This window comes from Staphylococcus saprophyticus subsp. saprophyticus ATCC 15305 = NCTC 7292, from assembly GCF_000010125.1.
GTDB lineage: Bacteria > Bacillota > Bacilli > Staphylococcales > Staphylococcaceae > Staphylococcus > Staphylococcus saprophyticus.
This window is the reverse complement of sequence record NC_007350.1, coordinates 1,326,446-1,557,131: the sequence shown is the minus strand read 5'-3', so window position 1 is coordinate 1,557,131 and position 230,686 is coordinate 1,326,446. Positions and strand designations below refer to the sequence as shown.

The window sequence follows — 230,686 nt, the reverse complement described above, 5'->3', positions numbered from 1 at the left end:
ATGTTTCTAGAAGTCATCCAGGCTTATTAAAACGTTTATTTGAACAAGAAGTGCCTGAAATATTTGATGGTACAGTTATTGTTAAATCTGTTGCACGTGAAGCAGGAGATCGCTCTAAAATCAGTGTGCATTCTGATAACCCTGATATTGATGCAGTTGGCGCATGTGTTGGTGCTAAAGGTGCACGTGTAGAAGCGGTTGTAGAAGAACTTGGTGGCGAAAAAATTGATATTGTTCAATGGAATGAAGATCCTAAGGTATTTGTTAAGAATGCATTAAGCCCTTCACAAGTGCTACAGGTTATCGTGGATGAGCCAAATCAATCAACAGTCGTTGTTGTCCCTGACTATCAATTATCACTAGCAATTGGTAAACGTGGTCAAAACGCGAGATTAGCAGCAAAATTAACTGGTTGGAAGATCGATATTAAATCAGAAACTGATGCGAGAGCAGCAGGCGTTTATCCTGCAGAAGAAGCATTAAATGAAGAAGATGAAATGCAATTAGATGATGTTGTGTCGTCTGAAAATATTGAAGTAGAAGAAGATACTACTGAATCGCAACCAACAGAGACAGTTGAAATAGAAGACGAAGACGCAGAAAAATAAATTGGAGTGGATACTTTATGAAAAAGAAAAAAATTCCAATGCGTAAATGTATACTATCAAATGAAATGCATCCTAAAAATGACATGATTCGAGTTGTAATCAATAAAGATGAGCAAATTTTTGCTGATGCGACAGGTAAACAACAAGGTCGTGGTGCCTACGTATCAAAGGATGTTAAGCTAGTAGAAGAAGCTCAACAAAAAGGTGTTTTAGAAAAGTATTTTAAAGCTGATGCTGATACATTAGAGCCTGTGTATAAAGAAATTATACGTCTTATATACCGTGAAGAGATACCTAAATGACCAAAGAACAAATCGTAAATTTTTTAGGTTTAGCAATGCGTGCTGGAAAAGTAAAAACAGGTGAATCAGTTATTTTAAATGATTTGAAAAAGAACAAACTAAAGCTCGTAATCATTGCAACGGATGCTTCTGATAACACAATTAAAGTGATACAGAACAAATGTGAAAGTTACCATATATCATTACGTATATTTGGAACGAGAGCTGAATTAGGACAAGCTTTGGGTAAAGCAGAACGTGTAAACATTGGAATCACTGATCAAGGCTTTGCTAAAAAGTTATTGTCAATGATTGATGAATATCGTAAGGAGTGACTATATGAGTAAAAAAAGAATTTACGAATACGCAAAAGATTTAAAAATTAAAAGTAAAGAAATTATTCATGAATTGAAAAAAATGGACGTTGAGGTAACGAGTCATATGCAAACGTTAGAAGACGACCAAATTAAAGCTTTAGATAAAATTTACAAACCAGAAAAAGCAGAACAAAGTGAGAAATCACAACAAAAGAATACTCAAAATAAACAACAAACAACTCACAATAAAGGTAACCAATCGAATAAAGGTAACCAAAATAATAAGCCGAATAATAAGAAAAATAATAAAAATAACAAGAACAACAAAAATAATAAAAATAACAAACAACCTAAACAAGAAGAACCAAAAGAAATGCCATCAAAAATTACCTACCAAGATGGCATAACAGTTGGTGAACTTGCTGAAAAATTAAATGTTGATTCTTCAGGTATTATCAAAAAATTATTCTTATTAGGTATCATGGCTAATATCAATCAATCATTAGATGACGAAACATTAGAACTTATTGTAGACGATTATGGTGTTGAAATTGAAAAAGAAATCGTAGTTGATGAAGAAGACTTGGCGATTTATTTTGATGATGAAACAGAAGATGAAAATGCAATAGAACGTCCAGCAGTAGTTACAATCATGGGGCATGTTGACCATGGTAAAACGACGTTATTAGATTCTATTCGTCATACAAAAGTTACAGCTGGAGAAGCTGGTGGTATCACACAACATATCGGTGCTTACCAAATTGAAAATGATGGCAAAAAAATCACTTTCCTTGATACACCTGGTCACGCTGCTTTTACAACAATGCGTGCACGTGGTGCTCAAGTTACCGATATTACTATTTTAGTAGTGGCAGCTGATGATGGGGTAATGCCTCAAACAATTGAAGCAATAAATCATGCCAAAGAGGCTGAAGTGCCAACAATTGTAGCTGTAAACAAAATTGATAAACCTACTTCAAATCCAGACCGTGTGATGCAAGAATTAACTGAATACGGTTTAATTCCAGAAGACTGGGGTGGCGATACAATCTTCGTTCCACTTTCAGCATTAAGTGGCGACGGTATTGAAGATTTATTAGAAATGATTGTATTGACTTCAGAAGTACAAGAATTAAAAGCTAATCCAGAGAAAAATGCTGTAGGTACAGTGATTGAAGCTGAATTAGATAAGTCACGCGGTCCGTCTGCTTCATTATTAGTTCAAAATGGTACACTCAATGTGGGTGATTCACTCGTAGTTGGTAACACGTATGGTAGAATTCGTGCAATGGTTAATGATTTAGGCCAACGTATTAAAACGGCTGGTCCTTCTACACCAGTTGAAATTACTGGTATTAATGATGTGCCACAAGCTGGTGACAGATTTGTTGTATTTAAAGATGAAAAACAAGCAAGACGTATTGGTGAAGCACGCCATGAAGCTAATGTGATGCAACAACGTCAAGAAAGTAAGAGTGTTTCATTAGATAATTTATTTGAACAAATGAAACAAGGTGAAATGAAAGATCTTAATGTCATCATCAAAGGTGACGTTCAAGGTTCAGTTGAAGCACTTGCTGCGTCATTGATGAAAATAGATGTTGAAGGCGTTAATGTGCGTATTATACACACAGCTGTAGGTGCTATAAATGAATCAGACGTTACTTTAGCTAATGCCTCTAACGGTATTATTATCGGTTTCAATGTTCGACCAGATACTGGTGCAAAACGTGCGGCAGATAATGAAGGCGTAGATATGCGTTTACACCGTGTCATTTACAACGTTATAGAAGAAATAGAATCAGCAATGAAAGGTATGCTAGATCCAGAATTTGAAGAACAAGTTATTGGGCAAGCAGAAGTTCGTCAAACTTTCAAAGTTTCTAAAGTCGGTACAATTGCAGGTAGTTATGTTATTGATGGTAAAATCACACGTAATGCAGGTGTACGTGTCATTAGAGACGGCATTGTACAATTCGAAGGGGAACTAGACACATTGAAGCGTTTTAAAGATGACGCAAAAGAAGTAGCTCAAGGTTACGAATGTGGTATCACAATTGAAAAGTATAATGACCTTAAAGAAGGCGACATCATTGAAGCGTTCGAAATGGTAGAAATTAAAAGATAAAATTTAAATTAAAATAAAGATTCAGGCATATAATCACCTCAGACTAACGATAATCATTTTCTTTATTGAAATCATCATAAGCACGCCAAAAGTGAGATTAAAATCTCATTTTTGGCGTGCTTTTTTATTATCAATGAAGTTTCTGTATAAGGGCGTAAATTGAGTCACCATCAGTCATCATTAGGGACTTTTAGATTTAATTAAGATATGTTTATGAATCGATGAGAGTATATCTGTTAACAACTAAATAGATTATATTTGATAATGATGTAAAGCTTTCGTACTCTGAAGCATCGTATAAAAGAGAGTGTTGATAGTAGATGTGAAAAATATCAGGGATGTTGATTTTATGTATTATGTTGTTATATAATATATATTCCAAAATTCGATGGCTTATCAGTGATTCGAATTTTAAGTATACGTCGTTTATAGTTTATTAAACAATTAATATCAAAAGATATTAAAATTAAATAATTGAAACATACAAATGTTATCGCACTATTTTATATAATTAATAGATGTTTTTTATAATTGTAAATTAGATATAAAAAATATTGTAAAATTACCTTTATTTATATTGGCTGACACTGGCTGTCTATGTGCATGATTAAACTTAGAATAAATAGGAGGTTATAAATGATGAGTGAATATTTAAAAGAAATAAATGAATTCTGGCAACAATATTTAGATCAATATAACTCTATTTATGATGAATCGACATTAAAAGCAATCATTAAAAATAATGATACTACAGCATTTTTACATCCTAGAGATTTAGAATATATAAAAAAACATTTCGGTGAAAATTTTATGGAAATTCCAAGATTTAAGAAAATGATTGATTTCGCTAATGGTAAAGTGACAGTTAATAAAAATAGACAAAAAGTGACATTCGAAAATGCTGAACTTAATCCTGCGACTGCGCGACCTTATTTTGGAAATCCTGAAATTGCAGATATCGTTATATTAAAAAAACAACCCGAAAATGATTTTAAAATATACGAACTCAGTTTGCCTGAAGCTGAAGCAATAGAATATAGAAAAAGGATCTTGTTAGATATTCAAGGTAAATTAACATTTGATGGTCAAAAATTATTTTTACCTTATATTGATTGCCATAGATGGTTTGTAAAATATTTATATAGTAATGCGTCAACTTTAAAATACTTTAATATTGACCCTAATCGTTTAATGGTTATTAAATTTTTCCCTTATCAAACAGGTCATGCAGCAGGTATACCGAAAGATTTCTTATCATTTAAATATATACTTCCTTCCCAGAGGCAAAATTTTAACTTGTTAATTAAAATGCTAAAAGATGATAAAAAACGAATTTATATCGTAAGTGAGGAAGAATTATATATATCCATTTTCAAAAATTTTGCGGATAGTGATATTTGTGAATATTTAATTGAAAACCTATTTGTATTATCTTCTAAACAAAATAGACATCTTACGTTATGTAACGTATTGAGTTATAAAGAGCATAGGGAACGTCTGAGAAAAAAACAAGCGTTATCAAAAATTGAGTATTACAAATGGAATCAAGAACAAAAGGCTGCACGCGAAAATGGTGATTCTGATTTTCACAAGAAAATGGATTCTATGAGATATGAATTTTCTAATTCTAACTAATAAATAAAAAAGCTTATAGTATGTGTGTCTCACTAACTGTAAGCTTTTTTTAAATGTCGTAATTATTGAATAAAACTTGTATTTTTCTTTTAAATTCATCGACATAGGATTGTGGTTGTAGAAGTATGATAGCCTGAGGATATAGATACGCTAAATGCATACTTTCTTCTTTTGAAATAATTAGGTTAACGATAGTCCCATCTGCTGAAGGAGTAGTATCTAAGATAATGAATTGTCTCTTTATTTCTGGCCAAATATCATCTTTCACTAGCAGTTTCACTTGTTTAATATGATTAAAGATATCGCGTTCAAATACTTGATTTGTTAGTTTAATATCTGTAATTGTTGTTAAATCACGCGTATATATTTCTTCCTCATATAAGTACGTAATCCAATACACGTTATCAAAATAGCGCGTATAAATTGGAATGATGTTAGGGAGCTCGACATTATCAAGTTGTATAGTGAGTTTATGATTATTCTCGATTGCAAGTTGAATTTTATAGATTAAAGTAGACTCATTGAGTTCACGATGTATTTTGAATTGGCTTAATAATTTATTAGATAATAATTTTTCTGCTAGATTTGAATTAGCATTCAAACCACGAATGAGATTATATGTATCTTCATGAATAACCGGGGTGAAATCTTTCATTCGAAAAATAAGATTTAGCAATCTATTTTTTTTAAAATTTATAACTATCAATCTTTAAGCGATGTTTTTCAATTGTAGTATCGTATATTACTTTGCCTTCAAGACCATGCCATTCATGATCTTCATAAATAAATTATTTATATCACTAATGTCTCTTTGAATCGTACGTATATTAACTTGTAGTTTTTGTGATAAGGCTTCTTTGCTTATCGTTTTACCATTTAGTAATCGGGTGTAAATATAGAGCAGACGTTCTGGTTTTTCCAAAAAAGATGCAACTCCTAAAGTTTTAAAATCAAATCAATTATAATATCGATTAGTTTTATAGTATAGCACTATATTTTTATAAATGTGTAAAATCATTATGAATTGACGTACTAAAGTTGATGGCTTTGATGAAAAACACATGCCATTTACACTTAAGCATAAAAATTCATCGCTTAGGCAATTTAAATATAGAATTATAGCGTTCTTATGAAATAATGTTTCAAAAATTAACAGTTAGGAATTAAAATTATGCTCAACTGTCATATAATATGTTGTATTTATATATGACATGCAATATATTGTAATGACAAACATAACTCTACTGATTCGATAAAAGGGAATACAAAGTAATAATATTTGTTTGACGTCATGAAATAAACTGTCATATAATTTGTTAGTAAGGAAACAATTGACGAAGTAAGATATATGTGAGGTGAAAAATATGAATATGAGAGCAGAACGTGTAGGCGAACAAATGAAACAAGAAATCATGGATATCGCTAATAATAAAGTTAAGGATCCAAGAATTGGTTTTTTAACAATTACTGACGTACAATTAACCAATGATTTATCTATTGCAACGGTTTATTTAACTGTTTTAGGTAATGAAAAACAAAAAGCAGATACCTTCAAAGGCTTAGAAAAAGCTAAAGGCTTTATAAAATCTGAATTAGGCTCTAGAATGAGACTCCGTATCATTCCAGAATTGAATTTTGAATATGATGAATCGATTGATTATGGTAATAAAATCGAAAGAATGATTCAGGATTTGCATAAAAAAGACTAAATATTAATTAACATGTCTTTGATTCAATATGAAGTGGACAGTTGATTAATATATTATTACATTCTATTTAGCTCAATATTTGAATTTAGATTGTAGATTCTTAGTGTAGGAGCGAGAACTTGAAATCGAATAGATTTCAGTCTCGCTCTTTTTTACATAAACGCGTAAATCAATACATGTTAGTATAGTATATATAATAAAAATGAGACTCTGAAGGTGAATTGAAAATGTATAATGGGATTTTACCGGTGTTTAAAGATCGTGGATTAACAAGTCATGATGTTGTATTCAAGTTGAGGAAAATTTTAAAAACGAAAAAGGTTGGTCACACGGGTACGCTAGACCCAGAAGTTTCAGGTGTTCTACCAATTTGTATTGGCAGTGCTACGAAAGTGAGTGACTACATTATGGAAATGGGTAAAACTTATAAAGCTACAGTTAGTTTGGGCATAACAACGACGACTGAAGATCAGACTGGAGAAATATTAGAACAAACAGCTGTTAATGAACAAGATGTTTCTGCTAAGTCGATAGATGATGTTTTACAACAATTTAAAGGTGAGCTGATACAAATTCCACCAATGTATTCTTCCGTAAAAGTAAATGGTAAGAAACTATATGAATATGCAAGAAACAATCAAGTAGTTGAAAGACCAGAGCGAAAGGTCAACATTTATCAAATTAATCGAATTTCAGATTTGCGTTTTGTAGACGATACTTGTCAATTTGATATGATAGTTGAATGTGGTAAAGGTACATATATTAGAACACTTGCCACAGATATTGGTAAAGCACTTGGGCTACCTGCACATATGTCAAAATTAACACGTACGCAAAGTGGTGGATTTGATATCAATGAGAGTCTAACACTTGAAGATATAAAGTCACTGCATGAGCATGACACGTTACTTGAGAAATTATTTCCTATAGAATATGGTTTGAAAGGTATTGAACAAATTTTAATTACTGATAACGCCATTAAAGGAAAAATATTAAATGGACAAAAGTTTTACAAAGCTGAGTTCAAGCAAAATATAGACGACATCGTTATAATGGTAGATAATGAAACACATAAAGTGTTAGCAATTTATGAACCACACCCAGAAAAACTTGATGAAATTAAACCTAAAAAAGTGTTTAACTAAAGGAGTCATACACATGAAAGTGATAGAAGTAGCTCATCCAATTCAAGATAATCAATATATAACAGAAGCGGTTGCGATGGCTTTCGGATTTTTTGACGGTATGCATAAAGGTCATGCAAAAGTATTTGAAACATTAGATGCCAAAGCAAAATCCCAAAATTTAAAAAAAGCAGTCATGACATTTGATCCGCACCCTTCAGTTGTATTAAATCCTAAATTAAAGAGAACAGATTATTTAACACCAATTCAGGATAAGGTGGAAATTTTAGAGTCATATGGTATAGATTATTGTATCGTTATTAATTTTTCATCTAAGTTTGCTGAAGTTACGGCTGAAGAATTTATTCAGGATTATATTATCAAAAATAATGTAAAAGAAGTGATTGCTGGCTTTGACTTTACATTTGGTAAATTCGGTAAAGGGAACATGATGATTCTTGATGAAATGTCTGAGTTTAATACAACAGTTGTGAGTAAACAAGAGATTGAGTCAGAAAAAATATCTACAACAGATATTAGAAAATCGCTTAAAACAGGCGATTTGCAGAAGGCCAATGAAGAATTAGGTTACCGATATCGTATTAAAGGTACAGTTGTTCAGGGTGAAAAACGAGGGAGAACAATTGGTTTCCCTACGGCTAATGTGCAACCGAGTGGTGATTATGTATTGCCGAAAAATGGCGTTTATGCTGTCAGCATGGAAATTGGTGTAAACAAAGAAACATATCGAGGCGTAGCCAATGTTGGGGTTAAACCGACGTTTCATGATCCTTCCAAAGCACAAGTAGTTATTGAAGTGAATTTATTCGACTTTAGTGAAAATATTTATGGTGAACGTGTAACCGTATATTGGCATCACTATTTAAGACCAGAAATTAAATTTGATGGAATAGATCCTTTAGTTGAACAGATGAACAAAGATAAAGAAAAAGCAAAATATCTATTATCGGTTGATTTTGGTGATGAAGTATCATATAATATTTAAGTCGAATGTGTAATCCACATTTATGCACCTTTACCTTGGCAGCTCGAGACTCCGACGTTTTGCTCGGATAAAGGCGAATAAAAATTAAAAGGAGGAAATTGACAATGGCAATTTCACAAGAACGCAAAAATGAACTAATTAAAGAATATCGTACACACGAAGCAGACACTGGTTCTCCAGAAGTCCAAATCGCTGTATTAACTGCAGAAATCACTGCGTTAAACGAACATTTACGTGAACACAAAAAAGATCATCATTCACGTCGCGGATTATTAAAAATGGTAGGTCGTCGTAGACACTTACTTAACTATTTACGTGACAAAGATGTTCAACGTTACCGTGAATTAATTAAATCATTAGGTATCCGTCGTTAATTTTAAGACGTTTATTGATAGGGAAAGAACCTTTAGGGTCCTTTCCCTTTTTTATAATTTAGAACAGCTATTTTTTAAAAAGGAATATACTAATATAAAATTATTCTAAGAAATGATATGATAGAACTAATAGATATATGAGAGGAGATTCGTAATGTCTCAAGAGAAAAAAGTTTTTAAAACCGAATGGGCAAACAGATCATTAACGATTGAAACAGGTCAACTTGCTAAACAAGCTAATGGTGCCGTACTCGTTCGTTATGGTGATACAGTAGTTTTATCTACTGCAGTAGCTTCAAAAGAACCACGTGATGGTGACTTTTTCCCATTAATGGTTAACTATGAAGAAAAAATGTATGCAGCTGGTAAAATTCCAGGTGGATTTAAGAAACGTGAAGGTCGTCCAAGCGATGAAGCAACGTTAACTGCACGATTAATTGATAGACCAATCCGCCCATTGTTCCCTAAAGGTTATAAGTATGATGTTCAAATAATGAATACTGTACTTAGTGCTGATCCAGATTGTTCACCAGAAATGGCAGCTATGATAGGTTCATCTATGGCATTGAGTGTTTCTGACATTCCATTCCAAGGGCCTATTGCCGGTGTGAAGGTGGGATATATTGATGGTGAATACGTAATCAATCCAACGGTAGCACAAAAAGAAGTGTCGCGTTTAGACCTAGAAGTTGCTGGTCATAAAGATGCAGTGAACATGGTTGAAGCGGGCGCTAGCGAAATTACTGAGAGTGAAATGCTAGAAGCTATTTTCTTTGGACATAGCGAAATTCAACGATTGGTTAATTTCCAACAAGAAATTGTTGATCATATCCAACCAAAGAAAAAAGCATTCGTTCCTGTAGAAAAAGATGAAGTATTAGTTGAAAAAGTTAAACAACTAACACAAGAGAACGGTTTAAAAGATGCTGTTTTAACATTTGATAAACAACAACGTGATATCAATTTAGATGCGCTCAAAGAAAAAGTAGCAGCTGAATTTATTGATGAAGAAGACGCAGATAACGAAGTGTTAATTAAAGAAGTGAATAGTATATTAAATGACTTAGTCAAAGAGGAAGTTAGACGTTTAATTGCTGAAGAAAAAATCAGACCTGATGGCCGTAAAACAGATGAAATTCGTCCATTAGAATCAGAAGTAGGTGTCTTACCTAGAGCGCATGGTTCTGGTTTGTTTACACGTGGTCAAACACAAGCACTATCTGTCCTAACTTTAGGTTCAATGAGTGAATATCAAATCCTAGACGGTTTAGGGGAAGAAGAACAGAAACGTTTCATGCATCATTATAACTTCCCAAACTACTCAGTAGGTGAAACGGGTCCTGTTCGTTCTCCAGGTCGTCGTGAAATTGGTCATGGTGCATTAGGTGAACGTGCATTGAGCCATATTATACCGGATTTGAAAGACTTCCCATATACTGTAAGAATTGTAAGTGAAGTATTAGAATCCAATGGTTCGTCTTCACAGGCATCAATTTGTGGGTCTACATTAGCATTAATGGATGCTGGTGTGCCGATTAAAGCACCTGTTGCAGGTATTGCTATGGGCTTAGTGACACGTGATGATAGTTATACAATCTTAACAGACATTCAAGGTATGGAAGATGCACTCGGCGATATGGACTTTAAAGTTGCAGGTACAGCTGAAGGTATCACTGCAATTCAAATGGATATTAAAATTGATGGTTTAACAAAAGAAATTATTAAAGAAGCGTTAGATCAAGCACGTGAAGGTCGTCTAGCTATATTAGATCACATGCTACAAACTATCGATACGTCTCGTAGCGAATTAAGTGCTTTTGCACCTAAAGTAGTTACGATGACAATTAAACCAGAGAAAATTAGAGATGTCATTGGACCTGGTGGTAAAAAAATTAATGAAATCATTGATGAAACTGGCGTGAAACTTGATATCGAACAAGATGGTACGATCTTTATTGGTGCAGTTGATAAAGATGCCATAGCACGTGCACGTTCAATCATTGAAGATATTACACGTGAAGCAGAAGTTGGACAAGTTTATGAAGGTAAAGTCAAACGTATTGAGAAATATGGTGCGTTTGTTGAATTATTCCCAGGTAAAGATGCACTTGTTCACATTTCGCAAATTGCGAATGAACGTATTGATAAAGTCGAAGATGTTTTAAAAGTCGGCGATATTTTCAAAATCAAAGTAACTGAAATTGACAAACAAGGTCGTGTCAATGCATCACATAAAGCATTACTATAAATTAGAGTTTTATCATAAAATTGGTATTGTAACTATAACGAGAGACTAGTTAACTGAATGTAACTTCCTACAATAGCATGTCATCGATTCTATTGTTGGAAGTATCACATTGCAGTATTTGCTAGTTTCTTTTTTTTTACATATAAAAATGCTAATAAGGAAGTTTGTAATTATAAATAGTATATAAACGGAATTTCAGTTTGTGGAAAATTTTCAAGTCGCATTGTATATTAAGTCAATATAAATTGAGTGATTATAGAATTAAAATAGATATAAACTATTTGTTGTAATTACTTTAATAGTGTACATAAAGCGCATTTTAACTTATAATAAATTATGAGTTTATATATGGACGGGGAAATTAAATAGGAGGTAACATTTTGAGTTTAATAAAGAAAAAAAATAAAAACATTCGTATCATTCCACTCGGCGGAGTTGGAGAAATTGCGAAAAATATGTATATCGTCGAAGTGGACGATGAAATGTTTATGCTTGATGCTGGTTTAATGTTCCCAGAAGACGAAATGCTGGGCGTAGATATTGTTATTCCAGATATTCAATACGTAATAGAAAATAAAGAAAAATTAAAAGGGATCTTTCTAACGCATGGACACGAACATGCTATTGGTGCTGTAACGTATGTGTTAGAACAAGTTGATGCTCCGGTATACGGTTCGAAATTGACGATTGCTTTAATTAAAGAGAATATGAAAGCACGCAATGTTAATAAAAAAGTTAGATACTACACAGTGAATAATGAATCAGTGATGCGTTTTAAAGGGGTAAATGTCACTTTCTTTAATACGACGCACAGTATTCCAGATAGTTTAGGTATTTGTATCCATACTTCTTATGGCGCAATTGTTTATACGGGTGAATTTAAATTCGACCAAAGTTTACATGGACATTATGCACCAGATTTGAAGAAAATGACTGAGATAGGCGAAGCGGGGGTGTTTGCTTTAATTAGTGATTCGACTGAAGCTGAAAAGCCAGGTTATAATACACCAGAAAATGTGATCGAATCACATATGTACGATGCATTTACAAAAGTGAAGGGCAGATTAATTGTATCTTGTTATGCTTCTAATTTTATAAGAATTCAACAAGTATTAAATCTTGCGCAAAGATTAAATAGAAAAGTGTCATTCTTAGGACGTTCACTTGAAAGCTCATTTAACATTGCTAGAAAAATGGGATATTTTGATATTTCAAAAGATTTATTAATTCCAATCAATGAAGTTGAAAATTATCCTAAGAATGAAGTGATTATCATAGCCACTGGTATGCAAGGTGAACCTGTTGAAGCGCTTAGTCAAATGGCTCAGAAAAAGCATAAGATAATGAATATCGAACCAGGGGACTCTGTCTTTTTAACTATTACAGCTTCTGCCAATATGGAAGTGATAGTAGGTAATACTTTAAATGAATTAGTACGTGCAGGTGCTGAAATTATACCAAATAGTAAAAAAATTCATGCTTCTAGTCATGGTTGCATGGAAGAGTTGAAGATGATGATTAACATAATGAAACCAGAATACTTTATACCAGTAAATGGTGAATTTAAAATGCAAATTTCTCATGCTAAATTAGCTAATGAAGCAGGTGTACAACCTGAAAAAATCTTCCTTGTAGAAAAAGGCGATGTTGTTAACTACGATGGTGAAGAAATGATTTTAAATGAAAAAGTAAATTCTGGAAATGTACTTATTGATGGTATCGGTGTAGGAGATGTCGGTAATATCGTATTAAGGGATCGTCATTTATTAGCGGAAGACGGTATATTTATTGCTGTGGTTACGCTTGATCCAAAAAATAGAAGAATAGCGGCAGGTCCAGAAATTCAATCAAGAGGTTTCGTTTATGTAAGAGAAAGTGAAGCACTTTTAAATGAAGCTGAAGAAAAAGTCCGTGAAATTGTCGAATTAGGTTTACAAGAGAAACGCATTGAATGGTCTGAAATTAAACAGAGTATGCGTGATCAAATTAGTAAATTATTATTTGAAAATACGAAACGTCGTCCGATGATTATTCCAGTTATTTCTGAAATTTAATAATTTCAATACTAAACAAAGAGGTTAAGACATACGCTTAGGTAAATATATTTAAAAGTAGATTAAGGTGACATGTTAAGCAATTTTGCCATAAATCCAACCTTTAAATGCACTAAGAGCGAAAAAATGTCTTACCTCTTTTATGTTATTATGTAAGAATGCGAAACTTTATTTATACATAAATATTAATAACTATGAGAAACTTGCATATATTTTAAACGAAAATGTTATATCACATATGTAGGAATTGAACATATGATGACGCATATTTGAAAACTGAGTCGAAAAGAAGGTGTTAAATTTGGCACAAACGAAAAAAAGATCAACAGCTAAGCGAAAACCTGCAAATACAAGAAGAAAGACATCGAATAAGAAGAAACAACAAGGTGATCATCCCTTAAGATATATATTGGCAATTGCAATTTTTGTCATCATCGTCTTAGGTGCTTTTCAACTTGGTATAGTGGGAACAATGATTGATAGTTTCTTTAATTATTTATTTGGTAACAGTAGATTTTTAACTTATATACTTATTTTGATTGGAACTATATTCATTACATATTATAAAGCATTACCTAAAACGAGACGTACAGTGGGTGCCTTCGTATTACAATTAGCTTTATTGCTAGTTACACATATTGTTTTTTATTTTACAAACAAGGTACAAGCGCAACGGGAACCAGTATTGTCATTTGTATATAGTTCATATAAACATACGAATTTTCCGAATTTTGGCGGAGGACTCTTAGGTCATTATTTATTATCGATATCTATACCGCTTATTTCAATTGTAGGTATTATTATTGTCACAATTTTACTTATAGCTTCAAGTATTATTTTACTTTTAAAACAAAAGCACCGAGATGTATCTAAAATATTATTTGAAAAGTTAAAAGTTAAAAGTCAGGATGCTTCAGAAAATTATAAAGAAAAGCGCAAACAAAATAAAATCAAAAAAGAAGCGAATGCACGCGTAAAAGCTGAGAAGAAAGCTGAGCGTGAGAAACAACAACTAGAAGCGAGTGAGCAACAAGACATTAAAGATGTTAGCGAGCTAGAAGAAGTACCAAACGAAACAAGTAACCAACAATTATCTATCCCTATATACGGACATAGTGAAAATGATGAAGAATCTACAAATCAAAGTCCAAATACTAAAAAACAACGTACTAAACGCATGTACGATCATGAAGCGGATAATGTTCAACATACAGAGCATGATACAAATGATGCGGATTTGGCTTCATTAGATCAATCTATGGATGCTACTGAAGAAACTGAAGATAGTCAAAGCGATGCGGTTAACTCGATTTCAGAAGCTGGAGAAGTGGAAAACGAGGCATACACGATTCCACCACTCTCATTACTTAAGCAACCAGCGAAACAAAAAGCAACTTCAAAAGCAGAAGTTCAGAAAAAGGGGCAACTGCTAGAAACAACACTTAAAAATTTTGGTGTAGATGCTAGAGTGACACAAATAAAAATCGGTCCTGCGGTAACACAATATGAAATTCAACCTGCACAAGGTGTTAAAGTAAGTAAAATTGTAAACTTGCACAATGATATCGCACTTGCACTTGCAGCTAAGGATATTCGTATTGAAGCACCTATTCCAGGACGTTCTGCAGTGGGTATTGAAGTACCAAATGACAAAATTTCACTTGTATCACTTAAAGAAGTATTAGATGAGAAGTTCCCTGCAAAAAATAAATTAGAAGTAGGATTAGGAAGAGATATCTCAGGTGATCCTATAACAGTTGAATTAAATAAAATGCCTCATTTACTTGTTGCTGGATCTACAGGTAGTGGTAAATCCGTATGTATCAATGGTATTATCACTAGTATTTTACTTAATGCAAAGCCGCATGAAGTAAAACTTATGTTAATTGATCCGAAAATGGTAGAATTGAATGTATATAATGGGATTCCCCATTTATTGATACCGGTAGTTACAAATCCTCATAAGGCATCTCAAGCTTTAGAAAAAGTTGTGGCCGAAATGGAGCGTCGTTATGATTTATTCCAACATTCATCTACAAGAAATATAGAAGGTTACAACGAAGCGATTAGAAGACAAAATCTTGAGCTAGATGAAAAACAAGCTGAACTACCTTATATCGTGGTTATTGTGGATGAATTAGCTGATTTAATGATGGTTGCTGGTAAAGAAGTAGAAAATGCAATTCAAAGAATTACTCAAATGGCTCGTGCAGCAGGCATTCATTTAATCATTGCAACACAACGTCCTTCTGTGGATGTGATTACTGGTTTAATCAAAAATAACATTCCAAGTAGAATTGCTTTTGCTGTTAGTTCACAAACGGATTCTAGAACGATTATTGATAGCGGTGGCGCAGACAAGCTATTAGGAAAAGGTGACATGCTATATGTTGCAAATGGTGGTTCTACAAGAACGCGTGTGCAGGGTGCATTTTTAAGCGATCAAGAAGTGCAAGACATTGTTAATTATGTAGTAGAACAGCAAAAAGCGAATTATGTTAAAGAAATGGAACCAGACGCACCAGTAGAAAAATCAGAAATGAAGAGTGAAGATACGCTTTATGATGAAGCATATTTATTTGTCATTGAACAACAAAAAGCGAGTACTTCTTTATTACAAAGACAATTTAGAATTGGTTATAATCGCGCTTCCAGATTAATGGATGATTTAGAACGAAATCAAGTTATTGGACCACAAAAAGGAAGTAAACCTAGACAAATATTAGTGGATTTAGATAGTGATGAGGTGTAAAAATGGAACTGACTTCTGTTTATAAAGTTAAAGAGTGGATGATACAACAAATCAAAGATGGCAAATTACAACATGGTGAACCATTACCAAGTAATTTAGCAATAGCTAGAACATTAAATGTAAAGACAGATGATGTCTATGATGCAGTAGATGAATTAATCACTGAACAAGTTTTATCAAATAATTTAGAAGAAGGTGCACGTGTTAAATCACTGCACCCATTCTATTATCCTTTAGGAGAAGTTGTAAGTATAAGTAGAATGATTGAAGATCAGGGTTATAGTGCTGGGACAGAATATATTAGTTTTGATGAAAAACCAGCGACCTCATTAGATTCAAAACGATTAAATATTGCAGATAAGGCAAACGTTACAATTATAGAACGTGTCAGAACGGCAAATAAGAAACCCGTAGTATATTGTTTAGATAAAGTGCCTGCGAGTGACTTAACATGCGCACAATATCAAAATAGCGATGAATCGCTACTAGGTGCTATCGAAGCACATACGGGAAAAAAAGTGGCATATGCTGATACTGAAATGGAGGCCATCAGTTATGAGCCGCACATTTCAGACATCTTAGGTGCATCACCACATGAAGGGCTTATGTTATTGAAATTAGTCCATTATGATAAAGATGACCAACCAATACTTTATTCTTTTAATTATTTCAAAAGTAGTTTAGTAAAATTTAAAACGGTTAAAAATAGTTTATAATAAGAAATTTATGAAAGTGAGGCATGACAATTTGAAGAACAAAAATACTCAGAATGACATACATATTAAAGTAATGCCAACTACAAAATTTAAAACGACCACAATAACGTTGAAATTTATGGCTCCCTTAGAAAGTGACACCATGACTGCGCGTTCGATTCTAAGCAAAGTATTAGTTCGAGCAACCAAACAATGGCCTACAGATAAAGCATTCAATAGACATTTATCACATTTATATGGCGCCTATGTGAATAGTTTTGTTTCAAAATTTAAAGATAAGCATGTTATAAGCATTTCATTAGAGTTAATTAATGAACGTTATTTGAAAGACCAAACACCATTATTTGAAAAAGGTGTGGCATTGTTAAAAGAAATTATTTGGAACCCGTTAGTGACTGATCAACAATTTGATGAGGTTTTTGTGTCACAAGAAAAATCTTTATTAGGTAAAAAACTAGAAGCGATGGTTGATAACAAATCGCAGATTTCATTTTTAAATTTATTAAAACATATGTTTGGAGAACATCCTTATAGACATTTGGCTACAGGTCAAATAGAATGCATAAAAAGTGTAACGCCAGAAACTTTATACGATACATATCAATCTATGCTACAAAATGATTACTGTGCAGTTTACGTCGTTGGTAACGTAGATGAAGCACAAGTTAAAACGCAATTGAAAACTTATTTCGATATCAAACCTTTCCACTTTGAATTAACGCAAGACGCACCTATGAAACAAGCACATACATTACCACAAGAAATTGTTGAAGTGGACGATGTAGATCAAGCTAAGTTGAATATGGGCTTTAGAATGCCTGCAAAATATGGCGACGCAGCGTATTTTACAATGGTTGTATTTAATGTAATGTTCGGTGGTGACCCTTCATCTGTATTATTTAATGAAGTCCGTGAAAAACAAAGTTTGGCATATTCAATTCATTCACAAATTGATGCAAAAAATGGCTTCATGTTTGTATTGAGTGGTGTATCCATAGATAAACATGAAGTTGCAAAAGATACAATTATCAAAGAATTTGAAAAGTTCCAAAACGGTCAATTTGAAGAAGATAAGCTAGCATTAGCTAAAAAAGTAATTCTTTCGCAGAGACAAGAATCACATGACAGACCAAAAAGTATGATAGAAATTTTAAACAACAATATCTTATTAGATGAGCCTATGTCAGAAGAAGGTTATTTTGAAGGTATCCAAAGTGTTACAAAATCAGATGTGCAACAATTAGCGCAAGCGGTTGTGCTTGATACCATTTATATTCTGACAAAAGGAGGTAATGACTAATGCGAGAAAATTATTATGAACAAATAGATGAACGTGTATTTGAAGCAGAATTAAATAATGGATTGAAATTATTTATTATCCCCAAAAAAGGGTTCCAAAAAACATTTGTGACGTATACTACAAAGTTCGGCTCGTTAGATAATAAATTTAAGCCACATGGTAGTGATACTTTTGTCACTGTTCCAGATGGTGTAGCGCATTTCTTAGAACATAAATTGTTTGAAAACGATGATGATAGTGAAGATTTATTTACGGCATTTGCTGAAGATAATGCACAAGTCAATGCATTCACTAGTTTTGATCGTACAAGTTATCTATTTAGTGCAACAGATCATGTGGAGCGTAATATTAAACGCTTATTAACAATGGTTGAGTCACCTTATTTCACTAAAGAAACAGTAGATAAAGAAAAAGGCATCATAGCTGAAGAAATTAAAATGTACCAAGAACAGCCTGGTTACAAATTAATGTTTAATACATTGAAAGCTATGTATGATACACATCCTATTCGTGTGGATATTGCAGGCAGTGTAGAGAGTATTTATGAGATTACTAAAGATGATCTTTATTTATGTTATGAGACATTTTATCATCCATCGAATATGGTACTCTTTGTTGTCGGCGATGTAGATGTAGCAAATATTTATGATGTCGTGGCAACGCATGAAAATCAACGCGATAAAGAAGCACAACCGCAAATAGTTAGAGATCCATTGATAGAAAAAGCAACTGTAAATGAATCCAAAGTGACTGAAACTATGAAATTGCAATCACCTCGATTGATGTTAGGCTTTAAAAACAATCCGTTAGTTGATGAACCCGACGCATCTTTTGTAAAGAGAGATTTAGAGATGACACTTTTCTATGAAATGTTATTTGGTGAAGAAACAGATTTTTATCAATCTTTACTTAACGAAGATCTAATTGATGAGACATTTGGATATCAATTTGTATTAGAACCGACATATAGTTTCTCAGTAATTACGAGCGCAACACAGTATCCTGATAAATTAAAAGCGTTACTTTTAACAGAAATTGAAAACAACCAAGGACAACTGAATGATGAAGAAGCATTTAGTTTACTAAAAAAACAATTCATAGGTGAATTTATTTCAGGGTTAAATTCTCCGGAATACATAGCGAACCAATATACGAAATTATATTTTGAAGGCGTAAGTTTATTCGATTTATTGGAAATTGTTGAAAGCATCACTTTAGAGAGTGTAAACGAAACTTCAAAAATGGGCTTGAACCTAGAGCAAGTTGTTGATAGTCGTTTGGAGATGAAATAAAAATGAAGGCATTAGTGATGGGTGGTTCTGGTAGTATAGGTACAGCTATCGTTGATCGTCTATTGTATGACGGTTATGAAGTTATCATTCAGTATAATCAGGCTAATGTTGATACACTGCAGTCGCAATATAAAAGTCAGCCTGTACAATTCATACAAATAGATTTAATGCAGGACATCGATTTTGCGGATTACTTTGATTTTATTACTAATTTGGATTGCCTTATTTATGCGAGTGGCACTGCATTATATGGACAAATACAAGATATGACAGACGAAATGATTGATTTAGCTTATCAAATTCACGTAAAACAATTCATACGTGTTTGTAGGTATTTTGTTGATCAACTAAGACAAAGTCAGAGTGGTAGGATTGTTGTTATTTCATCTATTTGGGGTGAAACAGGTGCAAGTATGGAATCAGTTTATTCTGCAATGAAAGGTGCCCAAATTGCTTTTGTAAAAGCATTGAGTCAAGAACTTGCAATGACTTCAGTAACGGTGAACGCTATTGCACCCGGTTTGGTAAGTGGTAATATGGCTCGAGTTTGGAGTGAAGCGGAATTGGCAGCAATTACTGAAGACTTGCCACAACAAAGATTGATAGATCCGACTGAAATTGCTCACACATGTAGTTATCTATGTCATCCTTTTGCGAAAAGTATCACCGGAACAATTCAAAAAGTGAATGGCGCTTGGTACTTGTAAATAATTTAAGTAAACTATAGAAAATAAAACAACTTTGAAACATTCAATGATATAATGTCAGTAAGTATGAGGAAGTAATTTTCTAAAAAGTTTTGTATTACTATTTAACTTAGATGACTGATGAAAGGGTTATTATAGCTAAAGTGAAGTAGCACGTTTGTAGTTCATTCTAGTCGTTAGTTGTTCATATGATCTAATAGGATGATTCTTATATTTATGCTCAGCCAATAAAACAAAACGTCAATGATATAATTTATAAAATAATGTTTATTTAAAGTGTATCATTTGCTGTTTATCATAAAAGACAACATATGGTTTATAAACAAAGGGGTGTTTATTTCATGACAGTAGCAACTAAAAAAGAATGGTATTTAGAATATGAGATAACAATGAACCGAGCTGGCCTTTTAGGAGATGTTTCTAGTTTATTAGGTTTGATGGGAATTAGTATTGTGACTATCAATGGTATTGATGAAGGTCGTAGAGGGCTATTAATAAAGTCAGATAGTCTAGATAAAGTGCATAGATTTGAAAATATCGTAACAGAAATAGATGATATATCTATAACAAAATTGCGTAAACCAGAGTTACGTGATCGTTTAGCTGTGAGACATGGAAGATACATAGAACAAGATGCAGATGATAAAAAAACGTTTCGTTTTGAAAGAGATGATTTAGGTTTACTTGTTGATTTTATGGCAGAATTATTTAAAGAGAAAGGCCATAAATTAATTGGTATTAGAGGTATGCCGAGAGTAGGTAAAACTGAATCAATCGTTGCAGGTAGTGTGTGTGCGCACAAGAGATGGTTATTTATCAGTTCAACGTTAATTAAACAGACTGTTCGTAGCTCTTTAATTAAAGGAGAATATGATTCTGATCATGTTTATATTATCGACGGTGCAGTCACAGCGAGAGAGTCTAGTCAAAAACATCAAGAATTAGTTAAAGAAGTTATGAGTTTACCAGCAATAAAAGTAGTCGAACATCCTGACTTGTTCGTTGAAACGAGTGATTATGAAATGAGTGATTTTGACTATATCATCGAATTACGAGAAAATAAAAATCAAGAAATTCAATATGAAGAAATGAAAAAGAAAACAGTTAAAAGTAAAAATAACTTAGATTTTGGTGATGATACGTTTGGTGGCGGATTTGGATTTTTTGAATAAAATATGAATAGTTATTGAGGAGGACTAACATTTTGAATTTAGTTGGTCAAACTTTAAAAGGACGTCGAGAACGTTTAGGTATGACACTAAACGAACTTGAAACGCGTACCCAAATAAAAAGAGAAACACTTACACTGATTGAGAATAATGATTTTGAATCGTTGAAAAATGTAAATTATGCAGAAGGTTTTATTAGGAAATATGCAAAAGCAGTGAATATCGACTCAGTACAGTTAATTGAGGCGCATAGAGAAGAAATTCCTAGTAATGATGAATCGCTTCAAAATGCAATAACTGCTTTTTCAAAAGAAGATAAACCGACTTATCGAACTAAAAATAAAGAACCATTGCAAGTGGCCGTTGTAATAAGTATATTTGTTATTATTACAGCACTTTTATGGATTTTTTCAGTATTAATTTTTTAATCTGTAAGTCCAAGTACGTCATAAGTTATAAATAGAAAAGAGGACTTTGTATGAATATACCGAATTGGATAACTGTATTTAGAGTTATACTCATTCCAATCTTCCTATTGTTTGCTCTAGCGAATTTTGGATTTGGTAAAATTTCATTTATCGGTGGTAATGAAATTAGAATAGAATTATTAATTAGTGGCATTATTTTTATCGTCGCATCATTAAGTGACTTTGTAGATGGTTACTTAGCGCGTAAATGGGAACTTGTAACAAACATGGGTAAATTTTTAGATCCATTAGCAGATAAATTACTAGTATCAAGTGCTTTGATTGCGCTCGTACAAGTAGATTTAACCAATTCTGTAGTTGCAATTATTATTATTGCTCGAGAATTTGCTGTTACGGGATTACGCTTATTACAAATAGAACAAGGTTTTGTTAGTGCTGCAGGTCAGTTAGGTAAAATAAAAACTGCTGTTACTATGGTTGCCCTTGTTTGGATTCTTTTAGGCGATCCATTGTCTAGCTGGATTGGTTTTGAATTAGGACAAGTATTACTATATATCGGTGTATTTTTCACTATCCTATCAGGAATTGAATATTTTTATAAAGGTAGAGATGTGTTTAAGGCAAAATCATAAACACATTAACATCATAACGCTATAAATCGGGGCATGTAGATAATTTGGACATGCTTCGATTTTTTTAATTTTTATAAACAAGTCGTATAGAAGCGCTTTTACATGAACGAATCTTTCGTTATTTATGGTTTTTCATTTTATAATATAGGGAAGTAGAAATATATTGTTAATTAGAAGCTATAAGGAATAAATTATTTACAAAAATGTAAATGTCTCAGGAGGAAACGTTTTGAATATATCTATTATTGCGGTAGGATCAGAATTATTATTAGGACAAATCGCTAATACTAATGGTCAATACTTATCAAAATTATTTAATAGTGCTGGCCATAATGTGGTTGAACATACAGTGATTGGTGATAACCCACAAAGATTAGAGAGAGTAATTAATAAAGCATTAGAAAATTATGATACCGTTATATTAACTGGAGGCTTGGGCCCTACAAAAGATGATTTAACTAAGCATACAGTTGCGAAAGTATTAGATCGAGATTTAGTTATCGATCAAAATGCACTCGACTACATCGAACAATATTTTAATGAACAAAACGTCGAAATGACGCCAAATAACCGTCAACAAGCGTTAGTCATTGAAGGTGCGCATGTCTTGGATAATAAGGTCGGTATGGCCCCAGGAATGCTTGTCCAACAACATGGAAAGCAAATTGCTTTGTTACCAGGTCCACCAAAAGAAATGAAATCGATGGCTAAAGAGGCGTTATTACCTTATTTTATAAATGGTGAAAATACAATATTTTCAGAATTACTTCGCTTTGCGGGTATAGGAGAATCAAAGGTCGAAACAGAATTAATGGATTTAATCGATCAACAAACGAACCCTACGATAGCGCCATTAGCTGGGTCTCACGAAGTCAATGTAAGATTGACAGCAAGTGGTGAGACACAACAAGTATGTGAAACGTTAATAGCGCCGCTTAAAGAAGAAATTTTAGAACGTATCGGTAAATATTATTATGGTTCTGATGATATTGTTATAGAACAAGCATTTATGAATAATATGACAAAAACATTTGCCATTTATGATGGGGTGACAGATGGTATATTATTTTATCGGATGAAAAATTTTGATAATAATCAGTTACTTCAAGGTATGTTATCTCACCACACGCAATTTATAGATGAACGTGATATAATAACATCTCAACTTTCAGTATCTGCTCAGATTGTCAAAGACATGTTTAACACGGAAATAGGTATTTCAGTGATACATCAACATGATACGGTATATTTAGGTATTTTAGAAAATGATGAATTAGCTGTACAATCATTTAAAATGACACAAAGAAGACATTTAATTAAAAGCAGAACTCAAAATTATGTGTTGATTAGATTACTAAATTGGTTTAAATAAATACGAACAGTATACAGAAAACGCGAAAAATAGCACGTGTGTTCTATTTTAGCATTATTGAATTCAAATATTAGCGAACAAATATTCGCAAAATACTTGCGAAATTATCTGAATCAAGGTATAGTGAATATAAGATATTTTTTCGAGAGATAAATCTCATTTAGGAGGTCCAGCATTGGATAACGATCGTCAAAAAGCTTTAGATACGGTAATTAAAAATATGGAGAAATCATTTGGTAAAGGTGCTGTTATGAAATTAGGCGACAACAAAGCGCGCAAAGTTTCGAGTGTATCAAGTGGTTCTGTAACATTAGATAATGCTTTAGGTGTAGGTGGTTACCCTAAAGGAAGAATCGTAGAAATTTATGGTCCAGAAAGTTCTGGTAAAACAACTGTAGCGTTACATGCTATCGCTGAAGTACAAAAAAATGGCGGTGTTGCAGCGTTCATAGATGCTGAGCATGCATTAGATCCTGTTTACGCAGAAGCTTTAGGCGTAGATATACAAAATTTATATTTATCTCAACCTGATCATGGGGAACAAGGTTTAGAAATTGCCGAAGCATTTGTTAGAAGTGGCGCTGTTGATATCGTTGTGGTCGATTCAGTTGCTGCGCTTACACCTAAAGCTGAAATTGAAGGTGAAATGGGAGATACGCACGTTGGTTTGCAAGCACGTCTTATGTCCCAAGCCTTGAGAAAGCTTTCCGGTGCAATTTCAAAATCAAATACAACAGCAGTATTTATCAACCAAATCCGTGAAAAAGTTGGTGTGATGTTCGGTAATCCTGAAGTTACACCAGGTGGACGTGCTTTGAAATTCTATAGCTCTGTTCGTTTAGAAGTGCGCCGTGCGGAACAATTGAAACAAGGTCAAGAAATTGTTGGTAATAGAACAAAAATTAAAGTCGTTAAGAATAAAGTAGCACCACCATTTAGAGTTGCAGAAGTTGATATTATGTATGGTAAAGGTATCTCTAAAGAAGGAGAATTAATTGACCTAGGTGCTGAACATGAAATTGTAAATAAATCAGGGGCTTGGTATTCATACAATGGTGAACGTATGGGACAAGGTAAAGAAAATGTGAAATTATACCTCAAAGAAAACCCTGCTATTCGAGAAGAAATTGATCAAAAATTACGGGAAAAATTAGGTATCTTTGACGGTGACGTTGAAGAAAAAGAAGCTGAAAGTCCTGCTACACTTTTTGATGAGGAAGAATAACTAAAGTTCTGGTTATCAGTAGAGCGTTATAAAATATAATTTGAGTTATTTATTACTAATAACATAATAATAAGCTTAGACATTCAAGCGTGTCTAAGCTTATTTTTTGTATATGAATAAGAATATAAAAATATTATATGAAAATATTTTTCATTTCAAATGTGCTGTGAGTTAAGTAAGCGCAATCGGTAAAGTAAATATTGTGTAAAAGGAACGCTTCAAATATTGAATTAATGTGTATGGAAACCTTGACACTTCTTAGCTGTAAACCGTACAATTACATTGTATGATTCTTTTAGAACTTCATATAATCATATTTAATCATATTGAAATTTGATATACAGAGCAAAATCCTAGATAAAAAGGGGGTGTTTGTGTGAATTTATTAGGCCTCCTACTCATTTTGCTAGGTATTATTCTCGGAGTTGTTGTAGGGTATATTGTTGCCCGAAATTTGTTGCATCAAAAGCAATTACAAGCAGGACAAACTGCCGAAGATATTATCGAACAAGGTAATAAAGAAGCAGAGAATATTAAGAAGGAAAAGCTCCTAGAAGCTAAAGAAGAAAATCAAATCATAAAAGAGCAAAGTGAAATTGAACTTCGTGAAAGACGTGGTGATCTTCAAAAGCAGGAAGCAAGACTTCTACAAAAAGAAGAAAACTTAGAGCGAAAATCTGATCTATTAGATAAAAAAGATGAGATTTTAGAGCAAAAAGAGTCTAAACTTGAAGAACGACAACAACAAGTAGATGCAAAAGAGAGTAGTGTTCAAACATTAATAAATAAGCATGAACAAGAATTAGAACGCATCTCTGGTCTCACTCAAGCAGAAGCTGCACAAGAGCAACTTCAAAGAGTTGAAGATGAATTGTCACAAGATATTGCAATACTTGTTAAGGAAAAAGAGAGAGAAGCAAAAGAAGCAGTCGATAAAAATGCAAAAGAACTATTAGCAACTACTGTTCAAAGGTTAGCTGCAGAGCATACTTCTGAATCTACAGTTTCTGTTGTTAATTTACCGAATGACGAAATGAAAGGTCGAATCATTGGTAGAGAAGGTAGAAATATCAGAACGTTAGAAACGTTAACTGGTATTGACTTAATTATAGATGATACACCAGAAGCCGTAATTCTTTCTGGTTTTGACCCAATTAGACGTGAAATTGCAAGAACTGCATTAGTAAATCTTGTTTCGGATGGTCGAATCCATCCTGGACGAATTGAAGATATGGTAGACAAAGCTCGAAAAGAAGTAGACGACATTATTAGAGATGCAGGGGAACAAGCTACATTTGAAATAAATGTACATAACATGCATCCAGATCTTGTTAAGATCTTAGGTCGTTTACAGTATCGTACTAGCTATGGACAAAATGTATTGAAACATTCTATCGAAGTTGCTCACTTAAGTGGTATGTTAGCAGCAGAATTAGGTGAGGATATTACATTAGCTAAACGTGCTGGCTTACTTCATGATGTTGGTAAAGCTATTGATCACGAAGTAGAAGGTAGCCATGTTGAAATCGGTGTAGAATTAGCGAAAAAATACGCTGAAAATGAAACAGTCATTAATGCAATACATTCCCATCATGGTGATGTTGAACCAACTTCAATTATTTCTATCTTGGTTGCTGCAGCAGATGCACTTTCAGCTGCGAGACCGGGTGCTCGTAAAGAGACTTTAGAAAATTATATTAGAAGATTGGAAAGATTAGAAACACTATCTGAAAGTTATGAAGGTGTTGAGAAAGCATTCGCAATCCAAGCAGGTAGAGAAATTCGAGTTATTGTATCACCAGATACTATCGACGACTTAAAATCACATCGCTTAGCAAGAGATATTAAGAGCCAAATTGAAGATGAACTTCAATATCCAGGTCATATAAAAGTGACAGTTGTTCGTGAGACTAGAGCAATTGAATATGCAAAATAAAAGTTAATTATTAAACGATTAATTTTTGAAATTTAAACAAACTAAACGATATTTCGTTTAGTTTGTTTTTTTTAATATTTTAGAATAAAAGAACATCCGCGACAATTTATTTATGTCGCGGATGTTTCACATTGAGGTTAAAAATAACTGCAATGAAAAGTATTGGTAACAACTCATTAAGATAATGTAGTATATGTCATACTTTTATACAGTTTATCGATACGCTCAATGATGTATATGGATTTAATAATTCAAGTTCATTGTAATTAACATGTTAAAATTTAAGTGAGCTCTAAATCTGCCTGTTGTACTTCTTTAATTATTTCTGCAGTATCATAACAGTTTGTAGAGATATTGGCATACCTTTCAGCTAAACGGTATGCATTGATATATAGCTCCAAACTTTCTTTAGCTATGTCTTCTGCATCTTCACTTTTTGATGGATTTGCTGTAACAACTAAGTCAGCAAAATGTTGTGGATCGATATTAATTGACATGTATTACTTCCAACTCCTATATTTTGAATTAGCTCTTAACTACTATAATCTATACCACTATTTTTATAATTAAAACTTAGCTAATTTAATAAATTTTCATCAGCACCTTTTCATTGTAAATAAATTGAATTAAACTAACACTAAGAGAGGATGAACACGTAAATGAGATTATTATTTATTGGGGATATTGTAGGAAAAGTAGGGCGCGAGGCCATTACAACATATTTATCAAGACTGAAGCAGACATATCGTCCTACAGTTACAATTGTGAATGCTGAAAATGCGGCACATGGTAAAGGCCTGACAGAAAAAATATACAAAGATTTATTAAGAGAAGGCGTAGATTTTATGACGATGGGTAACCACACATATGGTCAGCGTCAAATTTATGATTTTATAGATTCAGCAAATCGTATGGTAAGACCGGCTAACTTTCCAGAAGAAGCGCCAGGCGTAGGTATGCGATTTATTCAAATAAATGAAATTAAGCTAGCTATCATCAACTTGCAAGGTCGTGCTTTTATGCAAGATATTGATGATCCTTTTAAAAAGGCAGATGAGCTTATAAACGAAGCAAAAAAAGAAACGGATTATATATTCGTAGATTTTCACGCTGAAACGACATCTGAAAAAAATGCTATGGGTTGGTATCTTGATGGTAGAGCAAGTGCTGTTGTGGGCACGCACACACATATACAAACTTCGGATGAACGTATATTACCAGGAGGGACAGGTTATATTACGGATGTTGGTATGACAGGTTTTTATGATGGTATATTAGGTATAAATAGACATGAGGTGATTACGCGTTTTATTACAAGTTTGCCACAAAGACATGTTGTGCCAGATGAAGGTCGCAGTGTATTATCGGGCGTGATTATAGATATCAATAAAGAAGGAAGAACAACACACATTGAACGTGTATTAATCAATGACGATCATCCTTTTTAAAATATCGTCCATTAGTATGAATTTAAAAAAGTACCACTCTGTACATAGTAATAGGGTGGTTTATTTTGGTATGATGAACAATGAATTATTATAACCACTAGGAGGCAAGATGATATGAAATCACAAGTATCATGGAAAGTGGGCGGTCAACAAGGCGAAGGTATTGAATCTACTGGGGAAATCTTTGCTACTGCTATGAACCGTAAAGGATACTACTTATATGGATATCGTCATTTTTCAAGTAGAATCATGGGCGGACACACGAATAATAAAATACGCGTATCCACGACACCAGTGCATGCAATTAGTGATGATTTAGATATCTTAATTGCATTTGATCAAGAAACAATCGAATTAAACCATCATGAAATGCGTGAAGACAGCGTAATTATTGCAGATAGTAAAGCAAAGCCAGAGAAACCAGACAACTGTCGTGCTCAATTGATAGACCTACCATTTACTGCAACTGCTAAAGAATTAGGTACTGCATTGATGAAAAATATGGTAGCGATTGGTGCCACTTGTGCTGTTATGGACCTCGATATTTCAGATTTTGAAACATTAATTACAAACATGTTTACTAAAAAAGGTGACAAGGTTGTAGAATTGAATATAGAGGCGTTAAATGAAGGTTATCGTTTAATGAATGAACAGTTAAATAACGTTGATGCTGATTTTATCTTAGATAAAACGGATGGAAAGCCACATCTATATATGATTGGTAACGATGCCATTGGTTTAGGTGCGTTATCAGCAGGATCAAGATTTATGGCGGCTTATCCAATAACACCAGCTTCAGAAATTATGGAATATATGATTGAAAATCTTCCAAAAGTGGGCGGAACAGTTGTACAAACTGAAGATGAGATTGCTGCAGCAAACATGGCAATCGGTTCAAACTATGCAGGTGTACGTGCATTTACTGCTAGTGCGGGACCAGGACTATCGCTAATGATGGAAGCGATTGGTTTATCAGGTATGACAGAAACGCCTTTTGTAGTTATAAATACACAGCGTGGTGGCCCTTCAACAGGATTGCCAACGAAACAAGAGCAATCAGACTTAATGCAAATGATTTACGGTACACATGGTGATATTCCTAAAATTGTAGTCGCGCCTACTGATGCAGAAGATGCATTTTATTTAACTATGGAAGCTTTTAATTTGGCTGAACAATATCAATGTCCAGTCATAGTATTAAGTGATTTACAACTTTCATTAGGTAAACAAACGGTTGAACAATTAGACTATAATAAAATAGAAATCAATCGTGGTGACATGATCCAATCCGATATAGAACGTGAAGAAAATGACAAAACTTACTTTAAACGTTATGCATTAACAGAAAGTGGTGTTTCCCCAAGACCTATTCCTGGGGTAAAAGGCGGCATTCATCATGTTACAGGTGTTGAACATAATGAAGAAGGAAAAACGAGTGAAGCTGCAGATAATAGACAACAGCAAATGGATAAACGTATGCGTAAAACAGAAAACCTATTAATACAAAATCCAGTAGAAGCTGATGTACAACATGAAACAGCAGACATACTATATTTAGGATTTATTTCAACTAAAGGTGCAATTCAAGAGGGTAAATCAAGATTAGAATCACAAAATATTAAGGTTAACCACATACAAATTAGACAATTGCATCCATTCCCTAGTGAAACGATTCAAAAAGAAGTCGACAAAGCTTCAAAAGTCGTTGTAGTTGAACATAATTATCAAGGTCAACTTGCCAATATATTAAAAATGAACGTAAATTTAGGTGATAAATTAGTAAATCAAACGAAATACGATGGCACACCATTTTTACCACATGAAATTGAAGCTAATGGACTTGAGATAGCTAAAGAAATAAAGGAGTTGGTATAAATGGCGACATTTAAAGATTTTAGAAATAATGTAAAACCTAACTGGTGTCCTGGTTGCGGAGATTTTTCAGTACAAGCAGCCATTCAAAAGGCAGCAGCCAATGTTGGTTTAGAACCGGAAGAAGTAGCGATTATTACGGGGATTGGTTGTTCTGGACGTTTATCAGGATACGTAAATTCATATGGCGTTCATGGTATACATGGCCGTTCATTACCATTGGCACAAGGTGTAAAAATGGCTAATAAAGATTTAACGGTTATTGCTTCTGGTGGTGATGGAGATGGTTATGCCATTGGTATGGGTCATACGATTCATGCATTACGTAGAAATATGAATATGACTTACATTGTTATGGATAATCAAATTTATGGCTTAACTAAAGGTCAAACGTCACCTTCTTCAGCTCAAGGATTTATTACTAAATCTACACCAAAAGGAAATATTGAACAAAATGTAGCACCTTTAGAGTTAGCACTTTCATCAGGTGCAACCTTTGTAGCGCAAGGTTTTTCAAGTGACATTAAAGGACTAACAAAAATGATTGAGGACGCAATTAATCATGATGGCTTCTCATTTGTGAATGTATTTTCTCCATGTGTAACATATAACAAAGTGAATACGTATGATTGGTTTAAAGAAAATTTAACAAATATCGATGATATTGAAGATTTTGATATTAAAGATAAGCAAAAAGCCACTCAAAAAGTGTTAGAATATAATTCATTAATAAAAGGTATTGTTTATCAAGATACTGAAACACCTTCATATGAATCACAAATTGAAGAAATGAACGGTACACCTTTAGCTAAACAAGACATTCATATTGATGAAGAACAATTTGAGGCATTAACGAAACAATTTGTATAAAATATTTTTAACTAAATAAGCTAATGAACTGTCACATTATTAACGAAATAATCATGCACGCATTGATTGTCGTATTGAGCATGTGACAGTTTTTTTATATGTTTGATTAAGCATGATTTGTAGTACATATTTTCATTACACGATAGAGAGGACATTCATTATGATAGATCAATTTATGTCAATGTCAGAACTGATTGATCACACTGAAGAACATAAAGATTGGCAAATTTTATATAACGAGCGAGTTGCAAAAAGTTTAATAACAGCTGTTCATGGTGGTGCGATTGAACGTGGCACATCAGAAATTGCACAATTAATTAGTGAAATTGGTGGTTATAGTTTTTATACATTTAAAGGAATCAGGAAAAATAAAAATCATGAACTTCATGTTACATCAAAGCATTTTGATGAGCCCATACTTAATGAATTAGTACCGACACATGAAGTTGTAGTATCGTTACATGGTTGTATGGGTAATGATGTAGCAGTTTATATTGGAGGTAAAGATTTAGAATTATCCTATGAAATCACACAACAATTACAAAAAATAGGTATAGTGGTCAAACCGGCTCCAGCACATATAGCTGGAATGCAAACAGAGAATTTTGTAAATAAGGGTAAACGTGACGCAGGTGTACAATTAGAACTAACTGTGGCATTAAGGAAACAATGTTTTAAAAATAATAAATATAATTTACATGATAGAGAGAATCGAGAGAATTGGTCGCAGTTAATGTTTTCATTTTCCACTGCAATTGCCAATGCTTTAAAAATATTAAATGATTAAGTACGACTTTACAAAATCTTAAGATAATAGTGCTTAAGTTAGGGAATAGGTTGAATAGAAACTATGAAGGGAGTTTATTTATGGCAGATAAATATAAATCAATGACTGAATTGGCTGAATATACGACTGAAAATAGTGATTGGTCAGTGGTTCGTCGCGACTTAGATAGCCAAGTTATTATTTAGGCGATTCATGGTGGAGCGATTGAACCTGGTACAACGGAAATTGCTGATTTAACAGCACAAAAGGGTGATTTTGATTATTTTACTTTTAAAGGAACAAAATCAAAAGGAAATGAAGCGTTACACGTAACTTCTCGTCATTAAGACCAACCGGATATGATGGAAATGGTCAAAAATAAGACGCAAGCAGTAGCAATTCATGGCTGCGTGGGTGATGATAGCATTGTATATATGGGCGGCAAAGATGAAAGTTTGATTCGTGCATTAAAAGAACAATTTGAGCAATTAGATATTAAAGTAGATCAAGCGCCTAAACATATGTCTGGTGCACACGATGATAATATTATCATCGTGTGCACAGGTGAAGGTGTACAGCTAGAATTAACTTCGGGATTAAGAAAATTGTGCTTTAAAAATCAAAAATATAATAAACATAGCCGAGAAGACCAAAGTAATTGGAGTCAGTTTATGGATAACTTTACAATTGCAATCGTTCAAGCGATACAAAAGGTGCAGTAACGCTTGTAAATAATGGACACTTAAGCTATTATAGATTCAAGATGTCTATAGTAGGAAGATGATGATAAATGAAATATTCTAAAGCGACCAATTATGCGTTACACGCGTTATTATTTATGATCAAAAATAATGGTGATGTTCAACGAATTCCGGTACAAGATCTTGCTAAAGCATTAGGTATTTCTACAACTTACTTGTCAAAAATTTTAACAAGATTAGTTAAAGTTGGTGTTATTTCAGCGAGTAGCGGTGCTAAAGGTGGATACCAATTAAGTTTAAATTGGCAAGATGTAACAATCTATGAAGTGATTACAACAATTGATGGTAAACAAAGCTTGTTTGAAGATAGTTTTAATCATGGTGATAGTTGTCCAATTAATAAGTTAATGATTGAAGCGGAGCAAGCGCTCATAGGCAGTTTGAAACAAAAAAAGCTAAAGGATCTCATATAAATAATTGAGGTTCTTTAGTTTTTTTGTACGAGTAATTTAGATATTGGATGATTATAAAGCTGTACATCATGAGTACACATGATGAAATGATAATTGCATTGTTGTACATTAGTTTTCATTTTGTTTTTGAATAAAGTAACACGCGAATAACTGTGCGTATTATGTTTAATTTGCTAAAATATAAAGTAAATAAAGTAATTAAGGGGTTGACGTAGTATGAATGATACATTAATGAGTATTCAGATTATTCCTAAAACTGCTAACGGAGAAGACGTAATTCCATATGTTGATGAAGCGATTAAAGTAATAGATGACGCAGGTTTAACGTACCGAGTAGGTCCATTAGAAACAACAGTACAAGGTGAAATGAATGAATGTTTAATATTAATTCAAAAATTAAATGATCGCATGGTTGAACTAGAAATTCCTAGTATTATAAGTCAGGTTAAATTTTATCATGTACCTGAGGGGATAACGATTGAGACACTGACTGGGAAGTATGATGAACTTTAAAAAGTTCAAATATAGATTTATGTATGCGCCAGATTTATTTTATAAATAAACTTTTTTTTAGAACCACTTCTCAATTTATTGAGATAGTGGTTCTTATGCAAGTGCAAAGGCACTTGTAAACCAAAGCTGATACTTCTCAATTTATTGAGATAGTGGTTCTTATGCAAGTGAAAAGGCACTTGTAAACCCAAGCCAGAGCTTCTCAGTTTATTGAGATAGTGGTTCTTATGCAAGTGAAAAGGCACTTGTAAGCCCAAGCTAGAGCTTCTCAATTTATTTTCTTCGTATTGCTTAATCTATAAACTTTAATTGCTGAAAGTCATTGATTTCATACTGACATGGCTACTTTTGATTATATTTTTGAGCGCGGCCACATTTATTGAATGATGAAAGTTGTTTATAAAGGTTAACTGCAAAAAAAGTTGACTTTAATTATTTACAAGTCTTTTTGCACTTTGTGTTCAAATTTAATATAATGTAATAATGATTATGGATAAAGTTATAGAACTTAGAACTACGATGTTGTTAAACAAAATGATGCGAAATCTTTTGAATTACTTGTTCTTAGTTTTTATGATATAGAAAGGATTTTGTAGAGTGAATGAAGAACAAAGAAAAAGTACTTCTATTGATATCTTAGCAGAACGTGATAAAAAGACTAAAGATTATAGCAAGTATTTTGAACACGTGTATCAGCCCCCGAGTTTAAAAGAAGCACGAAAACGTGGTAAAGAGGAAGTTAATTATAATGACGATTTTCAAATAGATGAAAAGTACCGAAACATGGGACAAGGCAAAACATTTTTGATTAAAACATATGGTTGTCAAATGAATGCGCATGATACAGAAGTCATGGCAGGCATACTTGGAGCATTGGGTTATACACCAACGGAAGATATTAATCATGCAGATGTTATATTAATTAATACATGTGCGATTCGAGAAAACGCTGAGAATAAAGTATTTAGTGAAATAGGTAATTTAAAACATTTGAAAAAAGAAAAACCTGAAACGGTCATCGGTGTATGTGGTTGTATGTCACAGGAAGAGTCTGTGGTCAATAAAATATTAAAATCTTATCAAAATGTTGATATGATATTTGGAACACATAATATTCATCGTTTACCTGAAATTTTGGAAGAAGCTTATCTTTCAAAAGCAATGGTTGTTGAAGTATGGTCTAAAGAAGGAGACGTCATTGAAAATCTTCCTAAAGTAAGAGAAGGTAATATCAAAGCGTGGGTTAATATTATGTACGGTTGTGACAAATTCTGTACATACTGTATAGTGCCTTTTACTAGAGGTAAAGAGCGAAGCAGACGACCAGAAGATATCATAGATGAAGTCCGTGATTTAGCGCGCCAAGGCTATAAGGAAATCACATTATTAGGTCAAAATGTTAATGCTTATGGTAAAGATATTGATGGCTTAGCATATGGTTTAGGAGATTTATTAGAAGACATTTCAAAAATTGATATTCCGAGAGTAAGATTTACGACGAGTCATCCATGGGATTTCACAGACAGAATGATTGAAGTCATTGCAAATGGTGGAAATATTGTGCCACATGTCCATCTTCCTGTACAATCTGGTAATAATGCAGTGCTTAAGATTATGGGACGTAAATATACACGTGAAAGTTATTTAGATCTCGTTAACAGAATTAAGACACATATTCCTAATGTTGCACTTACAACTGATATTATAGTTGGTTATCCAAATGAAACAGATGAACAGTTTGAGGAAACTTTAACATTATACGACGAAGTTGAGTTTGAACACGCATATACGTATATATACTCACAAAGAGATGGCACCCCTGCAGCTAAGATGAATGATAATGTGCCATTGGATGTAAAAAAAGATAGATTACAGCAATTAAATAAAAAAGTTGCGTGTTATTCTGAACGTGCAATGCAACAATATGAAGGACAAACAGTTCAAGTATTATGTGAAGGTGTAAGTAAAAAAGATGATACGGTCTTATCTGGTTATACCTCAAAAAATAAATTAGTGAATTTTAAAGCTCCTAAATCAATGATTGGAAAAATAGTTAATGTATATATTGACGAAGCTAAACAATTTTCACTTAATGGTACGTTTATCAGTGTGAATGATAAAACGGTGGTGACACAATAATGTATGAAAAAGATGATATTTTAGCTGAAGCAGAACGTTTGAGTGAACGTATTAAATCTCTAGATACTGTCAAAGAATATCTTAAAGTAGAATCACAAATTCATCATAATGAAAATTTAGAACAACGAATGAAAGAATTAAAGAAAAATCAAAAGCAATCGGTCAATTTGCAAAATTACGGTAAAACACATGCGTTACAGGCCTCGGAAGAAAAGATTCAAGACATCGAAGAAGATATCAATATACTGCCAATTGTAGAAGAATTTAGAGAATCACAAGCAGAAGCCAATGATTTATTACAAATGATGATTCACACAATGTCCGATAGATTAAATAAACACCAAGAATAAGCAATTTTTTATTGCACTTATGGAAAGGGTTTGAACACTATGAAGACTAAAAAGTTAACATTAACAGCAATTTTTATTGCTATAAATGTTGTGTTAAGCAGTATAATTGTGATTCCACTAGGTCCTATAAAAGCAGCACCTATGCAGCATTTAATTAACGTACTTTGCGCTGTATTTGTAGGTCCTTGGTTTGGACTTGCTCAAGCTTTCATTTCATCAATCTTGCGCATGATTTTTGGTACCGGTAGTTTCTTTGCCTTTCCAGGTAGTATGATTGGTGTATTACTCGCTAGTGGTTTTTATTATTATAGAAAGCACCTATTTATGGCAGCTGTGGGAGAAGTGATTGGCACTGGAATTATCGGTAGCATCATGTGTATACCACTTGCTTGGGTCCTTGGTTTTTCAAATCTTGCAATTAAACCATTAATGCTCGCTTTTATTGTTTCAAGTGTAATTGGGGCAATTATTAGTTATATCATTTTAATGATATTGAAGCGAAAAGGCATTTTAAAACGCTACTTATAAAACACTATTATTATGAGATTGAGACATATTATTTTAATCAATAAGTAAATTTATGAAGTTAACTTGTAATCGTTAAGGTCATTTATTACTTAAAGATAAAATAAAGTGTCTTAATCTCTTTTGTTATATATGGGAGTTGGATTATGAAATCTCTATTAGAAAATTTGATTTCTGTCCCGCTCCCATTGAATTTTTAATATGATGAGAAATGTTTAAATTTAATAAACAGGCGTAAATTGAAAACTTATGTTAAAATTTAAGAGTTAAATTAGCTAGAAAAGCTGAAAATCGTGTGGTTATTAAAACAAATTTCAAACAATATAACGAGATAGTAAAATGATATTAGATGTAAGTACATCTCTTATAATCAATGTAGGATGAGATGCAAAAAGACAAAACTTACTTTCTATGACTAAATCAATGAACTAAGTGAAAATAAGAAAAATAAAAGGATTGTGAAATATATTTATGACAAACCAAACCCCAATGATGCAGCAATATTTAAAAATAAAATCACAATATCAAGATTGCCTATTGTTTTTTAGATTGGGTGACTTCTATGAAATGTTTTTTGAAGATGCTAAAGTAGCATCGAGAGTACTAGAAATTACTTTGACAAAACGTGATGCAAAAAAAGAAGACCCGATTCCAATGTGTGGTGTGCCATATCATTCAGCTGATGGCTACATTGAGACATTAATAAGTAACGGTTATAAAGTAGCCATTTGTGAACAAATGGAAGACCCTAGACAAACTAAAGGCATGGTTCGACGTGAAGTTGTTCGTATTGTCACGCCTGGTACAGTAATGGATCAAGGCGGTGTAGATGAAAAACAAAACAATTATATTCTGAGTTTTATTCAAAGTGCATCAATGTATGCATTGAGTTATTGTGATGTTTCAACAGGTGAATTAAAAGTAACTCATTTTGAAGATGAAGCAACTTTAATTAATGAAATTACGACAATAAATCCAAATGAGATTGTTGTTAAAGAAGCCATTGGTGAATCGCTAAAACGACAAATTAGTCTAACGACAGAGACTATCACGGTGCTTCCAGATATTTCTGATGTAAAATATGATGTTAATACAACGAATGATAGCCATTTATATCACGTAACACAATTATTATTAGATTATGTTTATCATACGCAAAAAAGAGATCTTTCTCATATTGAATCTGTGATTACATATGAAGCAGTAGACTTTATGAAAATGGACTTTTACGCAAAACGTAATCTTGAATTAACAGAAAGTATACGTTTAAAATCAAAAAAAGGAACGTTACTTTGGCTAATGGATGAAACGAAAACACCTATGGGTGCCAGACGTTTAAAACAATGGATCGATAGACCGCTTATTCAAAAAAAGCAAATTGAATCACGTCTTGATACAGTAGATCAATTTATCAATCATTTTATTGAGAGAGATACATTGAGAGGCTATTTAAATCAAGTGTATGATATTGAACGTCTAGTTGGTCGTGTGAGTTACGGCAATGTTAACGCACGTGATTTAATTCAGCTAAAACATTCTATTTCAGAAATACCCAATATAAAAAATCTCTTACAAGCTTTTGATGAACAAATGACAGCACAGTTTGAGGCGTTAGAACCACTAGATGATTTGCTTAATTTATTAGAAGAAAGTTTAAAAGAAGAACCACCCATTTCAGTTAAAGAAGGCGGTTTATTTAAAACTGGATTTAATGAAACGCTTGATAGCTATTTAGAAGCTTCAAAAAATGGAAAAAATTGGTTAGCAGAATTACAAACAAAAGAAAGACAACGAACTGGAATTAAGTCATTAAAAATTAGTTTTAATAAGGTTTTTGGTTATTTCATAGAAATTACTAGAGCTAATTTACAAGGGTTTGATCCCACTGAATTTGGATATCATAGAAAGCAAACACTTTCAAATGCAGAACGTTTCATTACCGATGAATTAAAAGAGAAAGAAGATATCATTCTAGGTGCAGAAGATAAAGCTATTGAATTAGAATATCAATTGTTTGTGCAACTTAGAGAACAAATTAAAGCATATACGGAAAGATTACAAAAACAAGCAAAAGTAATCTCTGAACTGGATTGCCTGCAGAGTTTTGCTGAAATAGCTCAAAAATATAATTATGCTCGCCCGACTTTTAGTGAAGATAAGACATTAGAACTTGTTAATTCACGACACCCAGTTGTAGAACGGGTTATGGATCATAATGATTATGTGCCTAACGATTGTGAATTAGATAAGGAAACGTTTATATATTTAATTACTGGCCCTAATATGTCGGGTAAATCAACATATATGAGACAAGTCGCAATTATTAGTATCATGGCTCAAATGGGTGCTTATGTACCATGTGAATCGGCAATATTACCTGTGTTTGACCAGATTTTCACTAGAATAGGTGCAGCGGATGATTTAGTTTCTGGGAAAAGTACTTTCATGGTAGAAATGTTAGAAGCTCAAAAAGCACTTGCACATGCTACAGAACACAGTTTAATCATATTTGATGAAATCGGTAGAGGTACATCGACATACGATGGTTTGGCTTTAGCTCAAGCAATGATTGAATATGTCGCACATACGTCGCATGCTAAGACTTTATTCTCAACACATTATCATGAATTAACTACGCTAGATCAATCATTGGCATGTTTGAAAAATGTGCATGTTGCTGCAAATGAATACAATGGTGAATTGATTTTCTTACACAAAGTTAAAGATGGCGCCGTAGATGATAGTTATGGTATACAAGTAGCTAAATTAGCGCATTTACCAGTGGAAGTGATTAATCGAGTGCAAGTGATATTGGATGCATTTGAACAATCGAATAATCAAACAAACAATAAGAATACCATGAATCATGTTGATATTCCTACTGATAAAAATCTAAATGCTTCAAGTGATGAAGTGACAGAAATAAAAGCTACGTATTATGTTGATAATGAACAGTCAGCTGCAACACAACATGCAAAAAGTGATGGACAATTTGAGCAAGCTGCCTTTGATTTATTTGATTCGCCTGCAAAACAAAGTGAAATAGAAAATGAAATTAAAACATTAAATTTATCAAATATGACGCCAATTGAAGCATTAGTAAAACTAAGTGAATTACAAAAACAATTGAAATAGAGGTGAAGTCATATGGGTAAAATTAAAGAACTACAGACATCCTTAGCGAATAAAATTGCTGCTGGCGAAGTTGTAGAACGACCTGGATCAGTAGTGAAGGAATTGTTAGAAAATGCGATTGATGCCCAAGCGACTGAAATCAATATAGAAGTTGAACAATCCGGCGTAGCATCTATACGAGTTGTGGATAATGGCACAGGTATCCACATAGACGATTTAGGCCTCGTCTTCCACAGACATGCTACGAGTAAATTGGATGCAGATGATGACTTATTCCATATACGTACACTCGGTTTCCGAGGTGAAGCTTTAGCAAGTATCTCTTCAGTAGCAAAGGTTACATTAAGTACATGTACAGATAATGAAGAAGGACAACAGATCTATGTGGAAAATGGTGAAATATTAGATCAAAAACCTGCTAAAGCGAAACGTGGTACAGATATCTTAGTAGAATCGTTATTCTATAATACGCCAGCGCGTTTGAAATATATTAAGAGTTTGTATACGGAATTAGGCAAAATTACAGATATTGTTAATCGTATGGCAATGAGTCATCCAGATATTCGTATTTCATTAATATCAGATGGCAAAACGATTATGAAAACAAATGGTTCGGGCCGTACAAATGAAGTAATGTCAGAAATTTATGGTATGAAAGTGGCAAAAGATTTAGTGCATATTTCTGGTGACACGAGCGATTACCATTTAGAAGGTTTTGTTGCAAAACCAGAACATTCACGTAGTAACAAACATTATATATCGATTTTTATCAATGGGAGATATATTAAAAATTTCTTGTTAAATAAAGCCATTTTAGAAGGTTATCACACCTTGCTCATGATAGGTCGTTACCCAATATGCTATATCAATATTGAGATGGATCCAATTCTAGTTGATGTCAACGTTCATCCGACTAAATTAGAAGTAAGACTGTCCAAAGAGGATCAATTATTTAATTTAATAGTTGAAAAAATACGTGAAGCTTTTAAAGATCGTATTTTAATTCCGCAAAATGATATGGATAAAATTACCAAAAAGAATAAAGTGTTGGATCAATTTGAGCAACAGAAATTAGATTTTGAAAAGAAACAACAACAAGAGAATCATTCACAACCTGTAAATAGCCATGAGGAAGATGAAAAGAATGACGACAAAGCATATCATTCCAGTCAAACTCATTACGAACCTACAGATTATATACTGAAAGAGGAAAACAACACATCAGTTTCTACATCGCCTAATAGTGATGATGACTATACCCAAACGCAAAAATCTGTTTTATATGATTTAGAAAATGAAAATCAATCTGAATTTATAAATGAAGCTGATTTTGATTCAGATATAAGCAATCACTCAGATTCTGATATTAAAGGAAGTGTCAGTAAAGACCCTTCACGTCGTGTGCCTTATATGGAAGTGGTCGGACAAGTTCATGGCACATACATTATCGCTCAAAATGAAAATGGTATGTATATGATTGATCAACATGCGGCACAAGAACGTATCAAATATGAATATTTTAGAGAGAAAATTGGTGAAGTGACGAATGAAATTCAAAATTTGTTAATTCCGTTAACTTTCCACTTTTCAACTGATGAATTAATGATTATTAATCAGCACAAAGAAGAGTTAGATAAAGTAGGCGTTCATCTCGAACCATTTGGGGGTAATGACTATATTGTAGATAGTTATCCGGTTTGGTTTCCCACAGCTGAAGCAGAAGAAATTATAAAAGATATGATTGAATATGTTTTAGAGCATAAGAAAGTAAATGTAAAAAAAATTCGAGAAGACGCTGCCATAATGATGAGTTGCAAAAAATCAATTAAAGCAAATCACTATTTAAAAAATAATGAAATGGCAGATCTAGTCAACCAATTGAGAGAAACTGAAGATCCTTTTACTTGTCCACATGGTAGACCAATTATTATTAATTTCTCAAACTACGAATTAGAAAGATTGTTCAAAAGAACTATCTAGGAGGTAAGTGGATGAAACCATATATTTTACCAGCAATTAGATCAATGAAAGATTTAGAAAAAATGACGCAAACAGATTATAAAGAATGCGTATTGCTCGATACACATATTGGTCATATTAAAAGTATAATGGATTTATTAAATAAGCATCACATTGAAACATATATGCATATTGATTTAATTAAGGGCATGAGTCACGATGAATTTGCCTGTGAATATATTATTCAAAATTATCATCCTAAAGGTATTGTCTCTACTAAGACTAAAGTGATCAACAAAGCCAAAGCATTGAATACGACGACTGTGTTCCGTGTTTTTGTATTAGATAGTCATGCATTACGTAGAAGTATTGAATTAATCAAACGTGTAGAACCAGACTATGTTGAAGTATTACCGGGAGTTGCAACTAAAGCAATACAAATTATCAACGAGGAAACGAACACGTCTGTAATTGCAGGTGGATTAATCAATACGGTAGAAGAAGTTGATATCGCAGTTAAAAATGGTGCTAAATATATAACGACAAGTGATCGCCATTTATGGTAACCATCATGAAGAAAAATATCAATTCTATTTAAACCAAATTTAAGATAAAAGCTAGGCTAGCCAAACACAGAGATAATATTGCTATTTGACAAAGATATTAGCGATACTCTGTTAGCGCTAGCCTTTTTTTCTGATATTGTTAAAGGATTCAATATATATGTTATGATTAGTGGAATTTTATTAGATTGTGTTAAGGGGTGATTTGATGATTAAACCAAAACAATTAAAGCGTGGCGATACGGTAGCAATTGTTTCTTTATCATCAGGACTAGCTGGTGAAACTGACATGTTATGGCGTACGTATCAAGGTATTAATCGATTGAAATATGTATTTGGTTTAAATGTGAAGGTAATGCCAAATGCTTTAAAAGGAAGAACTTATATTAGCCAACATCCCGAAGCGCGGGCTGAAGATTTTAATAATGCCGTTAAAGATCCCACAATAAAGGGTATTATCAGCTGTATTGGTGGTGATGATGCTATTAAAATATTGCCATTTGTGAATCTAGAAGCACTACGGGAGCACCCAAAAATTTTTTCGGGCTATTCTGATTCAACCACGGTTCATATGATGTTTTATAAAATGGGTGTTGTCAGTTTTTATGGGCCTGCATTACTGACAGATTTTGCAGAAAATATTGCTATGGACGATTATACGGTTCGAGATATAGAGAAATTTTGGTTTAATACTAATATAATAGGTGAGATTCTTCCAGCAAAGTATATTAGACCATTTGGATTAGCGTGGCATATAGAAAATAAAATGATTGCTAGACAAACGATACAACAACAAGGTTATGAGTTGATTCAAGGATATGGTATTCAACAAGGACACTTAATTGGTGGGAATTTGGAAACATTGACTAGTTTAATAAACACGGACTTATTTCCAAATAAGACAGATTTTGAAGATGCTATTATATTTTTAGAAACATCTGAAGATACACCAGATCCTCAAGCATTTGAAGCGATGTTGGTCCAATTAATTCAACAAGATGCATTAAAACAGTGCAATGGAATGATTATAGGTAAACCATTTGATAATGTGTATTACACAGCTTATAAAGAAAAAATATTAGATGTATTGAAACAATACAATTACACGAATATACCAGTATTATACAACATGTCTTTTGGTCATAATGAGCCTAAGCACATGCTACCGTATGGTTTACAAGCAAAAATAGATTGTAATAAAAAACAATTTAAAATCAAGGAAAATGCTGTCAATATCACTTGAATTGTGACAAGATTTTTACAAAAAGATTGACAACGCTTACAAAATTGGTGTAAGATGAATACAAGTTAATAAATAGAACAGAGATGGGAGATTTCTACAGTAATTAAACCGGTGGTTCGCAACTGGCTATAATTGTAGGAATCTCTCTATCTTTTTTTAGGAGGAGTCTCTATGAGTGTGTATTTTGCTGAATTTTTGGGAACAGCAATACTAGTATTATTTGGGGGTGGCGTTTGTGCCAACGTCAATTTGAAAAAAAGTGCCGGTAACGGTGCAGATTGGATTGTTATTGCATTAGGTTGGGGGCTTGCAGTTTCAATGGGTGCATATGCGGTTGGAAATATTTCCGGAGCGCATTTAAATCCCGCAGTTACATTAGCGTTTGCTATGGACGGCGCGTTAAGTTGGAGTATGGTACTAGGCTATATCGTTTGTCAAATGCTCGGCGGTATTTTCGGTGGTGTTTTAGTTTGGTTAATGTATTTAGCACATTGGAAACAAACAGAAGATCAAGGCGCAAAATTAGGTGTATTCTCTACAGCACCAGCAATTAAAAATTATTTTGCCAACTTTTTAAGTGAAATCATTGGTACTGCTACACTTACTTTAGGATTACTATTTATTGGGATGAATAAAATTGCTGATGGATTAAATCCATTAATCGTTGGCGGTTTAATTGTAGCGATTGGTTTAAGTTTAGGTGGACCAACTGGCTATGCCATTAATCCTGCGCGTGATTTAGGACCTCGTATTGCACATGCGATATTACCAATTGCTGGGAAAGGGAAATCTAATTGGAGCTATGCGATTGTGCCAGTTTTAGGCCCAATTACTGGAGGAATGATTGGTGCAGTCATTTATAGATTATTCTATAAAGGCGCGTTTGATACAATGTCAGTTGTAGCGATTGTATTACTAATTGTTACTATTGCGCTTGGTATAGTGTTAAATAAAGCTAAAAGTGCAAAAGGTATCGAATCTGTATATTGATTAAGTTTTAAACAGTCCTGTTTATAAGTTAAACTATAAGCAGGCTTTATATTATAACAATTTTTGATTTAGATTAATGTTTGTAAAAATGAATATATGGCAATGTGTATAATAACGTGTAAAAAAGAGTTACATATATATAGCCACGATAAACGAGATAAGAGGGAGATTTTAATTATGGAAAAATATATTTTATCAATTGACCAAGGAACAACAAGTTCAAGAGCAATTCTTTTTGATAAAGAAGGTAAAATTAAAGGCATCGCACAACGTGAATTCAAACAATTCTTTCCAAAATCTGGTTGGGTAGAACATGATGCTAATGAAATTTGGACATCTGTTTTAGCTGTTATGGCAGAAGTATTAAATGAAAGCAATGTAGGAGCAGAACAAATTGCTAGTATTGGTATCACAAACCAACGTGAAACAACAGTTGTGTGGGATAAACATACGTCACGTCCTATATATCATGCAATTGTATGGCAATCTCGTCAAACACAAGGTATTTGTCAAGACTTAAAAGAACAAGGCCTTGAAGATAAATTCCGCAATAAAACTGGTTTGCTTTTAGATCCTTATTTTGCAGGTACAAAAGTGAAATGGATTTTAGATAATGTGGAAGGTGCAAGAGAAAAAGCAGATAACGGTGATTTATTATTTGGTACGATTGATTCATGGCTTGTTTGGAAATTATCAGGTGGACAAGCGCATATTACAGATTATACAAATGCAAGTCGTACATTAATTTATAATATTTATGATTTAGAATGGGATCAAGAATTATTAGATATTTTAGAAATTCCTAATACAATGTTACCTGAAGTCAAAGCATCAAGTGAAGTTTATGCACACACAATTGATTACCATTTCTTTGGTGAAGAAGTACCTATTTCAGGTATTGCTGGCGACCAACAAGCAGCATTATTCGGACAAGCTTGTTTCGACCGTGGAGATGTAAAAAATACTTACGGTACGGGTGGATTCATGTTGATGAATACAGGTGAAGAAGCTGTTTCATCTAAGAGTGGTTTATTAACTACGATTGCTTATGGTTTGGACGGTAAAGTGAATTATGCTTTAGAAGGTTCAATATTTGTTTCAGGTTCTGCAATTCAATGGCTAAGAGATGGATTAAGAATGATTAATTCAGCGCCACAATCTGAAAATTATGCTGAACGTGTTGAATCAACAGAGGGTGTATATGTCGTGCCTGCATTTGTAGGTCTTGGTACACCATACTGGGACGCAAATGCACGTGGTGCAATCTTTGGATTAACACGCGGCACAGAAAAAGAGCATTTCATCCGTGCAACATTGGAATCACTTTGTTACCAAACACGTGATGTATTAGAAGCAATGGAAAAAGATTCTGGCATCAAAGTAAATAATTTACGTGTTGATGGTGGCGCAGTAAAAAATAATTTTATTATGCAATTCCAAGCTGATTTATTAAACTTAGGTGTTGAGCGTCCAGAAATTAATGAAACAACAGCATTAGGTGCAGCGTACTTAGCAGGTTTAGCTGTAGGTTTCTGGGATAGTAAAGATGAAATTGCTAATCGTTGGAACTTAGAAAAAGAATTCCAACCAGATATGATTGAAAAAGATAGAGAAAGATTATATAAAGGTTGGAAGAAAGCTGTAGAAGCAACACAAGTATTTAAATTAGAAGATGAGTAAAAAATTAGACTTAATATTGTTATATATGCTACAATACGGGTAAGTTAATAATATCGAGATGAGAAATGAGAGATTCAATTCGTACAATTATATATGTATGGGATGAATCTCTCTTTTTTTAATACTTTAGGAGGCGCTTGTTTATTATGAGTTTATCAACGTTGAAAAGAGAACAAATAAAAAAAGATTTAAAAGATCAAGAATTTGATGTCGTTATCATTGGCGGAGGTATCACTGGTGCTGGTATTGCTTTAGATGCAAGTGAAAGAGGTATGAAAGTTGCACTTGTTGAAATGCAAGACTTTGCACAAGGAACAAGCTCACGTTCTACGAAATTGGTACATGGTGGGTTACGTTACTTAAAACAACTTCAAGTTGGAGTGGTAGCTGAAACTGGTCGTGAACGTGCGATTGTTTATGAAAATGGACCGCATGTTACTACACCAGAACGTATGCTTTTACCAATGCATAAAGGCGGTTCAATGGGCAAATTCACTACTTCTATTGGATTAGCAATGTATGATAGATTAGCAGGTGTTAAGAAAGCTGAACGTAAAACAATGTTAAATGCTAAAGAAACATTAGAAAAAGAACCATTAGTTAAAAAAGCTGGTCTAAAAGGTGGCGGTTCTTATGTTGAATATCGTACAGATGATGCGCGTCTAACTATTGAAGTTATGAAACGTGCAGAAGAAAAAGGTGCGAAAGTTATTAATCATACAAAATCAGTACATTTCACTTATGATTCAAATGAAAAAGTCAACGGTATACAAGTTGAAGATCAAATCAGTAATGAAACGTATCCAATCAAAGCTAAAAAAGTCATTAATGCAAGTGGCCCATGGGTAGATGAAGTTCGCAGTGGAGACTATGCACGTAACAATAAACAATTACGTTTAACAAAAGGTGTTCACATTGTTATTGATCAATCTAAATTCCCATTAGGTCAAGCAGTTTATTTCGATACTGAAAAAGATGGACGTATGATTTTCGCTATTCCTCGTGAAGGTAAAGCATATGTTGGTACGACTGATACGTTCTATGACAACAATAAAACTTCACCATTAGCTAACCAAGAAGATAGAGACTATCTCATCGATGCTATTAATTACATGTTCCCAGATGTAAATGTAGCTGATGAAGATATTGAATCTTCATGGGCAGGTGTCAGACCGTTAATCTTAGAAGAAGGTAAAGATCCATCTGAAATTTCACGTAAAGATGAAGTATGGGAAGGTAAATCTGGTTTATTAACAATTGCCGGTGGTAAATTAACTGGTTATCGTCATATGGCACTTGAAATTGTGGATTTACTATCTAAACGCTTGAAATCAGAATTCGGTCTTAAATTTGATAAATGTGCGACGAAACACTTAACTATCTCAGGAGGAGATGTTGGTGGTAGTGCGAACTTCGATAAGTTTATTGAACAAAAAGTTGAAGAAGCAAAATCTTATCAAATTGATGAGTCAACTGCACGTCACTTTGCTTCAAAATACGGTTCAAATGCTGAAGAACTATTCAAGATTGCACAAACAGCACAATATCAAGAAACTGGTTTGCCTTTAGACATTTATACTGAATTAGTTTATTCAATCCAAAACGAAATGGTATATCGTCCAACAGACTTCTTTATTCGTCGTACAGGTAAACTATACTTCAAAATTGATGACGTCTTAAATTATAAAGAACAAGTTATTGATGTCATGGCTGGCTTATTAGGATACACAAATATTGAAAAAGAAGCTTATACAAAAGAATTACAAATTGCAATTGATGAAGCACAAACTGGTAATCATCAACCAGCAGTAAAAGAATAATTTAAAGTACTTTTTCAATAATATAATTTAAATAGAAATAGCTGCTAACTTTGCGAGGTTGGCAGCTGTTTTTTTAACCAAAAATGGTAATTTAAAGCATGATTAAAATTTGAAAATACTTTTATTAAAACAATGTTTGTACATACTGAGCTGATTGCGTACTATTTGATAACATGCTCATTTGAAGGTATATTGTATAATATACAAAAATATAAGTCGTAAAGTATGGGAGGCCTATAACATGAGTAAAAATGAATTTAAAATTACAGTTGCAGATGGCACAATGATAGAAGTTAAATTGAATAAAGCTAAAAAAACAACTATCGGTGTCGTGCATATACTTCATGGAATGGCAGAGCATATGGATCGATATGATCAGCTTGTGGAATCATTAAATCAACAAGGTTATGATGTGTTACGACATAATCATCGGGGCCATGGCAAAGATATAAATGAAGATGAACGTGGACAAATTGATGACCTGTCTCAAGTTGCGGAAGATGCATATGAAATTGCTGAAACGGTGTGTTCACATTATCAACATATCCCATATATTATTATAGGACATTCAATGGGATCAATTGTGGGACGTATATTCGCTCAAAGATATCCAGATGTAGCTCAAGGTATGATATTAACCGGAACAACGCAATACCCAACCTTTTTGAGCATTTCCATTTGTACATTACTAAAAATAATTACATTGGTGTTAGGAAAACATCGTAGATTAGATTGGTTAAACAAAATAATGTATAAATCGTTTAATAAAAATATTAATAACCAAAAAACGACAAGTGACTGGCTCTCTAGTGATGCGAATGAAGTAGAACAATTTATAAAAGATCCATATACAGGATTTTTAGTCTCAAATCAGTTGATTTATCAAGTTATGAAACAAATGGTATCAACAAGTCGAATGAAAAATATAAAACAAATGAACGCCAATCTTCCTGTATTGTTAATTTCAGGTAAAGATGATCCTCTAGGAGACTATGGTAAAGGGATTAGGAAACTGGGTAGATTATATAAAAAAGCAGGTATTAAACATATCACAGTACAACTGTATAAAAATAAAAGACATGAAGTACTTTTTGAAAAAGGCTATGTTGAAACATGGCATCATATGTATGAATGGATAGAAAAACAAATTTTAAAAAAGAAAAAGTAAATAGCAAATAAATAAAGAGAGATGATACACGTGGAAAATGACAAGCCCTTTATAGTTGTTCTTGTTGGACCAACTGCAGTAGGTAAGACTGAATTTAGTATTGAATTAGCCAAAAAATATAACGGCGAAATTATCAGTGGAGATTCAATGCAAGTTTATAAAAATATGGACATCGGCACAGCAAAAATAACACTTGATGAGATGTCTGGCATACCACATCAAATGATAGACATATTAGAACCCGATGAACCTTTTTCGGCTTATGAATTCAAAAACAGAGCACAAAAATTAATCAAAGAAATTACTCATAGAGGCCGTGTGCCAATCATTGTAGGTGGCACAGGTTTATACATACAATCACTTATTTATGATTATGCCTTCGAAGATGAAACTATTTCAGAAGCGCATAGCGAAAGTGTAGAAACGCAGCTAGCGGAACTTGATCAACTATCAAATGATGAATTACATCAGTATTTGGCATCGTTTGATGAAATTTCTGCGCAAGATATTCATCCCAATAATCGAAAAAGAGTTAGACGTGCTATACAATATTATTTAAAAACAAAAAAACTTTTGAGTTCACGTAAGAAAGTACAACAATTTACAGAAAATTATGATACATTATTATTAGGGATAGAAATGTCGCGTGACATATTATATCAAAGAATTAATACACGTGTTGATATAATGTTGGAACGTGGATTATTAAGTGAAGTGAAACAGCTCGTTGAAAATGGTTATGAAACAAGTCAAAGTATGCAAGCCATTGGCTATAAAGAGATTGTACCCGTTATTAACGGACAAATCAGTCTAGATGAGGCAACTAATAAATTAAAGCAACATTCTAGAAATTATGCTAAACGACAAATGACTTGGTTTAAGAACAAATTAGACGTCTTGTGGTTAGATAGAGAGAAAATGTCACTTTCACTAATGTTAGATGAAGTTTCAGTCCAAATACAGAAAAGGAGAACATAAAATGAATACAACAGAAAACATCCAAGACAAATTCCTAGGACAATTTAAGGCTGATCAAACAAAAATAATTGTATTTTTAGTGAATGGTTTTCAAATGAAAGGTACGATTGAAGATTACGATAAATACATCGTATGTTTATTATCTCAAGGAAAACAACACCTTATTTATAAGCACGCCATAAGTACCTTCACTATTGACGAAGCAGCCACAACTGAAGAAAGGTAATTTACATTTAAAAATTATGAAAAATACTTAAGTAAAACCGAGGTTGGAACAAATAAATGTTTCAACCTTGGTTTTTTGTATAAAAAAAGCATTGCCGTGTTTAAGTAAGGATACGATAATGCTTTTTAATATCATATATGAAATTGTATTTTCAGTTATAGTAATGCTTCAATTTCTGATTCCAATTGACTTGGTTTTTTCTGTGGTGAAAAACGTTGAACCACATCGCCATTTTTATCCACTAAAAATTTAGTGAAATTCCATTTTATTTTTTCATTGAAAAATCCATTTTGAGCTTCAGTTAAAAATTTAAATAGAGGATGTTGTTGTTCACCTTTAACATCAATTTTTTCATGCATTGGGAAAGAAACACCGTAATTGATTTTACAGTTTTGAGTAGCTTCCTCACCTGTACCAGGTTCTTGGCCACCAAATTGATTACAAGGGAATCCTAAAATGATGAAATCTTGATCTTTATACTTATCATATAATGCTTGTAGCCCTTCAAATTGTGGTGTAAATCCACATTCACTAGCCGTGTTTACAATTAACATCACTTTGTTTTTATAAGCATCTAATTTATAAGCATCTCCATTTGGTTTTTGTACTTCTATGTCGTAAATAGTCATAATACTTCACCTCTTTTTATTAATTTAACATAATTTAAGTTTATAGTCTTTATTTTGGCACTATGATAGAATGGCAAAGAATACTTTGAAAAGAGGTGCATGTTATGACCCAACAACAAACATATACAACGGAACAGAGTTTAGAAACAGCAATATTAGTTGGAGTACATGCTCAAACGGATGAAGACTTTAACTTTGAGTCAACAATGGAAGAATTATCGTCTTTATCTCAGACATGCCAATTAAACGTAAAAGCACAGTTTAGCCAAAATAGAACTAACGTAGACAATAAATTTTATGTTGGTAAAGGTAAATTGGATGAAATTAAAGCATATGTTGAATTTCATGACATAGACGTTGTTGTAGCCAATGATGAGCTTACAACTGCACAATCCAAAACTTTAAATGGTAATTTAAACGTCAAAATAATTGATAGAACGCAGCTTATATTAGAAATATTTGCTCTACGCGCACGTAGTAAAGAAGGTAAACTACAAGTAGAATTAGCGCAATTAGATTATCTTATGCCCAGATTGCAGGGTCATGGCCGAAGTTTGTCTCGACTAGGTGGCGGCATCGGAACAAGAGGTCCTGGTGAAACGAAATTAGAAATGGACCGTAGACACATCAGAACGAGAATGAATGAGATTAAACACCAATTAGAAACGGTAGTAGAACACCGTGAACGCTATCGTAATAAAAGAGAACAAAATCATGTATTTCAAGTAGCATTGGTGGGTTATACTAATGCTGGGAAATCGTCTTGGTTTAATGCATTAGCAAAGGAATCTACTTATGAAAAAAAACTGCTTTTCGCCACACTTGATCCCAAAACGAGACAGATACAGATAAACGACGGCTTTAATCTCATCATTTCAGATACAGTAGGATTTATTCAAAAACTACCAACAACACTTATAGCGGCTTTTAAATCAACTTTAGAAGAAGCAAAAAATGCAGATTTATTATTACATGTTGTCGATAGTAGTCATCCTGAATATCGCGCGCAATATGATACCGTTAATCAAATTGTAAATGATTTAGATATGGGACAAATACCTCAGGCCATCATTTTTAACAAGAAAGATTTGCATGATGGCTCATTACCAGCTACAAACAAACCTCATGTGTTTGTTTCTAGTAAAGATGAAAAAGATATAGAGAAAGTAAAATCATTGTTATTTAATCAAATTAAACAAGTGCTTACTTATTATGAAGAAAGTGTACCGAGTGCAAATGCAGATCGCTTATACTTTTTAAAACAACATACGTTGATATCAGAATTAGTATTTGACGAGATAAATGCTAATTATCAAGTTAAAGGATACAAAAAAGAATAGAAGGAAGTTATGAAAATGGAAGAGATGAAACAACTGATTGCGGACACAGAGGCTACATTAGCGCCATATTTTAAAGCAATAGAAGAAACCGCCTTTGTTAATCAGGAAAAAGTACTTAACGCGTTTCATGAAGTGAAAGCTACTGAAAGTGATTTACAAGGGACGACAGGTTACGGGTATGATGATTTTGGTAGAGATCATCTTGAAGAAATTTATGCACACACGTTTAAAGCAGAAGATGCTTTAGTTAGACCTCAAATCATCTCTGGTACACATGCAATCACGATTGCGCTGCAAAGTACTTTGAAACATGGTGATGAGTTATTATATATCACTGGCAATCCTTATGATACTTTATTAGAGGTCATTGGTATCAATGGCAATGGTATTGAAAGTCTTAAAGAACATGGTGTCCAATATAATAAAGTGGATTTGAAACATGGTGATATAGATATAGAAACGGTAATGCAACAAATTCATAGTCGAACAAAAGTCATCGCTATCCAACGTTCCAAAGGCTATGACCAACGTCCTTCTATCAATTTAAATTTAATCGAAAAGGCCATACAACAAATTAAGGCGCAATATCCAGAAATCATTATTTTTGTCGATAATTGCTATGGTGAATTTGTAGAAGAACGTGAACCTATTGAATGTGGAGCGGATTTAATTGCAGGCTCATTAATTAAAAATCCAGGTGGCGGTTTAGCAAAAATCGGCGGTTATATTGCAGGAAAAAAAGATTTAATTGCACGTTGTGGTTATCGTCTAACTGCGCCTGGTATAGGTAAAGAAGCAGGTGCATCACTCAATTCGTTACAAGAAATGTATCAAGGGTTCTTTTTGGCACCACATGTTGTTAGTCAAAGTTTGAAAGGGGCTTTATTTACAAGTCTTCTTCTAGAGAAGATGGATATGCGAACAAGTCCAAGATACGATGAAGCGCGAACAGATTTAATTCAAACGGTTTCTTTTGAGAATAAAGAACAAATGATTCAGTTTTGTCAAAGTATACAACAAGCCTCTCCCATTAATGCACATTTCAGTCCTGAGCCAGCTTATATGCCAGGATATGAAGACGATGTAATCATGGCGGCAGGGACATTTGTACAAGGATCTTCTATTGAACTTTCTGCTGATGGGCCAATTAGACCGCCATTTGAAGCCTATGTTCAAGGCGGATTAACATATGAACACGTAAAATTAGCTGTCTCAAGAGCAGCGAGAAATCTAAAATCACAACAATTGATTTGATTTTTGAATGAACTTCCATATATGTTTTGTAAAAAGAGATAGTATATACATGCTATTTTAATTTATAATCCCACATATGGATTTTTTTGAATAAATTTAAGGAATTTTCTAATAATTATAGATTTAAGGCGACGAATTAACAGATGAAAGTAGTCATATCAAGGGATGAGAACTTCATGTTAGAAAACCTTACATATCTTTGAATTAATCTGATTATTATGCTAAATTTATTACAAGTTCAAAAGTAGAGGTGATCGGATTGAAGTCAAATGATACATTACGACGAAGTATGCCCGTTTTCCCTATGAGTGTTGTAACAAAATTAAGTGAATTGTCTGCTAGGCAAATTCGTTATTATGAAACACATGAACTCGTTAAGCCACAACGATCAGAAGGAAACAAAAGACTTTTTTCATTAAATGATTTAGAACGCTTACTTGAAATTAAGAAGTTAATTGAAAAAGGGTTCAATATTAAAGGTATTAAACAAATTATTAATGATGAACAAGATCACCTTACTGATGATGAACAAGAGACAAGAAAACAAATGATAGTTGAAGCTACACAGAAACCAGAGCGAGAAGCAATTCCAATAAATCGTGGTGACTTATCACGTTTTATTAAATAAAAATACGGGGGACATATATTATGCCAAAACGTTCATTTACAAAAGAAGATATTCATAAGTTTGCTAAAGAGGAAAATGTAAGATACTTACGACTACAATTTACAGATATATTAGGCGTTATTAAAAACGTTGAAGTACCAGTAAGTCAATTAGAGAAAGTATTAGATAACGAAATGATGTTTGACGGATCTTCAATTGAAGGGTTCGTACGTATTGAAGAATCTGATATGTACTTATATCCAGATTTAGATACTTGGGTTATTTTCCCATGGACTGCTGGTCAAGGAAAAGTTGCACGACTTATTTGTGATATTTACAAAACAGATGGTACACCATTTGAAGGGGATCCACGTGCAAACTTAAAACGTGTCTTAAATGATATGAGAGAATTAGGTTTTTCTGAATTGAACTTAGGACCTGAACCAGAATTCTTCTTATTCAAATTAGATGAAAAAGGAGAGCCAACATTAGAATTAAATGATGATGGTGGTTACTTTGACCTTGCACCAACGGATTTAGGTGAAAATTGTCGTCGTGATATTGTATTAGAATTAGAAGATATGGGCTTTGATATTGAAGCGAGTCACCATGAAGTTGCACCTGGACAACATGAAATTGATTTCAAATATGCAGATGCAATTACAGCATGTGATAATATTCAAACATTTAAGCTTGTAGTTAAAACAATTGCGCGTCAACATAACTTACATGCAACATTTATGCCAAAACCATTATTTGGCGTTAACGGAAGCGGTATGCATTTTAATATGTCATTATTCAAAGGTAAAGAGAATGCGTTCTTTGATCCAGATGGTGATATGCAAATGACTAAAGATGCTTTCCATTTCGTAGCAGGTATCTTAAAAAATGCACGTGGATTTACAGGCGTATGTAATCCATTAGTTAACTCATATAAACGTCTTGTTCCTGGCTATGAAGCACCGTGTTATATTGCATGGAGTGGTAAGAACCGTTCACCATTAATTCGTGTGCCATCATCTCGTGGACTATCAACACGTGTTGAGGTGCGTTCAGTAGACCCGGCTGCCAATCCTTACTTAGCATTAGCAGCAATATTACAAGCTGGCTTAGATGGTATTAAAAATAAACTTGAAGTACCAGAACCAGTGAATCAAAATATCTATGAAATGAACCGTGAAGAACGTGAAGCGGTTGGTATACAAGATTTACCTTCAACTTTATATACTGCAATTAAAGCAATGAGAGACAACGAACCAATCAAACAAGCACTTGGTAATCACATCTATCACCAATTTATTAACTCTAAATCAATTGAGTGGGATTACTACAGAACTCAAGTTTCTGAATGGGAAAGAGAACAATACATCAAGCTTTACTAGGTGCTAAACAAAGGGGTTAAACACTAGGAATATAAGCAATCCATTTATTCTTTATGAATAGATTGGGTTGCTTTTTTGCGCCCACTCATTAAAAATAACCAACTATACCTTTAGCGAGTTATAGATGGTCATAAAAATAAAATAATTATAAAACTGTATCGCTTTTTTTAAAGCATGTAATTAACCAATACACACAGTGTGTTACCAATTTGTATGTATCAATAAGAATAATAAAAAATGATCAAATATTTGAGTTATTCAAGCTATATTAGATTTATCAGATTTAATAAAAAAGATAGAATGCACTCGTAAAAGTTAACGAGCCATTCTATCTTTAAACATTAGTGATGAAACTAATGTTTAACCAAATATTGCGTGCGAAAATGGTATTAAATATAAGACGATTAATGTAAGACTTACTAAAATGTATATAATAAACGCACGCACTTCTTTTGACTTAAAGAAGATAATCACCTCACTCATGTTTAGTGAACTTTAATTGTAGAACAAGCGAATTTATCAGTCAACTTTGACTTATTAATGGGAAGAAGATTGACTAATTACCTTTAAAATTTGTGTGCAATATAAACCTATAGTATAATATACTTAATAAAATTTACTTATCATAAGGGGATGGAATCATGCAAGAAGTAAAATTAGTAACATTAAAAGCACTTTCACTAGATGATTTAGAAAAAGAAATTAATAACTATTTAAAAACAGACGAAATATCTGGTTATAAATTATTAAATTCTACTGTACGTGAAGTTGAAGAACGTACATTTTCAGCTAACGAGCAAGAATTTCATGCATTTTTAACATTTACAAAAGATATTTAAATGGCATATCATTAATTGAAAATACTGCGTAGAAAGATTAATTTCTTTCTGCGCAGTATTTTTTTGTGCCAAAGCTAATATATAAACAACTATAATAATATTATGTAAACTTTATAATTTCATAATATTCATTTTACTTAATGACATTTGTCATATGTAATTTATGACAATATTCACTACTGTCTTTCTATTAGATTCGTCATACTTAAAGTAGGAAATGAAAGGAGTGTATAAAATGATTAAAATAAAACATTTAACTAAAACTTATAAACGAGTAAAAGTAGTTGATGATGTGACGTTTGATATAAATGAAGGTCATTGTACTGCATTAATAGGACCGAATTGCGCTGGTAAATCTACGCTTATAGACATGATTATAGGTGATCGACATGCAAATAAAGCCGAAATACTAGATACGGCACAATTATTGGATTCTAAGAATTTAGGGATTATGTTTCAAAAAACAAATTTTCCAGATTTAATAAAAGTAAAGGAACTTTACCAACTGTTTGCTCATTTATATACGGATGCCATTACTTTAAAAGAGTTTAGTGAAATTACACTTTTTAATGAAAGTCAATTAAATCAATATGCTAATAAATTATCGGGTGGGCAAAAGCGGATTCTTGATTTTGCACTCGCACTTATAGGTAAACCCCAATGTATATTTTTAGATGAACCGACGAGTGCCATGGATGTACAAATGCGTGGCCATTTTTGGGAAGTTGTAACGAAGCTGAAGGACGACGGGGTAACGATATTTTACACCTCCCATTATATAGAAGAAGTAGAGCGTATGGCTGACCGAGTAATTGTTTTGGAAAAAGGACGTGTGATTTTAAATGACAATCCGGAAACGATAAGAACACGTCAACATACATCAATCATTAGTTTACCAAGCAAATACCAAGACAAAGTTGAAACGAATTTATCTAGTAAGCACTTCGAATATACATTAGAGAATCATAAAATACGGATAACTACGACAGATGTACAAATGATCATTGAATATCTCATTTCGATACATGTCGATTTGAATGAAATAGAGATCAATAAAGCAAGTCTGTTAGAAACCGTATTTAATAAAGAAGAGGTGAAGTAGTATGTTAACTTATTACTTAAAGACAGAAATTCAATTATTATTTAGAAAGAAAGTGTATTTGGTGCTATCTATACTGGTACCACTTGCTTTATATTTATTATTTACATCTATACTGGATTTGCCTGAAGAAGCGAAAAAACCATTTTATAAAGAATATATGTATAGTATGACGGCATTTAGTTTATCGAGTTTTTGTTTAATGCAATTCCCGATAGATTTAATTAATGAAAAGACGACAGGTTGGTATAAAAATTTAATGCGTACACCACTACAGTCACATCAATATTATATGGCTAAAGTCTTTAAAATGATGTTCCAATTTATTTTAGCCATCTTACTTATTTTTATTGTCGCACACTTTATGAAAGGTGTTGAAATGTCAACTTCAGATTGGTTACTTTCCGGTTTAATATTATGGATTGGGGCGAGTACTTTTTTATCTGTTGGGGTATTGATATCACAAATCAATGAAATTCAAAAAGCAAGTAGTATTGGTAATATTTTGTATTTAAGTTTAGCTATTCTTGGCGGTCTATGGTTTCCTGTAAGTCAATTTCCTGAATGGATGCGCAAGATTGCTTATGTCACACCGACTTACCATTTGAAGCAAGTCGCTTATGAAATTGGTAAAGGAGGGACGCTAGACTATTTATCACTTTTTGTTTTAGTTGGTTATAGTATACTCTTTTTAGTAGTTGCACTTATTATTCAAAAGAGAAGAGACGTGGATATATGATTAAAAGATTGAAAGTCAATGTAATTGATTTATCGAGTTTAGTATATCTCATATTTGCAGTGATACCATTGTTTACATTTGACTTAAAAGGGCCATATTGGATGTATGTTATTATATTTATTATTTTTACAATTTCATATACTGCTTTGGCCATATTTACGGAAGTGTTATCAACGAAAATGATATATACTTTTCTAATTTTACATTATATTGGTATCACTTATTTAGTTTATAGTGTCGGGCCAGCGACGAGTTTATTCTTTTTCTTTAGTTCATTTATTTTACCATATGTATTGAAAGTGAAAATGAAATCTATAGCCTTTTTAATTTTCATTGTTGTCATGCTTATTAATTTTATTTTAATTTATGTCGCAGATCCGCTAAGTTTAGGCTTTATAGCAGTCATGCATATCGCTATATTACTTATAACGGTTGGAAACTTCAAACAGAGTGAAACAATAAAAATGAAAAATGCACTGGAAGAAAAGAATAAGCATATCAATGTACTCATTGCCGAACAAGAACGAAATCGCATTGGACAAGACTTACATGATACGTTAGGTCATGTTTTTGCAAGTTCAAGCATAAAATCAGAACTAGCAATCAAACTGATTGATAGCGATTCAGAAAAAGCAAAATTACAAATGATTGAAGTTAACAATATATCTAAGGAATCATTAAATAAAGTTCGCAGTATCGTCAATGATTTGAAAATACAGTCATTTGAAGAAGAAGTAGCTTCGATGGAAACGTTGTTAAAAAATGCAAATTTAAATTTTGAATTTTTTAATGCCGAACTAGCAAAAGGTATTAGTCCAGCTAAACAAGCTATTTTGGCGATGATTTTGAGAGAGGCAATTAATAATGTGTTGAAACATGCTCATGCAACATCGGTAACTGGTTCATTAACAGAGACACAAAATGATATTACATTGACTATTATTGACAATGGGATTGGTATGGATGATTTAAAAGAGCATGATTTGAAGAGTATTAAAGAACGTGTAGCCCTTATGAATGGATCGATTGAAATACAATCGAATCATGGCTTATGTATATCCATTAAAATATCTCGAGGTGACGCATGATGATAAATATCATACTAGCAGAAGATCAAACGATGTTAAGAGAAGCAATGGTTCAGCTTATTAATTTAAATGAACAGTTAGAAGTAGTTGGAAGTTCAGGTAACGGAAAAGAAGCGTATGAATTAATTAAAGTAAGACAACCACAGGTTGCTATCTTAGATATTGAAATGCCTGGCATGACAGGTTTAGAAATATTGAGAAATATTAAAGAACAACAACTTGATGTGAAAGTAATTATAGTTACAACATTCAAGAGACCCGGTTATTTTGAATCAGCGGTAGCAAACGATGTAGATGCTTATGTATTGAAAGAACGCTCTATAGATGAATTAGTCACAACGATTTATAAAGTATTGAATAACGAAAAAGAATATAGTGAAGCACTGATGACGTCGCTATTTAAAGAAAAAAATCCATTAACACCTAAAGAACAATTGGTTTTAAGAGAGATAGGTGAGGGCCATACGAGTAAAGAGATTTCCAAGCATCTCTTTTTATCTTATGGAACAATTAGAAATTATACATCTACGATTATTGATAAACTTGATGCCGAAAATCGATTTGAAGCATGGAATATTGCTAGAAATAAAGGATGGATTTAAATGATTTAGCACTTGCTAAATATGTTGTATGGTTCAAATTAAATAATAAAACTGCCGATAAGTCTATAACGGCAGTTTTTATTATTTACGTTTATTTTTGGATGCGATAGATTGGATAATGAAAATGATAAATCCGATTAATATGCCTAATAAAACTGCTACAACGGCAGAAACCATTAGCGGTAGTTGAAATTGGTTTTGTAAGATTAGACCTACGATGACGGCAATGACAACTGCAATAATCGTTATCATGTTTTCTTTGAAAATGCTCAATTTGTTCACTCCTATTCAAGATTATTATAGCACGAGTTATTTACATAGATAAACAATATCATGTTATTTAAAACATCAGCTAATTTATGAGTTAGTGTATAATGTGGTCTTGACGATAGTTTGCTTTTTCTATATGATAATTTGGAATATTTAAAAGAAGTGGGTGCAACAGTGAAATCTAAGAAAAAAATGACTAGTTTAGTCGTTATCGTAGTAGTGTTAGGTGTATTAGCTTTTCAATATATTAATCAAACAGGACCATTTCAAAATAATGGTGCAGATACGTCAACAGGACCACATGATTCTGAAAAAGTTCATGTGTCACGTGTTGTAGATGGAGATACATTCGTTGCTGAAAATGACAATAATGAGCAATTGAAAGTTAGACTGATTGGCGTTGATACGCCCGAAACAGTTAAACCCAATACGCCGGTACAACCTTATGGGAAAGAGGCTTCTGATTATACTAAAAAGCATTTAACAAATAAAGACGTGTATTTAGAGTACGATAAAGAAAAAGAAGACCGATACGGTAGAACATTAGCTTATGTTTGGCTTGATGATAAGACAATGTATAATGAGCAATTAGTCAAACAAGGCTTAGCTAGAGAAAAATATTATTCTCCAAATGGAAAATATAGAGAAGCCTTTGAAAAGTCTGAAGACATTGCTAAAGAGAAAAAATTAAATATTTGGAGTTAAACTTTGAATTTATAATGTGAAAAAAAAGCCGAGACGTATATTAATGTCTCGGCTTTATAATATTATATTTTTCATAACGTATTGGCAGTAATTTGGGCCGACTCCTGTGGAAAAGCACTGGCCGAAGACTACAGGCTAAGGCTGTGTCCACGGAAAGCGTGCACAAAAAACTGCCCACAAAGACGGAGGCTTTAGCTAAAGTTTGAAGAGTCTGAGACATCTATTTTTGTCCCAGACTCTTCTTTCCTATATAGTATATTAATTTAATAAAAACGTGCTACTAATTTATCATATTGCTCTTTAGTCAATGCCTGATCTGTTGATTGAACAGTATCTCCAATAATTTGTTGTAAGGAAGATTTAGATGAGACTGTTTCAACGTAATCACCTCTTGTAGACGGGCCGTCAATAATATTTACGCTACCATCAGTGAAATAAACAAGTCCAATATTCTTGATTTGTTGATTGAGTTTCTCATATATCTTAGCCTCTAAAGCCTGTGTATTGATAGATGATTGTTCAAAAGGATCATAATTATAAAAATCATAGGTTACAGAATTATTTTTAATACGTTCAATGAATGTATACGTTGTCGAACGTGTTGATTGAAACTGACTATGAAATTGATTAGCAATATAACGTCCTACAGTTTGGGCTATATTATCATTCACTTTAGATTCATTGCTGTTTGTTGTATCTGCAGTGAAATGATAAAATGTTTTTTGCTTCCAATTTTTAACATTGATATTAAAAATGCCTTTTTCTGTAATTACAACATAATCGAAAGTTCTAGCGTACTCAAAAAGGGGATGTTTTACAGCTAAGTTACCAGTAGCTATAATATCAAAATGTTGAATGACACCTTCGTTTTTATATTGATTTAAGATACTATTTAAATCTTGCTTCGCTTTTCTTAAACCATGATGGTGCGTATCATTGTTTCCATCTATATTCAGCATTTGATTTTTTAATTGTGTATTTTCTCGAGTTACTGTACTTATTTTTGTAACTAATTGATCTTTTGAATACGTTTCAGTTTCAAGTTTATTTTGCATTACTCGATGGTCAATTATTACAATAACAATTAATAGTATTATAATTACAATTAATATTAACGGGAAAAACATATGTATCATCCTAATCTTATTTAATTTTTTATTATATCTTATTTTACGCTTTTATTTAGTTTAGCACAAATTCTATAATTTTAAATTAGTATATTAGTGCTATTACAATAGAAAGACCATTACTTACAAAAGCAATATTTTGATGTAATATTACTAAATTAATTTTATTGGTTCTTTAAAACTGTTGTGGAATTTGTATAATTCAAGTCATTAAACAGTTATAATGAATTACGCACAATATCTTTCAATGAAGAAGGTGAATAGCAAGTTGAGCAATATAAAACAATATTTTGAACATATCATAGAAACGATCCAGTGGGACGATATTATTGCATTTGATAATCATCCGTTTGCTTATAAAATGATAGATGAACTATATAAAGCAAATATAAAAATATCAGTAATAAGTTATTCTACAGATATTATAAGGTATGTATCAAAATATACAGATTTTAATATAATCATTCCAAATGGTATGGTTGATAGTGCTAGTCATGTGATACTAGGCAAAGGTGTATTAGAAACCTTTTCAAAATACCAAATTCGCTTTTATTTTGTTTCAGCACCTTTTATGAATGAAGATAAGTTATATCAAACCGTACCTGCAATAGCAGAAATACAAAATACGATAAAGAACTGTACTCATAGTGTGCTCCTAATGAATAGACCAGATCCTATTATTGGAGATTCAAATGGGCAATACATAGAAATTGGTGATTTTTAAAATTATTTGTGCTTTATTTCACATTTTTGCGCTTAATGCATTGAAAAATGCGCATACAAATTATATAATATGTATTATTGGAAACGCTTACTTTTATAGGAGGTGCACTTTTGGATAATGAAAATAATGAAAAAGTTAAAGACATTGTAAAATCTTTAAATGAAAATGTACCTAACTTATTTAAATTTAATGGTGAAGTTGCCAAACAACTATTTTTACGTGACGAATTTAACCTGAATGGTAAAGTTGATATCAGCGTTGAAAGAAAATTTTTAGGTGAGGTCTTAAAATATATTCCTAATGACAATCGTAAGGTGCTCCACGATACCAATCACGCATCATCTAATTATGACGAATTAAATTTCGAAAATATTACACATGCAGAAATATTTGATGGTGAAAAATTAATTATGACTATCATTGTCTATGATGTTGAAGATGAAGAATGGATGTTTAGATGGAATCATAATATTCGATTGCCAGAAAAAAATATTTATTTTCACTCTATTAAATGGGATGTAGACTATATTAAGCCAGAAATCGTTTTAATGTATGAATTATTAGATCCTATTGATTATCATCAATTACCAAATTATAGAATTGTTATAGATTCATTGAGTTATTATCAATTTGTAATACTACGTTTAGTAGTGGGCGATGAAAGAATTAATCAAGTGCTTATATCAGAGAAAAAAGCCATATAAAATCCTTCAAATCATTGGAAAGTTTAACCAACAGATACAATGAATTTGAAGGATTTTTGTTTGGCTTGATTTATGAAATATTATTTAAAGCGAGTTTGAATTTGTATGACTTCAATCATATCATTAAAACTACTTTAAGTATCTTTTGATTTATATAACGATAATAAAAGCTACTTAAGATTTTAAACATATGCCATTATAACAATATTCATAAGTGGATTTGACTGCTTTATCGGCATCAGAGACATGTATACCAAACATGATTGATATCTCTGATGCCCCTTGATTCATCATTTTTAAATTGATATTCGATTCAGCTAACGCGTGCGTAATTGTATTTGCAGTACCGACAATTCTATGCATACCTTCACCAACAATCATTAAGATAGCTAAATCATGTTCCACACTTAACTCATCAACATCGCAATTTTTTCGAATGTCATTTAAGACTTGTTCTTCTCTATTTTGGATTTCTTTGGAGCGCATAATAATACTAATATTATCTATACCTGATGGCATATGATCAAATGAAATACCATAATCCTCTAAGACAGCTAATATTTTTCTTGTAAAACCAACTTGTCTATTCATTAAATATTTTTTAATGTTTAAAACTGTAAACCCTTTATCACAACTAATACCACTGACAATGTTATTAGAATTTATTTCTCTATCATGGCGAATATATGTACCAATATCATCAGGTCTATTTGTATTTTTTATGACAACTGGAATTCTATCTTTGTGTAAAGGTTGTAAAGCTTCATCGTGAAACACTCCAAATCCAGCATAAGAAAGTTCACGCATTTCTCGATAGGTAATTTCATCGATGACTTCAGGATTTTTAACAATCGTAGGATTTGCTCTAAAAATACCAGAGACATCAGTGAAATTTTCATATAAGTCTGCCCGTACACCTCTAGCTACTATAGCACCTGTGATGTCAGAGCCACCTCTTGGAAATGTAACAATATAATTTTGTCGTGAAACCCCAAAGAATCCAGGAATTATGAGTTTTTCATTATATTCACGTAATTTATATAGCGTATTATAAGATTGCTCTAAGATTTGTGCATTTTGTGGTAAATCAGTAACTTGAATGCCTGCCTCACCAGGAGATACATATCTTGTAGGAATACCTTGGCTATTGTTATATTCTGCAATGAGTTGCGCATTAAAATCTTCTCCACAGGATAGTAATGCGTCTAATAAACGAGAAGGTTTATCTTTTAATATAGCAATGTATGACTCTAATGTTTCATCAATTGAAGTTAGTAAATGATAATCCATGTTTAATTCATCTATGATATCTGCGTATCTTTGAATGATTTCTTTCTTTTTAGACGTGTAATCTAATCTATCAATCACTTTTTCATACAAACGAATTAGTAAGTCCGTTGTTTTTACATCTTCGCTGTGACGTTTACCCGGTGCTGATACGATGATAATTTTCCGATCAACATCTGAATTTACGATATTTAATACTTTTTTAATCTGTTCTGCATTAGAAACAGAACTTCCTCCAAATTTAGCTACTTTCATTGTAAATACCAACCTTTCTAAAAAATCAGAAAATTTTGTTTAGTTTTTATCACGGGAGTGATACGATAGATATACGATTAAATATTGAACCTTTACAAAAATAATGAATGAATTTATACTATACCATATTCAAGTATTTTTCAACTGTACAATTGTATTTTTAAGAAGAACAACGGAGGAATGAAGTTATGAGAGAATTAAACGTAGCCTTACTTGGTTTAGGAACTGTAGGTTCTGGTGTAGTTAAAATTATAGAAGAGAATAGAGAACAAATTAAAGAAACAATGAATAAAGATATCAATATTCGACACATTTTAGTTAGAGATAAATCAAGACAAAGACCAATAAATGTGTCGAGTTATCATTTAACAGAAGATATTGATGAAATATTAAATGATGATTCAATTGATATCATTGTAGAAGTTATGGGTGGTATTGAACCAACTGTGGATTGGCTAAAACGTGCATTAAGTCAGAAGAAACACGTCGTAACAGCAAATAAAGACTTATTAGCAGTCCATTTAAATGTATTAGAAGATTTAGCGCAAGAAAATGATGTTGCGTTGAAATATGAAGCAAGTGTTGCAGGTGGTATTCCTATTGTAAATGCTATAAATAATGGGTTGAATGCAAACAACATTAGCAAATTTATGGGCATACTGAATGGTACGTCTAATTTTATTTTAAGTAAAATGACTAAAGAGCAAACAAGTTTTGAAGCTGCCTTAGACGAGGCTAAAGCATTAGGTTTTGCAGAAGCAGATCCTACAGATGATGTAGAAGGTATTGATGCGGCAAGAAAAGTGGTCATTACTTCTTATTTATCATTTAACCAGGTTATTAATTTAAATGATGTCGATAGACGTGGTATCAGTGATGTTGAATCTGAAGACATTCAAGTTGCAGATCAATTAGGTTACAAAATTAAATTAATCGGTAAAGGAACATATGAAAATGGACAGGTACAAGCTTCAGTTGCACCGACGTTCATTAATAAAGCGCACCAACTTGCAGCGGTAGAAGATGAATTTAATGCAATTTATGTTATTGGCGATGCTGTTGGAGAAACAATGTTTTACGGAAAAGGTGCAGGCAGTTTAGCAACTGGTAGTGCTGTAGTCAGTGATTTATTAAATGTCACATTGAATTTTGAAACTAACTTGCATACATTACCGCCTCACTTTGAATTAAAAACTGAAAAAACCAAAGAACTGATGGATGAATCAGAAACTGTTTCACTTAAAGAGAAAGAAAGTTATTATGTTGTAGTTCAAACTGATGGTGAAGAAGTAAATAAAGTTGAAACGTTACTTAAAGGTCAATTACCGTTTCATAAATCATTGGCCGTAACTGAGCGAGATGCTCATACGGTTGGTGTTGTAATTGTTGGTATAGATGAAAATCCTGAAGCATCCATCACAGAATCTGGATATATCGTTAAGAAAATTTATCCAGTAGAAGGAGTTTAATAACTATGAAAAACTGGCAAGGTTTAGTTGAAGAATTTAAAACATATTTACCTGTAAATGAAGCAACACCATCACTAACATTAAATGAAGGACATACGCCACTCATATATTGTGAACGGATGTCTGAAAAATTAGGCATTGAACTCCATGTGAAATATGAAGGTGCGAATCCTACAGGCTCTTTTAAAGACAGAGGTATGGTTATGGCGATGGCCAAAGCCAAAGAAGAAGGGAAAAAAATCGTAATCTGTGCATCGACAGGTAATACGTCAGCATCTGCAGCTGCATACGCTGCTCGAGCTGGCTTAAAAGCAATCGTAGTAATTCCTGAAGGTAAGATTGCACTAGGTAAATTATCACAAGCTGTTATGTATGGCGCAGAAATTGTTTCAATCGAAGGTAATTTTGATGAAGCATTAGAAATCGTGCAAGAAGTTGCAAAAAATGGAGAAATCGCATTAGTTAATTCAGTCAATCCTTATCGACTTGAAGGTCAAAAAACTGGCGCATTTGAAGTTATTCAACAATTGGGTGGTTCGGCGCCTGATATACTCTCTATACCGGTTGGTAATGCAGGAAATATTTCTGCATATTGGAAAGGTTTTAAAGAATATAGTGATAAAAATGGCACTCAATTGCCTAACATGTATGGTTTTCAAGCAGAAGGTGCCTCTCCTATCGTTCAAAATAAAGTTGTTAAAAATCCTGATACAGTGGCAACAGCAATTAGAATTGGTAATCCAGCAAGTTGGGATAAAGCGACGAATGCACTAGAAGAATCAAATGGTTATATTGATAGTGTGACAGATGAAGAAATTTTAGAAGCATACCAATTAATGGCTCGCAATGAAGGTGTATTTAGTGAACCAGCAAGTAATGCATCAATTGCAGGATTGATAAAATTACATCGCGCTGGTAAATTGCCTCAAGGCAAAAAAGTTGTTGCAGTTCTAACAGGTAATGGACTGAAAGACCCTGATACAGCCATTTCACTATTAGATAATCCAATTAAACCATTACCAAATGATAGACAGAGTATTTTAGATTACATCAAAGGGGCACTATAGCATGAAAGAAGCGTTACATTTAAAAATTCCGGCATCTACAGCTAACTTAGGTGTCGGATTTGATTCTATAGGAATGGCTTTAAATAAATTCTTATATTTAGACGTTACTGTGAACGATGAAGATCAATGGTCTTTTAATCATATTGGACCTAATGTAGATGAACTGCCTAATGATGAGAGCCACTACATTTACCAAATCGCACAAAAAGTTGCTGAAACATATGAAGTTGAATTGCCAAATTTAAATGTAGAAATGAGAAGTGAAATTCCTTTAGCAAGAGGATTAGGTTCATCTGCTTCGGCTTTAGTGGGTGCATTGTATATCGCTAACTACTTTGGAGATATTGAACTATCTAAATATGAACTATTACAACTTGCGACGGATTTTGAAGGGCATCCAGATAATGTAGCGCCAACAATTTATGGTGGTCTTGTGCTTGGTTATTATAACGGTGATACAAAAGTTACAGATGTCTCCTACATTGATACACCTAAAGTTGATATTATTATAACGATACCAAGTTATAAATTAAAAACAATTGATGCAAGAAACGCATTACCTGATACATTTTCTCATGAAAAGGCAGTTCAAAATAGTGCAATTAGTAATACGATGATTAGTGCATTAATTCAACATAATTATGAATTAGCTGGAAAAATGATGGAACAAGACGGTTTCCATGAACCTTATAGACAACATTTGATTCCAGAATTTCAAACAATTAAAGGTATTGCGAAACAACATCTAGCATACGCAACAGTAATTAGTGGTGCCGGCCCAACAGTACTCACATTAATAGCACCTGAACGAAGCGGCGAATTAGTACGTGCACTAAAGCGTGAATTTAAAGATTGTAGATCAGAACTTGTTACAATCAATGAAACAGGTGTAACGACTAAAGTATTGTACCAACGTTAATAATCTGTTGTAATATAGAATATAGACGTTGAAGGGAGATTAGCAACATGGGTAAGTATAAAATGGTAGTCATGGACATGGATGACACATTGATGAATAATGAAAATCAAATGAGTCCAGAGACAGAATCTTATTTATTAGATATACAAAAACAAGGATATAAAGTCGTATTAGCATCTGGTAGACCTACTGAAGGCATGTTACCAACTGCTAAAAAATTAAAATTTGATACATATCAAAGTTATGTAATTAGCTATAATGGTGGTAAAACTGTCAATGTGAATACTGAAAGTGTAGAAAAAAGTCGAACGGTAACTAAGGAAAATTTCGATTTAATTGTGGATTATTGTCGCAAAAATAATTTATTCATTTTAACATATGAAGATGGTCATATTGTTTACGAAGGTGAACATGAATATATGAATATAGAATCGGAATTAACTGGGTTACCTATGGAACATGTAAATGATTTAAAGGATTTCATCCAGGATGACGTGCCTAAAGTAATGGGTGTAGATTATGTATCAACTATCTCAAAACTTAACACTGACTTAGCTGGTCACTTTAATGAAGATATAGATGTGACAACAAGTAAGCCGTATTTCTTAGAATTTATGGCACAGGGTGTTTCTAAAGGTAATGCAGTAACAGATTTATCTAAAAAATTAGATATTGCATTATCTGAAGTAGTTGCATTCGGAGATAGTTCAAACGATATTTCTATGCTGCAAGTGGTCGGTCATGCTGTTGCTATGGGCAATGCCAATGACCAGGTGAAAGCAGTTGCTGATGAAATTACATTGAGCAATAGTGACAATGGCATTCCACATACATTGAGACAGATTTTATAAAAGTTAAAGCGTTTAATGTATTAATATCGTTTTTGTAATTATTTGTTTGTATGCGCACTGAAATTACGATTTGTAGTAGTTATTAAAAAAGAGGTTAGAACTTTAAATAAAAGTCCTAACCTCTTTTTTAATAGATGTATTTATTTTGCAGTATGTGTCCATTCATTTTTACCTCGATGTCGTTTTACATGTGCATAGACATGGTCTGCAGCATAATCTAGGTTTGTATAAACAGTGATTGAAAATGCGGACTGATCCTCCTCAAATGTTTCTTCTAAAAATAGGTCTTTTAAATGTTCAAAGAGGCTTTCCATTTGTGAATGCTCTAAACTACTGTATTCTCTTAGTGTGCGTTTGATTAAGCGTTGATGCTTTTCCTCAAGTGATTGCACAACTATAACGAAACGTTCTTCAGTCTCTAATATGTCATCAAATAAATTCGTTTGTCCAACCATAGTTTCCACCTCTAGGTTAAGTCATTATTATATGTTATTATACTACACTTCTTGACCAGTGAAAATATCCTTACTTCTATAATTAAATTGTTAGCAAATTAAAAAACATCGGAATAAACACATAACAGTTTATTCCGATGTTTTAATTTTAATTATAATCGTGTCTCTTCAAATCCATCTCACTGAGTTTGACGATTTTAGTTTTCTTAATAAATTTGTGAACGATATAAATTACAAATAAAATAATCATAGGTGCTAAATTTCTAAATAGTGCGGCAAAATCTCCAGATAAAGCAGCATCTAACGAGTTACCAACAAATAAGAATAATAACGCTATAATGACAATAATTGGTCCAAATGGATAAAACGGTGCTTTGTAAGGCAACACTTCATTTGGATCTTTATTTTGTTTCTTAATAGCAGAGCGTAACCTAATTTGTGATAAGATACTAGACGCCCAAATCACAATAACGAGTGATCCTATAATATTTAATAACGAGAACACTATATCTGATTTGAATTGCGCTAGTATTATGATGAACAATACAATTACAAATGTAGCAATTAATGCAGTCATTGGTAATTTTGTAGTCTTGTTTAATTTAGATAAGAACTTAGGTGCTTGTCTATCTTCTGCCATAGAGAATAACATTCTACTTGTAGTATAAATCCCAGAATTAGCTGCTGATAATAAAGAAGTTAAAATAACTGCATTTATTACTGAAGCTGCAAATGCAATGCCAACACGATCAAACACAATGGTAAAAGGGCTTTGAGAAACCGATTCGTTTTTATTCAATAACATTGGGTCTGTATAAGGGATAATTGCTGATATAACTGCGATTGATAATACATAAAAGAGTAAAATTCTCCAGAAAACTTGTCTGATAGCTTTTGGCATTGAGCGATCAGGGTTAGAAGATTCGCCTGCAGTAACAGCAACGACTTCCGTACCTCCAACTGAAAAGCCTGCTACCAAGAGGACGCCTAGAAAACCTGAAATACCACCAACAAATGGTGCCTCACCAGTTGTGTAATTCGATAATCCATAAGTTTTCCCACCTAATATTCCTACAATCGTTAATACACCAATGAGAATAAACACGATGATGGTTACAACTTTGATGAGAGATAACCAAAATTCTGTTTCACCGAATGCTTTAACAGAAAATATATTTAATAAGAACAGTAAGCATAAGAATATAATGCTCCATGTGACAGGACTGAAAAATTGAAAAGTATCCCAGTAATAAAGTACACTTGAAGAAATAATAATATCAACGCTCGTTACAAGTAGCCATATTGCCCAATATAGCCACCCCATGGTAAATCCTAATGATTTATCTACAAACCTTGTAGAATAAGAACTAAACGATCCAGAAACAGGATAGAAAGTTGCTAGCTCCCCGATTGATGACATTAAGAAATACAACATAATTCCAATAATTAAATAAGCTAATATAGCGCCACCAGGTCCTGCTTGAGAAATGACATTCCCAGTTGCAACAAAAAGTCCAGTACCAATGGCACCACCAATTGCAATCATTGAAATATGACGAGAATTTAGACCGCGATTCATATTGTTTTGTGCCATAAAAAGTCTCCTATATTCGATTGAAATTTTATATATACAATACATTTTAATGCTTTTACTGAATACAAGCAATGCTTTTTGTGAGTAATAATTACAAAATGTTTAAATATTGCGAAAATTGTCATTAAAATTAGTGAGCCAATGTTTGCTTTTACGTGGAGGATACATTAAAATAAATACTAGATAATAATTATTATTATCTAGATGAAGTAAGGGGGAAGTAAAATGAGCAATAATAAAAAATTGACAAGCCTTTTCGGTGCGCCAGTCTCAGATAGAGAGAACAGTATGACAGCGGGTCCAAGAGGACCGTTATTAATGCAAGATTGGTACTTTTTAGAACAAATGGCACACTTCGATAGAGAAGTGATTCCGGAGCGCCGTATGCACGCTAAGGGTTCAGGTGCTTTTGGTACTTTTACGGTAACAAATGATATTACACAATATACTTCAGCAAGTATTTTCTCTGAAGTAGGTAAACAAACAGAAATGTTCGCACGTTTTTCAACAGTAGCTGGTGAACGTGGTGCAGCTGATGCAGAACGTGATATTCGTGGTTTTGCATTGAAATTCTATACGGATGAAGGTAACTGGGACTTAGTTGGTAATAACACACCAGTATTCTTCTTTAGAGATCCGAAATTATTCGCAAGTTTAAACCACGCAATTAAACGAGATCCTAGAACAAATATGCGTAGTGCTCAAAACAATTGGGACTTTTGGACATCATTACCAGAAGCTTTACATCAAGTAACAATCTTGATGACAGATCGTGGTATTCCAAAAGGCTTTAGAAATATGCATGGCTTTGGTTCACATACGTACTCAATGTACAATGATAAAGGTGAACGTGTTTGGGTTAAATTCCATCATAGAACACAACAAGGTATTGAAAACTTACAACCGGATGAAGCGGCACGAACAATTGCAGAAGATAGAGAATCTTCACAAAGAGATTTATTCGAAGCAATTGAAAATAAAGATTATCCAAAATGGAAAACGTATATCCAAGTAATGACTGAAGAACAAGCAAGAAATCATAAAGATAATCCTTTTGACTTAACTAAAGTATGGTATAAAGGCGACTATCCACTAATCGAAGTTGGAGAATGGGAACTTAATCGCAATCCAGATAACTATTTCCAAGATGTAGAACAAGCAGCATTTGCACCAACTAACATTGTACCTGGTATTGACTTCTCTCCAGATAGAATGTTACAAGGACGTTTATTCTCATATGGTGATGCACAACGTTATAGATTAGGTGTGAACCATTGGCAAATTCCAGTAAACCAACCTAAAGGTGTAGGGATTGAAAATATCTGTCCATTTAGTAGAGATGGTCAAATGAGAATTCTGGATAACAATCAAGGTGGTAGTACGCACTATTATCCAAACAGTGAAGGTGCATTTGAAGATCAACCTGAATTTAAAAAACCTGGATTAAAAGTAGAAGGCGAAGCTTACGAATATGATTTCCGTGAAGATGACGATAACTACTTCGAACAGCCAGGACGTTTATTCAGATTACAATCTAAAGAACAGCAAGAGCGTATTTTTGAAAATACAGCGAATGAAATGCAAGGTACAACATTAGAAGTACAACACCGTCATATTCGTCATTGTTATAAAGCGGATAGTGAATATGGTAAAGGTGTAGCTAAAGCATTAGGCATTGACATTAATGATGTTGATCTTGAAGTTAAAGACTAATTTAACACAATTTAATAATAAAATAAGCACAAGTTGAATAAACATCATATTTAAAGCCAACGAAATTTATTTCGCTGGCTTTTTTGAGGTGAGGCTTAATTTTATTAACAAAAGTAGGATGACTAGGATTGAAAAGTTTTCAGAGCTGAAGCGCATGTATAAGTCTACTAGCATTTTTATGCATAAGAACTACTAATTTTCATAAATAGAAGTAGTAGTTCTTTAAAGCAGTGGGACTTTACATTTTCTATTCAGTCATCTACTGCCTAAACGAAAAAGAGTCTGAGACATCTATTTTTGTCCCAGACTCTATTGTTCAAAACTCAGAACATTAGACTAATATGCTGCTTTTTAAATCTTCAATTGTCAAATTAAGTGCAACACCTTATCATTGAAAAGCTCTGCTGGTGTTTTCCAATCAAATCGTTTACGAGGACGTGTATTCAACTTATAAACATAGTGTTCTATTTGTTCTTCTGTAATGTTATCAATATCAATACCTTTGGCTATATATTCTCTAATCAATCCATTTGTATTTTCATTAGTTCCACGTTGCCAAGGGGAATGAGGATCAGGAAAATAAAATGGAATGTTATCTAACTCTGACGTAATTTCTGGATGTTTAGAAAACTCTTTACCTCTATCTGGTGTAATAGATAATCGTTTATTGTTTGGTAAGGTGCCAAGTAAATCTACGATTTTCTGTTTCACAAACTCAGATTTCTTTTTAGGTACTTTACCACAAAGTAAATAGCCGGTTTTACGATCTACTAATGTAACAAGACAAGATTTTCCAGTTTTTCCCATAACAGTATCGGCTTCCCAATCTCCGATTCGTTCTCTATCATTAATGATTTGAGGTCGATCATGTATTGAATAACTTATTCTAATTCTACCTCTATTTTCTTGATGACTTTTAGTGTGTCTAGTCTTACCTCTATGCCTTAACAATCTAATACATCCACGGTTACCGTGACTTAATTTAGGCGGATCAAATAGGCCTAAATAAATAGCACGGTAAATAGTATTATAACTAATAGCCAGGTGAAACCCTTCACTTTTCAATCGGTTTGCAATTTGTTCAGGTGACCACTGTTGATTAAGAAATAAAAATTTTACTTTATCAAATAAAATCTTTGATTTTAATAATAATTTACGTCCGCATTATTTATTATTTTAGCCGGATGTCAAAGCCAAGAGGACAAAGAGAAAGAGTTTAAAAAGCAAACCAACCTATACATTGATAAACTCGCAAAAAATGTAGACAAAGTAGATAAAGCAGGTACAGATAACCCTGAGGACCATAAGAAAATCATCAGTGCTACAGACAAAGCGAATAAACAAATCAAATCAGACTTTAAAAAGTATAAAGAAGACTTCAACAAAGATGCATTAGATAATAAAGATAACAAGAAGATCTACCAAAATGTCAGCAACATCACAGATATCTATACACAGTCTTATGATAACTTGCACAAAATTTCAAAAGCAGAAGGCTTAGATAAAGAATCATTTGCAAAACATGCATTGAATGAATTTACCAATTCATATGTGGCATTAGGAACACAAATGAGCAACTTAGAGAAAAGCAAAGCGAAGAAAATTTTAAATGAAAAAGCGTATGATCACTTAAAGAGCACGATTGATCGTTCAACGAATGAAGTGGATACAGTAGCTAAAGGCTATGCGATGCTTCAAGGACAAGGGTTTGATCTAAAAGCAGAAGATATGCCTAAGTTCGACGCTGTGAAGTATGGAAAATATCATAAAGACGGCGAAACGAAAGAAGTTTCTGCAGATAAATACAACCAGCTTGCGGACAAAGCTAACAAAATCTATGACAAAGACTCACAAGTACCGCATGTCGATAAAAGTGTGAATGAACTTTCATACAAACTCTTAGAAGAAAAATACAACTATGCAAAAGCAGTGAAAGAATTAGTCGACAGTTTATCAGAAGCAGCATAAAAATTTTGATATAAGAATGAAACACAGCCTCCGTATTGAATGCGGGGCTGTGTTTGTCTTTAATGTAATCTATACTTCAACTTTGAAATCTGTCACATTCGGAATATCCAATTCAGGATGTGCTTGCAAGTAATCAATAATCAGCTGTGCACCTTCAGTCGGAATCGATTTGATGATTTTATCTTCACTGAACATTGGATAGTTGCCGCCGCCGACAGCACGGTAATTATTCAGTACGACTTCATAAGTTTGATGCATAGCAATCGGCTGTCCTTGATGGGTCAAACGTGTAATACGTTCGCCTTTAGGATTGCCTGCTTTGATAGTATAGGCAATACCTGACCAAATATCATAATTGTAATGCTGAGGCTTGGGTTCAACATATTCAGGGTTCACAATGACTTCTTGGTCTTGTACTTCAAAGTATTCAGCTGTTTGTTCCAAAGCATCTTTAATATCTTGTCCGCTGAGTTTCAGTACATTGAATGTATTAGGGAACGGATAGTTGTTTAAGACATCCCGCATTGTGACTTCGCCTTTAAAGCCGCGTGATAAATCAAATAAGGCAGATGCCGCAATCGGAGCATTGCTTGCTTCCATTAAGATGTAATTCAAGAAGTTAAGGTATGGATGCGGTGCAGTGCATGCTTTAAATTGATCTTCAACGACCATATCTTCAGATAATAAAGTGATTGGGGCATCTAGCCATTGTTCAATATAATCGCTGAATTGCTGAAGCTCATCTGTCAGTACAGCTTTATCAGGATTATCATCAGTTAAAAGCTGTGCAGTCGCATGATGCACACCTTGATCATGGTAGTCTAAGACAATTTTGCCGACAGTATTGCCTTTAGAACCAGGCTGGATGACTGGGACACCGTGAATGACTTGTGCGATTTCACGATGCTGGTGGCCGGTGATTAAGAGGTCGATGTCGGTGTGGAAGCGGTCGAGTAATGCATAACCTTCATTTTCTCCAGTTAAGGCTTCCGTAGGCGCACCGCTTTCTAAATCTCTTTCAAACCCGCCGTGGTAACATACTGCTACAATATCAGATTTGGCTCTGACTTCAGGCAGCCACTGTGCCAATGTGCTTTCAGCACTTTCAAATGTCAGACCTTCAATGTATTCTGCTTTCTCCCAATGCGGGATATATTGTGTAGTTAAACCAATCACGCCAATCGTTAATCCCTCTCTTTGTAAATACGTGACACCATGACCAGTGAAGGGTTCGCCGTTTTCTAAAATGTTCGCAGATAAGACTGGATAATCTAAATCTGCTAGTGTGTCTTTGAGATAATTTAAGCCGAAATTAAACTCATGATTTCCGATTACACCTAAGTCAAAAACGAATTGATTATAAATCGCCGCCAGCTGTTCTGCAGATTCTCTTTCTTTCGCAAGATAATGTCCGATAGGCGATCCTTGAAGAAAGTCGCCATTATCTATACGAATCGTGTTTTTGTACTGTGCACTATCTTCTTCTATGATGGCTTTGGTATGCAAGAGCCCCATCGGTAATCGTTGTGTCTTGTCTTGATAGTCAGTTGGAAAGAGATAGCCGTGTACATCGCTGACGATATAGAATGCAAGTTGTGTCAATGTAAAATCCCCCTATGTGCGTATCAGTTAATCGTTATAGATTGTGTTTTCAGGTTATGCGAACCTTGTTTTAAACGCAAGTGTGCAGACCCTGAAGCATCAGATATTGTTTGACCTTTCAAGGACAGTGTCGCATTGCCGTCACTGTCTGTTTGAACAGATTGTGCTGCACTATACCCTGGTGATGATTGTGTGCCGAATGTCGCAAGCTGGCGTCCGCCATCTGCATAAATACCGGCACGCAAATCGTTTAAAGTTTGGTTGGCAGGCTGACCTTTAAATTGGATTTTGATAGTAAATGTTTGTCCTGCTTGAAGTTGTTCAGGCACATCGAATGCAATGCCATTCGTATTGATAGATGTACTGCTTGTATCCTCATCTGGTGATGAAGGCTGCTCTTCTTTTGGAGTTTCAGATTGTGAGCCTCCATAGCTGCCAGCCGCAAAAGTTGATGGATCGTACCATTTATAGCCTGCTTTAGGTTCTGACCAAGGTTCTTTTTGCGGTTCTGTTGATTGCTTTGGCTGTTCGAAATCTTTCAATGGTGTGGCTTGGTCTTTTGAAACACCGAGCGCTGTTATCGTTTCGGCATCTTCTTGTTTGCCGAGCCATGTTGTTAAGTTAGAGAGCAATTGCTGATTATCTGCTTCTTTAAAGCCGTCATAAGTTTTCTTTGTATCTCCGCTGTCTTCTCGTTTATATTTAGGTGTACTGTCTTCAACTAAAGATGAATCGCCGATGAATGCCGCTTTGCCTTTGCCGACTTTAGACACCGCGACATAAGGTCCTTCAGCTTTACCGCCTCCGGCATAGACACCTTGATCTACCGCATGCGACCATTTTTGTTCTGAAGATAAACCTTCAGGTGTATAAATAATGCCTTTTGCTTTATCAGGGTCAGTAATGGCTAACGTTGAACCTGCATGCATAGACACACTGTTGACATTATCTGTGATGCCCATCGCATCTTTGCCTGTTACCATATTTTTCGTTGTAAGATTATTTAAACCATTGTATCTAAAGCGTACACCAAAGTTTTCAGCTAACCAATCAGAACTGTTTACGCCTTGCATAGCCTCTGACTGCTTTTCATCTTGCGACATATCTTTGGTCATATCGTTGTATGCACCGCGGCGATAGCCGTTCATGGCTTCAGATGAATCAATTCGGTTCAAGTTGCGGTCTGCGTTGTAGTGATCAGAAATGAAAATAATACTGCCGCCTTGTTTTGCAAAATCAACCATAGCTTGTTGTTCAGAAGATTTGAAAGGTGTATTCGCTTCAGGAATGACTAGAATCTTTGTGTCTTTTAACTTTTCAGGCGTGATACTTGCCTGTCCGCGTAATTCTTTCACTTGATAACCTTGCTTTGCGATTTGGTTGGCATAATCAGAAAAGCCGCCGTCTAAGACCCAATCTGCCGCACCTGCGGTTTGGGCATGTGAATTATCCATAAGTACTTTGCCTTTTTCAGCTTCTCCGATAGTCGGTGCATCAGTGGTACTTTGTGCGTATGTATCAGGTGATGCACTGAGTAGTGTAGATGCGATCAAAACAGAACTTGCGACGTAACGATGGATTACTTTCAATTGAATGTTCCTCCTAAAATGGTTATGTATTTATTTTTATTTACTTGTCCTTTCATTATATTCGTAATTCTAGAAAGTTACATTCGATAAATTTAAGATTTACGATAACTTAACTAAAGTTTCAAATAATTTAAAGATAATCAACATTGCATAAATTATTTACTCAATCTACACAAATATTGTGTTGTTTTTCACTTTAATTCACTCATATAATAAATGTGTAACACATCACAATACATATGGAGGAATGTTGAATGAGAAAGAAACATGCGTTAAAGTCACTCTTCGCTTTAATGATGGCAGTTATTTTATTCGTATCCGCTTGCGGCAACGGCAGTTCTTTAGACAATAAGAAAGAAAGTGATAAAGAGGGAGGCAGCGGGGATTACAAACCTAAAGAATTAACAGTTCAATTTGTCCCTTCTCAAAACGCAGATAAGTTGGAAGCGAAAGCAAAACCGTTAGAAAAATTATTATCTAAAGAGTTAGATATCCCAGTGAAAGTTTCAGTTTCAACGAACTACAACACAATTGTTGAAGCGATGAAATCTAAAAAAGTAGATGTTGGTTTCTTACCTCCGACAGCTTATACATTAGCGCACGATCAAAAAGCGGCGGATGTATTGCTTCAAGCACAACGTTTCGGAGTGAATAAGGACGGTTCAGATTCAAAAGAACTTACAAAGGACTATAAATCAGAAATTCTTGTTAAAAAAGATTCAGGTATTAAAAGTGTTAAAGATTTAAAAGGCAAAAAAATCGCGCTGCAAGATGTGACTTCAACTGCAGGGTATACTTTCCCGCTTGTTGAATTAGACAAAGAAGGCGTAAATGTCTTAAAAGACATGAAAGTTGTGAACATGAAAGGTCATGACCAAGCAGTCATTTCATTAATGAACGGCGATGTAGATGCGGCAGCTGTATTCAACGATGCACGTAAAATCGTGAAAAAAGACGAACCTAAAGTCTTTGATGAAACTAAAATTTTAAAATTAACTAAACCGATTCCAAACGACACAATCTCAGTGCGCAGCGATATGGATTCAAAATTCCGCGACAAACTGAAAAAAGCCTTTAAAGATATTGCGAAAACAAAAGAGGGACACAAAGTCATCAGTGAAGTTTACTCTCATGAAAACTACGTAGACAGCAAAGATGAAAACTTCGATATCGTTAGAGAATACGATAAAAAAGTCAAAGAAATGAAGTAAGCACAAAGCAAACAGATGTTCTCCATCACACCATTTTAATGAGCGTATTTCAACGCAGTGAGGGTTGCAAGAGCACATTGAGTCCGTTGAATACGCTCGCTTTGTATTAAAGCGAGAAGGAAAGGAAATGAGTATGAGTCAAATTGAATTTAAAGATGTACGCAAAGTTTATAGTAACGGTCATGTCGGTTTAGACCGTATTAATTTAAATATTGAAAAGGGTGATTTCGCAGTCATTGTCGGCTTGTCAGGTTCAGGAAAATCGACATTACTGCGTTCTATCAATCGGCTGCATGATATTACAGAAGGGGAAATTCTGATTGACGGCAAATCGATGACTAAAGCCAGCGGCAATCAACTGCTTGAAATGCGCAGAAATATCGGTATGATTTTCCAAAATTTCAACTTAGTCAAACGTTCTTCGGTGATGCGTAATGTACTCAGCGGACGTGTCGGCTATCATCCGACTTGGAAAATGGTTCTCGGTCTATTTCCGAAGGAAGACAAAATCAAAGCATTAGAAGCTTTAGACCGCGTCAATATTTTAGATAAGTATAAATCACGTTCTGATGAATTATCCGGCGGTCAGCAACAGCGTATTTCTATTGCAAGAGCTTTATGCCAAGAACCTGCGATTATTTTAGCAGATGAGCCTGTTGCTTCATTAGATCCCTTAACAACTAAACAAGTGATGGATGATTTGAAGCGTATTAATCAAGAATTAGGTATCACAATTATTATCAACTTGCACTTTGTAGATTTAGCACGTGAATACGGCACACGTATTATTGGTTTGCGCGATGGTCAATTGGTCTTTGATGGCCCTGTTGAGCGTGCAACAGATGAAGCCTTTAATGAAATTTACGGCCGTTCTATTCAAGACGAAGAGAAGTTAGGAGTGAATTAGCATGGATCATGCGAAAGATTATGCGTCGATGTTAAATAACAAGAAATCGTTTAAGACGACTTTCAGTGCAGTCCTTGTACTTTTCTTAGTAATATGGAGTTTGACTTATACGGGATTTAGTATCGGTGATTTATTATACGGCTTGCCTCAAATCGGTGTCTTATTTACAGATATGTTTCCGCCGGATTTAAGTTATTTATCTCAGATATTGAATCCAATGTTAGATACGATTCGTATGGCAATCGTAGGTACATTTATCGGTTCTATTATTGCAGTACCCATTGCATTATTATGTGCCAAGAATATCTCACGTACGAAATGGATAGCAATGCCGGCACGTTTCGTGCTGAACATTGTGCGTACGATACCGGATTTATTACTTGCGGCTATTTTCGTTGCGGTTTTTGGGATTGGCCAAATTCCAGGGGTGCTCGCGGTAATTGTATTAACTATCAGTATCGTCGCAAAGTTATTATATGAAGTTTTAGAAGCGATTGATCCAGGCCCTTTAGAAGCCATGACGGCAGTAGGGGCGAATAAAACCAAATGGATTTTGTTCGGTGTCGTTCCGCAGGCACTCGCTTCTTATGTGTCTTATGTATTATTCGCCTTTGAAATTAATATTCGTGCAGCTGCGGTACTTGGTTTAGTCGGTGCCGGCGGTATCGGTCTCTTTTATGACCAAACACTCGGCCTGTTCCAATACGATAAAACAGCAGTGATTATCTTATTTACACTATTGATTGTAGTCATTATTGACTTCATCAGTTCGAAAGTGAGGGAGCAACTCACATGACGACAATGAGTAAAACAGAGTTATTGAACAACTACAGCAATAAGCAGAAGAAAATCAAATATACCTTAACAGCACTAGTGGTTGCGGCACTTTTGATTTGGGCTTTTGCCGGTATGCCTGCTTTAGAAATCAAAGACAAATCCCGTCAAATTCTCGGTTCGATATTACAAGGACTAACTCATCCGGATTGGGGCTTTGTCTATCAAAAAGGCGGAGAAGACTTGCTTCATGGTTTGTTAGAAACCTTTGCGATTGCAGTAGTCGGAACAATATTAGCTGCGATTATCTGTATTCCTTTAGCGTTCTTAGGCGCAAAGAATATTGTCAAACTCCGCCCAGTCACAGGCACAAGCAAATTTATCTTAAGTATTATCAGAGTCTTTCCTGAAATCGTAATGGCTTTAATCTTTATCAAAGCAGTAGGACCAGGATCATTTTCAGGCGTGTTGGCACTCGGTATTCATTCAGTAGGGATGCTTGGAAAACTCTTCGCAGAGGATATTGAAAATATCGATTTAAGTGCAACCGAATCGCTTAAAGCATGCGGCGCAAATAAAATTAAAACATTAGTATTTGCGGTCATCCCGCAAATCTTGCCGACTTTCATGTCATTAATTCTTTACCGTTTTGAGTTGAACTTGCGTTCGGCGTCCATCTTAGGCTTAATCGGTGCAGGAGGTATCGGTACACCATTAATCTTTGCCTTGCAGACACGTTCATGGGATCGTGTCGGAATTATATTAATCGGCTTAGTAATTATGGTCGGTATCGTGGATTACATCTCTGGCAAGATTAGAGAGAAAATTGTATGATTAGAACAATAAATAACCATGGAATAACGATGTGATTCCATGGTTATTTATATCTTCAATTGTCAAATTAAGTGCAACACCTTATCATTGAAAAGCTCTGCTGGTGTTTTCCAATCAAATCGTTTACGAGGACGTGTATTCAACTTATAAACATAGTGTTCTATTTGTTCTTCTGTAATGTTATCAATATCAATACCTTTGGCTATATATTCTCTAATCAATCCATTTGTATTTTCATTAGTTCCACGTTGCCAAGGGGAATGAGGATCAGGAAAATAAAATGGAATGTTATCTAACTCTGACGTAATTTCTGGATGTTTAGAAAACTCTTTACCTCTATCTGGTGTAATAGATAATCGTTTATTGTTTGGTAAGGTGCCAAGTAAATCTACGATTTTCTGTTTCACAAACTCAGATTTCTTTTTAGGTACTTTACCACAAAGTAAATAGCCGGTTTTACGATCTACTAATGTAACAAGACAAGATTTTCCAGTTTTTCCCATAACAGTATCGGCTTCCCAATCTCCGATTCGTTCTCTATCATTAATGATTTGAGGTCGATCATGTATTGAATAACTTATTCTAATTCTACCTCTATTTTCTTGATGACTTTTAGTGTGTCTAGTCTTACCTCTATGCCTTAACAATCTAATACATCCACGGTTACCGTGACTTAATTTAGGCGGATCAAATAGGCCTAAATAAATAGCACGGTAAATAGTATTATAACTAATAGCCAGGTGAAACCCTTCACTTTTCAATCGGTTTGCAATTTGTTCAGGTGACCACTGTTGATTAAGAAATAAAAATTTTACTTTATCAAATAAAATCTTTGATTTTAATAATAATTTACGTCCGCATTTTTTCTTATTGCACTTGTAATTATTATGAGCATATGTAGGGTTGTAGCTTCCGGAGGAAGCGTTTCTAGCTAATTCACGAGAAACAGTTGATGGGCTTCTGCAAATATCTTTAGCGATTTTTCTTAAAGAATATCCTTTAGCCTTAAGAAAGAATATTCTTTCGCGTTCTTCTATGGTAAGGTGTTTATATGAGTCCATAATCATCATCTCCAGTAAAATTTTGTCTTCGCAAACTTTATTTTACTAGATTGATGATTTTAGGGCTCTTTTTTATGTGTTGCACTTAAATTGTAAATTCATCATTAAAAAAACAACATATATTACAAATTCCAATTTTTAAATGTCGTATTTAAAAGATAAGTAATGAAATGTACTACTTAGTTTCACGATGTAACGTATATTTATTTAATCTTGGACAAAACTTTTTAAGTTCAATACGTTCAGGATGATTACGTTTGTTTTTTGTAGAAATATAATTACGATCGCCACATTCAGTACATGCTAATGTAATATTTACGCGCAAAGTTAACACCTCTTTCTAAATAGTAATTATTACGTTTTATAATATTACCATATAAAATTTAATCTTTCAACATTTTAATAATGTGCAATTTGAAGAATTACATTAAAATACATATCCACTAAAAATTAATTAAAGATTAAAGATTGAATAGATAGAAAAATATGTTATGATATAAAACGTAATAATTACGATTTGTAAAAGGGAGAGGAAAATAGGTGGCAAAAAAATCTAAAATAGCAAAAGAGCAGAAAAGAGAAAAGTTGGTTGCACAGTATTACGAATTGAGAAAAGAACTAAAAGATAAGGGCGATTATGAAGCTTTAAGAAAATTGCCAAGAGATAGTTCTCCTACGAGATTAACAAGAAGATGTAAAGTAACTGGCAGACCTAGAGGTGTTTATCGTAAATTTGGTATGTCACGCATTGCATTAAGAGATTATGCACATAAAGGGCAAATTCCAGGAGTGAAAAAATCTAGTTGGTAATTTACGACTAAAGTCAGTTTACATTTGATATAAAACAATGTATATTATCTATTGGAAAAGATAAATAAAAAAGTTATTGTTCGGAAAAATGATAAAATTATCAATTATTTCAATGATAATGCTCATTAACATCATGAAAATCTTACCATTATATAAAAGTTTTATTAAAAATGTTAGGGGTTTGTTAAAATGAAAATTTTTGATTATGAAGATATACAACTTGTACCAAATAAATGTATTGTAAACAGTCGTTCGGAATGTGATACAACAATTCAATTTGGACCTAGAAGTTTTAAACTACCTGTAGTACCGGCAAATATGCAAACAGTAATGAATGAAACATTAGCGGAATGGTTCGCTGAGAATGATTATTTCTATATTATGCATAGATTTGATGAAGAAGGTCGTATTCCTTTTATTAAAAAGATGCAAGAAAAAGGTTTATTTGCTTCAATTTCAGTTGGTGTTAAAGAACGCGAATTTGGTTTTGTTGAATCATTAGCTGCTGAAAACGTGATTCCTGAGTATATTACGATTGATATCGCTCATGGACATTCTGATTCAGTTATCAATATGATTAAACATATTAAAAAACATATTCCAGAAGTATTTGTAATTGCTGGAAATGTAGGTACACCAGAAGGCGTACGTGAATTAGAAAATGCAGGCGCTGATGCAACAAAAGTAGGTATTGGACCAGGTAGAGTATGTATTACTAAAATTAAAACTGGATTTGGTACAGGTGGTTGGCAATTATCTGCTTTAAATCATTGTAGTAAAGCAGCGCGTAAACCAATAATAGCAGATGGTGGTATTAGAACACATGGTGATATTGCAAAATCAATTCGTTTTGGTGCATCAATGGTTATGGTAGGATCATTATTTGCTGCACATGAAGAATCACCAGGTGAAACAGTGGAATTAGATGGCAAAATGTATAAAGAATATTTTGGTAGCGCATCTGAATTCCAAAAAGGTGAACATAAAAACGTTGAAGGTAAAAAAATGTTTGTTGAACATAAAGGCTCACTTTTTAATACTTTAACTGAAATGCAACAAGATTTACAAAGTTCAATTTCATATGCAGGTGGCAAAGACTTAAATTCATTAAGAAAAGTAGATTACGTTATCGTAAGAAACTCAATTTTTAATGGTGATAGAGACCAAAATTTATAGTAGGTGTTTAAAATCAGAAGACTTTTATTATATATAGTCATTTTTTTGATCATTGTTTTAGTCGTCCCTATCAAAGAAACGGCACCTATGACATCGTTACAGCAGCAACTCAAATCGAGTGTTGATAGTTGGACTTCAAGCGAAACAGCAACGAACGATGAACTGAAAGTACCTAATAAACAAGATTTTGCTGTGAATAATATTCAAATGAATATGTCAAAACAGGACGTCGATAACAAACTTGGCAAAGCTAAACGAGTGACATCAAATGAATATGGCACACAGTGGCATACGTATTATTCTGATGATTATAGAGCATTTGTAATGGTAAGTTATATTGATGATAGAGTGAATGCACTTTATAGTAATCAAAATCTAATTTCTTCTAAATCGAAAATTAAATACGGTACACCTAAACAAATTGTGCGAGATAGACTTGGCGAACCAATTAAAGATAAACAAAAAGGTAACGTAAAATTTGATGTTCAAGACGATGAGTATGATAATTTTCATAAAGACAGCATTTATACAACGGCATTTTATGATAAACATGAGAACAATAACTTAACTGCGCTTTTACAGGTTAGTGACAAAATGGAAAATCGTTTACAACAACAATATGGTGCACCTTCTGATAATTTAGCCCAAAGTTTCGAACTACAAAACTTTGATTTAGTAAATGCTGAAAGGGTTCAACATAATTTAAATACATTAAGCTATTCATCTAGTATTTCAGATACTGCCAGAAAACACAGTAAAGATATGGCTGATAATAACTATTTTGATCATAACAATTTATCAGGAGAATCTCCTTTTGATAGATTGGAGGCAGATGGTCATGATTTCAATGCAGCAGGAGAAAATTTAGCATATGGTCAAGCAAGTAGTATTTATGCACACCAAGGTTTAATGAATTCATTAGGTCATAGAAAAAATATACTTAAAAAAGAATTTAATACTCTTGGTGTGGGTGTCGATTTTAATAAAAATAGGCAACCTTACTGGACAGAAAATTATACAGGCTAATGTTTTATTATAGTTGTATACGGGTATCTATGATTTGTGAGGATGGATAAGTTATGACAACAAATAAAAAAGATAAAACAGAAGATATACTTGAAAAAGTTAAAGAAGTTTTAGAAAAGAATAGAAAAAAATAGGCGAATGCGCAATTGCGCATTCGCTTATTTTTTTGAGAGTGTCTTAAATTGCTCTAAATTACCAATTACATTTCTCTAAATAATCCGACCACTTTTCCTAAGACAGTAACTTGATCTAAATAAATAGGGTCCATTGAACTATTTTCTGGTTGTAGACGGTAATGTGCTTTTTCCTTAAAGAAGCGTTTGACTGTAGCTTCATTTTCTTCAGTCATAGCGACAATAATATCACCATTTTCGGCAATTGTTTGGCTTCTAACAATGACTTTGTCTCCATCAAGAATACCTGCTTCAATCATACTATTTCCAACTACATTTAAAATAAAAATATCACTATTGTGTGTAGATGTGAAATGTTCTGGTAAAGGGAAGTACTCTTCAACATTTTCAACAGCAGTTATTGGTATACCTGCTGTTACTTTGCCAATTACAGGAACATGAATTGTTTCTTCCATATTAATAGGTTCACCTAATTGTTCAGTTACTATTTCAATGGCACGTGGTTTAGTAGGATCTCTTCTAATATAACCTTTTTCTTCTAATCTAGATAAATGACCATGAACTGTTGAGCTAGATGCGAGACCAACAGCTTCACCGATTTCTCTAACACTTGGTGGGTATCCTTTAGCGTGAACAGTTTGTTTTATATATTCAAAAATCTCATTTTGTCGTTTAGTTAACTCTCTCATAATAGGCACTCCCTAATCTAATTTAACCTAATTATAGCATGTGTATATCCGTTTTACAAACGTTTGTTCGTTTCGGTGTTGACATAGAACAAATGTTCTGATAAAGTAACTATACAAACAAACGTTCTAGGAGTGACTATAAATGATAAAAATATATAAATCTCAAATAAAAGCTTATACAATGGTGTTAATTGCAACTATGGTTCTTTGCGCAATTTTTATATTAAGTGCTTATAACAACGCTAATTCAGAACAGACGTACGAAATGACAGATCACCAAATGACGCAACAATCTAACAATAGCGAACAAAACAATACTAAATTGGAGCAGAAAAGCGAACAAGATTCACAACCCGTAATGGCATCAATGTATTAAAATATATATAAAAGACAATGATTAATGATGATAATAAGGTTGGGTTAAGGTGAGCGAAACAATTTAGTTTCGTTCACTTTTTTGTTATATTTTTTATATTAATAATAACGGAGGTTTATAATGTCTCAAAAAGATGGTGTAGATATAAAAAGAATTAATGAATTAGCAAAAAAGAAAAAGGAACAAGGACTTACAGAAAATGAAGCTAAAGAACAATCGAAATTGCGAAAAGCTTATCTAGAATCTTTTAGAAAAAACTTTAAACAACAAATTGAAAGTACAAGAGTCATTGATCCTGAAGGTAATGATGTCACTCCGGATAAAGTGAAGAAAATTTTAGATGCGAAAGAGAAAGAAGATAAATAGAAAATCAATATTTTGTTAAATAGATATTAAATAAGGTATAATGATATAGAATCTTGTTAGAAGAAAGGAAGTCATTTAGATGAATAAAGAAAAAGATCAATTAGCGGTTGATACGATTAGAGCATTGAGTATCGATGCTGTTGAACAAGCCAATTCAGGACACCCTGGATTACCAATGGGTGCTGCTCCAATGGCATATACACTATGGACACGCCATTTAAATTTTAACCCCCAATCAAAAGATTTCTTTGATAGAGATCGCTTTGTATTATCTGCTGGACATGGTTCTGCTTTATTATATAGTTTATTACATGTTTCAGGTAGTTTAGAATTAGAAGAGTTAAAACAATTTAGACAATGGGGTTCTAAAACACCAGGACACCCAGAATTTAAACATACAGATGGAATTGAAGTAACAACTGGTCCACTTGGACAAGGTTTTGCTATGTCTGTAGGTATGGCGATGGCTGAAAAACACTTAGCTGGTAAATTTAATAAAGAAAATGCTAACGTTGTTGATCATTACACATATGTTCTTGCTTCTGACGGTGACTTAATGGAAGGTATTTCTCATGAAGCAGCTTCTTTAGCAGGTCATAATCAATTAGATAAATTAATCGTTTTATATGATTCAAATGATATCTCGTTAGATGGAGATTTAGATAAAGCATTCTCTGAAGATGTAAAAGGTCGTTTCGAAGCTTACGGTTGGAAACACATTTTAGTTAAAGATGGCAATGATTTAGATGCAATTGATAAAGCTATTGAAGAAGCTAAATCACAAGATGTTCCAACAATTATAGAAATTAAAACTGTAATCGGTTTCGGTGCGCCTAATAAAGAAGGTTCTCACGGTGTGCACGGTGCGCCACTTGGAGAAGATGAAAGAAAATTAGCGTTAGAAAACTATGGTTTAGATCCAGAAAAACGCTTTAATGTACCAGAAGAAGTTTATGAAATCTTCCAACAAAGCATGTTAAAACGTGCAAATGAAAAAGAAGAAGCATGGAATAAACTTGTAGAAACTTACAGTAAAGATTATCCTGAGCTTGCAGAAGAATTTAAATTAGCAATCAGTGGTAAATTGCCTGTCAATTATAGTGAAGCATTACCTCATTTTGAAGCTGGACACAGTGGCGCGTCACGTGCAGACTCAGGTGAAGTGATTCAAGCATTAAGTAAAACAGTGCCTTCATTCTTTGGTGGATCAGCAGATTTAGCTGGTTCAAATAAATCAAATGTTAAAGATGCACCTGATTTCGATAAAGAAACACCAGAAGGTAAAAATATTTGGTTTGGTGTACGTGAATTTGCAATGGGTGCCGCTGTAAATGGTATGGCTGCTCATGGCGGATTACATCCATATGGCGCAACATTCTTTGTATTTAGCGACTACTTAAAACCAGCATTACGCTTATCATCAATTATGGGTCTAAATTCAACATTTATCTTTACACATGACTCAATCGCTGTTGGTGAAGATGGTCCAACTCATGAACCAATCGAACAATTAGCTGGTTTACGTGCAATTCCAAATATGAACGTTATTCGTCCAGCAGATGGTAACGAAACACGTGTTGCTTGGGAAGTTGCTTTAGAATCAGAAGGCACACCAACTTCATTAGTATTAACACGTCAAAATCTTACAACTATGGATCTTTCTAAAGAAACTGTAGAAGAAGGTGTTCGTAAAGGTGCTTATGTAGTATTTGAATCAGATAAAGCACCAGAATTCTTACTATTAGCTACTGGTTCTGAAGTTAACTTAGCTATAGAAGCTGCTAAAGATTTAGAAGCTCAAGGTAAAGGTGTACGTGTTGTTTCTATGCCAAACTGGAACGCTTTTGACCAACAACCTGATGAATATAAAGAATCTGTATTACCATCATCAATTACTAAACGTGTTGCTATTGAAATGGCATCACCACTTGGTTGGCACAAATATGTAGGTACAGAAGGTAAAGTAATTGGTATCGACGGATTTGGTGCTAGTGCTCCTGGAGACTTAGTTGTTGAAAAATATGGCTTTACTAAAGAAAATGTATTAAATCAAATTCAAACATTTTAATTAGTGTAGTGAAAATTGATTTTGTTGGTATGAGAACTTAAGTTCTCATACCATTTTTTATTTTATAATTAAAATAAGCTTATATTTACAAATTGATTTTGAAATTGATATAATACATGAATCGATAATATATATAAATAGAGTTGCTCTTGAAAATGAGCACTAATTTTAGTAAAATTCATTAGGATAGGAAAGTGGGTGAAACAATGGCAACTTGGTTAGCAATCGTATTAATCGTGTTAGCATTAATTTTAGGTTTAGTAGGTGGATTTTTCCTTGCAAGAAAATATATGATGGATTATCTTAAAAAGAACCCACCAATCAATGAAGAAATGCTACGAATGATGATGATGCAAATGGGTCAAAAACCTTCTCAAAAGAAAATAAATCAAATGATGACAATGATGAATAAAAATCAACAAGATCAATTGAAAAAATCTAAATAGAACATCATTAAAGGGCTGGGAGCTACTTGTAAAAAGTAACTTTCAGCCCTTATTTTTTGCTCTGGCAACACAGTGGCAAAATGACTATGAATTTTTAAATCGCATTTATAAATACATTGTTTAGTATTTCATAACTTCTTTTTCATTATTCGGGTACAAAATTATGAATTAAAAGCATTTGGAATGTTTTTGAAAATAATAATTTCAGATGATGAAAATATACCTTTTCTTAATACTACAAATGTAGATAATAAAGGTTATGAAAGTGCATCAAAAAATCAAAGGAAGTGGTTGCTCGATGGTAACACTCAATTCCCAAATTCGATTCAAGTTGCAAAGGTTACTTCACAGCTGTAACTGATGAAAAAGATAAAATTCACTACCCAACAGATAGTGTAAGTCAAAAGTTATAAGATGAATATATGAATGAGGATATTGAGAATTTTAAAAATAAGTTATATAACATTCTTTTTGAAAAATAAGAATACAATAATCAATTTACAATATATTCTTATAGGTAATTTATAGAATGAATACGTAATTAGTGTAGGAGAGTATAACAATAAAAATTCGAATATTCAGAAAAATAATTGATTATAGATTGTAATTTGTTATAATATGAATATAAGGGAGGTAGTAATAAGTGAAGGATGCTTATGCCATGGAAGATAAAGAAGTACTTGATCGACTAGCAAATATGCATATTAACTTTCCGACCGACGAAGCATTTAAGAAATATCATAACGCGATGCAATTACATGATATGAATTATCTTAGATACACTTTAAACGATGCATTGTCCGCATGTACACAAATAAATGCAATATAAAAATACACATGTAGTAAAATCAGCTTAAATATAAGCTGGTTTTATTTTGTGTATATTGTGAATAAGCATTTGACTATGTCGTTTTCTACATAACTAAAAGACATGATATGAACATTAAGCCTTAAATTTTGAAGATTAAATAATAAATTAGGCTATAAATACTGATTATTAATTTATTAAGTGATATACTATCCAAGGTAAAATATCATCTTGTAGAAACACAAAGAAGGTGTAAGCATGTTGTATTTAGTATTTTCAATAGTTTTCGCATTTTTAATGGGTATTGGTGTCATTATAGTCAGAATGAAAGCACAACAATTTCCCGTAAATGAAAAGAAAATTATACTACCTCCATTTTTTATGGCAACAGGTGCATTGATGTACGTGGTACCTTATTTTAGATTAACTGGAACTGAGATTTTAGAATGTATCATTATGGGGTTATTATTTTCTACCATATTAATTTGGACATCTAAATTCGAAACACAGGGTAGTGAAATTTACATGAAACGTTCAAAAGCGTTTCCAATTATTCTTATATCATTGTTGTTAATTCGCACAGTAATCAAAATATTTATAAGTAACCAAATTGATCCAGGGGAAATTGCAGGTATGTTTTTCTTATTAGCATTTTGCATGATTGTACCTTGGAGAATAGCAATGTTATATAAATTCAAAAAAGTTAAAAGTAATTTAATTCAATAAATTATTGCCGTTTATCTATAAAGGTAAACGGCTCTTTTATTATACTTGAAGCGTTATGAAAAATATAATAAACTATTAATACGAACAAACGTTCTAAGAGAGGGCGATATAATGAAAATCATACATACTGCGGATTGGCATTTAGGGCGAATATTAAATGGGAAGTCGTTACTAGAAGACCAAGCGTATATACTAGATAAATTTATTGAGGCAATGAAATTAGAACAACCCGACGTTATTGTCATTGCGGGTGATCTATATGACACAAGTTATCCAAATAAAGATGCGATTCAATTACTTGAACAGACAATTGATATATTAAATTTAGAAATGAGTATTCCTTTAATTATGATTAATGGTAACCATGATAGTAAGGAAAGATTAAATTATGGCTCAAAATGGTTTGAAAAATCACATATGTACATACGTACTGACCTTAATGATATGAATAAACCAGTAACGATTGGGAACGTTGATTTTTACACAATGCCTTTTGCCACTATAAATGAAATGCAATATTTCTTTGATGACAAAGCTATAGAAACACACCAACAGGCTTTAAACAGAGTGTTGGCATATATGCATGAAGTCATAGATGAGAATAAAGTGAATATTTTTGTTGGTCATTTAACAGTACAAGGTGGAATTCGCTCTGAATCTGAAAGGCCGTTGACTATAGGTACAGTTGAGTCAGTTGATGAGAATCTATTTAATCAGTTTGATAGAGTTATGCTTGGACATTTACATCATCCTTTCAGTATTGAATCTAATTTTATAAATTACAGTGGTTCATTGTTACAATATTCATTTTCAGAAACGAAACAACCAAAAGGTTATAAAATAGTAGAAATTAAAAATCAAAAAATAACAGACAAATTTATACCATTAAAGCCTCTAAGACAATTAGAAGTGATTGAAGGTAATTATGAAGATGCAATACAAGAAAAGTTAGAAGTAAAACATAAAGAAAATTATTTACATTTTAAATTAAAGCATATGTCACATGTGAGTGATCCTATGATGCATTTGAAGCAAATTTATCCTAATACTTTAGCGTTAACCAATCAGACGTTTGATTTTAATACATCTATACACCATGAAAATATTGAAATTCAAAAATTAGATGATGAAACAATAATTGATAATTTTTATAATAGTATAACGGGTGAACATTTAACTACGAATCAAAGTAAAAAAATAGAAAAAATTATGACAGCATTACTTGAGGAGGGTTCTAAATAAATGAGACCCATTAAACTGAATTTAACTAATTTCGGTCCCTTTTTAAATGAAACAATTGATTTTAATAATGTAGAAAATAACCAACTCTTTTTAATCAGTGGAAAAACTGGTTCAGGCAAGACGATGATATTTGATGCTATTGTGTTTGCATTATTTGGTGAAGCTTCCACAAAAGATAGAAAAGAAAGCGATTTAAGGAGTCATTTTGCTGAAAGTAAAAAACCAATGGTTGTCGAATTTGAATTTAAATTAAGAAATCAATATTTTAAAATTCAAAGACAAGGTGCATTTATAAAGGAAGGTAATAAAAATAAAACACTAGGGCAACTAGCAGTTTATCAATATGAACAAGATGATTATGCACTTAGAGAAAGTAAAATTAATAGTGGTAATCAATTTATCAAAGCGCTACTAGGTGTGAATGCTGAACAATTTCGACAACTGTTTATATTACCACAGGGTGAATTTAAACGATTTTTACTCTCGAAAAGTGTGGAAAAACAAGATATATTAAGAACACTGTTTAACAGTCAGAGATTTGAAGAAATTCAAAAAAAATTATCTGATGATGTAAAAGAAGTAAGAGAGCAAATAGAAAAAAGGTACAACGATTTAGAAAATCATTGGAAAGAATTGGAAACTTTTGATGATGAAACATTATGCGAGCATAAAGTAATAAGTGCTAGACAAACGAACAATATCATTAAGGTATTACCAGATTTTAAAATGAAAGCACAAATAATACGAGATGACTTTGAACAGAAAAAAGAAATATTAAAAAATAAAGTCAACAGTACAGAAAATGCTTTAAATAATAATATTAAATTAGAGGATGCTTTAAATAAGCTCAATGAAAATCAACAAAAATATGAAGCATTATTAGTTAATGAAAACGAAATCCAAGAAAAAGTTAAGCGTGTAACAGAAATCAACGAAGTAAGACCCATTACGAATTTATTAGAAGTAAAAGAAAATACAATTTCCAAAAAAGGTAAAGTAGCGCAAAGTATTGAAGAAAAATCTAAAAGTATCTTTGATTTGGAGGATAAGATAAAACAAAGTAACCTTGAAGCGGATAACCTTAAAGAGAAGCAAGATGATATTGAGGAACTAAGGCGTTTTATTGAACAGACGCAATTGTTTTTTGAAAAAGCAAATAAATATAAAGATGCCTACAACAATTATCAGTTCACGAAAACAGCATTTACAGATTTAGAAGCGCATTTAACTCAAAAAAATGAGGAAATCAAAGATACTACAGCTAAATTAAATCAACGTCAGCCTGATTATCGAAAGATAGAACAAATTACGGAAGCAATATACAACCTTAATAATGATATTAAACAATTGAAGCAAAATGAAAAAGATAAAATTGAGTATGATGCATTAGAGAAAAGAAAAATGCAAAAGCAACGTAATCTTAAAGATTTAAGTCAAAAGCGTGTGCAACTCAATGAGGAATATAATAATATTGATAAATCTAAATTAGATTTAAACAACAAACAAGATGTAATTGCAACAGTACAAGCAGCTCTACATACTGGTGAAACTTGCCCAATCTGTGGTAATGAAATTCATACATTATCGAGTCACGTGGATTTTGATGAAATAATGGAAAGACATCAACAGCTCACGCTATTAGAAGAAAAAATAGCTACTGTAAAAGGAGATATTATTAAATGTGAAAGTGAATTGTCACACATTGAGGAGCAATTATCAAAATATACTATAGCTTCATTGGAAAATATAAATTATGAAGCTCTAGAAGATGAAGTTGAGAAGAAATATCAAGAAAAGAAAAAAATAGATGAAGAAAATAATGAAATAGAAAAATTAAAAGACCAATTACAACAATATGAAAAAAGTTCACACGATTTACAGATGAATATTCAAAAAAAAGAACACATATTAAAAGAAAATGAAACTGCGATAAACGATTTTGAAAATACAACAGGTTATAAACGGGTTGATGAATTTTTAACAAAATTTGAAGATGCTTATAATCAAATACGCCAATTTGATCAAACGCTAAATGAAATTGAACAAAAAATACAAAATTATAAGAGTACTTTAGCAATAGAAAAAAATAGTGTAACTTATTTAAAAAATAACCTTGCTGAAATAGAAACTGAAATCAATGAGACTGATATGAAAATCAATGAGGAAATGCAACGTATTGGTTTTACATCAATAGAACAAGTTGAAAAAGTAACAGCACAAGCATCAGAAAAGCAAAATTTAGAAAAAGAAATTGAAACTTTCAAAAAAGAGAAACAATCTTACGAATTATATATAGCGCAACTAAAAGCTGAAACAAATAATAAGAAGCTAGATGATACACAACAACTAAAAGAACGATTTGAAGAAATGCAACAAGTATATGAAACAGCTTCAACTGAATTAAGTCAACATGACTATAAAATGGAGTTTAATTCTAAAAAAATAACTGAAATAAATAAAATTATAGATGAGTTAAATAGTGAATTGCAATCTCAACAAGAAGTATTTCAATTAGCAGAAATTTTAGCAGGGAAAAATGAACAAAAATTAACGTTGGAAAATTATGTATTAATATATTACTTGGAGCGTATTCTTACTCAAGCTAATCAGCGCTTAGCAATTATGACGGGACAGAGATACCAATTAACGAGACGAGCTCAAATATCTCAAGGCTATAGTGGACTAGAAATAGATGTGTTCGATGCACATTCAAATCAATCACGCCACATTACATCGTTATCTGGTGGAGAAACATTTCAGGCATCATTAGCATTAGCATTGGGATTAAGTGAAATTGTGCAACAAGAATCAGGTGGGATTTCACTTGATTCAATGTTTGTAGATGAAGGATTTGGTACTTTAGATCAGGAAACACTAGAAACTGCACTAGATACATTGCTAAGTTTAAAATCAACGGGTCGCATGGTTGGGATTATTTCTCACGTAAGTGAACTCAAGCAAAGAATACCGCTTATATTGGAAGTAACCACAGAACAGTATCAAAGTACAACACATTTTAAAAAACAATAGAGTATAAAAAAATATATTTAAATAAGAAAAAAGCCAAGACATTTTGAAATGTCTTGGCTTTTTTGATTTAAACTAGAGCGAACTATGAAAATTTTAAAAAAGCTTAATTTTTTCGCTTTATGCTAATTAAATCGAATTAATTTTTTTCACGTAATAAGTCGCGGATTTCCGTTAATAATACAGTGTTTTCTTCGATTTCTTCTTCCTCTTCTTTCTTCATTAACGTATTAGCAATTTTAACGAAAATGAATAAAGCGAATGCAATGATGATGAAATCAATAATTGATTGAACGAACATACCATATTTAATACCCATAAATGACCAGCTTTCAGCAAAGTCAACAGTACCGAAAATTAAACCAATTAATGGCATGATAATGTATGAAACTAAAGCAGTAACAATTTTATTAAATGCTGCGCCCATAACTACAGCAACTGCTAAATCTAAAACATTACCTTTAAGTGCAAACTCTTTGAATTCCTTTAACATATAATTAACTCCTCTTAATTAAATTTAAAACTTATTATACATTATATGTAAAGTTTAGAAAATAGTTTATTTAATGAAATTTGATATTAACTCATTGTTTTGTTATTGTAATACGTAGCTATTACATAAAATAGTAGTGTTTAGAAATTCTAATCATTCTAATTTAGATTCGAAAATTTAATATGATAAGAAAGGGAGTAATTAATTATGAATTCTTCTAGTAACCAACCTAATGGTAAGAAATTATCTCCAGTTTTTATCTATAGTGCGATTATCGTAGCGATTGTTGTTATTATCGGCGCAGTGTTACCGGAACAATTTGATCATGTTACGAATACAATTAAACTATGGATTACTGATAAACTAGGATGGTATTACTTAATTCTTACAACGTTTATTGTATTCTTCTGTATTTTCCTAATCTTTAGCCCGATTGGTAAATTGAAGTTAGGTAAACCGAACGACAAACCTGAATTTAATACAATTTCATGGTTTGCTATGTTGTTCAGTGCTGGTATGGGTATTGGGCTTGTATTCTATGGTGCAGCAGAACCAATGGCTGACTTTGCAGCGCCGCCAAATGCGGATCCGAAAACTGCAGCAGCTTATACCGAGGCCTTACGTTCAACGTTTTTCCATTGGGGATTCCATGCATGGGCAATTTATGGCGTAGTTGCATTAGCGCTCGCTTATGCCCAATTTAGAAAAGGGGAACCTGGATTAATTTCTAGAACATTACGTCCTATCTTAGGAAATAAAGTTGAAGGCCCAATTGGGACAATCATTGATGTGCTTGCTGTATTCGCTACAGTAGTAGGTGTTGCCGTATCACTAGGTATGGGCGCATTGCAAATCAATGGTGGGCTTCACTATTTATTTGGCATACCAAATAATGTTTGGGTACAAGCAATTATTATTGTAGTTGTAACTATTCTATTTATTATGAGTGCTTGGTCTGGTTTAAGTAAAGGCATCCAATATTTAAGTAATTTAAATATTAGTTTAGGTGCAATTTTAATGATTGCTGTTTTAATCATTGGACCGACAGTATTGATTTTAAATATGATGACAAGTTCTACAGGTACTTTGTTGAACTCATTCTTATTAAATACGTTTGACACTGCAGCTTTAAACCCTCAAAAACGTGAATGGATGTCTAGTTGGACACTTTACTATTGGGGTTGGTGGTTAAGTTGGAGCCCATTCGTAGGTATTTTCATTGCACGTGTATCTAAAGGACGTTCTATTCGTGAATTTATTGCTGGGGTACTTTTAGTACCAGCGTTAGTAAGTTTCGTTTGGTTCAGTGTATTCGGTGTACTTGGAATTGAAACTGGTAAGAAAAATCCAGAATTATTCGATATGACTGCTGAAACACAACTCTTTGGTGTGTTCAATGAAATTCCACTAGGTATTATACTATCTATTATTGCATTAGTATTAATCGCATCATTCTTTATTACCTCTGCTGACTCAGCAACATTTGTATTAGGTATGCAAACGACAAATGGTTCATTAGAGCCTTCTATTATGATTAAAGTTACATGGGGTATCGCACAATCATTAATTGCATTCGTATTATTATTTGCTGGTGGAGGTAATGGTGCTGAAGCATTGAATGCGATTCAAAGTGCCGCCATTATAAGTGCCTTACCGTTCTCCTTTGTAGTGATCATGATGATGATTTCATTCTACAAAGATGCGAACCAAGAGCGTAAGTTCTTAGGACTTACTTTGACACCAAATAAACATAGATTGCAAGATTATGTACAACATCAACAAGAAGATTATGAAGATGATATTATTGAAAAACGTACACCATTAAGAGATGCAGAAAAAGCAGAAAAATAATATTGATTAATAGTCAAAAACTGAGAATCCAATTGGGTTCTCAGTTTTTTTGTAGGATAATGAAATTAGCTGATAATGATTCTCAACTGATAATAATAACTTATTACACCTGCATTTAGCAATAAGTTTTGCTTATGTATACTGATTGAAAAATCAAATCTAATTTAGCCATGTTTCTGGCTCTATCTAGTTGTTTTAAACTACATATAATTATACAATTTAACTAACGGCATATATTAAAAAAATTCAAGGGGGATTTATATGGCTTCTAATATTAAACAGCAAGCGAAAAAATCGTTTGACTTAAATGGGAAATCATACACGTATTATGATTTAAACACTTTAGAAGAACAAGGTTTAACTAAAGTAGCGAAACTGCCATATTCAATTAGAGTATTACTAGAATCTGTTTTAAGACAAGAAGATGGTTTTGTAATTACAGATGAACACATCAAAGCGTTATCTGATTTTACTGAAGGTGCAGAAGGAGAAGTTCCTTTCAAACCTTCACGTGTAATTCTACAAGATTTCACAGGTGTACCTGCTGTCGTAGACTTAGCTTCATTACGTAAAGCCATGAATGATGTAGGTGGCGACTTAAATAAGATCAATCCAGAAGTGCCTGTTGATTTAGTTATCGACCACTCAGTACAAGTAGATAGCTATGCTAATCCAGAAGCGCTAGAACGAAATATGAAATTAGAGTTTGAAAGAAACTATGAACGTTACCAGTTCTTAAATTGGGCAACTAAAGCATTTAATAATTATAGTGCTGTTCCACCAGCAACGGGTATCGTACACCAAGTTAACTTAGAGTACCTAGCTAACGTTGTACATGCACGTGAAGTTGATGGTGAAACTGTTGCATTCCCAGATACATTAGTTGGTACCGATTCACATACGACAATGATTAACGGTCTTGGCGTATTAGGTTGGGGTGTCGGTGGTATTGAAGCCGAAGCTGGTATGTTAGGTCAACCTTCATACTTCCCAATTCCTGAAGTTATTGGTGTTAGACTATCAAATGCTTTACCACAAGGTGCTACTGCAACGGACTTAGCATTACGTGTAACACAAGAGTTACGTAAAAAAGGCGTTGTAGGCAAATTTGTTGAGTTCTTCGGTCCAGGTGTACAACATTTACCATTAGCTGACCGTGCAACAATTGCTAATATGGCTCCTGAATACGGTGCTACTTGTGGTTTCTTCCCAGTAGATGAAGAAGCATTAAAATATATGCGTTTAACAGGTCGTTCTGAAGAACAAATTGACTTAGTTAAAACATATTTAGAAGAAAATAGCATGTTCTTTACTGTAGAAAAAGAAGATCCTGAGTACACAGATGTTGTAGAACTTGATTTAGCTACTGTTGAAGCTTCATTATCAGGTCCTAAACGTCCACAAGATTTAATCTTCTTGAGTGACATGAAAAAAGAATTCGAAAAATCAGTAACTGCACCAGCGGGTAACCAAGGTCATGGTTTTGATAAGAGTGAATTTGATAAAACTGCAACAATTGAATTTAAAGATGGCACTTCAACAACTATGAAGACGGGTGATTTAGCGATCGCTGCGATTACTTCATGTACGAATACATCTAACCCATATGTTATGTTAGGTGCTGGACTTGTTGCTAAAAAAGCAGTTGAAAAAGGTCTTAAAGTACCTGAATATGTTAAAACATCATTAGCTCCAGGTTCAAAAGTTGTTACTGGTTATTTAAGAGATTCTGGTTTAAATGAATATCTTGATGACTTAGGATTCAACCTTGTTGGTTATGGTTGTACAACATGTATCGGTAACTCTGGTCCATTATTAGAAGAAATTGAAAAAGCGATTGCTGAAGAAGATTTACTTGTTACTTCTGTTTTATCAGGTAACCGTAACTTTGAAGGTCGTATTCATCCATTAGTTAAAGCTAACTATTTAGCATCACCACAATTAGTGGTTGCTTATGCTTTAGCTGGTACAGTAGATATTGACTTACAAAATGAACCACTTGGTAAAGGTAAAGATGGCGAAGATGTATATCTAAAAGATATTTGGCCATCAATCAAAGAAGTTTCAGACACAGTTGATACTGTTGTTACACCAGATTTATTTAAAGAAGAGTACGAAACTGTATATAACAATAACGAAATGTGGAATGAAATTGATGTAACGGATCAACCTTTATATGATTTTGATCCAGAATCAACTTATATCCAAAATCCTTCATTTTTCCAAGGTTTATCTAAAGAACCAGGAACAATTGATTCATTAAATAATTTACGAGTAATGGGTAAATTTGGTGATTCTGTAACGACAGACCATATTTCTCCAGCAGGTGCGATTGGTAAAGATACACCAGCAGGTAAATATTTAATTGAACATGGCGTGCCAATTCGTCAATTTAACTCATATGGTTCTCGTCGTGGTAACCATGAAGTTATGGTGCGTGGTACATTTGCGAATATTCGTATTAAAAACCAACTTGCACCTGGTACTGAAGGTGGCTATACTACTTACTGGCCTACAGGTGAACAAATGTCTATATTTGATGCAGCTATGAAATATAAAGAAAACGGTACTGGATTAGTTGTATTAGCAGGTAACGACTACGGTATGGGTTCTTCACGTGACTGGGCAGCCAAAGGTACAAACTTATTAGGCGTTAAAACAGTTATTGCGCAGAGTTACGAACGTATTCACCGTTCAAACTTAGTAATGATGGGCGTATTGCCGCTACAATTCCAAGAGGGCGAATCAGCTGATAGTTTAGGTATCGATGGTACTGAAGTTATCTCTGTAGACATTGATGAAAATGTTAAGCCACACGACTTAGTTAAAGTACAAGCTAAAAAAGACAATGGTGAGGTAATTGAATTTAAAGCTATTGCTCGTTTCGACTCAAATGTAGAAATGGATTACTATCGTCATGGTGGTATCTTACAACTTGTATTAAGAAATAAGCTAGCTGGACAACAATAAAAAAACAAACCTGTATAATAAGTTTACTGATGGACTGGCCATATGCTAGTCCATCTTTTTTATGTTAATATTTAAGGTATGATATGTATCAGTAGAAATATTGAAAAGAGGATGCAAAAATGATTTACAGTATGACACAAATTGAAGCACGTTATTCAGAAACTGATCAAATGGGTGTAATCTATCATGGTAATTATCCTACGTGGTTTGAAGTAGCAAGAACAGATTATATTTCTAAACTAGGTTTTAGTTATAAGGATATGGAAGATAGTGGTATTATTTCGCCAGTAATCGATTTAGATATCAAGTATATTAAATCGATCTTTTATCCGGAAAAAGTAACAATAAAAACATGGGTTGAAAGATATTCACGTTTGCGATCCATATATAAATATGAAATCTATAATGAAGCAGGGGAACTTGCAACAACAGGTTCAACGGCATTGACTTGTATAAAAAAAGAAGATTTCAAACCAATTAGATTAGATAAATATTTCCCTGAGTGGCATGCAACTTATAGTGAAGTTGATAAAAGAAACAAGGCTGGAGAGTGCTTAGAGGTCATAAACGGCTTATAAAACGAAGTGGTTAATATCTATATCTATATATAATAAAAAGCGTCTGACACTTGAGCCAGGCGCTTTTTATTATATAGGTTATTTTGTAGCATATGAAATTTCATCAATGCCATCATTTACGTCAATAAATAAATTATGGTCTTCAAAATACCATAAATCTTTTTCAGCAATTACGACATCTAAACCGTCGTAATGATTTTCATAACCAATTTCAACATCCTCTTTTTTGTCAACGCTAAATGCAGGACTGAATCCTTGTTTTAATTGGAATTCGCCACCATAACGTACAAAGAATTGTAAGACTTTGTCACCTTCAGGTAATTCAAGTTCTTCTTTAAACCAAGACACGGCATTATTTGAAAGTTCTATTTCCATAATAAAAGTCTCCTTTCGGTTCACAAGTACTTAACTTATGACTATTGGCAACTAAATTGAATTAGTATTTTTATATATTACCCACTTTCAGTAATATTAAAAGTAGTATAACATAATTTTTCAATTAGTTATGTCAAATCATTCTACAATGCGGAGAAATATATATAACGCATGATAATGATACATATAAGTAGTATAATAGAATTAATGATCATAAAGCTGTGTTTAAATCTTACGATTCAATATGTGATATAAAAAAGCTGGAGGCATTAACGCCCCAGCTCAAATTTTGTTTACAACATATTATTTTGTAGAACGACTATTGTAATAGTTACATCCATTTAATTTTAGGTTCTTCACCCTTAAATATCCTTACAATATTAGTTCGATGTCTAATAATGAGCAATACACCGACACCAATACTAACAATAAATAGGATATAGTCTCGAATTAATAATGCACCAATGACGCAACAAATAGATGCAATGATACTTGATAACGATACATATTTTGTTAAATATAATATTCCAAAGAAAATTGCTGCTAATATTAATAATAAGACAGGATTGACACCTAGTATGACACCAGCACTTGTTGCAACGGCTTTTCCTCCTTTGAATCCAAGATAAACTGGATATACATGGCCTAAAATTGCAAAAGCACCAACAATAAGTCCATTTGTGAAAAATGTAGTTATTGGGCCTTCAGCTTGGACAGGTAACCATAGTGGAAAGAACACTACAATGAACCCTTTAAATATATCTAGGAAAGTTACAAGAAATCCAGCAGGTTTTCCTAATACTCTAAAGCTGTTTGTTGCCCCAGTGTTACCACTTCCGAATTGACGGATATCTTTTTTGAAAAATAGTTTACCTATTACATAGCCACTTGGGAAAGCACCGATAAGGTAACTTAGTATTAACATGATTACAATCATCATATATAATCCACATCCTTTAATGACATTAAAATTATTTTACCATATAAGCATAGGATAATACGAATGAAAATTTAAAATGGGTATTATTTCTCAATTGAAAATTCATTTGATACTTGCATTTTATCAAGATTTATATAAGAATAACTAATGTATAGTTTTAAAAACGAACGTACGTTTGTAGGAGGGCGAAACGATTGGCAATGAATAAGAAAAATAATTATTCGGATGATTCCATTCAGGTACTTGAGGGATTAGAGGCCGTAAGAAAAAGACCTGGGATGTATATTGGTTCTACCGATAAACGTGGATTACATCATCTAGTATATGAAGTTGTCGATAATTCCGTCGATGAAGTATTAAATGGTTTTGGTAGCGAAATCCAAGTTACAATTAATAAAGATGAAAGCATTACAATTGAAGATAATGGTCGTGGGATGCCAACAGGTATACATACATCTGGAAAACCTACAGTACAAGTCATTTTCACAATACTTCATGCTGGTGGAAAATTTGGACAAGGCGGATATAAAACATCAGGTGGATTACATGGTGTTGGTGCCTCCGTTGTTAATGCATTAAGTGAATGGTTAGAAGTAGAAATATACAGAGATGGCAATATCTATACTCAAAGTTTTGCACAAGGTGGTAAACCAACAACTGGTTTGGTTAAACACGGGAAGACTAAAAAGACTGGAACTAAGGTGACATTTAAACCAGATCCAGAGATATTTAAATCAGCAACATCTTTTAATTATGATGTTTTAAGTGAGCGACTTCAGGAGTCAGCTTTTTTACTAAAGCGTCTTAAAATAACATTGAAAGACTTAAGAGCTGGAAAAGAACGTGAAGATGTTTTTCACTATGAAGATGGTATTAAAGAATTCGTTGCTTATGTTAATGAAGGCAAAGAAGTTTTACATGATGTAGCCGACTTTTCTGGTGAAGCTAATAATATCGAAGTTGAAGTTGCATTCCAATACAATGATCAATATTCAGAAGGTATTTTGAGCTTCGTTAATAATGTGCGTACAAAAGACGGGGGTACACATGAAGTTGGCTTCAAATCTGCAATGACACGTGTATTTAATGATTATGCACGCCGTATTAATGAACTAAAAGAAAAAGATAAAAATTTAGATGGAAATGATATTAGAGAAGGGTTAACAGCTATTATTTCCATCCGTATTCCGGAAGAGTTACTTCAATTTGAAGGACAAACAAAGTCTAAATTGGGTACACCAGAAGCTAGAAGTGCAGTGGATTCTGTAGTAGCAGACAAACTTCCATATTATTTAGAAGAAAAAGGTCAGTTATCAAAATCACTTGTTAAAAAAGCGCTGAAAGCACAACAAGCTAGAGAAGCTGCGCGTAAAGCTCGTGAAGATGCACGTTCCGGTAAGAAAAATAAACGTAAAGATACTTTACTTTCAGGTAAATTAACACCAGCTCAAAGTAAAAATACTGAGAAGAAAGAACTTTATCTTGTTGAGGGTGACTCAGCAGGTGGTTCAGCAAAATTAGGTAGAGATCGTAAATACCAGGCTATTCTGCCTTTAAGAGGTAAAGTCATTAACACAGAAAAAGCACGTCTAGATGACATATTTAAAAATGAAGAAATTAATACGATTATTCATACTATTGGTGCTGGTGTTGGTAATGAATTTAAAATTGAAGATAGTAATTATAACAGAATAATTATTATGACTGATGCGGATACGGATGGTGCACATATACAAGTACTGTTATTAACATTTTTCTTTAAATATATGAAACCACTTGTAGAAGCTGGAAGGGTATTTATTGCCTTACCCCCCCTCTATAAATTAGAAAAAGGGAAAGGCGCCTCAAGAAAAATCGAATACGCATGGACTGATGAAGAATTAGAAAAATTACAAAAAAAATTAGGCAAAGGTTTCTCATTACAACGTTATAAAGGTTTAGGTGAAATGAACGCTGATCAATTATGGGAAACGACAATGAACCCAGATACAAGAACACTCATCAGAGTTCAAGTTGAAGATGAATTACGTTCTTCTAAACGTGTAACAACATTAATGGGTGACAAAGTTGCGCCTAGACGTGAATGGATAGAAAACCATGTTGAATTTGGATTACAAGAAGAACAAAGTATATTAGACAATAATGAAATCCAAATTTTAGAACAGGAACATCCTAATGAGGAGGAAATCAATTGAGTGAAATAATTCAAGATTTATCGCTAGAAGATGTTATTGGCGATCGTTTTGGTAGATATAGTAAATACATCATTCAAGAGCGTGCATTGCCAGACGTTCGTGATGGGCTCAAACCTGTTCAAAGACGTATTTTGTATGCTATGTATTCTAGTGGTAACACATATGATAAAAATTTCCGTAAAAGTGCTAAAACAGTCGGTGACGTAATTGGACAGTATCACCCTCATGGCGACTCATCTGTGTATGATGCTATGGTAAGACTCAGTCAGGGATGGAAGCTGTGTCATGTGCTCATAGAAATGCAAGGGAATAACGGTAGTATCGACAATGACCCGGCTGCAGCAATGCGTTATACAGAAGCTAAGTTAAGTCGTATTTCTGAAGAACTTTTAAGAGATATTAATAAAGAAACAGTACCATTCATGCCAAACTATGATGATACTACTTTGGAACCGATGGTATTACCAGCAAGGTTACCTAATTTATTAATTAACGGAAGTACGGGTATTTCTGCTGGTTATGCAACAGATATTCCACCACATAATTTGGGTGAGGTGATTCAGGCTACACTTAAATTTATCGATAATCCTGATATCACAGTAGCTCAGTTGATGAAGTATGTTAAAGGACCAGATTTCCCAACAGGTGGCATTATACAAGGTATAGATGGTATAAAAAAAGCTTATGAAACTGGTAAAGGTAAAATTATTGTTCGTTCAAAAGTCGAAGATGAAGAATTAAGAAATGGCAGAAAGCAATTAATTGTTACTGAAGTCCCATATGAAGTGAATAAGAGTTCACTTGTTAAAAAGATGGATGAATTACGTGCTGATAAAAAAGTGGATGGTATTGTTGAGGTAAGAGATGAGACAGACCGTACTGGATTACGTATTGCCATTGAATTGAAAAAGGACGTAAATAGTGAAGCTGTATTAAATTACTTATACAAAAATACAGATTTACAAGTTGCTTATAACTTTAATATGGTTGCTATTAGTGAAGGTAGACCAGTATTAATGGGGATTCGTCAATTTATTGATAGTTATTTAAATCATCAAATTGATGTTGTGACTAAACGTACACGTTATGAATTAGATCATGCTGAAAGCAGAATGCATATTGTTGAAGGTCTTATGAAAGCATTATCTATTTTAGATGAAGTTATCAAGTTAATTAGAGCTTCTAAGAATAAAAAAGATGCTAAAGACAACTTAGTCGCTGAATTTGATTTTACAGAGGCACAGGCCGAAGCGATCGTAACACTACAATTATATCGTTTAACGAACACAGATATTGTGCAACTACAAGAAGAGCACGATGAATTAAAATCACTAATTGGACGTTTAAAAAATATTTTAGATGATCATAGTGCACTTTTAAATGTAATAAAAGAAGAATTAACAGAAATTCGCAATCGTTTTAAACAAGGGCGTTTGTCTTCAATAGAAGCAGAGATTTCTGAAATTAAAATTGATAAAGAAGTTATGATTCCTAGTGAAACGGTTATTATGAGTGTTACAAAACACGGTTATATAAAACGCACTTCATTACGTAGTTATAATGCCAGTGGCGTAAATGAAATTGGTGTAAAAGACGGTGATGTACTTATGAAACATCAAGAAGTCAATACACTTGATACTGCATTGGTCTTTACTAATAAAGGGCGTTATCTATTTATTCCAGTACATAAATTAGCTGAAATTAAATGGAAAGAATTAGGTCAACATGTTTCTCAAATTGTGCCACTTGATGAAGGTGAATTTATCATCGATGCGTATTGCGAAAGTGATTTTAAACCAGACGCATTTTATATTTTAGCTACGCGTCATGGAATGATTAAACGCAGTAATGTTTCTATGTTTAAAACATCACGATTCAATAAACCTCTCGTTGCAATGAAAGTGAAAGATGATGACGAAATTATTAATGTCATGCGCATAGACTCTACTCAATTAATTACTGTTATTACAAATAAAGGTATGTCATTAACCTATAGTAGTGATGAACTCTCTGATACAGGATTGAGAGCAGCTGGCGTTAAATCAATTAATCTAAAAGATGAAGACTTCGCCGTGTTAACACAGGTCATTAGTGCAAACAACTCAATTTTAATGGCAACACAACGAGGATCACTAAAACGTATTGGTTTCAAAGTACTACAAACAGCCAAACGTGCACAACGTGGAATTACATTACTGAAAGAATTGAAAAAGTCACCGCATCGTATTGTAGCGGCTGACGTAATTCAACCTGAGCACACGACTTACACAATTTATTCTGATAAACAACAAGAATCTGGCGCCATTAAAGATATTCATTTGTCTGAACAATATACAAATGGCAGCTTTATTGTAGATACAAGTGAATTTGGTGAAATTATTGACTTAGAAGTTAATTAGGGGTAATTTTTTAAAAATTATTAGTAAATACAACTATATAGTGATAAAATACCAGTTAGGTGCAATAAATTATTAAAAAAGAGGTTTATAGCAGTGTGAAAAGTATCGTATTAGGCGTATGACTAGGGCGTACTTTTTCATCATTTTATAAGTGGCATGTAATGAAATGTTACAATTCCTTATAAGACTGTCTATAAATCTCTTGCTCTAATTTGAAATTAAATATTACATAGATGAGAGGGATTAAATTGAAAGATTTTGATAGTTTAATTCCAGATTGGTTCAAAGCTTTTGTTCAAGTCGGGAATGATTTAATCTGGTCACAATATCTAATTGGACTTTTAATAACAGCAGGTATATTCTTTACTATCGGCTCTAAATTTGTGCAATTAAGATGGATTCCAGAAATGTTTCGTGCTATTGGTGAAAAACCTGAAACATTAGATAACGGTAAAAAAGGTATTTCTCCATTCCAAGCATTTGCGATAAGTGCTGGTTCTAGGGTTGGTACTGGTAATATAGCGGGTGTTGCTACAGCTATAGTACTTGGTGGTCCTGGTGCAGTCTTTTGGATGTGGGTTATTGCATTTATAGGTGCAGCGAGTGCGTTTATTGAAGCAACTTTAGCACAAGTATACAAAGTGCCTGATGAAGAAGGCGGTTACCGCGGTGGACCAGCTTATTACATAACTAAAGGTTTAAATCAAAAATGGTTAGGTATCGTGTTTGCTGTATTAATTACGGTTACTTTTGCTTTTGTATTTAATACAGTTCAATCTAATACAATTGCTGAATCATTGAAAACACAATATAATGTAGATCCTATAATAACAGGCATTATTTTAGCGGTACTTACTGCTATCATTATATTTGGTGGTGTACGTAGTATCGCCAATTTATCTTCAGTTATTGTACCTGTTATGGCTATTATTTATATCGGTTTAGTTCTAGTGATTCTTATCATGAACTATGATCAAATTATTCCAATGATTTCTACAATTATTAAAAGTGCATTTGGATTTGAACAAGTAACAGGTGGTGCAGTTGGTGCTGCCATACTACAAGGTGTAAAACGTGGTCTATTTTCTAATGAAGCTGGTATGGGTTCTGCGCCTAACGCAGCAGCGACAGCAGCACCACCACACCCTGTTAAACAAGGTTTAATTCAAGCACTCGGTGTATTCTTTGACACGATGCTAGTTTGTACAGCAACGGCTATTATGATATTGCTTTATAGCGGTTTAGAGTTTGGTGAAAATGCATCACAAGGTGTTGCCGTAACGCAATCAGCTTTAAATGAGCATCTTGGTAGTGCTGGTGGTATATTCTTAACGATTGCCATTACACTCTTTGCATTTTCTTCAGTAGTTGGTAATTATTACTACGGCCAATCTAATATTGAGTTCTTATCAAAAAATAGAACGATATTATTTATCTTTAGATGTTTAGTTGTCGTTTTAGTGTTTGTTGGTGCAGTAATTAAGACAGAAACTGTTTGGAGTACTGCAGATGTATTTATGGGATTGATGGCGATTGTCAACTTGGTAGCAATCATAGGTCTTTCAAACATTGCATTTGCTGTTATGAACGATTACCAACGTCAACGTAAAGCTGGCAAAAAACCAGTTTTCAAACCAGAAGAATTGGAAATCAATTTATTTGGTATTGAAAGTTGGGGCATGAAAAAATAATCAAATTGATAATTAGTTCATAAATATCAAAGCTTAAAGCGTCTTTTAAGATTGTCACGATAAAGTGACATCTTAGAGGCGTTTTTTGTTTTTTTAATTAACTCGTAAGGTATATTTATTAATTAAAATAGAATAATTCTTTCATTTTATAATTAGTCACTATATAATATTGAGTAAGATAAAGATAAGGATGATTGATGTGAATGATTTCTTAATAACTAAGGTTCTCAATAATAATGTGATTATTTGTACAAAAGCACAAGCGGAATATGTATTAATTGCAAAAGGCATTGGGTTTAATAAAAAAAGTGGCATGATTTTACAAGAGAATCAAACGATAGAAAAAATATACATATTGGATCAAAAATCACAGCAAGACCATTATAAAACATTAATGGAGCTAGCAAATGATACTTTAATTCAAGCAGTGATAGAAGCAGTTAATATTATTACGAATTCGGAAATGAAGGTAGATAACCAAAAATTAGTCATTTCATTAACCGATCATATTATTTTTGCTTATAAGCGGTTGAAGCAAAATCAGTTGATTAATAATCCTTTTATTGTAGAAACTAAACAGTTGTATAGCAAAGAATACAAAATAGCTGAAAAAGTAATTGAACGTTTAAATCACGTATTGGAGGTTCACTTTCCTGAAGATGAAATTGGTTTTATTGCATTACATATTGCTTCGAATACTGAATCATTGTCCATGCGTGAGATGGATTTAATCAACGAACTGATTAATAAGAGTGTTTTTATTTTAGAAAATGATTTGAAACAAACGATAGATAAGGATACTATTCAATATCAACGTTTTATAAGACATATTCAATTCTTAATTAAACGATTACGAAATGGTGAATCATTAAAGAAAACCAATGCTTTTGAAGCACTACTCAAAGAACAATATCCATTATGTTTTAATATTGCATTGAAAATCATGCGACTTTTACAACAAGAATTGAAAATAAAAGTGTATGAGGCAGAGGTTATCTATTTAACGCTACATGTCTACCACTTTATGGAAAACCATAAATCTTAACAAGATAGTAGTTAAACAGAAAGTCATATATAAAGTGGATTGATAATTGAATGTATAATAAAAACAAACCAGATGCTATATTTGCCATCTGGTTTGTTTTTTGTATTTGTGAATCATATCCATAAATGATAGGCGTCATAGGATATAACAATTTAGTTATTTATTAGTTAGCGCTGGCGTGAAGACTGATATGAATGTTTTTGCCATAATATTGTTGGTCATATGTATTTATAGGTTTATTTAGTACAATTTCTATTTGTTTTGGTTGTTTTTGTGAATCTAATTTAGTGAATGCATAGCCACGTTTCTTAGTACCTGAGTCTAACTCATCTACTAGAGTGGTTGATTTTGGCATATTTAATTTTGTTTTTTATCTAATATGATTTTTACATCACCAGTATATTTTATAGGTACTGGTGTTTCATTTATAACGTCACCAAAATATCCTAAATAAAGGTCATGTGTCTTTGTATTTTCAATTAGTAAATAGGAAAATGCTATTCTAAAAGTTTTGTTATTTGTTGATGTTATACCTGTTTTAGATGAATGGTTATTTGTATATTTTTGAACTGATTTATAAGTAGTATCATTATTTTTAGAATAAAATGTGTTACCTATCTCAGCTTTAGCAAATATCAGTGGATCTGTCATTTGCTTTTTTGAACTTTTGGTATAACTGTAACCAGCTAAACCGATTAGAAGAATTAATATAATGACTATTGTCTTTTTCAATGAAATGCTCCTATTTTAAGTTGTGTATTATATGTGTAATTATATTATACGATTATAAAATGAATAAATAAAGATGATTAATGAAAAATAACATATTAATTGGTGTAAAACTAAAAGAAGATGATTAATGTTTGTTAATTGTGTGTAATGTAATTATTAAGATTTATAATTTGATTGTAAATTCTATTTACAAGTATATTGAATCATCTTATACTTGGTGTTCTGTCTGATTTGAATTTAGGGGGACGTACGTGTATGAAGTATTATGATGAGGTACCGATAATAAGATCTGTTGCCGCTATGTTAGTTGTGGCGATACATACAGTTAATAGTATAGCCTTGTCAAGAGGGACATTTACATCAGATGGCTTAGGTTACGTTAACCAAATAGCAAGGTTAGGAACGCCTATATTTGCTGTAATAAGTGCGTTTTTATTAACAATCTCAGTAGTGAATAAAGGGTTTAATTTAGATTATTTTGTTAAATCACGTTTTAGTAAAATATTTATTCCTTATATCATTTGGACAGTATTTTACTTATTATATAGAGCCTTTTATTTACATAATCTTGAAGATGATGGGAAATTATTGAATTACTTTGTGTATGGAAAAGCAAATTTCCACTTGTATTTTATTTTGACTGTTATTCAGTTTTACTTTTTATTTCCGTTATTACAGAAATTCAAAAAAGGTTGGCCTATTATTATAGTGTATATATTAGCGACAATCGCTAATATCATTTGGATTAGAATGGGGCCAGTTTCATTAGGTGGCGGTGGTGTCGAACGTTTTGTGAATGATAAATTATTCATTATGAATTGGATATCATTCTTTATGTTAGGTATTGTATATGCTAAATTTTACAATGAAATTAGAATCCTCATCTTTAAGCACAAAGCCATATTATCTACTATTATAGGTATATTATTTATCGATTTCCTATTGAGTATTGATTTGGATCATTTACAAAGTTCAATTACTGTGTCGAATATGATTTATATTCCATTTTTCATTGTGTTTCTAAATTATTTATATGAACATGTTAAAAAGAATCACACCATTTTAAAAACCTTAACCTTAATTGGTAATTATTCTATGGGAATTTATTTAGTGCATTACGTTGCAATTCAATTCGTAAAACGTTTGCCTATAATTGAAGATATCGTGCCACAAAGTAAATTTATGGGCGTATTTATATTAACAGTAGCAGTATCTGTATTGATTGTTTATCTAATAGGTAAAATCCCCTATGGTAACTATATTGTTCCAATTCCAAAGAAAAAAGCAACGCAAACCACAGATGTAGACAAAAAGAAAGTTACTCAAAGCAAACACACACCTAATTATAATTCATGAGCATATTATAAAATAAAGTCTGAAGCATTGATGATAAATGTTTCAGGCTTTTTTATGCGAAAAAGGGTATGACAACGGTTTTATATTATTGGGGATATATTTAAACTAGAATTATTAAGACGTATGAATTAGGGTACATATATGTTATAAAAATAGATATGTGAAATGTTAATAATGTGATATGATGAGGATTAGTAATTAAGACGATTAAAGCATTCTATGATATAATTTTGTACAGTATTTTTTATCTGGTAGATTATATGATTATAATTTTTAAGAATTAAGTTAAGGTATGGTGAGTTATATATGTCGAATGAAGACAATGTTAGACAAGAAACAAAAAATAAAAAAGAAAAATTGAGACTTAGTTTTCCAGAGACCCGCTTCATGAAATTTATGGGAGGCAAAGATTTATTATTCGCCTTAATCATGCTGATACTCATTGGTATTGCGATATTTATATTTGATCAAGTATCCTATATATTTAAACCATTTATCATTGTATTTAATACGATTGTAGCACCGATTATTGTATCCATCATTCTATACTATTTATTCAATCCATTAGTCAATTTGATGGAACGCTATAATATATCACGTCTTTGGGGCGTTATTATTTTATTCCTAGTTATTATTGGGGTTATCGCGTTAGCAATTAATTTATTGATACCAGTCATTGGTACTCAATTTAAAAGTTTCGGTAATAATTTTCCGCATTATGTAGATAAAGTGAATCAATTTATTGATAATCTTACTAGAAATTCCTTGATTTCTAACTTTTATGGACAAATACAAGAACAATTAGATGCTTTAGCTAACAAGCTACCATCAATGGTTTCTGATTATTTTAATGGTTTCGGTTCAAAAGTGAAAAACTTTGCTGAAGCTATTGTAAATGTAGGGGTAGTCATTGCCACAACACCATTTGTCTTATTCTTTATGTTAAAAGATAGCCATCATTTCAAAGAATATTCTACGAAATTAATGCCACCAAAATTCAGAAAAGATTATCATGATTTATTAGACAAAATGAGTGTACAAGTTGGATCTTATATCCAAGGACAGATTATTGTTTCATTTTGTATCGGTATTTTACTATTTATTGGTTATAGTATTATCGGATTAGATTATAGTTTAATTTTAGCATCTATAGCTGCTGTGACGAGTGTTGTACCATATTTAGGGCCTACAATTGCAATTTCTCCAGCTATCATTATTGCTTTAATTACTTCTCCAATTATGCTCTTGAAATTAATCATAGTATGGACTGCAGTTCAATTTATAGAAGGTCACTTCATATCGCCTAATATTATGGGTAAAACGCTGAAGATTCACCCACTCACAATTATCTTTATCTTATTGAGTGCAGGTAATCTTTTAGGTGTTGTTGGTGTCATCTTAGGTATTCCAGCCTACGCTATATTAAAAGTGTTAGTCTCACATTTATATTCAATGTATAAACGCAGATATAATAAATATTATGGCGATGATGCAGGTGAATATGAAATTACAAACGATGAACAAATACGCTAGAATTTACAACTGAATACTTCATTATTCATCATACATGTAAGAGATTGATAAATGAGTCTGGGACAAAAATAGGTGTCTCGGACTCTTTTTCATTTAGGAAATAGCTAACGGATTTAAAAATGTAAAGTCTCACTTGTTTAAAGAAACGATTTTTCATTTTTACGGGCCTAACAATTATGTTAGAAGTTATTATTAAAATTTTATTTCTTATATATTATTATTGTGCTATATTTTTTATTGAGCTTAGATTATTAAAAAGTGAAGTGAAAACATGTCTAAAGAAATGAGAAGTAGATTATTTTCTATTTTAAAAGTTGTGTTTGCGGTCGCCTTATTTAGTATCGTAGTGTTTACTTTATATAAGGAATTGTCGCATATTAATATTAAAGAAACGATTCAGTCGTTTGGAAAAATTAATCGTGTATGGTTAGTCGCCTTATTTGTAATTGGCGGGGCATCGATTATTGTACTTTCGATGTATGATGTCATATTAGCGAAATCATTAAATTTAAAGATTTCTTTATTAAAAACGATACGTGTTGGGTATATTGTCAATGCGCTTAATGCTGTCGTAGGTTTTGGTGGTTTTATTGGCGCAAGCGTGCGTTTTTTATTTTACAAAAATGCCACCGATGATAAAAGAGCGTTACTGCACACGATTTCTATTGTATTGATTTCTATGTTAACAGGGTTAAGTTTATTATCCATTTTAGTAGTCATCCATGTATTTGATGTATCACATCTATTTACACCATACCCATGGATTAAATGGCTAATGTATGTTGTAGCCTTGTTCTTACCGGTGTTTGTAATTTTTACGATTTTACGACCAGTACAAGAAAATCAAAAGTTATTAGGTGTTTATTGTACGATTGTATCAAGTATTGAATGGCTTGTTGCGGCACTCGTTTTATATATGGCTTTAACAATGGTAGGCGTTCATGTACCAATCTCAATATTTATGGGCATATTTATCATTGCAGCTTTATCAGGACTTATCAGTTTTATACCTGGTGGATTTGGTACATTTGATTTAGTAGTATTACTTGGGCTTAAGCATTTGAATATAGATGAAGAATCTATAGTTTTAGGGTTATTACTTTATCGTTTTGCGTATTATCTATTTCCTGTGCTCGTTGCTTTAATTTTATCTACATTTGAATTTCGTGGTACAGCTAAACGCTACTGGGAAGATGCAAGAATACTTGTTCCGGTGAGAGATATGACATCATTATTATCATCTTACCAAAAGGATATTATTGCACGTGCACCCTCGTTTTCAATTGCTATTTTATTAATGTTTACGAGTCTATTATTTTTCTTGAATAATCTAACTATTATCTACGATGGCCTATATGATCCGAATCACTATATCTATTACATTATCGTATCGGTTCACACATGTGCATGCTTATTATTACTTTTAAATGTGGTAGGTGTATATCGCTTATCTAAACGTGCCATCTTATTTTCGATTATTTCTATTATATTAATTTTTATTGTAACAGCCTATACGTATGCTTCATTTATATTACTTAGTTGGCTTGTTGTAATGTTAATTTTATTGTTCATTTTTTACAGAAGAGCACGAGTTATAAAACGTCCATTTAGATATTTAAAATTATGCTTAAGTTTTATAATGGGTGCGCTCGTACTTTATATTAATCATATTGTTATTGCGAGTACGTTTTATACATTAGACATTTATCACATTGAGATAGACACCTCTATTTTGAGATATTATTTCTGGTTTACTATCTTATTGGTAGCGGTTATTGTTGGTCTGATTGTTTGGTGGTTTGAATATCGTTATAGAATATCTAATACACGAGAAGATACTAAAATATGTGCGTCTATTGTAAAACAATACGGTGGTAATTATTTAAGTCATCTCATGTATAGTGGCGATAAAAAATTTTTTATTAATGAAAATGAAGATGCCTTTATAATGTATCGTTATCAACGCAATGCATACATTGTACTTGGAGATCCTATAGGTAATCCCCAATCTTTCTATAGTTTACTAGAGTCTTTCTATCAAGAAGCAGAGTATCTTGGCTATGATATTATTTTTTATCAAGTAACGGATAGAAATATGTCTCTTTATCACAGTTTCGGTAATCAATTCTTTAAATTAGGTGAAGAAGCGGTTATCGATTTGAATGAATTTAAGATTTCTGGTAAGAAAAAACGTGGTTTACGGGCAACTTTAAATAAGTTAGATGATTTAAAATATACTTTTGAAGTTATAGAACCTCCATTTACGCAAGCTTTAATTACGGATTTGAAAACAATTAGTGATGAATGGCTCGCCGATAAAAAAGAAATGCATTTTTCAGTAGGTAGTTTCAATGAATCGTACTTATCAAAAGCACCCATTGCAATTATAAAAGACAGTGATGGACTTATTATTGCATTTTGTACGTTGATGCCAACTTATTATAAAGGAACGATTTCTGTTGATCTCATACGTTGGAAACCAGATTGCACATTGCCATTAATGGATGGTTTATATTTAAATATGTTGTTATGGTCACAAAAACAAAATTATCAACATTTTAATATGGGAATGGCTACGTTATCGAATGTAGGTCAATTACCTTATTCATTTTATGGAGAACGTATTGCAGGCCGTGTTTTCGAACATTTTAATGGTTTATATAGATTTCAAGGTTTGAGAAAATATAAAGAGAAATTTAATCCAAATTGGGAACCAAGGTTTCTTGTTTATAGAAAACGTCATTCCTTATGGCTTAGTATGATAAAAGTAATGCGTGTCATTAGAAAACATAAATAATATGAATGACAAAACACCCCACATGTGCTCAGCATGTGGGGTGTTTCTAGGAGTTAATAGTGCTTAATGGTTTTTGTGTAATTAATTATTGGAGAAGTTATTAATTACATTAATAAACTAACTATAAAATTTCTAAATATCATTTTGACTCTAACTATGAATTTAACATTACCTTGTTACTTAAGGTATAACCATAATATATCACCAATAGAAAACGCTTTCAACAAGGTATTACCATATTATTTCTTTTCTTTTTAACATATTATCTTTATATATTCTTTTTAAATATTAAAGGTATTATTACACTTTGGATCTAATGTTATCTATTCGAAATGATTTTTATTGTAGCTAAATAGCTATCCTAATTATTTATGTTATATCAATAATAACAATTTTAAGCATTATAATTATAGTGTGAAAAAATAATTAAATAACAAGTTTATGAAAATAGACTATTAAATAGTAAAATCTTATGTTAATATGAAAACGGTTACATAAAAGAGGTGAAACATGGCAACGATTAAAGATGTAGCGACTTTAGCAGGATGTTCTGTAGCAACTGTCTCAAGGGCAATTAATAACAATGGTTATGTTAAGGCAAAAACACGACTTCATATAGAAGAAGCAATTGCCGAATTAAACTACCAACCAAATGAAGCAGCACGCACATTATATAAAAGAAAGTCTAAACTAATAGGTTTATTACTGCCGGATATGAGTAATCCTTTTTTTACACTTATCGCTCGTGGCGTTGAAGATGTTGCTTTAGCACATGGTTACCAAGTACTTATTGGTAATAGTGATAATGATATAAAAAAAGCACAAGGCTACTTAGCAACATTCGTATCACACAATTGTACAGGCATGATATCTACAGCATTTAATGAAAATATTATCGAGAACACACTGACTGATCATCACATTCCATTTGTTTTTATAGATCGTATTAATAATGAGCATAATGGGATTTCAACGAATCACTTTAAAGGTGGTCAACTTCAGGCAGAGGTAGTACGAAAAGGTAAGGGTAAAAACGTTTTAATCGTACATGAAAATTTATTAATCGATGCATTTCATCAACGCGTCCAAGGTATTAAGTACATATTAGATCAACAGCGTATTGATTATAAAATGTTAGAAGCAACGTTATTAGATAATGATAAAAAATTTATTGACTTAATTAAGGAACTTAGCATCGACAGTATTATTTGTAGTAATGATTTATTAGCGATAAACGTTTTAGGCATTGTACAAAGATATCATTTTAAAGTTCCAGCAGAAATACAAATTATTGGATATGATAATATTCCATTTTCAGAAATGACCTATCCACAAATTACTACTATAGATCAATCAGCATATCATTTAGGTGAAATTGCCGTTTCCCAACTATTAGGTTTGAATACGGATAATTTAACAAACAACCATAAGCAATTGGCACTTACAGTTAAACATAGAGGAAGTACACGTAATTAAATGACATTATGTAACGGGTTACATATAAGGAGGTAAATTTTATGTATAAAACAGGGATATTAAATAGCGATATTTCAAAATTACTTAGTGATTTAGGTCATACAGATGAAATTATGATTGCTGATTGTGGTCTTCCAATTCCAAACGGTGTTAAAAAAATAGATTTAGCATTGGATTTTGGTAAACCATCATTCTTAGATGTATTTCATATTGTGAAATCGCATATGGCCATCGAAAAAATGACTTTAGCAAGTGAAATGAAAACTGAAAATGAATCACTTTATAACGTTTTAAAAGAAGAAGAAATTAAATTTACTACTGAATCCCATGAATTATTAAAGCAACATAGTAAGCATGTAAAAGCTATCATTCGTACGGGTGAAGCGAAACCTTATGCGAATGTCATATTAGCTAGTGACGTTTTATTTTAAAGGAGGGATCAATGGATGATTGAAATGAAGAATATTTATAAATCTTTTGGTCAGAATGATGTTCTTAGAGGTGTGGATTTTGATATTGCGGATGCCGAAGTTCATGCATTGATGGGGGAGAATGGTGCCGGCAAAAGTACGTTAATGAAAATTTTAACCGGCGTTTATGAAGCAAATGGTGGACAAATTTTAGAAGATGGTAAACCACTTCAATTTAAAAATACAAAAGACGCTGAGCAACATGGTGTGTCATTTATTCAACAAGAATTAAATATTTGGCCTAATTTAACGGTTTTAGAAAACCTATTTTTAGGTAAAGAACCAACGAAGTTTTTAGGGATAATTAATCATAAAGTGATGAGAAAACAAGCGTTGGAAATATTTAACAATTTAAATATACAGCTTGATTTGAATCAAATGGCTGGGACGTTATCAGTAGGTATGCAACAAATGTTAGAAATTAGTAAAGCATTAATGCAAGATTCTAAAGTCATTATTATGGACGAACCAACGGCAGCTTTAACGACTAGTGAGATTGAAGTGTTATTCACACAAATTAATAAATTAAAATCTAAAGGTGTTTCATTTATTTATATTTCACATAGAATGGAAGAAATTTTTAATATTGCAGACCGTATTACAGTGATGAGAGACGGCCGGTCTATATTAACTTCGAACACGCAAGAGACCTCTAATGCAAAAATTGTAAAAGCCATGATTGGTAGAGATTTGGATAACCAGTATCCAGAAAGAAATTATAAGCAAGATGAATTAGTGCTGTCAGTTAATCAGTTAAGTTCTACGGTATATGACTTAAATGATGTACATTTTGAGTTACACAAGGGTGAGATTTTTGGATTCAGTGGACTTATGGGTGCTGGTAGATCTGAAATCATGCGCGTGTTATTTGGCCTAGACAAAGGACAAATGCAAGTAACACTTAATGGTAAAACCATTCACATGAATAATCCTAAGACGGCCATAAAGCACGGGTTAGCGTTTATTACTGAAAATAGAAAAGAAGAAGGTTTAGTTCTACAAGATTCTATTATAGAAAATATTTCATTACCTGCATTGAAAAGTTTTTCAAAGGGTGGTTTTTTAACACCAACAGCGATGAACAATTATACAGAACAGATGATTCAGCGTTTGAATATCAAAGGTGGAAAAGATGATAGTTGTATGGATTTATCTGGAGGAAATCAACAAAAGGTTGTTTTGGCTAAATGGATTGCTACTGCACCACACGTTTTGATTTTAGACGAACCAACTAGGGGAATTGACGTTGGCGCAAAACGTGAAATTTATCAATTAATGAATGAACTGACAGAACGTGGTATGTCTATCATTATGATTTCATCAGAATTACCAGAAGTGATAGGAATGAGTGATAGAGTTGCCGTTGTACATGAAGGTAATATTGCAGGTGTTTTAAATAAAAAAGATCTAACTGAGGAACGTATTATGACATTAGCTACAGGAGGGAATATCAATGAAACAATCTAGCTTATCATTTTCATATTTAGAAAAAATTATTCCATTTATTGGTTTAATATTATTAGTCATTATCATTAGTGTATTAAATAGTGCATTTTTAGAACCATCTAATCTGTTTAACTTATTGAGACAAGTTTCTATAAATGGATTAATTGCATTTGGTATGACATTTGTAATTTTAACGGGCGGCATAGACTTATCTGTTGGTTCTACACTAGCGTTATCCAGTGCGCTTATAGCTATTTTAATGGTCTCAGGTGTAGATTCTATGATTGCGCTATTAGTAGGCTGTATTTTAGGTGCGATTTTAGGTGCTATTAACGGGCTTTTAATTACGCTTGGTAAGATGGCGCCATTTATAGCGACTTTGGCTACAATGACTGTCTTTAGAGGTTTGACACTGGTTATTACAGATGGCAATCCAATTACTAATTTAAATGGCAGCTATGCCTTTCAATTATTTGGACGAGGTTATTTTTTAGGTATTCCAGTTCCAGCAGTGACAATGTTTATTACTTTCATTATTTTGTATATCATTTTACATAAAACAATATTTGGTAGACAAACTTATGCTATGGGTGGTAATGAAAAGGCAGCTTTTATCTCTGGTATTAAAGTGAATAAATTAAAAATCATGATTTATAGTTTAGCTGGTTTAATGTCTGCAATGGCTGGTGCGATTCTCACATCTCGTTTAAACTCAGCGCAGCCAACTGCAGGTATGTCATATGAATTGGATGCAATCGCTGCTGTTGTATTGGGTGGTACATCTTTAACAGGTGGTAAGGGACGTATACTTGGCACATTAATAGGTGTATTAATTATAGGTGTGTTGAATAATGGACTAAATTTATTAGGGGTTTCTTCATTTTACCAACAAGTAGTTAAAGGAGTTGTCATTATTATTGCAGTACTCATTGATAGAAAGAATAAATAAAGTAGGAGGTTTATCATGAAAAAATTATTTTTAAGTATGATGGCAATGATACTGTTGTTAGCTGGTTGTTCTTTAGAGTCTCCTCTAGAAAAGCAAGATAGTGGTAAATCAGACAAGAAAAAATCAGATATTGTGGTTGGTGTAAGTATTTCTACATTGAATAATCCATTTTTTGTGAAAATTAAAGATGGTATATCAGCTGAGGCGAAGAAACAAGGTATTAAGGTTAAATTTGCAGATGCTCAAGACGATGCAGCAAAGCAATCTAATGATATTGATGATTTAATACAGCAAAATGTAGATTATCTTATCGTGAATCCAACTGACTCAGATGCTATTTCGGGTAGTGTTCAAATTGCGAATGATCAAAATATTCCTGTTATCACATTAGATAGAGAGGTTGCTAAAGGAAAAGTTGCTTCGTTTATTGCTTCAGATAATGTTAAAGGTGGAGAAATGGGCGGCAAGCTCATTGTTGATAAATTTGGTAAAGGTACAAAAGTAGTAGAGCTTGAAGGCATACCAGGTGCTAGTGCAACTCGTGAGCGTGGTAAGGGATTCCACAACGTTGCTGATGATGAGTTAGATGTCGTATCAAAACAAAGTGCCAAATTTAATAGAACAGAAGGTCTAAATGTAACGCAAAATATGATTCAAGCGCATCCTGATATTAAAGCAATATTTGCACAAAATGACGAAATGGCTTTAGGGGCTGTTGAAGCGGTTGGTAATAAAGATATTAAAGTTATTGGATTTGATGGTAATGAAGATGCAATAAAATCTGTTGAAAACAACAAACTATTTGCAACAGTCGCACAACAACCCAATTTAATGGGAGAAGAAAGTATTAAAACAGTTATGGATTTATTTAATGGTAAAAAAGTTCAAGAAAAAAATAAGATACCTTTAGAAATGAAAAAACAAAAATAGGATTTATGAGAAAAAGCCGGATACAGTGATCATCGTACTGTTTCCGGCTTTTTGTTTATTTATCTGTCTGTTGCTTATAATTTTGACGGTCTTGTTGTTCTTTGGCGTAACGTTCTGGATTTTTTTTATAAAAATCTTGATGTTCTGGCTCTGCTTCATAAAATGTAGCAGCAGGTAATACTTGTGTTGCAATAGCTTTATCTTTATCGATTGTTTCTTTGAGTTGTTCAATATATTCTTCGGCAACATTTTTTTGGTCTTCATTGGTATAGAAGATAGCAGTTTTGTACTGTGCACCTCTATCTTGAAATTGTCCGCCTTCATCTGATGGGTCTATTACTGAAAAGAAAATTTCTAATAATTTATTGTATGAAAACAGTGCTACATCATATTCGATTTCAACAGTTTCCAAATGTCCAGTGTTGCCTGTCTTAACTTGCTCATATGAAGGATTATCCACATGTCCTCCCATATAGCCAGAGGTTACGCTTTCAATACCTTCAAATGTGTCGAAGGGTTTAACCATACACCAAAAGCAACCTCCTGCGAAGTAGGCTTTGTTTATATTCATGCTTAACATCCTTTCCGTATTAGACCTTAGTACCATATATTAAGATATTACTTGATTTTTATACACTTTTTAATATAACTTTAATATATGTTAATTATAGTACATAGAAGTGCAATTTTGAAGATATAAGGTTGATACTAATGAATGAAGACAAACTAAGAAGTAGTAAGAACACACAAGGCAATACTAATCCTCCGCCAATGCGTAGGGGGAAAAAGAAGCGGTTTAGGAAACTACCATTTATTATTTTGATTGGTATTATTATTTTAGCAATTATCATAGGCTATTCCGTACATGGTTATAATTCCGGCATAAAATATGCTAAAGATCATGGTAAAACGTTGAAACAGCATAAATTTAATGGTGCCGTAAAGAATGATGGTAAAATTACGGTTATGGTACTAGGTGCGGATAAAGAACAAGGCGGAATTTCTAGAACGGATTCTATTATGATAGCGCAATACGATTATATTCACAAAAAGATGAAAATGATGTCTGTGATGCGTGACATTTATGCTGATATTCCTGGAAACGGACAGCATAAAATAAATTCTGCATATTCTATCGGTGGACCAGAATTGTTAAGACAAACATTGAAGAAAAATCTTGGCATTGATCCTGAATATTATGCGATTTTAGATTTTACTGGATTTGAAAAAATGATAGATGAACTAGAACCTAATGGTGTGCCAATTGATGTTGAGAAAGATATGTCAAAAAATATTGGCGTGTCATTGAAAAAAGGACATCATCGTCTGAATGGTAAAGAATTATTAGGTTATGCTAGATTTAGACATGATCCAGAAGGCGATTTTGGTCGTGTACGTAGACAACAGCAAGTAATGCAGTCTCTTAAGCAAGAACTCGCAAGTTTGGATACATTACCGAAGTTACCAAAAGTTGCTGGTATTTTAAGAGGTTATTTAAATACGAATATGCCAGATTCTGTATTAATACAATCAGGTTTAAACTTTGGTATCCGTGGTGATAAGAAAGTCGTCTCTGTTACATTACCTATTAAAGGTACTTATCAGGATATTCAAACACCAATGGACGGTAGTGCTTTAGAAATTGATAAAGCCAAAAATAAAGCTGAAGTTAAAAAATTCCTTGAAGAAGATTAAGATAGTTTCGACATAAATAATAATAAGCGTACGTTACCCTATGGATAGCGTACGCTTTTTTTATATAGAAAATTTTTCATTTGTAATCAGGTGGGTTAGGTAATGAACTTGATTACATTTTTGATCATTAATTCTGTTTTTATTGATCAGATTTTCTCACACCAGCTACGCCATAGTGAGATGCTTTCATTTCTTCTATGACAATTTGTATCGCCTCTTTATTAGCACCTGTTGTTTTTTCTACAGCATTTGTAACCTCAGTTACCAAATTTTTAAGTTGTTCATCTGAACGTCCTTCTAATAACTTTACATTTACGATTGGCATGTGTAATTCCTCCTTTAATAATTTAAAGATATTATAGCATGAAAATTGAGAAAATTATAAATATATCAAATTGGAACATTTGTTCTTATCGCTATTGAAATAGAACATTTGTTCGTATATAATAAAATTAATTGAGGGAGGCATGAGATATGTATGATTATAATCTGGTGGAAGAGAGAGATGTATTGTGTATAGATCAAAAAAGTTTTTTTGCTAGCGTTTCTTGCATACAAAAAGGATTAGACCCAATGAAAGAAAAATTAGCTGTTGTTGCTGATACTAAAAGACAAGGTTCAGTTGTGTTAGCAGCAACGGGACCTTTGAAAGCATTAGGTGTAAAAACGGGATCTAGATTATTTGAAATACCACATAGAAATGACATATATATTATTAATCCAAGTATGAGAAAGTATTTAGAAGTTTCTGTAGCAATATCAAAAATTGCATTGCGCTATATTGCTCCTGAAGATTTACATCAGTATAGTGTAGATGAGTTTTTTATGGATGTGACCAATAGTTATCATAGGTTTAGTAGTACGGTTCAATCTTTTTGTCAAAAATTGCAATTTGAAATCAAAGAAGAAACAGGCATCAATTGTTCTATAGGTATAGGATCTAATATGTTATTGAGTAAGATTGCCATGGATGTAGAAGCAAAGCATACTAAAAGTCTAATTGCAGAATGGCGTTATCAAGATGTTCCGAAAAAACTTTGGCCAATCCAACCATTAAGAGAATTTTGGGGAATTAGTAGAAAAATTGAAGCGAAATTGAATAAAAGAGGTATTTTTACGATAGGCGATTTAGCACATTATCCTCACCAATACTTAAAAAGAGATTTAGGTGTTATAGGTGTGGATTTACATTTACATGCGAATGGTATCGATCAAAGTAGAGTGAGAGATAAATATAGAGTAATGAATCCATCTATTTGTAAGAGTCAGATACTGATGCGTGATTATCGTTATGAAGAATCTAAAGTAGTGATGCGAGAATTAATTGAAGATGTGGCGAGTCGTGTTAGAGGGCGAAATCAATTGGCAAGAACAATTCATTTTTCATTTGGTTATAGTGATGAGGGTGGCATAAATAAACAGTATACATTAGAAGAACCGACGAATTTAGAAGACAGTATTTTTAAAGTTGTCGAATATTTTGCTGATAAATTATGTGATCGTACCGCATTGATTCGTACAGTAAGTATTTCATTAACACAGTTTATAGAAGAGACAGATAGACAATTGAATTTGTTTATAGATGAATATGAAAGAAAGAGAAATGAAAAATTAGCTAAAACGATTGATGCATTGCATCGCAAATTTGGACGAGGTATTGTATCTAAAGCTGCTTCTTACACTGAAGCAGGAACAAAACACGGGAGATTAGGTCTTATGGCTGGCCATAAAATGTGAAGTCCCAAATAGCATTCTACTGGGCTTATACATGGAAGGTAGCTCAGGTAAATCTAAAAAATACTGCTTCATCCATTAAACAAGTGGGACAACGAAAATCAAATTTACCAAAAATGATTTTGTTGTCCCACTCATAAAATTTCATATATTAATCAAAATAAGTATCAAAATCACTAAGCGCATCTGCACCATCTTTGCGATCTTGTGGGTTTTTAAAACTAACTCGAAGTGCACCATAAATATCTTCACGAACTTCTAATATTCTCAAGTTGCTTATAGAAATATTATGTAAACTTAGGATGTTTGTAACTTTGCTTATCATACCCGGTTTATCCGGAATGTCTACATATAGATCATACTCCACAGATAGTGCACCTTGTTGTTTAAGGGGTAACTGATCACGATAAACTTTAGCATCGTTGAAAAAATCATAAAGTTCATCAGGATTATTGTGTTCGATTATATTAATGACATCAGACATTTGATTTTTCCATTCTTTTAAAATGCGCAATATTGTATTTTTATTTTCAATAGTAATATCACGCCACATAATAGGATTACTACTTGCGATTCTAGTAATATCTCTAAAACCACCAGCTGCAAGCGTCTTAACAAGTGAAGAATCTTCGACATGTTGCGCATTCAAATGAACGAGACTTGAAGCAATGATATGAGGGACGTGACTCACAATACCAGTGACAAAATCATGTTCTTCCGCTGTTGTAGAAATAAATTTAGCACTCGTTGTTTGTAATAAGTGCTGTATTTCCTCAAAAGCAGCATCATTATCAGTTTCATTATGAACTAAAATATAAAAAGCATTTTCAAATAAATGTTTTTTTGCATTTAATACTCCAGATTTATGGCTTCCTGCCATAGGATGGCCGCCAACCAAATGAATATCATGATTTAAAAGAAACTGCTCATATTGTTGAATCGTTGACTTTGTACTTCCAGTATCTGTAATAATTACATGTTTTTTTAGTTGATAGTTTGGTAAATCTTGTAAGTATTTAACAGTCTGCTGTACCGGTGTTGCATAAATAATAATGTCAGCATTTTCAACACTAGTTTTATAGTCAGTTGATTGATAATCTATGATACCAATAGACAATGCTTTATCTAATTGTGAAGTATCCGCATCAAAGGCGGTTATTTCGATATCATCATGATAATATCTTAAGTTACTCGCTAAGCTTCCGCCAATAAGGCCTAAGCCAACGAAAAGAATTTGTTTCATTTAACAAACCACCTCTATCAAAATTTTCAGAATAGTAACATTGTATAGTAGCGTATACAATTTCGCAATATGAATTAAAAGTAGAAGTAAAAGTGAATAACTTTATAGAAGGTATGCTAAAGTAAACATATTATGCTTACTAAAATAAACATAGCATGGATTAGGAGAGAAGGCATTGGAAATAAATCATATTTTAATAGCCGGTGACTATAAATCAATTTTCCAAAAATATTTAAAGGATTTAAAGAATTACCAATTAAGTTTTAAGTCAGTTGAATCAATTACAAATGAAGATTTAGATTGGGCAGATGCTTATGTGGGATTTGAGCCATGTGAGCAATTTAAACCATCACAGGTGAAATGGGTGCATACGTTTAATGCAGGCATCAATAACTATTTAGCTATAGACGGCTGGCAAGCATCGCAAACTTTACTCACAAGAACAATTAGTGATTTTGGAGAAAAAATGAGCGAATATTGTTTGAGCTATATATTAGCTGATTTACAACATCATAAGTTATTTGAAGAACAGCAAGATGAAAACATTTGGCTCAAACAATCACCACAAGCATTGCGAGATCAAACTATAACTATTTTTGGTACTGGAGAAACTGGACAAACCATTGCTAAGATATTTTCATTATTAGGTATGACTGTCTACGGTATTTCTAATAGTGGGAAAGCAAAAGCCTATTTTAAAAAAGTGCTTCCTATCCATAAAGCTAAGACATTAGTTCAGCAAGCAGATTATATTATCAGTACTTTGCCACTAACAACAAAAACAGAAAAATTATTCAATCAAACTATGTTTGAAGCATTTGATCAAGCTTATTTTATCAATGTTGGTAGGGGACAAGTGGTGGATCAAGAAAGTTTAAAATCAGCTTTAAACAAAGGTAACGTCAGACATGCGGTATTAGATGTTTTTGAGTCAGAACCATTACACAAAAACTCTGAATTATGGCAAAGAAATAATATCACTATCACACCTCATATTTCTGCATTAACCGATTTGAATGAAGCTGTCACATGTTTTTATCATACTTTGAAAAATATAGAGCATGGTGAAATACTTGAAAATCAAGTGGATTTAAAAAGAGGCTATTAACAACGAACAAGCTGTACATATAACAAAAGCAATCATAAAGCTGTTTCTAAAAGTAAAATAAAGCTACTATCATCATCTCTATGTAAAGGATAGTAGCTTTATAATTAAAATTTAAGTATGTTTGGCAACATCAATTTAGCATATGGTTTTAAAATGTTATTGTATATTTTTAGATTTAGAATTTATATTTAACCTTTTTTCTAATACAGATATAAAAATAAAATTAACTAAAACAACTAAAAAAATAGTGCCAATATTTCCAAGTAAATGAGGCAAATCAAAATATAGTATTATAATCATCAATAGGATATTTGTATAAACATAAATATAAACATGAGTCATTATTTTTCGTTTAAGTTTATTTGATGCTGAGCCGAAGAATTTGAGAAGGCTTAATAAACCTAAAATTAATAAAAAACTTACTGCAATCATACTAGTGAAAACGTTATATTTTGTTGAGCTTGAAGTCAGAAAGATATTTAATACATATAAAATAAAAAAGATTATAGATATCGTATATCTTAATCTAACTTCCAATTTTAAAAGTTTGTCATTTTTCATAAAGTTTTATACACCCCTAAAGCATAATGATTATTTAATACATATTATTTAGCATTTCAAAATAATATGTAAAAATGTTGTTGTATGCAATGTAACATAAATTTTTAAATTCAACTATGTATTTTAAAAGGGATATAGTATTAATGGTATTATTTTTAAAATTTAAACGTTAGACTATATATATAATATATTTGGAGGGGGATTAGATGTCAGAATCAATTTTTAATACAATCCAAGCATTGACGGCAATAAATAGTCCGTCAGGGTACGCAGAAAAAGCCATTCAATACGTAAAAGGTGAAGCAGAACAATTAGGCTACCCAACAGAAGTGACTAACAAAGGAGCGCTATTAATCACAGCAAAAGGTGAAAATGATGAAGCGCAAAAATGTGTTACAGCACATGTGGATACGCTTGGCGCTATGGTCAAAGAAATTAAGGAGGATGGTCGTTTATCACTAGATTTAATCGGTGGGTTTAGTTATAACGCAATAGAAGGGGAATATTGTGAAATTGAAATTTCGTCAGGACAAATCTATACAGGAACCATTTGTTTACATGAAACAAGTGTACATGTATATCGCAATAATGACGATATCTCGAGAGATATTGAACATATGGAAGTAAGAATAGATGAAAAAGTCTCAACCAAAGAAGAAACTCAAAGTTTAGGTATAGAGGTAGGCGATTTTATAAGTTTTGATCCAAGAACACAGATTACATCATCAGGTTTTATTAAATCACGCCATTTAGATGACAAAGCAAGCGTAGCCATGATTATTGAATTTTTAAAGACTATAAAAAATGAAAATTTAACTTTACCACATACGATTCAATTCTATATATCAAATAATGAAGAAATTGGTTATGGTGCTAATGCGTCTATATCTCCAAAAATAAGTGAATTTATAGCATTTGATATGGGAGCATTAGGAGATGGACAAGCATCGGATGAATACACAGTTTCTATTTGTGCAAAAGACGCATCTGGTCCATATCATAAAGGGTTACGAGAGCAATTGGTTGAATTATGTAAGATAAAGCAAATACCGTACAAGGTAGATATTTATCCATATTATAGTTCTGATGCTTCTGCAGCATTAAAAGCGGGTGCTGATATCAAGCACGGTTTATTTGGTGCAGGCATTGAATCCTCTCATGCATTAGAACGGACACATATCGATTCTATAAAGGCAACACAAGCATTGTTACAGGCTTATTGTCTAGCAGCTATACAGAGCTAAATGTTTATACTAATTGTTTAAATTATTAGTTGAAAAGGAGAATTTGAGTGGAACAGTCACTACTTTGGTCAAGAAAATTCATACCTGTGTATTTCATAGTAGCAGCGCTACATTTCATATTTTTTAAGATGTATATCCAAACAGACAATTATTCTATTTATTTGATGACTATTTTACTTGTTGGTTTAGGTATTGCTTCTTGTATATATAATTATAGAAATAGGTCATAATTTAAATGAAGTACCAGCTATGTTAATGGAATTAGAATCTTTGATGCCATAAAAACATAGACATATTAAAAAAAAGAGCCATTTATGGCTCTTTTTTTGGTTTGAAAAATCATAACAGTCTAGTAAGTGAATTAAACAAAGTTAATGAACAACTTAAACAATAAATAAATTTAAATGAAAAATCAGACATCTTATTGATAATCAATATCAATTACTGCATAATAAAATGATATTGAAAGAATATACTAAAAGGGATGATACGATGAAAAGATTAATTGTTTTATTTTTAAGTTTATTAATTATTTTGTCTGCTTGTGGTCAAAATAAAGACTCGAATAAAGAAACAAAGACGTTTAAAACGCAATCAGGAAAGAGTATTAAAATACCAAAGCACCCAAAAAGGATAGTAATTTTAACTTCAAATTTCGGTAATTTTAAAGATTTAGGCGTTACACCTGTGGGTGTTAATAATGATTTTCCAAAATCAAAATATATCAATGAAAAAGGTGCTAAACGTGTAGGTTCAGAAGATGTTGAAGGTGTTGCAAAATTGAAGCCAGACCTAATTTTGACTTATGATGTAAATACTAAAATAAAAAAATATCAAAAAATCGCACCTACAATACCAATAAAATACAATGATTATTCATATAAAGAAATGCATCTTGCAATAGGGAAAATACTAAATAAAGAAAATGAAGCTAAAAAACAAATTAAAGATATGGAGAAACAACTTCAATCTGATGGAAAGGTAATTAAAGATAAAATAGGCTCAAATAAAACTTTTACCGTAATGGAAATCAAACCTAAGCAACTTTCAATTTTTGGTGAAAATTTTGGTAGAGGCACGCCAATAATATATCAAGAATATCAATTACCATTTCCAAAAGGTGTAAAGGGAATGCTTGATAAAGATGGCTTTAAAACAATACCACATGAGCAATATAGCAAATATGCTGCTGATTATATATTAATTCCGACTGAAAAAGGTAACCCTATCAACAATGAATTTACAGAATCATCGCTTTGGAAAAATCAGCCAGCTTATAAAAATAAGCATATATATTATTATCCTAAAAATGAGGCTACCTATTCTGATCCTTCGTCGCTTAAGAAACTTTCAAATTATTTCAAGGATAGATTGCTAGAGCAAAAATAAGCATATGATGATATTGAAGTGACATCTTTGATTATGGAATATAAAATTGTACTAATCAAAGATGTCTATATATTACTTATTAAAGAAAGATAATCTGAATGGCCAAAATGATTTAAATAACGCGTAGGGTGGTTTTTAAACTGAAGAAAACGCTGCTTTATTAGCTTTTTTAATAATAATGAGCCGTTTATAACAATTTAAGGGTAACTGTTGGCATCTCGATGTATATACCATTAAAATAGAAATTAACGACTAACTATAAAAAAAGCAATCAAATGTAATATGGGAGTATAAAATCATGAAAAAACCGAGTTTAAGAACGATATTGTTAACGATATTTTGGATATTAGTTTTACTATATGCGATGTATGTAACATTTGCTGACCATAAATTTCAATATCATCCAATTATCTTTTTATTCTTATTTGCCATAGGTGCAAATTTAATCAAAAAAGTCGCTCCAAAAGATAATTATGAAAAATATCAAAATAATAAAGACAAGCTAGAATAGGCTTATCTAATATGGCTTTGTAATATAATCGATGTATTTTTCAATAGCACGGAAAGTATAAAAATGAAATTAATGATTGACAAATTGATTTTATCCTAGTAGGATTCTAGGTAATTACTTTTTGCAACGAAAGTTGCCATTTGAAAGATAACGTAGCAAATATGTCATGTAGCAAAAAGAAAGCTAATGGTTGATGAAAATTAGCACTGCATATATTGTGAATTGGGCTTTTAAATGTACTAAATTAATAGCAATGAAAGTGAACAATGAATTTGTTAACTAAGGTGGCACCACGGTAACGCGTCCTTACAGTATGTATGCGTTAATGTGGTGTTTTTTTATATTAAATTTGAACTGAATTAGAAAACAAAATGAAGTAAGTTATGGCAGGGTAGTTACAGAAAGTTAGTGGTTGATGCAAACTAACACCCACATATACTGAAATTGGGTTTTGTTGGATTAAAACGAATAAAACAAAGAGCGAGTAGATGATTTTAAATTAATTGTTTATCTACTAATTTTAGGTGGTACCGCGCGTCAGCGTCCTTAACATAGTTTAAGGGCGCTGTTTTTTTATAAGGAGGAAAGTTAAATGAAAGTACAATACCAAAAATTAAATGCTGAAGTTACCCCAGAAGCATTAGCAAGATTAAGAAAAAATAAAATGATTTTAGAAAGCTCAGATCAATCACAATTAAAAGGACGTTATTCTATAGTGATTTTTGACACTTATGGAGCAATTACTTTGGATAATGATGAAATGACTATTCAAACAGCTACTAACAAAACGATAGAACAGAATCAGCCTTATGAAAAAATGCAAGCTTTTATAGATCAATATAAAACTAATATAGAGGATGCAATATTAGAAGATTTACCTTTTATTTCAGGTTTCGTTGGTTCGTGTAGTTTTGATTTGGTAAGACATGCATTTCCTGTTTTAAAAGAAATTGAATTAACAGATCACCCACAACACGACGCAAAATTATATATGGTAGAAGATGTTTATGTTTTTGATCATTACAAAGAACATTTATACGTCATCGCAACGAATTTATTTTCTAATCAAAGTGATGAACAATTGAAAGCACGTGTGCAACGTCGTGTAGAAGAATTACAACAAATTAATATCTATCCTTTACGAAATGAACAAAAAGTAACAGAAAAAAACATAAAATCTAATATGGCAACGGAACAATTTATAGCAACAGTAGAAAAAATGAAGCATCTTATACAACAAGGTGATATGTTCCAAGTTGTGCCATCTATCATATACAGCTATGAACACAATTTTGGACAACAGTTACATCAATTATCTTATCAGTTGTATCAAAATTTAAAACGTCAAAACCCAAGTCCGTATATGTACTACTTGAACATGGATGAACGCATTGTCGTCGGCAGTTCACCTGAGAGTTTTGTAAAAGTTCAAGGTCAAACAGTAGTGACCAATCCTATTGCTGGAACAATAAAAAGAGGAAGCACTCTGGAAGAAGACAATGCAAACGAAACACAATTGAAAAACGATCACAAAGAATTAAGTGAACATAGCATGTTAGTTGATTTAGGAAGAAATGATATTCACAGAGTAAGTGAAACAGGTACTTCTAAGATACAAAAGTTAATGGCAATTGAGCGTTATGAACATGTTATGCATATTGTAAGTGAAGTAACAGGACAACTTAAGCAAGACTATTCTCCAATGTCTGTGATTGCGAGCTTACTACCTACTGGTACAGTGTCGGGTGCTCCAAAACTAAGAGCCATTCAACGTATCTATGAAGCGCAACCACAAAAACGAGGTGTCTATAGTGGCGGTATAGGCTACATCAATTGTAATCATGATCTAGATTTCGCCTTGGCAATACGTACAATGATGATTGATGAAACACATGTAAATGTTGAAGCTGGATGTGGCGTTGTCTATGACTCAATACCTGAAAAAGAACTAGAAGAAACAAAGTTAAAAGCTAAGAGTTTATTGGAGGTGTCACCATGATATTAATCGTTGATAACTATGATTCATTTACCTATAACCTAGTAGATATGATAGACAAAAAGAATGAAGTGATAGTGAAATATCCTGATGATCCGGAGATTTATCATTTAGATGTAGATGGTGTAGTCATATCACCTGGGCCAGGGCACCCATTAGATAAAGAAGATTTAATGAAAATTATAAAGCATTATGAAAATAAACCAATCTTAGGTGTATGTTTAGGTGCTCAAGCATTAACATGCTATCACGGTGGAGATGTTATTCAAAGTGAATTCATCATGCATGGTAAAACGGATCAAATGAGAATCATAAAAGATACAAAGTTGTACAGAAATATTCCAGAATATTCTGAAATAATGAGGTATCATTCACTGATTAGTAATTCAAAAACAATACCTGAAGCATTTATTATAACAGCAGAAACAAAAGATTGTATTCAATCATTTGAACATAGTCAATTGTTACACTTCGGAATTCAATATCATCCTGAATCTTTTGCAACAGCGGATGGTGTACAAATCATCAATAATTTTTTGAATATAGTAAAGGAGGACAAAAGTAATGGAACTACAAGCACAATTAAAACAGTATAAACCATTAAATCAGCAACAAATGAATGAATTTATAGAACTACTTATTGCTGATGATATATCAAACGAAATAAAAGCAAATTTATTATCATCGTTCTCAGAAAAAGAGATTACTCAAGAAGAATTAACATATATTTCAAAAAGTTTGATTCATTCTATGTATCGACAGCAGCCTTATTATCCGAATAGTATGTGTGTTTGTGGTACAGGGGGAGATAAATCAAATAGCTTTAATATTTCAACGACAGTTTCGTTTGTAATTGCTAGCGCAAATATCCCTGTGATTAAACATGGCAATAAGAGTGTTACCTCATCATCAGGTAGTACAGATTTGCTAGAGGCAATGGGTATAAATACAAGTTCTGTTGAAGCAACACCAAGTCAATTGAATCAAGTTGGTTTAGCTTTCTTGAGTGCAACAGATACGTACCCGATTATGAAAAGCATTCAACCTATTAGAAAAATGATGACTAACCCAACAATTTTTAATATAACTGGTCCGATTATTAATCCATTTAAATTAGATTATCAAGTGATGGGTGTATATGAAACATCAAAATTAGAAAAGATTGCTCAAACACTTAAAGATTTAGGCCGTAAAAAAGCAATCGTTGTCTATGGAGCCAATGGCATGGATGAAGCAACGCTTTCTGGTGATAATATGATATACGAAGTAAATGAAAACGAAGCTACTAAAAATTATACTGTAAATCCAAAGGACGTTGGTTTAGCGTATGCACCAAATGAAGCGCTCATTGGTGGTACACCACTTGAAAATTTAGAGATTACCAAAAATATTTTGACGGGTGTTGATCGAAGCGCAAAACGTGATGTAGTGGTGTTTAATGCGGGTATCGCTTTATATGTTGCTGAGAAGGTCAGTTCTATTAAACAAGGTGTAATTGAAGCACAACGCTTAATTGATAATGGCAATGCTATTGCACAATACAACAAAATGGGAGGAATGACATATGACTATATTGGATGAAATCGTGGATTATAAAAGAAATTTAATAAAAGAAGGTTACTATGAAGAGAAATTAAAGACATTAAATGAGGTAGACATTACGCATAAATCTTCGTTTAAGTCGCAATTAGATGAGTCTAACCAATTAGCAGTAATCGCAGAGATTAAATCTAAAAGTCCAACATTAGATCAATTACCAAATAGAGATTTAGCACAACAAGTTAAGGATTACGAAGCTAACGGTGCAAATGCAGTCTCAATTCTCACAGACGAGCATTACTTTGGAGGTAGCTATGAAAGATTGCAAGATTTAACATTACAAACGACTTTACCGGTACTATGTAAGGACTTTGTTGTCGATAAAATTCAAATTGATGTAGCAAAAAAAGCCGGAGCATCAATCATATTGTTAATCGTTAATGTATTAACAGATCAACAAATGAAAGATTTATATCAATATGCGACATCACTAAATTTAGAAGTACTAGTAGAAGTACATGATAAAGAAGAATTAGAAAGGGCCTACAAATTAAAACCACAAATTATTGGTGTAAACAATAGAGATTTGAAACGATTTGTCACAGATGTGCTGCATACAAATGAAATATTAGAAAACAAAAAAGAGGGCTACTATTATATTTCGGAAAGTGGTATTCGGGATGAACAGGATGTAGCGAATGTGGTTGAGTCAGGTATTGATGGTCTGTTAATAGGTGAGTCGTTAATGAAATGTGAAGATTTAAGTCAATTTTTACCAGGATTAAAATTAACTAAGGTGACAAAGTGAAAATAAAATTTTGTGGATTTCGTACGTTAGAAGATGTTGAAAAGGCAAAAGCATTGAATATCGACGCTATGGGCTTTATACATTTTACTGAGAGTAAGCGATTTGTTGATATTCAAACGATTAAACAATTTACAGATATTATACCAAATGATAAGGAAAAAGTGATTATTCTAGTAAATCCTGAACGCGCTACAATAGATAGCATTATTAATCATACAGGTATTACAACAATACAACTTCATGGAAACGAACCTATAAGTACGGTGCAATATATTAGACAACAAAATAGTAACTTAAAAATTATTAAAGCATTACCTGCAGTAAATCAACAAACATTATTAACATCAATAGATTATTACAAGCATTCAGTTGACCAATTTATTATTGATACACCATCACAATCCTATGGTGGTACTGGCAAAACGTATGATTGGAAAATTTTAGATACCATACATGATGTTGATTATTTAATTGCAGGTGGCATTAATTATGAAAATATACAAAAGATAGAAAACTTATCACTTCATCATACTGGTTATGATATTGCAAGTGGCATAGAAACGAATCATAAAAAAGACTTAAATAAAATGTTAGAAATTATAAAACTTTTAAAAGGAGCTCAATAAACTATGGTTGAAAATATACAAACAGAAGCAGATGCATTTGGTTTTTTCGGTAATTATGGTGGACAATATGTACCAGAAACATTAATGCCCGCAATACAAGAATTGAAACAAGCTTATCAGGACGCTAAAAATGATCCTCAATTTCAGATAGAACTTGATGATTACTTAAAAGATTACGTAGGTCGTGAAACACCGCTAACATATGCTAAGTCTTATTCGGAATTACTTGGTGGTGCAAAAATCTATTTGAAACGTGAGGATTTAAACCATACGGGTGCACATAAAATTAATAATGCACTTGGTCAAGCACTGTTAGCTAAACGCATGGGAAAAAATAAATTAGTAGCCGAAACTGGAGCGGGGCAACATGGTGTTGCTAGTGCAACTGTAGCTGCCTTATTTGATATGGAACTCGTTGTGTTTATGGGTGAAGAAGATATCAAAAGACAATCATTAAACGTGTTTAGAATGGAACTATTAGGCGCAAAAGTGGAATCAGTCACTGAAGGACAAGGCACATTATCTGATGCAGTCAATAAAGCATTACAGTACTGGGTAAGCCATGTTGATGATACGCATTATTTGCTAGGCTCTGCACTGGGACCTGATCCTTTTCCTACTATTGTAAGAGACTTTCAAAAAATTATTGGTCAAGAAATTAAAGCACAAGTTCATGAAAAAGAAGGTCAATTACCAGATGCTATTGTCGCATGTGTAGGCGGTGGTTCTAATGCCATCGGGACGTTTTATCCATTTGTAAAGGATGATGTTAAGCTTTACGGTGTTGAGGCAGCGGGCGACGGAATAGATTCAGATAAACACGCGCTTGCTATAAATAAAGGTAAAGAAGGCGTGTTACATGGTACTAAAATGTATTTAATTCAAGATGATGATGGTCAAATACAATTAGCACACTCAATATCTGCAGGATTGGATTATCCTGGCGTTGGTCCAGAGCATTCATATTATCATGACATTGGAAGAGTGAAATATGCTACTGCAAGTGACAAACAAGCAATGGATGCTTTAGTGCGATTTACTAAAGCGGAAGGTATCATACCAGCTATCGAAAGTGCACATGCCTTAAGTTATGTAGAAACATTGGCACCTACGATGCGTAACGATGAAATACTTGTGGTTACAGTATCAGGCCGCGGTGATAAAGATATGGAAACGATTAGAAATTATATGAAACAGGAGGGTGACACGCATGCATAAATTATTTGTACCTTATGTTATGGGCAACAGAGACTTTATTGAAAATGTAAAAACACTAAGTGAAGCAGGTGCAGATATAGTTGAAGTGGGTGTTCCATTTTCAGACCCTGTTGCTGATGGGCCGGTAATCATGAATGTTGGTAATAAAGCAATTCAAGAAGGCGTTAATATACAATATATTTTCGATCAACTTACAGAAAATCAAGATGAGATTCAAAGTAAGTATGTGTTAATGACATACTACAATATCATTAATCATTATGGTGAATTAGCATTTTTGAATGCTTGTGAACAAGCAGGTGTGTATGGTTTGATCATACCAGATTTGCCTCATGAGTTGGTGCAACAACTTAAAGCGCGTCATCCAGAACGCAAAACAAATATTATTTCATTAATTGCTATGACAACTTCAAATACTAGAAGTCATCAAATAGCCAAGGATGCAGAAGGATTTATTTATACTGTAACGATGAATGCGACTACAGGCGAAGATGGTAAATTTCATCCAGAGCTAAAAAATAGAATTAAAGATATAAAAGCACATACTGAAGTTCCTGTAGTAGCTGGATTTGGTATAAGAACAGCAGCACATGTAAAAGATATTATTGAAGCTTCAGATGGCGTAGTGATAGGTAGTGAAATAGTAAAACGCTTTGAAAATGACGATAAACAAACTACCATTGAGTATTTAAAAACAATAAGAAATGTCTTGAATTAAGCAAAGATTGTCATATATTTTTATGTGTATGCATTAAAAATAAGGGTAATATGATATCAGAGGAAGAGTTAGATAAATAGTATCGTTGGTATTATTTATCGTTCATACCTTTATTTTTAAAAGAGGTGACTTAATTTGAGTAAAAAAGTATTATTTATAATTACGAGTAGAAGTCAATATGATGATGGCACGCCAACTGGACTATGGTTAGAAGAGGCGAGCGAACCTTATAATATATTAACAGAAGCAGGTATTGATGTGGATATCGTGTCGATTGAAGGTGGAGAAATTCCATTAGATCCAAATTCTACACAAAATGATGAATTAAATCAGTATGCTAATTTTGTTGAAAAGTTAAAACAAGTACCAAGTATTGAAAATATTGATGTATCACAGTACGATGCAGTCTATTTACCTGGTGGACATGGTGCCGTATTTGATTTTGCACATAACCAACAATTAGCAGATATCCTTGCAGACTTTAAAGAAGAAAAGAAAATTATTTCTTCAGTATGTCACGGACCAAGTGCATTTGTGGGTGCCAAAGATAAACAAGGCAATTTCTTAGTTAAAGGTGTTACATTAACATCATTTACAGATAATGAAGAACGTACGATGGGCTTGGAAGACAAAGTTCCATTTTTAACTCAAACGGAATTGGAAAATCAAGGTGCTAAGTTTGTGACAAAAGATGATTTTACAGAGCATATTGAATCTGATGCCCAATTTATCACTGGTCAAAATCCACAATCAAGTGTAGCAATAGGTAAAGCAATCAGAGATGCTTTATAATTAGAAACTTTTTCTTGAAATAATATAAAACCGGAGAACGAGATAAGTTCTCCGGTTTTATCATGTATTTACAAATAAATTAAGTGAAGATGACAGTAAATATATAATTAAGGTAATAAAACCAAAAGTTATTCATAATTAAATTATAAATCTAACATGTTAAATATGAATAAATGCTTACGCTTTGTTAAAATAAAAGTAGTGATATAATTAAATAATACATAAAACGCAGTGTAATCATTGCATTAGAAAGATTATGTACAGGCTATTGATTTAGTTTTATAAATGAATATTGTATAATAATCTAGATTGAGAATTAAACTCGAAAATAGAACTATAGATAAATAGGAGTATATAAAAAATGAAATTTACGAATTTAACTGCAAAAGAGTTCGGTGCATTTACGGATAAAATGCCGAATAGTCATTTTACGCAAATGGTTGGAAATTATGAATTGAAAATTGCAGAAAGTACAGAAACACACCTAGTAGGTATTAAGAATAATGATAATGAAGTAATTGCAGCATGTTTACTTACAGCTGTTCCTGTTATGAAATTCTTCAAGTATTTTTATTCCAATAGAGGTCCAGTCATAGATTTTGAAAATAAAGAACTCGTACATTACTTCTTTAACGAATTAGCAAAATATGTAAAAAAACATAATGCCTTATATTTACGAGTAGATCCTTATCTTGCTTATCAATATCGTAATCATGATGGTGAAGTATTAGCAAATGCGGGTCACGATTGGATTTTTGATAAAATGAAACAACTCGGTTATAAGCATGAAGGTTTTTTAACTGGCTTTGACCCAATACTTCAAATAAGATTCCATTCTGTTTTAGATTTAGCTGGAAAAACTGCTAAAGACGTACTTAATGGTATGGATAGTTTACGTAAACGAAATACTAAAAAAGTACAGAAAAATGGTGTGAAAGTAAGATTTTTAGGTGAAGATGAGTTGCCAATATTCCGCTCATTCATGGAAGATACTTCTGAAACAAAGGATTTTGACGATAGAGATGACGATTTTTATTATAATAGGTTAAGATATTATAAAGATCGTGTGCTTGTCCCATTAGCTTATATGGATTTTGATGAATATATAACAGAATTAAAGGCTGAACGCGAAGTATTAAGTAAAGATATAAATAAAGCAGTTAAGGATATAGAAAAAAGACCAGAAAATAAAAAAGCGTATAATAAAAAAGAAAATTTAGAACAACAACTGATTGCAAACCAACAAAAAATAGATGAAGCCACTGCGTTACAAGAGAAGCATGGTAACGAATTACCGATTTCTGCAGCTTACTTTATTATTAATCCTTATGAAGTCGTTTACTATGCAGGTGGTACATCTAATGAATTTAGACATTTTGCTGGTAGTTATGCAATACAATGGAAGATGATTAATTATGCTATAGATCATAATATAGATAGATATAATTTTTATGGTATTAGTGGTCATTTTACTGAAGATGCAGAAGATGCAGGTGTTGTTAAATTTAAAAAAGGTTTTAATGCAGATGTAGTAGAATATGTTGGTGATTTTATTAAACCGATTAATAAGCCAATGTACAAAATTTATACGACATTGAAAAAAATTAAGGATAAAAAGAAATAAACATAAATAGAAGGGAACTAAGCTAGAATGAAATTTACAGAGTTAACTGTCAAAGAATATGACAATTTTGTACAGAATCCAGCATTAGAGAGTCATTATTTTCAAGTGAAAGAAAATATTGCGACAAGGGAAGAAGATGGATTTCAAGTTGTATTATTAGGCTTAAAAGATGACGATAATCAAGTTATTGCTGCTAGTCTTTTCTCTAAAATTCCTACAATGGGAAGCTATGTTTATTATTCAAATCGCGGTCCAGTTATGGATTATAATGATTTGGGGTTAGTAGATTTCTATTTACGTGAGTTAGACACTTATTTGCAACAGCATAATTGTTTATATGTCAAAATGGATCCATATTGGATTTATCAAATATATGATAAGGATATTAATCCATTACCTAATCATGATAAGAATGATGCACTCGTTAATTTATTCAAATCTCATCGTTATATACATCACGGATTTACAACATCGTATGATACATCTAGTCAAGTTAGATGGATGGGCGTATTAAACCTTGATGGTGAAACACCAGCTTCATTAAAAAAACAATTTGATAGCCAAAGAAAACGTAATATTAACAAGGCAATTAATTTTGGCGTGAAGGTAAGGTTACTAACAAGAGATGAATTTGATATATTCTTAGAATTGTATCGTGAAACAGAAGAACGTACAGGTTTTGTTTCTAAAACGGATGAATACTTTTATAACTTTATAGATAATTACGGTGATAAAGCATTAATCCCATTGGCCTACATTGATTTGGATGAATATATTAATCATACTCAAGAAAGCATTAATGAAAAAGAATCACGCCGCGATCAAATGATGCAAAATGAGAATAAATCTGATAAGCAGTTGAAGAAAATTGCAGAGCTAGACAAACAGATTGAACATGATAAAAAAGAATTACTTCATGCGAGTGAGTTAAGATTAACTGACGGTGCTATTTTAAACTTAGCCGCGGGTGTTTATTTTGCAAATGCATATGAAGTGAATTATTTCTCAGGTGGTTCATCAGAAAAATATAATCAATATATGGGACCCTATATGATGCACTGGTATATGATGAATTATTGCTTTGATCATGGCTATGGTCGTTATAATTTCTATGGTCTATCAGGTGACTTTACTGAAAATAGCGAAGATTACGGTGTATATCGCTTTAAACGAGGCTTTAACGTACAAATTGAGGAATTGATTGGTGATTTCTATAAACCAATTAAGAAATCGAAATATTGGTTATTTAATACGTTGAATAATGTTAGAAAGAAAATTAAAAAATAATATTAAAAAGAAAGCATACTGGTTGTAAGCGTATATCAGTATGCTTTCTTTTGTTTAGGATTCGTTATAAAAGGATGGCTTTCCAATATAACGGTAATCTAGTATGTGGCATATTCTATGAGGTTGATTCTAGTTGTTAGCCACATTTTTATTATAGCATAAAATTATATAATATCAATATAACAATAGCATAATGATTCAAAAAAGTAAATATAAAAAATGTATATATTTACTCGGTGTAAGTAATAGAATAGGTTAAAAAAACCATGTTGTAATTCGACAAATCACAACATGGTTTTTATGGTTTTTGATTTTTATTATTAAGCGCCCTAGTTAAAATATAAAATTTAATTTGCTATATTAAATTAATTCAAAGCATCAATAATATATGTGATACCTATGATAAAGAATACAATACACATAAATATAGCAATAATTACCGCAGCGATTAACGGGTTGAATAATAAAATAATACCAAAAACAATTTCAATTACATTTAGTAAAATTGAAAAAGTATGGAAAGCTTTATTCGACTTTTCAGCTGGTGTTACGGTGAATATATTGAAAATAGCATTAATAATAAACCAAATAGCAAATAAATAAATAATAAAGGTTGTACTCGTTACGACATTAAATAGGATTAACAAACCGATGATTATATTAATTATACCAAGTATAATCAGTAAATTGGAGCCCCTTTGTGTCGCTTTTTTCATTATACGACGGATGAAAATTTCTATAAAACCATTAATAATAAATAAAAGACCAATTAACCAAGTTATAGCAAATAAGTTTTCTTCTGGAAAACTAACGATAAATACGCCAATAACTAAGAAAATAACACCAATGATCAAACTTGACCATTTAATACCTGAAGATCGTTGCATAAATTTCACTCCTAAAATATTCTCTAAACAGTATATACCCAAAAAAAGAAAAGGAACACTAAAAGATTTTAAGATTATCATATTTATATTATGTAAACCTATAATGTAGTTTGAACTTAATAAAAACCATTTATTTAAGGATTACTGAGATTGTGATAGCGATTGGATATCTTATTTAGTAATTATTTTAGTAAGCGTTAAACATAGGCGCTGAGATTTGCATTTCTGAGCATTTTAAAATGATATTGTGGGTACTTGTTCATGTGATTGCAAATAAGTATCTTAAAATGAAATGGCCATTTGTAGTCATAACAATAAGTGTTGAAATTATCTATAACAAAGAAATGATTTACAAATAGATAACTTAAGTGAGAATCAAATTTAAAATCATGTGTATTATACGTAACATTAAACAGAACAATTAAGTATAAAAATCAGGTAATTCATTATAGTTACTAAGTTAAGGTTAAATGCTATGAAAGCATAATAATTTTCCAGTAAAAATATTTGCTGTATTTTAGTTTACATAATATATATTATAGGAAGTTATGTATATCGAGATATTTTCCAATTTCGGAACCCTTTTTCTTAGTACATGCTTGTACTATCTATATAATTTCTATGCTAATATGAATACATTACATATGCTTCACATTGTTTTAGCTTGATTATAATTTGCTAAATCATTATTGCTCGTTGACTTTCTTTAATATGATAATTATACGTATATTGATAACCTCATATGTGTTATTTCCTGTAGACTTAATCATTAGACTTAATCATTGCATTGGTATGTTAATTCGAAATTGCTATGAACTTCACACAATCATTTAGTATTTCTAAAATCTCTAATTGATAATGATTTTCAATTAATATATAATTAACTTTTATATTAAAGGAGAGATTGTATATGAATAAGTTTATATGTATTGCATTAACCGCCCTTTGCTTTTTATTTTTAGGTGCTTGTAGTCATACCCAAAGTAATAAAGCATCTAAAGAAACAATTAAAATTGAAACTTCTTATGAGTTTAAAGATAAAAATCAAGATCATAATAAAGGCGAAATTAAGCATGAAGTTGTAGAGGTTCCGGTTAATCCTAAACGCGTTGCAGTAATGGATTACGGTGTGTTAGATGTGATGCAACAATTAAAATTGCAAGACCATATCGTTGCTATTGCTAAGGGCCAAGGTGCTTCATTTTTACCAGACAGCCTAAAAGCATTTAAAAGCAGCCAATACAACAATATTGGCAACCCCGGTCAACCTAATTACGATGAATTAGCAAAATCTAAACCAGATGTTGTTGTTGCTTCTTTCAGGCAAGCACATACTAAAACTTTAGAAGAAATGAAAAAAGCTGTACCAAATGCTAAAATTGTTTTTATTAGTCCTCAAAACGATGATTACATAGCTTCAATTAAGAAAAATACTGAAAATATAGGTAAAATTTTTGAAAAACAAAAAGAAACAAAGGCATTAATTACAGAACTGGATGATAAGGTTGCTGAAACTAAAAAAAGAATTGAAAATGAATCTGTATTATTTCTAAATGTAGATGATAAAGGTATAAAAACCTATGGTGCTACTGGTAGATTCGGTGGTTTTTTAAATGAAGATTTAGGCATTAAACATGCTGATAAAAAAATGAAACCGAACTCAAGTGGTATACTTATTTCAAATGAATATTTAAATGAAATGAATCCAGACAAATTATTTGTTATTGATCGAACTAAACATGGAAATGTAAAAAGTGAAAGTATGCCGCAAGCGTTACAGAATGATGTTATAAAAAATTCAAAGGCAATTAAAAATAATGGCGTTACATTATTTGAAGCAAACAGTTGGTTTTTCGGTGAAGGTGGTATCAAATTAACCATCGACCAACTTGAACAAATACAGAAAGCATTTAAATAATCTTCCCCACTAACCTATTTAGTGGCAATAATAAAAGGCATTGTAATGTAACCCACTACAATGGCTTTTATTATATCTATCTTTTTTCTCGATAGTTCTCAATTTCATCTTTAGGAATACCGCCACGTTTACGAATTTCTTTTTTCGCTTTTTTCTCGCGACGGCTTCGTCTCCAATTGCGTGTGAAATACCAAATTAAGAAACTAATAATTAAACTGATTACAGCCATAAATGCCGCAAATCCTAATAATGGTTCATATGTAATATCTTCAAAATTAGGAATCAAGAAAGCAGCTATTCCTAATACGACGATTGTTAATACAGCTGGGACAAACCATTTATTTAAAGCTAGATTACAGAAAATAGTTACTAATATCACAGCAACTACTGAAATCCATAAATAATTAGGCATATCAAATATTGTCATGTGTTGCACTCCTTACATATCTTTTGTTTATAATTTTAACTTAATGATTAAGATTATACTACAATTTACCACAATCTTATTCGGACTATAGTAGTATGTAGTAATCTTTTGTTTTAAAGACAAAAGATTCCATACATTACATTTCATCTAATTATCTTCCCTGCTTCAATGATAATTAAACTTGCAATTGTGCTTTGTTATCGTCTTTCATGTATAATCAATATGAAACCTAAATTACGTGAAGGAGTGATTAAATGACTGGAACATTACCGTTTAGAAGTGATGTCCCTAAAGACGAAACTTGGGATATTACTGAATTATTTAGTTCTGATGAAGCATTTTATCAAGTGTTAGATGAAACTTTAGAAGCAGCCAAAGCATTTAATAAACAATATACAGAACGTTTGAATCATGCTGAAATGATTGAAGTTGCACTCAATGCATATTCTGATATATTAATTCAATTGGATAGAATGGCAAATTATGCCGAATTGAATTTAAGTGTCGATACGGCTAATGAACAAGCACAAACATTGAGCGGTAAATTTTCAACTTCCTGTGGAAAGATAGCAAGTGAATTATCATTTGTTGTTTCAGAGATTATCGAACTTTCAGATACGACATTAGATGAATTAATTAAAACATCACAATATCCACATTTTTTAACAAAAATTAAAGCTAAAAAAGCATATAAATTATCTCCAGAAGTTGAAAAAGTTTTAGCTAGTTTATCCCCTACTTTTGACGGTGCTTTTGATTTATATGGAACAACTAAAATGCTAGATATTGACTTTGAATCATTTGAGCACAATAATCAAAATTATCCTTTAGATTATGCAACATTTGAAAATGAATATGAAGATAATCCGGATAGAGGTTTTAGAGAAACAAGCTTTAAATATTTTAGTGATGCGCTACGTAAATATCAGCATACAACAGCAGCAACTTATAATTTACAAGTTCAACAAGAAAAAATTGAAGCTGATTTAAGGGGCTACGAGTCGGTTATTGATTACTTATTACAAGACCAAGAAGTTACACGTGATATGTTTGATCGACAAATTGATGTAATTATGAGTGATTTAGCGCCTATTATGCAAAATTATGCTAAGTTAATCAAACGCGTGCACGGTCTTGATGTTATGGGCTTTGAAGATTTAAAAGTATCTATTGATCCAAATTATGAACCAGAGATTTCTATAGAGGACTCAAAACAATATATCTATGGTGCATTAGATGTACTTGGACAAGATTATTTGAAGATGGTCGAAGCTGCATATGAAGAAAGATGGATTGATTTTGCACAAAACAAAGGTAAAGATACAGGCGCTTATTGTGCAAGTCCTTATGCTTCTCATTCTTATGTATTTATTTCTTGGACAGGTAAAATGACTGAAACATTTGTCTTAGCGCATGAGTTGGGTCATGCTGGCCATTTTACATTAGCGCAAAAACACCAAAATTATTTGGAATCAGAAGCGTCAATGTATTTTGTTGAAGCACCTTCTACAATGAATGAGATGTTGATGTCTAACTATTTATTTAAAAATAGTGATGATCCGAAGTTTAAACGTTGGGTAATTGGTTCAATTATTTCTAGAACGTATTATCATAATATGGTTACACATTTACTAGAAGCAGCTTATCAAAGAGAAGTTTACACAAAAGTCGACAATGGTGAGTCGTTAACAGCACCTGTGTTAAATCAAATTATGTTAGATGTTTATAGTCAGTTTTTTGGAGATAGTGTGAAATTAACTGAAGGTACAGAATTGACTTGGATGAGACAACCACACTATTATATGGGGTTATATTCTTATACTTATTCTGCAGGATTAACTATTGGTACAGTTATGTCACAACGTATTCAAACTGAAGGTCAACCTGCCGTCGATGCATGGTTAGAAACATTAAAAGCTGGTGGCAGTAAATCACCAGTTGAATTAGCTGACATTGCAGGTATTGATATTCGAACAGATGCGCCATTGAAATCAACCATTGGTTATATTGGCAAGCTTGTTGACGAATTAGAAATGCTGACAGACGAAATTGAAGCAGAACAATAAAAGAAAAGCGCAGTGAGTAGAAAATCAATTTCACACTCACTGCGCTTTTCTTTGTTATTTATTGTAAGATTCGTAACGATTACCAGTAATAAAGAAATATATATTTTCAGCAATATTCGTAATGTGATCTCCGATGCGTTCTAAATGACGTGCTGCTAGATGCGCTTGTCCGGCAACAAAAGGATCATTATCAATGAGATAGGTAGTGTTAACAATATTTTTATATAGATCATCAATATCCTTATCGCGTTCAATGATTTCTTTAATAAGTGTGATATCATTGTTTCTAACCGCATCATTTAAATCTTTTAACATTAACAATGCTAATTTACCCATTGTGTTGAGCCTTGTTAGCACATATTTATCTATAATCTTTGCTCTTAATCTAATTTCAGCAATATTAGCAGCGTTATCTCCTATACGTTCAAAATCAGAAGCAATTTTTAATGCTGCCATCATCAATCTTAAATCAGTAGCAATTGGTTGCTGTTTAGTAATCAGCATAATAACTTTTTCATTAATTTCAGTTTCAAGTTCATTAATATTTTTATCTTTTGCAATAGATTCTCTTGCATAGTTTCTATCTTCTTCACTTAACGACATTAATGCAAATTCAATATTATGATATACATGAAGACCAAGCCGACGCAGATCTTTCATTAAATCATCGAGTTGGCCTTCGTATTTTTGTCTGATTATAGCCATAGATTAATCAACCGAAACGACCTGAGATATAATCTTCAGTTTGTTTATCAGAAGGATTAGAGAAGATTTTATCTGTATCATCGTATTCGTTTACATAGCCGTTAAGGAAGAATGCTGTTTTATCTGATACACGTGCTGCTTGTTGCATGTTATGTGTAACGATAATAATTGAATATTTTTCTTTTAATTCTTGTACTAATTCTTCAACTTTTAATGTTGAAATTGGATCTAATGCAGATGTTGGCTCATCCATTAAAATAACATCTGGTTCAATTGCTAATGTACGTGCAATACATACACGTTGTTGTTGACCACCTGATAAGCTATAGGCATTTGTATCTAAGCGGTCTTTTAACTCATCCCAAATTGCAGCGCCACGTAAAGATTTTTCAACAATTTCATCTAAAACTTTTTTGTTTTTAATGCCATGGATTTTTGGACCATACGTAATATTATCGTAAATTGATTTAGGGAATGGATTTGGTTGTTGGAATACCATACCTACATTTGTTCTTAATTTTTCTACTGAATGTTTGTCGTCAAAAATATTTTTATCACGATATAAAATTTTACCTGCAGTTTTAACAGATGGTACAAGTTCTACCATACGATTTAAAGCCTTGATATATGTTGATTTACCACAACCTGATGGTCCTATAATAGCAGTGACATTATTTTCTAGAATGTCTAGGTTAATATTTTTAAGTGCGTGATTCTCGCCATACCATAAGTCTAAATTTTTTGTAGAATAGACAATTTTCTTTTCACTATCTGGAATTTTGTTCTCTTTATGATTCGATTCAATTGTTGCAATAGGTTTATCATTGCGATCTGTATGTGCTTGTAAGTCATCATTTTTATCAATTATTTGTTTATTAGCCATAATTAAAACTCCTTTTTTATATAAGGCTAGCCAGACTATAGATTTAATATCCATAGTATATTCCCAGTAGACTAGCCTTGGTTAAATACACTTTATATTTGAGTACGATTAGAATTTTTTACTGTATTTGTTTCTTAAGAAAATAGCAATTGCGTTCATCAATAATAAGATGACGAGCAATACGATAATGCCTGCTGAAGCGACGTTTTGGAATTCTGCTTGTGGTAATTTCGCCCAGTTGTATATAGCCATTGGTAAAGCTTGGAACTGATCAAAGATACTTGATGGTAATTGTAATAATACTGTCGGGATACCAATTAGAATCAAAGGTGCCGTTTCACCTAACGCACGTGATAGTGCCAAGATAAATCCAGTTAAAATACCAGGGATTGCAGCTGGTAAGACTACACGGCGTATTGTTTGCCATTTATTACCGCCTAATCCATATGATGCTTCTCTTACTGAATTAGGTACTGCTCTGATTGCTTCCTGACTCGCAACAATAATTACTGGTAAGATAAGCAGTGACATCGTGAGTGCGGCAGCTAATATGGAATTACCTAGTGCTAATGATTCGATACCCATACCTCTTACAAAAATTGTTAAGCCTAGTAAACCGAATACGACTGATGGTACACCAGCTAAATTCGAGATACTTACTTTTATGAAACTTGTGAATGCATTATCTTTTGCATATTCTTCCAAATAAATTGCTGTACCTACGCCTAAAATAATAGAAATAGGAATAATTGTAATCATCAACCATACAGTACCAATCAAGGCGCCTTTGATGCCGGCCATTGATGGTGTTGAAGATGAGAAGCTCGTAAAGAATGAAGGAGTTAAATGTCCAACACCTTTAATTAAAGTATCAATAATTAATGCCGCTAAGACGAGTAAGCCGATCATTGTACATGCAAAGAATGCCCACTTATTAAGTTTATTTATCGACAATCTCCCAGAGAGTTTCTTTTCAACGGTGTTTTGATCGACAAGTGCTTTACTATTGTTGTTAACTTCAGCCATTTTAATACTCCTCTCTGAAACGTTTCGTAATCCAATGTGAAATTAAGTTCATAATTAATGTGAATAAGAATAATGTAAAACCTACTGCATAAATACTGTAATAAATATCTGAACCGAATGTCGCATCACCTGTTGCTACTTGCACGATATAACCAGTCATTGTTTGAATAGATCCTGTTAAATCTAATGATGCAGACGGTGTACTACCTGCAGCTAATGATACAATCATCGTTTCACCGATTGCACGAGAAATTGCTAATACAATTGAAGCCATGATACCTGATGTTGCAGCAGGTAAAACAACCTTAGTTGCAACTTCAAATTTAGTAGCGCCTAAGCCTAAAGCACCCTCGCGCATTTTATTTGGTACAGATGACATAGCATCCTCACTCATACTTGAAATTAAAGGTATAATCATGACACCTACTACAATTCCGGGACTGATAGAGTTGAAACTACCTAGTTCTGGAAAGACAGAACGTAGTATAGGCGTTACGAATGTAAGTGCAAAGAAACCAAATACAATTGTTGGAATACCTGATAAGATTTCTAGTATAGGTTTGATAATGCTTCTTGCTCTACTTGAAGCATATTCACTTAAGTAAAGTGCAGCACCTAAACCAATTGGTACAGCTACAATAGTCGCGATAACTGTAATTTTCAATGTACCTAGAATCAATGCCCAAATACCATATTTAGGTGTTGATGAAAATGGATTCCAGTCCATTGTTAGGAAAAAGTCTGCAAATGAAACTCGTGTAAAGAATGTAATTGTTTCAGTTAAAAGTGTCACGATAATTCCGATAGTTGCTAAAATAGAAAAAACTGCAATGATTCCTAAAATGATCGGTGCAATTTTATCGCTTGTACCATTCTTTTTAGCGTTGTTTTTTTCAATCATTTCACTTACGGAGAGATTATTATTCGCCATGTGAATTCCTTCCTTCTTGTAAACTCCCAATTATTTAAAAAAGTTGGGTCTGGAAAAATGACAAAGTAGCGTACGAATCTAACTTTGCCCCATTCCAGAATCCCAACCCTAAACGATCTTACTATAATTATTTACTGTCTTTGTCGTCGTCTTTTTTACTATCTTTACCAATGATGTCATCTAATTTAGATTGTTGTTCTGTGTAGTCTTTCTTAGGTAATGCAACAAATCCTGCATCTTCAGCTGATTTACCTTTGTCTTCAAGAACAAATTTCATGAAGTCTTGGAATCCTTTGTTATCTTTTAATTTTTTCTCGTTAGTGTAGATATACAATGGTCTACTCAATGCATATGAACCATCTTGGATAGTTTTCTTAGTTGGTTCAGTTGTTTTACCTGAATCATCTTTAACTTTAACTTCTTTTAATTTATCTTTATTTTGTTCATAGAAGTTATAACCGAAGTAACCAATACCTTGTTCATTTTTTTGAACAGATTGTACAATTACATTTGTATCAGCATTTTTCTCTGCTTTGATATCCCCTTTGTCCATAACTTCTTCAGTGAAGAAATCGTAAGTACCATGTGATTGGTCAGGTGAGTAAGCTTTGATCTCTTTAGATGGCCATTTTGGATTTACATCTTTCCAAGTTTTAGCTTTACCTGAGTAAATTTCTTTAAGTTGTTCTTTAGTAAGTTCGTCAACGAAATCATTATCTTTATTGACTGTGATTGTTACACCGTCTTGAGCAATTTTGAATTCATCGTATTTAATACCTTTGTCATCCAATTTTTTCTTTTCTTCATCTTTTATTGGTCTAGATGCATTTGAAAAATCAGTGCTACCTGAGATGAATTTTTCAAATCCCCCACCTGTACCTGAAGTACCTGATGATACTGTTACATCTTTATTATCTTTAGCAAATTTTTCGTTAAGTTTTTCAATGATTGGACCTACTGTTGATGAGCCATCGCCTTTAACTTCTCCTTCGCCTTTACCTGAATCAGCGTTACCTCCGCCGCCACAAGCACCTAATAAAAGTGAAGCACCGATTGCTGTAGTACCAAATAATTGCCATTTTTTCATTGAAACATCCTCCTAATAAGTGAATAACCCAAAAGTTATATGTATTTCTTACATTCTCTATACTACACACCTTTTATTAAATACAAATATAGATAATGTAAATGTTTTGTTAAGGAATTATTGTTGTTGTTTACAATATTTATATTTGTAATGTGAGGTGATCACTTTGGTTCAAAAATCGCTTTAAATCAACGTTCTACTCCTCTTTTAATATTACAGAAGTTTTGAATTTGTAATATTAAAATACAAAAAAACCTAAAAATAACTACAAAAAAGTAGTATTTTTAGGTTTTAATATTGATTACTGTATGATGTTTTACTGAATCAATGAATAGCAATTGTAATAAAGTGCTTAAATAATGAAGTGTGATTTAAATATCATTAATTCAATCGTTCACTGCTTTATAATAGAAGAAACTATTTTTCGATTCTTCCCCAACCTTTTTGGGTTAAGGCAATTTTACCACTTTCAATCGTGATAATTTTATTTTTATAAAGATGGCCTATTGCTCTCTTGAATGAGCCTTTACTCATATTAAATATTTCTTTGATTGCTTCTGGACTAGATTTGTCTGAAAAAGGTAACTCCCCATCATATTCAACTAATAAGTCAAATATATGTTGGCCATCATCATCTAATCGCTCATGTGCTAAGGGTAAGAATGAGCCATTTAGTTCCCCTTTTTCATTATGACCAATGATACGAACGCTAACATTTTCACCTAATCGAGGTTCTTCTTTACGTTCTGTTTCATGAACGAATATTTTATAACCATATTTAGATAGTAAGAAACTGCCAATTCTTAGTAAACGATAAGGTCTTGCTTCTATCACTTGGTTTTGCTTCTCGTCATCGAACACAGGTGTATACATTTGTTCAACGATTGTTTCTGTCGCTAATCGAGCAAACATGTTGTTATCTCTGTCGATACGTAAAGTAACAAATAGTTCATCACCTTGTACTGGCCAAACATCTTTAACTTTCGGAAGATCTTCCCAAGGAATCAGTACTTCTCGTGGTAACCCAACATCTACGTGTGCACCATCTCTATCAGTTTTTAAAACTTTTACAAAATCATATTTATTCGTAGTAATGTCAGGCATATTTTGAGTAGCGAATAATGCACCTGATCTATTAGGATATACAAAAAAGCTATATTCTTCACCTATTTGTAGTTCATCTTCATCATTAATTTCAGATTGGTTTAATTTAACTTCTTCACCATTGGGTCCTTTTAATTTGTAAGTGGAACCTTCTAAACCTACAACTTCAAGGAATTCTATTGAACCTACAATATCTTTTTCATCTTGGGCCATACTTTTCTCCTTCGTTCATAAAATTTATTCTTCTATATTATAACATGCTATAGGAAAACAAGCATTAGTCTAGCGCGAAAGGTCGAAAGTGCAAGATAAGTGTGTTATAATTTGTGCGGTAGATTAACGAAAAGGAGTAAATGCATGTTACAAGTTACTGATGTAAGTTTACGATTTGGCGATCGTAAGCTATTTGAAGATGTAAATATTAAATTTACAGATGGCAATTGCTATGGTTTGATAGGTGCAAATGGTGCAGGTAAATCAACGTTCTTGAAAATTTTATCTGGAGAATTAGATGCACAAACTGGTCATGTTTCAATGGGGAAAAATGAACGTTTAGCAGTATTAAAACAAGATCATTTTGCATTTGAAGATGAACGTGTTATAGATGTTGTTATTAAAGGTCACGAACGTTTGTATGCTGTTATGAAAGAAAAAGATGAGATCTATATGAAACCTGATTTCAGCGATGAAGATGGTATTAGAGCAGCAGAATTAGAAGGCGAATTTGCAGAAATGGATGGATGGAATGCAGAAGCAGATGCTGGTTCCCTACTATCTGGTCTTGGTATAAAAGCAGATTTACAAGATAAAACAATGTCAGAATTAGAAAATAATCAAAAAGTTAAAGTCTTATTGGCTCAAAGTCTTTTTGGTAAACCAGACGTATTGCTACTAGATGAGCCTACCAATGGTTTAGATATCCCTGCAATTAGTTGGTTAGAAGATTTCTTAATTAATTTTGAAAATACAGTTATTGTAGTTTCTCATGACAGACACTTTTTAAATAACGTATGTACTCACATTGCCGATTTAGATTATGGGAAAATTAAAGTTTACGTTGGTAACTATGATTTTTGGTATCAATCTAGTGAATTAGCAATGAAAATGGCACAAGATCAAAATAAGAAAAAAGAAGAAAAAATCAAAGAATTACAAGATTTCGTTGCGCGTTTCTCTGCAAATGCTTCAAAATCAAAACAAGCAACAAGTCGTAAGAAACAACTTGAAAAAATCGAACTCGATGATATTCAACCTTCATCGCGTCGTTACCCATTTGTTAAATTCACTCCAGAACGTGAAATTGGGAATGACTTATTGTTTGTAGAAAACCTTTCAAAAACAATTGATGGTGTTAAAGTTCTAGACAATATTTCATTTACAATGGATCCTAATGATAAAGCTGTATTAATTGGAGATAGTGAATTTGCTAAATCAACATTATTGAAAATCTTAGCTGGTGAGATGGAACCAGATGAAGGTTCAGTAAGATGGGGTGTCACAACTTCACGTAGTTACTTCCCTAAAGATAACTCTGACTACTTTGAAGGTGTAGACATGAATCTAGTAGATTGGTTACGTCAGTATGCACCGGAAGACGAACAAACTGAAACATTCTTACGTGGCTTCTTAGGACGTATGCTATTTAGTGGTGAAGAAGTTAAGAAAAAAGCAAGTGTGCTTTCAGGTGGAGAAAAAGTACGTTGTATGCTAAGTAAAATGATGCTATCAAGTGCAAACGTGCTATTGTTAGACGAACCGACAAACCATTTAGATTTAGAAAGTATTACTGCGGTAAATGATGGATTAAAGAACTTCAAAGGTTCAATCATCTTTACGTCATATGATTTTGAATTTATTAACACAATCGCGAACCGTGTTATTGATTTAAATCCTGCTGGTGCAGTTTCAAAAGAGATTTCTTATGAAGCCTATTTAGAAGAAACTGGTGTATTAGCTAAATAATTGTAATCATATTTAAGCGTCTAAGACATAAATGTTTTAGACGCTTTTTTCATATCATCACCTAATTATTGTAGTTATGACATCACATTTTTGAAAATAGACTTGTGTCACGTTTTTTCATTCCCCTACTTTAAAAAGAGGTATAGGCCGATTGCTTTAAAAAGCATTTTCACAATTATATAATCATAATTAATTAACTGTAGGAGGAATGTTTAAATGAAAAATTTAAATATGATTGACGGTCAAGTATTACCTCAAATTGGATTTGGTACATATAAGCTTAATGGTGCGCATGGTGCACACGCAATAACGAATGCATTAAATCAAGGATATCGCTTGTTAGATACAGCATATAATTATGAAAACGAAGGTACTGTGGGCAAAGCGATTGACAATAGTCATGTGACAAGAGATCAAGTTATCATTACTTCAAAATTACCAGGTCGTTATCAAGATTATGATGCAGCTATGGTTGCAATCCAAGAATCAATCTACCGTCTAGGTGTTGAGTATTTAGATTTATACTTAATCCACTGGCCTAATCCTAAACAAGGCAAGTATGTAGAAGCATGGCAAGCAATGATAGATGCACAAAAAGCTGGCTTGATAAAATCTATTGGTGTTTGTAATTTCTTACCAGAACATATTGAAACTTTAGAAAAAGAAACAGGCGTGTTGCCTGTAGTAAATCAAATTGAACTGCACCCCTATTTTAATCAGCAGGACATGATTGAATATCATAATCAAAAAGGCATCATTACACAAGCCTGGAGTCCTTTAGGTCGTGCATCTGAGGTGATTAAGGATAAAGATGTTGCTGTTATAGCAGAAAAATATAATAAAACAATCCCTCAAATCATTTTAAAATGGCATGTACAAAATGGTGTTGTCCCTATTCCTAAATCAACATCGATTGCGCGACAAATTCAAAATAAAGATATATTTGATTTTACTTTAGAACAACAAGATATTGATAAAATTAATAGTCTGACACAGCAAGATGGCCGACTAAAAGGTCAAGATCCGGCATCGTACGAGGAATTTTAAAAGAATCATCATTTTGTGTTTTAAAAAAGCAATACCTCGAAAAGATATCATTTTACACTCTTGAGGTAAAAAACACTCCTTAAATGTCATATTTTTCAGTAAATTTAAAAAATTAAAGAAAAGCGGTTTACAGTACATGTAAGCCTATGTATAATGTAAAACATAAACAAAATTTAATAAGGTTTTGATGAGGCGCATCAATCATTAGTAAAGATTAGAAGAATCTGACTGCTAGCAGCTAATTTTGAAAGGGTGAGATGCCGAAACGGTTATAATAGCAGCTTATAACATGTTGGACTTTATGGTTAAGAGCTAAGAGTCTGTCATTATTTTAAGATAATGGAGTGCATCACTTGTATATATAATATAGAACAGGTTCGCATTTCGGACTTGTTCTTTTTTTATATAACTGTGATTCTCCCCTATTCAACGAGGAGGATATGAATTTGGAAAGAAGTGTTTTGAAATTTGGTGGTTCTTCAGTTAGTGATTTTACTAAAATTAAAAATATAGCTGAGATGTTAAGTTTGAGAATTGCACAAGGAGAACAACTTATTGTCGTAGTAAGTGCTATGGGTAAAACGACCGATGAGTTAATGGCAAATGTATCTACATTAACCACTAGTCCAAAGGATCAAGAATTAGCGCTATTACTCACAACTGGTGAACAACAAACCGTTTCATACTTATCGATGGTTTTGAATGACATTGGCGTTCGAGCTAAAGCTATGACAGGTTATCAAGCTGGTATCAAAACGGTTGGGCACCATTTGAAAAGTCGTATAGCTGAAATTAATCCTGAAACATTTGAACAAGCATTTGAAGAAAATGACGTGCTTGTTGTGGCTGGTTTCCAAGGTATTAATGATGATTTAGAAGTAACGACTTTAGGACGTGGAGGTTCTGATACGACTGCTGTTGCATTAGCTGCGAGTAATCATACGCCTTGTGAAATTTATACAGATGTGGATGGTGTTTATGCTACAGATCCTCGCCTATATAAAGATGCGAAGCGACTCGATTATGTATCGTATGAAGAAATGATGGAAATGAGTGCTTTAGGTGCAGGCGTATTAGAAACAAGAAGTGTTGAATTAGCAAATAATTATAACATTCCCCTATATTTAGGTAGAACTTTATCAAATGTGAAAGGAACATGGATTATGCCACAAACAGAAATTTTAGAAAAGAAAGCCGTCACAGGCGTTGCATTAGATACACATATGATGCATGTTACAATTAGTTACCCCTTACCAGATAATAAATTACTCACAAAATTATTCAGTCAATTAGAAGATGGTTCTGTAAATGTAGATATGATATCTCAAATTGTTAATTTAGAAGGCTTACAAATGTCTTTTACAATTAAAGATACGGATGTTGCACAAATTTCATCTATACTGGAAACTTTAAAAGAAGACTTTAGTGCCTTGGACTTCAGAATTAATGAAGAATACGTTAAAATTTCTTTAATAGGTTCAGGTATGAGAGATATGTCTGGTGTAGCTTCAAAAGCATTTATTACTTTAATTGAAAATGATATCTCATTTTATCAAACGACAACATCGGAAATTAGTATTTCATGTGTCATCGATGCTGAAAACGGTGAACGTGCTGTACAGACTTTATATCAAGCTTTTGATATCTGAATTTTCAAAACTTTTTAAAATCAACTAATAAAAAATGGAGTGTTTTGTATATGACTAGATTAGCTATTGCAGGTGCAACAGGATTAGTAGGAAGAAAAATGTTAGAAACAGTAGATAGAAAAGGCATTGTCTTTGATGAATTAGTATTATTCTCTTCAGCGCGATCAGCGGGAGAACAAATTGAATTTCAAGGTAAAACATACACAGTACGTGAATTGACTGATGAAGCAGCTAGTGAACCTTTTGATTATGTATTAATGAGTGCGGGTGGTAGTACAAGTGAACATTATTCTCCTATTTTCGAACAAGCAGGAGCTATCGTGATTGACAACTCTAGTCAATGGAGAATGACTGAAGGTATTGATTTAATAGTACCAGAAGTGAATGAACCTAAATTAGATAGAAAAATCATTGCCAATCCAAACTGTTCTACGATTCAATCTGTCGTGCCACTTAAACCATTACAAGAAGCATTTGGATTAAAACGTGTTGCATATACAACTTATCAAGCAGTATCTGGTTCAGGAGTGAAAGGTAAACAAGATTTAGCTGAAGGAGCAAATGGTAAAGCGCCAGAGGCATACCCTCACTCTATTTATAATAATGTGTTACCACATATAGATACTTTTCTCGAAGATGGGTATACAAAAGAAGAACAAAAAATGATTGATGAAACACGTAAAATTTTACAAGATGATCATTTAAAAGTAACAGCTACTTGCGTCCGTGTACCTGTACAAGACAGTCATAGTGTACACATGAGTGTAACATTAGAAAAAGAAGCAACAGTTTCAGCCATTCAAGAGTTATTTGAAAAAGATGATCGTGTTGTACTTGTAGATAATCCTCAAAACAATGAATATCCATTAGCAATTCATTCAACTGGTAGAGATGAAATCTTTGTTGGACGCATTCGTCGTGACGATAGCTTAGACAATACTTTCCATGTATGGTGTACTTCTGACAACTTATTAAAAGGTGCAGCATTAAATGCAGTACAAATACTTGAACAAGTTATGAGCTTGAAAGGAGTAAAATAATATGGGACATATATTTGAAGGTGTAGGTGTTGCACTAGCAACGCCATTTACACACAATGAAGTTGACTTTGATGCATTGAGAAGACATGTGAAATATTTACTAGATAATAATGCAAAATCAATCGTAGTCAATGGAACTACAGCTGAGAATCCAACATTAACTGATGAAGAGAAGGATCAAATTTTAGAAGTCGTTGTCAATGTTGTGGATGGTCGTGTGCCTGTCATTGCAGGTACTGGTACGAATAATACTCAAAAGTCTATTCAAGCTTCTGTGCGTGCAAGAGAAATTGGTGCTGATGCGATTATGCTTATTACACCATACTATAACAAGACAAATCAAAGAGGTTTAATTGCCCACTTTACAACAATTGCAGATGCAGTGAAATTGCCGGTTGTATTATATAATGTACCGTCACGTACTAATATGACAATCGATGCAGAAACAGTGGAAACTTTAAGTGAAAATGAGTATATCGTTGCATTAAAAGATGCGACAAATGATTTTGATTACTTAGAAGACTTAAAACAACGCCTTAATTTAGATGAGTTTGCTTTATATAGTGGCAACGACGATAATATTGTTGATTATTTCAATCAAGGTGGTCACGGTGTTATCTCGGTGGTTGCCAATGTTATTCCAAATGCTTTCCAATCTTTATATGATGCAAAACAAAATGACGAAAACATACAGTCTCAATTCCAGCCTATTCAAACGTTATTAGATGCGTTAGCAGTAGATGTTAACCCTATTCCTGTAAAAGCATTAACAGCAGTTGAAGGATTTGGTAACTATGAAGTACGCTTACCACTTGTTACACTTGAAGACAGTGATCGCCAAAAATTAGAACAAGCTTACGAACAATTTAAAGTAGGTGGAAATTCATGAAGATTTTATTAATTGGATATGGTGCTATGAATCAACGCGTAGCAAGGTTAGCAGAAGAGAAAAATCACGAAATCGTTGGGGTTATTGTGAGAAACAGTGAAAAGCACTATCCCTACCCTACTTTTGAACATATTTCAGAGGCTACAGAAGCGGATGTTGCTATTGACTTTTCAAATCCTGAACTACTCTTACCATTATTAGAAGAAGACTTTAATTTACCAGTTGTCATTGCTACAACGGGTGAGAAAGAACAAATCATAGATAAATTAAAAGCGTTGAGTACAGATATGCCAGTGTTTTTCAGTGCGAATATGAGTTATGGTGTACATGCACTTACAAAAATCTTAGAAGCAGCTGTACCGCTCTTGCAAGATTTTGATATTGAACTTACAGAAGCACATCATAATAAAAAAGTTGATGCACCGAGTGGTACATTAGTGAAATTATATGATGTTATTGAGTCTTTACGTGAGACTACAACGCCTGTATATGATAGACATGAAACGACTGAAAAACGTACCCAAGATGAAATAGGTATTCATTCTATTCGTGGCGGCACGATTGTTGGAGAACATGATGTGCTTTTTGCAGGTACGGATGAAACAATTGAAATTACACACCGCGCACAATCTAAAGATATATTTGCCAACGGTGCGATTAGCGCAGCAGAAAAACTAGTTCAAAATAAAAATGGTTATTATACATTTGATAACTTATAAACCCTAAGGAGCGAATTTAATTATGGTACAACATTTAACGGCAGAAGAAATTATTCAATATATAAGTGATGCAAAAAAATCTACACCATTAAAAGTCTACATCAATGGTGATTTTGAAAACATTACTTTCCCAAGTGATTTTAAAGTATTTGGTTCATCTGATTCCAAAGTTATTTTTTGTGAAGCAGATGATTGGAAACCATTTTATGAGTCTAATCAATCAGTTATTGATGAAATTGAAGTTGAAATGGATCGAAGCAACTCAGCTATTCCATTGAAAGATTTAACAAATACGAATGCACGTATTGAACCTGGTGCATTTATTCGTGAACAAGCCATTATTGAAGATGGTGCTGTAATCATGATGGGCGCAACAATTAATATCGGTGCTGTTGTTGGAGAAGGCACAATGGTTGATATGAATGCTACATTAGGCGGACGTGCTACAACAGGTAAAAATGTACATGTCGGTGCTGGTTCAGTTTTAGCTGGTGTTATCGAACCACCAAGTGCTTCACCTGTTGTTATTGAAGATGACGTACTTATTGGTGCTAATGCAGTCATTCTTGAAGGTGTGTGTGTCGGTGCCGGTGCCATTGTCGCTGCTGGTGCCATTGTTACTCAAGATGTACCCGCAGGCGCAGTTGTAGCTGGTACGCCAGCAAAAGTGATTAAACAAACAACTGAAGTCGAAGATTCAAAACGTGAAATCGTTTCGGCACTAAGAAAATTAAACGACTAGAGTACTAAGTATATAAACTTATACAAGTTATATATTACCGTATGTATTTTACACAAAATGATACGGAATTATTTTGTTGAATATAGGAGGTTTAGACGAGACAATATCTATTTTACTATGATGTCTCCCCTTATCTATTGCTAAGTGTTAAACTACGCTTTGTTTCGATAAGTTTGTCTATCCTCCTATTTTTATAAATTCAAAACAAACTTTATACATAATACATAGCAAACTAGCAATTATGCTTATTTAGTGTAATTAATATAATAATTTAAAGGATTTGATATCGATGACTGAGTTGGAATTTGTAACAGAACATAGACGTTATTTACATAAGCATCCAGAATTAAGTTTACATGAATATGAAACAACAAAGTATATTGCGCATTTTTTAGATGATTTAGGTGTGCCATATGAACGTCCCTTAGATACAGGCGTTATCGCCTATTTATCTGGAAATAGTACACATACGATTGCATATCGTGCTGATATAGATGCATTACCGATTTACGAAGAAAATAACGTATCCTACCGAAGTGAAGTAGATCATGTTATGCATGCTTGTGGACATGATGGCCATACAACTGCCCTTATGCTATTTGTTAAACGATGTAAAAATTTAGCTGATAAGGGCGAACTTCCTCAAAATATCGTCTTCATATTTCAACCTGCAGAAGAAACTGGAGGTGGCGCGAATCGTTTAATACGTGCTGGTGCATTTGAAAAATATCCTATTGAAGCAGTTTTTGGTATACATGTCATGCCATTTGAAAATGAAGGCCGTGTTGTGATTAGAGATGAAGAAATTACAGCAAGTGCTACAGAGTATAGATTCTATTTGCATGGTCTTTCAAGTCATGTTGCTGATAAAGAGCAAGGGCATTCATGCGGTGAGGCATTACAACATGTATTGACTCAAGTAGGACAGATACAGCAATATCATTTAAATGGATTGAAACGAAACATTGTCCATATGGGACATTTTGAAGCTGGTGAAGCCATAAATACGGTTCCAAGTAACGGCTATTTAGAAGGTACTATTAGAACATATGATGTGAAAGATTTAGAGATTGTAAAACAGCAAATGACGAAAATTAGCGAAAGCGTTAAATTATTATTTAATGTCGAGTGTGAAGTGAAATTTGAAGAAGGTTACCCTCCTACTTTTAATGATCCTCAATTACGCAAACATGTTGAAAATGGATTAGTAAATGCTGAGTTTGAAGTGATTGATAAACCTACACCTTACTTATTTGGTGAAGACTTTAGTTTCTATAGTCAAATTGCACCAAGCTATTTTGTATTTGTTGGAGTTCGAGATGAAGCAAAAGGATACGTGACTGGTTTACACACTTCTCATTTAAACTTTAATGAATCTATATTAATACGTATTGCAGATTACTATGAACAAATACTCAAATCTTATAGTGAGGTGCAATCGCAATGACAGCCACATGGTCAGTAAACCGACAATTATTTAAAGAAAACGCTAAAAATGTTAAACAAGATAACCAAATAATGGCAGTAGTAAAAAATAATGCGTACCATTATGGACTTGAATTTGCAGTAGAACAGTTTTTAGATATAGGGATAAATACATTTAGTACCACATCACTTAAAGAAGCAATTCGAATTCGCAAATTAGCGCCAAATGCTACTATATTTTTGATGAATGCAGTTTATGAATTTGATAAGATACGTGAGAATCAGATTCAAATGACTTTGCCTTCCCTTTCTTTTTATTATGAAAATATTAACGACTTATATGACATACAAGTTCACTTGGAATATGAAAATTTATTACATCGTTCAGGTTTAAAGACACTTGATGAAATTAAAGAAGTCATTCACCATCATAATCAGAATAAAAATGAACATAAAATGCACATTAGTGGTTTGTGGACGCATTTTGGATACGCAGATGAATTTGATGTTCCAGATTATAATATAGAGCGCGCCGCGTGGTTAGAGATTGTAGATACGCTACTTGATGAAGGATATGAATTTGAGATGATACATGCACAGAATAGTGCAAGCTACTATCGTGAGCAAGGTGTATTACCTAACCATACGCATGCGCGTATTGGTATTGCATTGTATGGTTCTAGACCCTATAGTACAATCAATGAATCGGACATACAGCAATCGCTAACAGTTAAAGGTAATGTCATACAAGTGCGTGAAGTCAATGCGGGAGAATTTTGTGGTTACAGTTTTGCTTTTGAAGCGACAAAAAATAACACAAAATTGGCAGTCGTTGATGTTGGTTATGGTGATGGTATACTCAAAGCAAGAGCACAACATGAGGCTTTGATAAATCATAAGCGCTACCCTATTCGTGCGCTTATGATGAGTCATATGTTTGTAGAAGTTGATGACAGTGTCAATGCACAAGATGAAGTGATACTATATAATAACCATATACGTGTCGATGAATTTACTTTTAAAGGCGTTGGCGCTAATTCAGAACAATTAAGTGCAATGAATCATGACTCATTAATAAAGGAGTATAGATAAATTATGGTAGTAGAATATAATAGCAATGGCGAACTTACAATGGGAGGCACAAGTCTAAAAACGATAGCGCAAAGTTTTGGGACCCCTACTTTTGTATATGATGAAGTACAAATTAGAAACCAAATGAGACGTTATCATGAAGCGTTCAAACAAAGTGGATTAGCATACAATATTTCATATGCATCAAAAGCATTCACATGTTTACAAATGGTTAAATTAGTACAAGAAGAAGGACTTGAATTAGATGTAGTGTCTGAAGGAGAATTATATACAGCATTAGAAGCTGGTTTCGATCCAAAACATATTCATTTTCACGGTAACAACAAAACAAAACATGAAATTCAATATGCTTTAGAAAGCAAAGTTGGTTACATTGTTATTGATTCATTAGAGGAAATCGTTCTGATTGAGCGATATGCAAGTGAAGAAATTGATGTTGTTTTAAGATTGAATCCTGGCGTTGAAGCCCATACGCATGAATTTATACAAACAGGCCAAGAAGATAGTAAATTTGGCTTATCAATTAAGCACGGCTTAGCTATTCAAGGTATTGAAAAAGTGCGAGATACTCAAAAATTAAACCTCAAAGGTGTTCATTTCCATGTTGGATCTCAAATTGAAGGCACAGAGGCTATGATTGAAACTGCTAATATTGTGATTAATTGGTTGAAAGCAAATGATATCAAAGTTGATTTAATTAACTTAGGCGGTGGCTTTAGCATTAAATATGTTGAGGGTGATGTAAGTTTCCCTATCGAAGAAGGTATCGCAGAGATTACTGCTGCTATTAAATCAATTGCCGAAGATGCAGATTATCCGGTACCAGAGATTGGTATCGAACCAGGTCGTTCAATTGTCGGTGAAGCAGGTATTACTTTATATGAAGTTGGAACAATCAAGGAAATTCCTCAGGTCAATAAGTATGTTTCCATTGATGGCGGTATGAGCGATCATATTAGAACAGCGCTTTATGATGCAAAATACGAGGCCTTATTAGTTAATAGAAATGATCCTAAAGACGAAACAGTAACAATCGCTGGTAAGTTATGTGAATCTGGCGATATTATCATAAAAGATGCCCAATTACCAAGCACAGTGAAGCGTGGCGATTATCTAGCGATACTTTCAACTGGTGCATACCATTATTCTATGGCATCTAATTATAATCAAATGCAGAAACCGTCTGTGTTTTTCTTAAAAGATGGTAAAGCAAGAGAAGTTATTAAACGTCAATCATTACGTCAATTAATTATCAATGATACTAAATAATCCAAAGGTGGCTGTGTCTCTGAAAAGGAGCTCAGTCACCTTTTATTGTCCTATAGTGTAGATACATGCATTAAGATATTAGATAAAGTATATAGTGGTATACATACGGTTTCGCATGTATTAAGCGCCCCTAATCTCATAAAGAGATAAGGGGCTCTATAAAAAAAGAACCTTTAACAAGGTTCTTTAGATAAGTCAATATTGCATCTATATTATAGTTTTACAACGTTTGCAGCTTGAGGACCGCGGTCGCCTTCAACTACTTCAAATTCAACTGATTGACCTTCTTCTAATGATTTATAACCTTCTTGGTTAATTGCTGAGAAGTGTACGAATACGTCGTTTTCTCCTTCAACTTCGATAAAACCAAAACCTTTTTCAGCGTTAAACCATTTTACTGTACCTTGTTTCATAAATGTGAAACCTCCAAGACTAATATTCATTCAATATGCGTTATTCGCATATTACAAAAAATACAATGACACAGTATTATAAAAAATTACTCGTACAATATTCTTTGCAATATGGAATAAAACAATTGCTTGACTAAAATTATAAAGCATTTTTTAGTAAATTGCAAGACTAATATGAATAAACTGTTTATTCAATGTTAGGTAAATTATAATAAACTTCATTATTATTTAAAACAATATAACTATAGAATATTTGTAAATCTTCATCACAATCTTCACAAAATCCTAATTCACAATTATTATAAAATGCATGTATATTGTATTTGCCGACTAAGTAATTATCATAGTGGCGTTTACTTTTTAAAATTAAAGCATTATAAAAAGCCATCATTGCATCATAAGTCTCGAAATTGTGCTGTTCCACGATTTGATCAGTCCAGTCACTAAATAACCACCAGCCTTCATAATCAGCTCGAATTTTTGCAACTGTCCACATTTTATTTCACCCTTTCACAATTAGTCTAAAATGAATTTTTGGTATTATAATGCATACCTTTTAGACTTATAGTGCAAATTGGATATACATATGTATGTTGTATGATACATTCACTCTAAATAAAAATCCCCATGTTTATAAATAGAATATGAATAAAACTAAATATAGGATTCATTATTTAAATTCAGAGACGTACAATTTTTGCCTATGTGTAATATTCTAACGAGTTAAGCGACAAAATCAAGTTATCTGTCTCATACTTTTGGCCTATATACAACTGGATTATAAACGTAAATATTAGTTTTGTAGAGTGAAATTTCGTATAATGTTATTAAGAGGTGATTTTATGCAACGTAAACATATTAAAGTATTTGGAATGGTACAAGGCGTAGGTTTTCGTTATTATACAGAAAAAATAGCACAAAAACACAATATAGTTGGTACTGTTGAAAATATTGATAATTATGTTGATATTTATGCTCAAGGGGATGAGCCATCCTTAACTGAATTTATTAACGCTGTTACAGAAGGTGCCTCTCCAGCATCACATGTTGAAGATTACACAATAGAAGCATTAGATTATGATCAATCATTGAAAAAATTTAGAACGATATAAAGGAAGATGAATTTTGAGATATAATATTTCTCGTATTTTTGGGACAATTATTGCTTTACCAGCAGCAGTTATTGCTTGGTTTGCTAGTATCTTTGCATTAGATATATATTTTATTTTAGATGTATTAGTAGCTGCTGCAACATTTATTGTATTTTACTTTCCTACCCAACGTTTAACTTCTAGAAAGTATCTAAGAGAAATTGGTTTGTCTCGTCGAGATTATCATTTTGTAAATGGTCAATTAAATAATGCTCAGGATAAAATTAGAAGAATATTTAAAACATTTGTGAATGTTAGATCGATTAAAGATTTTAAACAAGTCAACGAGATATATCGTATATCCCGTGCAATATATTTTGCTGTTAAACAGCGACCAGGGTCATTTTTCAAGGTGGAGAGTTTCTTTTACTCTCATATAGATAATGCTTTAAATTTAATTGAAGCTTATACGAGATTATCTAAATCACCTAAAAAATCTAAAGAAGAAAAACAAAAATTAGAACAAACGCGCATCACATTAGATGAAGTGAAACGAACTTTGGTTGCTGATTTAAGAAGGATTAATGACGAAGATTATAGCCAGCTAGATATTGAAATGGAATTGAATAAAATTGAGCAGAAACGCAACAAATAAATAGACAATTAAAGGCAGAATGGAGTGGAATTTTATGGCTAGAGAGCAAGACTCGATTAATTCGCATCCATTGGATAAGTATATTGATGAAAATTCAGCAAATGAGTCTGAAATTATAAAAAGTTCAAGTCAGTTTTCTCATGAAGATCAACAAAAAATTGATAAATTGAGTAAACAAATTAAACCAATGGATAATGATGGTTTGTTAAATTATGGTACGGAAGCGCAATCAAATATGTCACAATTCTCACACCGAATTTTAAATGAAGTCAAAACTACAGATGTGGGACCTGTAGGTGACTCATTAAACGGATTAATGAGTAAATTAAAATCGGTCAATCCAGAAGAATTAAATCCGGAAAACCAATCCAAGTTGAAGCGTATTTTTAAACGAACAAAGGCATCAGTTAATGAGATATTTTCAAAAATGCAATCTGTCGGTTCACAAATTGATCGTATCTCAATTGAACTAGATAAACATAAAAACAATTTAAAAAAAGATATAGATATGTTGGATGAATTGTATGATATGAATAAAGACTATTTTGATGAGTTATCAATATATATAGAAGCTGCTAAACACAAGCAATACGTTTTGCAACAAGATGAAATCCCTAAATTGAGAGAACAAGCGAAATCTACGGGAAATCAAATGGATGTGCAAGCTGCTTCTGATATGGAACAATTTGTTGATCGTTTAGATAAGCGTATTTATGATTTACAACTATCAAGACAAATTGCTATACAAACTGCCCCACAAATACGAATGATACAAAATGTGAATCAAGCACTTGCAGAAAAAATTCAAAGTTCAATATTAACGAGTATTCCATTATGGAAGAATCAAATGTCTATCGCACTGACATTAATGAGACAACGTAATGCGGTTTCTGCTCAAAAAGCAGTTACGGATACTACAAATGATTTATTACTAAAAAATTCCGAGCTGTTGAAACAAAATGCTCTAGCAACTGCTACTGAAAATGAGCGCGGAGTTGTGGATATTGAAACATTGAAAACAACGCAAAAAGATATCATTGAAACGATTGAACAAACGTTACAAATTCAAGAACATGGCCGTACGAAACGTAAACAGGCTGAATCAGAATTAAATGAACTTGAAACAGAATTACAAAATCAATTGTTAGATATGAAAGAAAATAAATAATTAAGTATATAAAAACACGGAATTACTGTGATAAGTAATTCCGTGTTTTTTAGTGCTTATTATCTGAAGATCTTTCTTCTAAAATGTTATCTTTAGTATGATCTTGTTTATTTTCAGTAGTGATTTTTTGTTCAACAGCTAATTTATGAGCAATTTTTGGTGCTGTCCATATAGCCGGTAACATAATGATTGATATGGGAACGGCGGTGATGATGATAAATGATTGAATAGCGTTAATACTACCCTCACCAATATTTATCAAGATAATTGAAATAACACCCATAATGACTACCCAGAAGAGCCTAATCATTTTAGGTGGATCTCCCTCTCCAGTTACTGACATAGATATTGAGAATGACATCGTATCCGCAGTTGTGATTACGAAAATTAAAGTTAGTAATAATAATACAATGACCAGTGCAGTACCTAATGGTAGATGTGATGCGATTGATATAACTGCTGCTGGCAGTCCATTATCAGCTAATGGGTTACTAATCGCCCCACTATCTTTAGTTTCGTAAAAGAGGCCACTACCACCAAGTATGGAGAACCATAAGTGCGACACAACAGCAGCTACTATAGAAACGAGTAAGAATATCTCTCTGATTGTACGCCCTTTTGAAACACGTGCAACTAACATGCCCATTAATGGCCCGTAACCAATAAACCAGCCGAAAAAGAATAACATCCATGCTCCAGCCCATTTGTCATCTCCTCTGAATGTACTAATTTCTAAAAAGTGAGTAAGATATACGCCGTAAGAAGAAATGAATGTATCAATAATAAAACGGCCAGGCCCTATTAATAAAATAAATACGGCAAGTGCTAAAGCAAGCCATACATTAAGTTTACTTAAAAACTGTATCCCTTTATCAATACCTGTCGTGGCAGAAATTGTAACAACGACCATTAAACCAACTACAGATAAAATTTGGGTGATAATATTATCTGGGATACCAAATATACTATGTAACCAATAACTAAATTGGAAACCAAAGAAGCCGATTGTGCCAATTGTACCTGCAACTGCACCTAAAATACAAAATACATCGATCATCCATCCAATTTTATTCTTTTCAATTTTACTTCCAAAGATTGGATACAACAGCGTACGTGGACGCATTTTCATATTTTTATTGTAGTGTGCATACATAATAATAATGCCACTGACTGCACCATAAACTGCCCATGCTGTGAATCCCCAGGATGTAAAGCTTTGTGCCATGGCAGCCGGAATGGCTTGAGTACTGCTATTTTTAATATTTGGATCCATTGTTGGCGGTACATCTATAAAATAATACATTGGTTCCGCTGCTGCCCAAAAAATCGCACCAGCTCCTAAACCAGATGTTATTACAATAGCAGCCCATCTGAAATAACCCATTTCAGGTTTAGAGGCATTACCTAATCTTACGCGTCCGTATTTGGAAAAAGCTAAAAATGCTCCAACAGCAAAAGTAGCTAGCAGTAAAACTTGCCAAAAAGCACCAAAATATGTAATTGAAAGCTGAAATCCTTTTTGAACTAATGTTGATGTTGTCTTAGTGAATATTGATGACATCAGTACAAATAAGACAAGTATGCCCCCGCTTATTAAAAATACTGGCCAATCTAGTTTTTCTTTCCATTGAGAATATTTAATATTATTCGACTCCTCTATGTTACGTGTTTTCTTTTTCAAACGATTTACATTGCTTTAGACCAAAATGTTAAAAAGTTTAATTATGACGAAACACTTGAAGTAAAGAGTATAGCTTACTTTTGAAAAGTAATCAATTGGGCATTTAAAATAATTTGATTCTATAATTATAAAAATATTTAAAAATAGCTTTATAATAGTAAAAGAAGATTCCAAAAATAATTGGAATCTTCTTTGAAAATTTATATTTTGTTTTAGAGATGATTATAGTTATTCTTTTTCATACACAATCGGTTTTTGTTTTTTAACCATTGCCGCTACAATATATCCAATAATTGTAGTTACAATCGCGATTGGGAACCATTCTAATGAATATGATTTTAACGGTAAACTATCAATGAAGCTTAATTTTATCCAACCTTGTGTATGGATCATACTGAGTATTGATACAATAGAAACGATAGCGACTGGTATTTGTTGTGCAATGGGTTTTGTTGGTACAAAACGAGCTAATAAAATAAGTAGTACGGATGTAATCGCAATAGGATAAACAATACTCAATACAGGTACAGACATTGTAATGACAGAGTTTAAGCCTTGATTAGCTAAGATAAAACTAATTAATGTGAAAATAATTACGTAAATTTTGTATGAAATTCTTGGGAAAATTCTATGGAAATACTCTGATACTGCTACGACTAAACCACAAGCTGTAGTTAAACAAGCAAGAGCAACAATAATGCCTAATAAATATTTACCAAAAGTTCCAAATCCAACACTTGCCATTGTAGTTAATAAATAGGTACCGATATTTTGATCATTTGCAGTCAAACTCGCGATTTTTTCTTGAGAAACTGCCATATGATTGCCGATGTAGCCTAATGATATGTAAATAAACATAAGTGCTACGGCAGCAATAATACCAGCCATCAATGTTTGTTTGAATATTTTATTTGCATGTGTGACGCCCGTTGCTTTTACTGCATTTACAACAATCATTGAAAAAGCAATCGCAGCAATCGCATCCATTGTTAAATATCCGTTCGTAAATCCTTGTGAAAAACCACTGAAGTTTGATGTGAAAGCATCAGTTGCTTGGCTATGTGAATTACTACCGTAATCAACGAATCCTTTAACAATCATTGCTAAGATAGTGATCAATAGTAAGGGTGTTAATAATGATCCAATTCGATCAACCATTCTGCTAGGATTAATACATAAATATAAAACAATTAAGAAGTAAATAACTGTGAAAATAAATAGTGCTAAATTACTATTCGTATTTGCTATTGGCGTAACTGTCATTTCGAATGAAGTAGATGCAGTACGTGGAATTGCAAATAGTGGTCCGATTGTAAGATATATAATAATTAAGAATATGATTGAAAATTTAGGTGAAATTTTATTTAATGAACCAATGTAACCTTGTTTATCCAATGCACCTACAATAACACCTAACAGAGGTAATCCAATACCTGTTAATGCAAATGCGAGTATGGATGGCCAGAAATATTGCCCACTTTCTAAGCCTAAGTTTGGTGGAAAAATGAGGTTCCCTGCACCAAAGAACATTGCAAATAGTGTGAAACCTATAATCCATGTATTTTTATTCATATGTCGTTCTCCTTCTAACCAATAAAATAATATTATCCATTCTATCATGTTTGTTTAGATAACGTCTATATAAATTTCAGAATATTTAAAAATATAAAAGCCATTTATAACTATTTGTTTTATTAAAAAGACTTTAACAACAGTTTTTTTAATAATGGTGACAATTGTGCAGGTAAATTTTCAACACCTTCAACAAATAAAGCATATTGACCATAGATATTATGGATTGTTTGTTCAATGTCTTCTGTAATAGGTTCTTGACTAAGGAAGACATTAAACACTTCGATACCCATTTTACGAGACATCTCAACAGCTTCATAAGTATCTAAGATACCATCTTGACTATAATTATAGGCAGACGGTTCACCATCTGAAAATACAATTAAAAATCTTTGATTATGTGAGCGACGCATTAGACGCTCACTTCCAACTCTAATAGCGACACCGTCCCTATTATCATCTTGGGGTTCAAGCGCCATAATTCTTGGGCCATCTTTTTCTAATGTTGAATGATCATAAGAAATGATTTCATCAATAATATTTGGTTGGTTAGCATCGTCAGCATCAAAGGCATCTTCATTAAAGGCTAGAATCTCGTGTTTGACATTTAAAGATTTTAAGGTTTCATGAAAAAGGACAACCCCTTTGATTGTTTCTTCCATTTTATCTTGCATACTTGCTGAAGCATCAATAAGTAGCGTGAAAGTAGCATCGAAAGATTGACTTAAGTCTTGTTTTTTATAGAATAATTTGTATTGGTCATCAATGAACCAATTTAATAAATTCTTTTGCAGTCTGCCTTTAGTTAAATTATGTCGCTCATCAACATGTTCTCTGTCTATGGTCTTCTGGATGATTTGTATTAAATCTTTTATTTCAAATTGAACATCTGATTCAACGTTTTTGTATGCTTGTACATATTGTGGTTCAATATCTGGTATATTCCATTTAATTTCAACTCGCTCATTGATGCCTTTTAATGCAAAAGCTTGATTATGTCCGACTGAACCGCCCTCATCGTCATCGATTTGATTATTGGTTAGGCCGTTCCCTTTTTTGGTTTGCATGTCAGTCATGTCATCGCTTGCATCACCTTCGCGTGCGTTATCATTGTCCCCCATGACTTCACTATTTTCACCTTCATGTAATTCCATTTCTAAATAGGCACCACCTTGAGAAGCACTATCTTGATGGTTAGATTCCATGTCTTCACTAACTGTATTGTCATCACTTTGCTCTTCTGATTTGCCATCTGAATTACTGGCATCAGTTCTTGTTAAGTCTTCGAATTTGAGTGCCTCAATCGCTTCGTATACTTTTTTAGGTAAGTGATAATACTCATTTAACATATCTTCTTTTAATATGTCATCAATTTGATACATGATTCTTTCTGCTAAATACATATTGTCTTCAGACGATTGATTATAGAAAAAATTATGCAAATACATATACATATTGTTTAAAATATCGTCAATATGTGGATGGATTTGAGGAATATCATAAAAATCTTCAGTTATAAAAGATGCTTCTAAATGTAAAAATAGTAAGTCAGTGAAAGTGGTTTTAGTTTTATATACTTTAATTTGTGTTTTCGTATAATTTAACCGTACCTCTTTACGCATTTGAATAGCGGGTTGAATCGATGGACGTTGTCTTGCAATGGCATTTAAAATACGTTGATCTTCAAGTAATTTGAATAGTTGCTGGAAAAATTTTGGATGTTGAAATGTTGTATTATGAATCACTTCATTAACGATTTGTTCATCCATCATTTGATAACCATAAGCAGCAAGCATGACATCGGTCTTCAATCCTGTAGTTTCTATTGCTATATCTCTATGTGACCAAAATGAACTTGTAATTAGGGTATTGTTTATTGGATCATAATATGGAAATTTTTGTATTTTTACTTGTGTTTGATCATTTTTTAATAAAAGTCGGGCTAAATCTTGAAGCATCATGACTTGCTTAGCGTCTAATTGTTCATCATTAAATTTTATAAAACGATCACTCATGATTATCCCTCACTAAAAATTTAATTCTACTGCATTTAAAATAGCCTGTTGCTCACGTTCATCTTCTAGTTTGTCTATAATTGTACGTTGTATTGCACGTTCGATAGGCATAATCGTAGCTAAATCACTTAGATCTATTAATGCTCTTATACTTGCCGCTTCTTCAGAAATTTGACCTTGTTTTGTCATTGTACGCAAATCTTCATTGAATTTAATGATTTTTTGAATCATTATGTCATCACTGAGTTGGCTTTGTTGTTTGATTACATCACTCAAAATATCTCCATCAATATAATCTACTTGAATAACAACGAAACGGTTTTTTAATGCTTCATTCATTGGTAATGTACCAATATAACCTACGTTGATAGCTGCGATTACATTAAATCCAGGTGCTGCATTAACGACTTCACCTGTAAATGGATTAGTTAATTTTCTACGATAATCTAATACACCATTTAATATAGGTAACGTTTCGGGTTTGGCCATATTAATTTCATCTATATAAAGAATATGACCTTCCTTCATAGCTTTTATGACGGGCCCATCAATAAATACTATTTCTTGTGACCCATTTTCGTTTGTTTGTATTGTTTTAAACCCGAGAAGACTTTCTGCATCTAAATCAACGGAACAATTAATTTGGTGCATAGGTCTATTCATTGTCTCACTTAATGTTTCAGCTAATTTTGTTTTTCCTGATCCAGTCGGTCCTTTTAGTAATATATTTTTATTAAGTTGCATTAATGATTGCGCATCATTGAATACAGTTTCATCTCTATTAATATAATTGGTATTTGCCATCACTTTATAATCTCCTTTTAAAATGGATAAAATAATTAGTTTTTCAATCACTAAAAATAGACTGGGGCATGAATCGTTAATCGTTCGTTTGCCCTAGTCTTATTAGAAAAATATTATAAATACGCAAACAGTGTTCTGCATACAGTGCTCAGTTTAAACTTCTTTAAAATAATCTTTATAATAACCACCGACAAGTCCAGAGTTATCTATAATTTGATAATATTCTTCAGTTTCATTGATAACATCATACTGCTTACCAATTGTTAACATATCAGAAACAGTAAATTTTTGTGCATCTGTATGTACGACTTCTACTTTCTTTATAGGTGTATTATTTTTCCATGTTTCATGTAACATAATATATACCTCGCTTATTCTTTGATTTCTAATGTTAATATGAAAGTGATACCACTTTTTTCACTAATTCTAAGAGATTTTTCGCCATCTTGATCTAATGATTGATAAGGAATGCCTATAGATTCTAGTTGTTGTAATGCATTCTGGAACTGTGCCTTAGACTCTGTAGCGAATTCAATTTGTTCAAGGATACCATGTTCAGGCATTTTAATCTCTTCGGAGGAAGCATATAAATGCAATTCTCCACCTAAACCACCTTCTCCTATACGAAATACTTGTACTTTATAATCCGCATCTGGATGTGGTGCATATTCAGCAAAGTGTGTTAAACCGAATACTTTATCTAAAATAGATTGAGTTAATAATAATTCATTGACCTTAAGTAAAACAGGACCTAACCCTTGAATTTGATGTAGTGGGTTGACAGTGCTATCAAATGTAGGCATACCTAAAGGCGCACCTATATTATATTCATTTGAATAAATATTAAAAGACTGATTATTTTGATCTTGAAATTCAAAATACTTATGTCCATTCAAATCTGTTACTTCACTATGCTCAATATGATGCTGATCTAATATAGTTTTATACTCATCTAGACCTTCATCACTTGGAATTCTCAAACCAATATTTTCAATATGATTATCATCATTTTGATATTTTGGAATTTCTACAAAATGAATACGTGTCCCAGAATTGAGTTCAGCGTCTCCAAAACGTAAAGCATTGCCTTTATCAGCAACATTTAATCCAAGTATGTCTTTAAATAAAGTCTTAGTTTTTTCTAAATTATCTGTCCCGGTTGTTACACTTCTTAGACCATTCATGATATTAACCCCTTTATTTACCACTTTTCAATTTATTATAACGTATTTTTAATGTGATTAATATGATGATGTTTGTTAGTAAAGAACGTTTTATGAATTTTTAAGATTATACATTGGACGTTTTTAAAATATGTATTAATATAAATATATAACGTATTTAAAATTTTTAATGAAAGATTAAAAAATAGATGGAATATGATATATAGGAGGTAGAAATATGACTGGTGTATGGATTGTTTTTGCAATAACGGTACTTATTGCTGTTTATTCTGGCATCACTTTCTTTTCTAATTTAAATAGTAAAGCGAAACAAAAAAATGCCAATGCTAAAAGTGTTAAGAAGAATAATATATATGGCATAGTATTCTTGATCTTTTTAATTATTGCCATTATAGAATTATTTGTTTATATAGCGTAAATACTTTAATTTCATATTGTTAAATTAAGGTTTAACTTTATGAAAATGATTAAGCATGAAAATAGCCCATCGATTACTTGTTTAAGTGAGCGATGGGCTATTTTCATTCTAGTATTTCTTTTTATATAAATATATTAAGGGGCAAAAAGCAATAAATTGGTAAGCAAATGAAATTAACACTAGTACAAGAAAGTTAAGGTCATATATTTGTATTGAATCCTCTGTTAAATAAGATAATAAATTATTGATCGGTGGTAGTATCCATAATATCCATTTTGTAAAAGGAAGGTTATTAACTATTATTATTTTGATTAATGACACAATAATGAAAAATACAGTAATCAGCCACCAGTAAGGTTTAAAAATAATATTTGTATTTGTTATGTAAGTACCTAACAAAATACCAAAACCTCCCATAAGTATGTGGATGATTAATCCTATGAAAAATAAATTGAGTGTCATTGATTTATCAAAATTACCAAGTAATATTGGATAAAATAGAGATATGATGTTTAGCGTAAATACTATAAGAAATATGTAAGTCATTTTAAAAATTAAATACTTGAGTTTTGAAGATAATTGAATATAAAATACATACCGTTCATTAATAGAATCAGTTTTGAAATTAGTTATAGTCAGCCAAGTTGAAATGATATATAGGCCTACTGAAGTCGATCCATAACTAGATAAAATAGGAATGTCCGTGTATATATAAATACCAACGACCCAGATTAAATATAAAAATATAGGTGCAATGAATTGAAATGATTTAATAAATTTAATATTTTCATATTTTAAAAATGTTAGTAACATACTACTCGTCCTTCACTTCTAGTATTTTATAATTATGCTTGATTAAGTTATTCAAAATAATATTTGTATCATTTCTATCTATGTATATTTTTATTGAATTATTATTAATATTAATTTGATTATGTATTTTCTGAGCTAATACTTGAGGAAAACTGATAGATGCATTTTTAGAAGTCAAAAATGTAATAGCTTTAAATTTAGGGTTTGTATTTATTGTCTTAAATTTGCCGTTATGCAAATTTAATTCATGTGTTGCAAATGATTGAACGATATTGCTTTCATGAGAAGTCAAAATAATTGTTTTTGTTTTTGACAGTTTTTTTAATAAAGAAATAAAGTTACTCTCTGTTTTTTTATCCAAGCCATTAAATGGTTCATCAAAAATAAGTATTTCTCCATTTGATAACAATGCTTGTATGATATTTATTTTTTGCAATGTCCCTTTTGAAATTTGGTTTAATTTATCTTTTTCAAATGAAGATAAATTAAATGATTTACTATAATATTTCCAATTATGGTCATAGTTATTATTTAAGTTTTGTATCGTTTCTAAAAATGTATGGACTTTTATTTTTAAATTATTTGGAAATTTATCAGGCGCATAGGCAATACGACCGTTAGTCTGAATCTTACCTTTTGTTGGTCGTATTAATTGTGCTATTAATTTTAATGTAACACTTTTTCCTATACCATTGTCGCCCTTGATTAACGTAATGGAACCTTTTGGTATTTCAAAAGAAATATTAGAAACAATATATTTATTATTAAGCTTTAAGGAAACATTTTTCGCATTGACTGCTACATTCAAACTTATCATTCCTTTTTATATTAATCTTTACTATATATCAATTGAACAACACCACTTTTAAATGTGTTTGTTTGTACGTGGGATAGATTAAGTTGTTTATGGATATTTTCAAATAGTGGTTTACCTGTCCCTAGTACAACGGGATGGATGGATAGCCGATATTCATCTATGAGGTCGTGTTTAATAAATGACGTAATGAGCTCCGAACCACCATACAACCATATATCTTTTTGTTGTTGTGTTTTGATGTCATTCACTGTTGTATACATGTCTTTAGGTTTAATAAATTGTGTTTGGTCATGGTTGGAACGTGTTTGGTTGGTAAATACATATTTATTTTTGCTATGAATTAATTGCCACATCAATTGATCATCGTTTTCTTGTTCATCATCAGGCGTATACGATCCCCATAAGTCATAGCTTTTACGACCATAAATGATAGCGTCAATTTGGTTTAAAAATGCAGTGAAATTCATCTCAGGCTCCATGATACACCAATCAATTTCTCCATTTGGTCCTTCAATAAAACCATCTAAAGTAACAGCTAAATCTAATATGATTTTGGAGTTGTTATTCATGTAAACAGCCTCATTTCGATAAGATTATATCAAGTGTAATGGAAGTTCTGTTCAAATATCAATTAAAGTGTGTACATTTAATTGCAACGTTTTAAATATATTAAACCAACATCGATGAATAAAAAATGGTAGCATCGTCACGTAAGAACGATACTACCATAGAAAATTTTGAGGTATTAAATACTGTCGAATTGTACTGTTTTAAGTGATTCTGATGATTTCTGTATGGCATCAATCATAGCGATAGAAGTTAATGCATCCTTTGGATGAACGTAGTTATTACTATCATTATTGATGCAGTCATAAAAGGCATTAATTAATTTTCCGTGACTTGGCCCGTAATACGTTTTGTTACCGGTCATTTTTTCATCTTCAGCAATTTTTATCTTTTCGCCCGCTTCATTAAAACGAGTAAGTATATTATCTTTGATTGTAAATTTTTCATTTTCAAAGATAATCTGTAATTCAACATTTGAATTTCCGAAATTCGCATTTGTAGCAAAGAACATACCATTTGCTTTGTTTTCAAACTTGATATGTGCAGAGGCAGTATCTTCCACTTCAATATCGTAGTCCAGTAACTGAGAAACAGTGCCTTTGATTGATGCAATTTTTCCACATAAAAGTTGAATTAAATCTAATGTATGAATGGATTGGTTAATAAGCACACCACCACCTGCAGTAGCCATTTGACCACGCCATGGTTTGTCTGTGTAGTATGATTCAGGTCTAAACCACGTAACTAATCCCTTTACACCAATCACCTCTCCATACGTTTTACTTTCAACAATTTCTTGTAATGCTTGGAAAGTAGCATTATATCTATTTTGGAAACATATACCAATTTTAATATTCGGATACTTTCGTTGAAGCTTTACGAGCTCGAGTCCTTCTTTAGCATTTACCGCTAATGGTTTCTCCTGTAGCACATTAATTCCATTTTCTACGCATGTTGTTGTAGCCGAAACATGCAAATAATGTGGTAAACAAATATGAACACAGTCCAACGTTTCAGAATCTATCATGGTTTGTAAATCATTATAATAATTTACATGTGGTACTTGTTGACTCAATTTTTCATTTTCATCACAAACAGCGACTAATTGTGCTTTAGTACTATTTTGTATCGCGTGGATATGTACATGAGAAATATCTCCAAGACCAACAACAGCTACTTTAAGCATCTGACCATCTCCATTGATTATAAGTTATGACAAATTATTTCTCTGAATTGATTTTTTCTTGTAATGCATTTTCAAACTCATTTGGATCCACTGGTAGTGAAACTTCCTTGCCTAACCAGCTAGACAAGTACATGGCGTTTACAAAGTTTACACATTGATACCATCACTACCTGGTGCGATTAAAGGTGTCCCGTCTAAGATGTTTGCTGTAAAGTTTTCTAAAACACTTATATGCTGTTGGCCCCACACACTTTCAAATTCAAATGTTTCTTCTTTATAAATATCGCCCATACCATTGCCTTTGAAAAGCTCTGCCACTTCTTCCCAAGTCATGTCTTGGTTCATTTGTGTTTCTGATTGATTCAAGCTCTTCAATGTGATTTTTTTGCTATCTTCTACTAAAATTTTACCTTTATCACCAGTGATTTCTAAACGGTCAGTACCGATAATGTCATGCGTACATGTGATGAATACACCCGTTGCCCCATTACCGTAATCTAATACGGTTGTTACATCATCATCTACATTTAAATCTCTTTGATAGCCGTATTTTACATTAGCGTAAACTTTTTTAGGTAAACCACATAGCCATTGTAATAAATCAATCTGGTGCGGTGCTTGGTTTACTAGTACACCGCCACCTTCACCTGACCATGTTGCTCTCCATGAACTTTGGTCATAATAAGCTTGTGGACGCCACCATGTCGTAATAATCCAATTGGTACGACGAATTTCACCAATTTCCCCGTTATCAATTAAAGATTTTACTTTTTGATAAAGTGGATTTGTTCTTTGGTTGAAAAAGATTCCAAATGTTAAATTTGGCTTTGAAGCGGCTAAATCACTTATTTCTTTTACTTTTTCTGCATAGATATCACCAGGTTTTTCTAGTAATGCATGAATATCTCGAGATAATGCCTCTTTTCCAATTTCTGTATGCAAGTAATGAGGCACTGTCGTTACAATTGCATCCACATCCCCACTTTCTAACATATCAATATAATTGTCGTAGAAAGGTACGTTGGGATATTTTTCTGCAGCGACTGTTCTTTTCTCTGGATCAATATCACATATTGCGCCGAGTTCTAAATTGGCTATTTTATTATCATTGATAAAACCTGCATATGTTCCACCTTGTGCACCTAATCCTATAATACCTAAACGAACTTTATTCATTATGCATTCTCCTTATATTCAATATTTTTTAAAATATCTAAAAGTGCTTCGTATTGCATTTGATAACCTTCCGCACCATCTTTTGCTGCAGTATTTTGAATAGTCTCTGTAGAATGTTCTAATTCTAAATCTTAAATCACATCAAAAACGACAAGATGCGGTTCTAAAGTTAAGAATCCTTGATAACCACCGTCGATGGCTTGTTTTAGAATAGATGCTATTTGACCATCACCAGTACCACATTGATACTATCTTCATAAACAGCGTCTTTTATGTGTATGTACTCGATATGATTTGATAAGAGATCATAACATGCTTGTGTATCTTCGCCACATTGTACAAAATTAGCAAAATCAAAAATAGCTTTAAAATGAGCTGAACCTACTTTATCAAGGATGACTTTACAACGACGTGCAATATCACCAAAGATGTCTTTTTCATTTTCGTGCAATAAAATAATGTTGTACTGTTCAGCTATTGTTGCAAATTGTTTTAATTTAGAAATGACATCTGATTCGTAATCATCAAAATTGTCCTCTTTTGGAATATAAAAGCTGAAAATTGGTATATATTTACATTCAAGTTCATTTGCAATTTCACACATTGTTTTTAATATGGATAGTTGTTCTTGAAAAGCTGCATCATCTTGAATATAAATTTTACCTATAGGCGAACCTATAGATGATACACCAATATTCCATTTTTTTAATTTGGGTAAAACCGTTGTTCGAATTTTATCAACTGTAAATTTACCGATATTTTCGCCATCAATACCACGTAATGAAATATAGTTCATGCCTAATTCATTAACTTTTTGTAATTGTGTTTCGAAGTCAGACGATATTTCATCAGAAAATCCGGATATTGCGATATTTTTTAACATAAGAATGAATCCCCCTTTAATCAAAAGTTTGTAATCGCTTTCAAAATAATGTATAAATTGATTCTATTTTTATTAATATATAGCCCTGATTAGAACCAGTTTTTATATCCCAATTCTAATAAATGATCTCGACTGGTAATTAGGCAATCGTATGAATCAGCACCATGTAACTCGTCTTGTTCAACGAAGAAATACTCACTGCCACTTTCACGACCTACTTCGATAATTTCTTTCAAAGGTAAAGTACCTTCGCCAAGCTCAGCAAACTGTGTAATCATATGTAGCATATAATAAAGTTTTTCTTGACCCTCACCTGGATATTGAGCCATATCAATTTCACCAACGCGATAGTCTTTTAAATGAATTGCACGAATTCTATTTGCGTAATTTGGTATAACTTCAATTGGGTTTAGACCTGCACGCCAAATCCAATGCACATCTAATTCAAAACCTAAGTATTGTGTATGATCACGCATTAAATCAAGCATAAATTGTCCATCGTAACGTACAAATTCTATATTATGTGCATGATAATATAAATCAATGCCTTCTTCTTTTAAACGTGTTGCATATTCATCACAGATTTTAGCAAAATTTAAAGTACTTTCTTTTGATCCCATATAGTTCATGGGTAACATGCCAATTCTTAATATTGTACAATCCACAGCTTTACAGGCAGCAACAATTTTATCGAAATCATTCTGCAAAGTGTCACCCGAATATTTTTGATCTTCAGATATATCTTCGACTCCACAAGACATGGAAGCAATATTGATGTCATAATCTTTAATTGCGCGTTGCATTTCAGAAATATTATGCGCTGTCATTTCAATTTGTGATACTTCAACTGCATTGTACCCAAGCTCACTTAATTTTTGTAAGACTGTATAAATGCCTTCTTCTTCAACCTTTTGCTTAAGCATCATCATTTGTACACCAATTTGAGGTTTAGTCAATTTAGTTCATCCTTTCATTATTAAATACCTTTAAGTGTTATAATGTTATTATAAATTATGTGAAAATTAGCAATATTGTAAAAACGTGAAAAAAGATTGTTTTTTGAGAGGAGGGCTTAAATGATTGGAGATAAGGCAATAAAATTTCAATTTGATTCAATCTCATTGCCATACGAAGGTGAATATGCAGCATGTCATAAAATCAGTGATGGTCATTTTGGAAATGAACTACATTATCATGATCATTATGAAATATTCTTTTCATTATCTGGGAACTTGCTTTACGCAATTGAAGGTAGAAAATACAAATTAGACGTTGGCTCAATGCTTATCATTACACCTTATGAATTTCATTAATTAAACGAACAAATGGATGGACACGCAGAACGTATTGGTTTGCGTTTTGATTCCCAATTATTAGAAAGACTGTCTAGTGAATCTGTGGATTTAACTCAATGTTTTGATACACAGTCATCTCAATTTAAAAACTTACTGCAATTAAATGAGTCACAAAAAAGAGAGTTATATTATTTATTGCAGGGATTAATTAATGAACAAGATAATCAAAAATTTGGAAAATCACTGGCAGAAGAAGCAATTTTAACGCAATTTTTTATACTATTAAATAGAATTTTCATAAAGAACGAATCACCAACGCATAATGATGATCCAGAAGCACAACTTGTTCGACGAGTATTAGACTATATGGAATTACACTATGCAGATCAAATTTCGTTAGAAGATATTGAAAAGAAATTTTTAGTTAGTCGTTATAAAATAACACAACATTTTACACGTTTAGTTGGCTACCCACCTTATCGCTATTTATTAAATAAACGACTTCAAAATGCGCAACGTATGTTAAAAAATGGTCATAGTCCACAACAAGTTGCAATACAGTGTGGTTTCAGTGATTATTCTAATTTCTACAGAAGATTTAAAACATCTTATGGTTGTAGTCCAAGAAAATATTATCAGCAACATTTAACGTCATGATGCATAAAAGCATATGAGGTTATCAGTCGCCTGTAATTAGAATGGTATTTATTGTGGTGATTATTGAACAAAATTAAGCAGTAGCTATGATGATAAAAGACCAACAATTTAAGGAGATGTGATGAAAGTAAATGCATTACACTACTCAGCTTCCGTAAATTAATGTAGAACAATGCTAAAAGCTACATAAATTAACAGGCATGACATAATAATATTAAATAGTAATTCATGTTTGGTAATCCATTCTTTTAAGAGCGTACCTATAGCAGCCCAACTCAAAGTACCTAGAAAGCCAATAAAAGCCAATAAAATTACTAAATTCAATTGCACTATCCAATTGGAATAATTAAGTGTCACAAAAGTTGAGATAACTGTTAATGCATAAATTACACCTTTTGGATTAATAAATTGAAGTATCATTGCATATTTTATATTACTATATTTTTCATCAAAGGATTTTTTTGGGCCACCGATTGAACTTATTAATACTTTATAAGCTAAATATAAAAGATAAATAAAAGCAAAAATTTTCATGTATATTTCAATTTTAGGAAAAACTGTATTGAGTGATTCATTAAAAATGTTGGATAAACATAGTAAAGCTAAAAAAACCAATCCAACACCTAATGAAAAACGAAATGCTTTTTTAAAGGTTAAATTTTGCGAGAAAAACAAGGCATAATATTGTTTGGACCTGGTGTAAAGCTTGCTACAACAGCATAAACCAGCATGTTGAGTAGTAACAACGCACTCCCCCCCTATCGTGAAAAACGTTATAAAGTTTTTAAATGCGTTATAACGTTTGTACTTTAAAGTATACTTTATGTGCGTTATATTGTAAATAGAGGTGTTTAAAGAATGAAAGAAATTAATGATATTATTGCTGAAAATTTAAAACTCTATAGAAAACAAAATGGATATTCACTGGAACATTTATCGTATCTTACTGAAGTAAGTAAAACGATGCTAGGACAAATTGAACGTAAAGAATCTATACCATCTATTACGACACTTTGGAAAATAGCTAATGGTCTAAAAGTTTCATTTACTGAGCTTACTCAAGAAAATGATGAAATCATTAGAAAGATCACTTTGAATGATATTCAACCTTTAGCATCAGAAGATAATAAATATCAAATTTATCCGTATTTTAAATTTGATATTGAGAAAAAATTCGAAAGCTATATGGTGCTTATTGAGCCTGGAGGGACTATGAGCGGTGAACCACATGGATCTGGCACTATGGAATACATAACCGTATTTGATGGCACATTGACGCTTATATTAGCAGATGAGCAATTTATCATTAAAGAAAATGAATCAATAAAGTTTAATGCGAATATGTTTCACAATTATGCTAATAACCATGATACAACGATTCGTATAAATATGGTTATACATTATTAACAATAAAGGCATCGACACCACTAAAATGTGGAATCGATGCCTTTGTTTTATAGTATATAGAAACAGTCTATTAGGATTAACGATTATCATATTGACTTGTTTATAATGCCGCTATTTAATTTATTAAACGATTAAAAATCATTTCTTTTTTATTGATAACCCCAATTAGTACCTTGAAACACGTAATTACCAGCGGCATTTTTTACAGATTTTATATTTATATAAACACCTTTACTTATATCTAGGGCTGAACTAGCCATAGCACCTAGGAGACTACCAATAGAACCACCTAAAGGATCGCTTGTAGCCAAAGTTGTGAATAATAATTTTTTCAAAATCATTCCATCTTCTCTACTTAATTATTTATATCAAATATATTATATCATTTTATAATGTAAGCGATTTATTTTTTGCTAAGTGTTTGATTTTATTTCATAACTGTTGTAATATGCCTGTTTTTTGTCACAAAATACAAGCTAGTAAATCAAAGGACTCATAATTTAGGAAAGATTCCGTGTGTATTTCAAAAATGCATAAATACATAAAAAATACAACGACGTTAAACGCCGTTGTATTAGGGTTAGTAAACTATTTTGTGTTGTGGATTAAGATTCTAATAGTAAATCTTCTGGGTTTTCAATTAATTCTTTGATTGTTTTTAAGAATCCTACTGCTTCTTTACCATCGATAATTCTATGATCATAGCTTAATGCAATATACATCATTGGGCGATTTTCAATTGTATCTGCATCGATAGCAATTGGACGCGTAATAATTGAGTGCATACCTAGAATTGCAGCTTGGCTACCATTGATAATTGGTGTAGACATCATTGAACCAAAGATACCGCCGTTGGTAATCGTGAATGATCCATTAACCATGTCGTCTAAACCAAGTTTTTTGTCGCGTGCTTTCTTCGCTAAGTTGCCAATTTCATCTTCGATTTCAGCAAAGTTTTTCTTATCGCAATCTCTGACGAAAGGTACAAGTAAACCATCTTCTGTAGATACGGCAACTCCAATATCATAATATTGTTTAGTAATCATATCGTCTCCATCAATTTCAGCATTGACTTCAGGATATTTCTTCAATGCAGCAACTGCAGCTTTTGTGAAGAATGACATGAAACCAAGTTTAGTACCGTCGTGATCTTTAATAAATTGTTCTTTTTTACGTTTACGTAAATCCATAACATTTGTCATGTCAATTTCATTAAATGTAGTTAACATAGCTGTGTTATTAGAAACTTCTAATAATTTTTTCGCTGCTGTTTTCTTACGACGAGACATTTTTTCTCTGATTACAGGTTTTGATGGATTTTGTTGTGTTAGTTTTTTCGTTTCTTCTTTAGCAGCCGGTTGTGCTTGTTGTTGGGTGCTTGTTTGAGTTTGGCTTTGATCAACATGTTCTTTTCTAACTACATCATTTGAAGCTGCAGCTATTTCAGATAAATCAATACCTTTTTCGCGTGCGTATTTACGTGCAGATGGTGTTGCATTAACGCGTTGGTTATTATCTTGTGATTTATCATCTGTATCATTGCTAGTTGCTTCAGCTGGTTGCGCTGATTTGTCGTCTGTAGATGTTTCAGTTTCTTGTTTAGGTGCTTCTTGTTTCGCAGGTGCTTCTGAAGTGTTATTACCACTGCCTTCACCTACAACTGCAATAGCTTGGCCTACTTCAACCGTATCGCCTTCATTTGCTAATAATTCTTGAAGTACACCAGCTTCTTCTGAAACGACTTCAACGTTAACTTTGTCCGTTTCTAATTCAACGATAGCTTCGCCTTTATCAACGCTATCACCGACTTGTTTTAACCATTCTGCAATGGTACCTTCTGTTATGGATTCTGCTAATTCTGGAACTTTTACCTCTGGCATGCTTAACTTCCCCCTAGTTAATGTTTGTACTTTGTTCTATTATCATATTTTGTACGAGTTTGTGAATTTCACCGTCACCTTCAGCTGGCGCTGAACGTTGTATACGACCATGATAACTCAAATCGTATTTGTCTGTTGTTAACTCTTTTAGATAAGGATATACGAATGACCAAGCCCCTTGATTTTTAGGTTCTTCTTGTACCCAAGCTACATGTTCTAAATTAGGTAACTCGCTTAACAATGCATCGATTTCATCTGCAGGGAAAGGATACAATCTCTCTACTGCTACAAGTAAAATTGACTTATTTGGATTTTTTGTCAGATACTCTTTTAAATCAATAAACATTTTTCCTGAAGCTAAAATAACTTTTTTAACAGATGCTTTATCATGTGCTTCTGGTAAAATAGGTTCGAATTTACCTGAAGTGAATTTGCTGATAGGATCTGCAACTGTTTTATTACGTAATAAACTCTTAGGTGACATCACAACTAAAGGTCTCATAGATTGTGTACCTAAGTTAGCAGCTTGTGCACGTAATAAATGGAAATAGTTACTAGAGCTAGATAAATTAACAATTGTTGAATTATTTTCACCGGCAAGTTGTAAAAATCTCTCTAAACGTGCTGATGAGTGTTCAGGACCTTGTCCTTCAAATGAATGTGGTAAGAATAGTGTTAGCCCAGAACGTTCGCCCCATTTGGCACGAGAACTAAATAAGAAATTATCAAAAATCATTTGAGCCATATTTGAAAAGTCACCATATTGGGCTTCCCAAATTGTCATACATGATTTATTTTGAATATTATAACCATATTCAAAGCCCACTACTGCGGCTTCAGACAATGGTGAATTACGCACTTCAAACGTTGCTTTTTGGTCAGGCACATTGTGTAATGGAACATATTGTGCGCCTGTGTCAGGGTCATGTAATACAGCATGACGATGACTAAATGTACCACGTTCACTGTCTTGGCCAGTTAAGCGTATAGGTCTACCATTTTGAGTTATTGTAGCAAATGCTAATTGTTCTGCTTGAGCCCAATCAACTAATCCGTCTTCACTTTCAAATGGTTCTCTACGTTTTTCTAATACTTTGTTAAGTTTTTTCAGTACATTGAAATCTGATGGGTACGATAGCATTGCATCGTTGATTTCTTTGAGTTGTTCATAGCTTACTTCTTCATCTTTAGTTTGGATTGGTTCTGCCAGACTATCTGGTTTTTGCATATCTGGATTATCCATTTTATCGTTTTTATCGATTTTGTCATGAGCTGCACGTAATGTATTTTGAACATCATCAAAAATTTGATTCATTTGATTTTCAGAGATAATGTTTTCATTTACGAGTTGTTTACCGTATAGGATATCAACAGACTCATGCTTACGTATTTCATAATATTGTAGTGGGTTTGTGATGGATGGTTCGTCCATTTCATTATGACCGTAACGACGATAGCCGACTAAGTCAATCACGACGTCTTTGTTAAATTCTTTTCTAAATGCCATTGCAATTTCTATTGCTTCGATTGTAGCTTCAACGTTATCTGCATTGACATGCATGATTGGCACATCATAACCTTTAGCAACATCTGAAGAATATGTTGTTGAACGGCCATCTTCAGGTTCAGTCGTAAAACCAATGCGGTTATTAGTAATGATGTGAAGTGAACCACCTGTTGAATAACCTTCTAGATTACCTAAATTCATTGCTTCAAAGTTAATACCTTGACCTGGGTAGGCAGCATCACCATGTATTAAAATCGGCATTGATTTTTTAAATTCAGTAGTAACTGCACCTGGTTTATCTGTTGTATCTTGATTTGCACGAGTCTTACCTAATACTACTGGTGCGACGATTTCCAAATGACTTGGGTTATTTGCTAATGAAATGCGTTGTTCACTACCGTAAGATTGCGTAGTTTTAACACCACCAAGATGATATTTAACGTCTCCAGTCCATCCTGAAGTTAATTGTAGGCTACCGTCTTCAGGTAAGAATTTCATAGGATCTATGTGCATAAATTCAGAAATCATCATTTCATAAGGCTTTTCTAATACGTGGGTTAATACATTTAATCTACCACGGTGTGCCATACCTATTTGAATATTTTGTATGCCTTCATCGCTCGCAATTCTTAATGTCTGTTGAAGCATTGGTACTAAAGTATCTACACCTTCAATAGAAAAACGTTTTGCGCCTACGAAGTTTTTATGAAGATACTTTTCAAAACCTTCAACATGAGCTAAATTTTTAAATAATTCAATTTTTTGATTGTCATTCAATGTTGCTTTGTATGGAGTTTCAATTCTGCGTTTTAACCATACACGTTCACGATTATTATTGATGTGCGTATATTCAAAGGCGATAGGACCTTTGTAGCGTTTTTCCATACGCACAATCGCTTCATAAGCATTATCATATATGTCTTTAAAATGTTCAGACACAATACCTGCTGAAATAGATTCTAATGTTTCTTGATCTAAGTTGAAGTCTTCCATGTTTAATTTCGGTACGTTTTCTCTTTGAGGTCGGTTTACAGGATAAATATCTGCCAATAAATGCCCATATTGACGAATGTTATCGATTAGGCGCATAACACGTTTGATTGTGCTATCTCCTTTAGTCACATTTGATTGACCTTCTGTGTTTGTTGCGATGTTTGCTTCACCGTTTTTAATTGTACTAAATAGGACTTGTAAATCTTCTGGAACTGCACTAGGATTGTCTAGATATATGTCATATAAGTCTAAAACATATCCAAGATTTGCTCCGAAATTTACAGGTGCCTCGGAAACCTGACTTTCGTTGCTCATATTACACCCTCCACAAAATAGTTGAAACGCTTACAAATCAATAATAGCACTTATTATATACAAATTAAAGTACCAATAGCGCACTTATTACTAAAAAAGCAGAACCTTTTTTTACTTTGGTTCTGCTCATAAGTTTTATATATAATAGGGTAACATATATGTTGTTAGAAAAAACATTTTGCACCAATTAGTTTTGAATGTTAAAAAGTAATCTTAAACGTTGTATATTTATCAACTTCACTATCGACATGTATAGTACCATTATTTAGTTCTATGATTTTTTTAGCGATAGATAATCCCAATCCATTACCACCTAATTTGCGAGAACGTGATTTATCAACTCTATAAAATCTATCAAAAATAAATTCTATATCTTCTTTAGGTATACCCACACCGTGATCAGTAATTTCAATAGAAATTTGTTTGTTTCTCAACTTTGTTTGTATCTGAATGTATTTATTTATCTGATCATATTTCATAGCATTATCAATAAAGATGATCAACATTTGTTCAAATTGATAACGATCAATTTTTATGTTTAATGGTTTAGGAAACGCATCGAATTCAAATGTATAATCACTGTGCAATTGTGATAAAGATTTAATTCGAGATGCAATCTCTTGATTTATCTCAACATTTTCAATTTCACCGTCTCTACTGTTATTATTGTCTTTTGTAAGTAATAATAGTTCTTCTACAAGTTTTGTAATTCTTGTCATTTCTTCTAATGAAATATCTAAAGACTCTTCTAATATAGCAGCATCTTTTTTACCCCAGCGATTGATGAGATTAAGATGGCCTTGAATGATCTGTAAGGGAGTACGTAATTCATGTGACGCATCTTCGACAAATTGTCGCTGTTGATTAAAAGATTCTTCCAATTGGAGCATCATCTCATTAAATGTCACAATTAAGTTGTCTGTTTCTTCGTAATTTGTACTTAATTCTACTTTTTCTTGGAAACCATCTCTTCGAATTTGTTGCATCTTATTCGACATCAATATTAATGGTTTTGTAATTTGCGAAGAAAAGAAATAACTAATAATTGCAGTTATAAACGTTGCTATCACACCAAATATTAGAGCGATAAAATATAAAGAGTTTACAAGTGCTTTATAGTCTTCTAAAGAATGCACTATCACACTGTAACCATTAAATTTTGGTGACTCAATATGATCTGTGATGATGAGATAATCTTTTTTGTGATCACTTTTAACTGCTATACGATTTACATTTGTCGGTACGATATTCGGAGAAAACGTAATGGAGTTATCATTTGATGTTTCCATTAATTTGTGACCATCTTCATTAAATAACATGACTTTTTGAAAATTACCTAAGGATGCATTTAAATCAAGTGGTGTGACGTGTTCAATTTGTTTAGATTCAAATAATTTAACTATATCTTCCGAACTACGTTCAGCCTCATCTACTTCATTATGTCTTAATGAATTACTGAGGAAGAAAATGATTATGATGCTAAAAAGAAAAATGGTTAAAAACGTAATCGTCGTAGTAATCAACATCCATTTAGTTTTAAGTTTACGTTGTTTCATTGTCTTACCACGTACCCTACACCGCGTACTGTTTCGATACACTTATCTTTACCAAAGGGTTTTAATTTGTTTCTTAAATATCGAATGTAAACATCTACTACATTTGTTTCTACTTCTGTATCGTATCCCCATACGTCCGTAATGATTTGTTCCCTTTGCAGAACGTGGTTTCTGTTTTCAACTAGTAAAAATAACAAATCATATTCTGTTTTTGTTAAATCAAGTGGTTGTCCATCCACAGTGACTTTAAAAGCATCTTTATCTATAATGATGCCTTTGATATCGATTAGATTCTTTTGTGGTTGTCTTCGTAACATAGCTCTGATTCTTGCTAATAATTCTTCTATATCAAACGGTTTAACGATATAATCATCCGCACCGTAATCCAAACCAGCCACCTTATCGTAAGTATCACTTTTAGCAGTGATGATAATGATAGGTGTAGTTTGATTTTGACGAATCTGACGACAAATTTCTAAACCATTTATATTTGGAAGCATTAAGTCTAAAAGAATTAAATCATAAGTATTTGATAATGCTTTTTCTAAACCAGGCTTCCCATCATATTCAATATCTACGTCATAATTTTCATGTTCAAGTTCAAGCTCTATAAAACGCGCAAGGTTTTGCTCGTCTTCTACTATTAAGATTTTTGTCATATGTAGCACCTCAAATTATATATTATAATAAATGCTTGTTTGTAGAAAGTTATTGTATAAAAATTTCAAAATGTTTTTAAAATACTTCATGATTTTAATCCCTTTTATTGTAATATATAGGTATTTCATAAAATTTGAAAAAATTATTCGAATTTAATTGACAATCATTCTCGGTGTTGTATAATGTAATTGAAAATGATTATCAATACCAAAATAAGACATTCCCCCCACACATATTTCGTTCTTATTTGGATTGATCATTTTCAAAAATATCCCCTTTTATATGCCCGTAAAAGACTAACGTTGCGAGACAACGTGAATATAAAAACCGGTTTTACATTGTAAAATCGGTTTTTATAATAAATTTTGACACATAAAAGCAGTTAGATGAATTTATTCACCTAACTGCTTTTTTAATGTGTTTTTAAATAAATTATAAGTTACATCAGACACTATGGATGCACATAAGTTGAATTGAATGGAATTATACTTGCAATTTATGGCGTAATATTAATGTTGATAATACGACACAGAATGCGCCACCAATAATACCTGCTATAATATCTGTAGGATAGTGTACACCAAGATAAACTCTTGATGACGATATCATAATGATAAATAAAGCTGAGAGACCAATCATAAAGGCTTTAGATTTACCCTTCATAACTCGATTGGCGATATATATCGTACCTCCAAAGAATGCTGTAGAACCCATCGCATGACCACTCGGGAAACTAAATCCTGAGATATCAATAAGTCGAAGTAGCGTTGGACGTTCTCTATCAAAGATATTTTTAAGTAATGGGTTTAATGTACTCGATAAACTCATTGCAATTGCGAAAAATAAAGCCTCAATATTTAAACGTTTTAACATTAAATAAGCAACGAGCAACAGAGATAAACAAACCATTGCCCAAACTTCTCCAACTTTGGTTACACCGAGAAATATCGTTGTGGTGATGAAACTTTCAGAAGAATAAATGAACTCATATACTTCATTATCAATCCACTTTCCCAGTCTTGATTCGTGGAAGAATGCAATGATGCCAAATATTAACGTAAAAATAATGAGTAATGATATTCTTTTCCAACGACTCATTGCATGTACCTCCTATTCGCTTAAAGCATCGTTTATTATCTTTTGGAATAAATCCTGACGCGTAAAGCTTTCTTTATATGTTTGCATTTGTTTAATGATATCATCGCGATTGGTTTCAATTTCTCTCAATTGTGTTTTTAATTCATTTTCAGTTAATGTATCTTCGAGAATTGTTTTACCAAATCCTTTTGATTCAAAATGTTTAGCATTGTCAATTTGGTCGCCACGTGATTGATCTAAACCTAAAGGAATTAATAACATTGGAATGCGTAGCGCTAAAAATTCATAGATAGCGTTAGAACCAGCACGACTAATCACTGTATCTGTAATAGCAAGTAAATCCGTTAAATCATCTTTAACAAATTCAAATTGAATGTAATCTTTAGTGCCAACATATGAATTGTCTAATAGCCCTTTTCCAGTTAAATGAATGACTTGGTAAGTCTCTTGAAGTGTCTCGAGATTTTGTCTTATAATGTCATTCAATTTTTTACTGCCTAGACTGCCACCCATGACTAATAATACTTTTTTATCATTATTAAATTCTGTCAGTTGATAACCTCTATGTTTATCTCCAGTTTTTAAGTCTTCTCTCACTGTTGCACCAACAAAATCTGCTTTATCTTTAGGTAAATAATTTAATGTATCTTCAAAGGTAGTATATATTTTTTTAGCGAATTTTAATGAGATTTTATTTGCTAAACCAGGTGTTAAATCAGATTCATGTATAATCGTAGGGATTTTTAAAGATTTTGCAGCAATAACGACTGGTACTGAAACAAATCCCCCTTTAGAAAATAGTAAATCAGGCTTTTCTTTTTTTAGCACACTTCTAGCATCTAATACACCTTTTAACACCTTAAATATATCTTTAATATTATCCCAAGAAATATACCTTCTTAATTTACCACTAGATATAGAGTGGTATTTAATTGAAGGTAATTGAGATTCAATCATTTCACGTTCAATCCCATTTTTTGATCCGATATAAAAGGTATCGTATCCTTCTTCTATTGCAGTTGGAATCAAACTTAGGTTTACGGAAACATGTCCAACTGTACCTCCACCGGTAAATGCGATTTTCGTCATAATATAACCTCTATTCTTCTAAATTTTTATAATAGGCATAAAATGGTTCACCTTTATTAAAAGGATGATAATCAATTTTTGCTTCGCCTACTTTGCTAAAGCCAAATTTAGTAAACAGTCCTTGTGCGCGCTTATTTAAAGCAAATGTATCGGTTAATAACACATGAATATTATGATCCAGTGCTAAATTAACTGCAAAATCAAATAGTTGCGTTGCAGTACCTTTATATTCAGATGATCCTGCCAATCTATGAATAACATAGGCACCTTTTCTGTCAATTGGCCATTCTAATTCATCATACCATTCTGATTGCTGTTGGTCGACAACTATAAAAGCATAAATAATAGAATTTTCTTCTAGAACAAAAAGTGTGTCTTTTTCAATATCTTCTTCAAAATGTTCTTCTAAAGGATATTGTTCATCCCATTGATTGTTGTTGTCTTGCTTCATAATAGTTTTAGCTTCTTCTACAATGTTTAAAATACTAGATAAATCATTTTTATTTGCTTTTCTAATCATAAACCGATGACTCCTCTTAAATTAATTTAGTTTTTTTAAAAGCTCATTTAATACCGTGTCTTCTTTGTTTGCTTTTTCAACAAGTTGCTGTGTGAATTTTTCATTCGTTGACTTGTTAAATGTGCCATTTACATCTAAATTATTTTTCTTTTGGAAGGATTTGAGGGCATCCTCTAGTTCGCTATCAAATTCAGTAGAATGATTATTAATATGATAGCCTAATACATTCAATCCCACCTTCATTGTTTTAACATTTTTATCATCGTCACCCAACTGATATGTTTTATTGCTTGGGATAACATTTAATGATTGATATGCAGGTTCTTCTATTTTCTTATCAGGAGTAATGCCTTTTCCATGAATATAATGAGATTTTGGCGTTAACCATTTCATATTAGTGAATTTTAATAATGAACCATCTTCAAATTCTCGTGTAGTCTGCACAATGCCTTTACCAAATGTTTTTGAACCATAAACTTTGGCTTTATTATAATCTTTCATAGCACCTGTGAAAACTTCTGAAGCACTAGCTGAGCCTTTATTTACTAAAATAGAAACATCCATATCTTTGGCTTCTTTTGAGGCATCATTTGAAGCCTTAATTGCTTCTTTATGTTTGCCTTTTTCTAATTGAACAACTGTTTCATTTTTATCAATGAAAATGTTTGCCATTTTAACAGCTTCATCTAATAAGCCTCCAGGATTATTACGTAAATCCAATACAATTTTACGGATGCCATCTTTGTGTGCTTTAATGATGGCAGATTTTAATTCGCCTGATGTACTATTTTGGAATTTATTGATAGTAAAGACACCGACATCGCCATGTTTTTGGTATTCAACACTTTTGACATGAATTTTATCTCGTTTTATTGTGATGTCGTGAGCTTGCCCACCGCGTTCAATGGTTAGTGTTACTTTTGTACCTTGTTTTCCTCTAACTTTTTTAACAATTGCTTCTAAAGGCTGTCCTTTAATCGATTTACCATTCACTTTAGTAACCACATCTTTAGGCTGAATTCCGGCCTTTTCAGCAGGTGATTGTTTCATAGGGCTTGTAATTTGAATTTGATTCCCTTTCTTTTGCATTTCAGCCCCAATACCTACAAAATCACCTGATACATCTTCATTAAATGATTTAGTTTCTTTTTTGGTCATATAGTCTGAATAAGGGTCATCCAATTTTTTTACCATACCATCAATCGCTGCTGTCCCCAGCTCTTCTGAACTAGTATCTTTATAGTATTCATCATCTAGTGTTTGATAAACTTGCTCTACTTTTTTCATCTCATCACGTTGATCACTATTTAAACCACTTGTCCAATGACTGATGCCAATCGTTGCAAATACTGCAATCATAGCAGTTACAAGTATTGTAACTATTAATATAATAATAAAGTGACTACGTTTGAAATTTATTTGTTTCTTTGTTGATTGCGATGATGCTTTTTCATTTACTTCTTGATTCACTTCAGTTGTGTCTTTACTTTCTGACATTTAATCACTTCCAATACATATGTAAAAAATTAATATTGTAAAAAATCATTACAAATAAAATGAGCTGGGATTGAATCATTTAGATTAATCCCAGCAACAAATGATACCTTATTATTTTAATATATTTTAATCGTGCTACTCAAATGTTAAAGTAATTAAAATTTTAACCATTCGGTATATTCCTCGTATAAATCATCAAAAACGGATAATGAAATAGTATAATGCCCTTGTGTTTCTATATAATCTGACAGTATATGAAAGTCTTTTTCATGTTTTGGAAAAGATAAATCATCAAATATTTCTTCTGCTAATTCACCTTTTTCATCTTTACGCCCACGTGCTGTAAGGGCAAAATGATAAAATGAATGGTCTTTCATTAGTTCGTTGTCACATCAACAATTTTAGTTTCACCTTTAGTCAAAGTTGTTACATCAGCCACTGAAATAGATGCTGTGTTGTCAGAATTTGTGATAATAATTGGTGAAACAACTGATTTTGCATTTTCTTTTATATAGTCTAAATCAAATTTTAATAATGGGTCTCCAACGTTAACAACGTCGCCACTTTCAACTAGAATGTCAAAGCCTTCACCATCTAATTGCACGGTATCAAGACCAATATGAACAAGTAATTCTAGGCCATTTTCAGCTTTTAATCCAATAGCATGTTTCGTTGGGAAAACATTATCTACCTTACCATCGATTGGTGAAACAACTTCACCTTCTGTTGGATTTATACCAAAGCCTTCACCCATCATTTTTTGAGCAAATACTGGATCTGGTATATCTTCGATTTTTACATATTCCCCAGTGATTGGTGCATAAATCGCGCTTTCTTTATTGACCTCTTTGCCTTTACCAAATAATTTTTTAAACATAATATGTTCGCTCCTTATTTTTCAAAATGTGGTATTAAATCTCCATATCCTAGTTCTTCTAATTTTTCATATGGTATAAATTGTACAGCTGCTGAATTAATGCAATATCTCAGACCGCCGCTTTCTTTTGGTCCGTCATTGAATACGTGACCTAAATGGCTATTTGCATCTTCAGAACGTACTTCAGTGCGCACCATGCCAAATGTTTTGTCGACTAATTCAACGATTTCTTCATCGGCTAATGCCTTAGAAAAACTTGGCCAACCACAATCTGATTCGAATTTTTCTTCAGAAGTGAATAATGGTTTACCTGAAATTTTATCAACGTAAATACCTTTTTCAAAGTGGTTCCAGTATTCGTTTTGAAATGGCGGTTCTGTACCATTTTCTTGTGTAACTAAATACTCCATTTCATTTAAATCATTTTTATTCTTTTTAATCATTTTGTTTCCCCCAATGCTTTTCTATAAAATTTTTCCGACCTGATCCACGTTGATACTGTTCATAATGCAATGGATTCTTTTTATAGTAATCCTGATGATAGGTTTCAGCTGGATAAAAATTTTTATATGGTTTAATGGGTGTAATGACAGGTTTGTTAAAGATACCTTGTTCATTTAATTGTTGAATTTTAGCTTCGGCTGCTTTTTTCTGATTTTCATCATGATAAAAAATAGCAGGCTCATAATGTTCTCCACGATCAAAAAATTGACCACCGTTATCAGTAGGATCAAACGTTTTGAAATAAACGTCTAATATATTTTCGAAGGAAGTAATTTCTGAGTTATAAGTAATTTGGACTGCCTCGACATGCCCAGTTTGATTTGTACTTACACTTTCATAAGTTGGGTTATCTGTATGTCCACCACTATAACCAGAAACAACGTTTTCGATACCAGGATATGAAGTGAATGGTTTAACTAAACACCAAAAACATCCTCCTGCTAATGTCGCATAAGCCATAATATACCTCCTATATCTATTTTGTCATAAAGTTACCATTATTTTAAGCGATTTGCTATGAAACTGTTTATATATTAAATAAGACCAATTTCATTTTGAGTATAGTCATAGCGCGCTTTGAAGTAGTACTTTATGATCGTAATACGACTAAACCGATAGCACCTTGTCCTGTATGTGTTGAAATGATAGGTGTTGTAACGTTCGTGTCGAATTTTGTAAAGTTGAACTCTTCTGAAAAATGTTTTTTTACTTTGTCTACGAATTCAATAATATTTGCATGTGCAATACCGATAGATTTTACATTTTTATCACCGATAAACGCGCTCACTTCTTTTTTGAGGAACTGAACACTTGCATTTTGTGTTCGAGAATTATGAATTAATTCAATCTTTCCGTCTTCGAGTGTTCCGATTGGTTTGATTTGCATCATATTACCAATTAAACCTTTCGTTTTGCTAATACGTCCGCCTTTAATTAATTGGTTTAATTGTCCTATAACAACATAAAGTTTAATGTTTTTTTGTAGTTCAACAATGTTTTCAACGATTTCATTTGTTGATAGTCCAGTATTATTCCAATCAACAATGTGTTGCACTTGGTAACCTAAACCAAAAGAAATAGACTTAGAATCAATGACAGTAACTTTACTATCAGTCATTTCGCTAGCTTGCAGTGCAGTCTGATAAGTTCCGCTTAAACCTGATGTCATATGAATGCTTATGATTTCAGAACCATCTTCGCCTAGTTCATCGTATAATTCAATGAACTTACCGATAGCAGGTTGACTTGTTTTAGTATCAGCATTTTCTTCCAGTTTTTGAATATATTCTTTCGACGATATATCTATTTGGTCAATGTAGGATTCACCATCAATTGTTAAATTAAGAGGTATCACATGAATATTATTTTCATTTAAATATTCATGTGATAAATCAGATGTTGAATCAGTAACAATTTTCTTTTTTATCATAAATTTCCTCCTATGAAGTTCCCTTGCGGATTAAATGTAAAAAGGTATGAGGAATCGTATTTTTTTCATCCAATACACCTTTATTTGATGATGCGACTTCCCAGTCTTTAAAAGTATATGGTGGGAAAAAAGTATCACCGTTATATTTATCTTCAATAACAGTAATATACATATCATCAACCTTATCTATCATTTCTTCAAATAAGGACTGGCCACCAAATATAAAAACATGGCCAGGTAAGTCGTAGATTTCTTCGAAAGAATGGATAACATCCACACCCTCTGGTTTAAATGATTTATTTCTAGTTAACACAACATTTCTTCTATTAGGAAGAGGTTTCCCGATAGATTCAAATGTTGCACGACCCATGACAAGCGTATTTCCAGTAGTTAACGACTTAACGTGCTTTAAATCACTAGGTAAATGCCAAGGCAATTGGTTATTTACGCCAATAACCCGTTGTTGATCATGGGCTACAAGTATTGAAAGTGTCATAATGTTCCTCCTAATATTGAAATGAAAACAGTTTAATATGAAACACAAAGTGCATTATATAATAAATTATTGATGTTTTTAAGTCATTTCCCATTTAAACTGCGATGGGTGCTTTAATCGCTGGATGTGATTCATAATCAACAATTTCTAAATCCTCGTAATCAATATCAAAAATAGATGCATCTGAATTGATATTAAGTGTTGGTGGATTATAGCTTTCTCGTGCTAATTGTGTCTCAATAGCTTCGATATGATTAGAGTATATATGTGCATCGCCAAAGGTGTGTACAAATTCTCCAACTTCAAGGCCACATTCTTTCGCGATGAGGTGAGTTAATAAACTATAACTTGCGATGTTAAAAGGAACCCCTAAAAAGATGTCTGCACTTCTTTGGTATAATTGACAACTTAATTTGCCATCTTGAACATAAAACTGAAACATTGTATGACAAGGTGGTAACGCCATTGTATCAATTTCTGTTGGATTCCATGCAGATACGATATGACGTCTTGAATTAGGATTCGTTTTAATTTGATTGATCACCGTTTTTAATTGATCATAATGATTACCATATTTATCTTCCCAATCACGCCATTGTTTACCATAAACATTACCTAAATCACCATATTTTTTAGCAAAATCATCATCATTTAAAATACGTTTTTTAAATTGGTTCATTTCGTCTTTATAGATTAGGTTAAAGGACTCGTCTTTTTGTGCCCTATGGCCAAAATCAGTCATGTCAGGTCCGTTATAGTCTTTGGATTGAACAAATTTTTCGAATGCCCACTCATTCCAAATGTTGTTATTATATTGAAGTAAATACTTAATATTTGTATCTCCTTTGATAAACCATAAGAGCTCTGTAGCAATTAATTTAAATGATACTTTTTTAGTTGTTAGTAATGGGAAGCCTTTTGATAAATCAAACCTCAGTTGGTGACCAAATTTTGAGATGGTTCCAGTATTTGTGCGATCATTCTTTTGTTTACCGATTTCTAAAATTTCTTCACATAATTGATGATACGCTTGATCAAAAGCATTTAACATTTAATCCACTCCTTCCAAAATTAATTTTATTTGTATCTTATTGGATAATTGTTATAAGTTAAAGGATTTAACATTAATTATGTAAAAATAATGTACTTTGAGTAAATTATACATCATTTTTTGTAAACGTTATACGCGTTAGTACTTATTTTTATGGAATAAATGCCAACTTACTATATCTTATTGGCTTGTTTAGACACAGTAAGTTGGCATAATGACCATTTAATGAATTTTTACGCTATGTTATTCAATACGATTTAACAGCGATATTTATATAACCATACGAACCATTTAGCAGTAATCGTCAAATGCGTCTTTAATGTCCATACAAATATCTTGAATATCTCTACCTTCAATGTGTTCACGAGGTATAAAATGTTTCAATTCTTGTCCTTTGAAAAGCGCATAGGATGGACTAGATGGAACCTGTTGAATATAATCACGCATTGTTGCAGTAGCTTCTTTATCTTGACCTGCGAATACTGTTACTTTATTTGTAGGTTTTTTATCATTTTGTTCTACAACTGTAACAGCCGCTGGTCTTGCTAAACCAGCTGCACAACCACATGTTGAATTAATAACAACAAATGTTGTATCGTCACTACCCACATTTGTCATAAAGTTAGATACTTCATCTGCGGTTTCTAAACTTTTGAAATCACGTCCAGTTAATTCACTACGCATTTGAGTTGCAAGTTCATTCATGTATGCTTCATATGCATTCATTTAAAACACTCCTTTATAAATTCATATCATCAAATTATTACGATTTATTTCTATTAGCAATTTGTTTCCACACAGAACCTAATGCTTCATCACCATTTTCAATTCTTGCTATTGCCATTTCTATTTGAAGTTTAACTTCATATGCAGGGTCATTTTCATGTGTGCGAAGTGCATCAAGTTGTTCAGGACCGCCTTCATCAAATATAAACATAGCAGCTCGCCATCTTACTATTTTATGGGGATCATCTAATGCTTTTTCCATTTCAGGCAAAGCTTGTTTGAATCCTAAATCGCTTAAACAATCACCAGCTGTTCTTCTGACTGCTGGACTTTTATCATGTAATCCTTTAAATAAATAAGGTAATACTGCTTTATCTTCTATCATACCAAGCAACACGATCGCTTCACGTCTTAATGGTGTTTTCTCTTCTTCACTAACAGCATCACCTAATAATGGGAAATCTCTCTCTGTTGGTGTTGGGAAAGCTTTTAACATTCTTAAGCGTTCTTTCCAATCATCAGTTGCTTGATAAGTCTCAAGCGTCACATGTTGGTATTTTTTTTCAGGAATAACGACATCTGTATTTAAAGCATTTTCTACAAGATGGTTTAAATCTTTTTCAGGATAAAGTGCTAGGATTTCTTCAGTGACTTCAGACATAATATCATCTAATTCACCATAACGTATACCTAAGTTTTCCCATTTACGTTGGAAAACAATATTGTCATCATCTTTTTGAGCTGCAAGCATACTATCAATATACACTTCAGGTAATTGCTTACGTTTTTCTTCGGAACTAGAAGTAAGTTTAACCTGATATGGAATCCCTTTGAACTGAAGTACTTCAGCTTTAACTTCGCCAAAGTGTTCATCTGGTGCTGGTGTATCAATAGATTCAGATTCGTCGCTTAATGTTGCTGTTACTTTAGGTAATAAAACTTCCCAATCATATTTGGGCTTTTTATCTACAGCTAAAAAATCCATAACGTAAAATATAGATTTCACACCATCAACTGCTAATACATCATTGATAAACTTGGGCTGATTATCAAGAATAGTTGTATACGTATTTGACTTATTATCTTTTCTTTTCTCATTCAAAACAATTTTCATTGTGTTGGGACTGGGCGTTGGTTCGACACGTACAATTTCCATTCAGAAAACTCCTTTTTATATTTCTTTTAAGGTTTTAGTTACTTCAGGTAATAGTGTTTCCCACTCATAGTCCGCCTTTTTATCTACGGAGATAAAATTCATTGCTTGGAAAATAGATTTTATTCCTTCGATTTGTAAAATATCGTTAATAAACTCAGGTTGATTATCTTTTACTGCAGTAAAGGTATTCGGTTTGTAATCTTCACCTGATAATTGTAAAACGATTTTCATTGTATTTGGGTTTGGTGTTTGCGATACTTCTAAAATCTCCATAATAAAATGCCTCCTAATTATTGTAACTCATTTCCTAATTGTTTAATTTCTTTGCCGATTGAACATTCATTTATACAAAAATGATGTGCTTGTGTTTTACCTTCTGACTTTCTTATATGATGTTTGAGCAAACATGATTTGCAATAAGTGTTCATTAAATCATCTATTGAAGCCATAGCTTCTTTTTCAGAATAAGTAAGAATGTTTGTCACGCTCCTATATTACTTAAAATATCATATTTCTATCGATTGATTCATTTTATAATGTTTTGACACTTGAAGACATTATATCATTTGTAACTAGGATTGTTTAATCTTTAAATTTATGAAAATAGATATTCAACTTTTTATGTACGATATGAATAAACACACTTGTATTTTTAATTTTTTCTGATAAAATTACTTAGTTGTTTATTTTGCGGTTTCTAAACTCCCGCATTATCAAAATTTAGGAGGAATTTAAATTGTTTAACGAAATATTTGGTGTACTGACATTTTTAGTTACCTTTTTATTATTAGTAGCTATGTATCGCTTGTTTGGGAAACAGGGATTAATCGCATGGATTGCAATTGGAACTGTACTTGCTAATATCCAAGTTCTTAAAACAATCGACATATTTACTATTTCAGCAACATTAGGTAATGTAATGTTTGCTTCTATATATCTTGCCACAGATATTTTAAATGATATTTATGGTAGAAAAGTTGCAAAGCGTGCAGTCTGGATTGGCTTTAGTTCAACACTTGTTATGATTATCGTAATGCAAATGTCGCTGCATTTTACACCATCATCTATTGATACTTCGCAAGGTGCGTTGGAATCAATATTTAATCTTGTGCCAAGAATTGCATTGGGATCAGTGGTTGCCTATATAATCGGACAACATTTAGATGTACTACTCTTCTCGTTAATAAAAAAAGTGTTTAGCTCAGATAAAACATTTATCATTAGAGCATATGGTAGTACGATCATAAGTAACATAATCGACACTGCTTTATTTGTAACCATTGCATTTTATGGTTCAATGCCAAATGCAGCAGTATTTGAAATTTTTATTACTACGTATCTATTGAAAGTAATCTCAACGATATTTAATGTACCATTTGGTTACTGGGCGAAATCCATGTATCGTAAAGGAAAAATTAGTAAATTAGATGAAGGTTATTAAAAAACTCTGAAATTGGTTAAATGCCAATTTCAGAGTTTTTATTATTTAAAATAGCAGCAATTTGATTTTTAAGAAAATCAAAAGTAAGATAACCATCGCAATCTTGGAAGTGTCCATTATGATGCAGTTCGACTGTTTCTGTATTTAATTGTTGAGATAATCGGTTTGTTGCATTTATGTCGACAACTGGGTCATTATCTCCAGCTATGGTCATGATATGTTGCGCATTAATATTTTCAAATTGTACTTGTGTTTGATTGATAAATTGATTCAATTCAGGGAGATTGTGTAAAGGTTCATTGAAACCTGAAATTAAAAACAGCCCTTTTATATTACTAAATACCTTTTCTTTTGATAAATAATTTAAGACAGTAACCACACCCAGGCTATGAGCAACAATGATAGAATCCTTATCGAGTTTATGATTTAAACTATGTTGAATTGCGCTGTCCCAAGCATCTAAATCGGGGTTATTAGTATTTGGTAAATATACGATTTCAGTATGATAATCATAGGATTTCATCTGTGTTGCTAACCATTCAAACCAATGATTTTCGGTGCTAGCTTGGTAACCATGTATGATGAACATATTTTTCAATATAACAGCCTCCTTTAATTCCGACCTTTATAGTATGTTATTTATTATACATCATCTTACGTCAAAATGTCTAAATATCCGATTAGTATCGTTTCACTTATATAGAACAAGTACCATTTGTTTGGTAGTATAAATGTAAATATAGTTATAAGGATGATATGAATGGCGAAAATTTATTTTGATGCTGCAACAGCTGGCAACCCTGGTGAAAGTGCCAGTGCAGTTGTCATTATCACAGAAGAAGAACGATTTCATTACACGAAATCATTGGGTCAAATGGATAACCATAGTGCTGAATGGGCATCGTTTCAGTTCGCGTTGGAATGTGCTATAGCACATAATATAACAACTGGCCTTGTATATACGGATTCTAAACTTATCGAAGATAGTTTTAATAGAGGGAATGTAAAAAATGAAAAATTCAAATCTTACTATAATGAAATTATAAAATTAGAACAAAAATTTGAATTACTCTTTGTTCGTTGGGTACCGAGAAACCAAAATAAAGAAGCGAATCATCATGCAAAACAAAGTTTATATCAAATAACCAAACATAACAAAAAATCATAACGCTATCTAAAGCTACTACAAAGAAGCGGTTATGAATCGAAAAACGAGACTGAGACATTAATAGTTGCCTCAGTCTCGTTTTTAAATAAAGAAATAACTGTATAATCCTGCACTTTATCATCTTATTTGTCGATTCAAAAAAATGAGTTAGGTTTGTAAATTTTTAAATTAGCCACCTTTAATCATTTGGTGCAAAAAAACATTTTCTATCAAAATCTTTTCCTGTGTCTTGCCTACTACATTATTCACATTGTTATGATAGTTAAATTATGAATTTAACTGAAATGTGTGGATAGATATTTACCAGAAACATACAACTCATGTTCTTTACATATATTAAGAATTTTAGTAAGTTCTGTTCCAAATTGCATCTTATCCAGCAAATCGACTGTATTTAAAGGCACTTTGGTATGAATTTCTGCTAATGTTTTTGACAATTTAAGGTTATCGATATTAGCTTCGATTTTAGTTCTTTGACCTGGTGTTAATTGGTCTAATGCATTTAAAACAGATTCTACAGACCCGTGATTTTGAATGAGTTTAATTGCTGTTTTTTCACCAATCCCTTTCACACCTGGATAACCATCAGCTGTGTCTCCCATAAATGCTTTGACATCGATTAACTGTAAAGGATTCAACCCGTATTCACTTTGAAAACGATCTAAAGTATAGCGGTTATAAATATTAAAGCCTTTTTTAGTTAGCCATATTTCTACATTAGGATTAATACATTGCAAAATATCTTTATCACCTGTTACGACATAAACTTGATTTTGATCAGAATATTGTTGTGCAAGTGTACCGATAACATCATCAGCTTCATAATTTTGAACGCCAATATTTACAAATCCAAATTGATTAGAAACTTCTTTGACATAGTCAAATTGTGGAATCAGTTCTTCTGGTGGTGCAGGTCTATTTTGTTTATATCCATCAAACATATCATTTCTAAATGTTGATTTACCCATATCCCAGCACACTGCGACATGAGAAGGCTGTATTTCATTGATAGCGGTAAACACATGGCGAACAAATCCTTGAACACCATTTGTAGGTATACCTGATGAATTTCTCATAAATTGTTTATGCAAACTTGTTGCAAAGAAGTGGCGAAATAATAAAGCCATGCCGTCTATTAGTAATATTTTTTTGGTCATATTGTGTCCTCTTTCTATTTTTACAATAATGCTTTTAATTTTTCGTTTGTTTCTTGTAATTGTTTAATAAGAGCGTCGTCCATTTCAAATGCTAATAGTTCTTGAATTTGATGATGCGCTTCTTTTTCTAATGTTTTGAATTTAGTTTCAGCATTGTAATCCATTGTAGAGACAATGTCGCTCATTGCTTGTTTTAAATTTGCAATACAAGGTGCTAAAAGTGCTATGGTTTCGTGTGTGATTTGTTCTTGAATCGCACTTTGAGATTTAGGTTGCAAAATCGTTTTCTTAGTTAAACCTTTTGGTAAAGCATTGAGCATGGTTTCTAAATCAATTTTTAAATAAGGGTCATCAAGTTCAATAATTTCTTGACTAAACTCAGGTTGTATAAATACATGTACTTGTTCAAGCTTTTGTTTTAATGGTGCAATCTCTGCATGTACTTGTTCATGAAAATACTTCTTGATACGTTCTACTAAAAGGGACTGTTCTAAATATAGACGTTGGTGAATCTGATCTAAGTAAATTTTGGTTGATTGACGTTTTTCATCATTAAAATTACTATTTTTTGTCATTTGTCCATTGTAAATAGATTTAACCTCGTCTTGTAATTGTAGTTTTAATCGTTCATTTAAATGGTATAGTTGATCTTCTACTTCATTTGATGTGCGTTGTTCAGCAATTTGTAATATATTATTGTTGAAAATTGAAGAATTTTTATATTCTTGTAGCTTTTGTTTTCTTTGTTCAATTTGTTTTTTATTATTGTTAAATTCTTCAATCATTTGCTCATAAGCTTCAGAAATATTTTTTAATTGATTTAACATTTGTTGCTGTAAGATATCTTTGGATTCGATTTGAGTAAAGTGCTGAATACTGTCTTGAAGGCGTTTGATACCCTCATTGCCTGATTTCAGTGCTTCTCTACTTGATACTGCAAAAATATCTGAATCCATATTGACTTGACTTAAAGCATCACCGACATACTCAATAACAGCATTTAAATCCTCTTCCGTTTCTGCTAAATCAGTAGCATTGACAATCATTTTAAAGGCCTGATTTTCGTTCAATTGATTCATTTCTTTCATATGTTCAATAAAACGTTTATCATTTTCCGTAAATGAATGATTAAAATAACTAACATAGAGTATTAAATCGGAAGAAGTTAGTACTTTTTCTGTCTCATTCGTATGACGCTGATTATTTGAATGTAAACCTAATGAATCTACTATAATTTTATCTTTCAACCATTCTAAAGGTAAATTTAGATGAACTGTATTAACAAACGTTGCATATTCATCCTCTGCACTCCACTTTTTAATTTCATCTTGTGCAATCGTATGTGTTTGCCCATCTTTGAGCATGTCTTGGTACATATCGTAATGCTTTTCAACAGCGTTCACAAAAGCTAACTTATTTTTCTCTAATGTTGCTTTCAATTTATTCGTGTTTTTAGATAGAAAATCTTCAATTGTTTTAAATGTTTTATTTTCTACTTGAAACACATGATTTAATTCTTCTAATAATTGTTTAGAGGATTTTAATGTGATTTGGCTTTCATGACCATAAGTTAATTCGGTCATTGCAGCTGTCGTTGGGTTGGGCGAACTCACTAAGTATGCATCTCCTAAGAGTGCATTGATTAAACTACTTTTACCTGCACTAAATGTGCCAAAAACACCAATTTTTATTATTTTCTTATCTAATCTCTTAAGCGTTTCTTCTATATCTGATTTTGTTTGTTCGAATAATGGCACATCTTTTATGGTATTCAAGGCATTTTTAATATTTTGAGTATTATTGGAATGCTTCTGCTGTTTACTTACATCAGATTTTGTTTGTTTCTTTAGATTAGTTTTGTTGTTTTTCGGTGTGAAAGTAATTTCTTTTCTATCTATCAATTTATCAAGAGAATCGTCCATGTGAATATAGTAATGCATATAGTTTTGTGTTTCTAATGACTCTCTTAAGCTACGCATTTCTATAAACTTCTCATAATCATTGTAATCATCTGCTTGTTCTGTACCAATATCATTAGCTTGCGCATGGCTTATAGCTTTTTTAAATAATGGATCTGATGCTTTAGCAATATGTTGTTTAAGTGCTTTCATCAAATCGTCGCAGAAAGTTAATACATATTGATTACTAATCGTTATTTGCATTTGATATAAATCGTTAATCAATGATGAAGGGATAGTGTAATGTTGATTTAAAATCTCATCATTTATATCAGATGAATTGATGAATCTCGTTAAAAATGACATATCTTCTCTTAATGGTTGTCGTATTTCTTGATTAACTTTATCTTGTAAGTGTTCTAAGACTGTAGTTAATCGTCGTTGTTGTTCTTCTTCTGTCTTTTTCTTTTTATTAAATAATCCGCCAACACTAAAATCTTTTGTGCGACTTTCTAAGTATATTCTGATTTTTTCTCTTGTGTCATGCGTCATGATATAAGCATTATCGATGATTGCTTTTCTCTTTTGCTTTAAAAAATCATATAATTCTTCAGGATTGTTTAGCAGTTTGGCTTCTTCACTAACTACCTGATGTTGTTTGAAATTAAGATAAGCTTGATCAAAATCCGCTTCATTAATATCTAACTTATCTAGTAAATCCTGAATTTCATATTGTACATAAGATAATTGTTCGTTAGTAATAAATTTAACAATGTGTTCTACAAAAGCAGCTATAGATTCACGATGCGTATCTTTCTCTATTAAATAATTAGAAAGTGACGTGATTTCATTATGCTCATGTTCATATTTTGAAACGTAAAATGTTTGATCTAGGTCGATTTCCCACTCATTGATGGATTTATCTACACGACGCTTAAATGTTTCGAAACTAATTTCTTCTTCATTATGCTTATCTATCTGATTTATCACAAATACGACTGGTACACCTGCTTGATTAAGTTGTTTCATAAACTGAAAGTTTAATGCTGATTGTACGTGATTATAATCTACAGTATAAAATAATATATTACTTGTATACATAAATTCTTCAGTGCTAGATTGGTGCGTTGCAACATTTGAATCTACCCCAGGTGTATCTTGTAATGTGAAGCCTTTATTAAACTTAGTTGATGGAAATTTAATTTCAACAGATTCTACATCGAAATTCTCGCGATTCATTTGTTTCACTTCATCGTAGTTATTTAAGATTGTGTATTGTTGATGGCTTAAATTAGCAATGATACCAGGTTGTTCAGCAACAGATACAATTGCGGTATTACTAGTAGTTGGTACAGGTGAGCTTGGTAAAATACTTTCTTCTAATAACAAATTGATTAATGTGGATTTACCAGCCGAGAAGTGACCAACAAATGTCGCTGTATATTGTTCTAAAAACACCTTTTTAATAACCTGATTGATAATGTGAACCAGTCTATCGTTTTTAGATTTTTCTACTTCTTTTTTTAATTTATATAAAATATCGAGTTGCTCAGTATTAGACATCTTTCGTATCCCCTTTATTACTTATATGTAATTAATCCTTATTGTATAACAAATGATTGCATGTCTAAAGTAAGTATTTGAAATTAAATTGTTTCATTGCAAATTTTATCAAACAACTTAGAACTTTTTTGAAGTTAATTAGCATTAGTCATTGAATAAATAATTACTTAAAGTGACAGTCTATATTTTTATGCACCATATTCAATTTATGACATTACAAAATTATTTATTGTCATGCTAACTACACCATATTTTAAATATATTCACTTTACATCTCAAAACAACAGGGGCATTTGTTTATGCACCCCACTTTTAACATTGGATATTATAGCTATATAAGAAAAGGCTATTTTGTTGAACTATAAATAACACTTTTTTTAAGTATCTTAATTATCCACTGTATTTTATTATGAAATAATTTAGTGCAAATGAATGACTAGGCATAACTTACATATGATTATAATGATAGGTCACTAGTTTGAAAAATTGTTGCATATCATATCCCCATTTTCCATAATAAGCGATAGTATCAACATGTGTCGTACCTCCCCAATACTGTCTTACTGCATTATGACTAATGATTGTACCTATCCCCTTATTCTTATCTGCAAAGCTAGGGGTCAAACCATTTTGTTTTAACATATATGCAGCAAGCCACGCTTGATTATTTACTGATCTTGCAAAGTCGTCAAATGTATAAGCACGCACAACCTCTATCTGATAAAAATATGGATTAGTCGCTTTGCCTGCACCCCAAACGTAGTATTCAGATGGTGCGGTAAGATGAATTTCTTTGTTATCTACAAATGCATGTACAAAGGCAGTGTTATATGTGTCATACATCCGATCAACCCATTGTTGTAGCGTTCGATTATCTTCGCCTACTTCATGAATGACAACACCTTTATAAGTACCATATTTATATGGCAATTTAGGAAGTGTATTCATTCTACTGTCCTTTATCACGTTTGAGTGATTTATATTATTTTGAATTATATATTGATTGACATCGGGGTAATTAATAAGTGTTGAAGTATCTTTATTTTGGGAAGGCTGATTCGCATTTAGTAATGTATCATTTATTTTAGTAGTTTGTGTCATCACAGCAGAATGAGACTCATTAAAATTTATTAACGGATTTGTGGCATAAGTAGTAGGAGCGAAAATAACTGACGTTAAAATTAGGGAGACAAACAGCAAAAATATTTTTAACATAGAATAAAACTCCTTTCGATTTTTTTAAATAAAAAATATTGTACAATACAATAATTATAATACTCCAAAAAACCATGACTACAAGTGTATTATTCGACCTTGAAAACGCTATATATAAAATTATGTGTATTCATGCGCTCTGTCGTTGCAATAATATGGACTTGCATGGAATTCGACAAATTAGTGAATTTAAAGATGTTGAAGTAGCAGTGAAAATGCTACGACTTCAATAAGTTAATATTTAAAATTATAATCATGCGCTAAGGATGGTTTAAACATAAAAAAACTGAAACATTAATTTATGTCTCAGTCTTTTTTATCAATTTATTAAGTTATTAGTAATTATGCATGTGCTTTAGCTTGAATCATAATTATTTTAAAATTGACTTATTCTACTTCCATCTAGGTTTGTCAAAATCAGTATTGGGTTTATTAATCCCTATATTATCTCTTGAATAAAGGGCTGGATCTTTAGCAATTTGTACTGCAATGGCTGCCACACTCTTTCTAGAAACTTCTGTCCCTTTAAAAGGTTCATCTTTTTTGGTGATTTCATAATCGATTTCGTTCGTATGTGTTAACCAGGCAGGTCTAAAAATAGTGTAATCTAAATCAGTTTGTTCAATGATATCGGCTGCTTTTCTATAAATTACTAAATAATCACTAATTTGATCTTGTACCCATAATCCGAAATTCCCTGGTACTTCATTATATATACCAATGGAAGTAACGAAAATAAGTCTTTTGACATTATTCGCATTCATTGCATCTACAATGGTCTGTGCTTCTTTATCTAATTCACCAGATAACGAAGCTAAAACGATATCAACGTCTTCCATAGCACGATTTACATCTTCAAAATTTGTTGCGTCACCTTCTCTAACGCGTATACGATCAGAAGCGTAATCAGGTAATCGATTTGCATCTCTTAAAAATAAGCGCAAAGTATAGGAAGTGTTTTCTAAAAATGAATTGATCGCCGCTTTAGAAACAGCACCATTAGCGCCCAATATTAATACTTTAGTCATTTAATCACTCCATTTCTTTTATTGTAATACGAGATATGTTGTCCATATCGTTTATAAGATATTTTTAGGTTCGTTTATATTATAATTATAAATGCTTGAAAGTTCACATTTTCTGTTTAATGACACTTCATAGTACTCACAATATTATAGTTATCCTATTTCTAACTACTTAAACGTAATCAATGAATTCGATTGTATACGCTTAGATTTTAAGGTATTAAAAAAGCCTCTTATTCGCAACGACGAACAGAGACTTTTAGTAAGGCTAATGAATGATCGGATTTTTATCTTTCTTAATTTTAAAATATTGAGAAATACTATATATAATAATACCAATCCATATAAATACAAATGTGATTAATTGATCAATATCAAATGGTTCTTTGAATAAAAATATTCCTAGTATAAACATTAAAGTTGGTCCTATGTACTGAATAAAACCAGTTAAAGATAAAGGAATACGTCTTGCACCTGCCGAGAACAAAATAAGTGGTACAGCTGTAACCGCACCTGAAAAGATTAACCAAAATGAAGAACTATTCATCCCAAAAGATAAACCACCATTTTGCCAAATATACCATAAATAAATGAATCCAGCGGGAGCAGTAACAATACATTCAATTGTAATGCTACTTATTGCATCGATAGGGACTATTTTTTTAATTAATCCATAGACACCAAAAGAACCTGCAAGTAACAATGAAATGCCTGGGAAGACGCCCATTTTCAACGTCATATAGAGTACTCCGATAACCGCTAGGCCTATGGCTATCCATTCAAGCTTATTAAAACGTTCTTTTAAAAATATAAGCGCCAACAAAATACTGACCAGTGGATTGATATAATAACCTAAACTTGACTGAAGTACATGTCCATTTGTAACGGCCCATATAAAAGTACCCCAATTTATTGTAATAACATAACCCGCTGCAATGATAGCAATAAGTTGGATAGGATTTGTAAAAAGTTGTTTAATATCCCGTTTAAATGGAGCCATATTTTTCGTTATGATTAAGATGAATAACATAAACACCATCGATAATACAATTCTAAATGCTAATATTTCAAATGCACCAATATCACTAATTAATTCCCAATATATAGGGAGTATACCCCAAAGAATATATGCTCCGAACGCAAAGAAAAAGCCTTTTTTAAATTCTGTATTCAATTGAGTCACCGCTTTCCAAAATACTAATTGCACTAAAAACTAAGAACGAGGCTTTTTGTCTCCCCAATATTGGTAATATGTACATTCAATATAACCATTAAATAGTTTTCTACGTTTAGTCGCTTTTTTATTTACTAAAAATTCGAATTCTGTACTACTTGTAAGAATATATGTAGATAGTTGCGAATGTTGTTGCATAAGTTCTCCGATGTAGCGGTACATTTCTTCTACTTTATCTCTATCCCCGATACGTTCACCATAAGGTGGATTGCCTATTAAAGCCATAGGTTTATCTTCATCAATGGTAAGTGTATTAACATCTTTAACACTAAACTGAATGATGTCGGCTAATCCAACTTCTTCTGCATTTCTTCGTGCTATTTCTATCATTTCAGGATCGATATCAGATGCATAAATTTCTAATTTACGGTCATAATTCGCTTGTTGATCAGCTTCATCTCTCATTTCATCATATAAACGATCTGGCATAATATCCCAATTCTCAGAAACGAAATCACGGTTAAATCCAGGCGCAATATTTTGAGCGATTAAACATGCTTCAATTGCTATCGTACCAGAACCACAAAATGGATCCACTAAAGGTGTGTCACCTGTCCAGTTCGCTAAACGGATAAGGCTAGCAGCAAGTGTTTCTTTGATAGGAGCTTCACCTTGCGCTAAACGATAACCACGTTTATTTAAACCTGAACCAGAAGTATCTATAGTTAAAAGTGCATTATCTTTTAAAATGGCTACTTCAATTGGATATTTAGCGCCCGTTTCATTTAACCAGCCACTTGCTTGATATGCACGTCTCAAACGCTCAACGATTGCTTTTTTCACGATGGCTTGGCAATCAGGTACACTAAATAATGTAGATTTAACACTTCGACCTTGTACTGGGAAATTACCATCTTGTTCAATGAGCGTTTCCCAAGGTAGTGCCTTTGTTTTTTCAAATAATTCATCAAAGGTTGTGGCTTTAAATTGGCCAACAACAATTTTGATTCTATCTGCTGTGCGTAACCATAAATTACATTTAACAATGGCAGTTTCGTCGCCTTCAAAAAAGATTCTACCATTTTCAACAGTTGTGTCGTAACCTAATTCCTGAATTTCCTTAGCTACAACTGCTTCTAATCCCATTGGGCATACTGCTAGTAATTGATACATTGTTTTGCTCCTTCTTTATAATGATTTGCTTTTATTTTATCAAAAGTTATTTTAAATAGATATGACATTGCCTAAAGATGTGTATGGAACGTAGGTTTTTAATAGATTATAGCAATGAAAAAAGCTCTCCGATTTGGGAGAGCTTGGGTCTAGTGATGATATTTCTGTAAGCCATGTTTTGTACCATTGTACTGCTAACGTGTACTAGAAACACTCGTACGCAGGTGGTAACCATCTGTCTACATACTTTTAAAAGTATGTCTTATATATACGTTGAATTCCGTTAAATAAGTGCTCCTACCTAATTTGGATTGCTCACTCGAGGGGTTTACCGCGTTCCACCTTTTGCATTTCTGCAAAAGCTCCGTCACTGTGGCACTTTCAAACTAATCTAACCTTATCTAAGGACTTAGGTTATTTCGTTGCCGTCAACTTAATGCCTTGACTTATTGTTTCATCAAGCACGAACACTACAATCATCTCAGATTGTGTGAGCATGGACTTTCCTCTATATCGCTATAGCGATTACCCGAAACACCATCTTTAGAAGTATATCATTATTTTATAGCCTAAACAAATAAAAAATAAGATAAGTTTTGAACGAATTCAAAACTTATCTTTATGTAGATGTTGCTATATCTACGGTCATCATCATATTCTCTATGTGATAATAGTTGATTATTTACCGAAAACAGCTTTTTCTAGGTTGGATATTCTTTTTAATATATCAACATTGTTGTTACTACTATTATTCTTAGTTGTAACATTGTTGTTTGAAGAGAAGTTTTTATTTTCTTGTGGTCTCGATGTTGCTACACGTAATCTTAACTCTTCAAGTTCTTTTTTTAATTTGTTGTTTTCTTCTGAAAGTTTAACTACTTCATTATCTAAATCTGCCATTTTTTGATAATCAGCTATGATGTCGTCTAAGAAAGCATCTACTTCTTCCCTTCTATAACCACGCGTCATAGTTTTTTCAAAATCTTTTTCATAAATATCTTTTGCTGATAATTTTAATGAAACTTCTGACATTTTTCTCCACCTCATTCGAAACTTTGCTCTTGAGACCACTGCAAGTCGTTGATGAATTCAGTTAACTCATCGAACGTCACAATATCACAAGTATAATTTGTTTTTTCCATAAAATCAACTAACATCTGCTTAAAGAACTTTGGACTAGCTTCTTGTTCCTCATCATAAATCAAAAGCGTTGTATCAGAATGTGCTAACATAAATTGATCGGTTTGTTTAAATTGATGAGGCCCTTCATATGAAGAATGGAATACGCTATCAACAAAATCAGCATGATGCGCAATATGATTATATTTTGCTTGATTTTGTTCGTTCCATCTATCAATATGACCATAAAACGGTGTGATAATTCCTAATTTTAAATCTGGATAGGTTGCTTTCAACGCTAACACGACCTCTGCTGTCCATAGCTCTATACCCATCTGTCCTTGTATCAATACCCATTCTAATCCTTCTTCAATCAACTGTTTTAATTTATGTTCAATAAATTTTTTTAAATAGGAAACTTCAGGTGCATCATCTTTAAAAATATTAAGTTCAAACGACTTATATCCAGTAACATATACAGTTTTAATCATAAAAATTGCTCATTTCTTTGTATGTAGCTTAAATCATATTGAACAGCCTTTACTTTTTCATTAAATAATTTTCTGCTCGTACGTTTAAAGTGACATTCAACAGATAAAGATTCAATATTTGAAATAAGTAAATCGAATTTTTGTTTATTCATATATTGTAATTGAGTTACTTGTTGCTCATATGTAACTAGCTTTTTAAGTTGTTGATCAATATCATTTGTGAATGGTACAACCTCAACATAAAAATCGTAATCTTCGCCAGTTGATTTGACAGTCTCGTATTTTTCTACCATTTTCAAAACATCATTTAATAATTGCATTAATAGTTGTTGCATGAGGATTCCCCCTACTTCACAAATTTACCATAAATGGCCTACTTCGTCATTTTTAAAGTGTCGTTTATCATTTATATGATTAACTATTTTATTTTGTTTCAAATATTGTTTAATTGAGCAAAGCACGTTAAAATGTATGTGATGTATTTATAAATACATTGGTTCATATTTCATAGTTTGGAAAAATTTGCTAAAGTCATGTATAATGAAACAGGTTTTGGATGACCAAACTAAAGTGGTGAAAATAAATGAATTATCCAAATGGAAAGCCATTTAATAGAAATAAGTCTCAGGTCGGACGAACTCATAAGGGACAAACGAGTAAAATTGATTATGGTGGCAGAGGTATGTCACTTGAAAAAGATATCGAACTATCGAATGATTATTATTTAAATCGAGGTATTGCTGTAATACATAAGAAGCCTACCCCGATACAGATAGTGAATGTTCATTATCCTATGAGAAGTAAGGCAGTAATAAATGAGGCTTATTTTAGAACGCCGTCGACAACTGACTATAATGGTATTTATCATGGTCGTTATTTAGATTTTGAAGCAAAAGAAACAAAAAATAAAACATCATTCCCTTTAAATAATATGCATGAACATCAAGTTCGACATATGGAAGCATGTTATCAACAACAAGGGGTTGTATTTTTATTAATTCGCTTTAAATCGCTCGATGAAGTGTATTTGCTCCCATATGCAAATTTCAAAAAGTTTTGGGAGAGACACATTCAAGAGATTAAAAAGTCGGTAACGGTTGAAGAAATAAGAAAAAATGGTTACTATATTCCTTATCAGTATCAACCACGATTGAATTATCTCAAAACAGTTGATAAGTTGATATTAGATGAAAGCGAGGACCGCGTATGACGGAGAAAAAGAGGACTTCTCAATCTAATAATAAGAATGGAAAGTCCGAGCAAAAAAAGAATAGGAATATAAAACGAACGATTATTAAGATATTTGGGTTTCTAATTATAGCCTTTATCGTTCTAGCTTTAATAGGAATCTTGTTGTTTGCATATTATGCTTGGAAATCTCCTGCATTTAATGAAGCAAAATTAAAAGATCCCGTGCCAGCTAAGATTTATGATAAAGATGGCGATTTAGTTAAAACAATCGATAATGGGCAACGACGAGAGCATGTCGATTTAGACGAAGTACCTAAGACAATGAAAGAAGCTGTTTTAGCTACTGAGGATAATCGATTCTATGATCATGGAGCACTTGATTACAAACGTCTCTTTGGTGCTGTAGCTAAGAACGTCACTGGTGGCTTTGGTTCACAAGGTGCATCAACATTAACACAACAAGTAGTTAAACGTTCATTCTTAACAGATCAAAAATCAATTGCACGTAAAGCTCAAGAAGCTTACTTGTCCTACAGATTAGAACAAGAGTATAGTAAAGATGAAATTTTTGAGATGTACTTAAATAAAATTTACTACTCTGATGGTGTATACGGCGTGAAAGCTGCTGCTAAATATTATTTCAATAAAGATTTGAAAGACTTGAATTTAGCGGAATCTGCTTATCTTGCTGGTTTACCACAAGTACCAAATACTTATAACATTTATGATCATCCTAAAGAAGCTGAGTCTCGTAAAGATACAGTACTTTATTTAATGGAATATCATAATAGAATTACTAAGAAACAAAAAGAAGAAGCACAAAATACTTCTTTACAAGACAATCTGGTCCAACGTTCATCTGAAGATCGCGAAGTAAGTGAAGATAATTCAAACGAGGCATACGATTCATATGTAAACTTTGTAAAATCTGAACTTATGAATAATAAAGAATTTAAAGATGAAGATTTAGGTTCTGTATTAAATAGCGGCGTTAAGATTTATACGAATATGGACAAAGATGTTCAACAAACATTACAAGATCGAGTGAATAATGGTAGCTATTATAAAAATGAAGACCAACAAGTTGGTTCTTCTATTGTAGATAGTGAAAATGGTGGCCTTGTCGCAATATCTGGTGGTAGAAATTATAAAGATATTGTAGATAGAAACTTAGCAACTGATGCCCACCCTACTGGTTCTTCACTGAAACCATTCTTAGCGTATGGTCCTGCAATTGAAAATATGTCATGGGCAACGAACCATGCGATTCAAGATGAAGAATCTTATCAAGTAGATGGTGTAACATTTAGAAACTATGATACTAAGAGCCACGGTACGGTAAAACTTTATGATGCATTACGTGAAAGTTTTAATATTCCAGCACTTAAAGCATGGCAATCAACTAAAGAAAATGCCGGAAACGATGCACCAAAAGATTTTGCTAAAAAAGTTGGGTTAGATTATGAAGGAGACATTGGTCCATCTGAAGTATTAGGTGGTTCAGCATCTGAATTCTCTCCTACTCAATTAGCTTCTGCATTTGCTGCAATTGCTAATGGTGGTGAATATAACAATGCCCACTCTATTAAAAAAGTTGTCAAACAAGATGGCGAAACGGTTGAATACGATCATACTAGTAAAAAAGCTATGAAAGACTCAACATCATATATGTTAGCAGAAGTACTTAAAGGTACATTTGAAGCATATGGTTCTGCATACGGTCATGGTGTATCTGGCGTTAATCTAGCAGCCAAAACTGGTACAGGTACTTATGGTGAACAAACTTACCAACAATATAATCTGCCAGACGATGCAGCGAAAGATGTTTGGATTAATGGTTTCACACCTAAATACAGTATGTCAGTATGGATGGGATTCAATGAAGTTAAACAAGGCGGTACAAACTCATTTGTAGGCCATGAAGAACAAGAATACCCACAATACTTATTAGAAGATGTCATGGAAAGTATTTCACCAAAAGATGGCAAAGATTTCTCTAAACCAGATTCAGTTTCTGGAGACTCAAAAGATGATTTATCTGTTAAAGGTAAACCAGATGATAATACCACTAGTAATAAACCTCAGGGTCAAGGTGGTAGCAGTAACAGTTCATCATCTTCTAATTCAAGTAATAATAATTCAACTAGTAATACAAACAACTCAAGTAACCAACAAAGTGCAGCACGTTAATTCATTTAGCTACACTCATACCCGGTATGCCATTTCATTTGGCTATCGGGTATTTTTTTTGAAAATAAGGATATCTTTAAATAACACTAAGTATTCATTTTTTGATAGCAATCACTTAATTAAATAACTGCATTTGCAATAAGTACTTATATTACAATTAGCAATTATAATAAAGCGTACGCATCCATCATATGTGGATGCGTACGCTTTATATTTAGAAGTTTATGATCTCGGCTGCGCATAGCAGAATTGTGGTATGTCTCGAAGTCTAGAGAATCTTATTTATACTATTTTTCTAGCTGTATGCATTCGTTACAAAATTAGTGAAAAATGTGTGTTCATATTCAAAAATAAGACACCTCATTTTAAAATGACTATAACATAGTTTTAAAATAGAGTGCCTTATACCTTAAATTATCTACAAATCGAGCAATATGAACAAAGTAACTATAATTTTCGGTTTTTGCTTCTAATTTGATAAGAAGCATTCATTTTTATAAGTTCAGATTTTAAAGTTTTCATTTGACTGTAGCCCATAAAATGATATTTTCTAGCAATCATATAATGATAACGTTCTTCAAAATTCATTGGCACTACAGGGTATGCATCTAAATCTGAAAAATTTATAGTTTGGATATGATTAATCTGTTTAAAATATTGTTCGATTAAAGCAAAATAGTCATCTAATTTTAATTTAGCTTCTGATGATTTCAATTGCTTTGATTTCGCATATTGATCAATTTGAGCTTCTAATTCAGTAAAGTCTTCTTTTGTAATCATAAAATTACGCCTCTTTCAAATTGGCTTTATAGCGTTTTTGACCTTCTCTACAATCATTAAATAACGGACAAACATCACACTTTGGACTTCTAGCAAGACAGTGATAACGACCAAAGAATATAAGTTGGTGGTGTGTTTTATTCCAGCGCTCTCTTGGTACAACGTGGCATAACTTATCTTCAACTTGTCTCACGTTATCTTTCCATCTACAAATGCCTAAACGTTTAGATATTCTTTCAACGTGTGTATCAACTGCTAAAGATGGTTCGCCAAAAGCAACACTCATAACTACATTAGCGGTTTTTCTACCTACGCCAGCCAAACTTTCTAATTCAGCATGCGTATGTGGAATTTCACCATCAAATTGATCCAACAAAGAACGACATAATTTTTGAATATTTTTCGCTTTGTTTCTATATAGACCAATGGTACGCAAATCATTTTCTAATTCAGAAATATCTACATTTAAGTAATCTTCAGGTGTTTTGTATTTTTGAAATAAATCTTTTGTTAATTTATTAACAGAAACATCCGTCGTTTGAGCTGATAATAACACAGCAATCGTTAATTCGAAAGGATTGTCATGTTTGAGCTCACATTCAGCATTTGGAAACATATTTGCTATGACATCAACCATTTCTAATGCTTTTTTATTACTTATCATTTGGATTCTCCCCATTCAGCCAGTCGAATTTAGGCACTTTTTTAATTGTATGCTTCATTTTAGGTTGATTGAATTGGCGACTAATTTTTTTAGAATCTTCAATTGTTTTTACATTATTTTTTTTCCAATTTAATAAAATACGATCGATATATTTAAAACTTAACTTATTCTGGCTCGTCGCTTCATCTAGAGCAGCTTGAATGACACTTAATTCATGTTTATCAATATCTAACCATTGGTTTAACGTTTCGATTTCAAACGGAGATAACGGCCTACCAAAGGCTTGTTCAATTTGTTGAAATAAAACATTAAATTCAACTTCCGTATTTTCTTCTTCTACTTTAATATTTACTTGTTCCATTATCTCACTTAATTTCACATAGAATTGGTTGAGGTTCATATATTCAGTAAATTTACCTTCTTCATCTTTCTCAACCTTTAATTCAAGTAAATCATGTTGTATTAAACTTTGGATGATAGTTGTGACTTCTCTAGAGCCGAATGTCGTCCCTTGCTGCAAGGATTCAATAGAAGGTTGTTTGTTTGAAGATTCAGAGGCATGTAATAGTTTAATTAATATAACCAATTCAGCTTCATTTATCCCGAGTTGGTTATAATGATCTAACAGTTCACGTCTAATAATGACGGGCCGTATTTTAAGTTGTTCACTATTCAAAGATAGATACCTCCTGTTCTATATTCATGTTATAAAAACGTCCAGCCATTGATAACTAGACTGGACGTTTTTGACACATATTCTAAAATAAATTATGGGTATAAACGGTTTAATAAGCGTGGGAATGGTGCTGTTTCACGAACGTGTTCAACGCCTGATAACCAAGCTACAGTTCTTTCTAAACCTAAGCCAAAGCCACTATGTGGCACACTACCATAACGACGTAAATCTAAATAATAACTATAACTTTCAGCATCTAATTCGAATTGACTTAGTCGTTCTTCAAGTAATTCAAGATCATTAATACGTTCAGAACCACCTATAATTTCACCATAACCTTCTGGTGCAATTAAGTCTGCACATAAAACAGTGTCCTCATTTTCTGGATTAGGCTGCATATAGAATGGTTTGATTTTAGTTGGATAATTCGTGATGAACACCGGTAAATCATAGTGATTAGCGATTGCTGTTTCGTGTGGTGCACCGAAATCTTCACCCCACTCTATATCATCAAAACCTTGTTCTTTTAAGAAAATAACAGCATCAGCGTAAGTTATACGTGGGAATGGTGTTGTTACTTTTTCTAATTTAGATGTATCTCTGTCTAGCGCTTTTAGTTCTAATTTACAATGATTCAATACTGATTTAACAACATGAGTGACATATTGTTCTTGTACTTCTAAACTTTGTGCGTGTTCACAAAATGCCATTTCTGGTTCTATCATCCAGAATTCAATTAAGTGACGACGTGTTTTAGATTTTTCTGCACGGAATGTAGGACCAAATGAGAATACTCTTCCGTGTGCCATTGCAGCGGCTTCCATATATAGTTGGCCACTTTGAGATAAGAAAGCATCTTGGTCAAAGTATTTTGTATGGAATAATTCACTTGTACCTTCTGGTGCACTTGCTGTTAAGATAGGCGGATCAATTTTTGTAAATCCGTTATCATTAAAGAATTCGTATGTGGCACGAATAATTTCATTTCTGATTTTCATAACCGCATGTTGTTTTTTTGAACGTAACCATAGATGACGATGATCCATTAAAAATTCTGTACCATGATTTTTAGGCGTAATTGGATAATCATGTGCTTCAGATATTACTTCTATTGATTTAACTTGCATTTCGTAACCGATATCAGAACGATTATCTTCGCTAATTACACCTGTCACATATAATGATGACTCTTGTGTAATTTCTTTTGCTTTTTGGAATATCTCTTCATCTACTTCAGCTTTAGCAACAACACCTTGGATAAATCCTGTGCCATCTCTTAATTGTAAGAAAGCAATCTTACCACTTGAACGTTTATTCGTTAACCAAGCACCGATTGTAACTTCTTGGCCAATATACTGTTTTGCTTCTTTTATCGTTGTATTCATAACCAGTCTCCTATAATAGTGTATTCTACTTTTCTTATCCTTATATATTTTAACAAAATCCATATATAAGTTCTAGTTGCTTGTGCTATGTTTATGGTTTCTTAGCATTTTCTTTTTTTAATTTTTTAAGGAGTGTAGAAAATTGCTTAATATCCCCTTTTTTCTGACGATATCGTTCTAATGATTGTTCAAAAAACTGTTTGTAATTACTACGAATTAAACGGTCATCAAAAGATACGATAATGCCTTTATCATTTTCACTACGAATTAATCTACCTAGCCCTTGTCTAAAGCGTGTCACAGCATCAGGTAACACATATTCTTTGAATGTAGAAGTAAACTCAGACTCCATCAACCAATATTTAGTATTATTTTGGTTCATAAACGGTAATTTAGCAATCATGACACATTTAATGCCATTTGACTGAAAATCGAAGCCTTCAAAAAATGTACCTGTACCTAACAATATGGCTTTATTAAAACTATTAAATTGTTGGACAATCTTATAGTTTTGGTTCTGTTGTTGTGTTAATACAACATAATCTTCAAATTCAGGCAATTCATTTATTAATTCTTGAACCATATGCATCATTTTATAACTCGTAAATAGGATCAGACATTTGGATTCTACAACAGATACGTATTCAATTACATAATTAACAATGGAACTTACATAATCGTTAATATTCTTATAATTATAAGATGATACATCATTTGGTATAAAGACAGTCGTTTGATTCGGTGATGTTACGGTCGTATCAATTTCATATGTGTTAAATTCAATATCTTTATTAAACCATTGTTTAAAGTTCTCAAAGGAATGATTGAATGTTAGTGTCCCTGAAATAAATGTTAGTGATTTGAATTTATCGAGCACTTGCTTCGTGAGGATTTCTTTAACATCGTAATCTTTAACATTAAGTCTTATAGTAGATTTCTGATTTAAATTTTTGATAGATAAATAACATGTGTGTTTATTTTTAAGACTTTGTTCAATATCTTTAAAACGATCATTAATATATAGAAATTGCTTTCTCACTGATTTAATTGATTTATGGCTCATACCATTAAAGAATTCTAACGTCATGTTTAATTTGTGAATAATGGCATGTAAGTCGTTTAATATAGGTGTGACATCAAAGTGATATACGAAATGAAGTTTATGGACTTCATCATCTTGTATTTCAGAAGATTGAATAATATCATACATCGTTGTAAACAATTGTTCATTCAAATCATGTATCTCATTCACAGTCGTTTTTAAGCCAAAAACATCTATAGGTGGTATGTCTAATTTTTCGAGAATACGTTGCTGTTCAAGTAGATCTATAGATTTTAGTAACTTTTCATTTTCAGTCTTACCAATCAACCCTAACTGATATTTAATATCTGCGTAACTCAATTCATTAGTTACTTGATTTAAAGCATAATCTGGCAGCCTATGTGCTTCATCTATAATACAATCATCAAATAATTGATAAATGGAGTTATCGTGAGCTGCGTGAATTAAGTGGGCATGGTTTGTGATACCAATTTGAATGTTTTGTGCATTGCGCTTAATAAAATTAAAATAATGTATATCATTACGGACTGGAACATAGGTTTCGAGTTTTTGTTCGAAATACATTTTTTGTCCGCCTTTTAAATCTAATTCCTGAATATCACCCGTGTCTGTTTCCGTAATCCAAATCAGTAATTGCATCTTCAAAATGCAAACTTCATAATTACTAGATTCTTCTTCAAGTATTTGACTTATTAACCCTAAAGCGATGTAGTCACGTTTGCTTTTGATTAGCGTCGCATTTATTTTGAAATCTAATGCTTTTTTAATCGCAGGAATATCCTTTTCTAATAATTGGTTTTGTAATAATTTTGTATTTGTAGAAATCATGACATGTTTGCCAGTTTCGATATTATACATCAGTGAGGCAAGTAGATAAGCAAATGACTTACCGCTTCCTAAAGGGGCTTCAATCATTGCTTTTTCACTATGCATGAGTTGTTCCAATATAATTTCAGATAAATATAATTGTTGAGGGCGATATGTTAACCCCAGTTCTTTAGTCACTAAAGTGTATAGTGCTTTTAAGTTACCACCGAATTGTACGGTTGGTGCTTTAAAATCTATTTGTTTTTTATATATGATTTGTTCGAATTGATCAAATCGATCACTAAGCGTTTGTTCATCATAATTTCGCACCATTTCAAATATAATATCATGTAAATCGTATTTTAGATTTTTACTTAGGTAATAAAGTTGCTTAAGTGTATCTAATGGTAAAGATTCAAATTTTTCGAATGCAATAATCATCAGTTGTGCCGTTGTGGCAGCGTCTTCATCAGCTCTATGGGCATTGTTTAAGATAATCCCATGTGCTTCAGCTAGTTCGCTTAATTGATAGCTTTTATCCGTTGGGAAAGCAACTTTGAATAATTCTAACGTATCCATGACTTTCTTTGGACGATAATTGATATGGCATTGTTTAAATGATTTCTTGATAAAATTTAAATCAAACGCCACATTATGCGCTACAAATATACAACCATCTATTTGTTTGTATATATCTTCTGCAATTTCATGAAAATACGGTGCTTGATTTAACATATCTTCTTCAATTGAAGTTAACGCTTGAATAAAAGGAGGAATTTCTAAATCTGTTTTAATCATGGAGTGATACGTTCCAATAATTTTATTTTCACGCACAAATGTTATGCCTATTTGAATAATTTCATCATAATCTAATTGGTTGCCTGTAGTTTCTAAATCTACGACAGCATAGCAAGGTTTTGCCATTCTACTTCCTCCTTTCATTATTTGAGTTATAATTCAATATCAGCGCTCATCAATTGGTGTTGTTGTTTATTCTCATCTAAAACAATTAAAAATCCATTATCATCTATATCAATGGCTTCACCTTTAAATTGAACATTATTTTCAGTGAATCTTAACTGTTTGTGCCATATATTTGAAGTAGCTATGTATTCATCACGAATAGATGAAAATGGTTCTTTAATAAATTGTTTATATCGATACTCGATTTGTGAAATAAGCACTTCTAAAAAATCATAACGATTCACTTTATCTTTCTTGTGTATTCTAATACTGGTTGCTTTTTGAGCTAATTCACCAGTAAAATCGCTTGGTTCTTGATTCATATTAATGCCAATACCACATATAACAGCTTCAATACCGTCACTATTAGCAACCATTTCGGTTAAAAAGCCACAGACTTTTTGATTATTGATATAAATATCATTAGGCCACTTTACAGAAACATCACTTTTACTAAATTGTTGAATAGCATCTCTTATACCAAGCGCCATAAATAAATTAAACTTAGTTATCGTATCGAAAGGTACATCTGGTCGTAAAACAATTGACATCCAAAGCCCTTTTCCTTTGGCTGAAGCCCACGGTCTATTGAAACGGCCTTTTCCTTTCGTTTGTTCATCACTTAGGATTAAAAACGTATCTGTATTGCCTACTAATTTTTGTTTCGCTAATAATTGTGTGGACTCTACTTGATCGAATACGTCAACATGTTCAAATAAATGTTGAGATTGAATGGTTGGCATAACGATACCTTTGTACCATTTATCTGGTAATTGAATTAAGCGATGTCCCTTATGATTAATGGATTCTATCTGACACCCTTCTTCTTTTAATTGATCAATGACTTTCTTTACAGCTGTTCTTGATATAGAAAGTTGCTCAGCAATAAATTGGCCAGAAATGTATTCAGATTCATATTGGTATAACATATAGACAACTGCTTTACTATATTTAGACACGTGTTTTCACCCACTTTTTAAGTTCAGGTTTGAAATTGACTACTTCACCTGATATTATAGCGTATTCGACTTCACGTAAGGTTTCTTTGAGCCATGGTCCGCTTTTTTTATTCGCTATTTCTAATATATCTTTCCCATTGATATCCATTTCACTTCTTGACAGCATCGGTAATTGTTTTGCAACTTCAGTAACTGTTTGGTCGTTAACTATTAATGGTGATATAGATGTAATACGATTTCGTTTTAATTCATCTAAATAGCTTAATACTTCTAGTATATCTTTTTTTCCATAGTCATAAACAAATAATTTTAATTGTGATTTTGTTTGTACTTCATCTATTTGATCGATAAGTTGAACTAATGTTTTAATACGTTTTTTTTCATTGTTGCTCACTTTTAAATCAGCAATATTCGCATCTATTTCACGCTGTTGAGATATTAAAAACGCTACAAACGTCGTAAAAGGCATGGCATTACGTAATGTGAATTTGGTGATGTCGTAGTGTTTGAAAAATGGAATATATTTAAAAGCCATAAAATGCTTTAAATTATTAAAACTTTTCGATACAAAGTCACCATTTGTTAGTTTCTTTAATTCAACAACAATGCGTTCAATTGCCAAATATTTAATATCTGCAATGTGGTTTAACATCGCGGTAAAAGTAGCTTCTTCTAAGTGAAAGCCAAATTGTGATTGAAAACGTAAGCCTCTGATAATTCTTAATGCATCTTCATCAAAGCGTTCATCAGGATTACCAACAGTTCTAATGAGTTGATGTTTAATATCCTGCTGTCCTTCAAAGTAATCAAAGATTTGATAATTAATATCCATCGCAATTGCATTCATTGTAAAATCTCTGCGCTGTACATCATCATATAAGTTTCTAACAAAAAAGACCTCATTAGGTCTACGGTGATCATCATAATCACCCTCAGAACGAAAAGTTGTAACCTCATACTGCTCGCCTTTGTATATCACATTAATTGTGCCATGTTCTCTCCCAATAGGTATGGTCTTATCAAATACTGTTTCAATTTCATCCGGCGTTGCGCTCGTTGTAATATCGATATCATGAATGGGTCTATTCATAAGATAGTCACGCACAGAGCCACCAACAAAATAGGCTTGAAAATGATGAGCTTGTAATTTTTCTAGAATTGGTTTGGCTGTTTCAAATAAAGAATTAGTCATTGTTACCCTCTAACATTTTTTTGTAATAATACTCATATTGATCTGCAATTAAATCAGATGAAAATCTATTTGCAACATCTTCTAGCATTCGCGTTTGCATTTCGTGATATAGTTCAGGATTAGTTAGTAACTGAATCGCATACGCACTTGCAGCTTCATCGTCTCCAACATTAACGATATATCCAGTATCTTCATGTTTAATTACTTCTTTAATACCACCTGCAGTTGAACCAATTGGAACCACACCAGATTTCATAGCTTCAAGCAATGTTAATCCAAAGCTTTCTTTTTCACTCAATAATAGAACTAAGTCTGAAATTTGATAGAATTGACTCACCCAATTTTGCTTACCTAAAAACAACACTGCATCTTCTAAATTAAGTTGACGTGCTTTTTCTTTCATATCCATAAGTTCAGGGCCATCGCCAAGTAAGATTAATTTAGATGGGATAGCTTTATGCACTCTTGCAAATGTATCAATAATCGTATCGATACGTTTCACTGATCTAAAATTGGACACATGAATCAGTACTTTTTCATCAGGTTGGATACCGTAACAAGCTTTTAGTTGTTCATCCTCTGAAGTTGGTGTATTGAGTTTGGTAGGAAATTCTTTTTCTCTTACAAAATTATATATAGGGACAATCTCTTTATCAGTTTCGATGATATCATAAGTTTGTTGTGCAAGTGATTGACTTACACTCGTCACCACATCGCTGCCCTCAATACCGAATTTAATTGCATTTTTTAAAGAATGGTCATAACCGAGCACTGTAATATCAGTACCGTGTAAGGTCGTCATTATTTTTATATCTTTTTGTGACATATGTTTTGCTAATATACCACACACAGCATGAGGCACAGCATAATGCATATGTAGCACATCTAAGTCATATTCATTGATGACTTCAGCGATTTTTGTACTCAGTGTTATATCATAGGGTGGATATTGAAAAACGGCATATTGGTTTACTTCAACTTGATGGAACGTCATATTTGGTAAAGGCTTTCTTATTCTAAACGGTATATTAGATGTAATAAAGTGAATATCATGACCACGCTCAGCGAGTTTGATACCTAATTCTGTAGCTATAATGCCTGAACCACCCATAGATGGATAACAAGTGATGCCTATTTTCATAAGGCGGTACATCCTTTCTCATTCATGTAAAATTATTTTCGTTCGAAACGATTTTTGTCACGTGTATTAAATTTCTCCATCGTCTCATCAAAGCTTTCAGTTAAATCGATATCTAAAGAATTGGCAATACACATTAAGACAAATAAGTTATCTCCTAATTCTGCTTTAATTGTATTATCATCTTCTGAAGCTTTTTTCTTCTTCTCACCATATACATGATTGATTTCTCTTGAAAGTTCCCCGACTTCTTCAGTTAAGCGCGCTAGGTTCGCTAATGGAGAAAAATATCCTGTTTTAAACTGTCCAATATAGTCATCTATTTCGGTTTGCATTTCTTTCATAGATTTCATAATATATGCCTCTCATTTCTAACGGTTTCTTTTATAGTATAGACTAATTTTATGTTTCATGCATTATTCCTGCAACAGTTAAGGCTTATGCTTGATTGTGAAAAAATATATTTAGAAAGCAGTAGGATACTTGTGTATCTAGATGAGGAAAAATGTATACTATACATAAGGAACTCAATAATTGTATTACAACGGTCGTATTTTGATTATGAGAAAATTTAAGAATTAGCACATAAAAAAACCCAAACATCAAAGATGTTTGGGAATCAATTATATTAATCACTTGATCTAGCAATTAGAATAAATCTTGCAAGTTCTGCTAAAGCAACTGCAGTTGATGCAACATAAGTCATTGCAGCAGCTGTAAGTACTTTTTTAGCATGACGATATTCTTTTTCATTTACGATATCTAAACTTTGAATTTGTTTCATTGCTCTACTACTAGCATTGAATTCAACTGGTAATGTGACAATTGAGAACAATACTGCAAATGACATAAATGCTATACCAATCCATAGTGCTGTAGAACCTAAAGTACTTTGTAAGCTTGTTAAAATAATACCTGCAAATACAGCTAAATAGCCGATTGAACTACCAATATTAGCAAGCGGTACTAAAGAAGTTCTGAATCTCAAGAAGAAATAGCCCTGCGCATGTTGAATTGCATGACCAACTTCGTGTGCAGCAATAGCAGTACCAGCGACTGAAGGTCTGCTAAAGTTAGCTGGAGATAGTACAAGTACTTTCTTACGTGGATCGTAATGGTCCGTTAAGAAACCTTGTCCTTCTACAACATCAACATCGTAAATGCCATTAGCATGAAGTATTTCTAAAGCTACTTCTTGACCCGTTTTTCCGCTTGTAGATCTGACTTGTGAATATTTTTCATAATTAGATTTAACTTTGTGCTGCGCCCAAAGAGGCAGTACCATTAATATAACAAAGTATATAATCATATAGATAAAAGACAAAAATCTCACTCCTTTATAAACATTTTACTGTGTCCTTCATTAGTGGTCAAATATTTTATCTTTTTTAAATCGAGTTAAATTTAAATATAGAATTAACGGAATAATACTCAACCAAAAAGCGAGATAAGCAACACCTTCAATATGACTCGCGATAAAATCATAATAGGGATACTGCATAAAAACGTAATCGATAATATCGTTATGAAATACCCAGATCATAGCAATAATAAATGCTGAAATAGATATTTTAAACCTTGGATAAAAGACGAATGCTTCAACTGCCATTACGCCATGCGATAGTATAAGCATGCAACCCGTAATCGTTACTGCATCGTATTGTATAAACATGATGATATTCATAATGACTGCCCAAACACCGTATTTAATAAGCGATACAAAGGCCAAAGCCTCAAAAATGGGTGTTTGTTTACCGAATATATAGGCCAGAATGATAATACATAGAAACAGTGATGCAGTCGGACTATCAGGTACAAAGGCCTTAAATTGTATATCAGTAACACTAAGTTGACTACCGTACCATATATAACCATATACCGTTCCTAGTAAATTACAAATAAGTAAGAAGTAAAGCACAC

The 230,686-nt window shown here is 32.5% G+C and carries 215 protein-coding genes, 1 other RNA gene, 4 pseudogenes and 1 riboswitch (2 of these 221 cut by a window edge); of the genes and pseudogenes, 131 read left to right on the top strand and 89 right to left on the bottom strand.

The genetic code is table 11. The features are described from left to right. The 5 genes from nusA to SSP_RS07590 form a co-directional block, all read left to right on the top strand. On the top strand, nucleotides 1-608 hold the 3' portion of the coding sequence (gene nusA, locus SSP_RS07610; protein ID WP_002483457.1) for a transcription termination factor NusA. The gene continues 586 nt to the left of window position 1, outside the view; the window shows 608 of its 1,194 coding nt (coding positions 587-1,194); its start codon lies off the left edge, out of view; its stop codon occupies nucleotides 606-608. Nucleotides 609-625: 17 nt separating this feature from the next. After that, nucleotides 626-910, top strand: a complete 285-nt coding sequence (gene rnpM / locus SSP_RS07605; protein WP_002483456.1) for an RNase P modulator RnpM — start codon at nucleotides 626-628, stop codon at nucleotides 908-910. Continuing rightward, the gene (locus SSP_RS07600; RefSeq protein WP_002483455.1) at nucleotides 907-1,224 is read left to right on the top strand and encodes a L7Ae/L30e/S12e/Gadd45 family ribosomal protein; all 318 of its coding nucleotides are present in this window, start codon (nucleotides 907-909) and stop codon (nucleotides 1,222-1,224) included. The genes rnpM and SSP_RS07600 overlap by 4 nt, the downstream gene beginning before the upstream one ends. Nucleotides 1,225-1,228: 4 nt before the next feature. Next, a complete protein-coding gene (infB, locus tag SSP_RS07595; RefSeq protein WP_011303257.1) occupies nucleotides 1,229-3,334 on the top strand; it encodes a translation initiation factor IF-2 in 2,106 nt (701 codons plus the stop codon). A gap of 636 nt (nucleotides 3,335-3,970) precedes the next feature. Further along, a complete protein-coding gene (locus tag SSP_RS07590) occupies nucleotides 3,971-4,969 on the top strand; it encodes a hypothetical protein (protein WP_011303256.1) in 999 nt (332 codons plus the stop codon). Nucleotides 4,970-5,018: 49 nt separating this feature from the next. On the opposite strand, the gene SSP_RS07585 is transcribed toward SSP_RS07590, so the two are convergent. Beyond that, nucleotides 5,019-5,624 carry a hypothetical protein gene (locus SSP_RS07585; RefSeq protein ID WP_199189036.1) on the bottom strand — a complete coding sequence of 202 codons (606 nt, stop codon included), beginning with the start codon at nucleotides 5,622-5,624 and terminating at the stop codon, nucleotides 5,019-5,021. An 87-nt stretch (nucleotides 5,625-5,711) separates the two neighbouring features. After that, the gene (locus tag SSP_RS13180) at nucleotides 5,712-5,891 is read right to left on the bottom strand and encodes an HTH domain-containing protein (protein WP_011303254.1); all 180 of its coding nucleotides are present in this window, start codon (nucleotides 5,889-5,891) and stop codon (nucleotides 5,712-5,714) included. Nucleotides 5,892-6,333: 442 nt separating this feature from the next. Here SSP_RS13180 and rbfA point away from each other — a divergent pair, with 442 nt between their 5' ends. The 18 genes and pseudogenes from rbfA to rny all read left to right on the top strand — a co-directional run bounded on the left by rbfA (nucleotide 6,334) and on the right by rny (nucleotide 27,013). Continuing rightward, entirely contained in the window at nucleotides 6,334-6,678 is a 345-nt protein-coding gene (gene rbfA, locus SSP_RS07580) for a 30S ribosome-binding factor RbfA (protein WP_002483451.1), read from the top strand. Between the two features lie 227 nt (nucleotides 6,679-6,905). After that, complete coding sequence (gene truB, locus SSP_RS07575; protein WP_011303253.1) at nucleotides 6,906-7,823, top strand: tRNA pseudouridine(55) synthase TruB; 918 nt, start codon at nucleotides 6,906-6,908, stop codon at nucleotides 7,821-7,823. Between the two features lie 13 nt (nucleotides 7,824-7,836). After that, nucleotides 7,837-8,808 (top strand): bifunctional riboflavin kinase/FAD synthetase, encoded by a 972-nt coding sequence (locus SSP_RS07570; RefSeq protein ID WP_011303252.1) that lies wholly within the window; start codon nucleotides 7,837-7,839, stop codon nucleotides 8,806-8,808. A 104-nt stretch (nucleotides 8,809-8,912) separates the two neighbouring features. Continuing rightward, nucleotides 8,913-9,182, top strand: coding sequence for a 30S ribosomal protein S15 (gene rpsO, locus SSP_RS07565; protein ID WP_002483448.1), 270 nt, complete (start codon nucleotides 8,913-8,915; stop codon nucleotides 9,180-9,182). Nucleotides 9,183-9,336: 154 nt separating this feature from the next. Next, nucleotides 9,337-11,430, top strand: a complete 2,094-nt coding sequence (gene pnp, locus SSP_RS07560; RefSeq protein ID WP_011303251.1) for a polyribonucleotide nucleotidyltransferase — start codon at nucleotides 9,337-9,339, stop codon at nucleotides 11,428-11,430. A gap of 380 nt (nucleotides 11,431-11,810) precedes the next feature. Further along, a complete protein-coding gene (rnjB, locus tag SSP_RS07555; RefSeq protein ID WP_011303250.1) occupies nucleotides 11,811-13,484 on the top strand; it encodes a ribonuclease J2 in 1,674 nt (557 codons plus the stop codon). Nucleotides 13,485-13,785: 301 nt separating this feature from the next. Then, a pseudogene (locus SSP_RS13375) lies at nucleotides 13,786-14,671 on the top strand (cell division protein FtsK); the annotation flags it as partial. A 101-nt stretch (nucleotides 14,672-14,772) separates the two neighbouring features. Beyond that, nucleotides 14,773-16,236: pseudogene (locus SSP_RS13370) on the top strand (DNA translocase FtsK); the annotation flags it as partial. Between the two features lie 2 nt (nucleotides 16,237-16,238). Then, nucleotides 16,239-16,952: a GntR family transcriptional regulator gene (locus SSP_RS07545; protein ID WP_011303248.1), complete on the top strand. Its 714-nt coding sequence runs from the start codon at nucleotides 16,239-16,241 to the stop codon at nucleotides 16,950-16,952. 31 nt (nucleotides 16,953-16,983) lie between these two features. Further along, entirely contained in the window at nucleotides 16,984-18,252 is a 1,269-nt protein-coding gene (gene yfmF / locus SSP_RS07540) for an EF-P 5-aminopentanol modification-associated protein YfmF (RefSeq protein ID WP_011303247.1), read from the top strand. Further along, entirely contained in the window at nucleotides 18,252-19,544 is a 1,293-nt protein-coding gene (gene yfmH / locus SSP_RS07535; RefSeq protein WP_011303246.1) for an EF-P 5-aminopentanol modification-associated protein YfmH, read from the top strand. Before yfmF ends, yfmH begins: the two co-directional genes overlap by 1 nt. A gap of 2 nt (nucleotides 19,545-19,546) precedes the next feature. Continuing rightward, a complete protein-coding gene (gene ymfI / locus SSP_RS07530) occupies nucleotides 19,547-20,251 on the top strand; it encodes an elongation factor P 5-aminopentanone reductase (protein ID WP_011303245.1) in 705 nt (234 codons plus the stop codon). 341 nt (nucleotides 20,252-20,592) lie between these two features. Further along, nucleotides 20,593-21,423, top strand: coding sequence for a DUF3388 domain-containing protein (locus SSP_RS07520; RefSeq protein ID WP_002483440.1), 831 nt, complete (start codon nucleotides 20,593-20,595; stop codon nucleotides 21,421-21,423). A 32-nt stretch (nucleotides 21,424-21,455) separates the two neighbouring features. Next, the gene (locus SSP_RS07515) at nucleotides 21,456-21,848 is read left to right on the top strand and encodes a helix-turn-helix domain-containing protein (RefSeq protein ID WP_011303244.1); all 393 of its coding nucleotides are present in this window, start codon (nucleotides 21,456-21,458) and stop codon (nucleotides 21,846-21,848) included. A 50-nt stretch (nucleotides 21,849-21,898) separates the two neighbouring features. After that, nucleotides 21,899-22,480 (top strand): CDP-diacylglycerol--glycerol-3-phosphate 3-phosphatidyltransferase, encoded by a 582-nt coding sequence (gene pgsA, locus SSP_RS07510; protein ID WP_011303243.1) that lies wholly within the window; start codon nucleotides 21,899-21,901, stop codon nucleotides 22,478-22,480. Nucleotides 22,481-22,709: 229 nt separating this feature from the next. Beyond that, nucleotides 22,710-23,852 (top strand): CinA family nicotinamide mononucleotide deamidase-related protein, encoded by a 1,143-nt coding sequence (locus tag SSP_RS07505; RefSeq protein WP_011303242.1) that lies wholly within the window; start codon nucleotides 22,710-22,712, stop codon nucleotides 23,850-23,852. A 175-nt stretch (nucleotides 23,853-24,027) separates the two neighbouring features. Next, nucleotides 24,028-25,077 (top strand): recombinase RecA, encoded by a 1,050-nt coding sequence (gene recA, locus SSP_RS07500; protein ID WP_002483436.1) that lies wholly within the window; start codon nucleotides 24,028-24,030, stop codon nucleotides 25,075-25,077. A 376-nt stretch (nucleotides 25,078-25,453) separates the two neighbouring features. After that, nucleotides 25,454-27,013, top strand: coding sequence for a ribonuclease Y (rny, locus tag SSP_RS07495; RefSeq protein ID WP_011303241.1), 1,560 nt, complete (start codon nucleotides 25,454-25,456; stop codon nucleotides 27,011-27,013). Nucleotides 27,014-27,294: 281 nt separating this feature from the next. Here rny and SSP_RS07490 read toward each other — a convergent pair whose 3' ends face one another. After that, nucleotides 27,295-27,510 carry a hypothetical protein gene (locus tag SSP_RS07490; RefSeq protein WP_002483434.1) on the bottom strand — a complete coding sequence of 72 codons (216 nt, stop codon included), beginning with the start codon at nucleotides 27,508-27,510 and terminating at the stop codon, nucleotides 27,295-27,297. Nucleotides 27,511-27,672: 162 nt separating this feature from the next. Here SSP_RS07490 and SSP_RS07485 point away from each other — a divergent pair, with 162 nt between their 5' ends. From SSP_RS07485 to hfq, 20 genes and pseudogenes are all read left to right on the top strand, one after another. Further along, nucleotides 27,673-28,461 (top strand): TIGR00282 family metallophosphoesterase, encoded by a 789-nt coding sequence (locus SSP_RS07485; RefSeq protein ID WP_002483433.1) that lies wholly within the window; start codon nucleotides 27,673-27,675, stop codon nucleotides 28,459-28,461. Between the two features lie 114 nt (nucleotides 28,462-28,575). Continuing rightward, nucleotides 28,576-30,336 (top strand): 2-oxoacid:acceptor oxidoreductase subunit alpha, encoded by a 1,761-nt coding sequence (locus SSP_RS07480; protein WP_011303240.1) that lies wholly within the window; start codon nucleotides 28,576-28,578, stop codon nucleotides 30,334-30,336. Beyond that, on the top strand, nucleotides 30,337-31,203 hold the full coding sequence (locus tag SSP_RS07475; protein WP_002483431.1) for a 2-oxoacid:ferredoxin oxidoreductase subunit beta: 867 nt from the start codon (nucleotides 30,337-30,339) through the stop codon (nucleotides 31,201-31,203). Nucleotides 31,204-31,363: 160 nt separating this feature from the next. Beyond that, nucleotides 31,364-31,990: a poly-gamma-glutamate hydrolase family protein gene (locus SSP_RS07470; RefSeq protein ID WP_011303239.1), complete on the top strand. Its 627-nt coding sequence runs from the start codon at nucleotides 31,364-31,366 to the stop codon at nucleotides 31,988-31,990. Between the two features lie 188 nt (nucleotides 31,991-32,178). Further along, nucleotides 32,179-32,691: pseudogene (locus SSP_RS07465) on the top strand (poly-gamma-glutamate hydrolase family protein). A gap of 68 nt (nucleotides 32,692-32,759) precedes the next feature. Beyond that, on the top strand, nucleotides 32,760-33,143 hold the full coding sequence (locus tag SSP_RS07460) for an RrF2 family transcriptional regulator (protein ID WP_011303236.1): 384 nt from the start codon (nucleotides 32,760-32,762) through the stop codon (nucleotides 33,141-33,143). Nucleotides 33,144-33,359: 216 nt separating this feature from the next. Further along, nucleotides 33,360-33,656 (top strand): thiamine-binding protein, encoded by a 297-nt coding sequence (locus tag SSP_RS07455; protein ID WP_002483427.1) that lies wholly within the window; start codon nucleotides 33,360-33,362, stop codon nucleotides 33,654-33,656. Nucleotides 33,657-34,253: 597 nt separating this feature from the next. Continuing rightward, on the top strand, nucleotides 34,254-35,795 hold the full coding sequence (miaB, locus tag SSP_RS07450; protein WP_011303234.1) for a tRNA (N6-isopentenyl adenosine(37)-C2)-methylthiotransferase MiaB: 1,542 nt from the start codon (nucleotides 34,254-34,256) through the stop codon (nucleotides 35,793-35,795). Next, complete coding sequence (locus tag SSP_RS07445; protein WP_011303233.1) at nucleotides 35,795-36,145, top strand: RicAFT regulatory complex protein RicA family protein; 351 nt, start codon at nucleotides 35,795-35,797, stop codon at nucleotides 36,143-36,145. The genes miaB and SSP_RS07445 overlap by 1 nt, the downstream gene beginning before the upstream one ends. 39 nt (nucleotides 36,146-36,184) lie before the next feature. After that, a complete protein-coding gene (thiW, locus tag SSP_RS07440; protein ID WP_002483424.1) occupies nucleotides 36,185-36,673 on the top strand; it encodes an energy coupling factor transporter S component ThiW in 489 nt (162 codons plus the stop codon). A gap of 468 nt (nucleotides 36,674-37,141) precedes the next feature. After that, nucleotides 37,142-39,805: a DNA mismatch repair protein MutS gene (gene mutS / locus SSP_RS07435; RefSeq protein WP_011303232.1), complete on the top strand. Its 2,664-nt coding sequence runs from the start codon at nucleotides 37,142-37,144 to the stop codon at nucleotides 39,803-39,805. Between the two features lie 12 nt (nucleotides 39,806-39,817). After that, nucleotides 39,818-41,785, top strand: a complete 1,968-nt coding sequence (mutL, locus tag SSP_RS07430; protein WP_011303231.1) for a DNA mismatch repair endonuclease MutL — start codon at nucleotides 39,818-39,820, stop codon at nucleotides 41,783-41,785. 11 nt (nucleotides 41,786-41,796) lie between these two features. Beyond that, entirely contained in the window at nucleotides 41,797-42,330 is a 534-nt protein-coding gene (locus tag SSP_RS07425) for a glycerol-3-phosphate responsive antiterminator (RefSeq protein ID WP_002483421.1), read from the top strand. A 205-nt stretch (nucleotides 42,331-42,535) separates the two neighbouring features. After that, a complete protein-coding gene (locus SSP_RS07420) occupies nucleotides 42,536-43,570 on the top strand; it encodes a S66 family peptidase (protein WP_011303230.1) in 1,035 nt (344 codons plus the stop codon). A 171-nt stretch (nucleotides 43,571-43,741) separates the two neighbouring features. Then, entirely contained in the window at nucleotides 43,742-44,560 is an 819-nt protein-coding gene (locus SSP_RS07415) for an MIP/aquaporin family protein (protein WP_011303229.1), read from the top strand. A 177-nt stretch (nucleotides 44,561-44,737) separates the two neighbouring features. Then, nucleotides 44,738-46,240, top strand: a complete 1,503-nt coding sequence (glpK, locus tag SSP_RS07405; protein WP_011303228.1) for a glycerol kinase GlpK — start codon at nucleotides 44,738-44,740, stop codon at nucleotides 46,238-46,240. Between the two features lie 146 nt (nucleotides 46,241-46,386). After that, a complete protein-coding gene (locus SSP_RS07400) occupies nucleotides 46,387-48,060 on the top strand; it encodes a glycerol-3-phosphate dehydrogenase/oxidase (protein ID WP_011303227.1) in 1,674 nt (557 codons plus the stop codon). Nucleotides 48,061-48,301: 241 nt separating this feature from the next. Beyond that, complete coding sequence (locus SSP_RS07395; RefSeq protein ID WP_011303226.1) at nucleotides 48,302-49,228, top strand: alpha/beta hydrolase; 927 nt, start codon at nucleotides 48,302-48,304, stop codon at nucleotides 49,226-49,228. A gap of 21 nt (nucleotides 49,229-49,249) precedes the next feature. Continuing rightward, nucleotides 49,250-50,206: a tRNA (adenosine(37)-N6)-dimethylallyltransferase MiaA gene (gene miaA / locus SSP_RS07390; RefSeq protein ID WP_041784813.1), complete on the top strand. Its 957-nt coding sequence runs from the start codon at nucleotides 49,250-49,252 to the stop codon at nucleotides 50,204-50,206. A gap of 1 nt (nucleotide 50,207) precedes the next feature. Then, nucleotides 50,208-50,432, top strand: a complete 225-nt coding sequence (gene hfq / locus SSP_RS07385; RefSeq protein WP_011303224.1) for an RNA chaperone Hfq — start codon at nucleotides 50,208-50,210, stop codon at nucleotides 50,430-50,432. 155 nt (nucleotides 50,433-50,587) lie between these two features. Here the strand turns inward: hfq and SSP_RS07380 are convergent, their stop codons facing one another. Beyond that, nucleotides 50,588-51,064, bottom strand: coding sequence for a glutathione peroxidase (locus tag SSP_RS07380; protein WP_370445200.1), 477 nt, complete (start codon nucleotides 51,062-51,064; stop codon nucleotides 50,588-50,590). A gap of 101 nt (nucleotides 51,065-51,165) precedes the next feature. Here SSP_RS07380 and hflX point away from each other — a divergent pair, with 101 nt between their 5' ends. The 9 genes from hflX to SSP_RS07335 all read left to right on the top strand — a co-directional run bounded on the left by hflX (nucleotide 51,166) and on the right by SSP_RS07335 (nucleotide 60,011). Then, complete coding sequence (gene hflX / locus SSP_RS07375) at nucleotides 51,166-52,401, top strand: GTPase HflX (protein ID WP_011303222.1); 1,236 nt, start codon at nucleotides 51,166-51,168, stop codon at nucleotides 52,399-52,401. A gap of 15 nt (nucleotides 52,402-52,416) precedes the next feature. After that, the gene (locus tag SSP_RS07370; RefSeq protein WP_011303221.1) at nucleotides 52,417-53,655 is read left to right on the top strand and encodes an aminotransferase class I/II-fold pyridoxal phosphate-dependent enzyme; all 1,239 of its coding nucleotides are present in this window, start codon (nucleotides 52,417-52,419) and stop codon (nucleotides 53,653-53,655) included. 259 nt (nucleotides 53,656-53,914) lie between these two features. Next, nucleotides 53,915-54,283: a MerR family transcriptional regulator gene (locus SSP_RS07365; RefSeq protein ID WP_011303220.1), complete on the top strand. Its 369-nt coding sequence runs from the start codon at nucleotides 53,915-53,917 to the stop codon at nucleotides 54,281-54,283. 20 nt (nucleotides 54,284-54,303) lie between these two features. Beyond that, nucleotides 54,304-55,644 (top strand): type I glutamate--ammonia ligase, encoded by a 1,341-nt coding sequence (gene glnA, locus SSP_RS07360; protein WP_011303219.1) that lies wholly within the window; start codon nucleotides 54,304-54,306, stop codon nucleotides 55,642-55,644. A gap of 641 nt (nucleotides 55,645-56,285) precedes the next feature. After that, entirely contained in the window at nucleotides 56,286-56,483 is a 198-nt protein-coding gene (locus SSP_RS07355) for a hypothetical protein (RefSeq protein ID WP_002483408.1), read from the top strand. A 235-nt stretch (nucleotides 56,484-56,718) separates the two neighbouring features. Next, the gene (locus SSP_RS07350; RefSeq protein WP_011303218.1) at nucleotides 56,719-57,585 is read left to right on the top strand and encodes an ABC transporter ATP-binding protein; all 867 of its coding nucleotides are present in this window, start codon (nucleotides 56,719-56,721) and stop codon (nucleotides 57,583-57,585) included. Between the two features lies 1 nt (nucleotide 57,586). Beyond that, complete coding sequence (locus tag SSP_RS07345; RefSeq protein ID WP_011303217.1) at nucleotides 57,587-58,321, top strand: ABC transporter permease; 735 nt, start codon at nucleotides 57,587-57,589, stop codon at nucleotides 58,319-58,321. Continuing rightward, nucleotides 58,318-59,409, top strand: coding sequence for a sensor histidine kinase (locus tag SSP_RS07340; protein WP_011303216.1), 1,092 nt, complete (start codon nucleotides 58,318-58,320; stop codon nucleotides 59,407-59,409). Before SSP_RS07345 ends, SSP_RS07340 begins: the two co-directional genes overlap by 4 nt. Next, the gene (locus tag SSP_RS07335; RefSeq protein ID WP_037538489.1) at nucleotides 59,409-60,011 is read left to right on the top strand and encodes a response regulator transcription factor; all 603 of its coding nucleotides are present in this window, start codon (nucleotides 59,409-59,411) and stop codon (nucleotides 60,009-60,011) included. Before SSP_RS07340 ends, SSP_RS07335 begins: the two co-directional genes overlap by 1 nt. 81 nt (nucleotides 60,012-60,092) lie before the next feature. Here the strand turns inward: SSP_RS07335 and SSP_RS07330 are convergent, their stop codons facing one another. Further along, nucleotides 60,093-60,284, bottom strand: coding sequence for a hypothetical protein (locus tag SSP_RS07330; RefSeq protein WP_011303215.1), 192 nt, complete (start codon nucleotides 60,282-60,284; stop codon nucleotides 60,093-60,095). A 171-nt stretch (nucleotides 60,285-60,455) separates the two neighbouring features. On the opposite strand from SSP_RS07330, the gene nucI reads away from it, so the two are divergent. Continuing rightward, nucleotides 60,456-60,986 carry a thermonuclease NucI gene (gene nucI, locus SSP_RS07325; protein ID WP_011303214.1) on the top strand — a complete coding sequence of 177 codons (531 nt, stop codon included), beginning with the start codon at nucleotides 60,456-60,458 and terminating at the stop codon, nucleotides 60,984-60,986. Nucleotides 60,987-61,249: 263 nt separating this feature from the next. On the opposite strand, the gene SSP_RS07320 is transcribed toward nucI, so the two are convergent. Continuing rightward, the gene (locus tag SSP_RS07320) at nucleotides 61,250-62,113 is read right to left on the bottom strand and encodes an NERD domain-containing protein (RefSeq protein ID WP_011303212.1); all 864 of its coding nucleotides are present in this window, start codon (nucleotides 62,111-62,113) and stop codon (nucleotides 61,250-61,252) included. 223 nt (nucleotides 62,114-62,336) lie between these two features. Here SSP_RS07320 and SSP_RS07315 point away from each other — a divergent pair, with 223 nt between their 5' ends. After that, on the top strand, nucleotides 62,337-62,837 hold the full coding sequence (locus SSP_RS07315; protein ID WP_002483400.1) for a hypothetical protein: 501 nt from the start codon (nucleotides 62,337-62,339) through the stop codon (nucleotides 62,835-62,837). A 110-nt stretch (nucleotides 62,838-62,947) separates the two neighbouring features. Continuing rightward, nucleotides 62,948-63,541: a hypothetical protein gene (locus tag SSP_RS07310; RefSeq protein ID WP_011303210.1), complete on the top strand. Its 594-nt coding sequence runs from the start codon at nucleotides 62,948-62,950 to the stop codon at nucleotides 63,539-63,541. 174 nt (nucleotides 63,542-63,715) lie between these two features. On the opposite strand, the gene SSP_RS07305 is transcribed toward SSP_RS07310, so the two are convergent. After that, the gene (locus tag SSP_RS07305) at nucleotides 63,716-65,083 is read right to left on the bottom strand and encodes an aspartate kinase (protein WP_011303209.1); all 1,368 of its coding nucleotides are present in this window, start codon (nucleotides 65,081-65,083) and stop codon (nucleotides 63,716-63,718) included. Nucleotides 65,084-65,271: 188 nt separating this feature from the next. On the opposite strand from SSP_RS07305, the gene SSP_RS07300 reads away from it, so the two are divergent. Genes SSP_RS07300 through SSP_RS07285 form a run of 4 tightly spaced genes read left to right on the top strand, consistent with a single transcriptional unit; the run spans nucleotide 65,272 to nucleotide 69,389 of the window. After that, nucleotides 65,272-66,552: a homoserine dehydrogenase gene (locus SSP_RS07300; protein WP_011303208.1), complete on the top strand. Its 1,281-nt coding sequence runs from the start codon at nucleotides 65,272-65,274 to the stop codon at nucleotides 66,550-66,552. Nucleotides 66,553-66,557: 5 nt separating this feature from the next. Further along, nucleotides 66,558-67,619 carry a threonine synthase gene (thrC, locus tag SSP_RS07295; RefSeq protein ID WP_011303207.1) on the top strand — a complete coding sequence of 354 codons (1,062 nt, stop codon included), beginning with the start codon at nucleotides 66,558-66,560 and terminating at the stop codon, nucleotides 67,617-67,619. 1 nt (nucleotide 67,620) lies between these two features. Further along, entirely contained in the window at nucleotides 67,621-68,538 is a 918-nt protein-coding gene (thrB, locus tag SSP_RS07290; protein WP_002483395.1) for a homoserine kinase, read from the top strand. A gap of 47 nt (nucleotides 68,539-68,585) precedes the next feature. Continuing rightward, a complete protein-coding gene (locus SSP_RS07285; RefSeq protein ID WP_011303206.1) occupies nucleotides 68,586-69,389 on the top strand; it encodes a Cof-type HAD-IIB family hydrolase in 804 nt (267 codons plus the stop codon). Nucleotides 69,390-69,529: 140 nt separating this feature from the next. On the opposite strand, the gene SSP_RS07280 is transcribed toward SSP_RS07285, so the two are convergent. Together SSP_RS07280 and SSP_RS07275 are read right to left on the bottom strand one after the other, a co-directional pair. Beyond that, nucleotides 69,530-69,844 carry a hypothetical protein gene (locus SSP_RS07280; RefSeq protein ID WP_011303205.1) on the bottom strand — a complete coding sequence of 105 codons (315 nt, stop codon included), beginning with the start codon at nucleotides 69,842-69,844 and terminating at the stop codon, nucleotides 69,530-69,532. A gap of 148 nt (nucleotides 69,845-69,992) precedes the next feature. Next, the gene (locus tag SSP_RS07275; RefSeq protein ID WP_011303204.1) at nucleotides 69,993-71,438 is read right to left on the bottom strand and encodes an amino acid permease; all 1,446 of its coding nucleotides are present in this window, start codon (nucleotides 71,436-71,438) and stop codon (nucleotides 69,993-69,995) included. 225 nt (nucleotides 71,439-71,663) lie between these two features. Here SSP_RS07275 and SSP_RS07270 point away from each other — a divergent pair, with 225 nt between their 5' ends. Continuing rightward, on the top strand, nucleotides 71,664-73,151 hold the full coding sequence (locus SSP_RS07270) for a catalase (protein ID WP_011303203.1): 1,488 nt from the start codon (nucleotides 71,664-71,666) through the stop codon (nucleotides 73,149-73,151). A 366-nt stretch (nucleotides 73,152-73,517) separates the two neighbouring features. Here SSP_RS07270 and SSP_RS07265 read toward each other — a convergent pair. Further along, nucleotides 73,518-74,303, bottom strand: a pseudogene (locus SSP_RS07265) (IS30 family transposase); the annotation flags it as partial. A gap of 318 nt (nucleotides 74,304-74,621) precedes the next feature. Here SSP_RS07265 and SSP_RS07260 point away from each other — a divergent pair. Continuing rightward, nucleotides 74,622-75,119: a hypothetical protein gene (locus SSP_RS07260; RefSeq protein WP_011303201.1), complete on the top strand. Its 498-nt coding sequence runs from the start codon at nucleotides 74,622-74,624 to the stop codon at nucleotides 75,117-75,119. A 69-nt stretch (nucleotides 75,120-75,188) separates the two neighbouring features. Here SSP_RS07260 and SSP_RS07255 read toward each other — a convergent pair whose 3' ends face one another. Further along, a complete protein-coding gene (locus SSP_RS07255; protein ID WP_011303200.1) occupies nucleotides 75,189-76,721 on the bottom strand; it encodes a bifunctional metallophosphatase/5'-nucleotidase in 1,533 nt (510 codons plus the stop codon). A gap of 23 nt (nucleotides 76,722-76,744) precedes the next feature. Beyond that, a complete protein-coding gene (locus SSP_RS07250; protein ID WP_011303199.1) occupies nucleotides 76,745-78,310 on the bottom strand; it encodes a hypothetical protein in 1,566 nt (521 codons plus the stop codon). Nucleotides 78,311-78,564: 254 nt separating this feature from the next. Between SSP_RS07250 and SSP_RS07245 the strand changes: the two genes are divergently transcribed. From SSP_RS07245 to phnE (SSP_RS07230), 4 genes are all read left to right on the top strand, one after another. Next, nucleotides 78,565-79,521: a phosphate/phosphite/phosphonate ABC transporter substrate-binding protein gene (locus tag SSP_RS07245; protein WP_011303198.1), complete on the top strand. Its 957-nt coding sequence runs from the start codon at nucleotides 78,565-78,567 to the stop codon at nucleotides 79,519-79,521. A gap of 133 nt (nucleotides 79,522-79,654) precedes the next feature. After that, nucleotides 79,655-80,428 (top strand): phosphonate ABC transporter ATP-binding protein, encoded by a 774-nt coding sequence (phnC, locus tag SSP_RS07240; RefSeq protein WP_041784901.1) that lies wholly within the window; start codon nucleotides 79,655-79,657, stop codon nucleotides 80,426-80,428. Nucleotide 80,429: 1 nt separating this feature from the next. Next, nucleotides 80,430-81,224, top strand: coding sequence for a phosphonate ABC transporter, permease protein PhnE (gene phnE / locus SSP_RS07235; protein ID WP_011303196.1), 795 nt, complete (start codon nucleotides 80,430-80,432; stop codon nucleotides 81,222-81,224). Continuing rightward, entirely contained in the window at nucleotides 81,221-82,036 is an 816-nt protein-coding gene (gene phnE, locus SSP_RS07230; RefSeq protein WP_011303195.1) for a phosphonate ABC transporter, permease protein PhnE, read from the top strand. Before phnE (SSP_RS07235) ends, phnE (SSP_RS07230) begins: the two co-directional genes overlap by 4 nt. A 62-nt stretch (nucleotides 82,037-82,098) precedes the next feature. Here the strand turns inward: phnE (SSP_RS07230) and SSP_RS07225 are convergent, their stop codons facing one another. Next, nucleotides 82,099-83,097 carry an IS30 family transposase gene (locus tag SSP_RS07225; RefSeq protein ID WP_011302314.1) on the bottom strand — a complete coding sequence of 333 codons (999 nt, stop codon included), beginning with the start codon at nucleotides 83,095-83,097 and terminating at the stop codon, nucleotides 82,099-82,101. Nucleotides 83,098-83,272: 175 nt separating this feature from the next. Continuing rightward, complete coding sequence (rpmG, locus tag SSP_RS07220) at nucleotides 83,273-83,422, bottom strand: 50S ribosomal protein L33 (RefSeq protein WP_011303194.1); 150 nt, start codon at nucleotides 83,420-83,422, stop codon at nucleotides 83,273-83,275. A gap of 215 nt (nucleotides 83,423-83,637) precedes the next feature. On the opposite strand from rpmG, the gene rpsN reads away from it, so the two are divergent. The 3 genes from rpsN (at nucleotide 83,638) to SSP_RS07205 (ending at nucleotide 86,109) form a co-directional block, all read left to right on the top strand. Continuing rightward, nucleotides 83,638-83,907 carry a 30S ribosomal protein S14 gene (rpsN, locus tag SSP_RS07215; RefSeq protein WP_011303193.1) on the top strand — a complete coding sequence of 90 codons (270 nt, stop codon included), beginning with the start codon at nucleotides 83,638-83,640 and terminating at the stop codon, nucleotides 83,905-83,907. Nucleotides 83,908-84,096: 189 nt separating this feature from the next. After that, the gene (gene guaC / locus SSP_RS07210; RefSeq protein WP_011303192.1) at nucleotides 84,097-85,083 is read left to right on the top strand and encodes a GMP reductase; all 987 of its coding nucleotides are present in this window, start codon (nucleotides 84,097-84,099) and stop codon (nucleotides 85,081-85,083) included. Between the two features lie 3 nt (nucleotides 85,084-85,086). Then, nucleotides 85,087-86,109 carry a CAP-associated domain-containing protein gene (locus SSP_RS07205; protein ID WP_011303191.1) on the top strand — a complete coding sequence of 341 codons (1,023 nt, stop codon included), beginning with the start codon at nucleotides 85,087-85,089 and terminating at the stop codon, nucleotides 86,107-86,109. A 199-nt stretch (nucleotides 86,110-86,308) separates the two neighbouring features. Here the strand turns inward: SSP_RS07205 and lexA are convergent, their stop codons facing one another. Next, nucleotides 86,309-86,932 (bottom strand): transcriptional repressor LexA, encoded by a 624-nt coding sequence (gene lexA, locus SSP_RS07200; protein WP_011303190.1) that lies wholly within the window; start codon nucleotides 86,930-86,932, stop codon nucleotides 86,309-86,311. Between the two features lie 142 nt (nucleotides 86,933-87,074). Between lexA and sosA the strand changes: the two genes are divergently transcribed. The 8 genes from sosA (at nucleotide 87,075) to sbcC (ending at nucleotide 95,994) form a co-directional block, all read left to right on the top strand. Then, a complete protein-coding gene (sosA, locus tag SSP_RS07195; RefSeq protein ID WP_041784811.1) occupies nucleotides 87,075-87,308 on the top strand; it encodes a DNA damage-induced cell division inhibitor SosA in 234 nt (77 codons plus the stop codon). 120 nt (nucleotides 87,309-87,428) lie between these two features. Then, nucleotides 87,429-87,674, top strand: a complete 246-nt coding sequence (locus SSP_RS07190) for a DUF896 domain-containing protein (RefSeq protein WP_011303189.1) — start codon at nucleotides 87,429-87,431, stop codon at nucleotides 87,672-87,674. Nucleotides 87,675-87,753: 79 nt separating this feature from the next. After that, on the top strand, nucleotides 87,754-89,742 hold the full coding sequence (gene tkt, locus SSP_RS07185) for a transketolase (RefSeq protein ID WP_011303188.1): 1,989 nt from the start codon (nucleotides 87,754-87,756) through the stop codon (nucleotides 89,740-89,742). 206 nt (nucleotides 89,743-89,948) lie between these two features. After that, nucleotides 89,949-90,188 (top strand): YneF family protein, encoded by a 240-nt coding sequence (locus SSP_RS07180; RefSeq protein ID WP_011303187.1) that lies wholly within the window; start codon nucleotides 89,949-89,951, stop codon nucleotides 90,186-90,188. A 643-nt stretch (nucleotides 90,189-90,831) separates the two neighbouring features. Further along, nucleotides 90,832-91,017 carry a hypothetical protein gene (locus tag SSP_RS07175; RefSeq protein WP_011303186.1) on the top strand — a complete coding sequence of 62 codons (186 nt, stop codon included), beginning with the start codon at nucleotides 90,832-90,834 and terminating at the stop codon, nucleotides 91,015-91,017. Nucleotides 91,018-91,254: 237 nt separating this feature from the next. Further along, nucleotides 91,255-91,722, top strand: a complete 468-nt coding sequence (locus SSP_RS07170) for a CcdC family protein (RefSeq protein WP_011303185.1) — start codon at nucleotides 91,255-91,257, stop codon at nucleotides 91,720-91,722. Between the two features lie 111 nt (nucleotides 91,723-91,833). Then, a complete protein-coding gene (gene sbcD, locus SSP_RS07165; RefSeq protein ID WP_011303184.1) occupies nucleotides 91,834-92,964 on the top strand; it encodes an exonuclease subunit SbcD in 1,131 nt (376 codons plus the stop codon). Then, the gene (gene sbcC / locus SSP_RS07160) at nucleotides 92,965-95,994 is read left to right on the top strand and encodes an exonuclease subunit SbcC (RefSeq protein WP_011303183.1); all 3,030 of its coding nucleotides are present in this window, start codon (nucleotides 92,965-92,967) and stop codon (nucleotides 95,992-95,994) included. Nucleotides 95,995-96,130: 136 nt separating this feature from the next. Here the strand turns inward: sbcC and mscL are convergent, their stop codons facing one another. Then, nucleotides 96,131-96,484: a large conductance mechanosensitive channel protein MscL gene (mscL, locus tag SSP_RS07155; protein ID WP_011303182.1), complete on the bottom strand. Its 354-nt coding sequence runs from the start codon at nucleotides 96,482-96,484 to the stop codon at nucleotides 96,131-96,133. 207 nt (nucleotides 96,485-96,691) lie between these two features. On the opposite strand from mscL, the gene SSP_RS07150 reads away from it, so the two are divergent. The 3 genes from SSP_RS07150 (at nucleotide 96,692) to menI (ending at nucleotide 101,883) form a co-directional block, all read left to right on the top strand. Further along, nucleotides 96,692-98,335, top strand: coding sequence for a BCCT family transporter (locus SSP_RS07150; protein ID WP_011303181.1), 1,644 nt, complete (start codon nucleotides 96,692-96,694; stop codon nucleotides 98,333-98,335). A gap of 261 nt (nucleotides 98,336-98,596) precedes the next feature. Next, on the top strand, nucleotides 98,597-101,305 hold the full coding sequence (gene acnA / locus SSP_RS07145) for an aconitate hydratase AcnA (RefSeq protein ID WP_011303180.1): 2,709 nt from the start codon (nucleotides 98,597-98,599) through the stop codon (nucleotides 101,303-101,305). A 119-nt stretch (nucleotides 101,306-101,424) separates the two neighbouring features. Further along, nucleotides 101,425-101,883, top strand: coding sequence for a 1,4-dihydroxy-2-naphthoyl-CoA hydrolase MenI (menI, locus tag SSP_RS07140; RefSeq protein ID WP_011303179.1), 459 nt, complete (start codon nucleotides 101,425-101,427; stop codon nucleotides 101,881-101,883). A 78-nt stretch (nucleotides 101,884-101,961) separates the two neighbouring features. Here menI and SSP_RS07135 read toward each other — a convergent pair whose 3' ends face one another. Next, nucleotides 101,962-102,258, bottom strand: a complete 297-nt coding sequence (locus SSP_RS07135; RefSeq protein ID WP_002483372.1) for a HesB/YadR/YfhF family protein — start codon at nucleotides 102,256-102,258, stop codon at nucleotides 101,962-101,964. 331 nt (nucleotides 102,259-102,589) lie between these two features. Next, nucleotides 102,590-103,198, bottom strand: a complete 609-nt coding sequence (gene plsY / locus SSP_RS07130; RefSeq protein WP_002483371.1) for a glycerol-3-phosphate 1-O-acyltransferase PlsY — start codon at nucleotides 103,196-103,198, stop codon at nucleotides 102,590-102,592. Nucleotides 103,199-103,398: 200 nt separating this feature from the next. Between plsY and parE the strand changes: the two genes are divergently transcribed. The 4 genes from parE (at nucleotide 103,399) to glcT (ending at nucleotide 110,528) form a co-directional block, all read left to right on the top strand. Continuing rightward, complete coding sequence (gene parE / locus SSP_RS07125; RefSeq protein ID WP_103301490.1) at nucleotides 103,399-105,393, top strand: DNA topoisomerase IV subunit B; 1,995 nt, start codon at nucleotides 103,399-103,401, stop codon at nucleotides 105,391-105,393. Then, complete coding sequence (gene parC, locus SSP_RS07120) at nucleotides 105,390-107,792, top strand: DNA topoisomerase IV subunit A (RefSeq protein WP_011303177.1); 2,403 nt, start codon at nucleotides 105,390-105,392, stop codon at nucleotides 107,790-107,792. The genes parE and parC overlap by 4 nt, the downstream gene beginning before the upstream one ends. A 248-nt stretch (nucleotides 107,793-108,040) precedes the next feature. Continuing rightward, nucleotides 108,041-109,483 carry an alanine/glycine:cation symporter family protein gene (locus tag SSP_RS07115; RefSeq protein WP_011303176.1) on the top strand — a complete coding sequence of 481 codons (1,443 nt, stop codon included), beginning with the start codon at nucleotides 108,041-108,043 and terminating at the stop codon, nucleotides 109,481-109,483. A gap of 199 nt (nucleotides 109,484-109,682) precedes the next feature. Continuing rightward, the gene (gene glcT / locus SSP_RS07110; RefSeq protein WP_011303175.1) at nucleotides 109,683-110,528 is read left to right on the top strand and encodes a glucose PTS transporter transcription antiterminator GlcT; all 846 of its coding nucleotides are present in this window, start codon (nucleotides 109,683-109,685) and stop codon (nucleotides 110,526-110,528) included. 163 nt (nucleotides 110,529-110,691) lie between these two features. Here glcT and SSP_RS12995 read toward each other — a convergent pair whose 3' ends face one another. Then, the gene (locus SSP_RS12995) at nucleotides 110,692-110,883 is read right to left on the bottom strand and encodes a hypothetical protein (RefSeq protein ID WP_069794724.1); all 192 of its coding nucleotides are present in this window, start codon (nucleotides 110,881-110,883) and stop codon (nucleotides 110,692-110,694) included. Between the two features lie 2 nt (nucleotides 110,884-110,885). Continuing rightward, the gene (locus SSP_RS07105) at nucleotides 110,886-111,260 is read right to left on the bottom strand and encodes a hypothetical protein (RefSeq protein ID WP_011303174.1); all 375 of its coding nucleotides are present in this window, start codon (nucleotides 111,258-111,260) and stop codon (nucleotides 110,886-110,888) included. A gap of 255 nt (nucleotides 111,261-111,515) precedes the next feature. Here SSP_RS07105 and SSP_RS07100 point away from each other — a divergent pair, with 255 nt between their 5' ends. From SSP_RS07100 to SSP_RS07065, 8 genes are all read left to right on the top strand, one after another. After that, a complete protein-coding gene (locus SSP_RS07100; protein ID WP_011303173.1) occupies nucleotides 111,516-112,616 on the top strand; it encodes an acyltransferase in 1,101 nt (366 codons plus the stop codon). 306 nt (nucleotides 112,617-112,922) lie between these two features. Next, on the top strand, nucleotides 112,923-114,149 hold the full coding sequence (locus SSP_RS07095) for an AI-2E family transporter (RefSeq protein WP_011303172.1): 1,227 nt from the start codon (nucleotides 112,923-112,925) through the stop codon (nucleotides 114,147-114,149). A 271-nt stretch (nucleotides 114,150-114,420) separates the two neighbouring features. After that, nucleotides 114,421-116,946 carry a bifunctional lysylphosphatidylglycerol flippase/synthetase MprF gene (mprF, locus tag SSP_RS07090; protein ID WP_011303171.1) on the top strand — a complete coding sequence of 842 codons (2,526 nt, stop codon included), beginning with the start codon at nucleotides 114,421-114,423 and terminating at the stop codon, nucleotides 116,944-116,946. A 510-nt stretch (nucleotides 116,947-117,456) separates the two neighbouring features. Then, nucleotides 117,457-118,422 carry a LacI family DNA-binding transcriptional regulator gene (locus tag SSP_RS07085; RefSeq protein ID WP_011303170.1) on the top strand — a complete coding sequence of 322 codons (966 nt, stop codon included), beginning with the start codon at nucleotides 117,457-117,459 and terminating at the stop codon, nucleotides 118,420-118,422. Between the two features lie 41 nt (nucleotides 118,423-118,463). Beyond that, nucleotides 118,464-118,853: a D-ribose pyranase gene (rbsD, locus tag SSP_RS07080; RefSeq protein ID WP_011303169.1), complete on the top strand. Its 390-nt coding sequence runs from the start codon at nucleotides 118,464-118,466 to the stop codon at nucleotides 118,851-118,853. Between the two features lie 15 nt (nucleotides 118,854-118,868). After that, nucleotides 118,869-120,359: a sugar ABC transporter ATP-binding protein gene (locus SSP_RS07075; protein WP_011303168.1), complete on the top strand. Its 1,491-nt coding sequence runs from the start codon at nucleotides 118,869-118,871 to the stop codon at nucleotides 120,357-120,359. After that, nucleotides 120,346-121,287 carry an ABC transporter permease gene (locus SSP_RS07070; RefSeq protein ID WP_011303167.1) on the top strand — a complete coding sequence of 314 codons (942 nt, stop codon included), beginning with the start codon at nucleotides 120,346-120,348 and terminating at the stop codon, nucleotides 121,285-121,287. Before SSP_RS07075 ends, SSP_RS07070 begins: the two co-directional genes overlap by 14 nt. 15 nt (nucleotides 121,288-121,302) lie before the next feature. Continuing rightward, nucleotides 121,303-122,217: a D-ribose ABC transporter substrate-binding protein gene (locus SSP_RS07065; RefSeq protein WP_011303166.1), complete on the top strand. Its 915-nt coding sequence runs from the start codon at nucleotides 121,303-121,305 to the stop codon at nucleotides 122,215-122,217. Nucleotides 122,218-122,272: 55 nt separating this feature from the next. Here the strand turns inward: SSP_RS07065 and msrA (SSP_RS07060) are convergent, their stop codons facing one another. Continuing rightward, nucleotides 122,273-122,788: a peptide-methionine (S)-S-oxide reductase MsrA gene (gene msrA, locus SSP_RS07060; protein ID WP_011303165.1), complete on the bottom strand. Its 516-nt coding sequence runs from the start codon at nucleotides 122,786-122,788 to the stop codon at nucleotides 122,273-122,275. 140 nt (nucleotides 122,789-122,928) lie between these two features. Between msrA (SSP_RS07060) and SSP_RS07055 the strand changes: the two genes are divergently transcribed. Next, entirely contained in the window at nucleotides 122,929-123,912 is a 984-nt protein-coding gene (locus SSP_RS07055) for an LCP family protein (protein WP_011303164.1), read from the top strand. 139 nt (nucleotides 123,913-124,051) lie between these two features. On the opposite strand, the gene SSP_RS07050 is transcribed toward SSP_RS07055, so the two are convergent. Beyond that, nucleotides 124,052-124,237: a 2-hydroxymuconate tautomerase gene (locus SSP_RS07050; RefSeq protein ID WP_011303163.1), complete on the bottom strand. Its 186-nt coding sequence runs from the start codon at nucleotides 124,235-124,237 to the stop codon at nucleotides 124,052-124,054. Between the two features lie 149 nt (nucleotides 124,238-124,386). On the opposite strand from SSP_RS07050, the gene SSP_RS07045 reads away from it, so the two are divergent. Beyond that, nucleotides 124,387-125,649 carry a Y-family DNA polymerase gene (locus tag SSP_RS07045; protein ID WP_002483354.1) on the top strand — a complete coding sequence of 421 codons (1,263 nt, stop codon included), beginning with the start codon at nucleotides 124,387-124,389 and terminating at the stop codon, nucleotides 125,647-125,649. A 148-nt stretch (nucleotides 125,650-125,797) separates the two neighbouring features. On the opposite strand, the gene SSP_RS07040 is transcribed toward SSP_RS07045, so the two are convergent. Continuing rightward, complete coding sequence (locus SSP_RS07040; protein WP_002483353.1) at nucleotides 125,798-126,889, bottom strand: prephenate dehydrogenase; 1,092 nt, start codon at nucleotides 126,887-126,889, stop codon at nucleotides 125,798-125,800. A gap of 175 nt (nucleotides 126,890-127,064) precedes the next feature. Between SSP_RS07040 and SSP_RS07035 the strand changes: the two genes are divergently transcribed. After that, nucleotides 127,065-127,997 (top strand): D-2-hydroxyacid dehydrogenase, encoded by a 933-nt coding sequence (locus tag SSP_RS07035; protein ID WP_011303162.1) that lies wholly within the window; start codon nucleotides 127,065-127,067, stop codon nucleotides 127,995-127,997. Between the two features lie 156 nt (nucleotides 127,998-128,153). Here SSP_RS07035 and SSP_RS07030 read toward each other — a convergent pair whose 3' ends face one another. Continuing rightward, nucleotides 128,154-128,558 carry a hypothetical protein gene (locus SSP_RS07030; RefSeq protein ID WP_011303161.1) on the bottom strand — a complete coding sequence of 135 codons (405 nt, stop codon included), beginning with the start codon at nucleotides 128,556-128,558 and terminating at the stop codon, nucleotides 128,154-128,156. 206 nt (nucleotides 128,559-128,764) lie between these two features. On the opposite strand from SSP_RS07030, the gene SSP_RS07025 reads away from it, so the two are divergent. The 14 genes from SSP_RS07025 (at nucleotide 128,765) to SSP_RS06965 (ending at nucleotide 142,310) form a co-directional block, all read left to right on the top strand. Next, on the top strand, nucleotides 128,765-129,802 hold the full coding sequence (locus SSP_RS07025; RefSeq protein WP_011303160.1) for a M42 family metallopeptidase: 1,038 nt from the start codon (nucleotides 128,765-128,767) through the stop codon (nucleotides 129,800-129,802). Between the two features lie 47 nt (nucleotides 129,803-129,849). After that, the gene (locus SSP_RS13175; RefSeq protein WP_011303159.1) at nucleotides 129,850-130,032 is read left to right on the top strand and encodes a hypothetical protein; all 183 of its coding nucleotides are present in this window, start codon (nucleotides 129,850-129,852) and stop codon (nucleotides 130,030-130,032) included. 262 nt (nucleotides 130,033-130,294) lie between these two features. After that, nucleotides 130,295-131,191, top strand: a complete 897-nt coding sequence (locus SSP_RS07020) for an ABC transporter substrate-binding protein (protein WP_011303158.1) — start codon at nucleotides 130,295-130,297, stop codon at nucleotides 131,189-131,191. A gap of 298 nt (nucleotides 131,192-131,489) precedes the next feature. Continuing rightward, nucleotides 131,490-131,702 carry a hypothetical protein gene (locus SSP_RS07015; protein WP_011303157.1) on the top strand — a complete coding sequence of 71 codons (213 nt, stop codon included), beginning with the start codon at nucleotides 131,490-131,492 and terminating at the stop codon, nucleotides 131,700-131,702. 592 nt (nucleotides 131,703-132,294) lie between these two features. Continuing rightward, nucleotides 132,295-133,701 (top strand): anthranilate synthase component I, encoded by a 1,407-nt coding sequence (locus SSP_RS07010; RefSeq protein WP_011303155.1) that lies wholly within the window; start codon nucleotides 132,295-132,297, stop codon nucleotides 133,699-133,701. Next, nucleotides 133,698-134,294 (top strand): anthranilate synthase component II, encoded by a 597-nt coding sequence (locus tag SSP_RS07005; RefSeq protein ID WP_011303154.1) that lies wholly within the window; start codon nucleotides 133,698-133,700, stop codon nucleotides 134,292-134,294. The genes SSP_RS07010 and SSP_RS07005 overlap by 4 nt, the downstream gene beginning before the upstream one ends. Further along, entirely contained in the window at nucleotides 134,263-135,279 is a 1,017-nt protein-coding gene (gene trpD, locus SSP_RS07000) for an anthranilate phosphoribosyltransferase (RefSeq protein WP_011303153.1), read from the top strand. Before SSP_RS07005 ends, trpD begins: the two co-directional genes overlap by 32 nt. Next, the gene (gene trpC / locus SSP_RS06995; protein WP_011303152.1) at nucleotides 135,263-136,045 is read left to right on the top strand and encodes an indole-3-glycerol phosphate synthase TrpC; all 783 of its coding nucleotides are present in this window, start codon (nucleotides 135,263-135,265) and stop codon (nucleotides 136,043-136,045) included. Before trpD ends, trpC begins: the two co-directional genes overlap by 17 nt. Beyond that, a complete protein-coding gene (locus SSP_RS06990) occupies nucleotides 136,042-136,671 on the top strand; it encodes a phosphoribosylanthranilate isomerase (protein ID WP_011303151.1) in 630 nt (209 codons plus the stop codon). Before trpC ends, SSP_RS06990 begins: the two co-directional genes overlap by 4 nt. A 3-nt stretch (nucleotides 136,672-136,674) precedes the next feature. Continuing rightward, a complete protein-coding gene (gene trpB, locus SSP_RS06985; RefSeq protein WP_011303150.1) occupies nucleotides 136,675-137,889 on the top strand; it encodes a tryptophan synthase subunit beta in 1,215 nt (404 codons plus the stop codon). Then, entirely contained in the window at nucleotides 137,882-138,607 is a 726-nt protein-coding gene (gene trpA, locus SSP_RS06980) for a tryptophan synthase subunit alpha (RefSeq protein WP_011303149.1), read from the top strand. The genes trpB and trpA overlap by 8 nt, the downstream gene beginning before the upstream one ends. A 135-nt stretch (nucleotides 138,608-138,742) precedes the next feature. Further along, nucleotides 138,743-139,399 (top strand): type 1 glutamine amidotransferase domain-containing protein, encoded by a 657-nt coding sequence (locus SSP_RS06975; protein WP_011303148.1) that lies wholly within the window; start codon nucleotides 138,743-138,745, stop codon nucleotides 139,397-139,399. Between the two features lie 361 nt (nucleotides 139,400-139,760). Further along, the gene (locus tag SSP_RS06970; protein ID WP_002483340.1) at nucleotides 139,761-141,023 is read left to right on the top strand and encodes an aminoacyltransferase; all 1,263 of its coding nucleotides are present in this window, start codon (nucleotides 139,761-139,763) and stop codon (nucleotides 141,021-141,023) included. Nucleotides 141,024-141,050: 27 nt separating this feature from the next. Further along, on the top strand, nucleotides 141,051-142,310 hold the full coding sequence (locus SSP_RS06965; protein WP_011303147.1) for an aminoacyltransferase: 1,260 nt from the start codon (nucleotides 141,051-141,053) through the stop codon (nucleotides 142,308-142,310). A gap of 365 nt (nucleotides 142,311-142,675) precedes the next feature. Here SSP_RS06965 and SSP_RS06960 read toward each other — a convergent pair whose 3' ends face one another. After that, the gene (locus SSP_RS06960) at nucleotides 142,676-143,197 is read right to left on the bottom strand and encodes a DUF308 domain-containing protein (RefSeq protein WP_011303146.1); all 522 of its coding nucleotides are present in this window, start codon (nucleotides 143,195-143,197) and stop codon (nucleotides 142,676-142,678) included. Nucleotides 143,198-144,107: 910 nt separating this feature from the next. Here SSP_RS06960 and SSP_RS06955 point away from each other — a divergent pair. Continuing rightward, nucleotides 144,108-145,115, top strand: coding sequence for a siderophore ABC transporter substrate-binding protein (locus SSP_RS06955; protein WP_011303145.1), 1,008 nt, complete (start codon nucleotides 144,108-144,110; stop codon nucleotides 145,113-145,115). Between the two features lie 76 nt (nucleotides 145,116-145,191). Here SSP_RS06955 and SSP_RS06950 read toward each other — a convergent pair whose 3' ends face one another. Next, entirely contained in the window at nucleotides 145,192-145,542 is a 351-nt protein-coding gene (locus SSP_RS06950; RefSeq protein ID WP_011303144.1) for a membrane protein, read from the bottom strand. A 254-nt stretch (nucleotides 145,543-145,796) separates the two neighbouring features. Between SSP_RS06950 and pepF the strand changes: the two genes are divergently transcribed. After that, nucleotides 145,797-147,608, top strand: coding sequence for an oligoendopeptidase F (gene pepF / locus SSP_RS06945; protein ID WP_011303143.1), 1,812 nt, complete (start codon nucleotides 145,797-145,799; stop codon nucleotides 147,606-147,608). Between the two features lie 54 nt (nucleotides 147,609-147,662). Here the strand turns inward: pepF and phoU are convergent, their stop codons facing one another. The 6 genes from phoU to cvfB form a co-directional block, all read right to left on the bottom strand. After that, nucleotides 147,663-148,313, bottom strand: a complete 651-nt coding sequence (phoU, locus tag SSP_RS06940) for a phosphate signaling complex protein PhoU (RefSeq protein ID WP_011303142.1) — start codon at nucleotides 148,311-148,313, stop codon at nucleotides 147,663-147,665. Nucleotides 148,314-148,320: 7 nt separating this feature from the next. Beyond that, nucleotides 148,321-149,196: a phosphate ABC transporter ATP-binding protein PstB gene (pstB, locus tag SSP_RS06935; RefSeq protein ID WP_011303141.1), complete on the bottom strand. Its 876-nt coding sequence runs from the start codon at nucleotides 149,194-149,196 to the stop codon at nucleotides 148,321-148,323. A gap of 108 nt (nucleotides 149,197-149,304) precedes the next feature. Further along, the gene (gene pstA / locus SSP_RS06930; RefSeq protein WP_011303140.1) at nucleotides 149,305-150,222 is read right to left on the bottom strand and encodes a phosphate ABC transporter permease PstA; all 918 of its coding nucleotides are present in this window, start codon (nucleotides 150,220-150,222) and stop codon (nucleotides 149,305-149,307) included. A gap of 1 nt (nucleotide 150,223) precedes the next feature. Continuing rightward, the gene (gene pstC / locus SSP_RS06925; protein WP_011303139.1) at nucleotides 150,224-151,153 is read right to left on the bottom strand and encodes a phosphate ABC transporter permease subunit PstC; all 930 of its coding nucleotides are present in this window, start codon (nucleotides 151,151-151,153) and stop codon (nucleotides 150,224-150,226) included. A 127-nt stretch (nucleotides 151,154-151,280) separates the two neighbouring features. Next, on the bottom strand, nucleotides 151,281-152,240 hold the full coding sequence (locus SSP_RS06920; protein ID WP_002483330.1) for a PstS family phosphate ABC transporter substrate-binding protein: 960 nt from the start codon (nucleotides 152,238-152,240) through the stop codon (nucleotides 151,281-151,283). 417 nt (nucleotides 152,241-152,657) lie between these two features. Further along, the gene (gene cvfB, locus SSP_RS06915) at nucleotides 152,658-153,557 is read right to left on the bottom strand and encodes an RNA-binding virulence regulatory protein CvfB (RefSeq protein WP_011303138.1); all 900 of its coding nucleotides are present in this window, start codon (nucleotides 153,555-153,557) and stop codon (nucleotides 152,658-152,660) included. A 144-nt stretch (nucleotides 153,558-153,701) separates the two neighbouring features. On the opposite strand from cvfB, the gene SSP_RS06910 reads away from it, so the two are divergent. The 10 genes from SSP_RS06910 to lysA all read left to right on the top strand — a co-directional run bounded on the left by SSP_RS06910 (nucleotide 153,702) and on the right by lysA (nucleotide 165,178). Beyond that, nucleotides 153,702-155,306: an ABC-F family ATP-binding cassette domain-containing protein gene (locus SSP_RS06910; protein ID WP_002483328.1), complete on the top strand. Its 1,605-nt coding sequence runs from the start codon at nucleotides 153,702-153,704 to the stop codon at nucleotides 155,304-155,306. 216 nt (nucleotides 155,307-155,522) lie between these two features. Continuing rightward, nucleotides 155,523-156,353 (top strand): aldo/keto reductase, encoded by an 831-nt coding sequence (locus tag SSP_RS06905; RefSeq protein WP_011303137.1) that lies wholly within the window; start codon nucleotides 155,523-155,525, stop codon nucleotides 156,351-156,353. A 179-nt stretch (nucleotides 156,354-156,532) separates the two neighbouring features. Further along, a riboswitch (Lysine riboswitch) is annotated at nucleotides 156,533-156,711 on the top strand. 82 nt (nucleotides 156,712-156,793) lie between these two features. Beyond that, nucleotides 156,794-158,002: an aspartate kinase gene (locus tag SSP_RS06900; RefSeq protein ID WP_011303136.1), complete on the top strand. Its 1,209-nt coding sequence runs from the start codon at nucleotides 156,794-156,796 to the stop codon at nucleotides 158,000-158,002. Between the two features lie 50 nt (nucleotides 158,003-158,052). After that, nucleotides 158,053-159,042, top strand: a complete 990-nt coding sequence (locus SSP_RS06895; protein ID WP_011303135.1) for an aspartate-semialdehyde dehydrogenase — start codon at nucleotides 158,053-158,055, stop codon at nucleotides 159,040-159,042. 1 nt (nucleotide 159,043) lies between these two features. Continuing rightward, nucleotides 159,044-159,931: a 4-hydroxy-tetrahydrodipicolinate synthase gene (dapA, locus tag SSP_RS06890; RefSeq protein WP_011303134.1), complete on the top strand. Its 888-nt coding sequence runs from the start codon at nucleotides 159,044-159,046 to the stop codon at nucleotides 159,929-159,931. Continuing rightward, nucleotides 159,928-160,650: a 4-hydroxy-tetrahydrodipicolinate reductase gene (gene dapB, locus SSP_RS06885; protein ID WP_011303133.1), complete on the top strand. Its 723-nt coding sequence runs from the start codon at nucleotides 159,928-159,930 to the stop codon at nucleotides 160,648-160,650. The genes dapA and dapB overlap by 4 nt, the downstream gene beginning before the upstream one ends. A gap of 22 nt (nucleotides 160,651-160,672) precedes the next feature. After that, nucleotides 160,673-161,392, top strand: coding sequence for a 2,3,4,5-tetrahydropyridine-2,6-dicarboxylate N-acetyltransferase (gene dapD / locus SSP_RS06880; RefSeq protein WP_011303132.1), 720 nt, complete (start codon nucleotides 160,673-160,675; stop codon nucleotides 161,390-161,392). Between the two features lie 289 nt (nucleotides 161,393-161,681). Beyond that, nucleotides 161,682-162,839: a M20 metallopeptidase family protein gene (locus SSP_RS06875; RefSeq protein WP_011303131.1), complete on the top strand. Its 1,158-nt coding sequence runs from the start codon at nucleotides 161,682-161,684 to the stop codon at nucleotides 162,837-162,839. Then, complete coding sequence (locus SSP_RS06870) at nucleotides 162,836-163,909, top strand: alanine racemase (protein WP_011303130.1); 1,074 nt, start codon at nucleotides 162,836-162,838, stop codon at nucleotides 163,907-163,909. Before SSP_RS06875 ends, SSP_RS06870 begins: the two co-directional genes overlap by 4 nt. Nucleotides 163,910-163,912: 3 nt before the next feature. After that, a complete protein-coding gene (gene lysA / locus SSP_RS06865; RefSeq protein WP_011303129.1) occupies nucleotides 163,913-165,178 on the top strand; it encodes a diaminopimelate decarboxylase in 1,266 nt (421 codons plus the stop codon). A gap of 212 nt (nucleotides 165,179-165,390) precedes the next feature. On the opposite strand, the gene cspA is transcribed toward lysA, so the two are convergent. Together cspA and msaA are read right to left on the bottom strand one after the other, a co-directional pair. Next, nucleotides 165,391-165,591, bottom strand: coding sequence for a cold shock protein CspA (gene cspA / locus SSP_RS06860; protein ID WP_001831260.1), 201 nt, complete (start codon nucleotides 165,589-165,591; stop codon nucleotides 165,391-165,393). 187 nt (nucleotides 165,592-165,778) lie between these two features. Then, nucleotides 165,779-166,087 (bottom strand): regulatory protein MsaA, encoded by a 309-nt coding sequence (msaA, locus tag SSP_RS06855; RefSeq protein ID WP_011303128.1) that lies wholly within the window; start codon nucleotides 166,085-166,087, stop codon nucleotides 165,779-165,781. 346 nt (nucleotides 166,088-166,433) lie between these two features. Here msaA and SSP_RS06850 point away from each other — a divergent pair, with 346 nt between their 5' ends. From SSP_RS06850 to SSP_RS06840, 3 genes are read left to right on the top strand one after another with little or no spacing between them, the layout of a single operon-like run. Next, the gene (locus SSP_RS06850) at nucleotides 166,434-166,703 is read left to right on the top strand and encodes an acylphosphatase (protein WP_011303127.1); all 270 of its coding nucleotides are present in this window, start codon (nucleotides 166,434-166,436) and stop codon (nucleotides 166,701-166,703) included. A 13-nt stretch (nucleotides 166,704-166,716) separates the two neighbouring features. Beyond that, the gene (locus SSP_RS06845; RefSeq protein ID WP_011303126.1) at nucleotides 166,717-167,337 is read left to right on the top strand and encodes a 5-bromo-4-chloroindolyl phosphate hydrolysis family protein; all 621 of its coding nucleotides are present in this window, start codon (nucleotides 166,717-166,719) and stop codon (nucleotides 167,335-167,337) included. Nucleotides 167,338-167,371: 34 nt separating this feature from the next. Next, nucleotides 167,372-168,505, top strand: a complete 1,134-nt coding sequence (locus SSP_RS06840; RefSeq protein WP_011303125.1) for a toxic anion resistance protein — start codon at nucleotides 167,372-167,374, stop codon at nucleotides 168,503-168,505. Nucleotides 168,506-168,554: 49 nt separating this feature from the next. Here the strand turns inward: SSP_RS06840 and SSP_RS06835 are convergent, their stop codons facing one another. From SSP_RS06835 to SSP_RS06810, 6 genes are all read right to left on the bottom strand, one after another. Beyond that, the gene (locus SSP_RS06835) at nucleotides 168,555-170,186 is read right to left on the bottom strand and encodes a BCCT family transporter (protein ID WP_011303124.1); all 1,632 of its coding nucleotides are present in this window, start codon (nucleotides 170,184-170,186) and stop codon (nucleotides 168,555-168,557) included. A gap of 228 nt (nucleotides 170,187-170,414) precedes the next feature. Further along, the gene (brnQ3, locus tag SSP_RS06830) at nucleotides 170,415-171,758 is read right to left on the bottom strand and encodes a branched-chain amino acid-like transporter carrier protein BrnQ3 (RefSeq protein WP_011303123.1); all 1,344 of its coding nucleotides are present in this window, start codon (nucleotides 171,756-171,758) and stop codon (nucleotides 170,415-170,417) included. A gap of 122 nt (nucleotides 171,759-171,880) precedes the next feature. Next, on the bottom strand, nucleotides 171,881-173,773 hold the full coding sequence (locus tag SSP_RS06825; RefSeq protein WP_011303122.1) for a vWA domain-containing protein: 1,893 nt from the start codon (nucleotides 173,771-173,773) through the stop codon (nucleotides 171,881-171,883). Between the two features lie 12 nt (nucleotides 173,774-173,785). Continuing rightward, entirely contained in the window at nucleotides 173,786-174,577 is a 792-nt protein-coding gene (locus tag SSP_RS06820; RefSeq protein ID WP_002483311.1) for an ATP-binding protein, read from the bottom strand. Between the two features lie 153 nt (nucleotides 174,578-174,730). Then, on the bottom strand, nucleotides 174,731-174,934 hold the full coding sequence (locus SSP_RS06815; protein WP_002483310.1) for a DUF6501 family protein: 204 nt from the start codon (nucleotides 174,932-174,934) through the stop codon (nucleotides 174,731-174,733). A gap of 14 nt (nucleotides 174,935-174,948) precedes the next feature. Further along, a complete protein-coding gene (locus tag SSP_RS06810; RefSeq protein ID WP_011303120.1) occupies nucleotides 174,949-175,761 on the bottom strand; it encodes a hypothetical protein in 813 nt (270 codons plus the stop codon). Between the two features lie 217 nt (nucleotides 175,762-175,978). Here SSP_RS06810 and SSP_RS06805 point away from each other — a divergent pair, with 217 nt between their 5' ends. Beyond that, nucleotides 175,979-176,179: a hypothetical protein gene (locus SSP_RS06805; protein ID WP_011303119.1), complete on the top strand. Its 201-nt coding sequence runs from the start codon at nucleotides 175,979-175,981 to the stop codon at nucleotides 176,177-176,179. Nucleotides 176,180-176,993: 814 nt separating this feature from the next. Here SSP_RS06805 and SSP_RS06795 read toward each other — a convergent pair. The 6 genes from SSP_RS06795 to SSP_RS06770 form a co-directional block, all read right to left on the bottom strand. Then, nucleotides 176,994-177,809: an ATP-binding cassette domain-containing protein gene (locus tag SSP_RS06795; RefSeq protein WP_048787360.1), complete on the bottom strand. Its 816-nt coding sequence runs from the start codon at nucleotides 177,807-177,809 to the stop codon at nucleotides 176,994-176,996. Between the two features lie 11 nt (nucleotides 177,810-177,820). Next, on the bottom strand, nucleotides 177,821-178,378 hold the full coding sequence (locus SSP_RS06790) for a dihydrofolate reductase family protein (RefSeq protein WP_011303116.1): 558 nt from the start codon (nucleotides 178,376-178,378) through the stop codon (nucleotides 177,821-177,823). Between the two features lie 176 nt (nucleotides 178,379-178,554). Further along, the gene (locus SSP_RS06785) at nucleotides 178,555-179,562 is read right to left on the bottom strand and encodes a Gfo/Idh/MocA family protein (RefSeq protein WP_011303115.1); all 1,008 of its coding nucleotides are present in this window, start codon (nucleotides 179,560-179,562) and stop codon (nucleotides 178,555-178,557) included. 147 nt (nucleotides 179,563-179,709) lie between these two features. Further along, nucleotides 179,710-180,738, bottom strand: coding sequence for a Gfo/Idh/MocA family protein (locus SSP_RS06780; protein ID WP_011303114.1), 1,029 nt, complete (start codon nucleotides 180,736-180,738; stop codon nucleotides 179,710-179,712). A gap of 217 nt (nucleotides 180,739-180,955) precedes the next feature. Further along, nucleotides 180,956-181,621, bottom strand: a complete 666-nt coding sequence (locus SSP_RS06775) for a sugar phosphate isomerase/epimerase family protein (protein ID WP_011303113.1) — start codon at nucleotides 181,619-181,621, stop codon at nucleotides 180,956-180,958. A gap of 89 nt (nucleotides 181,622-181,710) precedes the next feature. Next, a complete protein-coding gene (locus SSP_RS06770) occupies nucleotides 181,711-182,577 on the bottom strand; it encodes a sugar phosphate isomerase/epimerase family protein (RefSeq protein WP_041784807.1) in 867 nt (288 codons plus the stop codon). Between the two features lie 120 nt (nucleotides 182,578-182,697). On the opposite strand from SSP_RS06770, the gene SSP_RS13170 reads away from it, so the two are divergent. Both SSP_RS13170 and SSP_RS06765 read left to right on the top strand, forming a co-directional pair. Next, nucleotides 182,698-182,934: a cupin domain-containing protein gene (locus tag SSP_RS13170; RefSeq protein ID WP_011303111.1), complete on the top strand. Its 237-nt coding sequence runs from the start codon at nucleotides 182,698-182,700 to the stop codon at nucleotides 182,932-182,934. 12 nt (nucleotides 182,935-182,946) lie between these two features. Next, entirely contained in the window at nucleotides 182,947-183,573 is a 627-nt protein-coding gene (locus SSP_RS06765; protein ID WP_011303110.1) for a helix-turn-helix domain-containing protein, read from the top strand. A gap of 159 nt (nucleotides 183,574-183,732) precedes the next feature. On the opposite strand, the gene SSP_RS06760 is transcribed toward SSP_RS06765, so the two are convergent. After that, nucleotides 183,733-184,188, bottom strand: a complete 456-nt coding sequence (locus SSP_RS06760; RefSeq protein WP_011303109.1) for a LysE family translocator — start codon at nucleotides 184,186-184,188, stop codon at nucleotides 183,733-183,735. 243 nt (nucleotides 184,189-184,431) lie between these two features. On the opposite strand from SSP_RS06760, the gene SSP_RS06755 reads away from it, so the two are divergent. Further along, nucleotides 184,432-184,980 carry a helix-turn-helix domain-containing protein gene (locus tag SSP_RS06755; RefSeq protein ID WP_011303108.1) on the top strand — a complete coding sequence of 183 codons (549 nt, stop codon included), beginning with the start codon at nucleotides 184,432-184,434 and terminating at the stop codon, nucleotides 184,978-184,980. 149 nt (nucleotides 184,981-185,129) lie between these two features. Here the strand turns inward: SSP_RS06755 and SSP_RS06750 are convergent, their stop codons facing one another. The 20 genes from SSP_RS06750 to SSP_RS06655 form a co-directional block, all read right to left on the bottom strand. Further along, the gene (locus SSP_RS06750) at nucleotides 185,130-185,291 is read right to left on the bottom strand and encodes a hypothetical protein (RefSeq protein WP_225791490.1); all 162 of its coding nucleotides are present in this window, start codon (nucleotides 185,289-185,291) and stop codon (nucleotides 185,130-185,132) included. Between the two features lie 294 nt (nucleotides 185,292-185,585). Continuing rightward, on the bottom strand, nucleotides 185,586-186,860 hold the full coding sequence (gene sucB, locus SSP_RS06745) for a dihydrolipoyllysine-residue succinyltransferase (protein ID WP_011303107.1): 1,275 nt from the start codon (nucleotides 186,858-186,860) through the stop codon (nucleotides 185,586-185,588). Nucleotides 186,861-186,873: 13 nt separating this feature from the next. Then, nucleotides 186,874-189,675: a 2-oxoglutarate dehydrogenase E1 component gene (locus SSP_RS06740; RefSeq protein ID WP_011303106.1), complete on the bottom strand. Its 2,802-nt coding sequence runs from the start codon at nucleotides 189,673-189,675 to the stop codon at nucleotides 186,874-186,876. 200 nt (nucleotides 189,676-189,875) lie between these two features. Continuing rightward, nucleotides 189,876-191,201: a HAMP domain-containing sensor histidine kinase gene (locus tag SSP_RS06735; RefSeq protein ID WP_370490730.1), complete on the bottom strand. Its 1,326-nt coding sequence runs from the start codon at nucleotides 191,199-191,201 to the stop codon at nucleotides 189,876-189,878. A 26-nt stretch (nucleotides 191,202-191,227) separates the two neighbouring features. Beyond that, nucleotides 191,228-191,890 carry a response regulator transcription factor gene (locus SSP_RS06730; protein ID WP_011303104.1) on the bottom strand — a complete coding sequence of 221 codons (663 nt, stop codon included), beginning with the start codon at nucleotides 191,888-191,890 and terminating at the stop codon, nucleotides 191,228-191,230. A 484-nt stretch (nucleotides 191,891-192,374) separates the two neighbouring features. Beyond that, complete coding sequence (locus SSP_RS06725) at nucleotides 192,375-192,989, bottom strand: phosphatase PAP2 family protein (protein WP_011303103.1); 615 nt, start codon at nucleotides 192,987-192,989, stop codon at nucleotides 192,375-192,377. 12 nt (nucleotides 192,990-193,001) lie between these two features. After that, the gene (locus tag SSP_RS06720; protein WP_011303102.1) at nucleotides 193,002-194,078 is read right to left on the bottom strand and encodes an undecaprenyldiphospho-muramoylpentapeptide beta-N-acetylglucosaminyltransferase; all 1,077 of its coding nucleotides are present in this window, start codon (nucleotides 194,076-194,078) and stop codon (nucleotides 193,002-193,004) included. A gap of 10 nt (nucleotides 194,079-194,088) precedes the next feature. Further along, on the bottom strand, nucleotides 194,089-194,598 hold the full coding sequence (locus tag SSP_RS06715) for a GNAT family N-acetyltransferase (RefSeq protein ID WP_011303101.1): 510 nt from the start codon (nucleotides 194,596-194,598) through the stop codon (nucleotides 194,089-194,091). A 21-nt stretch (nucleotides 194,599-194,619) separates the two neighbouring features. Further along, nucleotides 194,620-196,095 (bottom strand): S41 family peptidase, encoded by a 1,476-nt coding sequence (locus SSP_RS06710; protein ID WP_011303100.1) that lies wholly within the window; start codon nucleotides 196,093-196,095, stop codon nucleotides 194,620-194,622. A 155-nt stretch (nucleotides 196,096-196,250) separates the two neighbouring features. Continuing rightward, a complete protein-coding gene (locus SSP_RS06705; RefSeq protein WP_002483292.1) occupies nucleotides 196,251-196,472 on the bottom strand; it encodes a YozE family protein in 222 nt (73 codons plus the stop codon). Further along, on the bottom strand, nucleotides 196,472-196,972 hold the full coding sequence (locus SSP_RS06700) for a PTS sugar transporter subunit IIA (RefSeq protein WP_011303099.1): 501 nt from the start codon (nucleotides 196,970-196,972) through the stop codon (nucleotides 196,472-196,474). Before SSP_RS06700 ends, SSP_RS06705 begins: the two co-directional genes overlap by 1 nt. A 14-nt stretch (nucleotides 196,973-196,986) precedes the next feature. After that, nucleotides 196,987-197,415 carry a peptide-methionine (R)-S-oxide reductase MsrB gene (gene msrB, locus SSP_RS06695; RefSeq protein ID WP_002483290.1) on the bottom strand — a complete coding sequence of 143 codons (429 nt, stop codon included), beginning with the start codon at nucleotides 197,413-197,415 and terminating at the stop codon, nucleotides 196,987-196,989. Beyond that, nucleotides 197,408-197,935 (bottom strand): peptide-methionine (S)-S-oxide reductase MsrA, encoded by a 528-nt coding sequence (msrA, locus tag SSP_RS06690; RefSeq protein WP_002483289.1) that lies wholly within the window; start codon nucleotides 197,933-197,935, stop codon nucleotides 197,408-197,410. The genes msrB and msrA (SSP_RS06690) overlap by 8 nt, the downstream gene beginning before the upstream one ends. Nucleotides 197,936-198,065: 130 nt before the next feature. Beyond that, complete coding sequence (locus SSP_RS06685; RefSeq protein ID WP_011303098.1) at nucleotides 198,066-198,905, bottom strand: DegV family protein; 840 nt, start codon at nucleotides 198,903-198,905, stop codon at nucleotides 198,066-198,068. A 10-nt stretch (nucleotides 198,906-198,915) separates the two neighbouring features. Next, on the bottom strand, nucleotides 198,916-199,401 hold the full coding sequence (locus SSP_RS06680; RefSeq protein ID WP_011303097.1) for a dihydrofolate reductase: 486 nt from the start codon (nucleotides 199,399-199,401) through the stop codon (nucleotides 198,916-198,918). A gap of 94 nt (nucleotides 199,402-199,495) precedes the next feature. Then, on the bottom strand, nucleotides 199,496-200,452 hold the full coding sequence (locus tag SSP_RS06675) for a thymidylate synthase (RefSeq protein ID WP_011303096.1): 957 nt from the start codon (nucleotides 200,450-200,452) through the stop codon (nucleotides 199,496-199,498). Between the two features lie 291 nt (nucleotides 200,453-200,743). Continuing rightward, entirely contained in the window at nucleotides 200,744-201,178 is a 435-nt protein-coding gene (brxA, locus tag SSP_RS06670; RefSeq protein ID WP_002483285.1) for a bacilliredoxin BrxA, read from the bottom strand. 37 nt (nucleotides 201,179-201,215) lie between these two features. Beyond that, nucleotides 201,216-202,334 carry a conserved virulence factor C family protein gene (locus SSP_RS06665; protein WP_011303095.1) on the bottom strand — a complete coding sequence of 373 codons (1,119 nt, stop codon included), beginning with the start codon at nucleotides 202,332-202,334 and terminating at the stop codon, nucleotides 201,216-201,218. A gap of 15 nt (nucleotides 202,335-202,349) precedes the next feature. After that, nucleotides 202,350-202,607 carry a NifU N-terminal domain-containing protein gene (locus SSP_RS06660; RefSeq protein WP_011303094.1) on the bottom strand — a complete coding sequence of 86 codons (258 nt, stop codon included), beginning with the start codon at nucleotides 202,605-202,607 and terminating at the stop codon, nucleotides 202,350-202,352. A 17-nt stretch (nucleotides 202,608-202,624) separates the two neighbouring features. Beyond that, nucleotides 202,625-202,819, bottom strand: a complete 195-nt coding sequence (locus SSP_RS06655) for a zinc-finger domain-containing protein (RefSeq protein WP_011303093.1) — start codon at nucleotides 202,817-202,819, stop codon at nucleotides 202,625-202,627. Nucleotides 202,820-203,070: 251 nt separating this feature from the next. Between SSP_RS06655 and SSP_RS06650 the strand changes: the two genes are divergently transcribed. Continuing rightward, nucleotides 203,071-203,775 carry a queuosine precursor transporter gene (locus SSP_RS06650; protein ID WP_002483282.1) on the top strand — a complete coding sequence of 235 codons (705 nt, stop codon included), beginning with the start codon at nucleotides 203,071-203,073 and terminating at the stop codon, nucleotides 203,773-203,775. Between the two features lie 16 nt (nucleotides 203,776-203,791). Here SSP_RS06650 and SSP_RS06645 read toward each other — a convergent pair whose 3' ends face one another. After that, nucleotides 203,792-204,373: an RBBP9/YdeN family alpha/beta hydrolase gene (locus SSP_RS06645; RefSeq protein ID WP_011303092.1), complete on the bottom strand. Its 582-nt coding sequence runs from the start codon at nucleotides 204,371-204,373 to the stop codon at nucleotides 203,792-203,794. A 162-nt stretch (nucleotides 204,374-204,535) separates the two neighbouring features. On the opposite strand from SSP_RS06645, the gene SSP_RS06640 reads away from it, so the two are divergent. Then, a complete protein-coding gene (locus SSP_RS06640) occupies nucleotides 204,536-204,943 on the top strand; it encodes a ribonuclease HI family protein (protein ID WP_002483280.1) in 408 nt (135 codons plus the stop codon). 275 nt (nucleotides 204,944-205,218) lie between these two features. On the opposite strand, the gene SSP_RS06635 is transcribed toward SSP_RS06640, so the two are convergent. The 10 genes from SSP_RS06635 to SSP_RS06595 all read right to left on the bottom strand — a co-directional run bounded on the left by SSP_RS06635 (nucleotide 205,219) and on the right by SSP_RS06595 (nucleotide 216,093). Further along, nucleotides 205,219-206,100: a 5'-3' exonuclease gene (locus SSP_RS06635; protein ID WP_011303091.1), complete on the bottom strand. Its 882-nt coding sequence runs from the start codon at nucleotides 206,098-206,100 to the stop codon at nucleotides 205,219-205,221. Nucleotides 206,101-206,120: 20 nt separating this feature from the next. Then, nucleotides 206,121-209,561: a dynamin family protein gene (locus SSP_RS06630; RefSeq protein WP_011303090.1), complete on the bottom strand. Its 3,441-nt coding sequence runs from the start codon at nucleotides 209,559-209,561 to the stop codon at nucleotides 206,121-206,123. Between the two features lie 447 nt (nucleotides 209,562-210,008). Continuing rightward, nucleotides 210,009-210,776: a peptidoglycan recognition protein family protein gene (locus SSP_RS06625; RefSeq protein ID WP_011303089.1), complete on the bottom strand. Its 768-nt coding sequence runs from the start codon at nucleotides 210,774-210,776 to the stop codon at nucleotides 210,009-210,011. A gap of 392 nt (nucleotides 210,777-211,168) precedes the next feature. Continuing rightward, complete coding sequence (locus SSP_RS06620) at nucleotides 211,169-211,804, bottom strand: SDR family oxidoreductase (protein WP_011303088.1); 636 nt, start codon at nucleotides 211,802-211,804, stop codon at nucleotides 211,169-211,171. A gap of 265 nt (nucleotides 211,805-212,069) precedes the next feature. Further along, nucleotides 212,070-212,975, bottom strand: coding sequence for an EamA family transporter RarD (rarD, locus tag SSP_RS06615; RefSeq protein ID WP_011303087.1), 906 nt, complete (start codon nucleotides 212,973-212,975; stop codon nucleotides 212,070-212,072). 39 nt (nucleotides 212,976-213,014) lie between these two features. Beyond that, on the bottom strand, nucleotides 213,015-214,148 hold the full coding sequence (locus SSP_RS06610; RefSeq protein WP_011303086.1) for a THUMP domain-containing class I SAM-dependent RNA methyltransferase: 1,134 nt from the start codon (nucleotides 214,146-214,148) through the stop codon (nucleotides 213,015-213,017). Nucleotides 214,149-214,310: 162 nt separating this feature from the next. Beyond that, nucleotides 214,311-214,685, bottom strand: an RNA gene (gene rnpB, locus SSP_RS12670) — RNase P RNA component class B. 141 nt (nucleotides 214,686-214,826) lie between these two features. Further along, nucleotides 214,827-215,180 (bottom strand): cell division regulator GpsB, encoded by a 354-nt coding sequence (gpsB, locus tag SSP_RS06605; protein WP_011303085.1) that lies wholly within the window; start codon nucleotides 215,178-215,180, stop codon nucleotides 214,827-214,829. A gap of 11 nt (nucleotides 215,181-215,191) precedes the next feature. Beyond that, nucleotides 215,192-215,758 (bottom strand): DUF1273 domain-containing protein, encoded by a 567-nt coding sequence (locus tag SSP_RS06600; RefSeq protein WP_002483272.1) that lies wholly within the window; start codon nucleotides 215,756-215,758, stop codon nucleotides 215,192-215,194. After that, nucleotides 215,755-216,093 (bottom strand): DUF1798 family protein, encoded by a 339-nt coding sequence (locus SSP_RS06595; RefSeq protein ID WP_011303084.1) that lies wholly within the window; start codon nucleotides 216,091-216,093, stop codon nucleotides 215,755-215,757. Before SSP_RS06595 ends, SSP_RS06600 begins: the two co-directional genes overlap by 4 nt. 248 nt (nucleotides 216,094-216,341) lie before the next feature. Here SSP_RS06595 and recU point away from each other — a divergent pair, with 248 nt between their 5' ends. Both recU and SSP_RS06585 read left to right on the top strand, forming a co-directional pair. After that, nucleotides 216,342-216,968 (top strand): Holliday junction resolvase RecU, encoded by a 627-nt coding sequence (gene recU, locus SSP_RS06590; RefSeq protein WP_011303083.1) that lies wholly within the window; start codon nucleotides 216,342-216,344, stop codon nucleotides 216,966-216,968. Then, the gene (locus SSP_RS06585; RefSeq protein WP_011303082.1) at nucleotides 216,965-219,139 is read left to right on the top strand and encodes a transglycosylase domain-containing protein; all 2,175 of its coding nucleotides are present in this window, start codon (nucleotides 216,965-216,967) and stop codon (nucleotides 219,137-219,139) included. Before recU ends, SSP_RS06585 begins: the two co-directional genes overlap by 4 nt. A gap of 447 nt (nucleotides 219,140-219,586) precedes the next feature. Here the strand turns inward: SSP_RS06585 and SSP_RS06580 are convergent, their stop codons facing one another. The 11 genes from SSP_RS06580 to SSP_RS06530 all read right to left on the bottom strand — a co-directional run. Further along, a complete protein-coding gene (locus SSP_RS06580; RefSeq protein WP_002483268.1) occupies nucleotides 219,587-219,919 on the bottom strand; it encodes a YpoC family protein in 333 nt (110 codons plus the stop codon). A 4-nt stretch (nucleotides 219,920-219,923) separates the two neighbouring features. Beyond that, a complete protein-coding gene (gene nth / locus SSP_RS06575; RefSeq protein ID WP_011303081.1) occupies nucleotides 219,924-220,583 on the bottom strand; it encodes an endonuclease III in 660 nt (219 codons plus the stop codon). Next, complete coding sequence (locus SSP_RS06570) at nucleotides 220,573-221,259, bottom strand: DnaD domain-containing protein (protein ID WP_002483266.1); 687 nt, start codon at nucleotides 221,257-221,259, stop codon at nucleotides 220,573-220,575. Before SSP_RS06570 ends, nth begins: the two co-directional genes overlap by 11 nt. A 92-nt stretch (nucleotides 221,260-221,351) precedes the next feature. After that, nucleotides 221,352-222,644 carry an asparagine--tRNA ligase gene (asnS, locus tag SSP_RS06565; RefSeq protein ID WP_011303080.1) on the bottom strand — a complete coding sequence of 431 codons (1,293 nt, stop codon included), beginning with the start codon at nucleotides 222,642-222,644 and terminating at the stop codon, nucleotides 221,352-221,354. Between the two features lie 91 nt (nucleotides 222,645-222,735). Then, a complete protein-coding gene (locus tag SSP_RS06560; protein WP_011303079.1) occupies nucleotides 222,736-225,438 on the bottom strand; it encodes a helicase C-terminal domain-containing protein in 2,703 nt (900 codons plus the stop codon). 26 nt (nucleotides 225,439-225,464) lie between these two features. Further along, nucleotides 225,465-226,436, bottom strand: coding sequence for a biotin--[acetyl-CoA-carboxylase] ligase (locus SSP_RS06555; protein WP_011303078.1), 972 nt, complete (start codon nucleotides 226,434-226,436; stop codon nucleotides 225,465-225,467). Further along, nucleotides 226,429-227,628, bottom strand: coding sequence for a CCA tRNA nucleotidyltransferase (locus SSP_RS06550; protein ID WP_011303077.1), 1,200 nt, complete (start codon nucleotides 227,626-227,628; stop codon nucleotides 226,429-226,431). The genes SSP_RS06555 and SSP_RS06550 overlap by 8 nt, the downstream gene beginning before the upstream one ends. Beyond that, nucleotides 227,621-228,769, bottom strand: a complete 1,149-nt coding sequence (bshA, locus tag SSP_RS06545; RefSeq protein WP_011303076.1) for an N-acetyl-alpha-D-glucosaminyl L-malate synthase BshA — start codon at nucleotides 228,767-228,769, stop codon at nucleotides 227,621-227,623. The genes SSP_RS06550 and bshA overlap by 8 nt, the downstream gene beginning before the upstream one ends. Nucleotides 228,770-228,801: 32 nt before the next feature. Continuing rightward, nucleotides 228,802-229,119 carry a nucleotide pyrophosphohydrolase gene (locus tag SSP_RS06540; protein ID WP_011303075.1) on the bottom strand — a complete coding sequence of 106 codons (318 nt, stop codon included), beginning with the start codon at nucleotides 229,117-229,119 and terminating at the stop codon, nucleotides 228,802-228,804. Nucleotides 229,120-229,394: 275 nt separating this feature from the next. Then, the gene (locus SSP_RS06535) at nucleotides 229,395-230,090 is read right to left on the bottom strand and encodes a zinc metallopeptidase (RefSeq protein WP_011303074.1); all 696 of its coding nucleotides are present in this window, start codon (nucleotides 230,088-230,090) and stop codon (nucleotides 229,395-229,397) included. A 39-nt stretch (nucleotides 230,091-230,129) separates the two neighbouring features. Further along, nucleotides 230,130-230,686, bottom strand: partial view of a DUF1405 domain-containing protein gene (locus SSP_RS06530; protein ID WP_011303073.1) — the 3' portion only. 43 nt of this gene lie beyond the right edge of the window; only the last 557 of its 600 coding nucleotides appear in the window; the start codon falls outside the window, past its right edge; it ends in the stop codon at nucleotides 230,130-230,132.

Bases quoted from the DNA above. Each gene is read 5' to 3' on its own strand.
- trpA (WP_011303149.1), top strand. From the start codon at position 137,882: ATGCATAAATTATTTGTACCTTATGTTATGGGCAACAGAGACTTTATT.
- SSP_RS07280 (WP_011303205.1), bottom strand. From the start codon at position 69,844: ATGGTTGGACAAACGAATTTATTTGATGACATATTAGAGACTGAAGAA.
- gpsB (WP_011303085.1), bottom strand. From the start codon at position 215,180: ATGTCAGAAGTTTCATTAAAATTATCAGCAAAAGATATTTATGAAAAA.
- rnpM (WP_002483456.1), top strand. From the start codon at position 626: ATGAAAAAGAAAAAAATTCCAATGCGTAAATGTATACTATCAAATGAA.
- SSP_RS07225 (WP_011302314.1), bottom strand. From the start codon at position 83,097: ATGGACTCATATAAACACCTTACCATAGAAGAACGCGAAAGAATATTC.
- SSP_RS06685 (WP_011303098.1), bottom strand. From the start codon at position 198,905: ATGATAAAAAAGAAAATTGTTACTGATTCAACATCTGATTTATCACAT.
- SSP_RS07315 (WP_002483400.1), top strand. From the start codon at position 62,337: ATGAATTACGCACAATATCTTTCAATGAAGAAGGTGAATAGCAAGTTG.
- SSP_RS06680 (WP_011303097.1), bottom strand. From the start codon at position 199,401: ATGACACTTTCAATACTTGTAGCCCATGATCAACAACGGGTTATTGGC.
- SSP_RS07085 (WP_011303170.1), top strand. From the start codon at position 117,457: ATGGCAACGATTAAAGATGTAGCGACTTTAGCAGGATGTTCTGTAGCA.
- phnE (WP_011303196.1), top strand. From the start codon at position 80,430: ATGGATCATGCGAAAGATTATGCGTCGATGTTAAATAACAAGAAATCG.
- SSP_RS06630 (WP_011303090.1), bottom strand. From the start codon at position 209,561: ATGTCTAATACTGAGCAACTCGATATTTTATATAAATTAAAAAAAGAA.
- SSP_RS06540 (WP_011303075.1), bottom strand. From the start codon at position 229,119: ATGAAATCTATGAAAGAAATGCAAACCGAAATAGATGACTATATTGGA.
- SSP_RS06755 (WP_011303108.1), top strand. From the start codon at position 184,432: ATGAAAGAAATTAATGATATTATTGCTGAAAATTTAAAACTCTATAGA.
- SSP_RS06735 (WP_370490730.1), bottom strand. From the start codon at position 191,201: ATGTTGATTACTACGACGATTACGTTTTTAACCATTTTTCTTTTTAGC.
- SSP_RS06725 (WP_011303103.1), bottom strand. From the start codon at position 192,989: ATGAGTCGTTGGAAAAGAATATCATTACTCATTATTTTTACGTTAATA.
- SSP_RS07025 (WP_011303160.1), top strand. From the start codon at position 128,765: ATGTCAGAATCAATTTTTAATACAATCCAAGCATTGACGGCAATAAAT.
- msaA (WP_011303128.1), bottom strand. From the start codon at position 166,087: ATGTGGACAGTTGCAAAAATTCGAGCTGATTATGAAGGCTGGTGGTTA.
- msrA (WP_011303165.1), bottom strand. From the start codon at position 122,788: ATGAATATAAACAAAGCCTACTTCGCAGGAGGTTGCTTTTGGTGTATG.
- SSP_RS07170 (WP_011303185.1), top strand. From the start codon at position 91,255: ATGTTGTATTTAGTATTTTCAATAGTTTTCGCATTTTTAATGGGTATT.
- SSP_RS07055 (WP_011303164.1), top strand. From the start codon at position 122,929: ATGAATGAAGACAAACTAAGAAGTAGTAAGAACACACAAGGCAATACT.
- SSP_RS07270 (WP_011303203.1), top strand. From the start codon at position 71,664: ATGAGCAATAATAAAAAATTGACAAGCCTTTTCGGTGCGCCAGTCTCA.
- pnp (WP_011303251.1), top strand. From the start codon at position 9,337: ATGTCTCAAGAGAAAAAAGTTTTTAAAACCGAATGGGCAAACAGATCA.
- SSP_RS07275 (WP_011303204.1), bottom strand. From the start codon at position 71,438: ATGGCACAAAACAATATGAATCGCGGTCTAAATTCTCGTCATATTTCA.
- lysA (WP_011303129.1), top strand. From the start codon at position 163,913: ATGGTAGTAGAATATAATAGCAATGGCGAACTTACAATGGGAGGCACA.
- thrC (WP_011303207.1), top strand. From the start codon at position 66,558: ATGAAAAACTGGCAAGGTTTAGTTGAAGAATTTAAAACATATTTACCT.
- dapB (WP_011303133.1), top strand. From the start codon at position 159,928: ATGAAGATTTTATTAATTGGATATGGTGCTATGAATCAACGCGTAGCA.
- parE (WP_103301490.1), top strand. From the start codon at position 103,399: ATGAATAAGAAAAATAATTATTCGGATGATTCCATTCAGGTACTTGAG.
- glpK (WP_011303228.1), top strand. From the start codon at position 44,738: ATGGAAAAATATATTTTATCAATTGACCAAGGAACAACAAGTTCAAGA.
- msrA (WP_002483289.1), bottom strand. From the start codon at position 197,935: ATGGCTTATGCGACATTAGCAGGAGGATGTTTTTGGTGTTTAGTTAAA.
- hflX (WP_011303222.1), top strand. From the start codon at position 51,166: ATGACCCAACAACAAACATATACAACGGAACAGAGTTTAGAAACAGCA.
- SSP_RS07285 (WP_011303206.1), top strand. From the start codon at position 68,586: ATGGGTAAGTATAAAATGGTAGTCATGGACATGGATGACACATTGATG.
- SSP_RS06700 (WP_011303099.1), bottom strand. From the start codon at position 196,972: ATGTTTAAAAAATTATTTGGTAAAGGCAAAGAGGTCAATAAAGAAAGC.
- acnA (WP_011303180.1), top strand. From the start codon at position 98,597: ATGGCTTCTAATATTAAACAGCAAGCGAAAAAATCGTTTGACTTAAAT.
- SSP_RS07590 (WP_011303256.1), top strand. From the start codon at position 3,971: ATGATGAGTGAATATTTAAAAGAAATAAATGAATTCTGGCAACAATAT.
- bshA (WP_011303076.1), bottom strand. From the start codon at position 228,769: ATGAAAATAGGCATCACTTGTTATCCATCTATGGGTGGTTCAGGCATT.
- SSP_RS06710 (WP_011303100.1), bottom strand. From the start codon at position 196,095: ATGTCAGAAAGTAAAGACACAACTGAAGTGAATCAAGAAGTAAATGAA.
- SSP_RS07470 (WP_011303239.1), top strand. From the start codon at position 31,364: ATGATAGATCAATTTATGTCAATGTCAGAACTGATTGATCACACTGAA.
- pgsA (WP_011303243.1), top strand. From the start codon at position 21,899: ATGAATATACCGAATTGGATAACTGTATTTAGAGTTATACTCATTCCA.
- tkt (WP_011303188.1), top strand. From the start codon at position 87,754: ATGAATAAAGAAAAAGATCAATTAGCGGTTGATACGATTAGAGCATTG.
- SSP_RS06600 (WP_002483272.1), bottom strand. From the start codon at position 215,758: ATGATTAAAACTGTATATGTTACTGGATATAAGTCGTTTGAACTTAAT.
- SSP_RS06840 (WP_011303125.1), top strand. From the start codon at position 167,372: ATGGCTAGAGAGCAAGACTCGATTAATTCGCATCCATTGGATAAGTAT.
- pstA (WP_011303140.1), bottom strand. From the start codon at position 150,222: ATGGCTGAAGTTAACAACAATAGTAAAGCACTTGTCGATCAAAACACC.
- SSP_RS07100 (WP_011303173.1), top strand. From the start codon at position 111,516: ATGAAGTATTATGATGAGGTACCGATAATAAGATCTGTTGCCGCTATG.
- SSP_RS06815 (WP_002483310.1), bottom strand. From the start codon at position 174,934: ATGTTACATGAAACATGGAAAAATAATACACCTATAAAGAAAGTAGAA.
- SSP_RS07190 (WP_011303189.1), top strand. From the start codon at position 87,429: ATGTCTCAAAAAGATGGTGTAGATATAAAAAGAATTAATGAATTAGCA.
- SSP_RS06825 (WP_011303122.1), bottom strand. From the start codon at position 173,773: ATGAGTGATCGTTTTATAAAATTTAATGATGAACAATTAGACGCTAAG.
- SSP_RS06560 (WP_011303079.1), bottom strand. From the start codon at position 225,438: ATGGCAAAACCTTGCTATGCTGTCGTAGATTTAGAAACTACAGGCAAC.
- sbcC (WP_011303183.1), top strand. From the start codon at position 92,965: ATGAGACCCATTAAACTGAATTTAACTAATTTCGGTCCCTTTTTAAAT.
- mscL (WP_011303182.1), bottom strand. From the start codon at position 96,484: ATGTTAAAGGAATTCAAAGAGTTTGCACTTAAAGGTAATGTTTTAGAT.
- SSP_RS06765 (WP_011303110.1), top strand. From the start codon at position 182,947: ATGGATGGACACGCAGAACGTATTGGTTTGCGTTTTGATTCCCAATTA.
- SSP_RS07345 (WP_011303217.1), top strand. From the start codon at position 57,587: ATGTTAACTTATTACTTAAAGACAGAAATTCAATTATTATTTAGAAAG.
- truB (WP_011303253.1), top strand. From the start codon at position 6,906: ATGTATAATGGGATTTTACCGGTGTTTAAAGATCGTGGATTAACAAGT.
- SSP_RS07005 (WP_011303154.1), top strand. From the start codon at position 133,698: ATGATATTAATCGTTGATAACTATGATTCATTTACCTATAACCTAGTA.
- SSP_RS06715 (WP_011303101.1), bottom strand. From the start codon at position 194,598: ATGATTAGAAAAGCAAATAAAAATGATTTATCTAGTATTTTAAACATT.
- SSP_RS06665 (WP_011303095.1), bottom strand. From the start codon at position 202,334: ATGGAAATTGTACGTGTCGAACCAACGCCCAGTCCCAACACAATGAAA.
- SSP_RS06810 (WP_011303120.1), bottom strand. From the start codon at position 175,761: ATGAATGGTCTAAGAAGTGTAACAACCGGGACAGATAATTTAGAAAAA.
- menI (WP_011303179.1), top strand. From the start codon at position 101,425: ATGATTTACAGTATGACACAAATTGAAGCACGTTATTCAGAAACTGAT.
- ymfI (WP_011303245.1), top strand. From the start codon at position 19,547: ATGAAGGCATTAGTGATGGGTGGTTCTGGTAGTATAGGTACAGCTATC.
- msrB (WP_002483290.1), bottom strand. From the start codon at position 197,415: ATGATTAAAAAGAATAAAAATGATTTAAATGAAATGGAGTATTTAGTT.
- sbcD (WP_011303184.1), top strand. From the start codon at position 91,834: ATGAAAATCATACATACTGCGGATTGGCATTTAGGGCGAATATTAAAT.
- SSP_RS06785 (WP_011303115.1), bottom strand. From the start codon at position 179,562: ATGCTTAAAGTAGCTGTTGTTGGTCTTGGAGATATTTCTCATGTACAT.
- trpC (WP_011303152.1), top strand. From the start codon at position 135,263: ATGACTATATTGGATGAAATCGTGGATTATAAAAGAAATTTAATAAAA.
- SSP_RS06905 (WP_011303137.1), top strand. From the start codon at position 155,523: ATGAAAAATTTAAATATGATTGACGGTCAAGTATTACCTCAAATTGGA.
- rpsO (WP_002483448.1), top strand. From the start codon at position 8,913: ATGGCAATTTCACAAGAACGCAAAAATGAACTAATTAAAGAATATCGT.
- SSP_RS07415 (WP_011303229.1), top strand. From the start codon at position 43,742: ATGAGTGTGTATTTTGCTGAATTTTTGGGAACAGCAATACTAGTATTA.
- SSP_RS07150 (WP_011303181.1), top strand. From the start codon at position 96,692: ATGAATTCTTCTAGTAACCAACCTAATGGTAAGAAATTATCTCCAGTT.
- SSP_RS07045 (WP_002483354.1), top strand. From the start codon at position 124,387: ATGTATGATTATAATCTGGTGGAAGAGAGAGATGTATTGTGTATAGAT.
- SSP_RS07585 (WP_199189036.1), bottom strand. From the start codon at position 5,624: ATGAAAGATTTCACCCCGGTTATTCATGAAGATACATATAATCTCATT.
- SSP_RS06705 (WP_002483292.1), bottom strand. From the start codon at position 196,472: ATGAAAGACCATTCATTTTATCATTTTGCCCTTACAGCACGTGGGCGT.
- SSP_RS07070 (WP_011303167.1), top strand. From the start codon at position 120,346: ATGAAACAATCTAGCTTATCATTTTCATATTTAGAAAAAATTATTCCA.
- SSP_RS07520 (WP_002483440.1), top strand. From the start codon at position 20,593: ATGACAGTAGCAACTAAAAAAGAATGGTATTTAGAATATGAGATAACA.
- SSP_RS07445 (WP_011303233.1), top strand. From the start codon at position 35,795: ATGTATGAAAAAGATGATATTTTAGCTGAAGCAGAACGTTTGAGTGAA.
- SSP_RS06950 (WP_011303144.1), bottom strand. From the start codon at position 145,542: ATGACAATATTTGATATGCCTAATTATTTATGGATTTCAGTAGTTGCT.
- dapD (WP_011303132.1), top strand. From the start codon at position 160,673: ATGGTACAACATTTAACGGCAGAAGAAATTATTCAATATATAAGTGAT.
- SSP_RS06740 (WP_011303106.1), bottom strand. From the start codon at position 189,675: ATGAGCAACGAAAGTCAGGTTTCCGAGGCACCTGTAAATTTCGGAGCA.
- cvfB (WP_011303138.1), bottom strand. From the start codon at position 153,557: ATGGCCCAAGATGAAAAAGATATTGTAGGTTCAATAGAATTCCTTGAA.
- SSP_RS07425 (WP_002483421.1), top strand. From the start codon at position 41,797: ATGAAACCATATATTTTACCAGCAATTAGATCAATGAAAGATTTAGAA.
- phnE (WP_011303195.1), top strand. From the start codon at position 81,221: ATGACGACAATGAGTAAAACAGAGTTATTGAACAACTACAGCAATAAG.
- SSP_RS07020 (WP_011303158.1), top strand. From the start codon at position 130,295: ATGAAAAGATTAATTGTTTTATTTTTAAGTTTATTAATTATTTTGTCT.
- SSP_RS06955 (WP_011303145.1), top strand. From the start codon at position 144,108: ATGAATAAGTTTATATGTATTGCATTAACCGCCCTTTGCTTTTTATTT.
- SSP_RS06870 (WP_011303130.1), top strand. From the start codon at position 162,836: ATGACAGCCACATGGTCAGTAAACCGACAATTATTTAAAGAAAACGCT.
- SSP_RS06850 (WP_011303127.1), top strand. From the start codon at position 166,434: ATGCAACGTAAACATATTAAAGTATTTGGAATGGTACAAGGCGTAGGT.
- SSP_RS07480 (WP_011303240.1), top strand. From the start codon at position 28,576: ATGAAATCACAAGTATCATGGAAAGTGGGCGGTCAACAAGGCGAAGGT.
- SSP_RS12995 (WP_069794724.1), bottom strand. From the start codon at position 110,883: ATGCCAAAATCAACCACTCTAGTAGATGAGTTAGACTCAGGTACTAAG.
- SSP_RS06625 (WP_011303089.1), bottom strand. From the start codon at position 210,776: ATGTTAAAAATATTTTTGCTGTTTGTCTCCCTAATTTTAACGTCAGTT.
- SSP_RS06610 (WP_011303086.1), bottom strand. From the start codon at position 214,148: ATGTATCAATTACTAGCAGTATGCCCAATGGGATTAGAAGCAGTTGTA.
- SSP_RS07340 (WP_011303216.1), top strand. From the start codon at position 58,318: ATGATTAAAAGATTGAAAGTCAATGTAATTGATTTATCGAGTTTAGTA.
- SSP_RS06970 (WP_002483340.1), top strand. From the start codon at position 139,761: ATGAAATTTACGAATTTAACTGCAAAAGAGTTCGGTGCATTTACGGAT.
- SSP_RS06910 (WP_002483328.1), top strand. From the start codon at position 153,702: ATGTTACAAGTTACTGATGTAAGTTTACGATTTGGCGATCGTAAGCTA.
- nth (WP_011303081.1), bottom strand. From the start codon at position 220,583: ATGATAAGTAATAAAAAAGCATTAGAAATGGTTGATGTCATAGCAAAT.
- SSP_RS06720 (WP_011303102.1), bottom strand. From the start codon at position 194,078: ATGACGAAAATCGCATTTACCGGTGGAGGTACAGTTGGACATGTTTCC.
- phoU (WP_011303142.1), bottom strand. From the start codon at position 148,313: ATGGCTATAATCAGACAAAAATACGAAGGCCAACTCGATGATTTAATG.
- SSP_RS06805 (WP_011303119.1), top strand. From the start codon at position 175,979: ATGACTGGTGTATGGATTGTTTTTGCAATAACGGTACTTATTGCTGTT.
- dapA (WP_011303134.1), top strand. From the start codon at position 159,044: ATGGGACATATATTTGAAGGTGTAGGTGTTGCACTAGCAACGCCATTT.
- sosA (WP_041784811.1), top strand. From the start codon at position 87,075: ATGATAAAAATATATAAATCTCAAATAAAAGCTTATACAATGGTGTTA.
- plsY (WP_002483371.1), bottom strand. From the start codon at position 103,198: ATGATGATTGTAATCATGTTAATACTAAGTTACCTTATCGGTGCTTTC.
- SSP_RS07180 (WP_011303187.1), top strand. From the start codon at position 89,949: ATGGCAACTTGGTTAGCAATCGTATTAATCGTGTTAGCATTAATTTTA.
- asnS (WP_011303080.1), bottom strand. From the start codon at position 222,644: ATGAATACAACGATAAAAGAAGCAAAACAGTATATTGGCCAAGAAGTT.
- SSP_RS07570 (WP_011303252.1), top strand. From the start codon at position 7,837: ATGAAAGTGATAGAAGTAGCTCATCCAATTCAAGATAATCAATATATA.
- SSP_RS07485 (WP_002483433.1), top strand. From the start codon at position 27,673: ATGAGATTATTATTTATTGGGGATATTGTAGGAAAAGTAGGGCGCGAG.
- SSP_RS06585 (WP_011303082.1), top strand. From the start codon at position 216,965: ATGACGGAGAAAAAGAGGACTTCTCAATCTAATAATAAGAATGGAAAG.
- hfq (WP_011303224.1), top strand. From the start codon at position 50,208: ATGAATACAACAGAAAACATCCAAGACAAATTCCTAGGACAATTTAAG.
- SSP_RS06780 (WP_011303114.1), bottom strand. From the start codon at position 180,738: ATGAATAAAGTTCGTTTAGGTATTATAGGATTAGGTGCACAAGGTGGA.
- SSP_RS06775 (WP_011303113.1), bottom strand. From the start codon at position 181,621: ATGTTAAAAAATATCGCAATATCCGGATTTTCTGATGAAATATCGTCT.
- SSP_RS06790 (WP_011303116.1), bottom strand. From the start codon at position 178,378: ATGAATAACAACTCCAAAATCATATTAGATTTAGCTGTTACTTTAGAT.
- phnC (WP_041784901.1), top strand. From the start codon at position 79,655: ATGAGTCAAATTGAATTTAAAGATGTACGCAAAGTTTATAGTAACGGT.
- SSP_RS07335 (WP_037538489.1), top strand. From the start codon at position 59,409: ATGATAAATATCATACTAGCAGAAGATCAAACGATGTTAAGAGAAGCA.
- SSP_RS07400 (WP_011303227.1), top strand. From the start codon at position 46,387: ATGAGTTTATCAACGTTGAAAAGAGAACAAATAAAAAAAGATTTAAAA.
- SSP_RS06965 (WP_011303147.1), top strand. From the start codon at position 141,051: ATGAAATTTACAGAGTTAACTGTCAAAGAATATGACAATTTTGTACAG.
- mutS (WP_011303232.1), top strand. From the start codon at position 37,142: ATGACAAACCAAACCCCAATGATGCAGCAATATTTAAAAATAAAATCA.
- brnQ3 (WP_011303123.1), bottom strand. From the start codon at position 171,758: ATGAATAAAAATACATGGATTATAGGTTTCACACTATTTGCAATGTTC.
- SSP_RS07460 (WP_011303236.1), top strand. From the start codon at position 32,760: ATGAAATATTCTAAAGCGACCAATTATGCGTTACACGCGTTATTATTT.
- SSP_RS06730 (WP_011303104.1), bottom strand. From the start codon at position 191,890: ATGACAAAAATCTTAATAGTAGAAGACGAGCAAAACCTTGCGCGTTTT.
- SSP_RS06900 (WP_011303136.1), top strand. From the start codon at position 156,794: ATGAATTTGGAAAGAAGTGTTTTGAAATTTGGTGGTTCTTCAGTTAGT.
- rbsD (WP_011303169.1), top strand. From the start codon at position 118,464: ATGTATAAAACAGGGATATTAAATAGCGATATTTCAAAATTACTTAGT.
- pstC (WP_011303139.1), bottom strand. From the start codon at position 151,153: ATGGCGAATAATAATCTCTCCGTAAGTGAAATGATTGAAAAAAACAAC.
- SSP_RS06875 (WP_011303131.1), top strand. From the start codon at position 161,682: ATGACTGAGTTGGAATTTGTAACAGAACATAGACGTTATTTACATAAG.
- SSP_RS06660 (WP_011303094.1), bottom strand. From the start codon at position 202,607: ATGGAGATTTTAGAAGTATCGCAAACACCAAACCCAAATACAATGAAA.
- sucB (WP_011303107.1), bottom strand. From the start codon at position 186,860: ATGCCAGAGGTAAAAGTTCCAGAATTAGCAGAATCCATAACAGAAGGT.
- SSP_RS07545 (WP_011303248.1), top strand. From the start codon at position 16,239: ATGGAACTGACTTCTGTTTATAAAGTTAAAGAGTGGATGATACAACAA.
- guaC (WP_011303192.1), top strand. From the start codon at position 84,097: ATGAAAATTTTTGATTATGAAGATATACAACTTGTACCAAATAAATGT.
- SSP_RS13170 (WP_011303111.1), top strand. From the start codon at position 182,698: ATGATTGGAGATAAGGCAATAAAATTTCAATTTGATTCAATCTCATTG.
- SSP_RS06550 (WP_011303077.1), bottom strand. From the start codon at position 227,628: ATGACTAATTCTTTATTTGAAACAGCCAAACCAATTCTAGAAAAATTA.
- SSP_RS06635 (WP_011303091.1), bottom strand. From the start codon at position 206,100: ATGACCAAAAAAATATTACTAATAGACGGCATGGCTTTATTATTTCGC.
- trpB (WP_011303150.1), top strand. From the start codon at position 136,675: ATGGTTGAAAATATACAAACAGAAGCAGATGCATTTGGTTTTTTCGGT.
- thrB (WP_002483395.1), top strand. From the start codon at position 67,621: ATGAAAGAAGCGTTACATTTAAAAATTCCGGCATCTACAGCTAACTTA.
- pepF (WP_011303143.1), top strand. From the start codon at position 145,797: ATGACTGGAACATTACCGTTTAGAAGTGATGTCCCTAAAGACGAAACT.
- SSP_RS07420 (WP_011303230.1), top strand. From the start codon at position 42,536: ATGATTAAACCAAAACAATTAAAGCGTGGCGATACGGTAGCAATTGTT.
- yfmH (WP_011303246.1), top strand. From the start codon at position 18,252: ATGCGAGAAAATTATTATGAACAAATAGATGAACGTGTATTTGAAGCA.
- SSP_RS07305 (WP_011303209.1), bottom strand. From the start codon at position 65,083: ATGAAAGTAGCTAAATTTGGAGGAAGTTCTGTTTCTAATGCAGAACAG.
- thiW (WP_002483424.1), top strand. From the start codon at position 36,185: ATGAAGACTAAAAAGTTAACATTAACAGCAATTTTTATTGCTATAAAT.
- SSP_RS06795 (WP_048787360.1), bottom strand. From the start codon at position 177,809: ATGATAAGTTTGAATGTAGCAGTCAATGCGAAAAATGTTTCCTTAAAG.
- pstB (WP_011303141.1), bottom strand. From the start codon at position 149,196: ATGGCTAATAAACAAATAATTGATAAAAATGATGACTTACAAGCACAT.
- SSP_RS07475 (WP_002483431.1), top strand. From the start codon at position 30,337: ATGGCGACATTTAAAGATTTTAGAAATAATGTAAAACCTAACTGGTGT.
- brxA (WP_002483285.1), bottom strand. From the start codon at position 201,178: ATGAATGCATATGAAGCATACATGAATGAACTTGCAACTCAAATGCGT.
- SSP_RS07370 (WP_011303221.1), top strand. From the start codon at position 52,417: ATGGAAGAGATGAAACAACTGATTGCGGACACAGAGGCTACATTAGCG.
- SSP_RS06895 (WP_011303135.1), top strand. From the start codon at position 158,053: ATGACTAGATTAGCTATTGCAGGTGCAACAGGATTAGTAGGAAGAAAA.
- SSP_RS07355 (WP_002483408.1), top strand. From the start codon at position 56,286: ATGCAAGAAGTAAAATTAGTAACATTAAAAGCACTTTCACTAGATGAT.
- recU (WP_011303083.1), top strand. From the start codon at position 216,342: ATGAATTATCCAAATGGAAAGCCATTTAATAGAAATAAGTCTCAGGTC.
- SSP_RS07040 (WP_002483353.1), bottom strand. From the start codon at position 126,889: ATGAAACAAATTCTTTTCGTTGGCTTAGGCCTTATTGGCGGAAGCTTA.
- SSP_RS07015 (WP_011303157.1), top strand. From the start codon at position 131,490: ATGAAAAAACCGAGTTTAAGAACGATATTGTTAACGATATTTTGGATA.
- infB (WP_011303257.1), top strand. From the start codon at position 1,229: ATGAGTAAAAAAAGAATTTACGAATACGCAAAAGATTTAAAAATTAAA.
- glnA (WP_011303219.1), top strand. From the start codon at position 54,304: ATGCCAAAACGTTCATTTACAAAAGAAGATATTCATAAGTTTGCTAAA.
- miaA (WP_041784813.1), top strand. From the start codon at position 49,250: ATGATACACGTGGAAAATGACAAGCCCTTTATAGTTGTTCTTGTTGGA.
- SSP_RS07600 (WP_002483455.1), top strand. From the start codon at position 907: ATGACCAAAGAACAAATCGTAAATTTTTTAGGTTTAGCAATGCGTGCT.
- SSP_RS06620 (WP_011303088.1), bottom strand. From the start codon at position 211,804: ATGACTAAAGTATTAATATTGGGCGCTAATGGTGCTGTTTCTAAAGCG.
- SSP_RS07010 (WP_011303155.1), top strand. From the start codon at position 132,295: ATGAAAGTACAATACCAAAAATTAAATGCTGAAGTTACCCCAGAAGCA.
- lexA (WP_011303190.1), bottom strand. From the start codon at position 86,932: ATGAGAGAGTTAACTAAACGACAAAATGAGATTTTTGAATATATAAAA.
- SSP_RS06640 (WP_002483280.1), top strand. From the start codon at position 204,536: ATGGCGAAAATTTATTTTGATGCTGCAACAGCTGGCAACCCTGGTGAA.
- SSP_RS07095 (WP_011303172.1), top strand. From the start codon at position 112,923: ATGTCGAATGAAGACAATGTTAGACAAGAAACAAAAAATAAAAAAGAA.
- SSP_RS07490 (WP_002483434.1), bottom strand. From the start codon at position 27,510: ATGTCAATTAATATCGATCCACAACATTTTGCTGACTTAGTTGTTACA.
- SSP_RS07395 (WP_011303226.1), top strand. From the start codon at position 48,302: ATGAGTAAAAATGAATTTAAAATTACAGTTGCAGATGGCACAATGATA.
- SSP_RS06595 (WP_011303084.1), bottom strand. From the start codon at position 216,093: ATGCAACAACTATTAATGCAATTATTAAATGATGTTTTGAAAATGGTA.
- SSP_RS07350 (WP_011303218.1), top strand. From the start codon at position 56,719: ATGATTAAAATAAAACATTTAACTAAAACTTATAAACGAGTAAAAGTA.
- SSP_RS06960 (WP_011303146.1), bottom strand. From the start codon at position 143,197: ATGCAACGATCTTCAGGTATTAAATGGTCAAGTTTGATCATTGGTGTT.
- SSP_RS07135 (WP_002483372.1), bottom strand. From the start codon at position 102,258: ATGGAAATAGAACTTTCAAATAATGCCGTGTCTTGGTTTAAAGAAGAA.
- mprF (WP_011303171.1), top strand. From the start codon at position 114,421: ATGTCTAAAGAAATGAGAAGTAGATTATTTTCTATTTTAAAAGTTGTG.
- cspA (WP_001831260.1), bottom strand. From the start codon at position 165,591: ATGAAACAAGGTACAGTAAAATGGTTTAACGCTGAAAAAGGTTTTGGT.
- SSP_RS07075 (WP_011303168.1), top strand. From the start codon at position 118,869: ATGATTGAAATGAAGAATATTTATAAATCTTTTGGTCAGAATGATGTT.
- SSP_RS06580 (WP_002483268.1), bottom strand. From the start codon at position 219,919: ATGATTACAAAAGAAGACTTTACTGAATTAGAAGCTCAAATTGATCAA.
- SSP_RS07320 (WP_011303212.1), bottom strand. From the start codon at position 62,113: ATGTTTTTCCCGTTAATATTAATTGTAATTATAATACTATTAATTGTT.
- SSP_RS07245 (WP_011303198.1), top strand. From the start codon at position 78,565: ATGAGAAAGAAACATGCGTTAAAGTCACTCTTCGCTTTAATGATGGCA.
- SSP_RS06920 (WP_002483330.1), bottom strand. From the start codon at position 152,240: ATGAAAAAATGGCAATTATTTGGTACTACAGCAATCGGTGCTTCACTT.
- trpD (WP_011303153.1), top strand. From the start codon at position 134,263: ATGGAACTACAAGCACAATTAAAACAGTATAAACCATTAAATCAGCAA.
- SSP_RS06820 (WP_002483311.1), bottom strand. From the start codon at position 174,577: ATGGCAAATACCAATTATATTAATAGAGATGAAACTGTATTCAATGAT.
- SSP_RS07455 (WP_002483427.1), top strand. From the start codon at position 33,360: ATGAATGATACATTAATGAGTATTCAGATTATTCCTAAAACTGCTAAC.
- SSP_RS07030 (WP_011303161.1), bottom strand. From the start codon at position 128,558: ATGAAAAATGACAAACTTTTAAAATTGGAAGTTAGATTAAGATATACG.
- SSP_RS07300 (WP_011303208.1), top strand. From the start codon at position 65,272: ATGAGAGAATTAAACGTAGCCTTACTTGGTTTAGGAACTGTAGGTTCT.
- mutL (WP_011303231.1), top strand. From the start codon at position 39,818: ATGGGTAAAATTAAAGAACTACAGACATCCTTAGCGAATAAAATTGCT.
- SSP_RS06675 (WP_011303096.1), bottom strand. From the start codon at position 200,452: ATGTTAAATGCTTTTGATCAAGCGTATCATCAATTATGTGAAGAAATT.
- SSP_RS07050 (WP_011303163.1), bottom strand. From the start codon at position 124,237: ATGCCAATCGTAAATGTAAAGTTATTAGAAGGACGTTCAGATGAACAA.
- SSP_RS07065 (WP_011303166.1), top strand. From the start codon at position 121,303: ATGAAAAAATTATTTTTAAGTATGATGGCAATGATACTGTTGTTAGCT.
- rbfA (WP_002483451.1), top strand. From the start codon at position 6,334: ATGAATATGAGAGCAGAACGTGTAGGCGAACAAATGAAACAAGAAATC.